Origin of the sequence: Terrimonas rubra, from assembly GCF_042686025.1 — a bacterium.
GTDB lineage: Bacteria > Bacteroidota > Bacteroidia > Chitinophagales > Chitinophagaceae > Terrimonas > Terrimonas rubra.
Genome location: NZ_JBHUOZ010000003.1, coordinates 576,716 through 807,401, shown reverse-complemented (window position 1 = coordinate 807,401; position 230,686 = coordinate 576,716). Strand labels below are relative to the sequence as shown.

The following is a 230,686-nucleotide window of genomic DNA, read 5'->3' as shown; positions in this document are numbered from 1 at the left end:
ACCCGTTCTGTAAAGGAAGGCGATGCATTACAGATCTCCTTGATACGGGATATTTTACAAATAGGCGATTTTATTCATAATCCCACGGGCAGTTATTCCAGCGGTATGCTAAAGAAGCTTTCTTTATTGCTGGCCTTTATCGGCAAACCGCAATGGATATTACTGGATGAACCTTTTACCACGCTGGACCACGCATCACAAAAGGCTTTGGAGCAGCTGATCGTAAACACCTGTCAGCAAAAAAACATTTCATTTATCCTTACTTCCCATCACGATATTGAAGCAAACAATATTGCTTTTACGGAAGTATACAGGATCATCGACCATGAACTGACCATTGTTAACAACACCCATGCTGACTGATATTATTCAAATACTACGGCGTTCCGTTACCGGTCCTTTTTACAGGGAATATGCTGGCTTCTTCCTGTTCCTGTTTTTTCTTTTCTTTGGTACGCAACCCTCTTTTGTCGATGCATTGTTATTCCACACAGCGTTAATGAAAAGCATTCTCACATCGGGTATGTTCTTTATTATCGCTATGCTCGTGTGGCTCGTATATGCATTAAAAGTATTTCAGTTTTTCTATAGTACTATTACCAAAACATCTTACCTGTTTTTACAAGCCCTGAACACCCTGCCCTACGGGCAACGGCTGGCTGTTATGTTATACCAGCAGGCCATCCTGTTATTACCGGCTACCGTTTATTTTTTATTTGTAGCAGGCATGGGTATATACCACGGTCATTTATTAGCAACAGCAGGCATTTTTGTAACAGGGCTTTTACTGTGGATGTTTTCGGCCATGGCCTGTGTACAGGTTTTATATAAAACCGGCAGCCATCACAATAACAGCTTCACCCAAAAGTTCATTCGTTTATTGCCTGATAACCTGACGGGGTTTTTATTAAAATTTTGTACGCAACATATTTTCACTGCCTTGCTTACCATCAAACTGATCTCTTTTTTTTGTTTATACGGTTTATCCCGCCTGGAAGCCGATGTATATGAACAGCGAATACTATGGCTTATCTATATCTCTGCATTGATCGGGCATGGCGTTATTGTGTATAAACTACATGAGTTTATTGAAAGCGGTTTAAGCTTTTTACGCAACATGCCCTTCCCTGTTCATAAACTATTGCTATCTCTCCTGGCCGTATATACTGTTTTATTATTACCGGAAATATGGGCGTTAAAAAGTGTAGCCATCCACCAGGGCCAGGTAATGGATTATACCTGGCTGGTTATTTTCGGCCCCTGTTTCCTGCTACTGATACATGGATTATTATATACGGAACAGCAAAAGCTGGAAAACTATTTTGGCCTGCTCTTCGGCATCTGGATCGTATTTGTATTTTTTAGCTTATCCTCACAAAGGTTATTAATGACCGGCTTTGCCCAGCTTTTAGCACTTGTATGTTTTTATACCGGCTATTATCGTTACCAGCCTTTCTTTGCTAAAAAACAGGAAACGCCCTAACCAGGCAGATTAACAAAACATACATACTAATCCTGCATGGCAATGATAAAAACTATCCCGTTTATAGTACCTTTAAGCCCATGAAAAAATCAGTACTGACCCTTTGTATAGTTCTACTGGCCCTCGCCGGTCAGGCTAAAGTAGATACGCTTACCATTCACAGCAAAGCCATGCATAAAGATATCAACTGCGTGGTTATTACACCCGATAATGGTAAAGCCAATGAACGCTGGCCGGTGGTCTACCTGCTGCATGGTTATAGCGGTAATTATGCCAACTGGATAAAAAGAGTACCTGCATTGCAACAACATGCTAACGAATACCAGTTAATGATCGTTTGTCCCGATGGCGGCTTTAGCAGCTGGTATTTTGACAGCCCTGTTGATAAAAACATCCGTTACGAAACCCATATCATTAAAGAGGTGATCCCTGTAATTGACAGTACCTATAAAACAAAAAAAGAAAAACAATACCGGGCCATTACCGGCTTGAGTATGGGTGGCCATGGCGGACTGTTTTTAGGCCTGCGCAACAGCAACCTCTTTGGCGCCTGTGGCAGCATGAGTGGCGGGGTCGATCTTAAATCCACCGGTTATAAATTTGATATTGAAAAAAGGATCGGTGACAGTACCAATAATACCAACAATAAATACTGGAAAGATTATTCGGTTATTGACATGATCGATAAATATACAAACACCGGCTCGGCCATGATCATCGATTGCGGCACAGAAGATTTTTTCTACAAGATCAACAGCAACCTGCACAAAAAAATGCTGGAGTTAAAAATACCGCACGAATACATTGAAAGGCCGGGAAAACATGACTGGGATTACTGGCGCAATGCAGTACAATACCAGTTATTATTTTTCAGTAATTATTTTAAAGCAAATACAAAATAAAAAAAGGGATGAAGCTAACCACTTCATCCCTTTTTCATACTGTTTTATATCCTTACATACCGGTAGATCCGTCCCTCACTTTCACTTTTTTCTTACCGGCATTCTTTTTTTCAAAATCCATGATCGCCTGGGGTTTGGCTACATTCTTTTTACCAAGGCTGTCTACTGTGGGTGTGTATTTGGTAAGACCAATGGGTTTTATCTCATCCTCGCCTGTAACGGAGCCATCCGCATTCACCAGCTTATTTAAGGCATAGGTCTCTGTTTCTACCACTACACCTTCAACGGGGTCATAATACACCCATTTACCGTGTTTCACTGCCAGGCCTTCGTTTTTTACGACAATACGGTTGATCTCTTTACCAGGATCATTTACATCATACAGGGCCACCGTATCAAACTTTTTACCCGGGTCCATAGCCCGCCAGCTTTCCTCACGAACCAGGCCTCCGTTATAGGTATAGTATTTTGATTTGCCGTGCAGCTTACCCCATTTATAATTCTCCTCGGCTATCTTCACGCCATTCTCCAGCGAAAAACGCTTCCAGGTTCCTTGTTTGACATCATCCTGAAAATACCCTTCTTCTTCGTAGCCCCTTTCGCCGCGCAGGTTCTCTACTTTTATGATCCAGGGACCTTGTTTCAACCCTTTGGCATCCACCCGGTTCAGGGTATCACCATGCACACTCAGCGTATAACTCTTCAACTGCGAAAATCCCGGCAGTGTTACAAACCCCAGCAGGAGTACCAGCAAAAGTTTTTTCATATTAATTATTTTGTAACCAGTTTTACAAACGGTAAATACCCGGTTTTGTTTTACCAACACCACAATATTTATACCCATTTACGTTAAAATACCGGTAACAAAACTACACAGAAATCTGGTTTAAACTGTCTTACAGTCACTTATGGTCTATCCGTCAAAACTCCGTTAATCCGGCAACTGAAAGCCCAAAGCATACCCGTAAGAAGATATTTTTTTATCACTCACCTTCATCATCTTCCCGTTATGCCAGTACCTTACTATATTTTCAGAAGCCGCTGTCGTTTCCGTAAAAACAACAAATACATGCTGGCCCCACACAGCAATGCCCGCAGCATAACCGTTGGAAGAGCTTGCATCTGAAAGTGTTACCGCTTTCCCATTCTTCCAGAATTTCGCAAAACTCCGGCCCGACTGTGATTCAGAACCGGAGACATATACATCTCCGTTGTGCACGGCAATATCCATCAACTGCGAACTGTTAGTGCCGTCAGTCACGGTCACTATCGTTCCGTTTTTCCAGTATACAGCAGTTTTTATTCCCGATCCGTTAAAAGTACTACCGGCAATATATACATCAGTCTTGTCAACAAATATTTTAGTAACAAAGGTATTACTGGCATCGTGGATCAGTGTAGGCTCCCCGTTCTTCCAATATACTATTTTACCCTCTTTCTTTCCGGCCACATACACATCGGCTCCCTGTACCACAATATCTACTGCTTCTCCATAAAAGGCATCGGCAGTAAGCAATACGGGGGTTCCGTTTTTCCAGTATTTGGCAACAAAATTTCCTGCAGCATTTTTTTCATAACCTGCAACATACACATCGCCGTTATTAACAAAAATAGCATTGGCGGCTGCGGCATACGTACCATCGGTCAGGCGGGTCTGTATCCCGTTTTTCCAATATGAAATACCCTCCATCTCCGCACCTCCGCAAACATATACATCCTTTCCTTCAATAAATACATCACTGAAATAGGAATAAGGAGACCCCTCTTTTACCAGGCCGGTGCTATCTTTCCACAACCCACCTCTTTCATCACCATCAGCATGCCTGAAACTACCGGCAATAAAGAGAGCAGGTAGCTTTTCGGGTACCGTTATTTTATCTTTTTTTGAACAGGAGGCTGCGGTAGCCAGGATCATTATACCCAAACCAATGAATACATTACGTTTCATGATGACAGATTAAATTTTACAAAGTGAACAAATAGGTTGTATTTATCACATTGTAAAAATCGTCAGAAACCAAGGCAGGAACTATCCCCGAAAAGAGGGATTTTTAACTTAGGTATTAAGATGTAGGATTGAAGACATATGGTTGAGCGTGAAGGTCATGGACTGAAGTAGAAAGAAGCAAAATTGAAGATCTAAGGCCCAGGGGCAAAAACGTAAGGTTAAACATACACAGTAATAAATTTAAGCAAACAAACCTTTTACCGTACCCCTTTCACCTTATTCCTTTCACCTTATTCCTTATATCTTACACTTCACTCCTTACACCCTACCCAGCAAATACTCCACTGCCAATTGATAACCACGTAAACCCAGGCCGGTTATGGTACCCACGGCTTTGGCGCTTACATAATTCACCTGCCGGAAACTTTCGCGGGCATGTACATTGGATATATGTACTTCCACCACGGGTGGCTGAATGGCAGCAATGGCATCACCAATGGCTACCGATGTATGGGTATAGGCGGCGGGGTTTAAAATAATACCGTCAGCTGCTGTTCCGGCCTGTTGTAATGCCGTTACCAGTTCACCCTCAATATTACTCTGGAAATAAGTAAAACTAACCTGCGGGTATTGCTGCTGCAGTTGCTGAAAATATTGTTCAAAGGTGGCACTCCCATACACCTCAGGCTCACGGGTTCCTAACAAATTCAGGTTGGGTCCATTAATGATCGCTATTTTCATACTCGCTGTTTGTTACCGCTAAAATACAGGTTATTAGCATTCATCGGTTTACTTTTTAAATACCATCTGCAGGGTATTAGAATAATTAACCCGGCCTTTTACTTTTAATCAAATTTTACAACATGACCTATATGGAAGCCCTGTATGGCGGGCAATACTGGGAGATCAGTGAAAAACAAAAAGATGGCAACCTGGGCCGGAAGAACGGTAATATTTTTTTAACCATCTGGGCAATGATGTGCCTGGTGTTTCTGTATATGTTATTAATAAGAGTGTACCCTCCTTCCGCCAGGTTCTTCTCCCCACCTCGCGGACTTTCCGGCCGCAGTGCCGGCAAACTCATAACCCTGGTATTATTTGGCACTACCTACCCGCTTATCCTGTACACCGTAGGCACGGTGCGCAATTTTAATACCTATGTACACAACTTTTTACAATACCCCGATGCGGTAAAGAAAAAAGCCAATAAGAAAATACTCCTGCCATTTTTTATCCTGCTGGCGGGCATCCTCTTACTGGCTTTTATATAATCAGTGTGCTAAGAACTTATTTCATCATATCAATAAACTGGTCAAATAGGTAACGCGAATCGTGCGGACCTGGTGTAGCTTCCGGGTGATACTGCACGGAAAACGCAGGCTTGCCTTTAATGCGTATACCTTCAATGGACTGATCGTTCAGGTTTACATGGGTAATTTCAATATGATCGGCATTCTTAACCGCTTCCGGGTCAACACCAAAACCATGATTCTGGGTAGTGATCTCCGAACGGCCGGTCACAATATTTTTTACCGGGTGGTTTAATCCGCGGTGACCATGGTGCATTTTAAAAGTAGGGATGCCGTTGGCCAATGCCAGTAACTGGTGGCCCAGGCAAATACCAAAAACAGGTTTCTCTTCTTTTAAAATCTCCTTTACAGTTTCAATGGCATAATCCATCGGGGCCGGGTCGCCGGGACCATTGGATATAAAATAACCGTTGGGGTTAAACGCTTTTACTTCGGCAAAAGGCGTTTTGGCAGGAAACACTTTTACAAATGCGCCCCTGTCGGTCATACATTTTAAAATATTTTGTTTCACCCCATAATCCAGTACCGCTACTTTAATAGCAGCGTTAGGGTCACCCAGGGCATAGGCTTCTTTGGTCGATACATGTGAGGCCAGCTCCAGGCCATTCATATCAGGCACTTCGTCCAGCTTTCTTTTCAGCTCTATCAGGTCGGTGGTTTCCGATGAAATAATGCAGTTCATAGCGCCCTTGGTACGCACATGCGCCACCAGTGCACGGGTATCCACATCTTCAATAGCTACCACATTATTCGCTTCCAGGTATTCCTGTAAAGAACCATGTGCTAAAAAGCGGGAGTACTGCTGCTCCAGGTTACGGCCAATCAGGCCTTTAATCTTTACCGATCCGGATTCAACATCCTCATTTTTAAACCCGTAGTTACCAATATGTGCCGCATTCATAATCAATATCTGGCCATAATAACTGGGGTCGGTAAATACTTCCTGGTAGCCGGTCATACCGGTATTAAAACAAATTTCGCCGGTCGCGGTACCTATAACACCAAAGGCGGTGCCATAAGCTACTGTGCCGTCCGATAAAAGTAAAACTGCTGGATTTTTTGTTGCGGGCATGTGTACTATTTATACTGAAAAAACAAATTGCGCAAAGGTAGGGGTAAACAATATTTTTTCGGGTATAAATAATACACAATTTATCAGATAATCTCAGGGGCTGTCGGCTGCAGTAACATTTCCCGGCTTTATACCCGGCTTTCCGCTGTATAGCGGCACACCGTGCCGCCATACCGCTGCAATCCGGCAGCCCTTGTTTTGCAGTAATCCTGTCGGCTATATCCTTTACCAATAAGATAACCAATTCCCGGCAATACATTGTTTCATAAAAAACGGCCCGTGTTACCACGGGCCGTTAACATTTTACCTAACAACTGTTATTACAAATTTCCTTCCAGGCGTTTAATATCTTCCTCCTGTTTGTCCCACCATTTTTTCTCGATCAGGTAGCTGGCAAACAGGCCCATGCCGCCGCAAATAGGGATCAGGGCAAAATACAAAATAACACGCTCACCGTAATCGCGGTAATGCGATGCACCGTCAACCCCAATATAGTGGTTTATCCGGCCAAATACCTGGTAATCCAGCAGGTAGGCTAAAAACAGGCCCATACCCACACCTATTAATAATAAGGCCCATTTCAGGCTCCGGAAAGGTGCCGGCCGGTTAATAAACTGGCGCGGACTTACGCCTTTATCTATCATGGCCATATTCTGCTTGGTGCGTAAATAAAAAATCCCAAAAATGGTAGCAAACCCTGCTACAAAAAGAATAATTGCTACCAGTGCTTCTCCGCCGTGCATAATCTTATTTTTTTAGTTGTAAAAAGAATGGTTATGCCCTATATGACAACCACTTCAAACAACAGGTTACAGGTTTTTGAAAAAAAATGCTAAAAGCTTAACGCTCAGAGCCTAAAGCCAGGTTTCCTATATTGTATAAACTTCTGCCTTTCGCATTCAGCATTCCGCATTCAGCTTTCCGCTTTTCGCTTTCTGCCTTCAGCCTTCAGCTTTCAGCATTTTGCTTTCTGCCTTCAGCTTTCCGCTTTCATCATAAAAATATAACCTTTGTGTAACCTGTTCAAAAAAATGGTAGTCTTATACCCCGAATGTCAACCGAACTGAGCGATAGTGTCATCATTAAACTGGTGCTTAATGGTAACCAGCAGGCTTATGCTTTGCTGGTAAACCGCTATCAGCAATATGTGTTTACATTGGTTTTACGTATGGTAAAATCGAGGGAAGAGGCGGAGGAAGTGGCACAGGATGTATTTATAAAGGCGTACAGGGCGCTGGCCAGTTTTAACGGTGAGTCCAAATTCAGCACCTGGTTATATACTATTACCCATAATACCAGCCTGAGTTTCCTGCGCAAGAAAAAAGTGGTCATTCACTCGCTGGACAATGAAACCGTAATGCTGGAAGCCGATAGCAAGGACTCAGGCATGGAGGCCAACCTGGTGGAGCAGAAATCAAAAAACCAGATGCTGGACAAAGCCATTGCCCTTTTATCAACGGATGATGCCCACCTGATCAGCTTATTTTATAAAGCCGAACAGTCGCTGGACGAAATAGGACAGATACTGGGTATTGAATCCAACGCGGTGAAAGTTCGTTTATTCCGTGCCCGTACCCGGCTCCGTGAAAAGCTGGAAACCAATTTTAAACAAGAGTTAATGGATATTCGTTAATTTTAAACGTATCAATATGCAGAACGAAGATAACATATCAGAGCGCCTGTGGCAGTATATTGACGGCAATTGCACACCCGAAGAAAAAACAACGGTTGAAAAACTATTACAGGAAAATAGTACCTGGAGAGAAAACTACCAGGCCTTGTTACAGGTACAGCAACTGTTACAACAGTCCGACCTGGAAGCGCCTTCCTTACGTTTCACCAAAAACGTAATGGAACATATTACCAGGCAAAACATAACACCGGCTACTAAAAACTATATTAACTATAATATCGTCAGGGGACTGGCAGCCGTGTTTATCGGCATTGTACTCGTGTTTGTTATTTATGCCTTCTTCCAGGTGAAATTCGATTTTGCCCCTGCCCGGGAAAAATCCCTTATCCCTGAGCACAATTTTGATCTCTCGGTCATCTTTAATAACGAATGGGTAAACGCAGTACTGTTATTAAATATGATCCTGGGCCTGTTCCTGCTGGACCAGTTTTTAACCGCTAAAAAAAGAAAGTACCAGCAAAAACGTCACCACTGACATAAGCAGTAACAAACATCATTTCGGCATGAGGGGTGATGTTTGTTATATTTGTTGCTGTAACAAACAGCATTACTGCATGAAACTGCTTAAGGATATTCCATCACAACAAGAAAGAAAAGGCCTGTTCATCCTGCTGGCGGTTTTTTGTATTGTACAAACTTTACTATTCCTCAAATTCGGCGTGGTTACCCAAAACGAAGCAGCCAAATATGTGTCCGAAGGCACATTGCTGGCCACGGAAGGAAGGCTCTCACACATCAAATACTTTTTTTACATCCCCGTCATATCGCTGGTCTGGTTATGTAAATCCCTGCATATCTCCCTGTTTTTTGCCGTACTGATCCAGGTTATCCTGTCGGGCATTGCCCAATACTGTTTTTATAAACTCTGCCGCAGCCTTACCAATTATAAAGCAGCATTTATTACCTCCCTGTTCCTGGCTTTATTTTTCCCGCTGCAATCCTGGAACTTTCATCTTTATTCCGATTCTATTTTAATCAGCCTGAGCCTGGTCTATCTCTGGTTTTTTTATCAATATGATCGTTACCAGCTTACCCGGCACCTCTTACTGGCACTGGCGGTATTGGTGCTCATCACCTTCTCCCGGCCGCATGGGCTTTTATTTATTCCACCCGCCATATTATACCTGGTGTTCCGTAAACAAAGCAGGAAAAACTTATTCATCAATATGGGCATCTGCGTTTTATTAACCGGGCTGATGTTCCTGGCGGCCCTGGTCATATTTTCCGGCGGCGGCGATATGGATGCTATGAAACCCTTTATCGAGGAACATATTATTTGTTTCGTACCCACTGCTACCGGCGATAACAATTTAACGCTTATCAACAGCGGCAGCCAGATGTACGATCTCTGGTATTATATTATTCATAATCCTTTACACTTTTTAAAACTCACCGGCTTAAAAATATTATCCTTCTTTAATCTTACCCGGCCCTGGTATACACCTGTGAACAATTACCTGCTCATAGCATTGATGGTGCCTTTATACACCAGCTTCCTCTTCGGCTTAAAAAAATTTATACAGGCCAACCGGCGTTTTGCTTTACTCGTAATAGGACTGTTGCTGCTTTACCCCTTTGGCATGACCCTGCAGTGCGACGACTGGCATAGCCGTTTTACCATGGCCATTATTGGAGCCCTGTTATGTATTTCCTGTTATAGGGTGAATTGGGTAGTAGAAAAAATAAAAAGATAGTAATATAAAAACGCCCCATCCGGGGCGTTCATTTTTACATATTAGTCAGCATCAGCTATTTTATTACATACCGGATACCAATAAACCCTTTTATACCCTGCATAGGCGCATATACATAACTGGGATCAAAATCCAGCCCATAGGTATTTTGCGGGTTCATCGGTTTGCCGGGGTTAATCACTACCCCATCCTGTTCATATTGATAACGGTTACCAAAAGGATCATTGGACCTGGAAATAACAAAGGAACCTTTTTTTGCCGGCGTCCAGTTCAATAAATTCTTTACCCCGCCAAACAGCTCAATATTATGGGGTAATGTTTTGGTCAGCTGAATATTTTGTATGCTCCATACCGGTGAATATTCCGGGCGGGGATCCTTATCACCCAACAGGGGCAGGCGCATCGGTCCATATATATTGCCGGTATAATCTATTACCACTCCAATGCCGGGGAAGGTATAACTGATCAGCCAGGTACCGCTCCACTTTTCCGTTAAAATCTGTGGAGTACGTATGTTTTTCCCGTTCTCATCTTTTTCTGTTTTATCTACCTGCTGTACGGTTCCCCCCATCATGGCTTTTAACCGGTGGTTAATATTTACATCTATATTCAGCGAAATACCTTTTGATACCGCATGCCCGTCCAGGTTATCATAAATAATTTTTTGCGGGTCGGTATCGTAATCGGCAATGATCTGGTTGGTGAAATAAGAATACCAGGTGGACAGGTCCATGCCGATGATCGTTTTCTTAAATTTAAACTGGTTGGTATAATTCAGGTTCACATTATAACTTTTCTCCGGCTTCAGGCTATTGACGATCTCCACCTTTCTGGCCCCTGTCAATGCCGCATGGTCTTCGGTAAATACACTCACCACCCTGAAACCGGTACCGGCATTCAGCCGCAGGATCTGCTGGTTATTCATCTTCCATTTCCAGGCCAGCCGGGGTGTAATGATATTGCCATGGGCTTTATGATAATCGTACCGTAAACCCGTCAGCAATAAATGGCTGGCATTAACAGTCCATTCATTTTGTACAAACACGCCGGGTATTACATACTGCTCGGGTTTGTTTTTACCGGTCAGTGTATCCAGGGTGGCAGTAGAGTTATCGTCGTAATAATTATAACGGGTAGTAAGGCCTGCTAAAAAATTATGCTGCGTACCAATGGCTTTATCCCATGTAAGCTGGCCAAATACAATATTTTGTTTGGCTATGTACGGTGTATTACCATAAGCGGCATTCTGGTCATGACTGGTAGCGGAAAAAGCAAAGAACATTTTTTCGTTTACGGGCAACTGGTAATTACCGAGCAGTTCCCAGCGGTTGGTATAAATACTTTCGCCGTAAATACTGTCACCACCCCTGAACTTCCGGCTCCAGTTCATTTCACCACCCCAGCGGTCCTCGTAAAAATAACGGGCAGCTAAGGATGCCACACGGTTATGTTTTCTTTTAAACTGGTATTTGTTAAACACCGATATACGGTGTTGTAACGTAACATCGGTAAAATTATCATTGTTCCTGTCCTGCTTATGACCATAGTTAAAATAGTTTACGCCTATGATCGCATCTGCCTTTTTACCAACCCTGTATTTCATACCGGCATCCATATTATGTTCCAGCCAGCTCGTGGTCATGATATTGGCCGATAACAAAGGAGCTTTATCTACGGTTTTGGTAATAATGTTCACCAGACCACCAATAGCTTCCGCACCATATAAACCGGACGCAGGCCCTTTGACTATTTCTACTCGTTCAATCAACTGCGAAGGAATACCAAACAAACCATATACCGAAGCCAGGCTTCCCACAATGGGCATACCATCAATAGTTACCATGGTATACGGACCTTCCAGCCCGTTAATATGAATATCGCCGGTATTGCATACACTGCAGTTCAACTGTGGCCGTACACCATTAATATTTTGCAACGATTCAAATAAACTGGGGGCGGGATTTTTTTTAAAGAACTGCGGGGAGTACACTTCAACCGCTATGGGACTGGCTGCTTTTGTTACCGGCCGCATGGTACCGGTTATCACCACATCCTCCAGTTCCTGGTTTATTTTATTCAGTACGATCACGGCGTTATCATTGGTCCATGTATAGGTTAAAGTGTTATACCCTATTGCCGTAATAAATAAAGTATCGCCGGCTGTTGATGCCAGGGTAAATTTCCCGGTTTTATCGCTGATGGTTTGTATAAGTTTATTACCGGCTTGAATGTTGGCACCCGCTACCGGCTCCTGCGTATCCGCATCTTTGATATACCCTGTCCGGGTTTGCGCTGCTGCTGTAACGGTTAGTATGGTTGTACTGATAAAAGTAAATATTTGTTTCACGTTATATTTTTAGGCTTGTCTAAATTTATATTTAGTCAAATATAGATATATTTTTAAAATATTTACCAATTTTAATTACGGGTTTCCTGTAAATACATAAAAAAAGGGATAACCATGGTTATCCCTTTTACTGTCAGCACTTTATAGTGTAAGCACCTGCCTGTTAAATATCATCCAGGTTTTTCCGTTGATGGGTATGCAGGCTTTTAAACTGGGTGGCGGTCATGCCGGTGATCTGTTTAAACTGGGCCGATATATGGGCCGTGCTGCTATATCCCAGGCGGTAGGCTATTTCCTTCAATGACAATTCATTGTAGGCCAGCCATTCCTTGGCTTTTTCAATCCGCTGTAAAATAAAATACTGTTCAATGGTCGTATTTTCATAATCGGAGAAAAGTGTGCTGAGGTAGTGATAGTCTTTATGTAAAGCAGTGGCAAGATAAGTGGACAGGTTATCTTCCATTTCATCCAGTTTACCCTCCTGCACCAATGTCACAATAGCATTTTTAATCGCCTCCACTTCCTGCACCGGCCTCGATTCCAGTAACTCAAACCCTTCGGCTACCAGTTTTTCGCGTAACTGGTTCAGGCCGGTTTCGCTTACTTCATCCCGTGTAACGGCCTGTCCCAGGTTAATGGAAACAAGCGGTATCTGCAGCTGGTGAAAAATATTTTCCACCGACTTCACACACCGGTTACAGACCATATTCCGGATACGCAGATCCATATTATTTACGTTTCTTTTTTAAAAGGTTTAAAAATGTACGCTCATAACTCAGTACCCAAGTTTCTTCGGACATACGCAGCATATTACCCCCTACCTGGAAACGGTAACCCAGGTTCAGTTTGGAATTGCTGTTAAAAATAAGCTGTACGGCCGGCGCTATATCCACATACCAACGTTGCCTGTCCAGCGTTTGCTGGGCCAGTATTTCGGTATACAGGTTAAGATTGGTCTGCTTATAACTGGTATAGTTAAAAGGTAATAACAAATAACCTGCCGATAAAGAATAGTTCATAGATTGGTACTGACGCGACGGTATATACTGCACTTTATCATTCCTTGATTTATCTAATACCTGTGTATGACTCACTGTACCGGATAAAGCAAATTTATGCCATAACTGGGTGGCGATAATACCCAGCTGGGCACCGCTTTTATCGCCGAGTAAATTGATCTCTTCGTTATGAAAAGGACTGTTGCTGTAAGCCACTTCGCCAAAAGCCCCCATACGGAAATGCGAATGCAGCTCATCTTTGGAAAGAAAACGGTATTTGGCATAAGCATATACCGACTCCCATTTAAAACGGGTAGTATGCACATCCGCAAAAGTGGCACCCCCTCTTACCATCCATTTTTTATTAAGGCCTACCATTACTTCCGGCGCATAACGTTGCATGGCCCTGCTGTTCCAGGCCTGTGCAGGCATTACCATGGCCGAAGCCTTGGCAGTAACTGATTTTGCAGGTACATTGGAAGCGGGGTCGGAAAAGACATAGAGTTCCTGTGCCTGTACTACTCCAACAAGAAACAGGCCTATTATTATCATTAAATACTTCATTCGATTTTTTTTAAGGTGTGGCCAATAGTTCTTTAATTTTCTGCTCCAGCTCTTCCCTTTCCAGGTTCATGGCTACCAGTTGTCCTTTTTTATTGAACAGGTACGAGGTGGGCAGGGCCTGCACATTCCATTGTACAGCCGTTACGGCTTCCCAACCCCGGTTATCAATTACCTGTGGCCAGGTGATCTTATCTTTTTTAACCGCTTTTTCCCAGTCGCTTTTTTCTTCGTCCAGGGAAACACCTAATATTTCAAAACCCTGTTTGTTATAGGCGGCGTATAACTTACGCAGATCCTTATTGGAGTTCCTGCAGGGTATACACCAGCTGGCCCAGAAATCAAGCAATACCACTTTACCTTTAAAAGAGGTAAGACTGATAGAGTCGCCTTTTACGGTAGGCAGGCGCAGGGGTAAGCGGGGATCGTTATAGTTAACATCGGGAAGGGTTTGCTGGGCCTGAACAGATAAAGTAAAGACACAAGCCACCCACAAAAAAAGCTGACGCAGTTTTTGACGCATTGTTTATACATTTTAATAGTTGTCCCGCGGGGCGGGACAACTACAATCATTAAATTAAATAGTTACGTGGTAAATACGGCTGCCCTCTTTTACCTTATCATCTACACAGCAACTGGCAGCTTTGCCGGTTTGTACACAACTCATTTTTGTAGCTGCAGCATATTTTTTAAACTGCTTATCGGTAACAAACCCTTTATCAACAACAGTAAAACTTTTTTCACCGTTCAGGGTTTGATTTTTTGTTTCTAAAAAATGAAGCGTGGTACCTGCGTAACTTATATGGGCATCATTGCTTACTGCCACGTTATCAAAATCAGCGGTAACATTTAATTTGCCTACAGAAAAGCCGGCATCTTCCACCGCCTGTTTCAGGCCGTCAATGCTAACATCCGATCCTTCTTTAAAGCTGATGCGGTATTGCGATTGTTTGATATCCACCACTACCTTATCTACGTATGGCAGTTCTTTTAATGCCGAGTTAATGGCATTACTGCACATGGCACAGGTAAGGCCTGTTGCCGTTAATTCGGCTTTTTTTATTTGTGCCTGGGCAGCTACTGCAAACAGAAAGCTACAGGCTATGAATATGATTTTTTTCATTACTTAAAATTTAAGGTAAAACTTTCAACACACCGGTGCTGTTGCAGGCACTGGCAGACATACACCATTTTTTACAGGTTAAACAGTACTGTTGATCACTAAGGCCAGGACTTATACCCGCTACATTGCTTTACGCAAATGCTGCGTATAGTTATTAAAGCACAAGAGTGCGACGCAACAGCCGATGCCAGTAGCAATGCAGTTTGTAACACAATAAAATTACTGCATTCACTGAACCCTGTGAAAAATGGTGGTAAACGAAACGGAGGATTATTTATGACCGCCGTCGCTGCAGCAGGATTCTTTTTTACCCTCTTCTTTGCCTTCTTTGTTGCAGCAATCTTTCTCTGTTTTTTTCACACCGTCAGCTTTTTCCGTTTTAGGTGCTTTTGTTTTTTTACCACCCAGGTCAACACGCTCGTATTTGCAGCAGCCGTGTAACTTGTTATAAGTTTCATCAGTAGCTTTTACGTCGCGGGTATCATAACCGGTAGCGGCAACTGCCTCCTGTATTTTGGCAGCATTGGTAGAAGTAGAGATATAAGTAACGGTCAGTGTTTTTTTGTCCGCATTCCAGTCAGCGGCAGTAGCTCCCGCATCTTTGGCAGCTGTTTCAATTTTCTTTTTACACATACCGCAGTTACCTGATACAGGGATGGTTTCGGTGGTATTTTTTTGTGCGGTAGCGGTTAAAGCTGTAAAGGAGAATAATAAAGCGGCAAATATGTTTAACGTTTTCATGATGTATTATTTAAAAGATTTGATAGTATAATTAATTGAATAAAATGAATAGAAAGTACACCATAGTGTACAGGTGATAAAAGCAGTCGCTTTTACCGGCATCAGTTTAACCAATCCAATATCAAATCCTGAAAACGCTGTTCATGATACACAGGTCATCATCCGGCAATAAAGGAGGAGCATGGGCCAGGTTGTCTATGTATATATCCCGGGAGGGAAATGTAGTTAATAAAAAGTCGATGGGAGCCGGTGGTAATACGGCAACAGGCGCACTGAAATTAAAAAGTGTGGCAAAAGCCTGTTGCTGATCGTTCTGGAGTTTTACCAGGTCTACCTGGTCGTGACAGCAGCCATGTGCTTCCTCCATACTCATACCGCAACGGCCACATTCATCAGGTGTATCACTGGCAAACCACTGTACCGAATCGAGGCGGTTCATGCAAAAGTGCTGACTGATCACTACCCCGTTGCTGACAGCAAGGTAACAAATGGCCAATATGAAAATGCTTAACTTTTTCATGAACATACCAAAGATACTATGATTTTACAATTTTCACAGTATTTAGCCTGAAAGGACAATTTTTTAGAAATCAGTTAACAAAACGCCATAGTAAACCCACCCTTAACAAAAAGCCCGGTGTAGGATAATTAACGGCTGCCAGGTTATTGTTGGTAAAGCCAAAACCCTGGGCCAGGCTTACCGTATTAAGGTTTTCGGCACGGGCATACACGGTCATTTTTTTAATGCGGAAGTTAACATAAGCCCCGATATCCGGCAGGTTTTTAATAGTAGTGGTATCCTGGTACTGAAACTTACCCAATACAGGTGAATAACCATCTGCTTTATACGGCGTGTGATAACGCATATCCAGCCCCAGTGCCAGGGCCAGGTTTTTAAAGCCCAGGCTACCCTCGTAACCAAAACGGTTGCGGGTAAATACCAGCGGTACATTTACCGGTGCATTGCCGATAACCTGTTGTACATACACATCGGTATGCCATTTCCAGGTTTTTTTGCGGCCAAAACTGAAAGATTTATTCAGTGATACCTGCAGTACATTAAAAGGGGTACCACTTTGCTCTAACTGGTTAAAGCCCGTCAGGTAGGTGTAGTTGGTTACCAGGTACAGGTGACCGGTTAACAGCAGGCCCAGTTTTACAGGATTTACCTGTGCGAAAATATGGGTGTTGTTTTCTTTACGGAAACCACCTGTCTGCAACAAGTTAAAATTACTCAGCGGGTTAAATAAAAAGGAAGGTGTGCGGTTGACATTTTCAAAGCCGATTTTTGCATATCCCAGTTTAGGACTTAAAAAGCCCAGCAAACTGATATAGGCCTGGTAATCGCCGGCATTGAGTCCTGCAAAATAAACCTTACCATTGGCTTCAATATCCCAACGCTGGTTTTTGGTTCGGTTACGGTATTCACCATACCCAATAATATTATAAAAACGTGATTTCCCGTTGCGGATATCCCCCACCAGGTTTTGCACCGACGCACCGATCTTAATGAACTGGTGCAGGTTTTTGGCATCAGGGAACTGGTAAATAGACAGGCTGTTGATAATATCACGCCAGCTGTCTTTGATGGATATGGTATCGCGATTGCTGTTTAAAGCAATATCATAAAAATCCCGGAGATAGGCAGAATCCTGTTGACTATCATAAAACTCGTAAGAGTAAGTATTATATTGTATGGTATGTTCAAAGCGTAAACGCGGGAAGAACAAAGGCACTACGCTGGAATCGGTAACCAGGGAATCCTTTTTACCAAGGTCGTACTGCTGGCGCATCATTGCCGTAAAGGTTTTGTATTTATTACCGGTTTTTATATTCTTGTTAAAGAAGTTGCCGCCGATAAATTCATTTTGCCCCCCGATCTGGGTGGGTATGCTAAAACGGTCTTTAAAATTCTGGTCATTTAAAAAATCGGCCGTATCCTGGATGCCTCCATTTTCAGATGCCAGGATATTGTTGGCCACGATAGCAAAGAAATTATGGTACCGTTTATTTACCGATTCGTAGTTAGAGCTTAACAGGTAATTATTATGCCCGTTTTTTTGCGCATTAAAATACCCGGGTGCGGTTAACATCCTGAACTGGCCCAGTACATTCCAGTTGGGCTTTATGTTCTGGGTATGTAAAAGTCCGATCTGCTGTTCCGATTTACTGGCCAGCATATAATATATTTCGGAGTAAGGGCGGGTAACCGTAAAAAAGCGAACATCGTTCAGGGTCCAGTTATACCGGTCGTAGGCATGAAAACCGGCATCCCAGCCGGCCTGCATCATGGGTGAAAATAAAATAGAACGGGTAGCCGAACCAATATTACCTAAATAAACATCCGTTGCCCGCAAAGGGAATATTTTAGGCATATCCGCCACCGAACTGTCCAGCCGGTTGGTACGGGTAGAGTCAAAATATTTGAAAGTGACCGTAATGGAGTCTTCATTGGCATCACGCCGCTGCAGGCTGTCCTTACCCCCGCCGCTTAAGGCGCCACCCAGGCTGCGCACCCTGTCCATGCCGCCACGCACCGGGTTGCCCCTTTGTGCTGATACAATGGACGATACCGCCAGTAAACCCACTAAGAATGTGTATGTAATTAATTTGTACAGATAAAATGTATTAAGCATTACTGTTGGCCGGTGTTTACAGCCGAAGCCGGGCTTCCATAACTGCAAAACTAACCTGGCAAAACATTGTAAAATGTTAAAGCGATGCAATTAGTTCCTTAAATATGACAGACAGTTTGGGCTCGGCCGCATGTGCCGCTTCCAATACCTCTTCGTGGGTGATCACATTATCATCTTCACGGATACCGATATCGGTGACAATGCTTACCGCAAATACCGCCAGTCCCATGTGGTTGGCCACAATGGTTTCCTGTACGGTGCTCATCCCTACCACATCGCCGCCCAATACCTGTATCATCCGGTATTCGGCCTTGGTTTCAAAGGTAGGACCGGTCACAGCCAGGTACACCCCTTCTTTTACATCAATATTATTGGCTTTGGCTATGGCTTTGGCCCGGGCGATGAGGGATTTTTTGTAGGGTTCGGTCATATCGGGGAAACGAGGCCCCCATGCTTCAATATTTTTACCCACCAGCGGGTTAGGCGTAAACTGGCTGATATGATCACGGATGATCATGATATCGCCTACATTATAACTGGTATTTACCCCACCAGCCGCATTGGACAGTAAGAGGGTTTCAATACCTAACAATTTCATCACACGGATAGGGAAAACCACTTCCTGGGCTGTGTATCCCTCATAAAAATGGAACCGGCCGGCCATGGCTACCACCGTTTTCCCGGATAATTTACCAAATATCAGCCTGCCTTTATGGCCCTGTACGGTAGACACGGGGAAATGAGGGATATCGCCGTAAGGCACTTCTTTTTCCACCTGTATCTGGGTAGAAAAATTACCCAGGCCACTGCCCAGCACCACCCCTACAGCGGGTGTTTCGGCATACTGCGATTTTAAATAAGCTACGGTCTCGTTCAGTTGTGCAATGATATCTGCTGCCATAATGGTAATAATAGGGAGCAAATATATAGAATATTAGGCCACGGGGAAGCGGAAAGCCGAAAGCTAAAAGCTAAAAGCAAAATGCTGAAAGAGGAAGGCTAAAGGCTGAGAATCTTAGTCGGAAAGACCGAATGTCAGGAAGTCTGGGAGTAGAATAGGCAATTGACAATGGACAATGGACAAGTGATAATTGAGCCGGAGTTCTCGGTTCTGAATCCTCACTTCTGAATTCTGAAGTCTGAAATCTGAAATCTGAAATCCCCAATCCTAAATCCCCTGCCCCTGGTCGGAATTCTGCCTACAATCACCTATATTTGCGACAAATTTTTTCATCCATGAATTTACACGAATACCAGGCCAAAGAACTATTAAAAAAGTACAATGTGCCCGTGCAGGACGGATATGCTTGCGGTACGGTACAGGAAGCGGAAGAAGCTTATCGTCAAATCAAGACACAATCGGGAAGCAAGTTTGCAGTTGTAAAAGCGCAGATACATGCCGGCGGTCGTGGTAAAGGTGCCATTAAAGAAAATGGCCTGAATGGTGTTAAAGTAGGTAAATCCTTAGAAGATATCCAGGAGTTTGCTACCAAATTATTAGGTGGTACCCTGGTAACCATACAAACCGGTCCTGCCGGTAAAGTGGTGAACAAGATCCTGGTTGCACAGGATATGTATTATGATGGTCCTTCTGAAAGACAAGAGTTTTACCTGTCTATTTTACTGGACAGGAGCAAAGGACAAAACGTGATCATGTACAGTACCGAAGGCGGTATGAACATTGAAGATGTGGCTCATGATACCCCTGAAAAAATATTTAAGGAGTGGGTACACCCCGGTGGTGGCCTGCAGCCTTTCCAGGCCCGCAAAATTGCCTTTAACTTAGGCTTAAGCGGTGAGGCTTTTAAAAACTGCGTAAAGTTTGTTACTAATTTATACAATGCTTATGTTGGTTTAGACTGCGCTATGCTGGAGATCAACCCATTATTTAAAGCGGCTGATGATAAGATCATTGCCGTTGACTGTAAACTGAGCCTGGATGATAATGCGTTAATGCGTCACCCGGATGTAGCAGCTTTACGTGATGTAACCGAAGAAGACCCTACAGAAGTAGAAGCAGGTAAATATAACCTGAACTTTGTAAAACTGGACGGTAACGTAGGTTGTATGGTAAATGGTGCCGGTTTGGCGATGGCTACCATGGACATGATCAAGTTAAGCGGTGGCGAGCCTGCCAACTTCCTGGACGTAGGTGGTACAGCCAATGCACAGACTGTGGAAGCGGGCTTTAAGATCATTATGAAGGACCCTGCTGTAAAAGCTATCCTGATCAATATTTTCGGTGGTATCGTTCGTTGCGACCGTGTGGCGGCCGGTGTTATTGATGCTTATAAAAACTTAGGCAATATCAATATCCCGATCATTGTACGTTTACAGGGTACCAATGCTGAGGAAGCTAAAAAGTTAATTGACGAAAGCGGTTTAAAAGTACAGTCGGCTATCCTGTTAAGTGAAGCAGCTGACCTGGTAAAACAAGCCGTAGCTTAATATTATTTTTGTATAGATGTGTTGGCCCCTGATCTTTATCGGGGGCTTTTTTATTTTAACAGGCAACTGTGTATATTTATGTATGGGGTTCATGAGTCAACAACATAAAATATACCTGGGGAATACCATTGCCATTCTTTGGGGCGGGATTATCGCGGCCGGTCTTGCTAATTTTAGTTTCTATTTTGGAGCGATGCTGATGTTTTCGGATGAGCATATACCAAAGGCACAATTATTCATCTCAGGAGTAATACTGTTTTTCGGGCCGATTACTTCGTCGTTCATAGCAGGCTATATAACAGCCAGAACAGGCATTAATAAAGAAAAGTTAATTGCTACGTTGTCCGGTATAATCCCTTTAATTGTTCTACTTGGTGGTATGGATTTAGATTTTGGTATTTTACTCACTCACATACATATAACATTAAGCTTATTGTTAATAATCCCTTGCGCCTGGTTAGGTGGTCATGTTTATACTAAATACAGGTTTTAAAACTTTACACCTTTATCGTCTTTCTCAATCCATCCGGAAACATAATTGTCACCAAGACTACAATTAGCAAAACATTAAACTCAACCCCGTTACTACCCCCTCCTACCACGTACCAGCCATGGGGCAGGTGTACCATAAATATGCCGGTGATCAATATGGCAATAGTAACCAGGCAGGCGGCTTTTACATATTTTTCCACCAATAAACAGATAGCAGCTATTACATGTGATATTTTAATGGCCCAGGCTAAAGGTAGCCCGATAGGCGCAAAGCCCACTTCGTTGAGGTAAAGGTTACCAAAGTCGTTTACGCCATTGTTAAACATACCGGCCATGCCGTGTATGAGTAAAATAATGGCGACAATTATTCTTAAAAGCAGTGTATTGTTGTTTCTCATCAGGAAGGTTTAATTGAGAAACGGAAATTACGGAAATATCAGGTTGATTTGGCAGCAATTATTAAAAGCCTATCCATACGTAAAATAAACCGTTGTAGCGCCTTTAGTTTTGGCATAGTTTACGAACCGTTTAAAACTGCGCAGATCCTGTCCAAAATTATTATTGATATAACCCTGGGTAGCTATTGCATTAAATTCAGCAAAATAGACTTTGGAATTAAGCGTATCGTATCCATGATCATCCAGTATCGCCGGCAGGTTTTCGATTACTGATAACTTATCAATAAGCCGGGTTAACAAATTTTCTACTTTACCTATATTACCAGTTACTTTGGCATTACTTTCACGGCATTCCTGTAAAATCTCCTGTCTTTCTTCTTCTGATTCAGCTGTTTCCAAGAGATACAGAAGCTCTTCATTATTTTCGTCCTTATATCGCTCCATTTCATAAAATGGAGTTATGTCTAAGGCCGTAATTTCGCCGATCTGGTCTAACTCAGGCAATCCCTCGCAGGCATTTTGTCTACACATAAAATTGCAGAAAGTCCTGCTAACAGAATAATTATCATTACCCGCATTTCTATCACTGTAAAATTGACTGTCAAAAACCTGGTCATGTTTATCTGTTAGTATTGCAATATCTAATCCCATAAAAATTAAACTATTAGTTTTTAACCAGATATCCAGCCATCTCCACCTGATATTCCTTTGCCACTTTATAAGCCTGCTCAGCAAAGTCTTCACCTTTACCCGCATAAATAATAGCCCGGCTGGCATTTACCAGTAAACCGATATCTTCGTTCATTGCTTTTTCAGATATTTCTTTCAGGCTTCCACCCTGTGCCCCTACTCCGGGTACAAGATAAAAATGATGTGGTGTAAGCTTGCGTATCTGCACAAACTGTTCGGCCTGTGTAGCGCCAATTACAAACATTAAATTATCGGGGCTGCCCCAGTTACTTACCGAGGTCAGTACTTTTTCGTATAAATGTTCATCGCTTTGTAAGGGCTGTAATTCAAAATCGCTGGCACCTTTGTTGGAAGTAAGGCCCAGCACAATGGCCCATTTACCGGCATGCTGCAGAAAAGGTTTTACACTGTCCTCTCCCATATAGGGCGCAACGGTTACCGAATCAAAAGGCATGGCCTCAAAGAAGGCCTTGGCATATTGATCGCTGGTATTACCAATATCACCACGCTTGGCATCGGCAATGGTAAAATGACTATTACCAATATAACGTACGGTTTTATCCAGGGCTATCCATCCTTTTACGCCCAGCGCTTCGTAGAAAGCCGTGTTTATTTTATAGGCCACACAAACATCCCTGGTAGCATCAATGATGGCTTTGTTAAAGGCAAAAACGGGATCTTCTTCCTGCAATAGGTGCTGCGGAATTTTTTCTATATCGGTATCCAAACCTACACATAAATACGATTGTCTTTCACGGATCAGTTGTACCAGTTGTTGCCTTGTCATAACTACGAAGATAAATGAGAATGTATGATTTAAGATTTGGGGATGTATGATTTTTCCCAACAAATTATCGCTAAAACAGGGTGGCTGTTATTTGCCTGATGATATTGCCGAATACCCATACTTCTTCATAGGTATTATACAAAGGCACAGGCGCCAGGCGGATCACATTCGGCTCCCGCCAGTCGGCTACCACCCCTTCGGCCATCAACGCATCAAATACTTTTTTCCCGTCCCTTAACATATGTATGGATACCTGGCAGCCTCTTTCCGCTTCGTTTGCCGGTGTAATGACTTCGATTATTTTTTCCGGCAGGCTGTTATTGATATCGGCTAAAATAAAATGCAGGAAGGCCGACATCTTTTCCCTTTTGGCATGCAGGTTATCAATACCCGCTTCTTCAAACAATTGTAAAGAGGCTTTGTGTATGGCCATGGATAATAAGGGACTGATACTCATCTGCCAGCCTTCCACAGTTGGAATGGCCTTAAATCCTTTATCCATTAAAAACCGGGTAGCTTTATCATAACCCCACCAGCCCGCCAGGCGCGGAAAAGCAGGGTCGGTAGCAAATTGTTCATGTACATATACACCACCAATAGCACCGGGACCGCTGTTTAAATATTTATACGTACACCAGGCGGCAAAATCAACTTCCCAGTTGTGCAATTGCAGGTTTACATTACCGGCAGCATGTGCCAGGTCGTAACCGGCATAAGCGCCCACCGAATGTGCAGCAGCTGTGATAGCCTGCAGGTCAAAGAACTGGCCGGTATAATAGTTTACCCCACCTATAAATACAACAGCAACCGATTCACCATGTTGTTGTATCAGCTCCACAATATCCTTGGTATGTATGATCTGCTCACCGGGTTTAGGCGCTATCTCTATAATAACATCTTCCGCTTTTAGTCCATGTAACTGCACCTGTGTTTCCAGGGCATACTGATCGGAAGGAAAAGCTTTGGCCTCACAAATAATTTTATACCGTGTAGCAGTAGGTTTATAAAAGCTGGCAAACAATAAATGAATATTGATGGTGAGCTGGTTCATGGCCACTACTTCATGCTCTTTAGCACCCATTAGTTTTGCGAGGGTTGGCGCTACTTCCAGGTGATAGTCCATCCAGGGATGACTACCACCAAAATAACCACCTACTGCCAGTGTTTCCCATTCCGCTAATGCCTGTAATACACCGTCCTTTACATTTTTAGGCTGCAGACCCAGTGAGTTGCCCGTAAAGTAAACAGCATCCTTTCCATTCCGTTGCGGAAAATGAAATCTTGAACGAAAAGACTTTAATATATCCTGTTGATCGAGTTGTTGTGCAAAGGCAAGCGTATTTTCAAAAGCCATCGTTGATATAGATTTTAGTATGTAGTATAAAGTATTTAGTATACAGCATTCGGAGTAAAGAAAGAGACTTAACTCCCGTTGAACATTATTAATTATTAACTGCTAATTATTCATTAACCATCATATGCTTCCTGTTTTGCCGCCATCAACCGGTATGCTTACCCCGTTTACATAAGAGGCAGCGGGTGAAGCCAGGAAGGCCACTACATTGGCCACTTCTTCCGGCTGGGCAAAACGTTTCATGGGTATTTCGTTCTTCATGCGGGCTTCTACGTGTTCGGCCGGTGTATGTGTATTTTCGGCTATATAGTTAATGAGGCCTGTGATACGGGCGGTATTGGTACTGCCGGGTAAAATATTATTAACGGTTATATTAAACTGCCCCAGTTCATTGGCCATTGTTTTGGCCCAGGATGCCACGGCACCACGGATGGTATTGGATACGCCCAGGTTAGCAATAGGTATTTTAACAGAGGTGGAGATGATATTGATGATACGGCCGTAATTGTCTTTTTTCATGCCCGGTACCACGGCAGTGGTGAGCAATTGGTTATTGACAATATGCTGCTGAAAAGCTTTTTCAAAACTCTCGGGTTTTGCCTCTGTAATAGGTCCGGCAGCAGGTCCGCCCGTATTGTTAATTAAAATATGAATGGTTGTTGTGGCCACACAGGCATCCACCACTTCCTTCACCTGTGCGGGGTTGGCAAAGTCGGCCACTAAATAACTATGTTGTTGCTGCTGGCTTGTATCAAGGGTTTGCACTACTGCTTTTAAGGCTTCTTCATTACGGGCCAGCAGTACACAGTTAGCCCCTAAAGCCGCCAGTGTTTGTGCAATGGCCAGGCCTATACCCTGGGTGCTGCCGCAAACAAGCGCCGTTTTATGCTGTAAGGAAATATTCATCTGTTTTACTTTATATGATTGAATTGATCCAAACCTACGTAAAAGCTGTAAACTATGACCGCTTATATTTTTTTACGTATTGCCATTTCCTTCGCGATGGCCTGTGCATTGGCATCCTGCTTATCAAGGTGCCGGATAATGTTATCATAACTTTCCGCATCACGGTTCTGGCTTAGTTTAAAAACATTATCCAGGGCCGTTACTTTTATTTCAACCCCAACAATAGCGGGCAATAGTTTACGGATATAATCATCCGGCAACTGGTCGTACGCTGCTTTTGATTGGGGATTGTTTTCAAAATGATCGGTGGTGCGGCGCAGTATATTTCTCAGTCCTTCCTCATCCATAAACTTGAGTTGCCCCCGGGCATGTACGCTGATATAGTTCCAGGTACTGGCAGATGGTGCATGTGTATACCAGGAAGCACTGACATACGAATGGGGGCCGGTAAATACCACCAGCGCTTCCGGGTTATTGACAAAAGCTTGATGGTGATCCGTGTTTTTCATGATATGACTGGTCAATACCAGTTCCCCCTCCACTTCATCAGTAAAGAAAGGCACCTGGGTAGCTGCAGGGATATTTTGATTACTCCCGATAAGCATGGCAAAGGGATTTGCCTGCATGAATGCTAGTACCTTGGTCCTGTCTTTTTCGGTATAGTAGGAGAAGCTGTACACGGGACAATTAGATAATTAGTTAATTAGATAATTTGGTAATGAATAAAGCAGAAAGCTAAAGGCTGAAAGCAGAATGCTTAACCCAAAAAGCTGAATGCGGCAGTACTGTACACTGTTGAATAGCATTGGTGCAGTACAAGTGTGCGACGCAAGGAACGATGCCAGGAACCATGCAGCCCGTTACCTAAAACTATTACAAGACTCCTGTATCGTTTTTTTCAGCTATGTTCTATACACTTTGCTTTACCTTATCGGCAAATTCCCTGAAAGCGGTTTTCACTATTTCATCGTTGCTCAGCATGACCGGTTTACCGGCATCGCCGCCTTCACGGATATTTTGTACAATAGGGATCTGGCCCAGGAAAGGTATTTCATATTCTTCTGCCAGGTTTTTACCCCCCTCTTTACCAAAAATATAGTATTTGTTATCGGGCAGTTCGGGTGGCGTAAAATAACTCATATTCTCTACCAGTCCCAATACTTTTACATTCAGTTGTGCCTGCCCGAACATGGCAATACCTTTTTTGGCATCGGCCAGGGCCACATCCTGCGGGGTGGACACGATCACAGCGCCATTTACAGGCACAGTTTGCATGAGTGTTAAATGAATGTCGCCGGTGCCGGGAGGCATATCAATGACCAGGTAATCCAGTTCGCCCCATTCCACATCGCTGATAAATTGTTTAATAGCGCTGCTGGCCATGGGGCCACGCCATACTACCGCGTTTTTTTCATCGACCAGTAAACCGATACTCATAAGGCTGATACCATATTTTTCCAGCGGTACGATCATGCCTTTACCGTTCACATCTTTCATCATAGGACGTTCGCCACGCACCCCAAACATAATGGGCACACTGGGTCCGTAAATATCGGCATCCATGAGGCCTACTTTGGCCCCGTTCTCCGATAAGGCAATGGCCAGGTTGGCGGCTACGGTACTTTTGCCCACACCGCCTTTACCACTGAATACGGCAATGATTTTTTTAACCTGGGGCAGTATTTTACGGGCCTGGGCCGTTTCGGGCTGTTCGGCCTGTTTGGCTGCAAAGTTCACCCGCACAATCACATCTTTATGTACCAGCTTTTTTAACGTGCCGATACATAACATTTTTAACTGGTCGCGGATCTCGGCCGACTGGCCGGCTACTGATAAGGTAAATGAAACATAATATTTCTCTACTACAATATCCTGCACCATATCCTCTGCTACAATATCTTTTCCGGTTTCGGGGTCCTGCACATTTTTGAGTGCATCCAGTATAATTTGCGAAGTAATTTCTGCCACGACTTTATTAAAGCTTATGTTAAAAAAATAGAATGATGCAAAGTTAAACATACAAACGGCTAATTTGTTGTCCGAAATCCACAACTTGTACTTAATTTTACTGTGTGAAGAAATATTTACAATACTTTTTAGTTACTGCTTTTTTAATCCCCGTTGCTGCCAAAGCGCAATTTGAAACGATCAGAGACTCTGTTGTTCAGCTATACGGTATAGTAATGACCTCCGACAGCCTGGTAGGCATACCGGCGGTAAGTGTAATGGTAAAAGGCCAGAACCGGGGTACCCTGACCAATAGTGAAGGTGTTTTTTCCATTGCCGTTTTAAAAGGCGACCAGATAGAGTTTTCGCACGTAAGTTATAAAAGCAAACTGGTGACCATTCCCCGGAATATTGAGGGCAACCAGTATAGTATGGTACAGTTGATGGTAAACGATACGGTGTACCTGCCGGCCACCATTATCAGGCCCCGGCCCACCCCGGAGCAGTTTGCCCGTGATTTTGTGAACACCAAAGTACCGGATGATGATATAGAAATAGCCCGGAAGAATACCGATATTGCTACGCGGAAAGTGTTGTTAAAGACCATGCCCGGCGACGGTGGCGAAGCTACCCGGATACAGTTTAATAAAGTGGCCAACCAGGCCCGTTACCAGGGACAAACGCCGCCCATGAACATATTTAACCCGGCTGCCTGGGCAGATTTTATACAATCCTGGAAAAGAGGGGATTATAAAAAACAATAATATGTAAATTCCTTATACAAGATCCCGCACTAACCTGCGGGATTTTTTATACTTCATCATAATTTTATATACGAATCAGTCCTTTTACCCCGTGAGTATTTATCTTAGACCCTTAAAACACTACCATGCGCCTGCTTTTTATTACTGCCCTGCTAACCTTATCGATTGCCAGCCTGGGGCAACAACAACAAATATTGAATGGCAATTTTGAACCTACTGACGGAAACGATTCCAGGTACCTGGCCATTACCGAGAAAAAGGATGGCAAATGGCACCGGGTATTGTATCTCCTGCACCAGACTACCGTTGCTATGCAGGGCTGGTACCTGGATGAAAAATGTACTATTGCTGACAGCTTACAGATCTGGTACCATGATAATAAAGCCGTTAGCAGTATTAAGGAATACAGGAACGGGGTAATGAATGGTACTACTCTGGAGTTTCATGATAATGGCATGATGAAAGACTCTGTTACCTATGAGAACGGGCGCCGTAAAGGCATCAGCCTTGGATGGGATAAGGACGGTTATATAAATGACAGTACCAGTTTTGACGGCCAGGGCAATGGTGTGCAAATGCATATGTATAGTGGCGGCGAAGGTAAAGTGTACAGTGCCGGCCGCTGGATACAGGACACCCTTAAAAACGGTCCCTGGAATTATTACCATAAAAACGGCACCGTAATGGCCAAAGAAATGTATAAGAACGGAAAGCTGGAAACCTGCAAGTGTTTTACCGAAACCGGGGAACCCATTGCCGATGAGTTATGCATAGAGAAGGAAGCCGAATTTAAAGGAGGCCAGGAGGGATGGGCCGCTTTTTTAAGAAAGAACCTGGATGCCAATGTACCGGTAAGGAAAGGCGCCCCTGTGGGCTACCACCGGGCCATGGCCCTGTTTGTGGTAGGTGCAGATGGAAGTATCAGCGATATAAAAATACTGCACGATCCCGGTTTTGGCATGGGGGCAGAGTTTATACGTATTCTTAAAAAATCGCCCAAGTGGGTGCCTGCACAACAATATGGCCGTAATGTAAAAGCGTATCGTAAACAACCTTTAACCTTCGTGGTACAATAATCACCGGCTTTTATTTTTTCTGTAAACAGAAACCAATATTTACAGAAGCATATCTGCCCGTATCGCTTACATTTGCAGCATAACAGATTGCTAAGAAAAAATAAAATTTATGATCGTTTCAGTAATAGGAGCCGGTACTATGGGTAACGGCATTGCCCACGTTTTTGCCCAGCATGGTTTTACCGTTAATTTAATTGATGTATCGGCCGCACAATTGGAAAAAGCTATTGCCACTATTGGTAAAAACCTGGACCGCCAGGTAAGTAAAGCCGCTATTACTGAAGAAATAAAAAACAATACCCTTGCTAATATTACCACCCATACAGGCTTTGAAGGCATTGGCAATTCAGGACTGGTAGTGGAAGCAGCGACAGAGAATACCGAACTGAAATTAAATATATTTAAACAGATAGATGCCGTTGCTCCCGCCGGCTGTATACTGGCTACCAATACATCCTCTATATCCATAACAAAAATTGCCTCGGTAACCGGCAGACCCGAATCGGTGATCGGCATGCATTTCATGAATCCCGTACCGGTAATGAAACTGGTAGAGATCATTAACGGTTATGCAACTGATAAAAAAGTAACTGAAACGATTGTTGCCTTAAGCAAACAATTAAACAAAGTGCCCTGCGTGGTAAACGATTATCCCGGCTTTATTGCCAACCGGATTTTAATGCCCATGATCAATGAAGCGATTTATAGCTTATACGAAGGTGTGGCCGGTCTGGAAGAAATTGATACCGTGATGAAGCTGGGCATGGCCCACCCTATGGGACCTTTGCAGCTAGCCGATTTTATTGGCCTGGACGTATGTCATGCTATTTTAAAAGTTTTACATGATGGTTTTGGCAACCCTAAATATGCGCCCTGTCCTTTGCTCACCAATATGGTAACCGCCAAAAAATTAGGTGTAAAATCCGGTGAAGGGTTTTATGTGCATACACCAGGGAGTAAAGAGTTAACAGTAAGTCCTGCATTTATAAAATAATCATTAATACCCATGAAACGGCTCTTCCCTCTTTTACTGCTGGCAGTAGTGGCAGCCTGTAACAATAAAAGCGAAACTTCAAGATCGCTGGCATTAGAGACCGGTACCCTGCTTGTAACACCTGTTACGCCCAATACCTTTACCCATACCAGTTACCTGCAAACGCAGGATTTTGGTAATGTGGCATGTAATGGTATGATTGTAACGGATAATAAGGAGGCTGTAATTTTTGATACGCCCACCGACGACAGTGTCTCCAATCAACTGATCAGCTGGCTCACGGATAGCCTGGGTTATACCATTATAGCCGTTGTAGCCACTCATTTCCATAATGACTGTTTAGGCGGTTTGAATGCTTTTCACCAGCATAAAATACCCTCTTATGCCAATGCGGCTACCATTACCCTGGCGGCAAGGGATAGTGTAACTATACCCCAAAACGCCATCAATGATTCTTTATGGCTGAATGTAGGCAATAAAAAAGTGCTGGCACGCTACTTTGGCCGTGGCCATACTTATGACAATATAGTGGGTTATTTTCCTGATGAAGCTGTTTTATTCGGCGGCTGCCTGGTCAAAGAAATTGATGCTTCCAAAGGTTATCTGGGTGATGCGGATACAACAGCATGGTCCGCTACCGTAAGGCAGGTAAAAGCTGCTTTCCCGGGTGTTAAAAAGGTTATTCCCGGGCATGGTGTTATTGGCGATGCCGCTTTGCTGGATTACACCATTCAATTATTCGATATAAAAAAATGATCCCTCTGCTACCCTTTTCGCCGGCTGAGATCATTATGCATTTCCCAGGAAGGCAGTTGCACTAGTTGCGATAACACCCCTTCATGATTATGCCAGCCCTGGGTTAAACTACCATTGGTAACTATGATAAAGGGCGCCGGCAGTACGATCTGGTAACGTAAAGCCTGGTGAAAGGCGCTTTCGCCGGCCAGCACTTCAGGCGCTTTACATTCCACTAACATCCAGGGTTTTGTATCTTTATCGTACACCAGTATATCAAAGCGTTTTTTCAGTGTACCCAGCTTTAATTCCTTTTCAATAGCGATCAGTTGAACGGGGTACAACATTTCCTTTACCAGGTACTGAACAAAGTTTTGGCGTACCCATTCTTCGGGGGTCAGCAGTATCCATTGTTTACGGATGGGATCAAATAAAAAGTCTTTGTTATTTTCGGTTTTAATGCGAAAATCAGGCTCCGGAAATTTTACCTTTATCATGAGTTCAAAAATAAAACATTATATTCGCCGATTAACCAAAATTTAAGCTGAAAGCTGAAAGCTGAAAGCTGAAAGCTGAAAGCTGAAAGCTGAACGCTGAACGCTGAAAGCTGAAAGCTGAACGCTGAAAGCTGAAAGCTGAACGCTGAAAGCTGAAAGCTGAACGCTGAAAGCTGAAGGCTGAAAGCCGGGAAGACGGAAAGACCGAAAGTCAGGAAGATAAATACAATAAGCAATAGGCAATAAACAAAGTTTGGAGCGATTGATCAACACCTAACCGGATCAAATAATTATTAATTATTAACTACTAATTATTAATCAAATATTCCATTGTCACTTGCCCCAAACTACTGACATAAAATAATAAGATTATGAAGACAAAAGAAGAAATAGTAAACAACTGGTTACCCAGGTACACCGGTGAAAAATTAGAGAACTTTGGTAAGTACATCCTGCTTACCAATTTTAGTAATTATGTAAAGCTGTTTGCCGAATGGCATGGCGTGGAAGTAATTGGCCTGGACCGCCCGATGCAATGTGCCACAGCAGATAATATTACCATTATTAATTTTGGTATGGGCAGCCCGGGTGCCGCTACCGTTATGGACCTTTTAAGTGCCATAGAGCCGGCAGCCGTTTTATTTTTAGGTAAATGTGGCGGGCTGAAAAAACGGAATAAGATCGGCGACCTTATTTTACCCATTGCAGCTATAAGGGGTGAGGGTACGTCTAACGACTATTTCCCCGCAGAAGTACCGGCCATGCCCGCCTTTGCTTTACAAAAAGCCGTATCAACCACCATTCGTGATTATGGTGTGGATTACTGGACCGGCACTGTTTACACCACCAACCGCCGTGTATGGGAACACGATGAAACATTTAAAGAGTACCTGCAGGATATCAGGGCCTATGCCATTGATATGGAAACAGCTACCATCTTTACTGTTGGCTTTTATAACAAAATACCAACCGGTGCATTATTGTTAGTGAGCGATTCGCCCATGATACCGGAAGGTGTAAAAACGGAAGAGAGTGATAAAAAAGTAACCGGTAACTTTGTAGAGAACCATATTAAGATCGGTATCGACTCTCTGAAACAACTGATCAATGATGGTCTTACAGTAAGACATTTACGTTTTTAAAACTTAATGTATGAAACTACTATCCTTATTAACAACAGTATTGCTGGTGAGCATTTTAAGCAGCTGTTCCGGCAGTAAAAAAAGTGGCTCGCAAACCTTAAAAGCCAGGCTGGAAGTACAGGGCATTTGCTCTAACTACACCATTAAATTATTAGAGGGCAACCTGGATAAAAGTTTAATAGAGGCCAACTGGACCGATGAAACAACCGGCACTGCCTATACCAATGTATTCGGGCTTGCCAATCCCTGTAACTTTCCTGCCAGCCTTAAAAAGGGCGATGAGTTTTATTTTGTCATAGATACCGGTAAACAACAGGATTGCGCCGTATGTATGGCATACTATCCTACGCCACAAAAAAAGTTATCGATAAAAGTACTGCCTAATCCATGATGCCATTACTGGCCATAGAGGACCTGTCCATTGCTTTTAAAAACGAAAGCGGGTTAACACCTGCTTTAAAAAACATTTCACTTACGGTGAACAGCGGGGAGATCGTTGCCCTGGTAGGAGAATCGGGATCCGGTAAATCCATCACCTCCTTATCGGTATTGCAACTGTTACCCTCACCGCCTGCTGTTTATACATCGGGGCAGATCTTATTCTCGCAGGACGGCAATACCTCCGTGAACATACTGACCCAAAGCCGGAAGGCACTGCAGCAGATCAGGGGCAATAAAATTGCCATGATCTTCCAGGAGCCCATGACCTCACTGAACCCGGTACATACCTGCGGGCAACAGGTAATGGAAGCCCTGCTTACCCACAAACAATTATCGGCAGCGGAAGCAAAGGCCAAAACCATTGCCTGGTTTGAGAAAGTAAAACTGCCCAACCCTGCGGCCATCTTTGACCGGTACCCGCACCAGTTAAGCGGTGGTCAAAAACAAAGGATAATGATCGCCATGGCCATGTGTTGCGAGCCGGCCTTACTGATTTGCGATGAACCCACTACGGCTTTAGATGTAACGGTACAGAAAACGATCCTTACCCTGATTAAGGAGCTGCAGCAACAGTTGAATATGGGTGTAATTTTCATTACCCATGACCTGGGTGTGGTAGCCGAAATAGCAGACAAGGCCATAGTGATGTACAAAGGGGAAATAGTAGAAGCGGCCCCGGTAAAACAATTATTTACGAGCCCCTCCCACCCTTATACCAAAGCATTACTGGCCTGCCGCCCGGTCAATCATCCGCGTGGTAAACGTTTACCGGTAGTGGCCGATTTCTGGCACCAGGGTAAAGCTATTACACCAATAGAGACAACTGAGGAGCCTGTCACTGCTCCCGCCCCGGTAAATGCCCATTTACCCCTGATCAGGGTTAGCAACCTATCGGTATGGTTCCCCGCCCAAAAAGCATTCTTTGGCAAACCCACGGCCTTTAACAAAGCCGTGGACAATGTGAGCTTTGACGTATACGAAGGCGAAACATTGGGGCTGGTAGGCGAAAGCGGCTGTGGTAAAACAACATTAGGCAGGACACTGTTACGCCTGATAGAACCCACTGCGGGAAGCATTACCTATAAAGACAGATCACTGCACAGTATTTCGACCCGGGATCTGCGCAGCATGCGTAAGGATATACAGATCATCTTCCAGGACCCCTACTCTTCGCTAAACCCACGTATCAGTATTGGTGAGGCGATAGCCGAACCGATAAAAGTACATGGCCTGGCAAAAACGGAGAAACAAAGAAAGGAATTAGTGGTAAACCTGTTAGAGAAGGTGAACCTGCACGCCGATCATTATAACCGTTACCCGCACGAATTTTCCGGTGGTCAGCGGCAACGTATTGTTATTGCAAGAGCCCTGGGCTTAAATCCTTCTTTTATCGTGTGTGATGAGTCGGTATCGGCCCTGGACGTAAGTGTGCAGGCCCAGGTATTGAACCTTTTATCCGATCTTAAAAAAGAATATGGATTTACGGTAATTTTTATTTCCCACGACTTATCGGTTGTTCACTATATCAGCGATCGTATCATGGTGATGAACAAGGGAAAGATTGAAGAGTGCGGCGAAGCCAGCCAGGTCTATCACCATCCCCAGCAAGCCTATACCCAACAACTGATAGCGGCCATTCCCAAAGGCATTGTATAAAAAAGCCCCTGCTGTAAACAAGGGCTTTCTGTTGATCAGTATTTAAGATTGAACTGTCCGTATTCCATTCCTGCATAATCATCGTTCATAAAGAAACGTGAACCGCTTTTTTGCAGGGCATATTTATATTTTTTCACTTCCTTTTCCAGTTGCTTTTGCAATGATTCCTCTGTTTCCTCTTTTAACTTAACATCGGTAAAGATGGCAAAACTGTAAGGGTTATTTCCATAAGAGTTAGCACCGCCATAGGTAAAAGAATATCTTTCTTCACTGGCCGATTTGATGATCTTTTCATCCATCAGTAAATTGTTGCCTTCTGTTGGCACCAGGCCCGTAGCAGCGATCTTCCATACCAGGTCATCCTTCTTGGTTTTGTATTTAAAGAAATAGATATATCCTTTGGCCTTGTCGGTTGCTGTTTCCATCTTTTGTATAAACACCAGGGTATCGGGGCGGTTATACCCGCTCCTGTTGGCCAGCAAACGGCTTTTTGCCAGGTCTGTCAGTGAAGCGTGTTCTTTAGGGAACAGGTCAGCTTTTTTCATGCGGGCCAGGTCCTTATACAGTTCATAACGATAATCATCCTGTTTGGCAAAATACGCCAGCAGGGTATCATCATAAGGCTTATTGTTCTTCATCAGTGCTTTCAGCGTATTATACTTCAGTCTTTTATCGCTCACTTTTTGTACATCGGCAAAATACTGTTTCACCGCAGCTTCCTTATCCCAATAAGGGAGTAAAAGCGTATTATACAATGCCAGGCGGCTGTTGCCTTTACCGTCAGTATCTCTATACCCGCCATAAGCCACAACTTCATCATCCTCGGCATCTTTCGCTTTTTCAATGGCTTTTCTTTTCTCACTTATCAATTGTTTTTTCAGTTCATGTCTGGCTTCCAGTAAAATTTTACTGTATTGCGATTTATAATCTTTCGTCCTGATCAAATTGCTATCCACTAACCTGGCTGTGAGCCTTAAAATGGTTTCCTTATAATCTTCCAGGTTGATCAACGGCAATAGTTTGGCATAAATTTTTTCCGTCAGCGCCAGTGTATCAAACAAATTATCCAGGAACATGCCATCAGCATAACTGCTTTGGTAGGAATAATCGTCATCATCATCATCTGCTACACTTACCGTTACAACAGGATAATCATAATCATTCCGGTATTTATTACTGAACTCTAAAACCGGTGGTTCGGCGGTAACAATATCACGGAAGGTGTTAAAGGAATATGCCGTTCCCTGCATCAGCAAAGCCTCCAGGGCCCGGTATTGCAGGTCCACCGTATCGCTGGTAGCATAGTATAATGTTTTTAAATAATCGGTTGCTTCTTTGGTAGGCACCTGTCTCAGCTTACTGATAAAGGCCGATTTGGTATCCATGTATTTTTTCTCCGTCCATTTCAGTGAGCTGATCGCTTTTTGTAAGTTAGGAAAATCGGCAACATCCATTTTTACCGAAGCAATATTGTTCACTGCCCTTTTCTTCACCACCGTATCCTGGCTAAAATAATCAGCAAAGAAAACCGGTCCTTTTTTTATGTAAGGATTATAACCCTTCAGCGTATCTGCCGGGGTAAAGCTGTCAAAAAAAGATCTCAGGAAAGTACTGGGACTGGTAAGTGAATCGGTCTGTGTAAAAATGGTAAAGGAGACACCTTCCTTGTAAAAGTTTTTATACCAGAACTGCCTGCTGCTTTTGGCATCGGCCAGTTTAAAGTCGGTCACTTTTGTTTGATCAGGTAATGTTTTTGTTTCTTTTTTCCTGACTATCCAGGTAGTATCTTTCATCATCCGCCCCATCTCACTGTCAATATCAGCGCTATCGGCTGTATAATAGTAACGTGGGTTTTTATAAAAGCTTACAAAAATCCTTTCGCCGGTAGAATCATTCTCCACTACGCTGCTGCGGTACACGCCATTCTCCAGCAGGCCATCTTCAGTTTCCTCTTCCTCTTTACCATATCTGCTGTATTTAGGTGCCGGAAGCTTTTCTTTTTTAGACTCGGGGAAAACAGGTGATTTCACGGTAAAGTACAGGGAGGTGTCCACCCTGTTGGTTGCTTCCTTATAAACAAAGGGTTTAATAGTAAAGGACTGGAAGAAGTCCTGCATTTGTGGAACTTCTTTTTTACCGGTTGCCAGTAAGGTATAATAATGCGGCCCCTGGATGATGTAACGGGTTTTATATACATTACCCTGTTTGCCTTTATACGTTCTTTCCATGGCCGGGTAATCGCCTACTTTTAAATACGTAGCCGCCGTAACAGCCGTATCAATGAAGGGAGAAGTAGCAAAACTTTCATCCATCAATGACAGGTCAAATTTATCATCACCTAAAAAATTGCCGTTGAATACATCAGTACGAATGATACTGTAACCCGTAGCTGTAGCGGAGTCAATGGCATCAAATAACCAGTTGTCCGTTTTTTTAGCATAGGGTGCATGGGGCATTTTTACACTAAACCCTCCGAATGCAGGTGTATAATTCACCCAGGTTTTACCGGCTGGCTTCAGTTGTATACTGTTAAAGAATTTATTGGCTTCCTCCCCTTTCTCCACGTAATCACCATTACCGCTTATTTTAAAAACGATCAGCTCGGTAGGGGTCATCACAATATTGTAACGTTGTGTATCACCACGTCTTGTTTTATTGGTAATATCCAATACCTGGTAACCATTTTTGATAATTGTTTTCTTTTGTATGATCCTGCCGGGTATGTTCTCATACAGCATACTATCCACCTTCTTCTGTACATCCTGTAATGAATGTCCCCACATCCAGCTATTGGTTTGCAAACGGGTTACCATGTAGTAACTGCCATTGGCCATATCAGCATACTGGCGCTGATCAAACATACCGTTCATAGATGGTGATTCAAACAATTTACCGGGCATTTCAACCGAGTATAAACCGTCTTCTGAACTTTGCTTGTTAAAAGTGACCGGCACCCTTATTTTATCCACTGCATTTTTATGTTCACTGTTACGGACACCCATTTTTATGGGACGAAGTGTATAACCCATTTCCCGCAACATTTCAATCACCCCACGCGGGCCAGGCAAATGGGCCGCCCCTACCCCTACAAATAATACGGCGCCTGTTTTAATGATGGAGTCAATATTATCGGCCTGTATCTCGTTTCTTTTGTATAAAAACTTTTCATCAAAGGCATCGGAGTAGCTGTTGAATTTATTGATAGAGTCCAGCAGATCAAGATCGCCACTCCGGTAAGCTTCCTGCAGTTTCATGGGCGACATATTGATGTCGTACTCATAACTGCGTTGTTTTTTATTCTTCTCTTTGGCAGCATCCGCATAAGCTTCCATCATCAGTTTCATGCTTTCGCCGTAATGCTCCACTCCTGCCACTTTTTTACCCCATTTTTTACCGCACTGGTAAATATACATATCCAGGTAAGTGTCCTCCTCAAAATCACTGGCATCATTGCCGTAACTGCGGTATAATAAGTTATTAATGATGGAGGGGCTGGAGGCCAAAGCCCAGGGGATCATTTTTTCGTATGCATCAAACTTCAGGGTACTGCTGGTCAGGTAATCACCAAAAGAAGCATTATAGCCCATTCTCCGCAGGTAATCATAACCCATATCATCCTGTTCGTATTTATCCATATCATCCTGCCAGGATTCGGGATTGGTTTCCAGCGCCACCACATCGGCATGTTTTATTCCCAGGTAGAATGAGTCGGACAGGTTAAAGGCAATTTTACTGCTTACGTGCATGGTACCAAACAGGTGTGAAGGCTTTTTAAGTCCGTTCCCGGATATTTCCCATAATAAACTCGGATATTTTTTTTGAGTGGTTATTTGTGCAGACAACCCGGTAAGAAAAAACAAGACAACTGCAAGTACGGCTAAACGCTTCAATATCATACAAAAGATAAGTTTGGTGGACAATAGTAAAAATAAGATGTCTTTATTACAATTTTACATATTTAACAATCATTCTGGCTTAAAATGAGAATGGTTTTACCGTGAAGGGTTCAGTTGACAATGGACAGTTGACAAGTGACAAGTGACAATGAACAATGGACAGTTGACAATGCTTAACAGCCGTAAGCAATTTGCAATTGACAATAATTCCTTCCTGACTTACGGACTTCCGGTCTTTCCGACTTCCTGACTTCCGGACTTCTGATCCCTGGCCTGCTTCTCAATACTAAACGCATAATAATCAATAAATTAGTAATAAATTATAGAAAAATTGCGTAGGCTATTAAAAATTACGTACTTTTTATAAAGTTTTGTACCTTTGCACACTTTCGTTAGCTATAAAAGGTTAACAAAACTGACAAGCCCGGTGCCGTAAGACCGGGGATTGCCTTTCTTCCTCTTGGTTGTAGTTATATGCCCTGCGCACAACAATCACCTGTGATAAAGACCATCTCCTGCACTAGTTTACCGGTAACTTTTCAGCAAGCTATTTAGAATAAAAATTATAATTACCGCATGAAGCTTTCACAATTTCGCTTTGATCTACCCTTAAACCTTATTGCACAGACTCCTACTAAAAAACGTGAAGATGCTCGTATGATGGTGGTTCACCGCCATACCGGACAAATTGAAAATAAATACTTCCGCGATATCCAGGATTATTTTGACGATAAGGATGTATTTGTAGTAAATAACACCAAAGTATTCCCTGCCCGTATGTACGGCCGCAAAGAAAAAACAGGTGCTAAGATCGAAGTTTTTTTATTGCGTGAATTAAACCGCCCCAACCGTTTATGGGACGTAATTGTTGACCCTGCCCGTAAGATACGTGTAGGTAATAAATTGTATTTCGGTGACCAGGAAGATCTGGTAGCAGAAGTAATTGATAATACCACCAGCCGTGGCCGTACCATCCGTTTTTTATGGGAAGGCAGCGAGGAGGAATTCCGTGCGCAACTGGAAAAATTAGGCGAAACACCTTTACCCAAATATATCAAACGCAAACCGGACGAAGAGGATAAAGAGCGTTACCAGACCGTATACGCCAAACACGAAGGTGCGGTTGCCGCTCCTACTGCCGGCTTACACTTCAGCCGCGAGCTGATCAAGCGTTTAGAGATCAAAGGTATCCGCTTTGCCGAGATCACCCTGCATACCGGCCTGGGTACTTTCCGCCCTATTGAGGTGGAAGACCTGAGCAAACATAAAATGGATGCCGAGTACTACCGTATTGATGAAACCGCCTGCAAAATTGTAAACAAAGCCAAAGAGTATGGTCACCGTATCTGCTCTATCGGTACTACAACCATGCGTGGTATGGAATCGTCATTCACCGCACAAAAATTATTAAAACCTTCAGAAGGCTGGACCAATATGTTCATTCACCCGCCTTACGAGTTTAATATTGCCGACTCACTGGTGACTAACTTCCACCTGCCAAAAACAAGTTTACTGATCATGACCTGTGCTTTTGCCGGTTACGAACTGGCCATGGAAGCTTATAAAAAGGCCATTAAAGACAAATACCGTTTCTTCAGTTACGGTGACGCCTTATTGGTTATCTAATCAAACACGAGTTTACCGATACCAGAACCGCTGCCTTGGCAGCGGTTTTTTTATTGCACCAGTCCGGTTCAAAATTTGTAGCTTGTATATCATTAAAACACTTGTTATGGATAATGCTCCTGTTATTTTAACCATGCATTTTGACGCGCCTGTGTCAAAGGTTTGGAAAGCCCTTACCAATAAAGAGCAAATGAAAGAATGGTATTTTGATGTACAGGATTATGAGCTGGAACCGGGAAAGGAATTTCACTTTTATGAACCCGGCGGCACCAGTTATTTACACCAATGCAGGATACTGGAAGTAATACCTGAAAAAAGATTTTCGCATACATGGGCTTATCCCAAATTTTCAAGCGGCGAAACCACACTTACCTGGGACCTGGAGGCGGAAGGCAACGGTACAAAACTCACCCTTACACATGCGGGTATTGAAAACCTGGCAGCAGCAGGAGAAGCTTTCTCCAAGGCCAGCTTTACCGAAGGCTGGAAAGGCTTTGAATTAGGATTAAGGCATTTCCTGGACCGTCCCGAAGGATTGGGTACATTAAAATTCAATGTCAATATAAACAGTACGCCGGAAAAAATATGGTCGCTTATGTGGGATAAAGCAGGTTATTCCCAATGGACCAAACCCTTTAACCCGGGCAGCAGTATCAGCGGCAAGATTGAACAGGGCGGCCGGGTACATTTTTTATCGGCCGAAGGCGATGGTATGTATAGTGATGTAGACACTTATGTACCCAATTTTTATATTGCCTTTAAACATATTGGCAATATCAAGGATTTTAAAGAACAGCCTGTTGATGAAGATACCAAAAAATGGTCGGGCTGCATTGAAACCTATACCTTGTATCCTAACGGCAAGGGTGGCTCAACGCTGAATGTAAAAGTGGATGTAGGCCCTGCACATTACGACATGATGAACGAAGCTTTTACAAAATCATTACAGGCACTCAAAGAGATGGCTGAACAATAGACCATAGTGTTATAACATGATGCCGGCGGGCTTGTATGGTTACAAGCCCGTTTTATTTATCATTACAGATAGCACAGGACAGCCAGCCCTGCCTGATAACTAACTTGCTGATACTAATACCCCGTTTGCCATGCGTTTTGTCCACTCCTGTCTTGTATTTGTATCAATGTTATATTCCGGTATTATGCTTGCCCAGTTACCTGCTTTTCCGGGGGCCGAGGGCTTTGGTGCATTAGCCACGGGTGGCCGCGGTGGTGAAGTGTATGTAGTCACCAACCTGGCCGATAGCGGCCGGGGCAGCTTTCGCGATGCAGTAAGCAAACCTAACCGCACCGTTGTATTCAATGTCAGTGGTGTGATCCGTCACACAGAAAGAATACAGGTTGCTTCCAATATTACCATTGCCGGCGAAACTTCTCCGGGTGTAGGCATTGTTATTTACGGTGTGGGCGCATCTTTCAGTAACAGTAAAAATATTATCGTCCGGTATATCCGGTTCAGGGGAAGTATTAATATGCCCCGTGGTAAATGCACCCTTACTGCGGATGATGCGCAGGATATTATATTTGATCACTGCTCTGTGCAGTGGGGACGCTGGGACAACCTGCATATACAAAACAGCAACAATATTACCCTGCAACATTGTATCATCGGGGAGGCCATTGATCCGCAACGCTTTGGTGCTTTGCTGGAACGCCCCACCAATCTCACTATCCATAATAGTCTATGGATTGACAATACCAGCCGCAATCCCAAAGCAAAAGCGGCTATTGAATACATCAATAATGTAGTATACAACTGGGGCACAGGTGGTGGTTTTGTCGGCGGTCATTCAGCCGCCGATCATTACCAGGATATCATTAATAACTATTTTGTAGCAGGTCCCAATTCCAACCCGGGTTTCTTTAGCATGTTCTCTGCCACCGATCATGTGTACCATACCGGCAACATGACCGATATGAATAGGGATGGCATATTAAACGGCCGGGCAGTAGCAGACACTGATTTTGTAAAAAAAGAAGGTCCCACATTTATTGCTGCCAGGCAACATAAAGCGCCCATACCTGTTACCGTAACCGATGCGGCAACAGCTTTCACACGTATATTAACCAATGCCGGCGCCTCTTTACAATATGATGCAGTTGACCAGCGCTTACTGGATTATGCCAAAACCATCGGCAAAGAAGGCGCTATTTTTAAAACCGAGGCCGATGCAGGCGGCCAACCGGACATAGCTATAACTTATGGACCTAAGGATAGTGATGCCGATGGCATACCCGATGCCTGGCGCAGCAAACAAAAGTTAAAACAAAAAAGTACGGCTATCAACCCTAAAACCGGTTATTCCTACCTGGAAGAATACTGTCACCGTTTAATTGCAGAAAGAAGTAAACAAAACGCTCTGCAACAATAAGTTTTACGAAAACCAAACCGTCAAAAACCCCGACAGTTCAGGATAGCTAAACAGATTATCGTGGGTAAAATTGCTATTTGCGTGACGCTGCAAATTTGCAGCCATGCTAAACCTGCTTTGCCATGCCTGAATAGTACTTACGTTGCCGGGACAGGGAGTTTATCTGCTCCTCATTTACCAGTCTTTATTGGCACCTTCATTAGTCCTTTCACCTGCAAAAAAGGTTTATTAACCAGCTGTCACCGATAGTTTCCGGACTATAACAGCGTCTAAATTGTCATTACTAAATTGTTCTTATCATGTTGAAACGAAACAGTGTTCGGGTATTAGGCTTATTACTAACAACTGCCGGTATCATATTAAGTTGCAGCGGTGAAAAAAAGATCAAACGCCAGGTACTGGTAGAAAGGCATACCGTAAAACTGAATGCTGCCGATACATTAGCTTCGCTGACAGTAGGTAATGGTTCTTTTGCTTTTACAGCAGATATTACCGGACTGCAGACCTTCCCCGAGTTTTATGCCAAAGGTGTACCCCTGGGCACCCAGAGCGAATGGGGCTGGCATAGTTTTCCCAATACAGAAAAATACAGGTTTGAAGAGACCTTAAAAGATTTTGACCTGAACGGCCGCCCGGTCTCCTATTCCGTACAGGTAAAAGAGCCGGAGAGAAGTAAGAAGGCGGTGGACTATTTCCGCATGAACCCACACCGTTTGTTCCTGGGCAACCTGGGGTTTGAGATCACTAAAAAAGACGGCAGTAAGATCCTGATCACTGATGTAAAAGATATACAACAGGAACTGAATTTATTTACCGGACAGATACATTCACAGTTTACCATTGAAGGCGAGAAGGTTGAAGTGATCACCTATGGTCACCAGCAGGAAGACCTGGTGGCAGTAAAGGTAAACTCAGCCCTGATTGCACAAAAACGTTTGAAGCTCAATATCCGCTTCCCCTATCCTACCGGTGCCTGGGGCGATTTCAGCAACCACTTCAATGATCCTGATAAGCACAGTACGACTATTACGGGTAGCAATAATAAATCAGCTACTATTAAACATAGTTTAGACACTACTACTTATTTTGTACAACTACAGTGGAATAACAATGCTGCTATCACCAATAAGGAAGCACATTACTTCGTAGTGAGCCCCGAAGACGGTAATAGCTTTGAATTATCCGCCCGTTTTGCACCCACAGCAAATACAAACAATTTGCCCGACTTCGCTGCCACTGCACAAAACAGCGCTGCCGAATGGAAAAAATTCTGGTCAAGCGGTGGCGCTATTGATTTTGAAGGCAGCACTGATAGCAGGGCCAAAGAACTGGAACGCCGTATTGTATTATCACAATACTTAACCAAAGTACAATGCTCCGGTAATTATCCGCCACAGGAAACCGGCTTAACCTATAACAGCTGGTACGGACGCCCGCATTTAGAAATGCATTGGTGGCATGGCGTGCACTTTGCACTATGGGGTCGCCCGGAATTACTGGAAAAATCTTTGAACTGGTACCTGCAACCCTCCGTATATAACAACGCGAAAAAAATTGCTGAGCGTCAAAAATATGATGGCGTACGCTGGCAAAAAATGACGGACAATGCCGGTGAGGAAGGACCTTCTTCCGTTGGCGCCTTTTTAATATGGCAGCAACCGCATTTTATTTATTTCTCGGAACTGATCTACCGGGCTAAAAATGATGAAGCTACTTTGAACAAGTACAAGGATTATGTATTTGCCACCGCCGACTTCATGGCCTCCTACCCACACTTTGATTCTGTTACCGGTAAGTATAATTTGGGCAAAGGCGTTATTCCTGCACAGGAGCGTTTTAAAGCCGTGGAAACCTTTAACCCTACCTACGAATTAGTATACTGGCGCTGGGCTTTACAAACCGCACAGCAATGGCGGGAACGTTTAAAATTAGAGCGCAATAAAAAATGGGATGAAGTACTGGAAAAACTGGCGCCTTTACCCATACAAGGTGACAAGTATTTATTTACTGAAAGCGGTACCGACTCTTATACCAACCCTGTATATAAAACAGACCACATGTCCGTATTAGGCGCATTTGGTATGATGCCGCAAACCGGCACAGTGGATACTACCCGCATGCAAAATACTTTTAACTGGATATGGAATAACTGGAGCTGGCATGAAACCTGGGGCTGGGATTTCCCGATGACCGCTATGACCGCCTCCCGTTTGGGCGATGGCAAACGTGCCGTAGAAGCTTTATTAATGCCCATACAAACCAATACTTATCTACCCAACGGACATAATTACCAGGAAGGCCGTTTAACTATTTACATGCCCGGCAACGGCGGCATACTCAGCGCCATTGCCATGATGACGGCTGGCTTTGATGGTGTAAAAGAAAACAACCCCGGTATTCCTAAAGATGGCTGGAAAGTGAAATGGGAAGGGCTGGTGAAAATGCCTTAGTGTATAGATGTTAGAATGTAGATTATAGTATGTAGACAATAGTATATAGATTATAGTATATAGACCATAGAAGGCGCTTTTTACTTTTTCAATTTAAAATTTTTACTTGAAACATTTTTCAATACCCATACTATCCATATTGCTGCATTTGTTAACCCTTACAACAAGTGCGCAAAGGCATATGGAATACCTTGACCGTGGTGTGGTGGCCATACCCAACGACAAAGGCCAGGTTTTTATCAGCTGGCGTTTATTGGGTAACGACCCGGAAGATATAGCGTTTAACCTGTACCGTACGGTTAACAACAAGACCACACTTTTAAATAAAACACCGCTGCGTACGGTTACCAATTTTACTGATGCCACGGCGAATACAAAAGAGGTTAACCTTTACACAGTAAAAACTGTTTTGCATAACAAAGAAACAGCAGGCAGTAAGCCCTATACCCTAAAAGCCAATGCACCTGTTTACTTATCCATTCCCTTACAAACACCGGAAGGTTATACGCCCAATGATGCATCGGTGGGTGATGTAGATGGTGATGGTGTTTACGAGATCATCCTGCACCAGGTTGGACTTGGCAAGGACAACAGTCATGCCGGCTTTACTACCGCTCCTGTTATACAATGTTATAAAATGGATGGCAGTTTATTATGGACCATCAACCTGGGTAAAAATATCCGTGAAGGCGCTCATTACACCCAATTCATGGTATATGATTTTGATGGCGATGGCAAGGCTGAACTGGCCATGAAAACAGCGGATGGCAGTATTGATGGCAAAGGAAGGGTGATTGGCGACAGTACCAAAGACTGGCGCAACAGTGAGGGTTATATTCTTGCCGGGCCTGAATACCTTACCATGTTCGACGGCTTAACCGGCGAAGCCTTATCCACCGTAAACTTTAACCCGCCACGCCACCCCGATACCATTACGCCCACCGTACAACAGTTAAAAGATCTTTGGGGCGATGGCCGTGGCAACCGTATGGATAGATTCTTAGGCGGTGTGGCTTACCTGGATGGAAGAACACCCAGCCTGATCATGTCACGCGGTTATTATACCCGTACTACCCTGGCGGCCTGGAATTTTGTGAACAAACAATTACAGCCTGTCTGGTTTTTTGATAGTGAGGATGGTACACCCGGCAATAAAGCCTATGGCGGACAAGGCAACCACAGTTTAACCATTGCTGATGTGGATGGTGATGGCAAAGATGAAATTGTATATGGCGCCATGACCATTGACGATAATGGTAAAGGTTTATACACAACCGGCTTAGGACATGGTGATGCCCTGCACGTTACTGATCATGATCCCGAACGCCCCGGGCTGGAGGTATTTGATATACAGGAACGTTTTGACGATGCGGGCGCCAGCTTTCGTGATGCACGCACCGGTGAAGTGATCTGGAAAAAAGCATCCGTTAAAGCCGGTGAAGATGGTGAAGGTCCCGGTCGTGGCCTGGCATTGAATATCGATCCGCGTTATCCCGGTTCTGAGTGCTGGGTAGCAGGTGCCGGCATATATGGTTTGTTTGATGCCAAAGGCAATAAAATAGCCAATCGTACTCCACCCTGTAATATGGGTATTTACTGGGATGGTGACCTGTTAAGTGAAATACTAAACAGTACACAGGTCAGTAAATGGGATTACAATAATGAAAGAATTATTCCCCTGCTGAATACACGTCAATATAACTGTGCACATAATAATGGTACCAAATCAACACCGGCACTGGTAGCCGACCTGTTTGGCGACTGGCGGGAAGAAGTGATCTACCGTACTGCGGATAATAAGGAATTAAGGATATTCACTACCAGCATTCCTACCAAACACCGTATTTACACCCTGATGCATAACCCGCAATACCGTTTAAGTATTGCCTGGCAGAATGTGGCCTATAACCAGCCGCCCCATGTTGATTATTACCTGGACGAAGCAGCCCCGCTGCCTAAACAACCAAATATTAAAATCATTCATCCTGTTAAGTAATGAAACATAAAATACTTATCCCGGTATTGATACTGGTTGCTGTTACCAGTATGGCTTTTGTATTTAACAACAAAAAGCCCGTACTGTATATTATTGGCGACTCTACCGTTAAAAGCGGTAAAGAAACGGATAAGGATATTATCTGGGGCTGGGGCAGTTTGATGGCTCCGTATTTTGATACCGGTAAGATCGCTATTGAGAACCATGCTATCGGAGGCCGCAGCAGCCGCACATTTATCACCGATGGCCGTTGGGATAAGATACTGGCTACGCTGAAAAAAGGCGATTACGTGATCATGCAATTCGGCCATAACGATGCCAGTCCTTTAGACGATACAGCCCGTGCCCGTGGTACGTTAAAAGGCATTGGCAATGACAGTATAGCTACTTATAACCCGATACGTAAACAAAACGAAACTGTGTACAGCTATGGCTTTTACATGCGCAGGTATGTACGGGAAACAAAAGCTAAAGGCGCTATTCCCATTATCTGTTCGCCTGTACCACGTAACAACTGGAAAGATAATAAGGTAGTGCCGAACGATTATATTAACTGGGCACAACAGGTAGCCAAAGAAGAAGGCGCTTATTATATTCCTTTGTTTGAACTGATCAGCGCGGCTTATGAAAAAATGGGCAAGACCGAAGTAGATAAATTTTTCCCGCAGGATAAAACGCATCCTGATAAAGCCGGCTCCGCCTTAAATGCAGCGCAGGTAGTGGAAGGCATTAAAAACATTAAAAAAGATAAGCTGAAAAAATATTTAAGAAAATAATAAGGGCGTTCCCCTGCGGGTCGGGCTTTCCGCTGCAATCTTTTTGTGCTCAGCGCACAAAAAGTATTTCCGCTGCAATCCCTAACGCAATCCCCTTACATAGTATAACGATAAACCAAATAATGATGAGCGTGAAATTGTTTTTTATTGCAGCAGTCCTTGTAAGCAGTTTACAGATCCAGGCGCAACAGTTGCCCTCTAAAAAAGAATTGTTGACCACCATGCGGCTGACCAACCAGTATTTTATGGATAAATGGCCCGATGCCGGTAAAACAATTATCACCAATAAAGAACGTCCCTCCAGTATCTGGACAAGAGGTGTATACTACGAAGGCCTGATGGCCTTGCACAGTATAGAAACGCAGAAGAAAAAGAAAAAGGAGTATGTAGACTATGCCATGCAATGGGGGCAGAAACATAAATGGAGTATGAACGGTGGCATTAAAACCCGTAATGCCGATAACCATTGCGCCGGCCAGACCTATTATGACCTTTACGTTTTACACAAACGCAAAACGCCTTACATGTTGGACAGTATTAAAGCCAGCATTGACCTGATGTTAGCCGGCGATAAAATTGATGACTGGTCATGGATTGATGCCCTGCAGATGGCCATGCCTGTTTTTGTGTACTTAGGCAATGAGTTTAAAAACCCGGCTTATCATAACCGGATGTACGAGATGTATGCCTATACCAAATATAAACATGGCACCAATGGCTTATACAACCCCGCCGATAAACTGTGGTGGCGCGATAAGGACTTTGATCCGCCTTATACAGAGCCCAATGGAGAAGATTGTTACTGGAGCCGTGGTAATGGCTGGATAGTAGCCGCACTGGTACGTACTTTGGACGCTTTACCTAAAACCGATCCACACTACCAGGAGTATTTACAGGATTTTAAAGACCTTTGCGAAGCAACTGCCAAAGTACAAAGACCTGATGGCTTATGGAATGTAAGCCTGCATGATCCTAATCACTATGGTGGTAAAGAGATCACCGGTACCGCCCTGTTCATTTATGGATATGCCTATGGTATTAATAAAGGTATTTTGGACAGGAATACTTATTTACCATTGATCACCAAAGCATGGAACGCCATTGTAACCGATGCAGTACACGCCAACGGTTTTTTAGGTTATGTGCAGGGCACCGGTAAAGAGCCAAAAGATGGCCAGCCGGTAACATATACCAGTAAACCCGATTTTGAGGATTATGGTTTAGGCTGCCTGTTACTGGCGGGGAGCGAGATCTATAAAATGAAGCGATGATTAGAGAATTTGGTAATTAGCTAATTTGGCAATTGGGTAATGAAAGGTCTCGGTTCGTGAGACACGAACCGGTCTGTTGAATAGCATTACTACAGTTGCAGTGTGCGACGCAAGGGACGATGAGTAAGGCGGTGCAGCCGGTAACATAAAAAAGAAAAATATAATTGTGCGAGTGAATAAAATTATAGCAGGGGTAGCGTTGTTTATTATATCGGGACAACTGGCTGCACAAGCCCCGTGGCCCGTTGTAAATAAAACGGCTAAACCATGGACCCGCTGGTGGTGGATGGGCAGTGCAGTGAATGAAGCAGGTATCAATAGTATGCTTACCACTTACCAGGAGGCTGGTTTAGGTGGTGTGGAAGTAGTGCCCATTTATGGCGCTAAAGGATACGAGCAACAGTATATTGAATATTTATCGCCGCAATGGGTACGTATGTTAAACACCACTATTGATAAAGCCAATAGGTTAAACATGGGCGTAAACATATCGGTAGGCAGCGGCTGGCCCATTGGCGGACCACAGGTAAGTTTAACCGATGCGGCTACCAAATTAGTGATACAGCAATACACCATTAACGCCACACAACCCTTTACCACAAAGATTGAAATAGATGACAGCAAACAAAAAAGCCCGGAAGGCGTTGGCGTAAGCGCTGTTACGGCTTATGGCAGTAAAAATGAAGTGTTAGATATAAGTTCCTATTTACAACCCGATGGCACCCTGAACTGGAAACCCGCCTCCGGGGAGTGGAAAGTATATGTTGCTTTTAATGCCAAAACAAGACAACAGGTAAAACGTGCCGCACCGGGTGGCGTGGGTTATACGCTGGATCATTTTTCCAGCAATGCTATCAATCACTATTTACAAAAATTTGACCAGGCATTAGGTAACACCAAGGCCAAAGTGCATGCCTTTTATAATGACAGTTATGAAGTATTTGGCGCCAACTGGACACCCCACCTTTTTACCGAGTTTGAAAAAAGACGTGGCTATAGTTTAAAGCCTTACATAAAATATTTAACCGGTACTGACAGCAGTGAACTGGTAGCCCGTATAAAATCGGATTACCGTGAAACCATTGCCGACCTGATGCTGGATAATTTCTCACACCCTTTTACAGCATGGGCACACCGGAACAAATCTTTATCCCTGAACCAGGCACATGGCTCACCGGGCAATTTACTGGATATGTATGCGGCGGTAGATATACCGGAGACAGAAACATTCGGCTCTACCCCATTTGATATACCGGGCTTAAAACGTGATACAGCCGATACCAAACATGCGGACCCCGATTTTTATATGTTTAAATATGCCTCATCGGCCGCACATATAAAAGGGAATAACCTGGTATCCAGCGAAACCTTCACCTGGCTGGGTGAACATTTTAAAAACAACTGGGCACAATGCAAACCGGAGATTGAGCAGTTGCTCTTAGCCGGTGTCAATCATATGTTTTACCATGGCACTACTTATTCCCCACCCGGTGCCCCATGGCCGGGCTGGTTGTTTTACGCCTCCTTAAATGTAGTACCCGAAAACAGTTTATGGCCGCACTTAAAAGGTTTAAACGAATATATTACCCGCTGCCAGTCGGTACTACAGGCCGGCAAGCCTGCTAATGACCTGTTGTTATACTGGCCCGTGTACGACCAATGGCATGACAGCAAAGGACTCGATATGCCTTTCAGGGCACATAACTTAAACAAGTGGTTATACCCTACCGATTTTTATGATGATGCTGTATGGCTGCAAAAGAACGGTTATGCTTACGATTTTGTATCGGACAAGATGCTACAGGAAGCAAAGATGGCAAACAACCAGGTTCAAATTGACAACAATGGCAGCACTTATAAAACCATTATTATATCGGAAAGTGAATTAATGCCGCTGGCAACTTTTAAAAGCCTGTTACAACTGGCAGACAATGGCGCTACCATTATTATGCAGCAATTACCGGCCGATGTACCTGGGTTATACCGATTGGAAGAAAGACGTAAGGAACTGAATGATATAAAAGAGAACCTGACCATTGAAGTAGTCAGTAAAGGCTTAAACGTAATTACAAGAGGAAAAGGCAAAATTGTTATTGCCAACACCCTGCAAAAAGGATTACGGCATATACAGCTTACCGGTGAAGATATGGCCAAAGCCGGGTTACAGTATGTGAAAAGAATGGATGGAGATATAACTTACTACTATGTGGTAAATCATACCCGTAATACCATTGATACTGCTTTTTCATTTAATACCAGCGCAACAACCGCACAATTATTAAATCCTTTAACCGGACAATCGGGCACTGTTATCACCAGCCAGGTAAACAACAAACCTGCTATACGCCTGCAATTGCAACCCGGCGAAGCCATGATCATTAAATTCAGTAACACGCCTGTAACCGGCTCACCATGGGCCTTTTACAAGGCGGCCGGCAAACCGGTTGTACTTAATAATAAATGGGAATTATCATTCGCAAAAGGTGGGCCTGCACTACCTGCCTCCCGTACATTAAACAAGTTAAGTAACTGGACCAGCCTGGGCGATACCACTGCGGATAATTTTTCAGGAGCCGGTGTATACAGTGCTTCTTTTACGATCAATAAAAAAGCTGAAGAATATTTATTGCAGTTGGGCGAAGTGAATGAATCGGCCAGGGTATGGATCAATGATAAGGAAGTGGGCATTTTATGGAGTGTGCCTTACCAGGCTAATATTGGCCGGTATGTGAAGAAAGGAAAAAATACCATTCGTATTGAAGTGGCGAACCTGATGGCTAACCGTATCCGTTATATGGATCGCAATAATATCAGCTGGCGTAATTACCATGAAATAAACTTTGTAAATATTCATTACAAAAATTTTGATGCTTCCGGCTGGAGAGTAATGCCTTCGGGTTTGGCGGGGCCGGTGACTATTACGCCTTTGAAACAAGCTCCCTGATTGCTGAATGATGAATTAGGAATGATGAATTATGAATGAATTGTCAGTAGCTGGATTGTACCATCTTTTTAAAACAATGCCATGTTAAAATTTTTATTCGCTTTATCCGGTTTATTTATAAGCATTATTGTTGCGGCACAACTAAAGTTACCGGCACTGATCAGTGATAACATGGTATTGCAGCAAAACAAACAAGTGGCGGTATGGGGTTGGGCTGCGCCGGGTGAAATGATCACCATTACTCCCTCCTGGAATAACAAGGCCATAACCACAAAAGCCGATGACAAAGGAAAATGGCAGGCAACACTACAAACAACCAAGGCCGGCGGACCCTATACCATCGAATTTAAAAGTGTTGATAAAATAACCGTCAACAATGTATTATTAGGTGAAGTATGGCTGGCATCGGGCCAGTCCAATATGGAGTTTCCGATGGGTAAAGGCGAAGGCTGGCGTACCGGTGCACATAATGCTGAAACGGAAATACCCAAAGCAAACTATCCCAATATCCGTATGATTGATGTGCCTAACCGGGTGAGTGATATGCCACAGGAAGACTTTAAAGGCGAATGGCAGGTTTGTACCCCGGAAACGGTGAAGGATTTTTCGGCCGTGGCTTATTTTTTTGCCAAAGAAATACAGGCTGCTACTGGTTATCCCATAGGCATTATCAATAGTACCTGGGGCGGCACACCGGCTGAGTCCTGGACAAGAAAAGATATTTTAGAAAGCGATACCGGCTTTCAAAAAATACTGGAACGTTATCAACAGGATGTAGAAAAATACCCTGCCGCCTATGCTAAATATAAAACCAGTTATGAAAAATGGAAAGCCGATACCAGCAGCAATAAAAAAGGCGCACCGAAAGAACCCGTAGGGCCTAACCACAATAAATCGCCGGGCAAGTTATACAATGGCATGATCGCCCCGCTTATTCCTTATACTTTACAGGGCGTAATATGGTACCAGGGCGAATCAAATGCCGACCGGGCCTGGCAATACCGTCGTTTATTTCCTGCCATGATAAAAGGCTGGCGTGAGGATTGGCATAACAACAAACTCCCGTTTTATTTTGTACAAATTGCCCCGCATAGAAGCCAGGGACCGGAAATAAGAGAGGCGCAATTGTACAGCTGGCAAACCACACCCTACACTGGTATGGTAGTAAGTACCGACCATGGCGATTCACTGGACATTCATCCGCGTAATAAAGAAGTGATCGGGAAACGATTATCGCTTTGGGCTTTAAAAAATGAGTATGGTAAAAAATCCGTGGTAACATCCGGCCCTGTTTACCGGTCGATGAAAGTGAAAGGTGATAAAATAATCATCCGTTTCAACGATGCAAAAGGCCTGTATACGCACCCCAAAGCGCCATTACAGCAGTTCCTCATTGCAGGCGATGACCAGCAGTTCATCCCGGCACAGGCCATGATAAAAGGCAATACCGTTATTGTGTGGAATAATGCCATTTCAAAACCACTGGCTGTACGGTTTAACTGGAGCAAAGTTCCCGTAGCCGAATTGTATAATAAAGCGGAATTACCTGCAACACCATTCAGAACCGATAACTGGCCGGTGGCAACGCAGGGGAAGGAATGATTTATGAATTAGAGAATGATGAATTATGATTTAGGATTTAGGAGGTAAGATTTAAGATTTAGGAAAATCGGAATGAGGAAGATAAACATGATAAGCAACGGGCAAAAGGCGATAAGCAAGTTTTTAAACCTGCAAATATTATTTCCGGTTGATTGTAAACCTATGAACCATTAACTATGAACTATTAACTAATAATATCGCCATGCATATATTAAAGACATCTTCACTGTTATTAATTTTTACTTTTAACTTTTTACTTACTTCCTCAAATAGTTGGGCACAGGAGCCTAAATGGGCAAAGAAAGTGGGAGCAAGGAAATTCCCTTCCTCCAAAAAACTATTTTATGTAAACGATTATGGTGCGGTGGATGATACGGTAACAGTTAATACAAAAGCCATACAAGCCGCTATTGATGCTGCTGCAAAAAATGGCGGAGGCATTGTTGCCTTCCGGCCGGGTACTTATGTTACAGGATCTGTTTTTTTGAAAAACAATGTTAACCTGCGTATTGACCTGGGTGTATTGATATTGGGATCGCAAAGTTTTGATGATTACCCGGAGATCGATACCCGTATAGCCGGTATTGAAATGAAATGGCCTGCGGCACTGATCAATATGATCGGGGTTAAGAATGTAGCTATAACAGGCAAAGGTGTTATTAATGCAAGAGGTAAGTTTTGCTGGGACAAATACTGGAGTATGCGTCGCAATGAATACGAACCCAAAGGCCTGCGTTGGGTAGTGGACTATGATGCCAAAAGAGTACGTACGATTTTAACCCAGGATGCTGCTGACATTAATATAAAAGATATTACCATAAAAAATGCCGGCTTCTGGACCGTGCAATTATTGTATTCTACCAGGATAACGGTAGATGGTATCATCATCCGTAACAACGAGGACGGCCATGGACCCAGCACCGATGGCATTGATGTAGACTCTTCCAGCTGGGTACTGATACAGAATTGTGATATTGACTGTAATGATGATAATTTTTGCCTGAAAGCCGGCCGCGATGCAGATGGTTTAAGGGTGAACCGTCCCACGGAGTATGTTGTGATCAGGAACAGCCTGGCCAGGCGTGGCGGCGGACTGGTAACACTGGGCAGCGAAACCAGTGGTGGTATACGTCATGTATTAGCCACCGACCTGGTAGCTATTGGTACAGGCAATGCCTTCCATGTTAAATCAGCCGTAACCCGTGGCGGTACGGTAGAGGATATCCATATCAGGAATATCACCATGGATAGTGTAAAGAATGCGATCAAGTTTAATATGAACTGGAACCCCTCTTATAGTTATTCCAAACTACCGGCCGGTTACGACAGTACCAGCGCTCCCGCACACTGGAATAAACTGTTAACAGTAGTAACACCGGAGCAGGGCCGCCCTGTTTTCCGTAATATGTATATATCCAATATACATTCCAGGGGCGCCTTACTGGCTTTCAGCAGTACCGGTTTACCCGCATCCTATGTGCACAATATTCATTTTAAAAATATTGACCTGACCGTTAACGAATCGGGCATCATTTCTTTTTCTGAGAACTGGACCTTTGAAAATGTGATCATCCGCCCTAAAGATGGTAAACCCTTTAAAGTGGACAATATAAAAGGGATCGACCTGCAGCAGGTATCCTATAAATAAATACCGGGAACCTGCTATTTATTTTTTGATGTACACTTCAATTGCGCCTGCCGTTTCACCCCTGCGTGGTGCAGGGAAAGCATCTACCCTGTTATAATGGTTTAACAGGGTATCCCGGACCCTGAAAGGATAAAAGTTATTGAGGGATGGGATATATTCAAATAAAACAAGGTCATATTCATTACGGACGATCCTTTGCTCAAACATCTCGGCCTGTTTATTAAACATGCCTACACCCAGGTGATACCACAAAGGATAATGGCTGCCGCTTTCCAGTTTATAAGGTATTTCAACAGCCAAGGGTGTTAACTCCGACATATTCAACACCCGCAGTTCACCCGTTTTATTTTTTACCAGGTCCATATTTAACAAACGCTCCATGCCATCAATGGTAGGCTGCGGCATGTAGATTTTATGGAAAGATTTTAGTTTGGAAAAACGCCATTGTGATTCAGGGATCATATTGGTATCAACCGGCGACAGGTCGATCATATAGGTTTCCTTGTTCACTACATTTTCGCCTGAAGCATTAACAGCCATTTCCTTTGCCGGTTTGCCATGGCTGATAATGCGGCTGATATACTTCCAGTACACCCCACTCCACCATAATAATATACCCAGGCTACCGATCACCAATACTTTAGTGGATGATATTTTATCCTTAGCGATATCAACAAGGGCATATAAAATATAAACAATGGCAAAGCTGTGAAAGAAGATATTGTTATCGGGCGGCGTATAACTGGTAACCTGGAACACAGCTGCTTCCAGTAAAATACCCAGTGTTAATAACAGGAACAACATCTCCTGTTTAGTGCTCCACAGGCTTTTCCATTGCCTGAAACGTACAAAGACCAATATCGCTATGACAAAAATATAGAACTTGATCCACTGTGAAGCCGCAAAGAATTCGTTCAGCAGATCGGTAGAGGAAATACGCGCCGAATGCGGTGCCTGCCCATGATTGAACCAGTAAGAGAAGCCCTGGTTGGCAAATACAAAAATGAAGAAAAGCAATAACAACAGGAATGTCCCCAGGTACACTGCTATATCCACCCAGCGTTTACTTTGTAAGGCAGCATAAGTTACAAAACCAGCTCCCAGTAAAAATGCCATTGCCCCTGCATCCTGTTTGGTAAGGAAAGAGCAGATCATAAAAAGGGCCGATAATACCAGGTTGAATATTATATTTCTATTACTTTTTGCCACCAGCAGTCCTTTGAACAGGAAGGCAAAAGCCACTATTTCATACACGATCACCGTGTGATTATACCAGGGCCAGAAGTTAAAAAAGGAAAAAGATAAACAATATAAAAGGATAGCCACAAATGCGACCACACTGTTTACACCCAGGCTTTTTAATATGGAACGGAACGCAAGACCCGAGATAATATTGATAAAGACCTGCGCTTTGATCAAAGTAATCATCTGCGGGCCGAAAATCTTGAAAAAGATTCCGGGTATCACCCAATACATGCCCCCCAGTGGTGTACCAAAGTCTCTTAAAGGCAGTTCCCCGTTACTGATGCGATAAGCGCCTTCCCAGGATAAAAATATATTCACACGATAAGGGAATGTGCTGAACAAGGGCACCATCGCCAATAATACGATCAGGGCTATTGGTGTGATCTGCAGGAACCTCTTGTTTTGCAAAAGCTGGCTTACGGTCATGTGGCTTATTTTTTATGTAAACATAGACTAAAAAACATAATACTAAAAGCGATGCTATAAATTATGCGTATAAGTTTGTACTTTGGCACCCAATATTAAACCTCGTGGCATATATTAAACTTTTACGTCCGAAAGACTGGGCGAAGAATATATTTCTTTTTATCCCCCTTTTTTTTGCCGGTGAAATAACCGATACAGGTAAGGTGTTGGAAGTATTATTGGGTTTTATTGCTTTTTCAGCTGCTGCCAGCAGCATTTATATACTGAATGATTACCGGGATATAGAAGATGACCGTAAACACCCCGTTAAAAAGTTCAGGCCCCTGGCCAGCGGCGCCGTATCCAAAAGTATAGCCCTTATCATTGCTATAGGCCTTACCATCTTTGCTTTCGGCCTGGCCTGGTTTATCCGTGATAAATTCCTGTTTGTACTGGCCATTTATTATGTTATTAACCTGGGTTATTCCTTCGGGTTAAAAAATGTTTCTATACTCGATATCATTTTACTGGCCGCTGGTTTTGTGTTACGGGTAAAGGCAGGCTCCGTAATTGCACATGTACCGTTATCTGAGTGGATCATTATCATGGTATTCCTCCTGGCCCTGTTCATGGCCATTGGCAAACGCCGTGACGATGTTATTCTGAAACTCAGTTCCGGCCAGGATATGCGTAAATCCATCAAGGGGTATAACCTTGATTTTTTAAATACATTGATGGCCCTGATCTGTGCGGTGATCATTGTTGCATACTTTATGTACACCATGAGCGAGGAAGTAATGGTACGTTACCAGACACACCGTTTATACTATACCTGTTTATTTGTTGTAGCGGGCATCATGCGTTATTTACAGATCATTTTTGTAATAGCCGACTCCGGTTCACCCACCAAAATATTGTATAAAGACCGTTTTATACAGGTGGTATTACTGCTTTGGGCGGCCAGTTTTTTTGCCATTATTTATATGAAAGATTATACCCTATTTAAATTAGACTGAGGAATAAACAACCCGGTAAGATTGACAATTATTTAAACTATTGATACCACATGCCCTCCGTACTTATATTAGGCGCTACATCTGACATGGGATTTGCAACGGCAAAAAAATTTGCTTCCCAACAATACAATATTCAGCTGGCCGGCAGAAACCTGCAGGCATTACAGCCGCTTCAGTCAGATATACAGATCCGTTATGGTGTAACCTGTACGGTATATCCTTTTGACGCCATGGCTTTTGACAGCCATGCTGCTTTTTATAATAGCTTATCTGAACGCCCTGAAATTGTTATTTGTGTGGTAGGTTATATGAATGATAATGAAAAGGTAGCAGCCAGCCAGGAGGAAACGCTCCGTACCCTGCACACCAATTATACGGGCCCTGTAAATATCCTCAATATTATTGCCGCCGATTTTGCCGGTCAGAAAAAAGGTATTATTGTCGGCATCAGTTCTGTCGCGGGTTTGCGGGGACGACAGAGTAATTATATCTATGGCAGTGCCAAAGCCGGTTTTACTGCTTATTTATCCGGATTAAGAAATAAATTATTTCATGACGGCGTACATGTTGTTACCGTACTGCCGGGCTTTGTGAATACAAAAATGACCGCCGACCTTAACCTGCCCAAACTATTGACCGCACAACCGGAAGATGTTGCCCATGTTATTTATACAGCGGTAAAAAAGAAAAAAAATATCGTGTATGTAAAGTGGTTCTGGCGCTGGATCATGTGTATCATCGTAAACGTACCGGAGTTTATCTTTAAAAAGAAAAAGCTGTGAAGTCGATCGCCTTTTTTGATTTTGACGGGACCATTACCACCAAAGACACTTTGCTGGAATTTATCAAGTTCTGTAAAGGAAAGCTGAACTTTTACAAAGGCTTTTTGCTGAACAGCCCTTACCTGGTGGCGTATAAAGCAGGCATCATCACCAATCAGAGAGCCAAGGAAAAAGTGCTGGCCTATTTTTTTAAAAATATTACGGTCGCAGCATTTTCACGCCTGTCAGACGAGTTCACCCAAACTGTTTTACCCGGCCTGATCCGCCCGAAAGCACTGGAAGAGATCGCCCGTTTGCGACAACAGGGAACCGAGATCGTGATCGTTTCCGCCTCCCCCGAAAACTGGATCAAACCCTGGGCTACCAAAATGGGGGTGGATTTAATTGCTACCAACCTGGTTGTAGAAGAAAATAAAATAACCGGCATTATCAACGGCCATAACTGTTATGGTGAAGAAAAAGTAAACAGAATCAAGCAATTATACAATTTAACCAGTTACAAAACCATTTACGTCTATGGCGACAGCAGCGGTGACCGCCCGATGCTGGCATTGGCCACCCAGGCTTTTTATAAACCTTTCCGGTAACTGAACCATCTTTTCCCCTGCCATACCCGGATTTTACCCCGGGTTCTTTCCCGTTTCCGTACAGGGAAATCATTAAAAACATGTGCCCAAAATGGCGTTGAATCAGTTTTTCTTTTTACTTTTATGCCACCAACCTATCTTCCAATCCCCATCATGACTAAACTAATCTGATTTCTTCTAAAGTTTTGAACCAACCGGTTTAAAATTGAACTACCTCACTTGGAATAATCTTTTAGTTACCTTAAAAAGTTTAGTTATGAAACTGAAATTTACCTATGCTGCTGCACTAGTATTGCTCACCTCTTTTGTTTCCACCAATGTATCTTCTCAAAACCATTATCGTACCCATAGTGACGGCAACTGGACCGGTACGGCTGTATGGGAAATGTCCGCAGACGGCGTAAGCGGATGGACCAATACTGCCACTGCCCCTACCACTGCCGACCTGACCGTTCAGGTAAGAAATGTTATTGTTGTCAATAGTAATGTAAGTGCCGATCAGCTGACGATTACCAATACCGGCTCTATCCAGGTTACCGGTGCTGCCGGTATTTTACAACTGGCCAACGGTACCGGTGATGACCTCACTGTAAACGGTACACTACAAATAGATAATTTCACGGCCAATGCTGTAAGCGGGCCGGGTAATGTTGTTATTAACGGTACACTTAGCTGGATTGGCGGCACTATTTCCGCCCCTGCTACCATCAGCAGTGGTGGTGTGGCTAACTTATCCGGCAACAACATCAAATATTTACATGCCTCTCTTACTAATAATGGGGTTATTAACTGGAGTACAGGCGCCTCAAGTGGTGGTATTTATTTCAATAACAACATCACTTTCACCAACAATGGCACCATTAATGAGAATTTCTCTTCAGGAAGGGGCTTTTTTAACGAAGGTGGTACTAACCTGTTTGTGAATAACGGTACTTTCCTTAAACAAACCACTCAGACTTTTAATAACCTGACCGTTCCTTTTACCAATTCGGCAACCGGCATTTTATCGGGTATCGGAACATTTAACTTAACAAATACGGTTACCAATAACGGTAAAATCAAACCCGGCACTTCTCCCGGTGTATTAACCGTATCAGCCGGCACTTTACATAACCAGGCTACAACCGTTGACCTGGAGATATTGAACAACAGTGGTGCAGGTACAGGATATGACCAGCTGGCTATCACCGGTACACCCAATCTTTCCAATGTTATCATTAATGTTATTGATATATCACCAAACAATAACCCGGCCCCTTTAGGTACTTATAATAACCTGATGACCGGTACTTTTACAAGCCTGAATATTAACAACGTTAACGTACAGACTAATTATTCAAAAACCGGTACAACAGGTACAACACTCGCTATCCAGAAAATTGCCGCTTTCCCATTACCGGTGATCTGGGGCGAATTTAATGCCGTTGCCAAAAACAATGATGTAGTATTGACATGGGAAACACTTGCTGAAGAAAACACCGCCAGCTTTGTTATTGAGCATGCTGCCGGAAGCAATAGCAATTATACAGCTATCGGTACAGTTGCCGCCCAGGGTAATAGCAATACAAGCAAGAAATATGAGTACCGCTTTACCAGCCCTGACAGGAAAAAATCTAATTTCTTCCGCATCAGACAGGTAGATATCGACGGAAAAAGCAAGTATTCTGATGTACGCATTGTTAAATTCAACAAAGGCAATATCGTTAAGGTGAACACTTATCCTAACCCTGTTACCAGCGAACTGAATATCAATGTACAGGCTAGCAATATCTCGGTATCAGTATCAGATATGTATGGTAAAACTATTTTAACCAAATTATTACAGTCAGGTAATAATACCATTAACATGCAACGCTACGCTACAGGATATTACGTGGTAGGCATATACGAAGATGGTGTTTTACTGGAAACAAGGAAGATCGTTAAACAGTAATTCCCCATAACATAATAACACATAAAAAAGCGGCCCATGAAAATTCATGGGCCGCTTTTTTATAACTTCTTTTATAATATTATTGTTTCAGCAGTTTAACTGTTTTGGAGAGTTTATCCATTCTTACAGTGATAAAGTACACGCCCTTCACCAGTTTTGATACGTTTAGTTTATGTACCGTTACAATATTGTGTCCTGCGAATTGCTCCTGTAACACCACCATACCTTTCGCGTCTACCACTACAATAGAACCCTTGTTTTGCGCCGCGGAAGTGGTCAGCACCAGGGTTACTTCTGCCTGGTTCATCACAGGGTTAGGATATAATTCAAGTTTAGTGGCATCAGGCCCTTTTACCTCTACCATAACAGTATCCCTGGCAATAGCTCCCTGGTCATCTGTAACGGTGAGTTCAAAAGAATAGGTTCCTGAAACCAAATCCTTTACATTGGTAACAAAAGCACCGGGCTCAACAATAGTGAAAGTGGACGGGCCGCTTATCTTGCGCCACTCTTTCGCTGTAATGGTGCCATCGGGATCTGAACCGGAACCGCTTAACATTACTTCATTCTCCGGCAGGATGATCACCAGGTCGTTTCCGGCATTGGCAATGGGTAACTGATTCCTGCTGGCAACTTCCTCATTTACAGTTACGGTTACAGTAGACGATGCTGTTGCACCGCTGTTATCGGTAACAGTCAACTCAAAACGGTATACGCCGGCTACTAATCCGTTTACTACTGTCTGCAACTGTGATGGAGATACAATATTATAATTACCCGGACCACCTATCTTCAGCCACTGTATACCAGTTATAGTACCATCACCGTCGTTAGCCGTACCGCTTAAAGTAACCGTATTAACAGGTAAAGTAATACTCACACTATTACCTGCATGTACAGTAGGTGCCTGGTTGGCAGCAGGATTCACCGTTACATTTACCGTTGCCGAGGCTGTTGCACCACTGTTATCGGTAACCGTTAATTCAAAACTGTAAACACCTGCTGTTAAACCGTTAATAACGGTTTGTAACTGGGTTGGTGACACAATATTGAAACCTGCAGGGCCACTTACCTTATACCATTGTACGCTGGTAATTGAGCCGTCAGCATCGCTGGCAGTACCGGTCAAGGTAACTGAGTTATTAGGTAAAGTAATACTTATATTATTACCCGCATGTACTGTAGGGGGCTGGTTAACAGCGGGGTTCACGGTTACGCTTACAACAGCCGATGCGGTAGCACCATCGTTATCAGTAACGGTCAGTTCAAAACTATATACACCGGCGGTTAAACCGTTGATCGCCGTTTGCAATTGTGTGGGTGATACGATAGTAAAGCTGGCAGGGCCACTCACTTTACGCCATTGCACGCTAACTATAGAGCCGTCGGCATCATTAGCCGTACCGGTTAAGGTAACAGTATTAGCCGGCAGGGTAATACTCACATTATTTCCTGCACTAACTGTAGGCGTTTGATTGTTAGCAGCATTTACCGTTACACTTACAGAAGCAGTGGCAGTAGCACCATGATTATCGGTAGCTGTCAACTCAAAGGTATATACACCGGCAGTCAGACCATTGATCACCGTTTGCAATTGCGCTGGTGAGGCAATAGTGAAATTAGCGGGACCACTCACCTTACGCCATTGTACTCCGGCAATCGTACCATCCGCATCATTGGCGGTACCTGTTAAGGTAACGGTATTGGTGGGCAATGTAATACTCACATTGTTACCTGCATGCACGGTGGGTGCCTGGTTAGCAGCCGTATTTACGGTTATGTTTACTGTGGCCGATGCTGTTGCACCGCTGTTATCTGTTGCGGTTAATTCAAAACTATATACACCGGCTACCAGGCCGTTGATCACCGTTTGTAATTGTGCAGGTGATACAATATTAAAACTGGCCGGACCACTTACCTTACGCCATTGCACACCGGCAATTGTACCGTCGGCATCACTGGCCGTACCGGTTAAGGTAACGGTATTGGTGGGCAATGTAATACTTACATTGTTGCCTGCGTGTACGGTTGGGGCCTGGTTTACAGCAGGGTTTACGGTTACACTCACGGTAGCTTTGCCGGTAGCACCATTGTTATCTGTTGCGGTTAATTCAAAACTATAAGTACCTGCTACCAGTCCGTTGATAACGGTTTGTAATTGTGCAGGTGATACGATATTAAAGCTGGCCGGGCCACTTACCTTACGCCACTGTACACTGGCCACTGTACCGTCAGCATCTGTGGCAGTACCATTTAAGGTAACAGTATTGGTGGGTAAAGTAATACTTACATTATTGCCTGCAGAAACAACGGGCGCCTGGTTGGCAGCAGGGTTTACGGTTACATTCACCGTATCCTTTGCAGTGGCACCAATATTATCCGTAGCGGTCAGCTCAAAGCTATATACGCCGGCTACAAGGCCATTGATCACTGTTTGTAATTGTCCTGGCGATACTATGGTAAAAGCCGAAGGCCCGGTTATTTTACGCCATTGTACACTGGTCACAGATCCGTCGGCATCAGTTGCCGTACCGGTTAAGGTAACAGTGCTTACCGGTAATGTAATGGTCTGGTCATTCCCGGCATTGGCTACAGGGGGAATATTGGGCTGCGCGGTGGGGTTTAACCTGGAGAATATCCAGTTAACCATACTATCCACCCGGTTAAAAGTACGTGTTGCATCACCCTGCGTAACATTGATGCTGTAGCCGGTACTATGCCTGCTTACCGCATTTACTTTAATGGGAAAGTTTTGAACCACTTTATTATTGGATACAACGGCACCGGAATTATTGGCCACAGTTGAAAACCCGTTATTGATAAAGTAGTTTCCTGATACTTCACCGCCTGTAGTTCCCGGACCGGAAAAAGTATAAGCAGGATATGCTTCCACATCTTTAAATATATTATTGGTTACCACCGGTATCAGGGGTGATACAGTTTCCGGGGCAACATCATTACGTTTCAGGTAAGTACCATGTTCTATACCCTTTCCGCTTTTCACGCTATCCACAATATTGTGGTAAACATTTGACCTGTTATAACCAAACACAACGATACCTGTGCCGGTACCATTCACGGTCATGTTATCAAATATCTGTACGCCATCAATATTAGCACCGGATAATATACCGGCCTGCTGGCTGCTTTGATTAGCAAGGCCATAACGGCGGACAATATTTTTATAGATCTTACAGCCGGTTAATGCGTTTGACAACTGAATACCGTCCCAGTCCGTGCTATCAACGATATTGTTAAATATCTCTACCTGGTCCATCCTGGGAGGAGGGCCAAAACCACTTGAGTTACCGGAGGCCGTACCGGATATACCGGTATGACCGATATACATACCCTCGCCATTGCTGCGGAAGATATAGTTGTCAAAAATCCGGATATTCTTTAAAACGAATTTATCATACTGTCCCTGGATGATCTCTTTGGCATTCAGTTTAACCATCAGGCCTAAAGCGGTATGATTGGTATAATACCCGGAGATATCCATATTGTGTACCCAGTTCATGGCCAGACCTACGCCGGTTACCTGCGAAGGCAGCCTGTCGCTGTTATCCACTACCCATCCGAAAGGATGTCCTTTTGCACGTAATAAAGTACCGTCAAACTTCGCATAAGAAACCACGGCAGTATCTTTTACAGCCACCCTGAAATAGCCATCATTTTTTATAATCACCGGCTCATCTTTCGGGGCAATTACAATCGGGCAACCAGGTCCGCCGGATACATCACCGATCTCAACACCCTTGGTATAGGTACCACCGGGAATATATAAAGTATCGCCACCCATCAGATTAGGTAAAATATTATCCCTGGTAATATAGGGCCTGTATAATTCAGTGGTGCTGGTCTTTGCCAGTGTAAAGGCCTGCGGCTGACCTGTTCTGCAGGGGCGGATATTCTTTTTCATGAAATCTCTCGCCACCACCAGTTTAATATCTCTCTGTGAACCATTGATCGTTAAAGCAAATTCATATACACCTTCCTGGATATTGGTAACCGTGGTTACTGCAGCCGTAGGATTAAGGATGGTCGGGTTACCCGGGCCACTTACTTTGGTCCATAAATAGCTGGTAGCGCCTACTGAGCCGGCACCATTCAATACCGCAGTATTAGCGGCCACCTGGTTTAAATAGATCAGGGTATCATTACCCGCGTTGGCCGTTCCGTTAACAGGTGCGGTGGGCGGAGGAGATGTAACAGCAGGTTTCACAATTACCTGCATATTGTCTTTGGCTGTAGCGCCGCGGTTATCGGTAACCGTTAATTCAAATGTATAGGTTCCTTCTGCTAAATTGGTTACGGTAGTTTGCGCTGCATTGGTATTCGTGATCGTCAGTTGGTTAGGCCCGGCAGTTTTAGCCCAGTTATAGGCTACAATGCTGCCATCGGTATCGGTACCCGATCCTGATAAAGTAACGCTGCTTACGGGTAAGGTAATTGTTATATCATTGCCTGCATTGGCCACAGGAGGCTGGTTCACGGTTTCACTTGTTCCTTTCGTCTGTTTTAATAACCAGGTATAAATGCTTTCACCGTTCTCCGTCCAATCCGGGTTATACCAGGTGTTCCAGCAGCAATGACCACCGCTGTATTTGGTATACCTGGCCGATCCTGGTACAGCCGCATTCATTACATCACGTACAACATCCATCTGGCGATAATCCTGTGTACCTTCAAAGCCCCACCATTTTCCACCGGCAGTTGCCAGCCAGCTCATATTGGCCATGGTGGTAGGAGGAGGTGCTGACATAGCTACTATAGCCGCAATACGGTTAGCATAGGACTGACTGGTAGATACATAGTTATCCCATGACCATCCACCCATTGATAAACCGGTAAGGTAAACACGGTTGGTATTGACACGCCAGCCATTAACGATAGCATCAATTTTCCTGTTTAATACGGCTGCGCTTGGCCAGGCCGCTGTAGGCTGAATAGAGATTACAATTGGTTTTTCTGTTACACCGTTTACATTGAACTGCATATTATGGCCATCAGCAATAAATTTTGACGGGCCATAGGTTAACATAGCCGATGCATTGGTACCGATCTCCCCGATGCCTGCAATAAAAATGATAACCGGGTAAGTTGTTGTAGTTGTATTATAATCAGCCGGCAGGTGAACATAAGCGTTCCAACCATCTATAGTGGTCAGGGTTTGTGCCTTGACCTTAAAGGTTGCCAGTGATAAAAGCGTAAGGAGCATTACGCATTTGAGCCCTCTGTGAATTAACATCATCATAGGTTTCTTAATATTGGATTTTCATTCAAAATAAATAACTACAAAAAGATTATGCAAATGAAATGGTGGTTTTTCGTGCAATTCCGACGTAAGTTTTCATGTTTATTCTGCAAAGTTGCTCATGCTATTCTTAAACAGGACGAATAAATACTCATTTACAGCGGAACAGTTGCGAAAATAAGGACAGCAGTTAACTTAACAAGTTGGTGTTCGTAAATTGCCTGCCATACCTGTTAGTTAAAGTTTTCATTTCCATAAAAAATTGAGTAATATCAAGCGCAAAACCACCCCGGTAAAATGCATAAACCCGGTACACAAAAGTGTACATAACAGGAATTGATACAACCAGCCAGCATGTAATACAGGAAAGTGTTTGCCCAAAATGCAATGGTAATAGGATCATTATTCTATTTAGCTACTGATAAACAAAGAGTTACTTAATCAAAACAGTAAAAAAAGCCTTAACAAACAGTCATTTGTGTTACCAGCACACAATCATTAAACAGCTATCAGCGGCCTTTAAAATCAAACCTTATAATAAAGCAAAACCCATGCCACGGAAGGAATTTATTATAAACAGATGTGGATAAAAAGATGGAAAAAATTTTGATACAGGGCAGGTAAAATGCAGTGGTGACGCCGGTTTTGGGCCTTTTGCCCCGAAAATCATTTTTGCGGAAAACTTTTTTTGTTTTGTATCTTCTTCTTTTCGGCTACAACTTTCCGGCTTATGGTTCTTTGTGCCTAAAAAAACAAGGAGTATTACACTGCTTCAGGCATAAAAAAACCCGGTATTCCGCCGTTCAGGCAGCATATCCGGGTTATAATATTTTAGTAAAACAGTAGCTAGTTATTAGAAACCATACGCACAAGCGCTTCTTCCAGTTTCATACCCAATAAACCTTCCAGTTCCAGCTTGGAGGTATTCAGGTTTTTAAGCAGTTCTACTTTTTTGATCAGGGCATCATTGTATCTCTTGGATGATTGCGTATAAGCATCTAAACTCACTTCATTCTTGGAAAATTTGGTCTCCACTACTGATAACAATACTTTCTCATCCTGTATTACCGATTCATGCAGGGCGATGTAATATTTGTTACTTAAATAATTCTGATATTCTACTTTAATAGCTTTTTTCAATAATTCCAATTGCCCTTTAAGGTTGTACACTTCCTGGTTATATTTTTCTTTCGCAATTTTTGTATCGTTGGATTTGGTAAAGAAAGTACCAAGCGGTAAGGTTAAACCAAAGTTATAACGGGGGAAGAACACGTTTTGTCCGCCGGTATTAGATGATTTTAAGTTTGCCTCATTCAGGTTACCGGTTACGGCTATATTATTTAACCAGGCTGCTTTACTTTTTTTCACTTCATACTGCATTTCATTTACCCGCGATTTTTGCATCATGATCTGGTAATTGTTAACGGCAAATTCGGCCAGTTTTTCAGATACCGTATCCCGCAGGATAAAACTGGGATCACTGATAGAATCGACAATAGACTGGGCCTTTACCAGGGAGGTGGTCAGGATGAAAACACAAAGCATTATTTTTTTCATGGGTTCTTATTTTCGGCTTGAAGGTATTTTGATTTAACGATTAATGCAAGACAGGAATAAAATAAAAAACAACCGGGGAACTGGCCAATGGCCACCTGCCCGTATTGCCCGATAACAAAGGCAAAACAACAAACCACGGAAGCCAGTATCAGCGCCTTTACTTTCTTATCCTCAGTGTGATAAAAAGCCCGTACTCCGGCCAGCAGAGCAATCAGGTAAATAAGGCATTGTAATAACAAGCCGACCCAGCCGGTTTCAACAGCCGTTTTTACAAAGCCGCTGTCAGGCGGGAAGCCAGCAAGAAAGTGCCCGGGATTGTATTCAAGCCCCTGGATACCGCTGGTAGCAAGGCCTCCGCCTATCGGGTGACGGTAAATATAAGGCTGTATCATGGCACGGTTCACATCCCTTACTTCCAGTGAAGCATCCTCTGAAAACTCAAAAGTACTCCTGATACGGTTAATGGTGGCATTACCATAAATAGGTCCGAACATGATCACTAAAAAGCCTAATACAAACAGGCTGGCAAATACAAGGGTGCGCTTATTGGTGATCGTCATTAAAATATATAAAGCCACCCCGGCAACAATAATAAAATAGGCAGTACGTGTACCGGAGAATGCCACGCCGAGGATAATAAACACAGCTGCCACGGTCAGGAGCAATCTTGTCCTGAATTTTTCTGCCGAAACCAGCAACACCAGTATAAACGTAAAGCTGGCAGCAGATATAATACCGAATGCAGCCGGGTCAGAGAAAGTGGAGAACCTGCGCGAAACGCCCGTAACCAGTATATACAGGCCTTTCCTTCCCGGTGTGTTCATGATCCATGCCTCCTCAAAAGGCAGGAAACCAAACCACTGCTGGTAACAGGCATACAAACCTGCTATCAGCGATAACCCGATCCAGAATTTAAAATAGTTGATCGTTGACCGGTAGTCCTTAAATACATTGATCGCGATGATATAGATCATCAGGAACTGGATATACTTCCTGAAAATAAGGAACCACCCTGCCATGGAATGCATCCAGGGATTAAACGCCTCCAGTACCAGGAACAATGTATACAGGATATAGATAGTAGTAATGGTATGTTGTGCCTGGTAAAAGAAAGGTTCCTTAAGCCGGACCTTGTGTAATATGAGGCCCGAAAAACTCAGCAGTATCAACAGGTCTATCCAGTAACCACTCGGCATACTATCGCCCAGGTAGCGGCCTATGAAGAAGATGAAAAAACTTAATAAGGTAGAAACGTAAAATGCGAATACAAAATTATTGATGGCAATAATACCCACGGCCAGGGCCACTAAACCCATCACCACCACTACTCCTTTTTCGGGACCCAATACCACTGTAGCATAACTGGTAGCCAGCACAGCCACCAGTAAAGAAAAGTACAATAACAGATTGTTACCCTTGAAACCATATTTATTTACAGTGCCGGGCATATCAGAAAAACAGTATTTTAATATAAATAATGGTCATAACCAGTATCAGGAATACCGATATGATGATCTGCTGGATCTGGTTATCCGAAAATTTCTTTTTATCCTCTGTCATTGGATAATGCGTTATGATATTGATGGTAAATTTTTAATACCGAGTTTTTCCAGGTATGGGATAAAGCAAATGCCTGACGTTTCTCTACAGTTGCCTGGTCAGCGGGTGATTGTATAATGCCGGCTATAATACGTTCGTAATCGTCCACATTATGCCCCAAAAATACATAATCTGCAAAGGATAACATAAATTCTGTATAAGTGGCAACAACTGGTTTTCCCAAAGCAAGGTATTCATCCACCTTACGCGGGTAGTTCCCCTTCGTGGTTTCGTTTACCAGCTGCGGGTTCATACAAACATCAAAATAGCTGACATAAGCTGCCAGCTCTGTTTCCTTCTTCTTACCCAAAAAATGCACATTGGACAATTGGTGTAAACGACTGGCCTGGAAGCTTTCGTCCTCCGGACCAATAAATACAAAACTCCATTCCGGCCTGCGGGCCGCCAGCCCTTCCAGTAAAGGTATATTTAGCCGGTATCCTACCAGGGCACCTACATAACCGATCACCGGGTTGGGAACAGGTTCCAGGTCGGCCGGTTTTTTGTATTGAACATCCGGGTTAAAATAAGTAAAGTCACAACCCTGTCCTATATCATGGCTGTTTTTATTAAACTGCCGGGCATATTGAGCAAGGTAAGAGGAGTTAGCTACTACCAGGTCCGCTTTACCCATAATATCTTTTTCGCAGGCCGGCCCGTGTTTTTTAAAATAAGCCTGCTGCAATAAATAATCACGGATATAGTAAATGAAGTAAGAAGGCTGTAAATACTCTTTTAAATACTGCCCCCTGAAAAAGTCATTATCAACGAACAGCACAGGATTTTTAAACCCCAGCCTGTCCCCTGCCGCTTTGATGGCCCCGGCCAGTTTGCGGTTATTTCTTTTATTAAAAAATGCGAACAGGCCTGCGGGCATCCAGTTAATAGATTCCAGCACTACGGTGGGGTCCAGTACCCATATATTTTTTTCTACTTCGGTCAAATCGGTTATCTCCCCTCTTACACTCTGCAGCCTTCTTGCTGTTTTAGGATCTTTTTTATTTTTAATACTGCTTACCCTGTCCAGTGCCCGGTTCACATACAACACCCTGTTATCAACGGCAAATTCCTTTGCAATATTGATACAATTACTGCCGATACCTATATCCCAGGACTGTAGTCCCATTACTATTATATCACAGTTTGTCATCGGGCAAATTTTTTAGCATAGAAGTTTTTAAACAACTTAAAAAACTCTGGGTATAAGGTGAAAATGTATTTAAAAACGGCAATGGTGCTTACACCAATAAAACGGTAAAGTATATACTGACTAACGCCAAATAATAATATATAAGCCATCAACAACCCCACTGCGGCACCTATATCTCCCAGCCAGGTAATGCATAAATAAGTAGAAGTAATGCTGATGCCTGCAAAACAAAACATTAACCAGAAGTTTACCTGCGGCCTGCCCTTTACATCCATGATATTACCGAACTGTTTGATAAAGGGTAAAAACAGGCTGTACAATAACATTACCCGTACAATATTGGCCGCCCCCAGGTAACCCTGACCACCAAGAATATACACGGCCACATCAGCCAGCAGGATGCCAAAGAACACAAAGGGAATTAAAAAACATAAGGTAGCGGCTACCGTTTTTTCATAAATCCGTTTCACATCTTCGTTTGCACCGGTTTTTACAATTTCAGCGGCACGGGGAAACATAATATCGCCAAATACCTGTGAAGGAATATCACCAAAGTTCAGTATACGCGAACCAATATTATAAGAAGTAGAAACACCTGCGGATATGGACCTTGCCGTCATAAACGCATCGGAGTTAACAAAAACAAGGGAAAAGAAATTATTGCCTAATACATATTTACCAAAGGAGAAATACTCCCTGAATATTTTCTTATCCCATTTATACACGATCTTCTTATACTTTGAAATAAAATAAGCCGCTACCAGGCAACCGGGCACAATGCTTATAGTGTACAATAAAGCCAGGGTTTTAATATCGGCATAGTGAAAGCCAAAAAACAAAATGCAAACGGCCAGGGCAAAACTTCCGTTACGCAAAAAGTACATCCAGAAAACCGCTTTAAAATTGGTCTGGCTGTAAAAGAATATTTCGCACTGCGAATAAAAAATAAGTAATAACAAAGCGCCTGCATAAAAGGTAAGGATAGAGGAAAGCCCGGCCGCATCTTTAAACCAGCCTTCCACATACACACCCAGGAAAAAGAATACGATACAAAGCAGCAGGGAGAAAGTAATATTCACACTCAGCGATGCAAACTCGGTAGCCGGTATATCTTTCTCCGGCTTGGTTTTTTTGAAAACAATATAGGCGTTCCTGATCAGCGCAAAGCGGGTGGTTTCTACCATGGAGGAAATAATGATAAATAAACCCCACACACCAAACTCGCCCTTGGCCAGCAACCTGGCCAGCAACATAAAAGTAAGCAGGCCCAATACAATATTGGTTATTTTCTGCAGTAAAGAAAACTTACCCGTTGCCAGCCAATATGAATATTTTTTTGCCAACTATTTGCCTGATTTATTAAATGAGAAAAGATATTTTATATTCAGCTTTACCAATAGCTTATGAAACAGCACAGGGATGATAATACCCAGTACCAGGCTGGACAGGATCAGTACATACTGGTTCTCTATATGCAAAAACTTTACAAAACCTACCCTCACCATCGCTATCACAAACACGTGAACAATGTAGATATATAGAGAGTACTTTCCTATCCAGGCTAAAAACTTTGCCACCTGCAGTTCGTACAATATCCGGCTCACTAGGTAATACACCAGGCTGGCAACAAAAATAATAGCCAGGAAGGGTAACAGGTAAATGGTACGCAGGGGCTGGTAATGATCGTTAATATGGTTTAACCAGAATAACTGCCCGGCTATAAATACCGGCACCGTGATGATAAATAATAAGCCCAGTTTTTTAAGGTCCAGGTTCTCCATACGGGCAATCCGCTCATACATATACACACCAAATACCAGGAAAACATAGTTATACATAATATCCGATACCAGGCTGTAATCATATACCAGGTAATGAAAGTAATATAATACCACTGCCAGTATAAAATGTAATAAAGGCTGACGTTTTAATGCATTGTAACATACCAGGAATAACATAGTAGTATTAAACAAGGCCAGCAGGTACCACATATGATCCAGCTCACGGGGCTGGTACAGTATGTACTTATAATCGGTCCAGCTGCGCTGCGAGTTAGTATAATTGCTTAATACTATCTGGAAGGTAATGAGAATAACAGACCATACAAGATAAGGATATAACAGGTTGGCTGTTTTATTAGCAGCAATACTCCTTAAAGAACGTTTTTGTAAAGTACGTCCCAAAAAAACGCCTGATAAAATAAAGAATACCGGCATCCTTACATTGAGTAAAAACTCCTGTATATAGTACAGGTTATCCGACACCATTATACCCGATCTGCGCAAACCCACCATGGTATGCCGGAAAATAACCAGTAAAATGGCTAAGCCCCTGGCATAATCCACCCAACCTAACCTTGTTCCTTCTGTTGCTTTGCCTGTATGCTTATTTGTTAAAGCTGTACTGCTCACCTTGACCGCTTAATTGGTTAAGTTTTCATCATCTACCTTATTCAGTACCGCACCCAGGAACTTATCCTTTATGGTACCAAAAAATTTGATAGACTCTTTATCAGCCTGTTTCAACTCACTGGTTGCTGCAAAAATAGCCAGCACACCATCAGCATACTGTACCAGTTCTTTGGTATCGGTATAACCGTTTAAAGGAGCGCCTTCCATAAAAATGAAATCATATTTTTTCAGGAACTGCGGCAAAAATTTCAGCAGGTGATTTTTTGGCAATATCTCGGAAGGGGTATAATCACCACCCTTACAACCGATAATATCTACATTCTCCACACCGGTGGGTGTAATGATCTTCTCCACACTGGCAAAATCCAGTTTTTCATCCGTTACCGAGAATTGTTCCAGTGTAGGTTGCGCATCATTATAAGCCGTAAGGTCATTGTTACAAAAATTAGTATCAATGATCAGTACTCTTTTTTTACTCAGGCTCAGGCTGAATGCCAGGGCCTGTGTCAGGGTGGTTTTACCCTGCTGCGGCTCTGTACTGGTTAATAGAATAATGCGTTTGCCCGTACTCTCTATCTCATACCTTAACTTACGCAACAGTTCCCTGAAGGAGTTTTTCCTGTTGGCCTCATCAGATTCTATCTGCGTGATCTGTTCTTTTAAATTAGTCGCCTTTAAGTTAATGTTATTAATAGTACCCACCAGTTTAAGATCGGTCTGGCGCTGGAACTGCGATGGTGTCTGGATGGACTGATCCAGGTAGGCCAGGAATATAAACAACACCGATGCCAGTACTAACCCGCCAAAGAAACAAAGCGCCATTACCATCAAACGTTTAGATGGCTCCGGGTTCAGCGCAGGCTGTCCGTAAATGGTCTGCATAAAATTAGCTACGCCGGAGTCGCTCATATTAGCGGCCAGTGTTTGTTTTTCTTTGGCACTGGTATACTCTAATGTCGCTACTTCAATTTCTTTATCAAACTGCTCCAGTTTGGAAGTAGCTTTTGGTGTAGCAGAGGATATAAAGGAATTGGCCTCTCCCAGTTTCGAGCGGTAAAACCCGATCTTGGACTGGGCCGCTCTCAGTTTACCTTCAATATCAATTTTATTCTGGGTTAAAATAGATTGCTGTGATGCCGCATAGTTATTATTGGTGGTGCCGGTAGTTGTGCCGGTTGGGGCAACAGACTTCATTTTTGTCTGCAGATCCTCCAGTCTCTGTTTTACGGCAGGGTCTGATGCGCCATTCTTTATATACTCATCATACAGGTCGTTGTACTGTTTACGCAAAGCAAAGTATTGCTGGTTATCATTCACCGGGGCAGCAGGTGTAGTTACATCAGTTTTTAAATTCTGTAATTGCAGGTTTATTTGTTCCAGTTGATAAGTCAGGTTGCTTACCAATGATAACTGGTCGGCCAGGCCTGCTTCGTTCATGCTCATCTGGCTCAGCTTATTGGCGCCTACCAGGTTTGGATCAAGTGTCGATACTACTGAGTCCTGCAAAAATCTGCTCTTTGCCGCTATCTTATCATCTAACTCCGCTTTTCTTTTTTTCACCATTGAATCCAGGGCAACCATCGACTCTATTGAACGTTCTCTTTTGGTATGATCATAATAACGCTGGAATTCCTTGATCAGGTTATTCACCACAAAAGCCGATAACTCCGGGTTTTCCGAACTAAAGAAAATATTGACATAGTCCGTACGCTGGTAACGTGTAACGAATAAACGTTTTTTAATAGATTCCATATCGTACTTATAAGCCTTGATCAGCTCAATCACGGCTTTCTCCTGTTTTACATTGGAGGCCAGTAACAATAAGGAATCGTATTTGTTGGCAATTATTTTTTTAGCCTGTTCCATATTCAGGCTCTTCAGCTCTGAACCGTCTTTCGCATCCTTCAGGTCTACCTTGGTAAACGGGTCCTGCGACGAAAGGTCGCGGAGGATGAGCTTATACGATAACAGGTTGATCACTTTTGGGGAAGTGATATTCTCGATCACGTTATTGAACTTCACATCGATCTGTGACATATTAAAAATGTCTTCCGAAAGCTTGATCTGTTCACTCACCGTAAAGCCGGTGGACATCTGTGATTGGGATTTATATAATTTTTTATTCCCCATGGTCAGCAGGAATGCTACCAGGAGTCCTAACAAACCGGCACCGGCAATGATCCATTTTTTCCGGTTTAAAATTCTAAAAACATACAAAAGTTCCATAATTACGGGATTAGTCTTCTTTACTTCTTTACATTGCTAACATGCAAAAAGCCCTGGTAGTTCTTACCTGAGCTTTTCACACGTATTGATTTTAATTATTTGGGGCTGCCGGCAGTTGATCACCGGTCAGCTATGGTCCGTTGCCCACCTCCAATCTTTGTCTCCCTCCGGTCGGCAAAGGATTTCCGGTTAAGCAACGCAGCCTCTCTGCTTCAGTAATTCTTATCGACAATAATACAACATACAAACGAATAAAACAATGTCATTAAGTGTTAATAAATTGTCTGACCAGGGAACTGCAGCTAAACGGAGCGTCGCAACTAAAGCCACATCAGGGTTCCGCTGCCGGTCAAATAAAATACCTTAACTTAATGACATTGTTCGTTATCGTTACTGTTCTACTGTCTTGCCTTCATTATCTTGATCACTTTAGGTACAGCTTTATTGTTTTCATTTGTTATTACCTGTACCATGTAAACACCTACCGGCAATGTTGCTGGTAATGCCACCCTTTGAACACTTACACCTTTTTGTAAACCGGTTATATCTTTTACAATTACCGGTTTGCCGGTCACATCCAGTACACGTATCGATACTTTCTCCTGGTTTTCCAGCAGGTTAAGCGATACATTGATATAGTTTACAAACGGGTTAGGATAAATTGTTACTTCAGTAGCACCCAGTTTATCTGCCGCCTCTATATTCCTGGCTACTGTTGCGTTATTTCCCGCATTTTCAGTTAACGCATTATTGTTTTCCAGTTGCTGGCTTACAATGTAATCGTTCATTACACGACCACCACTGTTACCGCCGCTGTTACCGTCAACGGTGATGGCAGGAGAATGATAACCCTGGATCACCATAGCACCGATATAACCATACTGAGAACCGGAAGGTACTGATACGGTAACGATCGCTTCACCATTCTCATCAGGTCTTACATTATCGATCTGTACTGTCTGAGAGATATTGTTAGCCGCGTTCAGTGATGCGCTGCTGCCGTTAACGGTGTACAAGGTGGTACGGTTACCGGTGCCCTCACGGCTTGCAAAGAATATAAAGGTATAAGCCAGTGACTGGTTCAAACCGCTCACTCTTAACTGACCTACTTCGCTGATATCTAACCACCAGGTGGACCTGATCACATTATCAGGATAAACACCGCTGTTATTACCGGTATTCATACCAAACGGATTTTCACCGCTGAAGTTATCCGTTACCTCGAAGCTGATACCTGAAGGTGCATTGATATCATTTACCAGGTTACTGTATACATCGTTCAGCTGCGGAACATTGTTGGTATTGTTCCATGGCGCAGGAGCCGGGTTGTCACGGTTAAAGTTAACCGATACAGTAAACAGGTGCGTAGAAGCCGCTGCGATATTGCTGTACGAAGAGTAGATCGTATTTTTTACCGCACGTACTTTATAATAATAGGTAGAGTTGGTAGCCAGTCCGGAGTTCAGGTAAGTAGAAACATTGGCTCCTACAGTAGCTAACAAGGTATATGTACCGGCAGCCTCTGTTGAACGGTATATCTGGAAGCCTGTTTCATTATCAGACTTGTCCTGCCATTTCAGCTCGATAGCCGTTTTAGATTTACCTACTGCTGTCAGGTTAGACGGGCTTAATGGTAAGCCATTGTCAACATAAGACTGTATTACCAGGGCATTCAGGTAAGCATAGGCAGATCCGGAACCTTTCACTACATTAAAGTCAATCACACCATTTGCATCCGGTGTTAAGCCATTGATCTGAACCGTGTTGCTGGTATTACCCGCAGCATTTAAAGTTACCGATTGCGCACCTACACTGTATACTGTGTTCCTGTTGTCCGATGCAATACGGCTGCCAAAGAATACCAGGTTGTATTTATTAGCTGTATTTAAGCCGCTGATACGAACTGTTCTCACGTTTGTGGTAGACTCGTAGTAAGCGGTTTTCATTACATCATCAGGGTAAACACCACTGTTATTACCGGTAGTAGCACCCACATCATTAGCACCGGTCCATTGTTGCAGTAAAGTTACCGCTACAGCTGTAGTAGCGCCGGCATCATTTACCAGGTTAGTAACGCTGCGATTAGCCAATGGTGTATTGTTAAAGCTGTTCCAGGGGGCTCCTACAGGCGATACCTGGTTAAAGTTTACATATATAGATGTAAGGTCTTTATCTGTAACAGTTATTTTAAACTGTCTGCTGGCAGTAGCCGAACCATCGGTAGCGGTTACAGTGATACCATCAAAAGTACCGGTGGTGGCACCTGGCGCAATTTGTATAGTAGCAGTTCCATTACCGGTATTGGTAAATGTAGCGAATGATGGCAAGCCTGTAACACCTAAGGTAATTACATCACCAGGCTCGTCAGTGGCTACGATATTAACAGTAGCAGTTTGTTCTGTTTTAATGTTCACGTCAGCAATGGCAGTTAATACAGGCGCAGTGTTCGGTGTACGAACAGTTACTGTATCACTGTTAGGCGAAGTTCCGTAAGCATTAGATGAGGTTACATAGTAATAGTAATTTTTATTACCACTTAAACCTGTATGGCTGTAGCTGGTAGTATTAGCAGCCTGTGCACCGCCCAGTAAGGTATAAGGACCGGCAATATTCGTTGCAGTATATACCTGGTAGGCTGTTTCATTATAAGCTGCGTCAACCCATGTTAAGTTAGCTTTATTAGTACCATCTAAAACAGCTGTCAGGTTTCTTGCTTTAGCCGGGGCTGTACCATCGTCATAGGTTAATTCTATGATCATGGCATTCAGGTAAGCATATACCGAACCGGTTCCGTTACGTACGGTCAGGTCCAGGGTACCATCAGCATTAGGCTGCAGATCAGTTAAAGAAACTGTATTCTGAGAGTTGCCCGAAGCATTCAGGCTTACGCTGCTGCTGCCAATGGTGTACAATGTTGTCCTGTTATCGGTAACCGCGCCGCGGCTGCCGAAGAAGGTGAATTTGTATTTGTAAGCAGCATTTAAGCCCGATATTTTAATAGTCTGAGGTCTTGTATCCGACCAGTAAGCCGAACGGATAACGTTATCAGGATATACACCGCTGTTGTTGCCGGTATTTACACCCAATACGTTGGTACCGTTACCCACGCTCTGCCAGCTTGAAGTAATACGTAAGCTGATAGGACTGTTATCCCCTGCATCGTCTTTAAAGTTGGTAAACACATCGTTTAAGGCAGGTACTTTGCTGGTATTGTTCCATGGCGCTGCACCCAGTAAGCTACCATCGGTAAAGCTGATATATACACGTTTGTTCGGGTTAACATCAGTTACGGTAATGGTGAAGCTTTTCTGATCAACCCCTTCGTTACCATCGTTGGCAGTAGCCGTAATGGTATACGTACCATTATCGGCATAACCTGGAGCAACATTGATCTGTACATTGCGGCCATTTATTACCGGTGTAGCAAATGCAGGTAAACCGGTGAATGACCATGTGATCGCATCGGCAGCATTTACATCAGTAGCACTGATATTCACCTGTGTTGTTTGCTGCTCGGCCAGTGTAACATTATTGGTACCTGTAATTACCGGCGGGTAATTTTCATTTACCACCAGGTTAAAGCTGGCAGTGCTTGTACCGTTATTCTGATCGGTTACCACTACCTGGATATTATTGTAAGCGCCCAGCAGACCAATACCCGGGTTGGTAAAGGTAATAGTACCTGTTCCGTTGCCGGTAGAAGCATACACACCGAACGCAGGCAGGTTATTCACCTGTACCGTTAAGGTTTCCGCATCGGCATCAGTAGCTACTACATTTACCTGTAAGGTTCCGTCATAACGCATTGTTTTGTTACTGATGGCTGTAATTACCGGTAAATTGTTGATAGTTTTAGCGCTGTCCTCATTTGAGTAGGCAGAGTAACTACCCACTCCAATTGCCCTTACTTTATAATAATGTATAGAGTTTGCGAATAATCCGGAGTCAACATAACTGGCCGTATTCGCAGGTAAAGTTTTAAATAATAAGAAGTTGCTGTTATTGTTGCTTGACCTGTACAGCTCATAACCTTCTTCGTTATTTGCATTATCGGTCCAGGCAATATTAATAGCACTGCCAGATATGCCTGAAGCCAGTAAAGCCGTTGGTGCTGCAGGTGTAGCAGGCAATGCCGGAGTTAAAGCATTAGGTAAAGGAATACCCAATACATTAGCAGGAATAATTTGTTTGGCAATACCACTTCCGGCAGGGCCCTGGTAACGTACTTCCAATACCTCGCCGCCACCTCTTTCAAAGAAGGTAACGTAGATCGCATGTGTACCCGCAGTCAGGTTAACGGTACCGCTGCGTTCAGTAGGTCCTTGCAGGTAATCGTTGGCAACAATTTTATGTGCATTATCAAAAGCACCGATGTAAAGGTTAGAACCATCATCAGATGTGGTGAAGAAGGTATACACCCCTGATACAGGCACAGTGATAAAGCCTGAATATTTGAAAGCGAAATCATCGCCTCTGTCATGCGGATCCAGAACAAAGGTTGCTACTTTACCGGTTTTCTTCGGAGTCAGTGTATTAAAGTCAGGCAGGTTAGATAACTGGCCTGTTTCATAATAAGCATAGTCAACGCCTGATCCCGCTGATGCAAATGCAGACTCACCCGCTAAACCAATAGCACGGATATTATAGTAATACCTTGTATTGGCCTGAACCGCAGTATCAGCATAGGTTGTAGCGTTTGCAGGTGCATTACCTACGGTTACAAATCCTGTAGTAGGATTGGTAGAACGCCAGATCTCGAATCCTGTTTCATTAGGATCGTTATGCTGCCAGGTTAAATTAATGCGTTTGTATGAAATGGCTGTAGCTGTCAGGTTAGTTGGAGCCGCTGGTATGGTTCCGCTGGCAGAAGCACCTTCAGTAAAGGCCGAGTTAGGGATCTGAACAAAGTTGGCATTACCCGGCGTTCTCCAGGATACCACCATTGCTTCACCACCACCCTGCTCATAAAAGGCCATAGCGATCGGGTACACACCGGCAGTTAAGGTCAGTGGTCCGGAATCCCTGTCCTGTGAACCGTGTAAACCGTCGTTATTCACAACCGGTGTACCGGCAAAGGAGTAAGGAGAAGTACTGCCGTTTAAGCTGCCTAACCATAACCTGCTTCCGTCATCGGAGTTTGTTCTGAAATAGTAAGTACCTGTTTGAGGAATTAAAATATACCCTTCCCACAGGAATGCAAAATTGTCATCCTGTGTACGTGGAGTTAAAGCCACATTTGGCATTACCCCTGTAGCCACAGGTGTTAACGTAGTAAAATTGGGCAGGTTGTTCCAGGTGCCTGTAAATGTATAATATTTATAAGGCAGTCCTGATAGTATCGGCTGACCGGTTACCTGGTTACTGAATGGTGAAGTATTGTTGGCAAAATCTCTCGCCTTCACGCTAAAGTTATAGGTAGTACCTCTTACCAGGTTGTAAATGGTAAATTCGGTTTGAGAAGTTACATATGATTTAACACCATTGATATAGATATCGTATTTCTCTACACTCACATCATCAGTTGCCGCATTCCATTTTAAGGAAATAGAGTTTTGTGTAGTAGTGGTGATAACCAGGTTAGTTGGCGCTGTTGGCGCTTGTGTATCGGCCATGGTAGTACCGTTGGCAACTGCAGTAGTTGCAGAAGCCGCGGTATTATTAATAGCTCTTACAATATAATAATAAGTAGAGTTGGAACTTAATCCCTCGGCCTGGTAGCTTAACACGTTAGCACCGGTAATGGCAACCAGGGTAAATGGTCCTGTTGCACTGCGGGCCTGGTACACTTCAAATCCTGTTTCGTCATAACTTGGCGAAGGATTATCACTCCAGTTCAGGCGTAATTGTGTTTTAGAGATCGGGGTTACCAATACATTAATAGCAGGGTCTGGTTTATTGATACCGTTGGCATCAATAACCGTGAAAGGAGCAGAGAAACTGCTTGAACAGCCATATAACTCCGTTACTTTCACCTGGTAGTCACCGGCAGCAGTAGCATTTAAAGTATTAACGGTACTTAAAGTGGTAGCATTGCCCACTTTTTGCCAATCGTAGGAGGTATAACCGGTTGGTACCTGTAAAGTCACACCGGTTTTTCCGTCAGGGGCAGGAATATGTTTGCTTTGTAAGCCTGCAACCTGGATGGGCGGAGATACGGTTGGCGCTTTTGTTTTAATTTCAACAGGAATAGGTGACCATTCTGACCACTCAGAACCTCTTCTAATCCTGCAATCATATACACCGGTAGTGGTAACATTAATTTCATTACTGTTACCGCCATAAGCTTCGCCATTTCTTCTCCACTGGTATTCTGCAAAACCGGCAGATACACCGATCGTTACATTAATAGGTACACCAGGGCAAAATTCAGTTTGTCCGAATAAGGTCCAGGGATTTGCTTTGTTAGCACGGCTCAGGTACGGGAAATAATCAGCCTCGGCCCATGCATTGCCCCAGCAACCATGTCCAACATTTTCATATTTATTATACCTGTAGTTAGAACCGGCATTTTTTAAAGTATTACCCAGTGTTTCACTGGTATTAGGATGCGGGGCATTATCCAGTGCACCCTGGAAATGCCAGATCGGGATCCATTTCAGGGTTCCCGCTGAATTACCATAAGCAACAGAAGCCGCACTGATAGGAGTAGCAGCAGCAGTCAATAACGGGTGCCTGATAGAAAAATCCCAGGTACCGGTACCACCACCTGATAACCCACCAATTATTACCCTGTTGATGTCACCTTTATTTTGAGGAACAATAAAATTTTCTATTATTTCTTTTATGAAGTCATATTGCGTAGCGCCAAAAAAACCACCCTGGTTCTGGGGGTAGAGTAAAAAACCATCAAACTTATCATTGGTAACGGCATCATCATGTAACTGGCCGCCGTGGAAAAGCTGGTATTCATTATCATATACCGTACCTTTTTCGCCTACACCATGAAAGAACACAAATACGGGGTATTTTTTCCCATCATTCACACCATGCTGGTATGACTTGGGAAAACGCAGCCTGAACTGCATTCCTTTATAGATGTAACATTTGTAGTTGGATGTATTCCAGTTCAACCTGTTGGTCTTAACCCACTTTCCTATTTGCCCCCATGCAGGCTGTGTAGGCGGCGTAGCCGAGTTATATACCACAATCGGATCATTAGGGTTCAACACCTGGGCATGTGCTGAAAAAAGGCCGGATAAGAAGCATAATAAAAATACTCCTAGAATAAGGCGTAAAGCTGATTTCATAAAAAATTAATTGAGGCTAAAGAATGCCGGCTACCAAAGGAAGAATGGACAGATAGTTGGTATCTGAATAGGTATCGATTTTGGAATAGAAAAGCAGACTTTAAATAGGAAGGTGGAAAAGGTTTAATTCCGACAAATTAGAGGTCTAAATTGGGAAGACAGCACAAGATAGGAAACTTTTTGAAATTCCAAGGATTCCGCCCCCCTTTTTACTGACTTTTTTTTCGTTCTCCATGTAAATACTTACCTATAATGGTGAACCGGACCAATAAATGATAGGTAATCAAACAAATAGCAGTAGTGGTTGTCAGCACGATACCAAATTTAACGCCCGACAGGATGGGTTTATTAACCAGCCATATCTGCAGCATGGCTATAATACCCAGGTGTAACAGATACACCCAGTAGGAAGCATCGGAAAAATAGCGCCACATGGCACTATCCCGTACAAATAACCTTAAAAACAAACCCAGGAAACCATTTACCAGTAATACACACTGCACGGCAAACAAGATCTTTATCAATAAACGGTGCCATTGCTCATCAGCAGGTGCCGCTAAAAGGAATTCCAGGTAAAAACTAAGGCCCGAAATGATCACCCCGGGAACAAGCAAGGCGTAAGCATTTCTTTTGATAAAGTCGAAATAGGCGGGACGTATATTGATGAGACAACCCGCGAAGAAGAACAAGCCATAAAAGGTAAGGTAAACCGGGTTAGGGATAATACCGGTATCCACACCAAAGAGCAATTCTTTATGTAACAAGAGTAAAACGGTAATAATCGCGATACAACCTGCCATCAGGTAAATATTCCAGCGATCATTATTGCGTATGACCGTGGTAATGCGTTCTGTTTTGGCTTTAAACGCCGGCAACCTGGTAATCCTGCTGAAAACGATAAAAGCCACGTAATAAAAAATCAGGTAATAAAGAAACCAGAAATGAGCCATTCCGTTCCACCTTAAAACCTGTTTACCGGATAAGGATATGGAAGTGCTCCAGTCCCAGTTGGTGTTCAATAAATTCTTGTATAATAAAAACGGGAAGATGGTAAGCGGCAATAAAATAATGACACTGCAAACAAAGGGAATAACGATCCTTTTGATACGGTGTTGTACAAACGCCTGCTCCCCTATTTTGTTAAACAGCATCCGGCAGAAAAACCCGGCAATTAAATAAAATAGGGGCATCCTGAAACTATGAATAAAAGCATAGAGATAATCCCAGCAATAATTAGTGCTATCACTATCATGCGGCCATGTAGGTATGGCAACAACTTTATAAGCTATGGCGGCATGCAATACAACACCCAGGAACATAGCAATAGCACGCAATGCGTCTAACCCATGTAACCTGTCACCGTTTATTTTTCGATTCATAGTTTATAAAATTGTCAACAAATCTATTAAGTTCCGTCAATCTTTTATATTTTAGCCCACTATACCATTAACATGAAAAATAAGTTTTACAAACTTGCCCTTTATTGCCAGAAATTTGGATTTGCAAAGGGTTTGAAAATGATCCTCACCGGTACTTTTGGCAAAAAAGATCAACTGTTAGGCGTACAGGTGCCCGGCATTAAACACCCCGTTTATTTTCGCCGCCGCAGTTCCGATGAATATATCTTTCAACACATTTTTATCAGGGAGGAATATAATTTTGATGTAACCGCTACGCCTGCCACTATTATTGATGCCGGCGCGAATGTAGGCTTTGCCGCAGTATACTTTGCCAATAAGTTCCCCAATGCTACCATCATCTGCCTGGAGCCGGAACCGGGTAATTTTAAATTGTTACAAAAGAACATTGCAAACTATCCCAATATTATTCCTGTGCAAAAAGGCCTGTGGGATAAAACGGCTTATTTACAAATTATAGATACCGGTTTAGACAACTGGGGATTCACGGTAAAAGAATGTACCAGGGATACCCCGGGCGCTATTGAGGCATTATCCTTGACCGATATTATGCAGCAATATAAATTACCGGCCCTGGACCTCGTAAAAATTGATATTGAAGGAAGTGAAAAGGAAGTACTCGAAGCACCTGATCTTCATCAGTGGTTGTCCACCTGTGACACACTGGCCATTGAGTTACATGACAGGATGAAACCCGGCACCTCAAAAGCCCTGTTCCAGGCATTAGCGCCTTACCAGGCAACCATGAATGTAAAAGGCGAGAACCTGATCTTCAATTTTAAACGTTCCTGATCATTATCCCGTTTAGTAAAACTATATTTCAAATAACTACCCTGCACTGCTTATTGTTTCTTTGCTAACACATCCTCTATATATACCAGCTTGGTATGTGGCGTTTTGAGGAATTTTTTAGAGGCTTTGCCCAGCTTTAATAATGCCAGCGCCTGCCTTCCTGCAAATACCGGTAGCATACATAATGTTTTCAGGTATTTGATCTGGCGGCTGCGAATCAGGATAATGGCTGCAAAAGAAACAATATACAGACCAATGATCACCAGCCAGGCATAGAACAAACCGCGGAATAAAAAGAAATCAATGACCAGGCTGAAAAAAGCAGCCGCAAATAATAAGAACTGCGGAGGGCGCAGTAACACAAAACCGAAATAAATAAAATCGAGGTTCAGTGTTTTTAAGCCCGTAAAGAATATTTTACTGCTCTCTTTAAAATAGTTGAAGTAAGACAACATCCACCTTGCCCGCTGGTTCTCAAGGGAGCTGCCGCTCTCTACTTTTTCATCATACAAAATAGCGTCGGTTGAAAAAGCTATCTTTTTTGTTTTTAACAATAAGGTCGACTGTAATTTTTTATCAAATCCGCCTACCAGGGTTTTATAAGCAATTTCATCATACAAGGCAGACTCAAATGAAATACCCGAACCCCAGATAGCAGCTGACATACCCGCCATCATACGGATCTCCCTGTCCACAAAAAAATTATACATGTCGCCTATCGCATCTATACGGGCATATAAAGAGTCCTCATTTTTGGGCTTAAAGTCGGCCTGTACCACCCTGTACCCTTTTTGAAAATGCTGGTTAACCACTGACAAAAAATCCGGGTGTAATAAATTGTCCGAATCCAGTATCAGGGTAATATCGTGTTCCCTGATAAAACTTTTTCTGGCAAAATCAATGGATTTGATCTTGGCATGTAAAGCTGGCTGGGAAGAAAGAATAATAACACGCGGGTCGGCGAATTGCAGCTGACTGGTATCACAATCATCGGCCACTACATAAATATAAAACTGCTGGTAGGTTTGTCCTAAAATAGAAGCCACTAAAGGTTTAATGAACTCCACCTCCTGGTGGGCCGTAATGATAATGCCGAATTCAAAGTTTTTATCATGAACGATCTTACGTCTATTAAAAGGATGTTTGATGGAAAAGGTTTTTATAAACCCATACACCACAACAGAAAAGAAAGGAATAAGCAGGTATAAGGCAACTAAGCCCTGGAATAAAAAGAATAATATGGTTACTATCTCATAAAATGTCTGCATGATGTGCTCCGGTATGCTGTTTACCAGCTTGCTTTGGTAAAACTCAGTTAATACTCATTATTTTTTTTGCCATACCGTTACAAAACCGCCGGTAAACTGGTAAGGTAATTTTTCAGCAACGGCACAATCCCATTTCTGTAAAAACTTAAACCGCTTTGTAAAGAAGGAGAAAGGAAAAACATCTTCAATAAAATTGGTCTTACCAAACTGTACAATATTAAACTGGTTGGTATTGGCCAGCTTCTCCAGGTCGTTCTTTGTGAAGAATTGTATATGCGTCAGGTCGTCGGCAGAGCTTTGCACCGTAGTGCCTTTATAACCAAAAGCTGATTTGATCTTTTGCACCAGCTTCCATACCCAGTTATTTTTTTTCTGCATGGCAATAACCGGCTTGGTTACCAGTACTTCCCTCGGGCCTTTACCGTTGGGTACCGTTACAATCAATACCCCATCTTTATGCAGCACCTGGTGTAATACCTGTAATAACATTTCAGGCTGGTGTAAATGCTCTAACACTTCACTGCAAATAATTGCATGGTACTGGTGACCGTCCGCTACCAGTTGCTCCGCACTTTTTACCTCGAATTTTACGTTGGGTAATTTATTTAATACTTTAGCTCTTTCTATCGCTTTTTCACTAATATCCACACCTTTCACATTAAAGCCAAGCGAGCCCAGGCTACGGGAAATAACGCCATTACCACAACCCACATCCAGCACTTCGGCCCCGGAAGGCAGGCTGGTTTCAAGGGTTTTCCTGATAAACTCCAAACGTTTTATATCGGCAATTCTTTCAAATTCCACGGCGCTGTTTTATTTACAAGTGAATGAGGATTGACTAACTGCTGATAGATCTTTTCTATCTCCGTAGTCATTTGTCGGGCATTAAAGCGACTTTCCACAGTGTGCCTGGCAGCGTTGGCAAATTTTATTCTCAACGCTTCATCACCGGCCAGTTGGAGTATCGCTTTTGTTAATGCAGGAACCATGTGCTGTGTATCCACCAGGATACCATTTTCATGATCCTTAATGATCTCTTTGGTGCCATCAACGTCGGTAGCAATAATGGTTTTACGCATGGCCATTGCCTCCAGTAAACCAATAGGTAAACCTTCCCAGAGGGAAGGTAATACAAAAACATCTGCGCAGGCCAGTATACCCGGTACATCCTGCCTGAAAGGCAATAATGTAATATGTTTTTCCAGGTTCTCGGTCTTTAGCCACTCCAACGCTTTTTCTTTTTGCTCCCCGTCACCCACCATCAATAAATGAATGTCAGGGTTTGCGGCCAGTGCCTCTTTAAAAGCAGCCATTAATGCTAATGGTTGTTTCTGAAAAGTAAACCGGGCAATAAAAAGAAATAAAGTTTTGTCAGCAGGAACACCCAATGATGCACGGGTTAATGCAAAATCATTATCCGGGTTAAACTTTACGGTATCAATGCCATTATTAATGACAGTTGATCGAAAGCCGGGTATATGTTTAAACCCGGTTTGCTGGTTGGATGCCGAAACAGATATGTTGACCGTTGCTTTGCGGGTGATATACTTTTCGCCCATCACCCTGATTTTTTTCACCAGTACATTTTGGTCCTGGTGAAAAGACCAGCCATGTATGGTGTACACCAACGGCAGTTTTAATTGTTTGGCTGCCCATAGAATATTGGATCCTGCTCTGGTGCCGTGAGCATGAATTAAGTGAACATCAGATTCCTCAACAAAATTTCTTACGGCTCTCCATTTCGTAAAATCAAATGGTTTTTCGGTATAAATAACTTTTGTAGTAACATTCAATGCCTGCAGCCTGTCTATCATCGGTCCATCTGTAAAGGATAGTACTACCGGTTCAAACACAGTTCTGTCCATGTTCTCCACCAGGCTTAAAAGATGCGACTCGCCTCCGCCAATTTTACCCTGTCGGATACACTGTAACACTTTTATTTTGGGGGTAACATGCATCTCCTGTTAAACTATACTAATGTTTTTTTAACAATGCCCCACCCTTCAGGTAGTTTCTCGGTAATTTCAATATTGCCAAATTCCTGGCTCTGCCTGGCGCCCACACGCTTAGCCCATTCGGCCATACGGGCAATACCTTCTTTCAGGTCAATACCGGTTCCGGCGCCGAATACTTCATGCGCTTTGGTATGATCGGAGTAGGCATGTAACACTTCATTTCTCGCTGCTAAATATTTAATATCAGCTTCCACACCAAACTCTTCGCTTACTACAGTGGCCAGTTCATTCACGGTATAAGGTTTGTCAGCACCAATATTAAATACCTGGTTATAAGCAGCCGGCTTCTCCACCGAATGAGCGATAGGAATTGCTACATCATCAATATAACTGAAGGCCCTGGTTTGGGTACCATCCCCAAAAATGGTCAGTTGTTTGCCCTGCATGATCTGGTTCATGAATATACCGATCACGTTGCGGTACTTATCACCGATATTCTGGTTTTCGCCATATACATTATGCGGCCTGAACACCACATAGTTCAGTCCAAACATTTCGTGGGCTGCTTTCAAATCCAGCTCCACCGCATATTTTGATACACCATAAGGATCCTCAGGCTCTGGTGTCATAGCTTCTGACATAGGCAACTGCCCTTTTCCGTATACAGCTATGGAAGAGGTAAACACAAAACATTTTACTTTATGTTTTACCGATTCATTGATCAGGTTAATACTACCTACCAGGTTGGTATTATAGTTAAACCTCCTGATAAAGTGAGAAAGGCCTTCAGCAGCATAGGCTGCCAAATGATATACATACTCAAACTTATGCTTATTAAACAGGTCGGTAACCAGGTCATGATCCACCACACTTCCTTCTACAAAAACAGCACCTTCAGGAATATGATCCTCAAAACCACCGCTTAAGTCGTCTAACACAATCACTTCGAAACCCATTTCCAGACAATGACGGGTAACGTGTGAACCAATAAAACCAGCGCCGCCGGTTACCAATACAGACTTTTTCATATTATCAGTTTAATTAAAAGTTATGTTTTTATTAAAGTGCCACATAATGCCTTTCCAGAAAGAGCGAAAATGGTGCATCTGCCTTTTCAGTAAGAAAACGGCAGAGTTTTTTGGCACCGTAAACAAACTAAAATAGGTCAGGAAAATTAAAAAATTACCCGTGGTCATATTCCGTTTCATAAACAAAATACGGTTCCTGGTCAGGTAGAAGGTTTTAAACGGACTGGATTTGCCCGTTGTCATGGACTCCTTATGGTAAATTAAAGATTTAGGCTGGTAGTATACCTGGTACCCTTTACGTTTTATCTGTGCGCACCAGTCAAACTCTTCATAATAAATGAAGAACTCATCAGGCAAGCCGCCTATTTCATCAATTATTTTACGGGGCACCATCATGGCGCCGCCATGTGCATAACCCGTTGTAGTAATATTGTTATATTGTCCTTTATCTTCTTCACGGCAGCCCACTTTACTGTTCCGGCCGGTAAATACATTAATGGGCGGATAACCCGCATATTCAATTGTTCCCTTCTGGAAAAAATAGTGAAATTTAGGACTCACCACTCCTGCATCAGGGTATTGCTCAAACACTTCCAGTAATCCTTCCAGCAGGCCGGGCGTAAATTCGGTATCGTTATTTACAATAAATAAATAATCACCGGTTGCCGCATCAATGGCCACATTATTACCACCGGTAAAACCCAGGTTCTTACCGTTTAAAATTACTTTTACATCGGGACGTATTGCCTTGAATACCTCAGTGGGATCTTCTTTTGACCCATTATCGGCAATAATAATTTCAAGAGAGGGATATGAACAATGTTCATTGATTGACCGTAAAAAATCGCAGGTAATGTCCGTAGTATTCCAGGTTAATGTAACAATGGACACCAACGGCGCTGAATCCTTTGGCATGAATAACTTTTAGAGGTACAAAGATTAAGGGTTAAAGATATATTAGGTTTTGTCAAAATGCAAGCTAATGGCTTAAGAATTGCACTTTTGGAACATTACAATGGGCGTTTTAACTAAAATCCACATGTCTTTCAGAAAATTCGCTTCTCTCGCATAGGTAATGTCCAGGTTAATTCTTTCTTCAGTTGACATATCTTCCCTGCCTCTTTTTTCAATTTGCCATAAGCCGGTTATGCCGGCAGGAGCCATAAATCTTTCAACAGAGTTATTATCAGTTAAAGTAGCAGCTTCATATAAAGGCAGAGGCCTGTTACCCACCAATGACATATCACCTTTCAGTACATTGATCAGCTGTGGTAATTCGTCAATACTGGTATTTCTTAAAAACCGGCCCATTTTGGTGATACGCGGGTCGTTTGCTATTTTCAGGAATTTCGCTCCGCCGGCTTCTTCTTTGTACTGGTTCAGGTGGCCTAACTGATCAATCTTTTTATCAGCGCCTACTTCCATTGTACGGAATTTATAAAATTCAAACACTTTATAACCCTTACCGGCTCTTTTTGATTTATAAATAACCGGACCGCGGGACTCCAGTTTAATCAATAAAGCTATAATCAGGAAAAAAGGTAATAACAATACCAGCAACACTGATGCTACTATTACATCCACCGCACGTTTTAAAGATAAAAATGCGTTGAACGTGTATCCTTTGGTAGTATAAGCTGATTTAACTCGCTCCGTAAATACTTTTTCATTTCCCCTTACTTTTTTCAGGAAGTTTACTTTAGCTACCAGGTCAATATCAGGATTACAAATATCCACCACATCATCAACAAAACCGCTGGCAGCAACATCTGCACGCTGTACTTTGGTTAATTGCTGCAGGCAGTAAATAACGATCGTTTTCCTGTATGCTTTACGTTTTTTCAAAGCAGCGGCAAAAAAACTTAATTCTGATTTGTTGTAGGGAACCTTAATTAAAATAACATCCGGTATAGCCACTTTTGTGTTGGTACCGATAAAGTTATGCGCCTGTTTCAGGCTATTTACATAATAGGTAGAAGCGAAGTCAGGAGTCTCCGTCTCATCATCTTTACCAATGATAAGACAAGACATTTTCTTTTCAACCGACATATTGCCGGACATATCTTTTACAACATGCCAGTTATTCTCGGAAGTTTTGGTTAAGGGATATGCTGCTAAGTTCATAAAAGTAAGAATTAAATTAACTGTTAAAAACGGCTACAGAAGGTTTAGATGTTATACTGTCAATATAAACGGCCACCTCCTGCGGGTTAAATGGTTTTGGAAAAACAGTTTTAAGGAATGCAGATTTTAATTTAACGTCTTTACTTTCGGATAAAAGAATTATATGTATGTCTTTTGAAGAAAAACTTGTTTCTAAGTGTTGTAAAAAAGAACCTACTTCTTCATCATTATTGTTATCAATAATAACAATGCTGTCGGTCTGGCCCCGTTTCAGTTCAGCACTGGCCTGGTACACTGTTTCTACTCCCAGCACAGTATATTTTTTTGATAACACTGTCTGAAAAATAAAATTCATGGCCTTATTGCCGCTCACGCTTATGATATTCCAACTCATAGTTAAAATTGATTAAAACACTTCACAGAAATATTCAAGTGTGTAATCATGGAATTGGATAAGCAATAGCAAGCAAATGCTTACAAACACTTATTGTTGTTCACTGGATTGTGGAAGAGAGGTTTCGTAGAAAGTTAGATAAGGATGGGTTTTCAGAGGTATATATCCGGAAGGCAAGAATTTTCCGGAGATTTTCTATAATTCGAGACCGAAAATAGAACTTTATTTTAATTATGCAAAAAAAAAGCCGATTTATTTTAATTTAACGTCCACCACCTGTGGATAATGGTCCGAATAATTTACATCCGGCATATAAAACTGCTCTACCGCAAACCGTTTGTCAGTAAATACATAATCTACCCTTAAAGTAGGCGCAACAAACCGGAAACTCCGGCCCAGTCCGCTCCCCTTCTCCAGGAAAGCATCATTCAGTTTATTGCTTACTTTGAAATAGGAATAAGAAGTGGGCAGGTCGCCCAGGTTGCCGCATAATATTACCGGAAAAGGACTTTTTGCTACCTCATTTTTCAGTATCTCTACCTGTTGTCCGCGCAGGGCGTAGGCATTTTTTAATTTCGATGCATTATTCCTCGTATTACCCCAGTTACCGGCCTGTTCATTCCGGGCAATAATACTTTGTTTTCCCAGCCTGAACGATTCCAGGTGGAAGGAATAAACCCTGATCGTTTTATCATTTACCTGTACATCGGCCCAAAGTATGCCTTCCGAATGTACGCCCTTCTCAAAGTCAATGGTATCTGTTGCCACAATGGGGTACCTGGACAGTATAGCCATGCCGTACTTATATTTTCCGTTCACTACACTTGAGCTGGCAAAAAAACGCTGATACGGGTAGCCCCGCTTCTCCAGCTCTTTTAAATTACTTTCAAAATAGGTATAATCATAAGGTTCAAAAAACTCCTGTAAACATAATACATCGGCCTCCTGCATCTGTACTACATCCATCATGTTTAACCGATTGGTAATACCACCTCTTGCTTTTTTATTTTGTTCATCCCAGCGAAATACATTCCAGTTTAATACCCTTATACTACCCTCTTTCTTAACCATCTCGAACTCACCTGCAAAAAAACGCATGCCTATCATAGCTAAAAACTGTTGTGTTCCCAATAAAAACAGCAGGCTTAAAACAATTGCCAGTTTTCGCTTCTTAAAAAACCAATAGATCAATAAAAGAAAATATAAAACAAACAGGCCCGGGAAAGCCAGTCCGGCCAATGCAATGGGCAAAAAAGTGGTGGGTGCTACAAACGGCACCAGGCAGGCCAGCAGGTACAACAATACTACACCAATAGTAATAACCAGCATGGTTATCTTCAACCATTTAAACCTGTCTTTTGGCATCATAATTATTTTTTGGGCGTATCCCTGTGTCGCATAAAACCTTACTTCGTACCTCAGTCATATTATTTATTACACAGGGCCGGGCTATTCGCTGCTACTCCGGCACAATCCTACCCACAAAGGCTTCACCGGGGTATACGCTGCTATCCCTTACGCATACTTAAAAATATTTTTTCTTTAATACTATCATTCAGTCATTTCAAAAAATGCTCATCACGGTCTCATAGTAATACTTCAGTTGAACGGAGCGTCGCAACCGGGCTGCATCAGGGCGCTGCAGCCGGCAAAAAAATGGCTTTATAACATGGGGTTTATTACATGAATACCGGATAAGATAAGTTCAAACTTATAAAACATTTACTAAACAAAAAAAGGCCGGTATAACCCGGCCTCTTAAATTGTTTATAAATTAACTTATCGCATTAAATACATCTTGCCATAACCTTTATTAAAATACTTATCCGTATTATCACCGGATGCTTTGTATTTATCAAGTGATTTACCCTGGTGATTGGTTATAACACGGTATAAATACACACCGTTGGCCAATTTGGCGCCATACTGGTCAGTACCATCCCATTTAAACTGGGTAATATTATTACCAATATGTAAAGGCCCCAGTTCGTCTTTGGTTATCTCCCGTACTACCTTACCGGTAATGGTCAATATCTGTATGCGTATATTCTGTGGTACTTCGCTACCGGTCAAGGTAAATACAAAAGCGGTAGAGGTAGTAAACGGATTGGGATAGTTAAGCATATTGGAGATCATCGGCTTGTTAATCACCTGGAACGCCACTCTGTATTCCATATTACCCGCTACATTATCACTCCTATCCTTACCCGCTACCATTAACTCGTATTCACCGTCCTGCAGTAACCATGGCTTAAAGGTAATGGTGGCCGAATTATTATCATTCGGGGCCACACCGGCTCCGGTGAAGGTCAGCGTATCCGAGTCAAAGTCAAAAGTTTTAATCGTTCCATCGGGGTAACGCAATTTAACCGACACAATATCCTGCTGATCCAGCACCATCCATTTGGCATCATCCTTTAATTTAATGAGGATATTCGGTTTCGCAGAAACAATATCGCGGTTTAAAATATGCACGCCGTCAAAGGTCACATCCATCACCGGGTTCAGGCTATCCGGCCTTACATAAAACTCGGAGAAGGCAAAATTGTTGAACAGGGATGTTTCCGGCTGGTCAAAATCAGGGTTGAAGTTGATGTACAACCTGTTAGTTCCTGAAAGACTTTGGGTAGGTATATCAACATTTAGTTTTAACAGTGCGCCGGACTTCAGGTCTTCCTGTTTAGGTACCGGAATAATATGTTCCACATTATTTTTGTCGGTAACCGTCACTTTTACTTTTAAACTATCACTAAACCCAACAGCAGAAATATTCTTAAACCCTAAGCCTAATTTTAACGGTTCGCCAATGTCTACCGTATCCTTTTTGGAGTAATATAAATTAGGTGCCACGGCCCCTTCCGGAACAGGATCAAAGGTCAAACGCCAGTAGTTTAACTGGTAAGGTGTTGCATAAACAGAATCCCTGTTTACCATTCTTAGTTTCATGTAAGGGTACTGTTCTGCATTCACCGACGACACGTCAAAATCCTGTTGTGTAACATCCAGGTTACTGAACAAGGTTGTTTCAACCCCGGCATTGTTGACACCAATAACACTAATTGTAGGCCTGTCTCCATTTGTCTGGTTATCGAGGCTGCGCCCATTCCAGTACAAGCGTTTCCACCCTTTTGCCGGACCAAATTTAGGCGAGGTAATATACCCCAATGTGTCTTTGGTATCCAGGTCAATGCGTAATGTAATGGGATCCGGGGGATCTGCCAGGCCACCACTCATCACCATCTGCGGTGTAAACTCAGGCCTGTTTTTACGGTAAATAAATATAAATACCCTTGCTCTGTAAAATGAATCCAAAGTAGTAAAGCCCTGGGCTTTGAGCTTATCATACAAAGTATTCCCCGCCCCTGTAATGCTGGCATCTGCCTGCCAGTTGGACACATAAGCGCCAGGCGTTTCGCTGGCAGGTGATGAGTTCCTGACAATAACATAGCTGCCATCGGGAATCACATCCATGAACTGGGCAGCGCTCACCCGCTTAGATTGTGTATTTAAATTATACTGGAAATTCCAGTTCCTGTCAGCAAAGCAAACGTTATCACTTCCATACTGTCCCGGCACACTACCCCCGGTGGCATCATTATTTAGCCATGGTACCAACGAAATTGAATCCAATACATTAAATATGATCCCCGGTTGTCCGCATGGGCTCCTGATAAACGGATTATCGTCAATTGCTACAGAAAAGCCTGCCGCCTGGGTATAACTATACCCAAGAATGCCGCTATGTACAGTAATATTCCTGTGAACAAAATTATAGTTAGTATTCCGGCTTGCAGAGTCTAACTTTAAACGTTCATAACCACTTTTAAAATGCTGGTAAACATGTGACTGGTTAAAACCAATATCACTGGAAGGCATGTATATGAATGAACTTACGTTCCATTTCCACTGACCGTCCTCGGGTTGAGGTGATACCCGCCAATAATAAACCCTGCCATCCACCAGGCTTAAAGGCATATCTGTATCAAACACACCACCGCTTGAGGATATATTTCTTGTAGCTTTTAAAGCCGAATTAAACAGTTCTGTCGTATCAACCTCTACCACATACTGTCTTAGCTCTGCAAATGGGTTGGCTGATGATATCGTTAATTTTATTCCCGGTTTATTTACAATTGCAAAAGCCTCCGGGTAAATCGGTCTTGCTTCATCTTCATAAATAAACACTTCCTTGGTAATGGTGTTGTTCGATTCATACAGCTCATCAATTTCATTATCCGCATCTAAAGTAATAGCTATTTTGTTTATGCCTTTATCCCTTGTCGGAACAATAGGCACTTGCAATGTCATTGAATCCTTAAAAGTGGTGAACAATACTCTTTTTCTTTGTACCACTTCCGTGGTTAAGTCCGGATAAGTTCTTTTTACTTCTATGGTAATGCTATCCTTCACTGCTTTACCTATATTAACATAGGCCAGGTCTACAGTAAAGCTTGTTTCTGCCAGGGAAACAAAACCAGGGGTTATTTTAACCAACTGTTCTTCTATGGCATAATCCGGCTTAGCCGCTGCATAATACCTGATTGCTGGATCACCATGCAAAGTATATTGCTCACACTGAAAACGGGCATAAAAATCATTCTCCGTTAATACATTAAACATGTTTTTTATCCCTTCATCCAATATTTCTCCAAGCGTAGCTCCATATTTTGTTCTCGATAAAGCGTTATAATGATTCTGATTATATATATCCAGGTAATGTACAATACCAAAATGGGTACTAGCTAAAAAAGCAATCGAACCTTTTTCCGGTGCTAACACATATTTTTCTGATAAGGTTTCGTGGGTTAATAAACGGTTGGGGCTATAGCTGAAAAAACTTCCCGCATTACATCCTAGTACATTAAAAATAGGATACTTTCCCAGGTTATTATAATTGGCAGGATTATCCAGGTTAAACTCAAGCGTAGTAGCCGATGAGTGTCCGAAATAGGTAAGCAGGCCAACACCATCATTCATTAATTTGGCCAGATATGAACTGCTCAATTGCTGTACGGCATCAGCTGTACTTTTAACAAACGTGGTAACATTGCCGGCAAATAAAGAATCCTTTACAATTCGCGCATGGTTATTTAACGAGCCTGATAATAAAGTGGTCAGATCAATGGATCCTGCCCCAACCACATGTACCACATTTTTCATCCACGACTTATCGGCAATGGCAGGTGAGTTAAAACTATACCACTGCTCATATTGTTTTACTTTATTCAGGTAAGTAGCTACTTCATTACTATTTACTACAGATAGCCTGCCAATAGGAGTTAAAGGAACGGAGCGACCGGGAGTTGCCGTGAACAGGTTATCGGAAGCAGGCCAGCCAAATGTAGGCACCATATTCAGAGTTTCTGCTGCCACCCCGGATTGATTCGCGTTGTAACTGATATAATCCATTCCTCTTCCTATGAGCAATACATTTTTTAAAGGCAGGGCATAATTAGTACGTACCCATAAAATAAAATTCCTTACCGAAAGCGGGTGTTTTTTTATACCAAACGCAAACTGATCAACCAGTTGATCGATCATATAAATATTGGCCCTGTATCCGCCGCCTGTAACCGAACTCCGGTAAGCTTTGTAATCCTGTAACGGGTTAGTGCCGGAGGATGAGTTATTATTTAACAGCTCATTTGAGATAATTAAGTAATCGCCCTGGTTAGCCGCTAACGCATAATTAACAAAATCACGTCTCTCTATAGTGTTAATAGTCCCGAAATTTGAAGATGCAGGACTTACCAATACCATCTTTGCAGGTACAGCTGAGGGGCTTATATAGTACTTAAAACTGGTACCGGTGCTCGTAGCAGCGGCAGTATAACGGCGTCCGTTGGTAAGATCCAGTAATACCGGCATTCCGCCATTACTGCTAAACCCGGTAATATCTAAATAACGCGCCGAACCAGATGCAGTAAGTTCAAAAGGAAAGTTCTGAACAGATGTTCCGCCAAAATTAAACTGGCGGGGATAGGTCAATTCAATCTTACCTACGACCATCCTGTCCGAACCCGTTTCGGCCGTATTGTTTTTAATAACAAAAGCGGCACTATTGGCGGCCACCAGGCTTTTATCAAAAGAAGCAGATAATTTAAGATAGTTGTAAAAACTCAGTTCCTGATTAAATATCTCTGTCCCGTTTAAGGTTGCCGCAAACCGACGTGTTTTATTCGCATCACCCGCCAGGTTCAGGTTAACACGAATGCCAGGTGTTCCTGCATCGTTTGATACAAAAAGATCAGAAAAAGTAGTTGCAATTGTTGCTCCGTTAGTAATGGCCGCGGATGTCCATCCTTCGGCCTGGTCATAAGCAGATGAATAGGTATAATCGCTTTCAATTTGTGAAGAGAAACCGCCATGTCTTTTTTCACGATAATATTTACCGGCAGTATACATGAAAAAGCTTTCTGCAACCGCTCCGCCGGGAATAATACTCTCAACAGGCAACAGGCGCTTATTGGCAGCACCGGGATTTAAAGTCAGGAAAAATGAGGCTGTATCCGTCTGTAAACTCCATTGATCGTTTATCTGGAAATCTGCAACGCGGTAAAGTGCATTGTCTACTTTGCCATCATTCATTTCGCCCCAGAATTCAATGTAATCACCAGCGCTCAAAGTACCGCTTTGTTTGGAAGTATAAATGGGCACTTCAACCCCATTACGCCATAATTGAAAGTTGTTTACATCAGCCCCACCTAAACCAACACCCGCCAGGGTTGACTGGTTGATGCGGTAAAGACCGGTAGCAGCAACTTTCAGTTTATAATAGGTTTTTGAATAATCGATCCATTCGTTGTTATACGTTTGTGCCCCGGTCTTCAATACTATAAAAACAAATAAAAAGAGTAAAAATCTTTTCATAAAGGTTCGTTTAAAATATTATTTTTTCTTTTTGTTTTTATCACCGGCCAGTACTAAGCGTAGTGAAAAAACATGGGTGAAGAGGGGGTTTGATTGGTTAGCAAGATTGGCAAATGCATAATCAATGGTTACGTTCTGGATCTTAAATCCGGCGCCTGCACTGGGTTGGTATATCCATACTTTTTTCTGGTTCAGGGTATCACCGTCTGCTAATGCTTTTTGAAAGTTGTTAATGCCCGCACGGATATAAAATACATCATTCACATTGCACTCCAGTCCGATCTTGGGATCTACACTCACCGGGTCGCCTACAATCACCGTATTTCTTTTGCCATCAAAAGTTATATCGGTGTTCACTTCAGCCAGCAGAGAAGTTTTTTTACTGATCTTAAATTCACGGGCAGCACCCAATACCAACCGTGGCGCTGTCATCTCCGTAGATTTTACCGGGATATCATTATTGGTTAAATACAGGGCTTCCTTTTCTCTTTCAGTAAAGCTGAATGCCCAGGTATTGAAAGTGCTGGTAATATCACGGCCTACAATGCCAAAGCGCCATTTGTTCTGTACAATCTGTAAGCCGGCATCGAGACCAAAACCCCAGGCCCTGGCAAATTTGCCTACATTCCGGTGGATCACTTTTGCATTCAGACCGAAATTGATCTTCTTCTTTTCTGTATCTTTTATTTTCTGTGCAAAGGACAAAAGGAAAGCATAGTCAGCGGAAGAGAATTCCTGGATATTGTTATAGTTAATGGTGCCATCCGGCTCCACCAGGAATAAGGTGTTCATGATATCATCCACTGCAAAACGCAAACCGGTAATGGCCACTGTTCTTTTATTATTGGCTGAAGGAATAGCAATATTGACAAAATCATATTTCCCAATGCCCGCAAAGTATTCGGAGTGCATTAAGTTCACTTGCGGATTATCTTTAATATTTGCCAGGCCGGCAGGATTCCAGTAAGCGGCGGTGCCATCATCAGAGGTTGCTACCTGTGAACTGCCCATCGCCAGGCCACGTGCGCCCGCGCCAATATTCAAAAATTCATTGGAGTATTTTCTAAACTGCGCCTCAGCCCGGCCACAGATCAAAATGAGGAGTAAATACAGGTATACCTTTGGAACTTTCATTCGGATAATTTTCTTATAAGCAATTTTTGTATAGCTATTAGGGTTACAAGATCAACATGCAAAACTAATATTTTTCGCAGGCTTTTATGCATTTTTTACCCGCAAAAACGAAGTACTGATAACGAATTGATTAGGAAAATATTGCACGCAGGGCATTTTACTAGCCGCTGAAAATGTACTTTTGCAAAAAAAGTAGATAACACAATGAATATCATTGAAGAATTAAGCTGGCGGGGAATGATCCAGGATATGATGCCCGGAACCGAAGAACAACTGAAAAAGGAAGTTACTACTGGTTATATCGGCTTTGATCCCACGGCTACCAGCCTGCATATTGGCAGCCTGGTTCCCATATTGTTATTGATGCACCTCCAGAAAGCCGGTCATAAACCCCTGGCCCTGATTGGTGGCGCTACCGGGATGATCGGGGACCCCAGCGGCAAAAGCGAAGAACGTAATTTATTGGATGAGAATACATTAGAACAAAACGTATCTGGTATTAAAGCACAATTGGAGCGCTTTTTAAATTTTGACAGTAACCTGCCCAACGCGGCCGAAATTGTTAACAATTATACCTGGTTTAAAAATATCAGCTTTATTGATTTTTTACGCGACACCGGCAAACATATTACGGTTAACTACATGATGGCCAAGGACAGCGTGAAAAAACGTTTTGAAGGTGAAGTGGGCATCAGTTATACCGAATTTGCCTACCAGTTAATGCAAGGCTATGATTACTACTGGCTTAGCGAAAACAAAAACTGTAAGCTACAAATGGGCGGCAGTGACCAGTGGGGTAATATCACTACCGGTACCGAACTGGTAAGACGTAAATCCGGAAAAGAGGCTTTTGCCTTTACCTGCCCGCTGATCAAAAAAGCTGATGGCACCAAGTTCGGTAAAACCGAATCCGGCAATGTTTGGCTGGATGCCGAAAGAACCAGTCCTTACCAGTTTTACCAGTTCTGGTTAAATGCCAGTGATGTGGACGCCGCCAACTGGATCAAGATCTTTACATTCCTGACCAAAGAAGAGGTGGAAAGTTTATTGGCTCAACACGCACAAAACCCTGCCGACCGGTTGGTACAGAAAAAATTAGCAGAAGAAGTGACCGTACTGGTACATGGACGTGAAAAGTACGACCAGGCTGTAGCCACCACACAAAAACTTTTCACTAAAAATGCCGACAATGACAGCGAACTCACATTAGAGGACCTGGAAAATATCGAGGGTATCGTTAAAGCGGGTTACGAGGCAGCCAAAATAAAAGAAGGCGTTAATATTGTTTCCTTACTGGCCGAAACCGGTGTATTTGCCAGCAAGGGTGAAGCCCGGAAAATGGTGCAGGGAGGCGGGGTAAGTATCAACCGCCAAAAGGTAGATGATATACAGGCCACGATCACAGACAGTCATTTATTACATGATAAATATATCCTGGTGCAAAAAGGGAAAAGAAATTACTACCTGATACAGGCTCAATAAATAAAAAAGGACGGCTGATCACCGTCCTTTTTTATTCTTTCATTCATTTATTGCCGTTACCGCTTTGTTGTTTCAATATACGAGGTTTCATTCTGGCGGGAGAAACTAATGTTCTGATCAGCAGAAGTATTATTGGCCACCCTGTTGCGATAGTTTTTAAAATGACTTTGCCACTTTAATCTCAAAACGCCCAGAATACCTTCTTTGATAATACCTTTATTCATTTTAGAAACACCATAGGTACGGTCCTGGAAAATAATAGGTACTTCTTTAATTTTAAAGCCAAGCTTCCAGGCGGCAAATTTCATTTCGATCTGGAAGGCATATCCCACAAATCTTATCTCGTCTAAATTGATCGTTTCTAAAACTCTTTTCCGGTAACACACAAAACCGGCTGTAGCATCCTTCACCGGCATCCACGTAATTAAACGTGTATAAAAAGAAGCGCCTTTTGATAATACAATCCTGTTGGTAGGCCAGTTTACCACTCCGCCGCCTTTTACATATCTTGAACCAACGGCAACATCGGCTCCGTTATTTTTACAGGCATCATACAAACGAGGCAGATCAGCAGGATTATGTGAAAAATCCGCATCCATTTCAAAAATAAACTCATACCCTTTCCGGATACTCCATTTAAATCCATGAATATAAGCTGTACCTAATCCTAATTTACCGGTACGTTGCTCCAGAAAAAGCTGGCCTGCAAATTTTTGTTGTAATTCCTGTACAATTTGTGCAGTGCCATCCGGTGAGCCGTCATCAATTACCAACACATGAAAACCTTCATGCAGGTTAAAAATAGCATGCAGAATGTTAGAGATATTCTCTCTTTCATTATAAGTTGGTATAATAACAATTTTTTCCAAAACGCTTATTAAACTCGATATCTGTTACAAAAATACTTGAATAAAGAGGTTGATATTGTTAATTTTCTATATCTCCTTAACCTTACTATTTATAAAAATAAAAAATTATCCTTTCTTCAGTTTAATTCTGGTGAAAATTTCGGTCAACTTCTGTTTGGTATTTTGCGGAAAATCGCCACGCATCATCCAGTCATAGTATTGAGGTTCAGCAGTAAGCACCTCGGCTACGGATTTACCCTTGTATTTTCCGAAATTAAATATCTCCACCCCGTTTTCCATCACAAACCGGCGGGCAAAGTCTACAATTACCTCCTCTCCTATGGTTTTATTGATGGTTTCCAGGGTCCGTCCTAATTCAGGATACCTGTCCAGTTGCGCCAATAATATTTCGTAGGTAGCTGTTGCATCTGCTTCCGCGCTATGGGCATTCTCAAGGGTTCTATTGCAATAAAATTTATAGGCCGCACTCAAGGTACGTTGTTCCATCTTATGAAAAATATTCTGTACGTCAACCATCTTACGGCCTTTCATCTCAAAAACCACACCTGCACGCAGGAATTCTTCATTTAACAAAGGAATATCAAAACGGTTCGAATTATAACCCCCTAAATCGCAGCCGTCCAGCATTTGCTTCAGTTCCTGTGCTACCTGTTTAAAGGTAGGCGCATCTTTCACCATCTCATCCGTAATACCATGAATATCGGATGAGCTTTTAGGAATGGGCATCTCCGGATTGATCAGTTTACGTTTTACCGTCTTTGTTCCGTCGGGTAAAATTTTCACAATAGCTATCTCCAATATCCTGTCCGTACCCAGGTTGATACCCGTGGTCTCTAAATCAATGAAAGCAAGCGGTTTTGTTAAATGCAACATGCTATTAGGTTTGCGTTTTTTTGAAAGGGGTAAAGATAGGGGATATCATAAAAACTACGAAACAATACTCTGCCCTTAACTCCTGCTATACCAAACGTAAAAAGCAGGCCCGGGGCCTGCTTTACCACTTTTCTTTCCCTCACTTAATATTTAGCCGAAAAACGGCCGTTACTGATCGTTATTTTTGTTTTCTTTGAATCGTTGCCTAATTGCCCGCTGAAACTGCCTCTTATCTCCCCATCATTTATTTCATCGATGGTTACCGAAAAACCCGTGGCGCCATCTCCACCTATTGCGTAACCGTTCGTCCCATCACTGAACAGGATCGTAATACCATTTACCGTTCCGCCTGATTGAGTATGTACTCCCTTTGTAATGATAGCAGGAATAGATAGCTGGCAGGTTTGCGGCGGCAGTTTAACCGATGCGGTTGTTAATACGATCAACGGGTCTACTTTTACCGAGGTGCTCAAGGTGAGGGATGATTTAAAATCACCGCTGGCCGCCCCGCTGTAGGTAGCCGTTATTTCACACTGTCCTTTGGACAGTCCGCCATCCACACCCGATTTAGAACAGGCCGTAAAGACCGATAAAAGACAAATACAAGCCACAACAGGTAATAACAGGTTAATTTTTTTCATACTTTGGTTTTTTGATAGCCCAAACATAATATCCGGCCCACCCCTGCACACTACCCTTAGCAGGGTATTTTGTTTCATTTCTAAAAACTGTTATACATTTATTGTATGGAATGGGTATGGATCATTTTAGGCATTGTATTAATCATCACCGGTATTGCCGGCAGTATACTGCCCTTATTACCCGGCCCGCCAATTGCCTATGTTGGCCTGCTTATTCAGCAGTTCAGAAGTCCTGACCCTTTCAGCAGCGAATTCTTATGGATATGGGCTGCTGTTATTATCGTATCACTCGTACTGGATTATATGATCCCTATCTGGGGCACCAAAAAATACGGTGGCACCAAATACGGCGTATGGGGTTGCACCCTGGGCTTTTTACTTGCTTTCTGGATGGGGCCGATCGGCGTGATCGCCGGACCTTTTATCGGTGCTTTTATAGGTGAAAGTATTGCCGGCCAAAGCACTAACCAATCATTAAAAGCGGCCTGGGGTTCCTTTGTGGGTTTCCTGTTCGGATCATTGCTTAAATTGATCCTTTGTTTTTTAATGCTGTATTATCTTATTAAAACAATTTGAGGAATGTAGGATTTAGGATTTCAGATTTCAGATTTGAGAATTTAGAATTCTGATCGCTGAACGCTGAATGCTGATTTCACATTTACTTATCAAAGCTTTACTTATTTTAGCGCTGCGAAAACATATCCGTTTTCTATTATCGAACTATGAAGTACGCAGTCCTGTTTCTTTTATTCCTGTTTGGTACGGCTATGGGCAGTTTTGGGCAAACCATTGAAGCCGAAAAGCCACAACAGACCGTTAATGTCTACAACCTGGATAGTTTACCCCTGTCAGAAATTGATATTCCAATACAGGTAAGCCTGAAGCCGGTTTATGCCATGGCTGAAAAGAATGTGGACCTTGTTTTTACCTCACCTAATTATCCTAATGACTGGGTACAGGCCGGTTGCGATACCCGGTACAAATACAGTTTCCGGCGAAGTTATTTACAGTTAAGCGGTAAGGACAATATGCTCAATCTTTGGTTTACCGGTTATTATAAAATCATCGGCTCTACCCGTGCCTGTATCAGCGGCACAGCAGTATCGCCATGGACACCCGCCTGTAAATGCGGTTTTGATGAACCGGAAAGAAAAGTGAATGTTTCCTTTACCAATTATTTTACCCTTTACCCCGATTATAAAGTAAAACTGACCATCAACCGCGATGCTCCCCGGCCACTGGACAAATGCGAGGTTTGTTTCTGGGGCCAGGATATTACGCAGCAGGTGTTGAGTGGCTTGATTGCCGAACTGGATGCTGCTAAAGCCGAACTGGATAAGAATTTTGGCACCATTGATCTCAAACCACAGTTTCAGCAGGTATGGGATTTATTAAACAAACCTGTGGGAGTGTACGGTATGGGATGGCTGCAGGTTAACCCCGAAAAAATAAGAGTGAACTCTTTATTCGTAAAAGGCGATTCGCTGCATATTAATTTAGGCCTCTCTGCAAGGCCGGTAGTACAGTTAGAAAAACCAAAGGATAAAACTTCATGGGTACCTAATATTGCCAAGTTCACCGATCACAAAGGATTTAATATCTACACAGATGCCATTCTTGATTATGACTCTTTAAGCAATATCCTGAGCGAACAGATCAAGGGCCAGGAGTTTGCATTTAAAAAAGGTATCATTAAAAAACGTTTTGTTTTTAATAGCTGTAAAGTAATCGGCACTGATAAGGAAAAATTATTACTGGAAGTAAAATTCTCCGGCACCGATAAAGGCACTATTTATATGAAAGGTACGCCGGTATATGATAAAGCCACCCGTAAGCTGGAGATCGCCGATATTGATTTTGATATTAAAACAAGAGATGCTTTATTAAAAGGAGCCGATTGGCTGTTCAACAAACGTATTACCAGCGAAATAAGCAAGTTTGCACGATATGACCTGGGTGCGCTGATCGACTCGTCCAAACAAACCATTGATGCACAACTCAACCAGGAATGGGTAAAGGGTGTACGCACCGAAGGAAAAATAAACCAGGTGGAACTCATTGCTATTTACCCCATGAGTAAACAACTGGTGGTACGTGCCAACTGTAATGGCGAACTTGCCGTTAAAGTGGAGTCGATTGATTTTGCGATGTAATATCCTTATCCTCCGCAATAGGATTGGTTACTTTAAAAGAAAAATTACGCTGTGCCAGGTAACTCACTACAATTACTACTCCGGTTGTAAAAACCTGGGCAAAGATGGCATACACATGTAACTGCTCAACCAGTACTTTGAGTAAAATATAGTTGAGAAAGAGGTTAAATATCCATACCATTAAATACCTGATCATCTGCACGCCCCAACGCACATTGGAGTCGGAAAACACCACGTACCGGGCCATAAAAAATCCAATAGGGAAACAAATACAAAAACTGAAGAACAGGGCTGCCACGTGTGCTTTAAAAGCGATGAAACCCAGGTCAAGGTCCTGCTCATGTAAAATATATTTGTAGCTGACCGCATAAATAATAAAACCCAGTAATGCATTTCCCCCGCCGGCAGCCGCATACCGGAAGGTCTGCAGGTTCATGATCTTTTTAAAAGGCGGGTAAAAAAAATCAATTACGGGAATAATAAAATTGCGGGTGCTATGTATCAGCTGTTTCATGTATAGCTTCAAAAATAATGTAACAAAGCTGTTATTTAATATATTTTACGCAAAAATAATTGAATGTACCGGGTGAGCGAACCCGTCAACGGTCTTTGCCCGGCTGTATTCCTGTCGTTGAAGTGTACACCCTGCAACTATACTGCAGCGGCCTGCGCAAGGAGCCATGAACTAAGCACTATGGCTGACAATCAAAAAACCGCCGGCTTGCCATGCAACTTAACAGGGTTAGGCCTGCAGGGTTAAAATCCGTTTCCGTATTTTTGCGCAAATTAGTTAAGGATGAACATTGTAGACCAGATAAAAGAACATGCGCAGCAAGCTATAAAGAATGTTTTTGAACAGGAAGTGGGTTACGAACTGCTTACCGTTAACAGTACCAAGCCTGAATTTGACGGCGATTATACCCTGGTATTGTTCTCTTTTGTCAAACAACTGCGTAAATCTCCGGAGCAGATCGGTGAGGCGCTGGGACAAAATATGGTGCAGCAATTCCCCGAATTTTACAGCAGCTACAATGTGATCAAAGGTTTTTTAAACCTGGTAGTGACCGATGTTTACTGGATCGGTTATTTGCAGCATAATTTTGCGAAAACCACTTTTACCATTCCCCAGGCAAAGGCCAAAAAAATAGTATTGGAGTATGCATCACCCAATACCAATAAACCCCTGCATTTAGGACATTTAAGAAATATATTCCTGGGCTGGAGTATGGCCGAAATCTTACAACATTGTGGTCACGATGTGGTAAAGACCTGTATTGTGAACGACAGGGGCATCCATATCTGTAAATCCATGCTGGCCTGGCAAAAGCTGGCTAACGGGGCTACTCCTGAATCAACTAATATGAAAGGCGACCATTTTGTGGGTCACTATTATGTATTATTTGAAAATGAATTAAAAGCGGAGGCGCAGCCAATCATTGATAAGATCATAGGCGGCAATATCAGTGGTTATGATGAAGCCACCACCACCCAGTTACAGAAACTCACAACGGCTTTATCGAAAGCAACAGACGAAGAAAAGCAAAGCAAGATAAAAGATGATATAAAAGAAATTGCCCGTAACCAGACCCCTATTATGCAGGAAGCAAAAGCCATGTTACAGCAATGGGAAGCAGGGGATGAAACCGTGCTCGCACTCTGGAAAAAAATGAATGGCTGGGTATACGAAGGTTTTGACGCAACCTATAGCCGTATCGGCGCTGACTTTGCCAAAACCTATTATGAAAGCGAGACTTATTTACCCGGTAAAAAATTTGTGGAAGCAGGCCTGGAACAGGGTATTTTTTATAAAAAAGAAGACAATAGTACCTGGGTGGATCTGACCCCTGATGGACTGGATGAAAAATTATTATTAAGAGGCAACGGCACTTCCGTTTATATTACGCAGGACCTGGGACTGGCACAGGAAAAATATGATGATTTTAAATACGACGAGAGCAGTTATGTAATTGCTGATGAGCAGAATTATCACATGAAGGTATTGAAACTCATCCTGCAGAAATTAGGTAAGCCTTATGCCGACGGAATCTTTCACCTGAGTTATGGCATGGTGGAATTACCCAGCGGCCGTATGAAAAGCCGGGAGGGTACAGTAGTAGATGCCGATGATATTATGGACGAGATGAACCTGGTAGCCAAAACTAAAACCGAAGAGCTGGGTAAGGTAAAAGATTTTTCCGAAGCGGAGTTGCACGAGCTATATGAAACCATCGGCTTAGGCGCTTTAAAATTCTTCCTGTTAAGGGTTGATCCCAAAAAGAAAATGATCTTTAATCCCGAGGAAAGCATCGAGTTCCATGGATTTACCGGGCCGTTTGTTCAATACACACATGCCCGTATCAAATCCATGTTACGTAAGGAGTTTGCCGATGCCAATATAACAAAAGACAGTACCAGCCTTTTACCTAAAGAGAAAGCATTGGTAGTGTTATTAGAGCAATATGATACCATTACCCTGCAGGCAGCCCAGGAACACAACCCTTCATTACTGGCCATGTATGCTTTTGAAATAGCCAAAGCATTCAATACTTTATATGCCGAGTTATCTATTTTGAATGCAGAGTCGGAAGAAAAGAAACACCTGCGTTTACAAATAAGTCAATTAACAGCCGGTGTAATTGCCAGCACCATGCAGTTATTAGGCATCAGGGTTCCCGAAAGAATGTAACTGTTAACAGATATGATTAAAAAACGAAGCCCCTTGCTATCAAGGGGCTTTATTAATATTACTCTTTTTTCACTGTGTCAGCCGGCTCGGTCTTTTTCTTTTTATTCAGTAATTTATCCAGGGTATTTTTAATTGTTTTCTCAGCCGCTTTTTTGGTATCGTTCACCCCGCCACTTTTTACCGTATCCTTATTACCCAGTATCTGTTTAATAGCTTCATCCTTCACATCCTTTATCACCTGGTTTTTAATGGCATTCACCGAATCGCGGATAGTCGCTTTTGCACTATCAACTTTTGCCTGTGCAAACTCTGTAGCCTGCTCCTTCATATCGGCAATAGCGTCACCGGCAACCTCTTTTAAATCTGTTTTAATAGTAGGGTTTGTCAGACTGCCGCCCATTTTTACATTCAGGTTAATGATCTCACTGTTATTCAGTGGTATGCCTTTTTTCACCGCCTGTGAGATCAAACCATTTACCAGGTTATTGGCATCCTTACCAATATATTTACGGGGTACTTTTAGGGCAATAATATAATCAATGGTCTGGTCAATACCATGCATACCACCGATCTGCATTTCTATATCCTGCACCTTCACGGTAAATGGTTTAATAAATACTTTGCCATGATCAAATTCAAAAGTATTCTTAATATCCTTCAGGGTTATAGATTGCAGTTCTTTAATCTGTAAAGTGTTCGCCAGTTTTTCCAGCGGTGCAAATTTCCGTAAAGCGCCTTCCAGCAATAACAGGTTACCGTTACCCGTAAGGCTGCTCAGGTCGGGCATCATACCACTGGTCAGGTTACCGGTCATACTTAACTGGGAGTTCAACTTGCCTGCCAGGAACTGACCAATGGGCATTAATTTCTGTACCGTGTTAAAAGCAAAGAATGTTTTTTGAATATCCACATCCTTCACATCATAGCTGATGGCAATATCCGGCTCTTTTTTATCTGTTTTGGTGGAATAGGAACCATTAACCGTTACCACACCATCCAATGCTTCGGTTCGCAGCTGTTGTAAACGAATGGTCTGGTCGGCAATACTTACCTGCCCATTTACATTTTTATACGACACTTTATCATAGTTCACCTCCCCTACTTTGGCCTGCAGGGCCAGGTTTAAATTACCCGGTACCACAAAAGCAGTGCTGCCACCACCAGTAGTGTTCGTTTCCTCCTTGGCCGTTGCTGGTGTTTCATCACCCATCCATTGGTTTAAGTTCATTTTATCCACGTTCACCTGTGCTGTGCCTTTCAAAGGCTCATCTTTTAATGCATACCCAATTAAATTATGGATCAGGGCGCTGGCATTAAAGTTTGAGCCAAGGTACTGTGCCGTTAGCTGTGATATATTTACATTTTGCGGATTAAAGCTGGCATTCATCACCGGTATTTTAATACCCGTAGGATAATCAGGTGCGGTATAGTTTACATTTTGTAAAGATGCAGTACCACCCAGGTTAATTTTATCATATTCGCCTTTATCAATTGCCGTTTTGTTACCTGCAAATTGTACATCGGCATTTAACAAACCGCTTAAGCTGGTACCTGGTTCAAAGCTCACAAATTGTTTTACATTATCCAACGTAAAACGTCCTTTGGCATTGCCCTTAAAGTTCAACACCGACATAGGCTGGTTTACCTGCAGGTTAAACTGTATAGGATCCTGGCCCACCTGTATATGACCATTTGTTATATCAACCGCAGTATTGTCTGCTACCCCACCGGTATTGTTTACCTGTATTTTCATATTACCATTACTGATGGGCTGCGGAAAATCACCGGAACTGTAAAAAAGATTAACTACATCCAAAAAACCACCTGCCGTAAAATTGCCGCTCTGTGTAGTTAAAGCCTTCATCGCCCCTTTGGCAAAAATATCGGCATTCACTTTACCGGATAGTTTGGTATTACCCTCCAGTTTTATAAACTGGCTCAGTTGTGCCAGGTCCAGGTTGCCTTTTGCTGCCGCATCAATATACTGTACCGTCTCTGGTTGTTTTAGTAAAAACCTGAAATCAAAAGGTGTATTATCCATCTCCAGGTGTCCTTTGGAAAGATCAATTACCGTATTATCCGGCCGGCCATCAGGGTTACTGGCGTGTAAAGCGATCTGGATATTTTTTACGGGCTTGGGCAGGTCAGGATATTGAAAGGAACCATCAGTTACCTGCAGCTTTACATCATAGGCCGGTAGTTGTGCGGGGCTGTAAGTACCTTTTGCAAAGCCTTCAAACGCGGCCTTACCATCCGTCTTTATTTTATCAAAATCGGTTTTATAAATAGCCGGTATCAGCGACAATATATCTTTAAACTCGTTGGAGGGTGTTTTAAAGTTAATATCCATGTTATAAGTGCTGTCGTTCACCAGCTGTATAAACCCACCTGCAGAGAGCTTGAGGTTATTTAAAGCAATATCATCCGTCTTAAAACTGTATTTATTATTACTGCTTTCAATGGCAATATCCGCATCAATGCTGGTTTTGGTGTTTACCAGGTAAGGCACACCCGCATACGTAAAATTCACCGCATCGGTTTTGGTATCTGTAAACAGGGTAAATGCATCCTGGTTAAAATCGCCGCTTCCTTTATGGTTCAGGCCTGCTATTTCAGCATACATGCCGCTTACATCATCGGCGTATGTAATATACCCGTCGCTGATGGCATATTCTTTTAAATGCAGAGAGAAAGGAGATGTTGTTGTATCTGCAGGGTCCAGGTTGGTGGTGTCGCCATCACTGCGTACAATATCCCAGTTAGGCTGGCCGTCCTTATTTACTTTTGCAAAAATGCGCGGCGACTCAATATATACACCCCCTACTTTTATATCCTCACCTTTGATAATGCTGATCAGGTTGGCCGACACATCTATGGACCTGGCCGAGAGTAAAGTATCACCGGTAAAAGTTTGATTACCTACAATACTGATATCACTCACGCTGATGGCCACCCGGGGAAAATGCCGGAATAAAGAAAGACTGGCGTCCTTAAAATCAACTTTTGCCGTTAAAGCTTTATTGATCTCCTTTTTTACCAGGTTGGTAATTTGTTTTTTAAAAACAATCGGAATAATAAACGCCAAAGCCAATAATACCAGCAAACTAATGCCTGATATCTTTAGTATTTTTTTTAACCGTTTCTTCATTATAACAAAGTGATTTTTATGATTAACAGGAATATTACCCATAAAAAATACCGGTAATATTATTGGTGGTTCAGGCGGGCAAAAGCCGCATATACAGAGCGTTATGTACAAAATTGCAAATATAAAGCCAGAATGTCAAGCATCCTGGCTTATTTAACAAGTTAGTAGTACGCCCTGCAACGGTATAGTATTACCTGCTGAGGCTATACATACAATTTTCGCTTTCCATTATCAACAGCATTGATACAATCGGCATAAATAATATCGGCAATGGCGGCAGGTTCGGTCCAGCCCGATGTATCCGCATCCGGCATTCCTTTTTTATTCTCGGGTGTATTGATAATATTGGGTACCACCACTTTGGCAATCACATCCTTATTCTCATTAGAAGCATTCAGCACATCTGCCAGGTGGAACAGTAAAGATTTTGACAGGCCGTAAGCCACCATAGCTTTGGCCTTATGCGTATCCTCCCCCGGTAAGGATCCGACCAGGTATATACGCCCCGTACCCCGTTGCATCATATGCTGCCATACCGGCCGGGCAATATGAAAAGCCGTATAAAAATTTAATTGCACCATTTTTTCTATGCCGGCAGCGGTTGTTTTTTCTATATTACCCATAGCAAAGCCTCCTACAGTAAGTACAGCGGCTTTTATATCTTTATTTTTCCGTATTGCCGTTTCAGTAAACGCCTTTGCCGCTGCATCATCCGTAAGGTCAACCGTTATATCCTCCCATATTACACCACCCTTCGCCACAGCAAAAACATCGCCCTTATGTACCGTACCAAATACATGGTATTTTTCGGAAAAGAATTTCTGTGCCACTGCCTTACCTAAGTTACCCGAAGTGCCTGTTACTATTACTGATTGCATATAATGTGTTTAAGGTATTGAAATTACGAAAAAGGTGGAAAGCGGAAAGCTGAATGCTTAAAGCGGAAAGCATAAAAATCCCGCTGCAAATACTTACAGCGGGATCTGGTATAATCTTTTTTGGCTTCAGCCCGAATATCAGTTAACTGACATACTGCCGGCCCGGATAATGAGTCTTTCCCGGCAGATTAACAGGCGAAAGGTAGGATGCTGGTCCAGTATGGTAGTAATGATGACTGTAAAGCTAAGATAAATAAAAACTTATTTACGGCCATATTTTTATCATTTTCTTACTGTTAACTGTACATCTCCTCTCTCAGCACCTTTACACGCTCGTCTTCCAGGTACTCATCAAAGGTCATTAAGCGGTCAATAATACCTTTGGGCGTTAACTCAATAATACGGTTGGCCACGGTTTGTACAAATGTATGGTCATGGCTGGTAAACAGCACAATGCCTTTATACTCGGTACATTGTTCGTTAAAGCTCTGAATGCTTTCCAGGTCAAGGTGGTCAGTAGGCTGGTCCAGCATAATGCAGTTCGGGTTTTGCAGCATCATGCGGCTTAACATACAACGCACTTTCTCGCCACCGCTCAATACATTGGTCATCTTCATTACATCATCCCCACTGAATAACATTTTACCCAGAAAGCCTCTTAAAAACGGCTCATCCACATCGGTAACATGCGGTGGCACAAACTGCCTTAACCAATCCATCAGGTTCAGCGGTTTTTCAAAAAACTTGCTGTTCTCCTGCGGCAGGTAGGCATTGGTAACCGTGGTACCCCATTCGTAAGTACCGGTATCGGCGGTTATCTCACCATTTACAATATTAAAAAAGCTGGTAACCGCTAAAGGGTCACGGCTTAAAAAAGCGATCTTATCGTTCTTGTTTACAGAGAAGGTAACATCCTTGAACAGCACACGGCCCTCTACTGTTTTGCCCAGTTTCTCAATGTTCAGTATCTGGTTACCCACTTCACGCAAGGGCTGGAAAATAATGCCGGGATATTTGCGGTAGCTGGGTTCAATCTCTTCAATAGATAATTTTTCCAGGGCTTTTTTACGGCTGGTAGCCTGTTTACTTTTCGATGCATTGGCGCTAAAGCGGGCAATGAAATCAATAAGGGCCTGGCGCTTCTCCTCGGTCTTCTTGTTTTTATCGTTCACCTGGCGGGCCATTAACTGCGAGGACTGATACCAGAAACTGTAGTTACCGGTAAATATCTTGATCTTCTGGCGGTCTACGTCGGCCACGTGTGTACAAACCGCATCTAAAAAGTGACGGTCGTGGCTCACTACCAGTACAATATTCTCATAATCGGCCAGGAAGTTCTCCAGCCAGCCGATGGTTTCAATATCCAGGCCGTTGGTAGGCTCATCCAGTAATAAAATATCGGGGTTACCAAAAATAGACTGGGCCAGTAATACACGCACTTTCAGGTTGGCGGGTATATCTTTCATCAGGCTCTGGTGATACTCTTCTTTCACACCCAGGCCGCTGATCAGGGTTGCCGCATCACTTTCCGCGGTATAACCACCCATCTCGCCAAACTCGGCTTCCATCTCACCAGCCTTCATATAATCATCTTCCGTAGCGTCGGGATTATTGTAAATAGCATCTTTGGCATGCATTACATCCCACATTTTTTTATGCCCCATCATTACGGTATTCAGTACCGTATGTTCATCAAACTCAAACTGGTTTTGTTTTAACACGGCAATACGTTCGCCGGGTGAAACGGTAACAGTACCTTTATTAGGCTCAATATCGCCGCTCAAAATTTTTACAAAAGTACTTTTACCCGCACCGTTGGCGCCGATAATTCCGTAACAATTGCCTTTTGTAAAATTCAGGTTTACCTCTTCAAACAATACCCTTTTACCGTAAGCCAGTTTAAGGTCTTTAACACTTAGCATAATATATTCCGCTTTTTATTTTACCGTTTAAAAAAGCCCGCAGGCCTTATTAAGAAGGCGCAAAGGTACAACAAAATAAGGGGTAAACTATTGTTTATAACGACTAAAAACGCAAATCGGGTAAGGTTTTGGCTTGTAGGCGGTTATCATCTGCCAGGGGGTGTCCCGGGCATCACCGGTTACGGCTCATGCTTCGCCGGGCACAATGTTAACCGGGCCGGGCTGTACGCTGTATCTTTTGCGCCCTCCACCTGCCCCTGCTTCGCAAAAGGATGCCGCTGCCATCCCTCACCCGTTAAACTAATAAACCACCGGGGTTCTTTATTTAGACATGGCCACAATACCATACTGTCCATACCGGGCATCCCATTGTGTAAAAAGCGTACACAAAGTAAACAATACAAACTTTAAGGAACGGGTGGCACTTAGCCCTTTCAACTCGTTGCACGTATAGCCGGCATCATTGAACATCCTTTGCATGCTTTTTTTGGTAAAAAAACGTAAATGTGTTTTATCCATTACCCCATAATCCTCGTACTTCCAGTCCTTCTGCAGCATTAAGGCCGACAGTACTTTAAAGTACCGCACATTGGGTATGGAAGCAATAATTATTCCTCCCGGTGCCAGTTTACTTCGTATCTCTTCCAGCACAGTGTAGGGATCAACCAGGTGTTCCAACACATCATTAAAAAAAATTACATCAAAAAAACCATCGGGTAAAGCAGCAATATGTTCTTCGCAGGGGCCTGCAAAAGAGCGGTCCAGTATCTCTCCGGCCTTGTCGGCTTCTTCGGTCACATACTCAATGCCCCAGGTTTCGGCATTGTACTTTTGTTTCACCTGTACCGCAAAGGAGCCGTCGCCGCAGCCAACATCCAGTACTTTCCGGGGATCGCCCTGTATAAAATTCAGTAATTCTTTTCTGGGGTTATTGTAATAACCGGCAGGTTTGCTTTTGTAATATCTCATGAATGTTGTGGGTTACTGTTCTATATTATTAACAGCACCGTTTTACAGATAAAAACATGCCAGTATTTATATTGCGCCTCTTGTCTTCAGGTCAATATATTTATTCAGGGTGTTTATTGTCAGGTTTTGCGGTGTGGTGAGTATAGATAAAATACCATTTTGCTGCAACTCTTTCACCATCAGTTTTTTTTCAAATGAAAACTTTTCAGCAATGGTCTTTATATAAATATCCTCCATATTATCTGCTTTGTTGTCAATTACTTTTCTCAGTTCCGTATTTTCAAAAAAAACAACCACCAGCAGGTGATAATGCGCCATTTTTTTTAAAGCGGGCATTTCTCTTTGCAAACTCTCCACCGATTCAAAGTTGGTAAACAATACCAGTAAACTGCGGTTGGTGATCCGGTGGCGGATGGTAGCGTACAGCTTTTCAAAATCTGCTTCCAGGAAACGGGTTTCCTGTTTATACAGTGTTTCCAGCACCAGGTTCATCTGGGTTGTTTTTTTATCGGCCAGTACAAAAGCGTCTAAGGTTTCAGCAAAAGTTATCAGCCCTGCCCTGTCCTGCCGGGCCAAAGCCGTACTGCTCAATACCAGTGAAGCATTTATTGCATAGTCCAGCAGGGTTAACCCTTCAAAAGGCATCTTCATTACGCGGCCTTTGTTAATAACACAGTACACCTGCTGGCTGCGCTCATCGGTAAAATTATTCACCATCAAATCGCCTTTACGCCCGGTAGCTTTCCAGTTAATGGTACGGTAATCATCACCCGGTACATATTCCTTTATCTGCTCAAACTCCATACTATGTCCCAGGCGGCGCATACGGCGTACACCTGCTTCCTGTAATTTATTACTCACACCCAGCAACTGGTATTTACGCATCTGCATGTAGGATGGGTACACTTTGGTCACCTGCTGTTCTTTAAAAACATAGCGCCGTTGCACCAGGCCCAATACCCCATTTGCAAACAGGTTAATATTGTTAAATACATATTCGCCCCTGCTCAGCGGCTTTAACAGGTAGGCATGGCTTTTCTCCTCACCTGCCTGCAATTGCAGTTTTACGTTCCAGTCACGCACCTGGAACTGAACGGGTATTTCGTCAATAATGGTCATACCCGTTTTAAAGCCATAATTATTTTTAACAACCAGTTCAATCTTATTATCATCGCCCATACTCAGGCGGTTAGCCACTTTGCGTTGAGCGGTGATCCCTTTTTTGCTATACAACAGCAATGTGTCCAGCGCAACAGCCAGTAACAGCAACAGCAAAATAATATTTGCCAGCTGGTATAATACCGGTACAAAATAGCTGATAAAATATAGCGTTGCCGCAATGGCGGCCACTATAAAAAAGCTGTTACGTATGTAAAATGATTGCAGCATATTTTTGAACAACGATTAACGCGGTACGTCAAGGCCGTTGATAATTTGTTTAATTACTTCCTCTTCTGTTACTCCTTCCATTTCTTTATCGGGGGCAAGTATAATACGGTGACGCAGTACGGGTATGGCCACATGTAATATATCGTCGGGCGTTACAAAATCACGTCCCTGCATGGCCGCAAGCGCTTTAGAAGCATTCATAATAGCCAGTGAAGCACGGGGCGAAGCGCCCAGGTAAATGGATTTATGGTTACGGGTCTGGTGTACCAGCCTGGCAATAAAGGCCAGCAGTTTTTCTTCTATCAGTTGTTTTTTTATCTGTTCCCGCAAACTGATGATCTGTGTGCCGGACAATACCGTATTGATCACTGTTTCGGCAAGTGTATTACCCAACTGGTGAAATTTATTCAGTATCGCCAGCTCTTCATTTTCATCGGGATAAGGCACCACCACTTTAAATAGAAACCTGTCCAGCTGTGCTTCCGGTAAACGATAAGTACCTTCCTGCTCCACCGGGTTTTGGGTAGCAATTACCATAAACGGCGGCGGCATATTATAGGTCCGGCCATCAACGGTCACCTGTTTTTCTTCCATTACCTCCAGCAGGGCCGATTGTGTTTTGGCCGGGGCCCTGTTTATCTCATCTACCAGTACTATATTACTGAAGATCGGGCCCTGTTTAAAATCAAAGCTGGACTCACGGGGATTAAATACCGGCGTACCGATCACATCCGATGGCATCAGGTCCGGCGTGAACTGTATACGTGAAAACCGGGCATCCACCGAACGGGCCACCAGTTTGGCACTCATGGTTTTGGCCACACCGGGAACACCCTCTATCAATACATGACCGTCGGCCAGTAAAGCAGCTATCAGCAGCTTCACCATTTCATCCTGGCCAACAATTATTTTTTTGATCTCCGCCTGGATATTTAATACGGCATTACTTAACCCAGACAGGTCAGTACGTTGTTCAAATATTTGTTCTTCCATAATATTGAGGCCTCCTAAACCTATTATACGATCCGTATGCACGAATCATGGCTTTATTATTTTTAATATTTTTATGCTCTGGTTCGTGAGACACGAACCATGACGAACCGAGATAGGAACCATGGCGAACTCAGACACTAATCATCAACCATCACAGCCATCCCTCGTTTATCATCTCTCATTACCAAATTATCAAATCACCTAATTACCAAATCAGTTGGCCTACGCTTTTTTATAAAACTCCTCCAGCGCCAGGTAAAACCGCTGCAGGTCATCTGTGCTCATATGCATACCTGCCCTTAAATTATTAATAGTGGTAACAATGTTTACTATTTCGGCATGCGGCACATCTGTTTTCACCTGTACTTTCTGTACAAACTCATCACTCAGCTCGTTGGTTGCCAGTTTATAATTACTGCGTAAATGCTCTAAAAAGTAAGCCGCCATTTTATGGGCCAGGTTGGTATGGTTCCCTTTATCGTAATACAAACGGCCAATGGTTTTTACAAAATCCAGCGAATCATTTTTAGGACGTTCTATTACCGGGATAGCCCTTTGCTTACGCCGCATACCCAGCAACGCATACAATAATAACAGTAAACCGCCCAGCAAGAGCCCCGTTGAAATACCTGGATATTTCATAATGGCACTTAAGAAATTAGGCTTATCATCCTTGTTACGATTGTTGTTATTCAGCTCATCTTTTGTCAGGTAATATTCATCCCATACTACTTTTTCTGTACCGGGTGGTATTACCGATAACATGGAAGCGTAATAATCCATGTTATTGTTTTGCAGTAAAAAGTAATTTGAAAAAGTAAGTGGTGCGCTGTGTAAGTAAATAAACCCGCTGCCATAAGCTATGCCGATAAAATTGGGCTCGCCGCTGGAACCCCGCCCCAGTACCGTTGTAAAATTACTGTCATAGGCCGTAAAGTGATTTTCGAAACGACGGCCATTGTATTTAAACGCGTTATTTCCTGTAAAAGGCGGCGTAACGAGGGTAGCCTGGTTTACTTTTTTTGAAAAACTGATATTGTCCGAAAGACGGTTTTTACATTTAAAAATATCTTCCGCGTAATGACTGAATTCAAAAGCGGAAATAAACAGGTCATTACCGGCTTCGGCAAAACGGATCAGTTGTTTTACCTCGTACTCATCGGCCATAAAATAGGGCGCAACAATAATAAGCGCCTGTTTGGCTTTACGGTCATCCAGCTCATCCCAAAAACCTGGTTCTTCTTTATTGGTGCTGATTGTGGCGGCAGGAAAAATTCTGGCCAGCTGGCTATAGGCCACGTAAGTACCATAAGGTATTTTATCGCGTTTACGTAAAGTAACCCTTTCGTTCAGGGTTTTATTGCCATTAGCTCCGTTATTGCAGCCGTCTTTAAATACGAGTACAAAAACAGCAACGATCACTATGCCCAGCAGCCAATATGGAATCATTTTTTTCAACGGTAACTGATCTTTTGGTTTAGGGCATCAATATCCTGTTTAATAGCATCAAAAGCCTGTTTATTAACCGGGAACAGACCATACCAGGCATACTCGTAATGACGGGTCACTTTAAAAAATTCCGGGTAATAGCCGGTTTGGTGCAGCTGCATCAGGTAATCAAAATTGGTCGCATCCTGTTTGTATTTAATAATATTACGATGGTGCATATTAGCCAGCACCTGCAGGTACATCAATCTTACGGCCAGGCGATAATCGCCGGCGGCCATTGCCTTGCTGATAGCAGCCGCATAGTTAATGGCAAAAATATCCTCCGGAATGTCTTCTGCTTCACTTTCATTTCCAAAAGCCCTGGGATCACGCCGGAACAAACTGCCCTGCCCGTTATTTATATACCACCAGGCTATAAAAATTAAAAAACCACCAATGATGATCACCCATAAAAACGGGCCCAGCCAGCTGATACTACCCAGGTAAGTATCGCCACCGGAAGATTTTTTTGCTTCTTCCTTGTGGTTCACATACCAGAAATCATTTTGCCGTAAAAAAGAATCTTTTACACCAGCCTGTATCTGCCGTTGGGTTAGTTTTTCACCAGTACTGTCGTTAAAATAAACCGGGTGGAAATAACCATTGATGCTACTGTATTTATCGTCTTCATCTTCCTCATCCTGGTTTTGTACCGGTTTAACAATGATCTCATCTTCCGTTATTACTTCGGAAATCCGTACATCGGTTTTTGTAGTATCTGTTGTTTGTGCAAAACTGATGGTGCAGCCTATGAGCAACAGTAAACACACCATTGACCGCAGTAACGGTATTGCTTTTGTATGCTGCCTGTGTTTATATGCCACCATACAGCGGACTGCGAATAGCACCCCGGATAAAGCCCAAAATAAAAGTTGATGATACTGCAAGGGCTAGGGTATTAATGTTGTTTGAGTAGTAGCCGGCCTGATGAAGCGACGGTATAACCTAACAGGGTAAATAATAAAATACCATATCACAAATACCACGGATAAGGTGGTGACCAGTGTGGTTAAAATTGACAGGTCGTTGTACAGGCGGGTGATGAGGCCTTCAAAAAAAGCAGCCAGCATAAAAATTGGTAACAATCCTACAATGATCTTTACCCCATCTTTTGCACCCTGCCTGAAAGCGGCCATACGGCTTAAGGTACCGGGGAATAAAAAGCTTTTTCCCAATATTAAACCCGCACCCGCTGCAATAATGATAGCTGTAATTTCTAATGTACCGTGTACAAAAACCACCAGCCAGAAATCAAGGCCCAGGCCTTGCGAGGCAAATAACTGGTCAAACACGCCCACCATAAAACTATTGCTGGCTAAAATATAAATGGTGGGTATACCACAAAACAGGCCCGAAGCATAGGCCAGTAAGGATACTTTAATATTATTGATCATAATACCCAGCCAGCTTAAAAAAGGATTTCCTTTTTCATACACACCGAAGGGATTGCCTTTTTCAATATTATCAATGGTCATGTCCACGTAGTTATCACCCAGTACCATACGGGTAACACTTTCGTCGTTGGCGGAAATAAAATAGCCCAGGCCAAAAAATAAAAGAAAAAGAAATAACGCCAGGAACATGGTTTTATGATGCCGGGCAATAGTAAGCGGCAGATCGTATTTCCAGAAACGCACCAGCCGGTTGGTTTCCTCCACCCTGTTTTTGTAAATACCTAAGTAAATACTGGAAGCCTGTTTATTTAAATAGCCGGTTACCTTACCCGAAGGGTAAAAGGTTTTGGCATAAGCCAGGTCATCTACCAGCTGGGTAAAATCCTTGGCCATTTCATCCGGGTCATCGGATGGCAGGTGTTGGTTCTTTAGCCAGCGGTCCCTATTTTTTTTAATAAACAGTGCCTCTCTCAAAAATGAATATTTACTGGTTGTAAAATAATACTTTTTATATATCCCTGCTAACTGTTGTTGCAAAATATAATAAAATTGTATTTTACAGGCCTAAGATACTATATGAGCGTTATTAAAATACCAACTTCGTTTAATATTGATGTTGAATTTGAATCCCCGGAGTTCCATCGCCGTTTTTTTGCACTGGTGATTGATATGGTGATCGAAGTATTATATATTCTGGTAGCGCTTAAAATACTCAATTCCATTTCTGACGGCATGAATTATTTTAACGAGGATGACGGTCATAATATGTGGGCCATTGAGTTATTATTATTATTACCACTTACACTTTATCACCTGATACTGGAAATTACCACCAACGGGCAAAGCATTGGCAAAAAGGTATTGCACCTGAAAGTAGTGGATGAAAACGGCGGCCGGCCCGGTATCAGCCAGTTCCTGATCCGCTGGCTGTTACGCATTTCCGATATGTGGATCGTCATTATTCTGATACTCGTGGTGCTGGCCCCTTCTTTTGAAGATGCACAAACCGCCCTGATCATTATTTTTGGTTTTGGCTTTTTGCTTACCGACACCATACTGGTGGCCGTAAGTAAAAAAGGACAACGTATTGGCGATATGCTGGCGCATACCATTGTGATCCGCACCAGCAATAAATCCACCATCGAGGAAACGGTTTTCCAGGAAGTAACGGATGATTATGTACCGCAGTTTCCCATGGTGATGCAGCTGACCGACCGGGACCTGAATGTTATTAAAACTATTTTAGATACATCGACCAAAAAGCGGGATTATGAAATGGCCATGACTGCATCGGAAAAGATCAAATCGCATTTAAAGATACAGACCACCCTTACAGCTTACGAGTTTTTAGAAACCCTGCTGAAGGATTACAACTACCTATCTACCAAATAAAAAACGGGAATGTAAAGCGGCATCATCATGCACGGTTACATTCCCGTTATAAAATTTCTTACACTATTATTTAAGCCAATAAACGTCCCAGGCCAAAGAAAAGAAATATTAATACCACAGCTGTTAATATCAGCATGATAATAAAGCCGGTGATCTTAAAGTAAGTGGCCAGGAAATTGAAACTGATATTTAACTCTTCCTGGTGCAGTTTCTCAATAGCCGACTTGGATATCTGCGAGAATTTGTATAAAAAATAAAAATTCACCGCACTGATCAGTAAACTGATGATGGGGAAGATGATACTGGTTTGCCCGGTAAAAAAACTACCGTACCCTTCTACCATAACCGGTGTGGGGCGTCCCAGGTCCCTAAAATACGATATTAAACCAATGATACCGCTTGCCAGGGTTAAAAAGCTGAATATGCGGGTATAGTTAGATAGTTTAAGTATGGAAGACCGCTCCTGTACTTCGAGGGCGGCATCGTCAAAAATAGACTGTTGTTGTTCCTGCTGATCGTACATAAGTTGTTGTTTTAAAATAAACCAATAAATCCGGTAAATACTGATAAGGCGGTAAACACCACAGCAATAATAAAGTAGGTATTCAGCGATTTTACGCCTTCATTAAATGAATACACATTGCCGGTTGTAACGGCTTTTTTAAACTGCTGTGAAGCGCGGAACAAAAAATAAAACCACACGCCAAAAATGGCCATTATAAAGCCCGCCACCAATATCACCATAGTGCCGGCCATGCCTGCTGTACCGGCATCTACCTGTCCGGATTGTTTAAAAGCTTCCACAACGGCTTTTCCGCCAAATATTAGGCCCAGGAAAAAAAGGAAGAGGAAACCGAATACCGTATAACTGATAAAAGCAGCCCAGGTGGCAATGGACTTTATTTCTGCCTTGGTATTTTCGTCAAACTTTAGCCCAAACAAGGTTGGCTCATGTTGATTATCCATACAAAATTTAAAGGTTTAGGTTGTAAGATATTATAATTCTCACATAAATACTAATAAGCCCTGGCAAATAAAACCCTTTGTGCAGAAGGCTTACCAGACCATACACAAACACCGGCCTCCTGTTTATTATCCAGTGGTATACACCTGATGGTAGCTTTGGTGGCATCCTTAATCGCTTCTTCCGTTTCAGGAGTACCATCCCAATGCGCTGAAATAAAGCCACCTTTGTTGTCCAGCAGTTCTATCAGCTCTTCTTTACTGTTGGCCTCGGTAATATGTTCCTGCTGGTATTGTTTGGCTTTGTCATACATATTTCTTTGTATGGTACGCAACAGCCCGTCCACATACTGGGCAAGGCCATCGGTATGAATGAGTTCTTTTTCCCTTGTATCGCGGCGGGCAATCTCTACATGGCTGTTCTCCAGGTCGCGGGCGCCTAAGGTGATACGTACGGGTACGCCTTTCTTTTCGTACTCGGCAAATTTCCAGCCCGGGCGGGTATTATCGTTATCATCATATTTCACCCGCACACCCAGGCTTTTAAGGTTCGCCAATATCTCATCCGCTTTTTCGTCCACTATTTTCTTTTGCTCATCGCCTTTGTAAATAGGCACGATCACTACCTGTAAAGGCGCAATTTTAGGAGGTAATATTAATCCCTCATCATCGCTATGTGCCATTACCAGCGCACCTATTAAACGGGTACTTACGCCCCAGCTGGTAGCCCATACATAATCCAGCTGGTTTTCTTTATTGGAGAATTTTACGTCAAAAGCTTTGGCAAAATTCTGGCCCAGGAAATGGGAGGTGCCGGCCTGTAAGGCTTTACCATCCTGCATCAGGGCCTCGATACAATAAGTATCTACCGCGCCGGCAAAACGTTCGCTTTCACTTTTCACCCCTTTTATCACGGGTAAGGCCATCCAGTTCTCCACAAAATCGGCATATACATGCAGCATTTTCACGGTCTCTTCAATGGCTTCTTCTTTGGTAGCATGTGCCGTATGCCCTTCCTGCCATAAAAACTCGGCCGTACGTAAAAACAAGCGGGTACGCATTTCCCAACGCACCACATTGGCCCATTGGTTTACCAGTATAGGCAGGTCACGGTAGCTCTGTATCCAGGTCTTATAAGTATTCCAGATAATGGCTTCACTGGTAGGTCTAACCACCAGTTCTTCCTCCAGTTTAGCTTCCGGATCGACCATTAATTTGCCTTTATTGTTGGGATCGGTCTTTAAACGGTAATGGGTGACCACCGCACATTCCTTGGCAAAACCTTCGGCATTTTTTTCTTCGGCCTCAAACAGGCTTTTAGGAACAAAAAGCGGGAAATAAGCATTCACGTGACCGGTATCTTTGAACATTTTATCCAAAGCATCCCGCATGTTTTCCCACAGGGCAAAACCATAGGGTTTAATTACCATACAGCCCCTTACTGCCGAATAGTCGGCCAGTTCTCCTTTGATCACTAAGTCATTATACCATTGCGAATAATCCTGCGCCCTCGATGTTATTTCTTTGCTCATAATTATGTTTATAAAATCTGTTTCTTTTTTTTATTTTTTGTTTGGTCAGCTGTATAGCTACCATCATCGCCTGTTGCGTCGCACCATTCGGCTGTAACAACATTGCTCAACTGTTGGCAGTTTTTCACCTGCATTTCTGTCTTTTTCGTTGTAAACCGTTCTTATCTGGTGACAAGGGAACAGGAAGTACAAGTGTGCGACGCAAGATAAGCCGGATCAGGGCACTGCAGCCGGTTTCATAAAAAAATACACCCCGGCTACCGGTAAATGAGTGAACAAACAGCATCATTTTGGGTTAAACAGTAGCAGCCATCCACAAAACCGGTAAATGCCCCTGTCAACACACTAACAGGTGTTCATACTTTTAACAAGGTATTGTATTTGAAAATACGGTTAAACGCCGTTTTTGTCGTATTTTTATACCGAGTAATTGCAAAAATAGATTTTAATCATCTAAACTATTACAATGAAACCATCAATTTTATTCTCAACTATAGCATTGGCAGCTGTTTTATTCACCAGCTGTTCATCTGCATACCGCGCCGGGCAAACACCTGACGATGTATATTATTCTCCAACAAAAGAAGCTCCGGATGAATATGTACAGGCCCAGGACCGTCGTGACAGCCGTATGTACGAAGGCAGCGACCAGTATTACGAGGACCGCTACCTGAGAATGCGTGTAGCCAACAGGGGAACCTGGTCGGCTTTGGATGATTATTATTTTAACTCGCCTTACGGATATAACTCTTTCTACTACTCTGATCCGTTTATGTGGAACAGTCCCTGGAATAACTACTGGAGATGGAATAGCTTTTACAACCCTTACAGCAGCTTTGGCTGGTACGGTGGTGGTTACTACGGTAGCTGGGCCGGTGGCGGCTGGAATAGCTGGGGCGGTTGGGGTGGTTACCATCCTGGTATCATAGTGGTAGGCGGAGGCAGCGGTAGTCATCAGCCACGTGTGGTAAACAGCCGCCCGGTAGCTTTTAACCGTAATAACTACATACCCAACAATGGTAATAATGCCCGTGTACGTGGTAATGTATTAGGCAATAACTATCAAAACAGCAATAGTAACCGTTTAGCAAACTCTTACCGTGGTACCAATACAACAGGTTATAGCAATTATAACAACAGTAACAGCGGCAGGTACACCAGCAACAGCGGAAACTATAATTATAACAATAATTCAAGGGGTAACAGCAACAGCAATACTTACCGTCCTGAGTCAAGTTCAAGTAACTCCCGCAGTTACACGCCTTCTTCCTCATCATCTTCTTCCTCGTCGGGAAGCAGTGGTGGCAGCAGGAGCAGCGGAGGCGGTGGTGTAAGCAGACCGGGCAGAAACTAATTTCCAAACTGCATCAGTTTTACATGTGCCGGCGCTACGAAAATTATATATGGTAACCGGACAGGGATTGGCATGTCGTTTGGCTACACACTGGTAGCACATAAACAAGTTTTGTTAACAAGGATTTACAACTACAGATTCATGCATACAATGAAAAAGTTAAGCGGAATAGTTTGCCTGTCTTTACTTGCCGGCACCGCTATGGCCCAGGTACCGGAAGATGTATTAAAATATTCATGGGGTCCCACCAACCAATCGGCCCGTATTAACGCGGTAGGTGGTGCCATGGGTGCCCTGGGTGGCGATATATCGGCCCTGTACAGCAACCCTGCCGGCCTTGGATTTTATAAAACCACAGATATCGTGGTATCGCCGGGTTTTAATTTTCTGAAAAACAAAGGAAACTTCCGGGGAACTGATACTACCTCCAATGAATCGAAATTTGGCCTGGGACCTACCGGTGTTGTATTCGGATGGCCCAAGCACACCCAAAGTAAGTGGCGCAGCAGTTCCTTCAGTATTGGTGTAAACCGTACCGTTAATTTTAATAATAAGATAGCCTATACCGGGTATAATGATTTTAGCTCGTTTGGAGAAGTGTATGCATCGGAGGCTGCTTCCAGAAGTCAGCAGTCAGGGGAAACGCTGGAAGACATGCTTTATAACAAAACAGTATCATATGGTACACAAATGGGCATCTATACTTATTTAATTGATCCTATTGTTGACCAAAATGGCGAAACTGTTGTTGGTGCATTATCCCAATATGATTTGATACATAATGGGGGTGATTTTTTTGTAAAACAGGATCGGTTTATTGAAACCTCTGGAGGTATTACAGACCTTGCATTAGGGTTTGCATCAAATTATAATGATAAAGTATATATTGGTGGTTCATTGGGTATTCCGATTGTTAACTATAAACGAAACACAACTCTTTTGGAAACAGATGCTACCGGTAATACCAATAATAATTTTGATTTTGCAGAATTAAAAGAAAGCTACAGTACCCGTGGTGCCGGTTTTAATTTAAAACTGGGTACAATTTTTAAACCCAGTGAATTGATTCGTGTTGGGCTTACTGTACACACCCCCACCTGGTATTCGCTTACTGATGGTTATGATGCTACATTGAGAGTTAATACTGAAGCCTATAATAGCGGTACAAAAGAAGTTAATGTCACAAGGGATTTAAACTCAGGTCAAAAGCCCACCTATAAATACGAGCTTACTTCGCCCTGGCGTTTTATGGTAAGCGGTGCCTATGTATTACACGAAGTAGAGGATGTGAGCAAACAACGTGGTTTTATTACAGCCGATATTGAGTATGTAACGCATAAAAGCAATAAGTTTAGGGGAATCAGCGAAGAAGATGGCGGTGATGGTTATGAGTACACCGCAGAAAACGGGGTAATAAAAGATTATTATAAAAATGCCTTTAATTTCCGTTTGGGTGGCGAGTTAAAGTTTACCACCTTAATGACCCGTTTAGGCTTTGCCTATTACGGAAATCCTTATGCGGATAAAGCTTTAAAGGCCAATCAAATGTTTATCAGCGGCGGTTTAGGATACCGTAACAAAGGCTTTTTTGTAGACCTTACTTATGTGCATGCATTACAAAAAGATATAAGTTTTCCCTACCGTTTATCGGATAAGCCTAACACCTTTGCCAACCTGCGTGGTACCGGCAGCAATATTTCGCTAACCTTTGGTATTAAAATATAACAGACTGCATCAAAATTATATGTAAAAGATAGTTAGACGCATTATCACGTTTTTAATAAATTAAAAAACTTGTTCCATTTTATACGGAACAAGTTTTTTTATATTGCAACAATCCTCAACCAATACATTTAAGCTTCTGACGGGCCGTTTAAATCAAACCTAAAAAATAAGTATCCATACTTTCTTTGTGATTAAAATCAAAAAAATCTATCTCAAAAAAAGCAAATATTGTGAGGCACAATTTTTTATAAATGGATCATTCTTCTAATCCTTCTCATCAATACCCTGAAGTAATAATTCGGTTTAATAATGTATTAGTTTTATCAAGATAAACACAATTATTCCATTAAACCCAATTCCCACCAAATGAGAAAATTATTTTTGCTTATTAGCATTACGGTCGTTCTTTTTTCGTGCAAGAAAAAGGAATCAGTTAGTAACTCGAAACAAAATATTCAACTTTCGCCCAAATCTGCAAAGGAGCAGTTTAAATTAATAGTTTTAGAAGCTGTTACTCAAAAAGAATTTAGAGCATTTTTAAAACAAGAGGCTTCCAAACAATTTAACCTGGATTATGACGTATTTTACCCTTTAGTAAAAACAAATATTATAACCAAGGGGCAAAATTTACAATCCTATTTTAATGATATTGCAAAATACTTGAACTTAAAAGTATCAATGGACGATATCGAAAAATCCGTTCCCCTATTAACGATACTGGTTCCCGAATTAACAAACTTCTCTGCTAAAGAGTGGGATACGGAAAAACTTATACCCTTCGTTGCAATCCGCAATATAACCGATAAGAAAAATGGTTACCCGCTAATCGCAAGCAGCACTAAAAATGAAAAAGTAGAACTGTCTTACTCTCAGAAAATTGATATACCACTTATCATTATAAAGGATAATGAAGGGGTAATATTAACTAACGAATCATATAATTTCAACACAAAAAAGCTCGCCGGTTATTCTTTCAGTAATGCGCCGCAACCATTTTTAAAAACAGACTTGTTTTCATATTATTTTGCAGATGAACGGATTACAACAATAAAAAAACATGAAACCGAATCAGCTCTTAGCGGATTTTCAATTTCCGAAAACATCCCTATTAACAACAGGATATTAGGCGGCGCTTGTGACAGACTTGGTCTTTATTCAACTTTTGATACAAAAGTTGTAGAAGCCTTTGAAAAGAATATATACAACCCGATTTGTCCCGAAAATACAGCAACGGTGAGAGATTATGTATATTATGGAATTGATCCAACAACAGGAGTAAATCAAGGCCCTTTAAATTATTCGTACCGGGAATATATTACTTCTATAAAGTGTGATAATTTAATGAACCGCCATAGTTTCGATGATGCTACAGATGGAAGTATTCTTGATTTTGACATAACCGTTTTAACAGTAGATAACGATCCCGTATTTCCATTAAAAAAAAGACTTTCATTAAATAAGACTAATTTTTTTACGACTGATGCTGACAACCCTACACCATTGGCATATGAACTATATGAACCTTTATCGGGGAGATATCCCTTAGAACTTGCGGTTTGGAATTTTAAACGCCAAGGTGATATCTGGAAATTCTCTGTATTTGAATATGACCCCAGTAGTGTTACAACTATATCGTATACAACTTCGGCAACACTGGGTACTAACTTTTCTTCAGGAGATGAAAAAGAAGGTGGAAAATTTGGAACATCTACCACTAATACAGCCTCTGCCACTTATACCCTTTCAATTACGAATGGTTCAGACGACTTGGGACAAGCTATACTTTATTGGTGCGATCCGGTTATGAAAGAAGTGGTAATAGACCGCCATCAAAGTGTATGTGGCTTGAGATCGCTAAGAAGGCCCCCAAGAGACCCTATCGGAGGATTAAAATATGCCAGGACCAATGAAATAAGTACAGGTGCAATATCACTTACTATAGAACCCAGGTTTAAACCCTGATAAAATTGATTTTTAATTAAAAAAATGATTTTGGGAATACAAAGGCTATCCCAAAATCATTTTCGCATTATATAATATTCTTACCTAAATCTTGTAAAATTCTGGCTAAACTGACATCAGGCTTAAGCCATTCTATAGCTTCATCTCTTTTAAACCAGGTCATCTGCCGCTTGGCATATTGCCGGGTATTGATCTTAATACGTTCTACAGCTTCGGGTAAACTGAGCAGCCCATCCATATAATCAAACAGCTCCTTATAGCCTACCGTCTGTAAGGCATTTAAATGCCGGTAAGGTAATAATTGCTCAACCTCCGATAACAGTCCCTGCTCCATCATCCTGTCAACCCGTTCATTAATACGTTGTACCAGTTGTTCCCTGGGCAACTCCAGTCCAAACCGGATAATATTAAAAGGCCTGGTTTGTTTTTTACGGGTTTGAAATTGTGTAATAGAAGTACCTGTGGCCGTTATTACTTCCAGCGCCCGCATTAAACGCTGCGGGTTTTGTATTTCGCCCGTTGCATAATACAACGGATCTTTTGCGGCTACCTGTTGCTGCAGCCAGCTTAACCCCTGTTGATTGTATTGGGTAATGATCGCCTGCCGCAGGTCTGCAGGAATATCGGGAATAAGATCCAGCCCTTCTATAAAGGCTTTGATATATAAACCGGTGCCGCCCACCATGACCACATAGTTGTTTTTGCGGAATAATTGAGCCGTTTTATCCAGGGCATATTGTTCAAAATCGGCCGCAGTTACTGCCTGGTGAATACTATGTGAGGCAATAAAATGATGGGGTACCGCCTGTAATTCTTCCGCAGCAGGCCGGGCAACGCCAATATCCAGTTCACGGAAACACTGGCGACTGTCGGCCGAAATAATTTCGGCATTGAGTTGTTGTGCCACCTGTATTGCTGCAGCCGTTTTACCCACAGCAGTGGGGCCGGCTATAACAATAACTGTTTGTTGCTGCGTGATAGTGTATAAGTTATATTAGGTAATAAAAGGCTGTTCTGTTCATATATACAGTGGGGAAGTGATCATTCATCCTCACCGCCTTCCACCTCATTGCTATCCTCACTGGTATAATCCTCTCCATCCTCATCTTTTTCACCAAAGCCCTCGCCTACCTGGGACAGGTCATACTTTTCTTCCACATCGGCAAATTTTTCGCCTAATAAACCTTTGGTGCCATACTGGCTGGGGCCAATACCTTCTTTACGGGCAACGGATGGATAAGTTGTTTTGGCGCTTTCTTCTTTTGATACATTGATCAGCTCTACGAGGAATGACCAGTTTTTATTAAAATCGTAGGTATACAGGAAACGCTGGTTCGGAATTTTAATTTCTGAACCAATCGTTGTTTCACTCATTAACAATGGCGGCGCTTTATATGTTTTATCATATACCGCCAGGGTAATTTCACGCCCCTGCTGCCAGTTATCATTACTGCGGTAAAAAGTTGCCTGGTGTTTGCTGTCAAACTCATACGCTTTCAGGATGGCTTCGTGCAATTCACTGAACAACTGTGTATGTTTGATCACGATATCACGGTAAATACTTTCGTCTTCTTCGAAATAAATTCTAAACTTTAAAATTGCCATGTAACAAAGATAAACAGATAATTAGATAATTAATGCATTAGGCAAGTAGACAAACGACAACGGAAAATGCCTGATAACCAGGCTTAAAAATGATCAAATAATGTACCAGAAGAAGTTTGTTGCCAAACCGGGATGTGCCTACAATGATGATAGTGATTTTTTAACCGCTTGCTATCCGTGTACGATAAAAACTATCAGCAAGGCTTCACACCTATTTCTTCCGCTTTTTTTATTAAAAATTCTTTCGCGGCTTCGTAGGTGTTGGCTACCAGCCCGTCCAGGATGGCATCTTTTAAACTATCCTTTAAAACACCTACGGGCCTGGAAGGCGTTAAGTTGAACATGGTCATGATCTCCTGGCCATCGATAGGCGGCTGCCAGTTACGCACCTGGTCTTTTTCCTCTACTTCAATACAACGTTCCCGCACCATTTTAAAGTTATCGAGATAACGTTTTACCTTTTGTTTGTTTTTAGAAGTAATATCTGCTTCGCATAATTGCATGAGGGCATCAAAATCCTCACCCGCATCAAAGAGTAAACGGCGGATGGCCGAATCGGTGATATTTTCTTTGGTCAGGCTGATAGGCCGCAGGTGCAGTTCCACCAGTTTTTTTACAAAACGCATTTTTTCGTTCTGAGGTAAACGTAATTGCGCAAAGATCTTTGGCACCATCCTTCCTCCTACTACTTCATGGCCGTGAAAGGTCCAGCCATGGCCTTCCTCAAAACGTTTGGTAGCGGGCTTGGCAATATCATGTAGAATAGCTGCCCAGCGTAACCACAGGTCATCTGACTTTTGCGCGACGTTATCCAATACCTGCAACGTATGGTAAAAATTATCTTTATGGCCATACCCGTCCACATATTCGGCACCTGCCAGGTCAACCATTTTGGGGAATATGATCTTTAACAGGCCCGACTGATACAGGAGGTCAAAACCGATTGACGGTTTAGCACTGGCCACAATTTTATTAAGCTCTTCGGTAATACGTTCCTGTGTAATGATTTTTATACGGGGGGCCATGGCTTTAATGGCCGCAAAAGTATCATCGTTAATAGTAAACTGTAGCTGCGAGGCAAAACGGATGGCCCGCATCATCCGCAAGGGGTCATCGCTAAAGGTTTGCTCCGGTTCCAGCGGTGTAATAATGGTTTTGCTTACCAGGTGCAGCCTGCCGTTAAAGGGGTCTATTAACTTTCCATAAGACTCTTTTTGCAGACTCACGGCCATAGCGTTGATAGTAAAGTCGCGCCGGTTCTGGTCATCGGCAAGTGTGCCGGGTACCACATCCGGGTTACGCGATTCTGTACGGTAGCTTTCTTTACGGGCCCCTACAAATTCAATATCCCAGTCACCTACCCGGATATGTGCGGTACCATAGGTTTTAAAAAAAGAAACTTTGGGCACCGGGTTAAACCGTTCGGCCACGGCATGGGCCAGGCCAATACCATCGCCTATACAAACAATATCAGCATCTTTAGTGGCACGACCCAGGAGTTTATCGCGTACAAAGCCTCCTACTATATAGGCCGGCACACCCAATGTATGGGCTGCGGCGGCTATTTTATTAAATACAAATAATTCTTTTTCAGTACAGCTGATATCCATTGTTGCAAAAATAGTAGTTTCTTATGGCCTTATTACGGTATGCGTACCATCGGCATGCCAGCGTAAAATGGTGGAAGCCTGCTGCGGAGCAATAATATCCTGTTTATATTGTACAATATAATCTACAGCTGTTTTCACTTCATCGCTGATCAGTGAAAAGTTTGCAGGCGAAGGCTGCCCGCTCAGGTTGGCCGAAGTAGATACCAGCGGGTGTTGTAAGCGTTTTATTAAATGCCGGCAAAACTCATCCTGTACTACCCTGATGGCAACAGAACCATCCTGGTTAACCAGGTTATCGGGTAAGTTAACGGCATTGTCGTAAATAACCGTGGTAGGTTTGGTCTGCTGATCCAGGAGATCAAATACAGCCAGGTCCAGCGCGGCCACATATTGTAATATATCCCTTTCCTGCGCCAGGAGGATGATCATACTTTTTTCGGCAGGCCTGTTCTTTACCTGGTATACTTTTTCCACTGCAGCCGGATCTGCCGCATTACAGCCAATACCCCATATGGTATCGGTGGGATAGAGAATAGTACCCCCTTCCCGTAAAACAGCCACTGCATTTTTTATATCGGTATCAAACACCGCCATATACTCATTGTTTTAGCCCGGCAAAGATAATAGCAGAAAGCTGTTGCGCATCATAAAACATGGGCCGGTAAAATTTTAACGTCCGCCTGTTTTTCAGCTCCGGTTTTAGCTTTATGTGCGTATTTTTGTAAGCATCATTTTAAATTATAAACATGAAAGAAATAATAGAAAAAGCCTGGGCCGACAGGGAGTTACTGAAAGATGTGGAGTATACGGAAGCCATCCATACCGTAATTGAAGATATTGATAAAGGCCGTTTACGTGTGGCCAGTCCCACCGAAACCGGCTGGGTAGTAAATGAATGGGTAAAACAAGCCATTTTAATGTATTTCAGTATACAACCTATGCAAACCTGGGATGTAGAACCTTTTGAGTTTTACGATAAGATGTTACTGAAGAAAAATTATAAAGACCTGGGTGTTCGTGCCGTACCTCATGCCGTAGCCCGTTATGGCGCTTACCTGGGCCGTAATGTGGTACTGATGCCCTCCTATGTAAACATTGGCGCTTATGTAGATGAGGGTACCATGGTGGATACATGGGCTACGGTAGGCAGTTGTGCCCAGATTGGCAAGAATGTACATTTAAGCGGTGGTGTAGGCATTGGCGGTGTGCTGGAGCCTTTACAGGCTTCACCCGTGATCATTGAGGATGGCTGTTTTATCGGCAGCCGTTGTATTGTGGTAGAAGGAGTGATCGTAGAAAAAGAAGCTGTGCTGGGCGCCAATGTAGTATTGACCAAGAGCACTAAAATTATTGATGTAAGCGGTGACAGCCCTGTGGAACTGGTAGGCCGTGTACCCGCCCGCAGCGTGGTAATTCCCGGCAGCTATACTAAAAAATTCCCGGCCGGCGAATTCAGTGTGGGTTGTGCGCTAATTATAGGCAAACGTAAAGCAAGTACGGATTTAAAAACCAGCTTAAATGATGCTTTGCGAGATTTTAATGTAAGTATTTAAAAAATATTTCGGCAGCAAATAAAAAAACATTTACATTTGCTGCCCGTTGCCCGGGTGGCGAAATTGGTAGACGCACCGTCTTCAGGTGGCGGCGCCGCGAGGTGTGCTGGTTCGAATCCAGTCCCGGGCACCGAAAAACCTTGTAAACAACAGTTTGCAAGGTTTTTTTAGTTTAAGCCCCTCCCCTTTTATTGCCGGTTTAAGGTTCACAGGGGATCAGATTAATTGATAAGAAGTTTTATATTCCTGCATTCAATAATAATGTACTCATCACCCGTTATTGAATTTCCTGGTGACCGGACATTTCATAAAGCGGCAGAATAATAATCAATGATACCAGAAGATCATACATACCACAATTACAGATTGCCGGTTCCGGAAGAATTTGAACCAGTATTCTCTCATTTTTATTATGCAGAGAATAATTCTTCAGGTCCGCTGACTAAAACACTGCTGCCATCCTTTCAAACTATTATGGTATTTAACTTCGGTACTAAAGCCCGCCTTGTTTCCGGTGCACAAAACGAAATTGAAGTAGATAAATGTATCGTGCTTGGCCCCATAAAGTCTGCATTTGACTATACCCTTCCCCCGGGAGCGCAGATTTTAGTGGCCAATTTTAAAGGTGATGCGTTTTACCGCTTTTTCGGCAGAGCATTTCTTTCCGGCCACCTGCCGGTAAACCCTGACGAAGTAATGGAAGAAAACTGCTTTACCTATTTGTGGCATCAGTTAAATAGCATCACCAATACACAAGATAAGGCAGACCGTATCCTTGATTTTTGCAGACCTTATCTGAGATTGCAGGACAGTACTGCCGCTTTGCTGGCGAACTTTAAAGACGATACATTAAACCCCATCAAGTCTGTGGCAGATGAAACCGGGCAGACCGAAAGGAATATACAGCTGATGCACAAAAAACATTTTGGATATAGTGCAAAAGAAGTGAGCCGATACCAGCGTTTTATCAAAGCAATCGGGCTGATCCAGGACATTCTTTTATCCTCTAAAAACATTGACTGGTTTGAGATCATAGCTACATGCGGCTATTACGACCAAAGCCAGCTTATCCATGATTTTAAACACTTCATCAACCTGTCTCCAAAAAACTTTGTGAGGTTTCAGCAGGATATTTGCCAGGCTTCTCCTGAATAAGCCTTTTCGTTTTCTTACAATTTTTCCGCCCGCTGTCATTCTACTTTTGTTTTGTTCAATTACTTAAAAACAAAAAGAATGAAACATCTTATTATTTATGCCCACCCCAATACCACAAGTTTAAACCACCTCTTCAGGCAGACCGTTGAAGCAACACTCCTGCGACAAAACCATGAGGTGGTAGTCAGGGATTTGTACCAACTTAATTTCTACCCAGTATTATCCCTTGAAGACATTGCCGGGCAACGCAGAGGCATTGTTAGCGATGAGGTAAAAAGAGAGCAGGAGTACATCACCTGGGCAGAAGCAATCACTTTTATTTACCCGATATGGTGGACAGGTATGCCTGGCATTATGAAAGGTTATATTGACCGGGTATTCAGCTATGGATTTGCCTACCGGTACGATGAAGGCGTGCAAAAGGGTCTGTTTAACGGAAAGTCGGCATACATTATCAACTCGCATGGAAAATCAAAAGTAGAATATGAGGCATCAGGCATGCATGATGCCTTAACATTAACCTCAGACAAGGGTATTTATACCTACTGCGGCTTCGATATTAAGCAGCATTTCTTTTTTGATCGTGCCGACCGTGCATCAGCCGGGACTATTGAAGCATGGCAATCTGCAATTATTAAGACTTACACCGCAAACAAGGTTGAGATCTCATAAGACATGGAAGGATGGCTGGTTTCATGAATGCAGGCAAAATTCAGAACGGACCCGAACAATCGCCGGATATTTGGCTAAGCAATTTAAAAGCTGAAGCAGAAAAACAATAATCAATTATTTACCCCTTAAAAAATTTAAAATGGAAAAAGTAACAAAAAAAACTTTCGACAAATCAGTGTACAACCCTTATGTGTTTGCTACTTACAAAACAATAAAAAAATTCCTTAAATACAGCTTTTATATTGCCATACTGTATTTTGCGTATGAAGGCTTTATGGCCTGGAAATAAAGTAACACCGATTGGCGCACAACTTAAATCCCTGTCCAAAGCAGGGATTTTTCCTTTGTTACCTAGCAGCCCATTTACTAAAAACCGCAATTTTCGGATTTAATACCCCAGTCCCTGCATCTAATTTTATACCACTAAAAAATCACAAAGTGGAAAATATAGAAACACGATTAGGCGCTAAAGATTGGCCGGCAATCACAAAAGAGTTACACGACAGAGGTTTTGTAATTGTGCGGGATGTGCTTAGTAAAAAAGAATGCGATGCGCTCATTACCGGATACAATACAGACAATACCTACCGGAAAACAATCAGCATGGAGCGTTATCGTTTCGGGCAGGGTGAGTATAAATATTTCCGGTACCCATTGCCGGAACTGATTACCATAATGCGGGAAAGAATTTACGCGGAAATAGCCCCTGTTGCTAATCAATGGATGCAGGAACTGAATATTGACAAACAGTTTCCCGCAACACATAAAGCCATGACAAAACTTTGCAGGGAACACGGGCAGGAAAAGCCGACAGTCCTCATTTTAAAGTATGGCAAGGATGGTTTCAATACACTGCACCAGGATTTATACGGGGAGATATATTTCCCGATGCAGCTGGTCTTTATGCTTGACCAGGCGGATAAGGATTATACCGGAGGCGAATTTGTAATAACCGAGCAAATACCCCGTGCACAATCAAAGGCAAACGTATTAAAACCTAACCGTGGTGACATGATCATCTTTACTACCAATTTTCGGCCGGTAAAGGGAACCAAAGGTTATTACAGGGTAAATATGAAGCATGGCGTTAGCCCGCTTCACAGTGGTAACAGGCATAGCCTCGGCATTATATTTCATGATGGACTCAGCTAAGGGTAAATCAACAAAATATAAAAGCCGGAATAATGAAAGTGCCAGACGATCCCTTAGGCTTTTATTACAGACAAACGGAACAACATGATACACCATATAGATATGGGGCGAACGGTTGAGGAAAGAAAAAAAGCCATCGGCGCTTTAATCCGTAAAGGGAAGGTCAAATTTGGCGGTTATAGAAAAACGAAAATATACGGCCTGCTTACCTGTTCATCAGGTAAAAGAATGAAAGTTGAGAACCGTGTTTTCTTTAAAGACGAGACCGAAGCATTCAATAGCGGGTACAGGCCCTGCGGCCATTGTATGAGAGAAGAATACAAGCAATGGAAGAGAGGAAAAAGAAGTAACCTGTAACAGCAAAAACGCAGGTTTCGGATTGAATGCGCTATTTAATAAAAGTAAATTTGTTATAACAATTTAAATATTGAACAATGGAAACCCAACAGGAATATGACTATAACAGAGTTGCTTCTGCTATAAGTTATTTCAAAGAAAATTATAAATCGCAACCGAAGCTGGAAGATGTGGCTGAGCATGTTCACCTGAGTCCGTTTCATTTTCAGAGAATGTTCCAAAACTGGGCAGGGGTAACACCCAAACAGTTCTTACAGTATCTAACAGCGGAGTATGCAAAGGATATGCTGAAAACAACGAGAATGAGTTTGTTTGATGCAGCATTCGAGACAGGATTGTCAAGTGTAAGCAGACTGCATGACCTGTTTATCAAAGTGGAAGGAATGTCGCCGGGAGAGTTTAAGAACGGAGGTGAGTCGCTGCATATTAATTATTCATTTGCTGATAGTCCTTTTGGCGAAATACTCGTTGCGTCTACTACAAAAGGTGTATGTCATATGGCATTTATTGACAACGGACGCCAGGAAGCATTTGAAGTGCTTAAGTCCAATTTCCCCAACGCAAAATACAACCAGGTGGTAGACAGGAATCAACAGAATGCGCTGTTTGTGTTTACACGGGATTGGAGCAAACTGGATGAGATAAAACTACACCTGAAAGGCACCGATTTTCAAATTAAAGTATGGGAAACCTTGCTGAAAGTACCGGCCGGTGGATTTACAAGCTACGGTGACCTGGCGGCCAATGCTGGTTATGAAGGTGCCTCCAGGGCGGTAGGAACCGCTGTTGGTAGTAACCCCGTTGCATTTCTTATTCCCTGTCACCGTGTAATTAAATCCACCGGTGAAATTGGTCAGTACCATTGGGGAGCGGTACGTAAAAACGCCATTATTGGTTGGGAAGCTTCCCGGCAGGCAATCATCCGGGGTTAATTGTTTTATTCCGGCAAGTATTAAGTTGCCAGTATTACCAATGTACACAGGCATATCATTCACCTCGGTTATGGCTATCTCTTACAAAGAGATGCCGGCGCCGAAATCCCTGCGACCATCAGCGGAACAAGAAATGTGACGACATACGGAATAACGGATCGGCTATATCCTGACAGGATGAAGCATATACTTCTGAAGCACAAACATTGGTAATAAAGTAGCTACTATGAGGAGGTTTTTATCCCACCCTATTTATGCAGACAGAAAGTATGATCAATTGAAAAACTGACATTTTTTGTGACGATTTTTCAGCATAATATACTCTGGCATTTTTTGTGAAAGTTAACACCTGAAAACCCTTAAAAAAAGGAGGTTATTATGACAACAACAATTGCAAAAAGACAAAATGGCGCACCATCTGTTAGTTTTGGAAATGTAGTTGATAACTTCTTCCAAAATAACCTGCGTCGTTTCTTCGATGACAATTTCTGGGATTCTGACAATGGCTTAAACAAGGGAAATGTGCCGGTCAACGTCCGGGACACAGGTCAACACTATGAGCTCGACGTGGTAGCACCGGGATGCCGGAAAGAGGATTTTAAAGTCAGCATCGAAAACAATGTGCTGACGGTTTCCTTTGAACAGAAACAGGAAGACCACCAGCAAGACAAAGATGCCGGTTGGGTTAGGAATGAATATATACAGCGTTCCTTTAGCAGAAGTTTTACCCTGGATGATACCGTTGACGTGGAAAAGGTGAATGCAACTTATAATGATGGTATTTTAAAGCTTACGTTGGGTAAAAACGAAAAAGCGATAGCCAGGTCAAAAACCATCGAAATCAAATAAGGCATCGCAACTATGATCATTTGTTAAACAAGCAGGCTCCGTTTAGCCTGCTTGTTTTTTTATTCCTATTAGCATCTATTAATACTTGTTGTCTCATTCACCCATCACATAGGCAACTTTAAAATCTTTCACCAGCGGCTGCTCAGACGGTTTTACATTAAAGTTATGAGCTATTTTATTCCGACTATTTTATCCAATCCTGCACGAGCGCTACAACGGCTATAACGAACGTATTAAGGATTTAGAAATTATCATAGAGAACCGCCCGGTTTTTATTAGATTGTGTACAACAAAAACTATCAAAATTTAAACCCGAAGCCAAATACTAAAACATGACAACCGTAAATTCATACCTCTACTTCAACGGAAACTGTGAAGAAGCATTTAATTTTTATAAAAACGTCTTTCAGAAGGAATTCACCTATCTTGGACGATATAAAGACGTTCCCCAAACCGACAGGCAGGTTTTTCGGGAAACAGATGAAAAGATCATGCACGTTTCATTGCCTATTAGTAAAGAGACCGTTCTGATGGGTTGTGATAATAGCGAAATACTTAATGAATTATCGACGCATAAGCATTTCTCTCTTATTGTTCATACTGACGAAAAGCAGGAAGCAGACAGATTGTTCAATGAACTATCCAACGGCGGACAAATAAAAATGCCAATGAACCTGACTTTCTGGGGATCTTATTACGGCATATGTATTGACCCATTTGGCATTATGTGGAAGGTAACAACCGAGGCAGGGCATTGAACGGGCCGTCATTTACACATATGATAGTTGATAATAAAGGGGCTATAAGTCCCCTTTATCTTTTGTAATCGTGCCCATTGTCAGGAGTCCCCGGTGCAGTAACCTGCAATCTGTATTCCCCCGGTTCACCAATAGTAAAAACGACTTCGCCATTATCATCTGATACTACATTGATAGCTCCCCAATTATTACCCGGACTTGGATTTTTGCCGCCTTTTACCACAATACCGCCAATGGGAGTTCCTGTCACCAGTGCATTAGGATCACCCGTTTTATTGCTTTTCAGCACTTCCACACGGCGGCGTTTTGATTTATTTGGTTTAGAGGCCGCTACTCCTTTTTCACTGATGCTTTTTTCGCCGGGTGCCGGTGCGGTGAACTGTAATCTGTACTCGCCCGTTTCGGTGGCAGTAAAAAACACTTCGCCATTGTCATTGGTTACAAGATCAAAATTGCCTCCGGGATTTTTACCGCCTTTTACGATAACGCCTTTTATGGGCTGTCCGGGATGTGCAAAAGTAGCAGCGTCTATACGTTTCACACCTTTTTCGTTAATGCTTTTTCCGTTGTTGCCTGGATCTACGGCAACATTTCTTGCCTTTATATTTCTTACTGCCCCCATTTGTGTATCGTGGCTTCCGTTTTTTATTTTTAAATCATCCGCAAGCGGTGTCAGTGTTGTGATATCGGGACAAAGGATACACATACAAAAACCATTCACGCAGTTGCAGTCATAAGTGGTAGTAGTACCATTTGCACTTGTACAGGTACTAGTAGTACAATCGGCACATTGCTGCACGATGGCTGTTGGGTTACCGGCACCTACCCCGTTTCCGTTGGTTGCCACAATGCCCTTTGTAACGATAACCTGTGTTGCACCTGGAATAGAAATAATTGCAGCCAGATCATCCTGATCGCCGAGATAGCTGTAGGATCTTCCATCTTTGGATACAGCAACTCTTTTGCCTTTCCAATCATTTTGAGATTTCACTTCTCTGAACAGTTCGGGCTTCAGTGTGGCTGCGCCATCTTTTTCACCCATCACGAACAGATTGGTCAGGTAATCAATTTTGATCTGCTGTAATGCTTCAGGACTCCCGGCTGTATTTATTAATCTGGCTATTTCGCTATGCGCCTGCCAGCTGTCATAGCTTTTTTTTGACGACCAATAACCTGATGTGCCGTCAGCCACTTTCCCAACTGCTGCTCCAAGCAATGATGCTCCCTGACTCAGGGCGTTACTGCCGGACTGCATGCCGGTTGCCACTTTTTCGCCAAAATTCTTACCCTGCGATTGTTTAGGCGTAGTGGGTGTCATTGATAAACGGCCTGCTGCATAGGATGAAGAACTTGCACCGCTTCCTTTTGATTTACCGATTGCAAGAGAAATTCCCAGGTTAACTTCCAGGCCCTTATATTTTTCCCTGCCGGAGACAACAGACCAGGATCCGTTTTGCATCTGCTGGGGTTCATACATATTTTGCTGGTTAAAACCACCTTGCGGCAGCCAGTTTTGTGTTGTGTATTTTATTTCCGGGCCCATGATATAGGCAGAACTTGCAAATAATGACAAAGAAGGGGCGATATCATAACCTATTCTCAATTGTGGTTTAAAAACAATTCCGCCTGAACTTTTCTTTTCTCTTTTCACAAGATCTTTGTCTTGTGATTGTCCATTGGCGGAGTAAGTGCCGGTTTGGGTAAAGCCCTGCAATGTAAAATAGGAATAACCTGTACTTACCACCGGGGAGATATGAAAGTTTCCAGACCTGAACATTGCCTGTACGCCAACTAATCCCGACAAACTACCTGAAGAGTTATTCTTTTCGCTTACAGAAACGGTGTTTGTAGCAGCATAAACCTGGTACTTGTCAGCAACTGCCTTATTATCGGGAGCGCTGTTTTTAACGCCTGCATAATTTACTGCTATATTGGCCCCGAGTGTAAATCCGCTGCCTTTTACGCTGCCGTCCCAGCCTTTCCGGTATAAGGGCACAAAAGCATCCGCCTGTGCATTGAAGCCGTTTTTCGATAGGTCATTGTGGGACAAAATTCCACCTGCGGACAAACTGAGTCTTGTATGGTTGCTCCGGGAAGCATTTTGGTTGAATATTTTGGTTTGCTGGGCAAATGCGGCCTGCATTGAAACTATCAGGAGGCATACACTAATTGTTGCTTTCATCGTGGTCAAAGGTTTTAGGTTTGATATATGGCTATATAAACCCGTTCCTTGAAATGTTACCCCATTGGTTCTGCAAACCCGGAAAATCATCCTTCTGCTGAAACAAAACCCAGCCTGCAAAATTTTGATAGTTAATGAATTATACCGGCAGCTTATTAAGTGGTATTTAATAAGATATTTCCAAGTTTGCAGCCTGATAACAATTGGTGAACTATCCTGTAAAGTATTATTCCCCGGGAGTATGTGAATTCCGGTCCCGGCACATTCTGAAAAAAAAATAAAGCCCGTGAATCAGCGATTTACAGGCTTTATTTTTGGGTTCATTTGTCCTGAACCTTAGTTTACAAATTTTTATTGACTGGTATGTAAGGTTAACAATGATGATCGTTACCATGCCGGTCTGAAGACCTATTCATCCTGGTGGTAAACCTTCTTCCGGTTAAGGATATAACGAATACTGAACGCCGCATTGATGGAGGTAAATCCATCTTCGCCTGTAAAATAATAAGCCGGGCTCCAGTCTACCTGCAGGTTGATCGGCGAGTTGAGTATACGCCAATCAAAGCCAATGATCCCGCTTACCCCTACTCCTTTGCGTTTAAAATGATAAGTGGGTCCGCCACCAATCAATGCTGAAAATCGCTTGCCGGCAAGAGGCGCATGTTTTTCAAACAGCGCAGAAAGGAACATACCGTCAAATTCTTTGGGAAAATCCTTCGCGGCCACTGTTTCAAAAGCAAAGTTTTCACCGAAGAATTTTTTATACGTAACGCCCACCGAGCCACCACCACGTAAGCCCAGCATGGACTCCCGCGGACTATATTGTGCCAATACCCATTGCGACAAGAGCAGGCATGTCATCAACACAACCAGATGGTATTTTTTCATACGTTTTGTTTTTAAAACAGGTACTTAACTGAATAAGTACTGCTGAAGATAGTTTGTATAACCGGGTTGGCCTGTGCCGGGCAAATTTTCCCGCAGCAACCCGATCAGTATCTTAAAGGATTATTTTTTTCCACCTAATTTCAAAAACACACCCACGTCAAAAGTCCAGAATTTATCGGTTGCTTTTGCATCAATACCTGTGGTAATACCCGGTACCATAATATCATCTTTATCACCCGATCCGAATAATAAGTTATAACCGGCTTGTCCAAAAATCCCTACCGGGCCTAATTCTACATTCAGACCAACTTTAGGCGCTGCTCCGAAATATGTTTTTTTATCCTTCGTATCGTAATACGAACTACTTCCGTTGTTTTCAGTCATGGAAAAAACATACTGGGTAAAATAAGCTCCCACATCTGCCCCTACGTAAGGACGTAAAAGGCCTTCACCGAAATAATAATCCACAGAACCTGTTACCGGAACAATGGTATTACCCCGTGCAATTTTATAGTTTGTTCCGCCAATAGTGGTGTTCTCCGTTTTCATGTCTTTTGGGTAGGCTCTCACACCAAGACCGATGGCTACTTTATCAGCCAATAAAACTTTAGCGTGTCCGCCAAATCCCCATTGCGAACTTCCAGTTCCTTCAAGTCGTGAACCATGTACACCAAACTGAACCTGGGAAAAAGAAACGACAGAAATTGTTAAAAACGCGAGGGTAAAAGTCAGAAGATAACTAAGCTTCATAATAATTAAATTGAAAGGTTAACATTTGTTTTTTATAAATTAGCTAGCCGGCAGTAATAAGTAAAAAACCGTGCCAACACTGTAATAATATGCTACAACAATGTTACAGGGTTTGTATACTTAAACATATTACGGCGCTCCTATCTTAAAAGCTTTAAAGCAAACGTTTTCATAGTCCATCCAGATCAATCATGTATTTATTGCAGGCGGAATATTTTCTTTTCGTTAACTTTTACAGATGCAGTCGCCTCCAGCGGTTACCAAAATAGTAAAAGGTGATATGGATTACCCCGGGCTTAACCGGTATTATTAAAATAAATTGGGAGAACCTAGACAAGTTCTCCCATCTCTTAAACTATTATCCTAAGAAAACTCTCATATTATATAGAGTATTTACAGGCTGGTTAATACGCAAAAAATTATAAAATTTTATTAACAGGCCTTTGGTATTTAGCAAAACTATAGCATCCATTCTTTTGTGTGCATATTCCAAAAGCTTATATGCTATATGAAAGATTGATAGGCCTTACTATCCCGCTGTCCGTATTACATGCCGATACTTTTTAATGACGTATTTAAATCATCTATCCGTTGACTATTTACGGCTTATAAGCGATATTAACTCTTTGCGGGGCACATAGACATCATGAATAAAAACCGGAGAGCCTAGACAGGCCCCCCTCGTTTTTGCAACTCACACTGCTGAGAAAGTATTTAAAATGGTTAAAACTCCCAATTGATCCAACTGGTGGCATTCACGGCATCTACCATATCATAAGTATCATTGATCTGTACAAAAATATAGCCCTGTGCATCTATCATTTTTCGTAATACAGGTATAAAAGTGTTAACTGAAGCCGTCCCGGGATCATTACCAAAGTACAATCCTTCATCTGCTCCCGCGGCCAGTGAAAATGTAATACGTCCATCCGGCATAAAATTGGGCGGACTTATAACGCCCGGTGCAAAACGACGTGTTAGTACATTGGCAATCCCATAAACATAACCGAAGGCATCGTACATCGTTCCATTATACACGCCATTTTCTGCCTGGTACATCAGATGCCTGTAAAGAGGTAAGCTTGCTACCCTGTATGCATCATCCACACCGTTCACCCGGAAACCTGTACGTGAGAACCAGTAATCGTCTTCGTCCCTGCTCTTCTCCCACCACCTTCTTGGAGCACTTATATCTACCTGCAAAGGAGCCGTAAAGCCTACGGGGCGTACAGTCTGGCCATTGATCGAAAAAGAAATTGTTGTAGTCGCATTATCCCATACCGGATTACTAAAACTTTTGAAACTAACGCCGTTAGCCATAAAAGGAGTAAAAAATACAACCCCCGCCGGCATATAGGAATAAGCCGTTGTTTTTTCCCTGTATGTACCTCCCTCCATCCAGGCCATTTTCAGCTGCTTTGTTCTTGGATTTACTACTAATTCATAAGTAGTATTTCCCAGCTCAAAACGTTTAAAATAATTTAAATACTTTTTTGATAAACTATCAAATACTAAACCGGGAAACTCGTTATTGGCAAAAGCTGCAGCATCTTCTGTTGAAGCGGGACGTAAAACCATTTTACTGTCATGCATTCTTCCCCGTAAAACAATCGAGTCTGTATTGCTCGCAGACGGATCATAGGCAAATTCGAAATCGGATCTTAAGCCAACACCATTTTTACCACCATTCACTGAGCCGTCGGGATCAGCAAAAGTATGCAGGTAGGAATAAGTATCAAACATCAGTACCGGCTGTTGCAGGGCTTTCAACCGGTAACTGCTTTCCTTGGGTACCGTACCATTGGTCACATCAGGATTCACCATTACCACACGATTAGCGCCATGGAATTGGAAATAAAAACCGGTGGTACGACCAGTGCCGGTAGTCAGGAAAGCATTCCAGCCCGCGGCTGCAGTAACCAGCCTTGCCTGCAGGCTATCGAGGGTTTTGGTGATTCTTTTATCGGTTGATTCAGCAAATACCGTTTCATCAAAATCCTTTTTACAGGCATTTAATACCAGCAGGATCAATAACAGGGGCAAATATTTTTTCATCTATAAAAAGTTTAAGCAGTTAAGGTTAAATAAAACGCTCCAGCGCTGTACGGCAACGTCGCTGCAGGCTGTAAAAATCAATATTCCAGGCCTGGCGGAAATAACTTACCACTATCGCCTCTTTTTGGCGGAGGTAGGCCTGCGCCTGTGCCCGGGTAGTGCCATTTATACTTGTACCCGAAGGTATCCTGTTGATAATGGCATCAAAACCGGCTTTCCCTTCTACCAGCATAATAGCGATCATTTCCACAAAGTCATCATCGTAATTAGAGGAGCCGTAAGAAGTAACAAATCCATCTTTCCTGGCTGTAGCATCATCAATATTGATCCAGTTACCGCCATTGAATAAAGCAGGATTTACCTGTTTAAAACTTTGCGGGTACATGATGTTCTGGTGCAGGATATGTCCGAATTCATGATGGATGGTTTGTAAAAAGAACTGTTTAATAAAGGATGAATCCCTGGCTGCATTATAACCGTTCATACCTCTTACCCTAAAAGAATTACAGGAGTACAAAGCGATCTTCCTGCCGCCTTCGGCAGTGCCCAGTGTAATAGAGCCATTGGAATTATAGGCATTACTGCCAGACAGCACAAATGTTTTAGGCGAATATTTATTAAAAAAAGCAGCACCCACTTCATCAATATAAGGTTGTATCCAGGCCTGCCGCAACATAGACCAGATAGCAATTATTTTAGCTTCATCCGGCGGAACCAATGTCCGGTTCAGGTCAAATTCAAACTGGTCCCATTTGTATTTTACCTGGATATTATACGGTCTCACAAGACTATCATACAACCAGTTGTCAATATCCGACCGCTCCCAGGTATCTCCTCCCAGGCCAACTATATCATCCACAGCGTCCAGGTTATCCTTATCCCGGTCACAGGATACAACCGTTCCCGCCAGTATAAACAGTAAAAAGTATTTAATCATTTTTTTCATTGCACTTATTTTTAAAATTAACGGGGGTTTAGAGGAATACCGGATAATACCGCAGTAGCCGGTATCTGTAATACCCGGCGCGGGTCACCGGCTCTTACGTCCACCACACGGTCTACCGAGCCGGCGGTGGTTCGTACGGTATGTGTTACGGTGAGCCCGTATCGCTGAATATCGAACCAGCGCAGGCCCTGGAACGCAAATTCCATCCGGCGCAGGCCAATAATCCCTTTCACAGCAGCCGTATCTATATGCTGGGTCCCGGCATAGGTCCTTAACCTGGCTTCGGTTACGGCATGACTGGTAGCATTATAATTCTGGGCACGTTTACTTATATAGGTGTTCATATCTGCAATAGCTCCCGGTGCATCACCCAGGTAAGCCCTGGCTTCGGCCCGGTTAAACAATACCTCCTCTGCATCAAATAAGGGTACCATGATATACGGATCTCCAAAATTGGCATTAATAGAAGCCCGTTTAAAATATTCTCCGAACTTGGGAATAAAAAAGTGAGGGGCTACACCATATACCTGATTCTCAAACTGCCAGGTAGGACCAACATTACAAATATTCCTGACAGCAAAACATTCATTCAGGATATCAAAAGTGTAGGCATAACGATAATCTATAGCATTACGGCCATATAGAGATCCTGCTTCCGCCAGTATTATATTAGAAGGCAACGAACTTTTAGTATATTCAAGTCTCAGATCTGCAGAACCCATCGCATCCCACTCGGCGCCATTCCAGGGACGCAGCTGATCGGCAAAATTGTTGGCCGGGAAAACCGCGTTCGCATGTTCCAGTACCCTCGCATAATCTCTGAGCACCAAATAAAAGCGGGAGGCGAAAGCATGAGCAGCCGCCTTGGTAAAATGATATTTTGGTACTTCATAGCTATTGTCCTGCAGCAACGGAATACCTTCCAATAAATCCGTTTCAATTCTTTGATATACATAGGCCACCGTTCTCCTGTCGTAATTTTTATTCACCACATCTTCCGGCTGGTCTACATAAGGTATACCCATATCACTTGCAGCTGTGGCCGGGTTATAAAAAGGAGAAAAAAAACATACCAGCATAAAATGCGCATAGGCCCTGGCTACCAGCGCTTCCCCTTTTTGCGCGTTGAATATTTCCGGGGTAGCCGATTTACGGATAATATCGAGTGCATGATTGGCTACCGCAATTGCTTTATACGCTTCCACCCAATACATCTGGGGAGATTCCAGCTCAGATGGCTGTGCATTGGTTTCTTCAAAACGGTAACAACTGCTATTAGTTACGTTATCCTCACCTACTGATTTATCATCCGCATTATCTGACATCGCTTCACAAAAAGTCATATAACTGGCTTTAGGATAAGCTGAAATCAATAATTGTGACATTTGCGCTGGTGTTTGAATGCTCGCCCGGTTACTGTCGGGTTCTTTCTCCAGGAACTTATTACAGGCACTGGTGAAGGTGATGATCGTTGCCAGTAAGACAACGGTATATTTTTTCATGGTCTTTTGTTTGTGGTAATTCATCATAAACCTAGTTTTACTGATAAAACAACTTGTTTCTGTATAGGCTGGGCTACACCACCTGTATTGTAAAACTCAGGATCCTGTCCTTTCAGTTTTTTATCTGAGTAGATCAACCAGGGATTAATGGCCGACAGCCCTACACTGGCGTTGCTGAAGCCGGCCCTGCTAACCCAGCGGGCCGGAAGGCGGTAATTGAGTGAAACAGATTTCAAACGGATAAAATCACCTTTAGCCACACGCTGGTCTGAGAAGTTATAGGTGTTATAAGGATAAACGCCACTTAAATTATTAACGTACAGCCGGTCCACTATAGCCGGAACCGATGTGGTGTTTTCTTCGCCACCCTGTACCCAGCGATCAATAAAATCAACCGGCAAAGCGCTCCAATCCGAATAACTGGTATTAAATACAGGTGCCAGCCTGATCTTATTACCGGCCTGTGAGGTAACCAGCACATTCAAGGTAAAATCTTTATAAGATACCGTTGTACCCAGGCTACTGTTATAGGGTGGATCTACAGGTCCTTCGTATTTCAGGTTGGCCGTATTGGTACTTTGGTAATAAACATTGGATGATGTTTCACCTTTTTCATTTAAAAACAAGGGTATCCCCGAGTTATGATCCAAACCACTGTAACGTACAGAGAACAGGGAGCGTACCGGGTAGCCTACCACATTATACCCGTCGGCCTGTACCAGGTCAAATAATATCGGCAGGTTGGAGAGGTTGGTGATTTTTGTTCTGGCATAACCAAAAGTAAGTTTTGCATTCCAGGTCAAGTCTTTACTTTTTACCAGGTTAGCATCCACAGCTATATCCCAGCCATTTGATTTCAGGTTGGCATAGTTGGCAAATTTCCAATATTGTCCGCCAATGCCGGATGTACTGACCAGGTCGATCAGGTCAAAACTCTTACGCAGGAAACGGTCAATGGTAAAAGAAAGTTTCCCTTGTAACACACCAAACTCCAGGCCTATATTACCACTGTATTGTTTTTCCCAGGTAAGCTCACGATTAGCCAGGGACGCCAGCTCAATACCGGATTCGCGGTCTACAGTCCACTGACGGTTAGTGATATAATTACGTAATAATACATCGGCATTGATAGCCGGGCCCATATCACCTGATAGTCCATAACTACCACGCAGCCGGGCAAAATCAAGCCATTGTATATTTTCAGCAAATTTTTCTTTATCAATATTCCAGGCTCCGGAAATACTCCAGGTAGGCAACCAGCGGTTTAAAGCAGCTTTTCCAAAACGGTTAGAACCATCGTAACGGCCATACAGGCTGATATTATATTTTTTATCAAAACTATACCCCGCCGTTGCATAAAAAGCAGCAAACCGGTCAAAGTTCTGTCCCATGCCATAATAAGGAAAGTTAGCTTCAATGGTTTGTTTCAGTATGCGGTAATCAATAAAGGGAATACCGCCCTGTTCATACTGGTAACCATAACCGGTATTGTTGGCTGATTTGCGATTGGTGAACTTCACTTCCTGACCAACCAATACATCAACACTATGTTTGGTTTTAAAAGTATTGCTATAATTAATACTGTTGCGCACATTATAAAAGATCAGTTCATCTTCTGTGCGGTTATAAAATCCACCTTTGGGTAATACGATCTCTTTTTCCGCCTCCGGGTTATCAGGATCCTGGTACAGGTAATTATTAGCGGCCCTGATGGTACTGTTCTTGGCCGACCGGTAAGCGTTGGCCATATTAGCCTTCTCTCTTATCTGGTGTTCCCTTCCCGTTTTAACCATACGCATGGCTCCCAGGAAATCATAACGGAAGTTTTTGGCAAACTTGTAAGAGAGGTCACCCTGCAGGCGCAGATCGATCATATTGATCGTGATATAGTTGTTGGCCAACTCATCAATAATATTGAAGGGCGTAAAATTGCGATTGAAGTATTCGAGATTTCCTTTCTCATCATAGGCTGTAACGGCTCTGCTGGTGTTGAGTGAATAGCTGAAAGGATTGATATCAAAGTCACGGTCATAGCGCCCTTCAACCGGATTGCTTCTCCTGGCCAAGGCTCCTGGTGCCCGCTGATCACGAACGGAGCCAAGCGTAGAAAAACTACCGGAAATTTTTTCAGAAAATTTATAGTTATTACGGAAGTTCAGTGTATACCTTTTTACTTTATCGCCAATGGTCCAGCCATTGTCGCCCAGAAAACTGGTAGAAAAATAAGATTGAGACTTTTCAGTTCCGTATTGGATACTGATAGAATGCTCCTGCATAAAGCTGTTGCGGAATAACAGGTCAAACCAGTCCGTATTGGCTTTTGCATAACGCATCAGGAAATCGCGACGTGCCTCCGGGGTATTTTCCAGTGGAAAACTACCATTATCATCCCCTACCAGACTCTCATACAATTTACCATACATAGCATTGTTAGATTGTGAAAGTACGTCTGAGTTCATGAAACCTTTTCTTTCCAACTCGGCCATTACCGACATCTGCTGTGCCGAGTTCATAATATTAAAACCATTATAAGTTGGCTTTAGCTGTGAGCTGAAATTACCCACATAACTCACCTGGGCTTTCCCGCTTTTACCTTTTTTAGTAGTAATAACAATTACACCATTCATAGCCCTTGCACCATATAATGCAGCAGCAGAAGCATCTTTCAAAATATCAAAGCTTTCAATATCGTTGGGATTTAACCCTGCCACAGGCGAGCCTAACAAAGTGGTTGGATCCCCGCTCGTAAGCTGGTCATTTGAAATATTGACAATGTCTTCCAATACCACACCATCAATTACCCATAATGGTTTATTGGCACCATTTAAAGAAGTAGCGCCACGGATACGCACTTTAGGAGCAGCGCCAAATGTGCCTGAGGGATTCTGGATGGACAGGCCTGCTGCCCTGCCTTCCAGCATGCGGCTTACGTCGGTCATACCATCCAGCTTTACCTGGTCGGCTTTCAAGGTTACAGCTGATCCTCCGAACTTTGTTTTATCAATTCTCTGAAAGCCGGTAACCACCACATCTTCCATCGTCTGCACTTCCTGTTGTAATACAATGGTGATATTTGTTTCATTCTCTACTTTATACTGCTGTGCTTTATAACCGGCAATAGAAATTTCCAGTATCGTACCATTGGGAATATTGGTCAGTACAAAGCTTCCGTTCTCTGCAGTAACGGTTCCCTGCATCGTTCCTTTGATACGTATATTAACACCACTCAGGGGTTCACCTTTTTCGTTTTTTACCACACCCTTCAGGTCTATCACTTCAATGGTCAGTTCATCAGTCATTGCATTGGTGTTCGCGATGTTTTTTCTACGGATCACCACTGTTTTTTCAACAATATCATACACCAGCGGCTGATCGGCCATGCATAAGTCTAAAACTGTTCGTAACGGTGCATTGCTTACATTAATGGTCACTTTCTTAGCCGTTTTCAGTATTTTATTTTCATACCAGAACCGGTAATCAGTCTGCGATTCAATTTTCTTTAATAAGGTTTCTATCGAAGCATCTTTCTCGATCAAAGTAATTCCCTGTTCGGGTTTTGCTATCACCGAATGCACGATCACCAATAATAATAACAGCAACAGGCCGCTTTTCACATAACATTCTTTTAATGGTGGGATTAGTCTTCTCATAATTAGCATTGAGGGGTTTTATTACAAATGTTTTTATAGACAGCCCCGGTACAGGGTTTAAGGCAACAGGGTCAGGGTATTACCCTCCAGTTTACAGTTAACTTCGCTTAACCTTAATATTTCCAGCACCTTGCTCAGGCTCAGTGACCGGCTTATATAACCGCTAAACAACCTGTCGGCATTCGTGTTTTTAAATACTATATCCACATCGTACCACCGGCTAAGGGCATTCATTACCGTTGATAATTTGGCGCCATTGAATTTAAAAGCACCATCTTTCCAGGCCATCACTTCTTCCAGGTCAACATCCGTTAACACCAGCATATCATTACTATTACCGATCATTGCCTGCTGGCCCGGTAACAGCACATGTGTTTTATTGTTTTCCCGGTTACTTACTTTTACAGAACCATGTAAGAGGGTGACTGTCCTCTTCTGTTCCTCCGGGTAAGAACAAATATTGAATTCGGTACCCAGCACTTCCACTTCCATCACTCCGTTATCCACAATAAAAGGTTTGGATACATCTCTTTTTACGTTCAGGTAAACCTGGCCGGTTACCTGTATCTTTCTCTGCCCGCCGGTAAAAGCTGTGGGGAAATAAATAGATGAAGCTGCATCCAGCATCGCCTCGGTTCCATCAGGTAATTTTATTTTAAACTGACGGCCGCGGGGTGTGCTCACAGTATGGTATTCAACCTGTTCATTTGGTCCAGTTGTTCCGAAAACATAGGTAATGGCATCGCCTTCCTTTACAATCTTCACCGGGCTTTCCGTGGCCACAGCACCATTAGCTATTTCATCCAGCACAATTGTTTTATTACCCGGTAAGGTTAATATAGCCCCGTCTTTACCCGGTGCAATATCATCTACAGGTGTTACAACCATCTCAGCCTTTGGCTTTGATGTATTATTTAACCACCTGTAAGTAATGCCCGTACCCAGCAGTAATATAAAGACGGCCGCTGCCCGCCACCAGTAGGTGCGTAAAGTCTTTTTCCTCCTGTCAGTTGCAATTCTTCTTTTCAATTCGCTCAGCATCTCCGCTTCTAATTTGCCAAGCGATAGCTTTGTCCTGCTAATTACCACGATCAGTTCTTCATCAGCCACCTGTTCATACCAGGCATGTAATAACTTAGCCTCGGCTTCAGTAGCTTTATCATTCAGGTACTTGTCTGCCAATACAGCGAGCTCTTCCTTATTCAATACCACTTTTTTAAGATCAGACATAAAATTTCTTTTAAAACAATAGGTTTAACAGGATCACCAGGACCATAATTTTTTTGTAATAGGCCCTGATAAGAGACATCACCTTGGTAACGTATCCTTCTGCAGTCCTGGGAGAAACACCCATTTTATCAGCTACTGATTCCAAAGGCTCATCCAGCAGCTTATGGTATAAAAAAACAAAGCGGTACTTTTCAGGTAATTTTTCACTGTAATTCTTCAACAGGTCAAGCAATTGTTTATTGTCAATATCTATCGAAGCGGGCTTTATTGCTTTCAGCTTTTGTTTCAGTAAATAATCCTTTTGTCTTTTTTCTTTTAACAAAGCCTGGTACACTGCATACCTGACCATTGCAGACAGGTAGCCTCTCAGGTTCTCTATTTTTAAATCTCCCCTTTTATCCCAAAGGGTGTAAAACACATCCTGGACAATTTCCCGGGTTTCTTCTTCACGCTGTATTCTTTTAAAGGCCAGGAAATACATAGGTACCCAGTAGCGTTTATAGATTGCTGTAAACGCCTGCTCGTCTCCCTGTTCAAGACGCATCAATAGTTCCTGATCCTCAGCGTGTGGGTGTGTTGTCATGCAGCCAAAACCTGGAAAGTTTCCTAATCCTTATATTATAGAGTAATGAGAAATAAAATAGTACGTAGAAAAATCAGGCTTTTTTTACAGGAAGTTGCTAACCGGTTGTTTTTAACCAAGTTATTTATCAGAGCGGAAAAAAACATATTAATTTAAACCAATATATGTCAAGGAAGGCTGTTCAACCTTAGACAATAAAAGCAGCCGCCTTTGACAAGGCGGCTGCTTTTATTATACAAACGGTATGGATCTAAGAAAGTATCTTCATTGTTACAATCAGCCCCTGGGTCATATATCCAGGTAAAATTGTTAATCGGGGTTTATTATTTTGATTTAGTTGGTTTGTTTGCCGGCACGCCTTTTTCACTGATACTTTTTCCGCTGGTTCCCGGAGCTGTAAGCTGTAATTTATATTCACCAGCTTCCTGTATCGTAAAAGTTATTGTTCCTTTCTCATCCGTTACCAGGTTGATTGCATTACCGCCCGGGTTTTTACCGCCTTTTACAACAATACCGCCGATAGGAGTTCCGGGTGTCATCATTATTGTTACTGTGGCAGCTTCGTTTTTCCTGCCACCTGTATAATTTCTTTTTTCTCTTTTATTGGCCGCGGCGCCCGGATCTCCGGTTTTATTACTTTTCAAAACCTCCACTCCTTTTTCATTGGGGCCTTCGTTTTCAGGAACCGCAAACTTCAGGGTATATTCACCGGTTTCTTCAGCAGCAAATGTTATTTCTCCCGCTTCATTGGTAGTAGCGTTAATCATATTACCACCAGTGTTTTTACCGCCTTTTACTACTATTCCGCTAATGGGCTGACCACTAACAAAAGCCACTGGCTGTCCAAAAGCAGTGTTGGGGGTTTGTCTTTGGTTTACTTTTTCGCCAAAATTATTTCCCTGTGTTTGCCGGGCTGTAGTCGGTGTCATAGAAAGTCGTGTGGGCATACTGTTGCCAGAATCCCGGGCTATTCTATTATTTACTATTTCCTGCTGCGGTCCGCTAAAAGGAATGCTATCATTGCTGGTATTATCTGTAAACCGGTTATCCCTGTTACTCCTGGTTGTATTAAAATCAGTAACGGGACTATTTTGTGCCGCCCCCTCTCCCGGCCCGGCCGATATGTTTTTTGCATAAGAAGAAGAGCTGGCGCCTCCGCCCGAACCCAGGCCTTTACCAATCCTCTTTTTTCCTATTGCCATGGTTAACCCGAGGTTGATCTGCATTGTTTTATACTGTTCCCTATGGTTTGTAGCTGACCAGGAACCATTGAGCATCTGTTGAGGCTCATATATATTTTTGTCATTAAAGCCGCCCTGCGGCACCCAGTTATTGGTAACCATCTCTATCTGCGGCCCCGCCACAAGCGTACCACCGGCAAATAATGACAGGTTTGCACCCAGTCCATAGCTTATTCTCAATTGAGGATTAAAGGTCAGCAGACTGTAGTTTTGCTTATCCCTTTTTACCAGGTCTTTTTGCTGCGTTTGTCCATTAGCAGTATAAGAACCTGTTTGCGTAAATGCCGGGATTGTTAAATAAGTATACCCAACTCCTATAACCGGCGAAACACTAAATCTGTTCCAGGTTAATAATGCCTGCACACCTGCCTGTCCTGAAAATGCAGAGGAAGCAGAGCCGCCGGTATTTGCAGAAACAGTGTGTGTAGTTGAATATACCTGGTACCTGTCAGCCACGGCATTGTTATCCGGAGTAACACTTTTAATACCGGTATAATTACCTCCGATATTGCCCCCCAATGAAAACCCGTTGCCAGGAAAACCGTTATTCCATTTTTTTTGATAAAAAGGCACAAAAGCATCTGCCTGTACATTCCAACCATTTCCCACAGGGCTACTCTTGCCCGTATTTAAATGATGGGTGGCGCCCGCTGCTACCGATAGCAGGACTTTATTTTCCTGTGCCAGGCTGACCTGGGCCGAAAACAACATAGTGGCTAATAAAATTCTCGTTTTCATCACTTTTAGACGTTTGGTATACGTACTTATCAACGCCTGGATATAATTGTTACCCCATAACCTGCATTTTTTTAACCAACCTTTTACCACGGGTTAATTACTGCCCGGGCAGGTTTTACTTATTTTTAATAATTATCTTTAAGTAATAAACCAGCTATCCAGGTACCTGGTACACATATTCAGCACTTTAACGAAAGCATATAACTGTTATGAAAGGCCTCCTGTTATTCCTGCTGCTGGGAGCTACTGCATTGCTGGGCTTCTTTCTGATACAGCCTGCCCCAAAAGCAACACCCGCGGTTAGTCCTAAAGAAAAGGATACCACCCAGGCTGTTCCTGTAAAATATATTTACCTGACTTTTGATGACGGACCTTTAAACGGCAGTGAGAACATTGACAGTGTGATACTGGCCGAAAGATTAAAGATCAGTGTGTTTATTGTTGGTGAACATGCCGAAAAACTGGAGAATTATTATACAATGTATGAACAGAATCCTTTTATAGAAGCCTATAACCACAGTTATACCCATGCTAATAATAAGTATGCGCTGTTTTACCGTGACCCCGCGAATGTTTTAAAGGACATTCAAAAAAACGAGGCGCTGTTACACCTTAAGTATAAGATTGTCCGTTTACCTGGTCGCAATATGTGGCGGGTAGGAACCAGGAAACGCGATGACGGTGTAAGTGGCGCAGCTGCAGCCGACCTGCTGGCACAAAACGGGTACACATTATATGGCTGGGACCTGGAATGGCAGCACAATGCAAAAGACGGAACACCGTTACAAACTGTAGACGAAATGGAAAAAGAAATAAGCAGCAGGCTGGAAGGAGGTACCGGCATGTTTACTAAAGATCATATTGTTATATTGATTCACGATGAGATGTTTCAGAAAAAATGGGAAGAAAGTGAGTTAAAACAATTGATTGACCGGCTGAGGCAAAGAGATAATTATATATTTGAACATGTCCGTTTTTATCCAAAATCCTGAAAAGACGATACCCTATCAATAACGAAATACTCAATATGGATTACGAAATATTACTTCGCTTTTTGTTGGCCGCTATTTGGGGCGGGCTGGTAGGTGCTGAACGTGAGTACCATAATAAATCGGCTGGTTTTCGGACATTAATGATGATCTCTATAGGCTCTTGTTTTTTTACCATCATGTCACAGTCGATAGGAGCAGGAAATAACCCGGACCGCATAGCATCCAATATTGTAACAGGCATTGGCTTCCTGGGGGCGGGTGTCATATTCCGGGAGCAAGGCCGGGTAAACGGCATTACTACGGCAGCAGCAATATGGGCGGTAGCAGCAGTAGGCATGGGTATAGGAGCCGGCTATTATTTTGCAGCAGGCTGTGGAAGTATCATGATATTAGGCGTTTTGGCCGTTTTACGGGTAATAGAAAAGAGAATAGAAAGCCATCATTTATTACGCATTTATACCGTACAGGGTCTTTACTCAGCTGCCCAACAAAACAATATAACGACTTTGTTAAAAGAAGCCCGTCTTAATTTCAAGTTAACGAAAGAGATCCGGGAGGGAGACAACTACATTACCACCTGGCAGGTAAAAGGTAAAGCCACTGCACATGAGCTATTCACAAGACAACTCATGGACGACAAAACCTTTAAACGGATCGAATACTAAGTATCATATCAAACCCTACCCTTTCCCGGAAAACATTAAACATCCCTTTATCATAAAAATATATTTACCCGCTACCCGCTATCAATTTTGACGGCCTAACCATAACACAATCCTCAGCTACCAGCATTCATTCCTGAACAGCAAGAAGCGGTTTAAAAAGTTAACATTGGAAGTATTATCTTATCATTAAGTTTGTGTTACCACATATAAATATCCCAATATGACAGCTACAAACAAAAAGACACTTCGTAAACAGGTGGAAGATAAACTCACCACTGCCTTTGCAGATATTAAAGAGATCGTTGGTGAAAAAAAATTCAGTAAAAAAATAAAAAAAGCAGGTAAGATCCTGGCTGAAGGAGTTACAGCAAAAGCTACTCCGAAAAAGAAGGCCGCTACCGGCAAAAAAACAAGTCCTGCCAAAAAAACAAAAGCAGTCGCACCTAAAAAAACAGCTGCGAAACCGGCAACCGAAGAATAGACCGGGATAATGTTAGCTGCAACCTATAAAAAAGGCCAGGTCTGGAAAGACCCGGCCTTTGCTAACCTATGAAAAACACCTAGTAAAAAGTATACCATGTAATGGCATACTTTTTACTTGATGTGAAAATGAGTTTCTGGTTAATGTGTCAGTATTACTAAACACCAATATTATCTGACCGTTATTCTATTATTTAACTCCGTTGACAGTGCATCTTGCCGTCAGTTGTATTCCCGATTTTTTATTGGTTACTTTAAGGATATACACTCCCGCAGGCAAGAGTTGTATATTTAATTCCTGCTGCAGACCTGAAAGATTTTTCTCCAGCATTACCTGACCAGCGACACTGATCACCTGTACCTGGTAAGGATCCTGTTGCCAGCTTTGGGGTAACCTGATATTCAGTTTATGAGAAGCGGGATTGGGAAAAACATGCAGGTTTAACACCCCGGCACCATTTACCTGTACAGTTTCAGAATAAGATAAACTACCATCCAGGTCTACTACCTTGATACGGTAATACGCTTTACCGGAAACAGGAGCCACATCGTTGAAAGTATAAGACTGCCTGTTTGTGCTGTTACCGGTAGCTGTTACTTTACCAATACTGATGAACTGTTGCCCGTCAGTACTTTTTTCTATTTCATAATAAGCGGTATTCAACTCGGTTAAGGTGAACCATTTTACCAGTGTACCGGCAGATGATTGTTCTACATTTATGCCTCCAAAGCTAACAGGCAAAGTGATTGCGGGAGAGCTGCATATCTGGGCCGAACCATTGTAACCTGTAGTAGTACCTGTACCATCTGCTTTATCCGACACGGTAATACCATTTGTACCAATGGCTGCCACAAAAGAGCCACCACCGCCGGGATTCCTGGACTCAGGTGCGCCACCGCCGCCGGAGTAACCACCACCACCGCCGCTTTCTTTATCATCGGCGCCACCGCCACCGGACCAGCCCCAGCCGCCATTAATGCCTACTGCATCATCCTGCGAACCGGCGCCACCTGCCGCACCGTTAATATTACCCTGGCCGCCTGACTGACCGGCATTCAGGTTGCCATTGCCTAAACCGGCAGAAAGCAGACCACCACCACCACCGCCGCCATGCGGACAGTTAACTACCCATTCGCCATGATAACCGCCCTGACCGCCAGTGCCGCCACGACCATTATTTACCGAAGTTCCGCAGCCTCCGTTACCTCCAACACCTGCATCGTCGCCGCCGCTCACGCCATTTTCTGAAGCCGCACCGTTGGCACCGTTACCGGTATTATCTTCACCGCCACCGGCACCGGCCACCATGATCAATACACCATTTTTGTATACAGCGCTTGAACCTCCGCCACCTGATTCGGTAGGACCATTCGCACCTTTTTGACCTATAATAACACGGAACACATCACCGGGAACCACATCTATATAAGCATATACGGTTGCCCCGCCGCCTGCCATATTGGCTATGGTAGTTGCCTGGCCGCCGCTGGCACCGGTAAGACTGATCCTTACCTGGGTAACACCCGCGGGTACCACAAAATCCTGTGGTGCCCCGGTGTAGCCGATATTCGTTGTGATTAATCCCGCACAACTGAACTGGGCGTTACTATAATGGAAAGAAAGGCTAATGATAAAAAGGTAAAAGATCCGGGCAAGACGTTGCCGGCTCAGAGAAGCGTATCTCCTTCGTACTAAAGCACCGTTTTGTTTATTCATATAGTTAGTTTACGATTTCGGCAAAGGAAATCTACTAAGCGGCGCAAAAAAAGAAGAGGAGTAGCCGTTTTCCCGAAAACGGGCAGCAAACAATACTAACTATTTAAATATTAATAAATTACAAATTTATATTTTAAAACATTTGATACACTTATTACCAGGTATAATGTAACGCAGCCAAGTTGTTGCAGCAATAAAATAAGCTAAATGATGCATTGCATGGATAATACTACCAACATAAACAATCCTTCATTCTTATTTTCGCTGGTCCTTTTTCAGGTTTTCAATGAAGGAAGATGGTGATACGCCGGTGACCTGTTTAAACGCAGCGGCAAATTTACTGTGTGTGGAAAAACCACATTCTTCGGCCAGGTGTGAGATTTTATATTGCTGATAGTCTTTATCCTGTCTCAGCTTATCCACAATGTAGTTGATCCGCCATTCATTGATATAACCGTTAAAGTCTTTCTCCTTGTGTTTATTAATAGTAGCTGACAGGTATTTGGTATTGGTCTTTAAAATACTGGCGATATAGGGCAGGGTTACATCTTTTCCAAGATACAGCTGTTCGGCCTCCGCCCTGGCCAATCCATGCAGCAAACGTTGTTCTGTTTCTTTTGGTATCACCAATCCTTTGCGTGGTTCTGTATCCGGCTCCATAACCTCCGGCTCTTTTTCCGCTTTTTGTGCCAAAGAGGCCGGTTCTTCCTCCGTCACTATTCCCGCAAACAACGGAATGGCATTTACGTGTTTCCGCGCATTTAGTTTATCGAGATAAGCCAGGTATTTCTCCCTTTCCCTTTTCCGGACCCTAAGAGTATAGAGTACGGACAAGACCAGTATAATGACCAACCCCACACATAAACTATACAGTATATAATTATCGGTCGTTTTTTGTTTTAACTCATTCCCGAATTTTTCAATTAACTGGTCCGACACCCGGTTTGTAAGCGCAGCCTGTTGCTGTAACAATTCCGTGTATTGCGATTGAAACTGCAAAGCCTTATCATGCTCGCCTTTTGCACTGTAATAATCCTGGAGGGTTTTGTAGGTGTACAACTTTAAATTAAAGTTCCCGGAAGTGTTGATGTATGCTGTTGCGCTGTCCAGGTAACGCTTTGCTTCAGGATACGCTTTTTGCCGCAGGGCCAGTTCACCCAGGTTATGGTAAATAAAGCCTTTTAACTCGGTTTCCTGGTCACCCAGCAACTCCAGCGCCCGGTGTAAATAATTACCGGCCTGTACAAGACTATCCAATCTTATATAACAAAACCCGGCAAGTTGATAACAGGTTGCTACCGGTATGCTATGTTGTGCGCCGGCGCCAAGCGGAGCCGGTACCAGTTTCATGGCCGCTGTTATTTCCTGCAAAGCGTCCCCGTAACGAAGATCGTTGATAGCATAATAAGCTTTCTCCTGGTGGATGAAGAGTTTCATCAAAGGTGCATCCAGTTTGGTTTTACTCAGGGTTTCGGCAATTCCGATATACTTTTTCCCTTCTGTAGTCAGGCCCAGCTCACGAAAGGTGGTAGATAAGAACCCGGAGATCCGTAAGCGCCATTCATCATTACCTGTTTTATGAGCCAGCTTTTCTCCCTGCATGGCCAGCGCTAATGCATCGGCAGATTGCCCGGTACGTTTTTTTAAAGTAGCCAGTAACATCAGGCTTCTTAACTTTTGTAAACTATCTGCAGATTGAACCAGGAGGGAATCTGCCTGGCGGATGGCCTGATCAATATGTGTAGCGGAGAGCGTGGTGGCTACATAATAATAAATGCTGTCAAATCCTTTCTGTTGTGTGCTATTCTTTTGGGCAAAGCTTACTAATGAGGTTCCTAAACATATCATTAATAAAGCCATGACAGGTCTTATGCTGGTGCTAGTCATATAGCAAAAATAAAGAATGCGTTTAATCTCCTGCCTGATTTCCCGGTATCTTTTTTTATAAGTGATAGCACCCGGCTTCAGCAATCATTACCCGTTATCTTATTACAATAAAACAGGCGGCATATATGCCGCCTGTTTTATCTATTTACAGTATGTTTACTTTTTCATCATCCAGGGCGAGCTGGCCAATACCAGTGTTACATAAAACTGGCTGATCCTGTCCTCGGGCGCATTGTCCAAAGACTGCCCTGCACTGCTTTTCCAGGCATGTTTGCGGAAACTGCCGGTATAACCTGCCTGCAGGCCAATAGAGTTAGAAGGATATTTGGGCGACTTAAATGCCACACCGATACCGGCACGGTATACAAAAAAACGGTTGTTGAATTTAACCGGCTCAATACTGTTCCGTACAGTGGGTGATCCCAGTACATCATCAAAATCAACCGCAGAATTATCGCGGTAAAAAACAGCCTGGTAATGTTGTGCGCCCAGGCCAACCAGCGGATACAGGGTTACTTTTTCACTTTTCAATATATCGTAACCTATATTGGCGTTAAAGCCGATATGGCGGATGGTGCTGCTCTGTTCATCTCTTTTACGGGTAAGACTGCTACCTACCGTAAAGCCCATATCCGATACCACCCGGTTCATTTCCTTCATCCAGCCCAGCCCGAGTGTAAAAGCATGATCTTTTAAGGGATCATATTGTGGCTGCCCGGCTACCCTGGCATTAAGCCCGTCGAAGGATTGAAAACTAACACCGGCAGTACGTGTCATAGCCGGCATAAACTGTTTCATTTTTTCTTTATCGTATTTTCTCTCTCTTTTATCGGTACCATCCTGCGCAAAGCTGTTCATTGATAAGCCTATCAATAGGGCAAAAATTATTGGTTTCATATAGAAGGGTTTTTGCCTATCCCTAACAAATAGGATGCCTGAAATATAAAGACATCCCGTTCTAATTGTTATTACTTATAACTCAGGACATTAATAAAAAACAGTGCAGACTTTACTCACTTTGCGCAAATGCTTGTTCCAAAGAAAAAAATATCTGTTCTACAGTTTCCTTTTCTGAAATGATAATTTTGTCGCCTGAAACATTCTCAAAGCCCCCATTTCCTAAATTTTTCATCGGGATAAAATTCAACAGACCATTAATATTTAAAACACTCACACGAAGGCTATCTTTACTCAAATCTCTTTGTCTTTTAAGCCCGATTTTTTTTAAGAATTCTTTCGTAAACTCACTCCAACTTCCCGGCATAGGTAAACCAGTTTGAGTTTTGCTTAATGCAAACATTAAATCTTCGACTATTCTAGAAAAAGGTGCAGAATCATCAAGCCATATAAATGGTTCACTAGCTATTCCTCCTCCTGTTTTTAAACTTGACACACCATGAATCAAGAACTTATTTTTCTTTTTGAACTTATAAACGGCTGCTCTTTCTATTTTAGTCATATTATTTCTACAGATACAGTTTTTACTTCTATGTCACACTTTAGTTAATAAAACGAAGACTTATTCCATACAAGTATGTTTCAAAATGCCATTTATGAAGATAGGATAGTTTATTCATAAAGCAGATAGTAGAAGAACTAACAGGTAAAAAGAAAAAAAGGTTTGACAAGACCAGCTCATCAAACCTTTTTCATTAATTTATTTGTACTTACTACCTCGATGCATCATAAGCTGCTTTTAACAACGAGTTGGCGCCCCGGGCATCCTGTGCAAATTCCCAGAACATGATACCATTACCACTGGTTTTAGCCAGCGTTGTTTTAGCTTTAATGGTATTAATACCATTATAATAATAAGTACTGCCGCCAACAGTGAACTGGTCATCATTGGCATTGGCACCATCAGCTAAGAGGGTTACATAAGTCCTGGCCGTGTTGGCGCTGTTTTTACCATAGAGGGGCACACCTAAAATGGCTTTTTCCTTAGGCAGACCTTTTTCTGTTAACCAGATATTCAATACCCTTTCAGCCATATTATAGGAAGAATGGTGATTGGGATTAGCCGCATCGGTGCCAATACCATCATAAGCCATCAGGTTTACAAAGTCAACCGCTGCGATGGCTTCGGGTGTAATACCGTCTTTTACAGGCCCGGCAAACAGACCGGCTGTTACCGCCATGCTCAGGTATTTATGCCAGGAATGTAATTCGGCCGACAACTCCTGCATGAACAGGCTGAAGGTTATATCACTGCCATGGTTGGCACGTGGATATTCCCAGTCCAGGTCAATACCATCCAAACCATAACGCACGGCAAAGTCAACGATATTTTTAATGAAGATCTTACGCGTTTTTTCATTGGCCGCAATAGTGCGGTAAATCAATTCACTGCCACTTAACGAGATAGCTGTTTTCACACCCTTTTCCTTGGCCAGGTTCTTCAGTTTTTCGAAGTTGGCAAAATTGGTGAGGGTTTGCAGGGTACCCCCTTCCTGCGGGTTTAAAAAAGCAAAATGAATATGCGTGATATACGCCAGCTTGGCCGTATCAAAAGTATTGATACTGTTGGTGTGGTAACAATAGGCTACCGATTTAAAGCTTTTATCAGCTACATAAGGGCCTTCCGGCTTTTTAACCTCAGCAGCACCGTAGTCATCGGGTACCCATATCACATCTTTTTTACAGGAGGCGAAAACGGTTACCAATAACAGGCTGTATATAAAAAAGTTCTTGATCATAGTTTTTATTTTATCGTCAGTAAACGATGTAACTGGAACTAATGTTTATAATATTATCTTTTTACCTGGTCAATGGCCAGGCCATAAGGGGCATATCCCTTAAATAAGAATTCAGGAACATAACCACCTTTCAGCTTCACCCGTTTAATACCCGAGTTAGGAGCTGTAGTACTGATGGTAGCAGGATTGCCCGAACCACTGATATCGGTATTGGAACGATAGCCATAGTACAGGTAACCATTACCCGATTCATCTACATCTATATCAATATTAGTAATATAGATATATTCTCCGGCCGCGCCCTGGTTGCTGTAAGCGCCTACTCCTATTTTCATATCATTCGCTATATCCACCGCTACGATATTTGAACCGTCAATATCCGAACGGTATAAACCAACCGTTCTGCCAGCATCATCGCGGTTAATAGCAAAGTAGATATGTTTGTTTACACTATCCACCACAAAAGTGCGGATAGCATGGCTTTGAATAGCTGTAGTGAATTTGCTTAAATAAGTACCGCCATTACTGTATTTATAAATACCCTTACCGGTAGTACCTGCGTATGATACCCATATCTCATTACCTACTTCTTTTACATCAGATGAGAAATAAGTAGTAACGGCCTCACCGGCAATGGTGGCATTGATATTCAGATTGGCATTATAGGCAGGATAAGCAATTTCTGTAGCCGATGCGTTTACAACACGTAAGCCATAGTTACGGGTAGTCCACCAGATATTACCATTCTTGTCTACGGTATGCATCCATGGATCATCCCTGTAGTCCAGCGTAGTAGCTACCGGCTTTGTGATAATATTTTCACCGGTACCATCCAGGTTAAATGATTTCAGCACACCATCAGCCACCGTATATGGAGCAGAAGAGAACCTTGTACCATGCCCCGTTTCGGATAAGTAGAGTTTATTTCCTCTAACCGATAAACCAAATGCATTATACCCCGTAGTAACACCAATCCATTCTACTGTAGAGGCAGACATGGTCCTTAGTTTATAACGATAGATCCGGCGTGTAGTAGCATCTGTAAAATATAATGTTTTAGCCAGCTCACCTTTTACATCAATGGTCACTTCGGTACTTAATGTTTCCTGGCCGTCATTAATGGTCAGTTTAACCAGGTGCGGCCCCTCTGTGGTAAAAGTAGCTTTGGGTTCTGCCAGTGTGGAGGTACCCGCTTCGCCCAGGTCCCAGTTATAGGTTACTGTTCCGCCTGGATACTGAAACACTTTAGCAGAGAAAGTTACTTCTGTAAACACCCCAATATTCTCCGGCACAATGATCTGCGGTTGCTGTTTTTCTATCACAATGGTTTTCGACACTTCTTTCTTATTACCATCGCCCTGCCAGGTGGTAAGTTTTACCTTATAGGTACCGGGAAGTGCATAAAATAAAGTATCCGGTGACATTTTTTGCGAACTGGTATCGTCCAGTATTTCTCCCTTATTGTTCAGGGTTTGACCACCGCTGTATTCCCATAAAAACCTGTCGGCATTTTTGGAACGGTTGGTTAAAACCACTTTTGCAGGCGCCGATACTTTATAGGTCGGGAAATCAAAGTTGGCAATATACTCTCCCTCCTGGCCTATACTGGTAATATCCTTTTTAGAACAACCCAATATAAACAAGACCAATAAGGACAGTATTAATATTTTTTTCTCTTTCATAATCTTACAGGTTATTATCAAAAGTTCTGGTTGTTGAAGTAGTAGCACCGGTTGGGGTAATAGCATCCACATCTATTTTAACGCTATACAACCCAATTTTAACCGTACTTTTTACACTGGGTAATAAAGCCGCTTTGGTAAGGTTGGCTCTTAAGTTTTCCATACCCAATGGTGTTAAAGCATAAGTACCGCTGGTAGTAAAGTGAGTGGCCGGGGCTCCGGGAAATAAGCTTAAATAATCATCTTTGGTAATGCTGTAGGCCAGTATACCTTTTAAAACGGCAAACTCATTATCGGGCAGTTTACCAATAAGGGTAGCATCGTTAGGATACATACCGGTTGCCTTTTTTACCTCGTAGTCGCCTCTTATTACATAGTTATTACTAACCGTTACCCAGTAGTCATCCAGCTGCGTACGTTTTACTTCCTTCCAGGGGGTTTTGGTTTTAATAGTATCGGTGATCAGCAAAGTAGAGAAGGTTTCCTCTTTTGTTTTAATAGCCGTTCCTTTCAGCAATTGCAGGTCAATACCGAAGGTTTCAAAAACGGTTTCCGAAAACACCACTTTATCAAAACGGTCATCCCGTTGTGAAACAGAGGCTGTCACAATCAGGGTATCATCAATAGCCGGGCGGGTATTATTATAGCTCACCCTGAGTGTGGCCGCAAATTCCCCGTTGGTTGTTCCCAGCTCCGTAATGGGATCATTTTTTTTACAGGATGTGGCCGCACTTATTACCAGCAGGCTACATATATATAACAGTATTCTATTCATAGCTGAAATGCATTAGTTTTTAAGTGTAGAATTGGCAGCCCACCAAACAGGCATAAATACCCAGTCACGTGCAGCAGCGCCTAAACGGGCTATTTCTTTGGGGTTATAAATATATTCCGTTTGCGGATCGTAGGTAAACCGCTGGATATACCTGCCACCCCACTCAGCCAGGGCAAAACGCGGGTAATACAGGTCAGGGTATGCACGGGTATTATAACCATAACGGCGCATATCCACCCAGGTTTCACCCTGCAGGTATAAGGCTATCCATTTCTGCATCATGATATGGGCAATGGTCAGCTGATCAATATCCTGGGCTACTTTTGTTGAACCCATATAGTTGATGATCTGGCCTTCTTCGACCCCTAAACGTCTTAAATTATGTTCAATGCCCTGCCTGTAAGCAGTTAAAGCACCATCCTTATCATTGGAATGGAATAAGGCTTCGGCTTTAATAAAATACAGCTCTTCCTTTATCATATAAGGATAAGGTGAATTATCCCTGGTCCAGAAGGCACTGTCCAGCCTGGCAAAGTCCTGGTAAGTAGTACCACTGGGTAAGCCCGCATCCCTTAACCCTTCAGACATTTTTGCACCCAGGTATTTATTATTGGCTCCGGGTTTGGTAAGCTTATATAAACGTGGATCGTATATATTGCTTGCCGCATTTACCGTTAAGGCTTTCATCAGCACATCGGTTGGCAGGGAATTCACCAGGTCGTTACGGATATCCGCAAACTGCCATTCAGGGTTAGGCCTTGTGGGTCCCCACAGGTTTTTTTCCCAGCTGGAGGCAGATGATTCGGGATATAAGAACATGGCATCAGAAAAACCTGCCAGTGCATCATTTACAATGGTGATCAGCTCGGTATAACCATTGGTAAAATTAGCCGTATGTAATTTCAACCGGGCTTTGATAGCGGTTGCAAATGATTTCCATTTTTCATAATCGCCACCATATACCAGGTCGGCTGTGGCAGGCATAGAGGCTGCAGAGGGACTTACTTTATTTAATTCGGTAACCCCTTCTTCCAATAGCTTTTCAATACCGGCATATATTTTTTCCTGGGGATCATATACAGGATTAAAAGAACCGGAATAAGCCTGGTCATAAGGCATATCGCCAAATACATCGGTAGCAGTTAAGTAACTAAGGGCTAATAATATTTTGCCCACACCTGTGTAATTATTAGAGCCTTCGGCTGCTGCCCTTACCAGCATACCGGCCGGGCCGGCAATGTTGGAGCCCACATCAAAATAATGCCAGCGCCAGGCACCCATACGGGTAATACTGTTATAGTTCCAGGTATCTGTTTGTGCATTGCTCTGGCCGGCACGGGTAGTTACATAATAACTATGGTAACTGGCATACCTTGCCTGTGCATATAAAGAGTAAGCCATATTGGCCTGTATGGCCGGGAGGCGCATACGCGTAGGCACCGTTACCGGCTGTACCGGGTTACTGTTTATATCCAGTTTATTACAGGAAATGGTTACTGTAATAAGCAGGAAGAAGATGAAAAACTGTTGAATACTTCTCATATCAGAATAAGTTATAGTGAAATATTTAAACCAAAAGAAAACGAACGGGGCAATGGTATCGCACCATTATCCACCCCCATGGTACTTGCTCCGGTACCACCGGCATTTGGACCCGCACTGTTCACCTCAGGATCGCCACCGGAATAGTTGGTGATCACAAAAGGATTTTGCGCCGAGAACTCAAGACCCACATTGGCCAGACCGATCCTGGATGCCCATGCTTTTGGCAGGTTATAACCCAGGGTAATAAAACGCAGCCTTGACCAGTTGATGGTTTCCACAAAGTTGGTACCCACCTGGTAGTAGTTACCGGCAAAATAAGTATAGTCCAGTACTACCGGTTTTGTATTTCTTATATAAGAACCATCCTGTTGTGCTACCACACCATTAAACACAAATTCTTTATCGCGCCATTCACCAATATCATACGCCGTACCTACCGACATCATACGCTGACGGCTGGCATTTAAGATATCGCCGCCAAAGCGGAAGTCCCACAGAAAAGAAAGACTGAAATCCTTATAGTTCAGGCGGTTTAAAATACCCATATTGAATTTGGGTTCGCGGTTACCGATATTTCTTTCTATACCATCAATAATGGGATAACCATTGGCATCCACAATCACATACCCTTCCGGTGTACGTTTGTAATCGGTACCCACAATACCCAGTACAGGATCACCTAAGGTGGTAGCAGCGCTACCGCCGTTCAACTGGGCATTGGTATATTTAAACGTCACAATATCACCGGCAAACTGTGTCATTTTAGACATGTTTTTCCAGGCATTCACCGTAGCGCTCCAGGTAAAATCTTTTGTTTTTACAGGTATCACATTCACCGAAGCCTCAAAGCCCCTGTTCCATAAGGAACCGGCATTAAAGGTCATGATCACATAACCCGACGGTAAAGGCACACGCGGGGTCATGATCATATCGATGGTTGTACGTTTGTAGTAAGCCAGGTCTACATTTACACGGCGTTTCCAGAAACTCAATTCCGCACCTATCTCCAGCTCTCTTGTTCTTTCCGGAACAAGATCAGGATTACCACCGGTAGCATCAACTACATAACCACCGCCGTAAGCGATATACTGAATTAAATTGGTATTGGTCTTGTAAATAGGCGCATCCTTACCTACCCTGGCATAACTGGCACGTAATTTACCTGTCCAGCTCCTCGTGTCAAACAATTCGCTGAAAGTAAAACTTCCGGAATAGGAGTCCGAATAAAATGACCTTGAATGAGCAGGCAGTGTGGAAGATTTATCTATACGGCCCGTCATATTGAAAGACAACAGGTTTTTGTAGGAAATACCGAAGTCGCCATAATAGGAATAACGCTGACGGCGGGGTAAGGTTTCCCTAGTAACCACTCTTTCTGCGTTATTGGGTGAAGGAATATCAGGCACCAAAAAGTTTTCAGCTGTATAAGAAATGCTATGCAGTTCGTAGTACTCGCTGGAAGCTCCTAATATCAAAGAAGTAGTAAAATCACTCCAGAACTTTTTCTGCATGGTAGCATTAAAGGTGGAGGTAATAAATTTGGATTTGCTGTTTGATTCAGACAGGAACCCCCTGAAATAATCGGCACTTGGTGTACCGGGCGTAATGATGGTTCTGTATTGTGAATTGGTATAATCCTGGCCCAGGCGATAGGATAAGGTCATCCAGTCAAAAGGTTTATAATCCAGGTTACCATTTACAATAAACCTTTCCACATTATTATTCCTGGGGTTACGCATTACGCCCCACATGGGTGAAATACGGGCATTACGGCCATCATCCTCCTCTTCTTTGTAAGCATATAAAGGCTCACCATTAGGGTATTCGTATGATTTAATATCATAACGACGCGGATAGGTAAGTATACTGTTGATCCAGCCGCCGGCACTGGCACCACCCAAACCTTCCTGGATATTATTTTTAACATAGTTGGTAGATACCGTTAAACTCACTTTTTTGCTGAGTTTTGCAGTAGCTTTCATCAGCAGGTTTATTTTTTCCTGCTCGGTATTGGGAACCATGGCGGTTCCTTTACGGTAACCGCCGGAAACATAGTATTGCAGTTTTTCGGTACCACCGGTTACGTTCATATTTACATCATGTGTAATGCCGGTTTCAAAAAAGCGCTGCAGGTTATCATAAATGGTTTCGTCGTAACGGAACTTACGGCCCCAGGAGCTGCCCGATGCCTCATCGTACACACCACCGGTACCGGTGGTATAAATGCCCTGCTGGCGGGGTAAACGGCCCATGGTTTCCATAAAGGTTTTATAGCCGCCGCTTATTTTCATGGTGCCGGCTTTACCTTTTTTGGTATTAATGATAATGGCGCCCGAGGAGGCGTCAATACCATATAAGGCTGCTGCTGCCGCACCTTTCAGGATAGTGATATCCTCTATATCCTCGGGGTTGATATCGGCCGCCCTGTTAACGGTAAAGTTGCTGGAGGAGTTATTAATGCGGATACCATCCACGATCATCAGTGGCTGATTATCGCCGGATAAAGTGGTGGAGCCACGTAAAATAATTTCGGAAGGTAAACCCGGTGAACCACCCGAAGAGGAGATTTGTGCACCGGCTACCTGGCCCTGTAAAGCATTGATCAGGTTGCCCTGGTTGGCCGAGCGCAGGTCATCGCCTTTTACAGTCTGTACTGCGTAGGTCAGGTTCTTTTTATTACGTTCAATACCCAGGGCGGTAACTACTACCTCGCCCAGGTCGCCGTTGGCGGCATCCATGGCTACATCAATTTCCAGCGTGTCGCCAATTACTTTCAGTACAGGTATCATACCTACCGCGGTAAAACGGAGGGTTTGTCCCTTGTTTGCTCTGAGTTCGTAACGCCCGGTGGAATCGGTGAAAGTGCCAAGTGCGGTTCCTTCGGCCTGTACGCTTGCTGCCGCTATGGGGAAGCCGTCTATAGCCGAGGTCACTTTACCCCTTACAGTAACACTTTGCGCCTGTAACAAACTACCTGCAAAAAGCATTACAAGGAGTACCAGTAAGGTTCTTTTCATAAACAATTAAAATTTTGTGAGCCAGTTGTTATGTGTAAAACTTTATCAATTACCTGGTGCTGTTCTTATTATTTTGGTAACCGGCTGTAGTACCCTGATTCCCCCAACCCCAAAGGGGCGGTTGGTTGCGACGCTCCCTTCAGCTGCAGTAATACTAATGAGCATTATAAAAAACTTTGCCCCGAGCCTATAACCTGTATACCCGAATAATATGGTTCTAATACATCAATTCTTTATTGAATTACCGGCTTTTGCCGGTACCCAACCTGTTACAACTAATCTATAACCTCTCCCACGATAACAAAATGAACATTGTGCCTGAAGAAAAAATTCTCAAGAAGGACTATCTCATTTTCCCATAGCAAAATTGTACAATCGTTAATAGCACTGGATAAAAATATGGTAATTTCGTGCAAAAAACAGCACAAAATTGCAAAATGTGGATAACTTTTGCCGCAAAAACCTTAATAGTTGTAGGTTAACGATATAAAACGTGGATTTCCGCTTTTCCCCGATTTTTTATCCCCATTCTCTTTTGCCCATTCGGGGTACTGCAGGTCAAAGGCTGCCCGATGGAAGCGGCATTCCGGCAGTTTGTGCCGGAATACAGCGCACAGCGGGAACTGCTGCTCAGCGTTGTTACTACAGCTGACAGCCCCACATAAAAAAAGATGGGCGCCCGCAGGCACCCACCAGGATTGGGTTTAAGGTTAAGGCTTAGCTTAAGAGAAAGATTTAATTAAAATTGTATCCGGTAATTAAAGTTGGGCCAGAAACCCAGCTGGTTTTGGGTACGTATGCTGGCCGACCGGCTGTCATACCACTGGTTGAACACATTTTTATGATTGGTCACATTCTGAAAATCAATAAAGAACTCCTGCATATAGCCCTTACTGTTCATGCGGTAGGTGAGTTTAATATCCATACGGAAATAAGCTTTTGTACGCAGTTCAAACGACCGGTCCTCATAATAAATAACCCGGTTGGCCTGTTTTGATGCCGCTTCATTAATAGGCGTGTAACGCTTACCTCCGGCCGCGGTCAGCTTCATATCCACCGCAATAGTATGTATGCCTTTTAACTGCCACTCCTTACCGCCCAGGGCGTTCACCACGTAGTTGCCGTTAAAAGCCGTATTATGCTGTCCCCCATTGCTGCCCTTATATTTTGAATTAAAAACTGAAACCGTGCTTAAAAAGTAATACCCCCCGGCGAATGGTTTTTCAACGGTCAGCTCAGCCCCATAATTGTACCCCTTTCCTTTATTCACCAGGCTATCCTCCAAACCGGTTTCGTAACCGGCACCCAGGTTTACAGCAGACCAGTCGGTTGGCCGGGTTTGCACCGGTATATTGTTTAATAACTGTGTGTAGGCTTCCAGCTTGTATTTCCAGTTGGCTTTTAACACCTGCTCCCAGCCCGCTACTATATGGTTACTTTGGGTAAAACCCAGGTTGCGGTTGGTTTGTACAAAGCTGCCGTTCACCGGTGTTTCATGAAAATAGGTCATGAGTGTCTGCATCTGGTGGTGCGTACCATAAGCCAGTGTAGCAGTACCCCCTGGTGTAAAAGCATATCGTAACCCCGCACGTCCTTCGGCCACCCCCTTTTTGTTTAAAGCCAGGTATTGACCATACACGCCCGTGTTTAAAGTAAGCCGGTTGGAAAAACGATGCTGCCATTGCGCATAACCCCTGAGTAGTTCCGTATGATCTTTTTCTTCCAATACCGGTATAAAACCATGGTCGGCATCACGCAAACTATCGGTATAACTATAATGCAGCTGATCCAGTATAAGGCCAATAGTAAAACGGTCGCGTGCCGATATTTTTTTATTCAACACCAGGCTGGCCATGTAGCGCCATTCGTTACCATTTTGCCGGTAGTTTTTATGGGGCAGCCTGTCTGCATCCAGCGAATCCTGCCGGGTGGTTACATTAGTGCCTGTGGCGGCCAGCGTGAAGGTATAGGAAGTGGTATTATTAAAGAAGTAAGTGTGCTTTAAACCAGCCACCCCCATTTTAGTGCTGTTGTACAGGTTGCTGTAGGGGTCGTTATAAAAATTACTCGTGTCTTTCAGCTCGCCTTTAAAATCAATTTTACTGTTGCCCCCAATACCAAACAGGCTGAACTGCCCGGCTTTTTTAGTAGGCAGGTCCACTTTAAAACTAATATCCTGGTAAGTGGGTACGGCAGCCCCTGTACCCACATTTACACCTAATGATTTTAAGAGGCCGGGAATACTGTAGCGGTAATAGATAAGGTAAGAAGCTTTACTGTTTTTACTGAAAGGGCCTTCGGCACCCAGCTCCAGCCCGTTAAAGCCTACCTGCCCGGTAAATTCATGACGGTTGCTGTTACCCTTGCGTAAAGAAAGATCAAACACTCCCGCAGTAGCATTACCAAACTGCGCCGGGAAAGCACCGGTATAAAAAACCGATTGCCCGATCACATTATTATTAAGCATGCCTACCGGCCCACCGGTAGCGCCCAGGCTGCCAAAGTGATTGGGATTGGGAATATCCACACCTTCCAGGCGCCACAGTAAACCCTGGGGCGAGTTACCGCGGATGATAATATCATTACGTCCGTCGTTCACACTGTTCACCCCTGCAAAATTAGATGCCATGCGGGCCACATCGTTACGGCTGCCGGCAAACCGGCGGGTATCCTCCGCATTAAAGCCGGTGGCACTTACCGTGGCCATCTGCTGCCCCGCCATGCTTTCGCGCCTGCCGGTCACCACTATTTCGTCCTGTGTAACGACCAGTTTTTCCAGCAGTTCCAGTGTTATATAGGTTTCCTTGCCCGACTCCACCACCATATTGTTAAGCTGTGCCGGTTCGTACCCGATATGTGATGCCTGTATGCCAATACGTCCTACCGGTACTTTGTTAATACTAAAACTACCGGAGCTATCGGTTATGGCCGATAAGTAAGTGCCTGTTATATGAATGGATACGGCGGCAATACCTTTTTTTGATTGCTGATCGACCACCGTGCCTCTCACTGTTTGTGTTTGCTGTGCTGCCAGCCTGCCTGTTAATACCAGTATGATCATTAACACTAATGCCAGTTTTTGCGGGCCATAATGAATCCACATAGATCGCTTGTTTAAAATTTGAGCACCAAAATTAACCCGGTCAAACAGCCCTGTTTTTTATTTGGGGTGAACAGCAAGCAAATTGTGGCCAATAACAATATGGGATAAGCGGCAAGGCTAAAATGCCCGGATTGTATAGATTTGGGGCAAAATACAGGGGGCATACCCCGCCTTTTTTCGTTAAACCAAACCCAAAGCCTCATGTTCGCCCTTATTGCCAAACCCTTCCCCATGAATACCTGGAGCTGGTATAAACAGCGGGGCATTGGTTTTGGCCTGTTCATTTTTTTGTTTCTTTTTCTTTTTAAACCTTTTTACCTGCACCTGTTAGAAACAGGTAAACTGTTATCTATGGCAGCATGCTATGGCTTAATTACAGCGCTGGTAATTATTGGAGGTGGGCTGGTTTTTACCAGATGGATCAGTCCGCGGATAAACGAAGAAAAATGGACCCTGGGCAAACAGGTATTACTGAATATGGTACTGATGATCTGTATTGCCTTTTTCAATGTATTTATTACACAGCTGATCTACGGTATGCCAATAGATTTTAGCTGGTACGGCTCCATGTTACAATGGGTAGTGATGATCGGCACCCTGCCCATTGCCATTGCCGAACTGGTATCCTATAATTATTATTTACGTAAAAACCTGGAAAGCGCCAGTGAGCTTACCCGCATAGCCCGGCTTCCTTATAAAGAACCGGTAAAAGTTTTGCGGCCACTTGTCCTACAAGAACCGGCACCAGCCTATGCCGGTTTGGATTTTACCGCTACTGCTGACATATTAAACACAGATGAAACACCACTGTCCGAACCCGTATTAGAACTGACCGGTGAAAACCAGGCTGACCGGCTTATCATACAACCACAACAGTTACTGGCTGTGCAGGCCCTGGATAATTACGTGAATATTTTCTGGGCCGGTGATGACCGTTTGCAGACAACCCTGCTGCGGAATACATTAACCAATATTGCTGAACAGCTAAATGCACAACCACAAATGTACCGCAGCCACCGGGGCTGGCTGGTAAACAGTACCAGGGTAAGAGAAGTGGAGGGCAATGCGCAGGGACTTAAATTAACCATTGACCTGATGGAACAACCGGTACCGGTATCAAGAGCCAATATTGCCGGGTACAGGCTGCTGACACAGGAGCAGCATATACTGGTGCAAAACTAAAAAACGGAACAGTGCCTCACTGTTCCGTTGTACTTTCTGTTATATATATGGAGTATATTATTATCCTTTTAAGGCCTTGCGTACTACCGGTGCTACCCTGGTACCAAAAAGCTCAATGGATTTCATCATGTCCTTGTGCGAAGGCGCACCCACATCCATATGAGCGATAAAACGGGTAATACCAAACAGTTCGTGCATATACAATATTTTATCGGTTACCTCTGAAGGATCGCCAATAAACAATGCCCCTTCTTTTGTACGGCCGCCATCATACTGCGATTTGGCATAAGGAGGCCAGCCCCTGCTTTGCCCTACCCTGTCCATTTGAGCAGCATAGTTGGTAAAGTATCCTTCAATGGACTGTTCCTGGTCGCTTACAAAACTATGCGAATGAATACCGATCTGCATTTTGCTTTCATCGTGACCATGACGTTTGTATTCCTGTTTGTAAAAATCGATCAGGGGTTTAAATTGTTTGGGCATGCCGCCGATGATGGCTACAATTAAAGGCAGTCCTAACCTGGCAGCACGTTGTACCGACTCAGGCGTACCACCCACCGCTATCCATATGGGTAACTTGCCATTGTTCACGGCCCTGGGGTAAACCGTCTGGTCAACCAGCGGAGCCCGTAGTTTACCTTTCCAGTTTACTACTTCCTTATTATTGATATGTAAAAGCAGGTCCAGCTTTTCCTCGAACAACTGATCATAGTCTTTTAAATTATACCCGAACAAAGGGAATGATTCAATAAAACTGCCGCGGCCCACACCAATTTCTGCACGGCCATTGGACAGCAGGTCGATGGTGGAGTAATTCTGGTACACATTCACCGGCTCGGCCGAACTGAGTACCGTAACCGTGCTCATGAGTTTAATGTATTTGGTAACACTTGCAGCAGCAGCCAGTACAATATCAGGCGCCGATACCGCGTAGTCAGGACGATGGTGTTCGCCCAAACCAAATACATCCAGTCCCACTTCATCCGCCAGTTTTATCTGTTCCAGTATTTCATGCAGTTTACTTTTTGCATCCTGCGTTTTACCGGTTTTTGCATCAATGGCCAGATCGCCAAACATACCTATTCCTAATTCCATAATTGTCGCTTTTAATATTACAAAGGTAAACCCCTGCTACCAGAGCGTTCTTGATGTATGATAAGAACCGTTTTATGAGATACCGTTTTTGCATTCCCGCTCAAAAACAATACATTGCAACGATGTATTACAATATACATACCCATAACAATATAACAGAACAAGAAGTTGTACAGGTGTATAACCAGTACAGCCGCTTTAATGCTCCTCAGGTTAGTGGCCTGTACACGGCCGGTCTCCACCCCTGGTACCTGTCGGCCCAAACCAGGGAACAGGAGTTACAGGAACTGGAACAGCTTATAACCGATGATAAACTACTGGCCATTGGTGAATGCGGCCTGGATAAAATTACCCACACGGACTGGGACTTACAAAAAGAGGTATTTAAACAGCAAATACTGCTGGCACAACAATATCGCAAGCCCCTGGTCATACATTGCGTAAAAGCATTTACCGAAACATTACAGTTATTAAAAACAATAACTGTACCCGTTATTTTCCATGGCATTAATAATAAATTAAGCACCATAGAACCGGTGATAAAGGCAGGTCATTATTTATCCTTTGGTAAACACCTGTTACAGCCCAATTTATCTGTAAGAGAGAGCTTTTTAGCTACGCCGTTAACACAGTTATTCCTGGAAACGGATGATGCGGATACCAGCATCAGGGATGTGTATAAATCTGCGGCCAAAATCAGGAATATTGACGAAAAAGAGATTCTTTTGCAACTCGAAGCAAATTTTAATAAGGTATTTCATGGAAGATTTTAGCTGGTTATCACGCACCGAGTTATTGATAGGGAAGGAAAAGTTAATGGCCCTGAGCAAGTCGCATGTACTGATCGTAGGATTAGGTGGTGTAGGCTCATACGCGGCCGAGTTTATTTGCCGCGGCGGCATTGGCACCATGACCATTGTAGACGGTGATGTGGTGGACCCCAGCAACCGCAACCGGCAATTGCCGGCCCTGGCCACCAATCATGGCCAGCCTAAAGCCGATATCATGGCCGAACGTTTAAAATCGATTAACCCGGAACTGACCCTGCATGTAATTAAAACGTTTATCAACCCTGAAGCGGTAGAGGATATTTTGCTGGCCCATCCTTATGATTATATTATTGACGCTATAGACAGCATTACGCCCAAACTTACTTTTTTAAAAGGCGCTTATGAGAAAAAAATACCCGTGATCAGCTCTATGGGTGCAGGCGCCAAGCTGGACCCCACCATGTTGCGGGTAGTGGATATTTCCAAAACCAATATCTGTCCCTTTGCACAACAGGTACGTAAGAATTTAAAGAAACATGGTATTTACAGGGGTATTAAGGCCGTTTACTCACCCGAGCCTCCCATTAAAGAATCATTGATGCTGACCGACGGACGTAATTATAAAAAATCGGCGTACGGCACTATCTCCTATTTGCCCGCTACATTCGGCGCTACCTGTGCATCGGTGGTGATAAGGGATCTGATGAAGAAGGGATGAGAATGATGAGTTATGAATGTTTGAATGATGAATGATGAATTGACAAATGAATTAAACACTGGAATATGTATTGTTACATAAATGATTTTTTACATTGGAACAGTTTTATCATTCATAACTCATCATTCATAATTCCTAATTTATCATTCCTGATTCATAATTCATTTGCTGTGCCTGCTATGCAGAAGAATACCCAGCATCACGAGGCTGATACCAATTAATGCATAGATATCCGGTAAACCGGTTTTCAATAAGATCATTTCGGCAAATAAGGCAATCACTACTTCCACTGCCTGCGATGCCTCAACTGCAGCTAATTGTTTGGGATTATTTCTTACCCTGTCTGTAGCAGTAAAGAATAGTACCGTTGCAATAACCCCTGCAAATAAGGCCACAATGGAAGTTTGTATTACCTGCCCGGAGGAAGGCAGCCCCACCCGGCTAACACCTGCTATTGACAGGATGATCCAGAAAGGCAGGCTGGCCAGTGTCATGCCCAATGTACGCTGGTAAGCATTCAGGCTATTACCGGTAATGCGCATCATGGCCCTGTTGCCTAACGGATAGAAGAAGGCCGCCAGTATTACCGGTACAACACCTACAAACAATAAGTAGAGCGATACGTTTTGTGCCTGGCTGTATTGCATCAACACAATGCCGGCTAAAATAACAGTTGAGAATAACAGGGCATCTTTGGAGATCAATGTCTTCACCGACTGTGTCCTGTCTAGCAGGGGTGATACGAGCATGCCTGCAATAATGGTGATCTCAAATGTGCCCGCCACCAGCCAGGAAGGCCCATAGGCAGCGGCATAACACAGAAAAGAGTAGAATAAACCAAAGCCTACCGTACTCCACAAGAGCCATTTACCCCAATCTTTTTTCATTACCGCCAACAAGGGTACCAACTCTTTACGGGCAGCAACAATAATTAACAGGATAACCGCCATCCAGTAGTACCGGAATGCCGCCGACCATATCCAATGCCCGCCTTCTACCGTCACCAGCCGGTTTACCACAAAGGTGGACGCAAAGAAGAGGGAGGCAATTAACCCCAATACTAATGGTGAGAACTTAAACCGCTGCAACATAACCCGCTTTAAAATTGAAATGCAAAGCTAAAGGGTTATATGAAGCAGGTATATACCTTTTGTACCTTTTTGTGTACAAAGGTTACACTAATAGTTCACGGCATAATCTTTGGCAAAGGGTTTACCGGACCAGGCTTTTTGTTGTGTCCATTCCTCAGCAGGTGCTGTCCAGAAAGGGTCATTGGCCGGCAGTCCCAATGCTAAAAACACTGTGGACGTGATATACATACTGCCTGTATTGGAATAGGTATCCGCAATACCAAGCTGCTGATCACCCACCAGGCCTAAGGTGAGCCAGCCGTCTTTAGTAAAAGTTGACGGAATGAACATGTTTTTCATAACCGCCGTTAAAGCCGCCCTTACCTGCCCGTTGGTAAGTGAAGCGGGTAATTTATGCTCCAGTACCACTTTTACCAGGGGTTGAAAAGTAGCCATACGGTAAGTGGAGGAACGGCCCACCACGAGGTAGGTACCTTCCGGTGAAATATAACGCTCCAGGTAAGTGCTATAACGTTGCATACGTTTATAGGCCTGTTCATATTCTTCTTTGGTACGCCGGCCTTTTTCCACATTATGCTTTAATACATCGGTCATCATCGGGTGCATCACGTAAGCATTGTAATGATCAAAGCCAAAATTTGCTCCGTCCTTGTACCAGCCGTCGCCGGTGTACCAGCCTTTTAATTTATCAATGGCATCATCTATCCTGAACGCATCAAAGGGCTTATCCACTTTTAATAAAAACGTTTCTATCATGGCCGCAAATAATAGCCAGTTACTTTGGTTGGGCTTTAAGGCTCTTATTTTAGTGAACTCATCAATGATCCTTTGTCTGGTGGTAGCATCCAGGTCCTGCCATAAACTTTTGGGAGCATACAGTAATGCCTGGGCAATATAAGCGGCATCAACCAACGGTTGCCTGCTGGTGGGTGTACCCCAGTATAAATAATCAGGACTTGCAGGATCAACTGCATGCACCAGGCTTTGTTGCGCCTGTAAACGCAGGCGTTTGCGCACCTGTGATTCCCTGGAATCATCATCGGGTAATTCAAACCAGGGAGCCATGCCCGATATCAAACGTCCGAAAGCTTCCATATAAGCCACGTCCTTTGTTGATTTTTCATACCAGCCTTTACCTACTTCCACCGGCATATTCTTACGCAGTTCACCCCTGCTCATATTAGCCAGTACGGGTGTAGCTATTTTATCGAGCAACTCAACCCAGTACTCCCTGTCCGCTTTTTTCTTTTTAAAATCTGTATGTTCATTAGTTGCCACCGCATTTCCGGTAATGCCCAATAAACCCAATACCGATGATAGTTTTAAAAAATTTCTTCTTTGCATCATACACTGTTTAAAGCGGTTTAATAATTTACCGCATAATCTTTAGGAAAAGGTTTACCGGACCATGCTCTTTTCTGTGTCCATTCAGCGAACGGCGCCGACCAGAACTCATGAGATCCGGGTAGGCCCAATGCCAAAAACACCAGTGAAGTAACATACATGCTGCCTGTATTGGAATAGTAATCGGCCAGGTCCGATTGTTTATTGCCTATCAAACCCATCGTTAACCATCCCTGTTTAGTAAATGTATCAGACACAAACATCCTTTTCATTACTTTGGTAAGTGCACTACGTACCTGGGCAGGTGTAATTTCTTTAGGCAAAGCATTTTCCAGCGCCAATTTGGATAAGGGCTGGAATGCACCTACACGATAGGTAGAGGAACGTCCGAATACCGGGTAAGTGCCTTCAGGCGAGATATACCTTTCCTGGAAGGAAGCATAACGTTGCATACGTTTATAGGCAATATCATATTCCTCTTTTTTACGGCGGCCATGAGCCACATTTACCTTAAGCACATCCACCAGCATGGGATGTATCACAAACCCGTTATAGTTATCAAAATGAAACTTATCCCCATCACTGTACCAGCCATCGCCCACATACCATTTTGTAACCTGGTCAATAGCGGTATCAATTCTTTCTGCATCCGGTTCCTCGCCAATGCTCAGTAAGAAGCTTTCTATTATTGCCGCAAATAATAACCAGTTACTTTTAAAGGGTTTTATACGGCGTATGGTTTTAAACTCATGAATAAACTGTTGTTTCGTTTTTTCACTTAAGGGCTTCCACAATACTTCAGGAGCGTACAATAATCCCTGCGCTATATGCGCTGCATCTACCAGGGGCTGTGCCGTTTTACCTTCGCCCCAAAAAAGATAATCGGCGCTTTGCGGATCAACCGCATGTGCCAGGCTCTGTTGTGTTTGCAACAATAAACGCTGTCTTATTTTTCCTTCTGCATCATCCGTTTGCGGCAGCGCCAGGAAAGGAGCAATGCCCCCGATCAATCTTCCGAAAGCCTCCATATAGGCTACCTGCTTATTACGCCCATCCCAGGTAGCACTATATTCCACCACCATGTTTTTGCGTAATAAGCCCTGGCTCATATTACCCAGCAACGGCGAAGCTATTTTATCCAGCAGTTCTACCCAGTAATCCCGGTCACTTTTTTTCGCATTCCCGGCTTCCTGGTTAATAACTGTATTGCTTCCAAAAGTTTTAGTTAGTGGCGCTAAACCAGCCAGCGTAACCAGCGATGACCAGCGTAAAAAGTTTCTTCTTTCCATAATTCGTTTTTGTGCCAGCGTCAGTTAATTTTTACTTTAATTAACAACGGCAGCTTTTCTAATATTTTTCCCTTTACGGTTAGTAAGTCCGTCACCAAGATCATCTCTGGCCTGTTCCACAAACACCATAATTTGTTGCACCATTTCAGGATATAAATATTGTACATCCGTCGTTGTGCCGGGATCATGTGTAAGGTTATACAAAGCCATTGGCACAGGTTTTACCGGTGTAGGGCCCGGCCGGCCGTCTTTGCCTGGCGTTCCCTGCGAGTATGCCTGCGAATTGTGTGGCAGTACCAACTCCCAGTTTTTATATCTTACAAGTTTCAGGTTATTGGCATCGTAGTAAACATAAAGCACCTCCCGTGGCGATTGATCGGTTTTACCTGTTAAAACCGGTAAAAAATTAAGCCCGTCAATTTTTTCTTTGGGTAATGCGGCTCCTGTTGCCGCTGCAATGGTGGGCAGTATATCCATATTGGTTAACAGGGCGCTGTTAACAGAACCGGCAGCTACTGTGCCCGGCCAGCACACCAGCAAGGGTACTCTTGTACCGCCATCCCAGGCAGTGCCTTTTCCTTCACGCAAACCGCCTGATGAACCGGCATGGTTACCAAACGAAAGCCATGGGCCATTATCGCTGGTAACAATAATCAATGTTTTTTTTGCAATACCTGCATTATTAACAGCATCCAGCACCTGCCCTACCGACCAGTCAATTTCACTGATAACATCGCCAAAAACACCGGCGCCCGATTTGCCGGCAAAGGCCGGTGATGCAGCCAGCGGTACATGCGGCATAGGATGTGCCAGGTATAAAAAGAAAGGCCGTGATTTGTTGGTCTTAATATAGTTTACTGCTTTGGCCGTAAATGCACCTGTTAGTTTTGCCTGGTCATTTAAGGTGTTAATAGTGGCTACTTTTTTATCTCCGTCCAGTAGCGGTAAGGGCGGGTAGCGGTATAACCTGTTAGCCGTATCCGTAACCTGCGTCCCGTCATAGTCAACCGGCCACATATCATGTGAATAAGGAATGCCGTAAAACTGTTCAAAGCCATAATTCAGGGGCCAATAAGGCGCTTTGCTGCCTAAATGCCATTTGCCGAACATAGCAGTATTATAACCGGCATTTTTTAACATAGATGCAATAGTTGTTTCTTCAGGGTTTAACGCCTTAGGGCTCCAGGGCATTAAAGCGCCACCACTCATGCCAATGCGGTTAGGATAACAACCGGTTAATAATGCTGCACGTGACGGACTGCAAACAGCCTGCGCCGCATAGAAATGTGTAAACCGCATACCCTCTTTAGCCAGGCGGTTAAAATTAGGCGTAGCATAACCGGTGGCCCCATAAGGCTCCATATCACCATAACCCATATCATCCATATTAATGATAATAATGTTAGGCTTTGGGCGGTTATTACTTTTTTGAGCATGTGTATTATATACCGCCAATAATATGACCACCACAAACATTTGCTTAAAAAAACGGAACATAGTATAACTGTATTTAAAATGACCATCTCCGCCAGTGCGGTAGTGATCTTAATATATTTATTTTTCTTCCCTGCACTTATACCTGTAACTATTTTATCTCGTTATTTTCCCCCGGCCTAGCCCCTTAAGATCATCATACCATTCATTAAAACGGTTTATAAAAATTAATACCGGCGGCTTTGTATAAACCAAAGTTTTTTTGCAGCCTGTTTTTAAAATCTGTAAAATTTTTGTTTTCGCTCCAGGCTGTTTCGGCCAAAGCGGCTATCCTGGGGTAAAGCATATAATCTAACTGGTAATTGTTCGTCATGGTTTCTGTCCAGATATTAGCCTGTACACCCAGGATTTGTTTTTTGTTATTTTCTGTTATCCCGGCAATAAGCCCCACATTGTAGTCATATACATTTTGCAATGAGTTATACAGCTTATTCCATTTACGGCCTGCAGTATGGGTACTATCCTGCACAAAATCAAAATAAAAAGGTAGGCGCGGGCAGATTACTGTTGAATATCCTTTATTTAATGCGGTTAATAACTGCCCCGGTTTATCATGGCGCCACCAGTATACAATGGTTTTGTCGGTAGGAAAACTCATGTTTGCCACTTCGTCCCAGGCCAGCAGTTTTGCGTTCATGCTGTATAACGAATCGGCCATGCGTTGCATAAAATATTGTTCAACCTCAGTAACAGTTTTGAGTTGCTGTTTTTTCATTAGTTCCTGCACCTGTTTATCCGCCATCCATTTGTCATTGCCAAAGCTTACCTCGTCGCCGCCCAGGTGTATCATACCCGATGGAAATAATGCATTTACCTCCCGCAATATATTGGTGAGGTATTGGTAGGTTTCTTCCTTACCCGGGTGAAAGGTGAACTCCGGGTGTTGCGGGCTTCCGCCGCCACTATATTGCGGGTAGGCCCTGTTAGCTGCTGTGGCATGACCCGGCATATCAATTTCCGGGATAACGGTTATATTTCTTTCGGCTGCATAACTTATAACCTCGGTAATTTGTTGTTGCGTATAAAACTGTGCCGGCACATTAGGGCTGGTATAACTGCCTATACCGCCCACCAGCGACAGGTTAGGATAGTTTTTTATTTCAATACGCCAGGCCGGTTCATCTGTAAGATGCCAGTGAAAACGATTTAATTTATAAAAAGCCATCCAGTTAAGAATAGACTTGACTTTTTCCATGCCAAAGAAATGACGTGATTCGTCCAGCATCAGTCCCCGCCAGTTATATAAGGGTGCATCTTGAATATTCCAGCAGTTCAGCAATATATTATCGCCGGTTGATTTGCTTTGCGTAATGATTTGTAACAAGGATATAATACCGTTAAAAATTGCACTCCTGCTTTCGCCGGTAATAATAATGGCCTCTTTACTCATTTGAATATTGTATGCCTCTTCATTACCTTTTTTCTTTGCAATAACTAACTGAACAACCGTGGTGTTTTTTTTATTTTGAAGACTTACAGGAATTTTACTTTGTTCTAATAATTCTCTTTGAAAATACCTGGCAACCGGCAACAGTGCATCATCCAGAATATTGATCACCGTATTTTTATTTAATGTAAATACAGCCCCGGTTTCAACAGCTTTTGATGGCCGGGGAATTATCGGGCATTGCAACTGTGCTTTTACCTGTACCGGTAAAACCAATACAGTTATTGCCAGCAGAAAAATGTAAATCCGGGTACTCATGTTATTAAAAAATTATACTAAGATCAATTCAATTACCGGTATGGCAGTTATTGGTTTTTGTGCAGGCAACTGTAACAATGTCCAAGCATTGTTTATGCATTAGTGGCATACATCAATAAAGTAGCCATTGTTATAATAGCTACTTTTCTGACATACCATATCCCTATGGCTGATATTTTTTGTTTTATTAAAATCAGGTTTTAGCTTTTTGTTCATTGCCTGTTCCTGTTGCTTTTTGGGTCTCCAGTTCAATTACAAAAGGCTTACCCGTACTGAACCCTTTTGGCAAATGTATAAATGAGCCGCCATAGTCAATTTTTTCCAGCGAGATATTTTTGGTAGCATCGCCCAGCAATGTGGCTTTTGTAACCGTCCAGTTACGTGGGGGTTGTACTTTCAGGCTACCTGAAACGGGTACATTGAATACGATCATGTAATATTTATTTTCGCCTGTTCTTTTAGTGTAATAACCCCAATCCTGTTTTTCCCAGCCAGCATATTCGCAATTATAAATCGCATTACTATTTATTTTCATCCATGCGCCAATATCTTTGGCCGCGGTCATTTCTTCAGGCCGGAAACTGCCATCACCTTTTGGCCCGAAATTGACAACCAGGTTTCCTCCCAGCGAAACACATTGGGCCAGCATTTCAATTAGTTCGTTAGAGGTTTTCCAATGCCCCAGCCATTTTTCCTGGTAACCCCACCCGTTTTCGGGTATGGTCATTACACAATCCCAATCGTTACCATGAACATCGGCATAGGTTTTAGGAATTTTTCTTTCCCAACCCTGTTCGTAATCGCCCATCAGCAGACCATTGGCATCGTTGTGCCTGTTACCGAGATCATCGGCCCGCAGGCGGCTACCGATGATCAGTCCGGGCCTCAATGCTTTTAAATATTGTTCCAATGAATCTGTAAAAGCGCCACTTTTTTTCCAGCTGTTATCCCAGGTGCCATCAAACCAAAGTCCTTTTGTTTCGGGATATAACGTAAGCAGTTCTGTAAGCTGGTCTTTGGTAAATTTTTTAAAGCGGTCAAATGCAATAGTATCTTCCCTGGTTTTCAAATCATACCGCCAATCGGGATGGCTCCAGTCCATTACGGAGAAATACAGGTACACATCAATGCCTGCTTTTGTGTAAGCCTCTACCAATGGCTTAATAATATCCTTTTTATAAGGTGTGCCGGCAATAGTGTACGAGGTGGTTTTGCTGGGCCATAAACAAAAACCATCATGGTGCTTGGTGGTAAACGTAAGGTATTTTACCCCCATTTGTTTAGCCATGGCAGCCCATTGTGTGGGATTGTATTGTTGCGGGTTAAATTGTTTATACAGGTTATCATATACCGCATTGGGTACTTTATTCCAAACCCTGATCCATTCGGCTGCGCCATTGTAATACTCACCATTATATTTGCCTCCTAAAAGGGAGTACGCACCCCAGTGAATGAACTGGCCCAGGCCATAGGTACGCCAGGTTTGCATATCAGCATCGGTACGCTTGCCTGTACGATGGGCGCCATGCTGTAATTCAATTTTTTCTTTAGGCTTTTGCTGTGCAAACGATGGGGTTACCGTAGCCACCATGAAGATGATAGTGCTGACAACAAGACCGCTGAATTTTTTAATCATTTTTTTGAAGTAAGTTTTTTACCGTTAAGGTTAATTTTTACAAATACCAGTCCTTATACCTTTTTAACGCTTCTAAAAAATAATAATCGGCATAGATCAGGGGCACATCAATTTCCGAGTTCAACGGATAAGCACCTGTACTGTGTTTCAGAATAAAACCACCATTTTCACCTGCTTTGGCCCTGTATTTATCACCGGCCAGGGAAACGATCATTTCTTCGGCATTTGTGATATACCTGTTTTTTTCTTTTGCTGCAGTAGTGTATTGTCCCAGTTCCAGTAAAGCAGATGCAATCAGGGCTGCAGCCGAAGCATCTCTTTTTGCCAGGGGCATTAATGGCGCTTCAAAATCCCAGTAAGGCACTTTATCAGCCGGCAGGTTAGGATGACTCAGGATGAAGTTAGCAATGCCCTGAGCCTGCTTTAAGTAAGTTTTATTTTTGGTAAACCTGTACATCATGGTGTAGCCATACAAAGCCCAGCCCTGCCCCCTGGCCCATGGAGAGTTATTGGCAGCCCCCTGCCAGGTAGCTTTACGTAATACTTTACCGGTTTCGAGGTTATAGTCCACAACATGGTAGGAACTATAGTCTTTCATGAACTGGTTTTTCTGTGTTGTATTGGCATGTTCAATAGCGATGTTCTTGTATTTTGCTTCACCACCGTTATCGCTTACCCAGTTCAGCATTTCCAGGTTCATCATATTATCTATAATAACCGGGCAGTTAAAATAGTCGTTTTTGTTCCAGGATTGAATGGATTTGATAGCAGGCCGGTAACGGGTGGCCAGTGATTGGGCAGAACGGAAGATCACCTGTTTGTATTTTTCTTCTTTTGTTAACCTATAGGCATTGCCGAAGCTGCAATACATCATAAACCCAAGGTCATGGTTGCCGGTATAGGTCTGGTTAGGCTCAATCACCGCCAGCGATCTTTCGGCCTCCTGTTTTATAACCGGGTTACCGGTTTGTTCATAAATATACCATAGGGTGCCGGGATAGAAGCCTGTACACCACCATTTGATATCCCTTACATCGATTTTTTTTGTTTTTTCATTATAGGATTGCGGCATTTTATCTGCCGGGATCTGGCCCATCATATACCGGTACTGGGTATCCGCAAACTGGAAGTTTTGCCGGATAATGTTTTCCATCTGCTTTTTTTTATCCTGTCCGGTTTGTGCAAAAAGATTGTTTGCCAGCAAGATAAAACTGAAATATAAAAGAATACCTGTAGCTTGTTTGAAATAAAGTTGTCGGTTGTTTACGGATTGCGTCATCATCGATTAAATATTGTTTGAAAATTTTACCTGGTTAAAAATACTACTTAATAACCCGGATTTTGTATAAACTGTGGCTGTCGCCCTATTTCAGCCTGTGGTATAGGAAAGTAATAATAGCCCGGATGTTGGAACACCCTTGTTTCGGCAATAATATCTTCCCTTGTATAGGTATTGGGGGCCGTTTGTGTCCAGCGAATACCGCGCAGGCTCTGGATATCGCTGTTATGCGCAATTTTCCAACGCCTGGTATCAAAATACCGGTGATTCTCAAATGCCAGCTCTACCCTTCTCTCATTCCTGATATATTCCCGCATCTGGTCTTTGTTTAAACCGGCAGGTAATTCATAGGGCACCAGGCCTGCACGTTTTCTTATTTTGGCAATGGCATCATATACTTCTGCTGTAGGACCGCTTGCCTCATTTACTGCTTCGGCCAGGCTCAGTAAAATTTCAGCATACCTGATCTCCATAATACACCTGTCGGTATTACCGGTAGATTCGTTGTTTAACATTTTACGGTTATAATAGCCTGTCCGGGTACTGATACCCATACCATCGGTTGGCGCTGACTGGTAGGTGTACACCGGCCCGGGGGTTACGGTTGTACGCTGGCGGAACATGGCGCCATTGTAGATGATGGAATTATAAAACCTCGGATCGCGGTTTTCGTAAGGCTTTGCCGGGTTGTATGATGCGGACTGTGCAATAGGCACGCCGTCCTTCATGGGGAAGGCATCTACAATATTCTGGCTGGGCCAGCTACCGCTGGAACCACCCCGTGAAGGTGGCATTAAAATACTTTCCAGCATATTGTTGGGGCCCTGCATTAACTGGAAGATGGCTTCCGTATTCACCCGCAGGTGGAATACTTTATAAAAACCATAACCAAGTGCCGTGGTATTATCTTCATATAAACTGTACTGGTTTAAAGCGATCACATCACGGTAGGCCTGGGCAGCAATATTCCAACGGTTAGCATCGGCTTCAGGATATGACACCAGTTCTTTTTGCTGTGCCGAACTTGTATTAAAACCATCTGCACCGGTATAGCCCCCGTTTTGTAAAGGACTGGCAGCATATAACAGTACCCTTGCTTTCAATGCCAGCGCTGCGCCTTTTGTGGCACGGCCATAATTCGCTGTTTCATGTGTCAAGGGTAATAAGTTAGCCGCTTCATTTAATTCCGCTATTACATAATCTGTGCTTTGCGCATAAGTGCTTCTTGGTTTGTTGATGATCATATCCGGTGTAAGTATGGTATCGCCAATGAGAGGAACACCACCAAAGAAACGTATCAGCTGGTGATAGTAAAAAGCACGCAGGAATTTAACTTCACCTGTTGTACGGCTTTTTACACCCGCCGATAAAGGAGAGATGTTTACATTTTTTAAATAGATATTAGCGTTCCTGATCATACTGAACCAATTCCGCCAGATCTCCCCTACCCAGGTATAGGTAGGTGTTAACACCCCGTTATTATGGGCTACCGGGTAGTTGCTGGTACCACTCCAGGTTAATTCCGATTCATCAGTACAGTCGGACATACTGCCATAATTGGTCAGGTCCGTTTGTATCCAGCGTGGCCGTATACCCACGTAAATACCATTCAGGAATTCCATTGTCCTGATACTGTCAGAGAAAGTAACGCCTTCGTTGATACGGCCGGTATCTGTGGGATCCAGGAAGTCTTTCCCGTCTTTGGAACAGGAGATAATGATGATGGATGTTATAATGAAAGCGGTTATCCAGCCAAGTGTTGATCTCATAATTACTTTTTTTAGAATGAAAGGGCAATAGAAGCGTTATATAACTTTTGTTGCGGGTAGGTCTCTAATGCCGATGTTCCATTAGATGTATTTTCAGGATCTATATTATAAATTTTAAGTTTAAACCAGGTAAATAAGTTAGCGCCGCTTGCTGCGATACGAATATTGTTCATCCCTAATTTTTTAGAGAATCCCGACGGTAATGAATAACCCAGTTCCAGGTTTTTCAGGCGTAAATAATCAGCAGAACGTAAGTGATAGGTAGAAAGCGCAGAGCTTAAGCCTGTACCCTCACCCAGCCTGTAAAAATTAGCCTCACCGGCATTGGCAGGCGTCCATCTTTCCAGGTGAACACCCATTGATTTTACGTTTAAGCCCAGCGAGAACATATCGGTATAAAAGCTGCTGCCAAATGTTCCCTGGAACACCACCGATAAGGTAAAGTTTTTATAACCGGCACCAAAGCTGAAACCATAGTAGGTATTGGGGCGGTTAGGGTTACCAATGGCTATCCTGTCCGCATCGTTAATAATGCCGTCTTTATTCTGGTCAACAAATTTTAAAGCACCGGGTAATATTAACTGGCCCGGAATTTTTACACTTGTTTCAATGTCCTGCAGATCTTTATAAAAAGTGCCGGTCCACTCATAACCAAAAAACTGGCCAATGGGCCTGCCGGTAGTGGCAACAGCCGGGTATAAAGGCGCTACTTCATCGCTGAACAGTATTTTGTTTTTAGCATAAGAGTAGTTACCTCTTACGAAGTATGATAGTTTGCCGATATTATCTCTCCAGGCCAATTCCATTTCAAAACCTTTGTTGCTTACCTGGCCCAGGTTAACGGCGGGCAGGTTGCTGCCCAGGCCTGCAAAGTCGGGTGTACTTTTTGGCCTGTCCAGGATATCGTAGCGATACCGGTCAAACAGTTCAAAAGTAGTTTCCAAACGTTTTTTCAGCACGGTCATTTCAATGCGCAGGTTTTTTTGTTCTTCCACTTCCCAGCGCACATCATCATTTTTTAAACTACCGGGGCGTATAAAAGGCATGGTGGTATGGGTTTCGCCAAAGGAGTAGTTATTACCCGCATTACCCCAGCCGGTGTTGGCATTATTTGTCCTGTTATACACTTCTTCATACAGGTACTGGAAGCTGGATGAAATAACATCGCTACCCGTTTTTCCCCATGAAGCCGACACTTTCAGGTTATCGATGAAAGTGATGTATTTTTTAAACAGGTTTTCTTCACTGATATTCCAACCCGCTGATACCGCCGGGAAGAAACCATATTTGTTTTTTGCCTTGAACCTGTCCGTACCATTATACCCTGCTACAAATTCAACCATGTATTTTTCCTGGTAGTTATAACTTAAACGACCGGTATAACCCTGGAAGTTCTCGGGTATATAAGCAGGGCTGTTACCACCGGAAATATAAGTTGTCTGGTTATAGAGGGCCAGGAAGTCAACCGCATGATCGCCAAATTTCCTGTTATAGGTTAAGGAGGTTTGCAGGTTCACCCTTTTGGTAGCCGAAGGCTGGGTACCACCTACCGTAGCATTTACCGCGGTCATGGTTGGCACACGGTATAAGTCCTTATTGGCATTGTATAAAGTATAGGCATTGGTTACACTGTTATAGTCATAAGCCGGAAAATCGCTGCGGTATAAGGAACGGTAATCAATGGCCGAAGTAATATAGGCCGCTGTACCATTGAGGCTTAGTCCTTTGGTAATAAAATCTAATTTTTGCTTACCGGTAACATTAATATTGAAGATGTTAGTGTAGTTACGCTGGTAGCCCATATACCGTAATAACCCAACCGGGTTAATGGCTTTGGAAGGGAGGGTTGATGCGCCATAGGAACCATCGGGATTGGTTACAGGGTAGCCCCAGGCTGGCAGTACACCTGACATCAGCTGACGCCATAATCCCCAGGCTCCGCCGATCATGGTAGCATCCGTTACATAGGGCGCATTTTGTTCGCCGAAGTTACCCGACATATCAAATTGAAAAGTAGTTGACCTGGTGGCTTTGATATCGAGGTTGGAACGGAAGTTATATCTTTTAAAGTAGTAGTTACTGTTATAGCCTTCATCCTTGCTAAAGTCTTTCATTACCCCATCCTGGAATAAGTAACCACCCGATATAAAGTATTTCAGAAAATCGGTACCACCCCTGATATCAATATTTGCCCTGTGCTGCGAAGAGTAAGGCTTAGACACTTCTTTGATCCAGTTCACATCGGGGTTGTCATAAGGGTTCGTATGATTTTTATAGTTGGCAATGGCCTGGTCGCTGTATAGTTCCGGGTTTAAACCGATTGGGTCTCTCCTGTTACCAATTTCCTGCTCTCTTAATAAGGATAGATCCTGGTAAGCGGGTAAAAAATCAAAATAGATAGTGGGTGTCTGCACACCGGTGCCCAATGTAACATTTACCTGTGCTTTACCTGCTTGTCCTCTTTTAGTCCTTACCAGCACCACACCATTCGCACCTTTTACACCATATATAGCCGTTGTGGAAGCATCTTTTAAGATAGACAGGCTTTCAATTTCGTTAGGGTCCACACTGGCCAGCTGACCATAAGTAGCTTCAATATCATCAATGATGATCAGCGGCCTGGCACTGGAGTTGTAAGAGCTGATACCACGTATATGTATATCCGCCGCATCATTACCCGGCTGCCCGGAACGCTGCTGACCAAATAAACCAGGCAAGCGGCCTACCAGGGCATTTTGCAAACTGGCCGTAGGACTTTCCCTTATTTCTGCCCCGGTAATAGAACTTACCGAGCCGGTATTGGTAATTTTTTTCTTTTGCCCATACCCTATCACCACCACATCGTCCAGTTGTTTATCATCCGTAATTAATTTAACCGTTATATCGGTTAAGCCGGAGATATTGATGGTTTGTGTTTGATAACCGATATTGGAGACCGTTAACTCATTGCTATCAACCTCTTTTACCAGGATGACAAAGTTCCCGTTCTCATCGGTGGTTACTGTATTGGCCGGGCGTTTCTTTTCCTGTACCGTAGCCCCCGGTATTGGTTTGTTGGCATCATCACTAACGGTGCCCCTGATTGTTTTGCCCTGTCCAAAGCCGGAGAGGGAAACAAAGAGTGCGATAAGTAATAAAGCAGTTAATCTATACATAGCTTTGGTATTAATCGTGTATGATATTTTTTCAAGTTGTTTTTATTAATATTCAATCATCACAGTGCTCTTTGCCGAGCAGCGAACCAAACGTACAAGTGTGCGACGCAATTGGGCCTGATAGCATTACTAAAGCCGGGTTCACAAACACATTTTTCACCCTTGTACTGTTTTACTTATTCCCAGCCCGGGTTTTGTGCCAGGTTCTTGTTTTTTTCGATCTCCGCTATTGGTATGGGGTACCGGTTCATTTTTTCGGTATACACCATATTCAGTACCGTTACATCATAGAAGTAACTGAAAGAGTTGTCGGCATTTTTTACAATCCTGATGCCTTTAAGCGGTTGACCGTTTAAGGCCGTACCAATATTCCACCTCCTGATATCCCAGATTCGGTGACCTTCAAAAGCCAGCTCTATCCTTCTTTCATTCTGTACCAGTTTTTTAAAAGCAGCATAACCCAATGAGCGATCTACCTGGTAGGGTACTAATCCCGCTCTTTGTCTTATCAGGTCCACGGCATTAAAAGCTTCGGCAGTAGGGCCATTATTCACTTCATTTAAAGCTTCGGCATAGTTCAGCAAAATTTCGGCGTACCTGAAAATGATGGGGCTATGATGTTGTGCCGCATAGGTAGTGCCTGTACTGAATTTGCCTAAGAATTTTTTAAGGTAGTAACCGGTTCTTGAACCATCTTTACCCAGGTCAACACCGCCTTCATAAATAGCAGCGGGGCGGCCTAACCATGCCGTGTTATTCCTGAACACGGTAGCATCTAAACGTGGGTCGCGGTTGTTATACGGGTTTTGCGCATCGTAACCGGAGCCGGCTTCTGTAATGGCTTTCCCGTTTTTCATAGGAAATGCATCCACCAGGTTTTGACTGGGATTAATGATGCCACGGTTCACCACATTGGCCGGGGAATAACCAATGGGACTGTAGTTGTTTTCCATGGTAATGCTGGTAGCCGTTTGAAAAGAGAAAATGGTTTCCGTGGTACGCCTGGTAATGAACAGGCCCGTAAAATCGGTAAGCAGGGTATGATAGTTAATATCAATAATATCTTTTGCGGCCGTAGCAGCAGCGCGCCATTTATTAATATCGTTAGCAGGATTGTTTAATGGACTGGCTGCATATAATAAGGTGCGTGATTTTAGAGCCATTACTGCGGTGCGGGAAACACGGCCCCATTCGCCATCGGGCATTCCGCCGGGCAAAGGCTCACCGGTTACCGGTGTTTTTTCCAGGAAGACCATATTTTTAATGGCATCGCATTCGGATACAATATAGTTTACACAGTCTTCATAACTGTTCCTGGAAAGTTTCAGGTCTTCGTTCATCTCCAGTACCCTGTCGCCGATCAAGGGTACACCACCCCATCTTTTCACCAGTTCAAAATAGAACATCGCACGCAGGAACCTTGCTTCACCTTTCATGCGGCTGATGAGTCCTTTTTCCTTGATAGGAACAATATCAATTTTATTTAAAAAGAGGTTTACTTTCCGTATGCCGGCATAGTTGGCATTCCATACGTTATCGGGTAAGTTCCAGGCACTCCATCGCCCGTTGATCATATTCTCCGGCGCACTGTTTAAAAAACGGTAGGCCGCATCATCGGTACCTATTTCGGAAAGAATAGTGGAGTTATTTACCCCTGCATAATGATTGGGCAGGCCCGAATAGATATTTGCCAGGAATGCCCTTGCATTGATACCTGCACTATCCGTTGGATCAAAAACCACTTCCTCATCCCAGCGCTCGAGGGGATATTTTTCACTTGTTTTTACACAACCGGTAAAAACAATGATCAAAAGAAGAATGAAATATGTTGCTTTATTTTTTATCATTTTATGGTTGTTTGCAGTTAATTGTATTGCCTACACATTTATAGTTTTATCCTTAACCCGAAATTGGTCACCTTCATATTCGGGTAGCTGGAGATATAAGGATTTTCGGGATCTAGGTTTTTTAGCTTGGTGAACGTTACCAGGTTGTAACCATTTACAAAGAAGGTAGCGGAAGAAAGTCCTATTTTCCTGATGAGGGTATTAGGCAGGCTATATGCCAGTTCAATATTTTTCAACCGCAGGTAATTACCGGAACGTAACCAGTAAGAGGAGTTGCTTATTTTGTTGTTGATATTAGGGCCTACTGATAAACGGGGGTAAGATGCAGTAGCAGCCGTTTGCGGTGTCCACCTGTCCAAGTGCATTTGCTGGGCCTGGCTATAAGCGCCTTCTGTGCTTAATTCAATAAACTCCCAGCCGTCATTACCGGTGATCAACACATCACGATTTTGTGCGCCCTGCAGTAAAAAGCTGAATGCAATACCTTTCCATTCAATACCTGCCTGCAGTCCGCCATATATCAAAGGCTTTTGTGTGCCGATGGCCACTTCATCAAAACGGTTGATGATGCCATCGCCATTCATATCCTGGTATTTGATATCGCCTTCCCTGGCTATATATCCTTCCACGGTAGCTACATTATCAGCAATATCTTTCGCTGTCATTAAACCCAGTGCTTTATACCCAAACCGCTGACCAACAGGTAAGCCGGTACGTTCCATCCAGGCATATTTCCTGTTCACTTCGTCCATCTCCAGTACCTTGGAATCGCGGGTACCCATTTTTATACCGGCATAATAACTCAGCTTACCGATTTTGTTTTGGTATTGCAGACCAAGATCAATACCCTGGTAGCGGTTTTTACCAATATTTTCCAACGGATAGGTATTACCGATCAAACCAATAGAGATACCACGGGTTTGTAATATATCAAAGTAGGTATCATTAAAATACTCTACGGATAGATTCATTTTGTTACCGAATAAGGCCGACTCAATTCCTATATTGAATTTGCTGGCTTTTTCCCAGGTAATATTGGGATTGGCCAATGCCAGTTGGGTAACACCGCCTGCAGCGGTATAGGAAGTACCAAAGCCATAACCGGTAGCGCTTCCATAAAACTGGTCGTACACAAAGTAGCCGGCAGTATTTAACCCGGTTTGACCAAAGGATGATTTAATCCGGAGCTGATCCAGGAAGCTCAGCTGCGGGAACCAGGATTCGTTAGAGATATTCCAGCCCAGGCCTATTGCCGGGAACAGACCGGTACGTTTGGAAGTAGGAAAACGGTTCACCGTACTGGCGGTAGCCGATGCCTCTACAGTATATTTATTATTGTAGGTATAGTTGGCCGTAAGTGAGTAGTTGATATAACGCAGCGGCAACAATTCATCAATACTGTAGGCATGATTGTTCACGCTTAGTTTTGCCTGTACACGGTGTATTTTGTTTAACAGTTTAGCATATCCTGCCGCCACTTCCCAATAAGCGATCCTGCTTTGATAAGGAACAGCGCCGGAATTGCTTTGTACACCGTTGTTACCAAACTGGCGGTAAGTAGTATCGTTTGCCGGGCTAACCAGCATCTGGTAAGTAGCATAGGTTTTTGAACGGTTGATGGTTTCCGTTAAATCGGTATTTAAGGAAGCATTGGCCGAAACATATAATCCATCCAGTAACTTGTTCAGTTGTTTTACCAGGCCTACATCGGCATATAAGTTCCTGTTATAAATTTTTCGGTAACCGGAGCCAACGGTTGCAGCCATAATATTATCGCCATATTTTTCCACGCTGGCATAACTGCCATTCGGGTTTTTTATGGGATAGGTATTATTGGGTGCATTGGTGATCATGCTGAAAAGCGAAGAGGCTGTTACACCCGGCTCCAGGCCATCTCTTACCAGGGCAAATACATTTAAATAGGCCCTGAACGATTCAGACAGGTTCATCTCCACATTGGAGCGCACACTGAATTGTTTGTAATCGTTGGTGGTATTATAAGACAGGTTTTTATCGCGGGTAAAAATGCCGCTTTGGTTCACATTGTCCAATCCCAGGTAGTACCTCGTAGTTTTATTACCGCCCGAAACATCTACATTATACCGGGTAAAGCGGGAACTGTTATTTAGTACCGTATTGATCCAGTCAACATTCGGATGCGTAAAGGGCGAGCTGCCTGTTTTATATTTTTGCAGGTCATCTGCCGTATACAAAGGGGCCAGTCCGTCGTTCTGCAAAGCCTCATTAAATAAGGTGGCATAGTTAAACGCATCTAAGAACTTAGGTAATTCAGTTGGCTTTTGTATACCATATTGCGCCGATGCGGAAATGGTCCTTTGCCCCGGAACACCTTTTTTAGTAGTAATAAGCAGTACACCATTGGAGGACCGCATACCATAAGTGTTAGCAGCCAGCGCGTCTTTCAACAGGGTTACACTTTCAATTTCATTGGGATTGATAACGGTATAGTCCCTCGGCACACCGTCAATCACCACCAACGGACCTGCAATGCCCCTGGAGTACATGGTAGCTTTGTCAGCACCGGGAACAGATCCTATTTGTAAAGTATATAAGCCCGCAAGCCTGCCCGATAAGGCATTGGTAATATCTACCACCGGCGATTTTACCAGTTCGTTATTATAGATGATATCATAAGAGCCGGTGATCCTGTTCCGGTTAATGGCGCCCACCGGCATGGCAATCTCTTCTTTATCAACGATCAGCTTCGGAGTTAATACAATGTTGAATGCAGCTGTTGTGTTATTGAAAATGGCGGCCTGGTAAATGAAATAATTCTCAGCTGTTATTTCAATATTATCACCGGCATTGCCTGCAATGGCAAAGTCACCATCATCGCCGGTTAATACCGTTAGACCACTGTTTTTATTGCGTACTGTAGCCCCGGCAATAGCTTTTCCCAGTTCATTTTTCACCACCCCTCTTATGGTATCCGCATAATTGTTGATGAGATGATGGTTGTAACCAGGATTGTCTTTGTTTAAAAAGCCCGGGTTGGCCCTACCGGCAATAGTAAAGGAACAGGCTATCACCAGGCAGGCTAATAAATAAATATGATAACGTTCTCTAAGCATATAACAATTGTTATTTTCAGTTAAGTGGTTGGTTTATCTTAAGTTTCCGCCAATAATACCGTTGGGGTAAGTGGTGGAATGTACCACCGCACTGGAGGGGCGTTGTTTAATGGTTGTGAGTATAAGGTCAGACAGGTTGGCTACGCTTACAGCCTTGTTAAAGCCATCAGCTGCCGTAACCAATGGCAATGTTTCCGCCGACCCGCTGCCAATGATGCCTCCGTAAATGGAAGCTTTTGTCAGCGCATCTCCTCCCAGGGCATTGGCAATTTTTACCTGGTAGTGTAATACGTTATTGGCTGTTTGCCTTAATACAAGTGTGCCGGTAGTAGTGGTAGAAACGGCCGGGATCATTTGGCTGCCGGTCAGTTTTACATCATGGGCCCAGGTTACCGGGCTATCCATTTGCAAACGAACCAGTCCTTGGGGCGCATTTTTGGAAATGATATTGAAAAACACAGGGCTGCCTTCCAGCAATTCTTTTGCCTGGTCTTCGGTTAACAGTATATCGCCTTTTACATGGCGGTCTTTTATCTGGGGTTTTAAATCCACCAGTAATTCGCCGTCCGAAGCAGCATTACCTTTATATAAGGCAGCGCCGGTAATTTCGTCGCCGCTGAATTTGGGCTCTACCAATACATCATAAAAAAAACGCCTGTCGGTCATCAGGTTAATAAAACTGGAGGCCGTCAGAGTATCGGTAGCCGTCCTGGGCACCACTGCATTACTACTGAAAGTTTCCCTCCAGTATTTACGTACAAATGTTGGTTCAGTTTCGTTCTTGTCTTTATCGCAGGCGGCAAGGCAAAGAATAGAGAACAATACAATTATTGTCTGAAGTCGTTTCATCACAGCAGGTTGTTTTTTAGTATGAATGCGCGGGTTAAAATCAGCCCCCCTATCGTTATAAACCGGTTAAATGGTGTATAAAGATTTGAGAAAAGCTCCGCTATGGTTTTTTTAAACTGTCGCTGTGTTAAATTTCTATTAAGGAGGGCGCAGGCAGGGGGGAATTTCTATTCTGATAAGGGGGAAAATCCTTTTCAATATTTGTTTCGAAAATTCAAGCTGTAAATCAATCGTTTATAAAGCTTACCTTTTTACAATAAACTGGTATTTCCTACTATTAAAAACTCCATTCATCCGTTTTTGAATGAAATAAAACTAATTTGCTATCTAATTATGAGGAAATTGTCAACTTTATCCAGGGCCGGCTTTTTTACAAAATGGCTGGTGCCTGTTTTTATAATAACCGGTTTAAGCCAGGCTCATTTTTTAGCAGCCCAGGATTATTCCTTTGACCATTATAAGGTAGAGGACGGTCTTTCGCAATATTCTGTTTTAACCATCGGGCAGGACCAAAAAGGGTTTATGTGGTTTGGTACCAGGTATGGCCTGAACCGTTTCGATGGCAGGAATTTTATTACCTATACCAATAAACCAACCGACAGCAGTTCCATCAGTGATAATTATATTTATGAAATATTAAAAGACAGCAGGCAAAAACTCTGGATAGCTACCGAAAACGGGCTTAATTTATATGTACCGGAATCCAATGCTTTTAAACGTTACCTCTATTTTGGCAGCGAGGTCAGTAAAAAGAATATCATCTATTCCCTTTCAGAAGATACCCAGGGACGCATTTGGGTAGCTTGTACAAAAGGACTGTATATATATAATACCGGGAAAGATGTTTTTGACCCCATCAGTACCCTGGGCCTCGATATAGAAGAAAGACTGGGACGTATTCCCGCCAGGGTGTATTGTGCGAGGAACGGCGATATCTGGCTGGGAGGGGCCATTGGCCTGTTTTTAATACAGCAATATAATGGCCGTTATAACCTGACCTCCTTCCCGGATAACCCGGCTGCGCCCAACAGCCTGAGCAATAAGTTTGTAAAGTATATAAAAGAAGACCCGGCCGGGAACCTGTGGATAGGTACATTGGATGGATTGAACAGATACGAACGCAAAACGGGCAGTTTTATTAAGTATTATAATAACCCGGCCAATGCAAATTCGCTTGTCAATAATAATATCCGTTGTTTTCTCTGGGATGGAAATGGCAATATGTGGATCGGCACCCAGGAAGGATTGAGCTGTTTTAATGCAGATAAGGATACCTGGAAATCTTACCGGAATAAGACCGGCGACCCCAAAAGCCTGAGCCAGAACTCCGTTCACTCCCTTTTCCTGGATAAAAATAATTCCATCTGGATCGGTACTTTCTTCGCCGGTATTAATGTTACACATAAACAACTAACTGAGTTTAAGTACTGGCAAAATAACCAGTCGGCCAACAGCCTGAGCAATAATACGGTAAGCGGCATAGTTACCGATAAGCAAAATAATATCTGGATCACAACGGAAGGCGGTGGCCTTAATTTTTATGACAGGGCCAGGGACCAGTTCACCATTTTTAAGAACAACCCGGCCGACCTGCATAGCATCGGTTCCAACCTGTTAAAAACCCTTTATATTGACAGTAAGGATAATTTATGGATCGGCACCCATGGTCGTGGACTGAATTTATATAATCCGGCCAGTCGCTCTTTTTCCTATTACCTGTTCAGCGATTCCATTGTAAAAAACAGGCAGGATGAGATTGCCGCTATTATGGAGGACACCGAAGGCTTGTTATGGATAGCCAAACACCCGGGGGTAGATGTATTGCAGAAACAAGGCAATATTTTATCCAAAAGCAGGTATAGCCAGGTTTTCGACAGCCTTTCCACCAAATTATTTACCAGCTTACTGGAAGATGCCAACCGGAATGTGTGGATAGGTAGCTTTTACGGGCTTTATTTTTTTGAACGCAAATCAGGAACGCTCAGCAAACTAACCATTGTTGACGGCCCGAAAACGGAAAATATTAATTGTTTAAAAGAGGACAGCAAGGGCAATATATGGATTGGTTTGTATTACGGCGGCCTGGCCTGCTTTGAAAAGAATACGCAAAAGTTTACAATTTATAAACTGAAGGACGGGTTACCCAATGATAATATATTGAGTATACAGGAGGACCGGTCTGGTATGCTTTGGATCAGTACGGGTAATGGCTTATGTAAGTTTGATAAAACAACAGGCAGTTTTTTTACCTATACTACCAGCGACGGTTTACCGGGCAACGAGTTTAACTATAATGCCAGTTATCAAAGTCCGCAGGGCGAATTGTTTTTTGGCAATATGAACGGGCTGGTGAGTTTTTTCCCGGAAAGGATCATGAAGAACAGCGCTTCTTCACCCCTTGTTTTTACCGGGCTAAAATTGTTTAATTCAACCGTAGAAATAAACGACGAATCAGGCATATTAAAAAACGAGATCAGTTTTCTGAACAGGCTAAGCTTTTCCCATAACCAGAACTCCTTTACTTTCCAGTTCGCCTTATTGAATTATATAAAATCGGATAAGAATAAGTATGCTTATAAGTTAAAAGGTATTAATGACGAATGGATAGAGACCAGGGACCCCAGTGCCACGTTTACCAATTTAGCTACAGGTAGTTACACCCTGCTGGTAAAAGGAGCAAATAGTGATGGTGTATGGAGCGAACCCATTGAAATGCAGTTTGTCATTAGGCCGCCCTTCTGGAAAACCTGGTGGGCTTATGCTATTTATATCATTGCTGTTGCTTCTATCACATTTTTAATACTGCGCTTCTTTTTCCTGCGGGCCATATTAAAAAAGGAGAATGAACTACACCAGGTTAAATTAAATTTCTTTACCAATATCTCGCATGAGATAAGAACCCATTTAAGCCTGATACTGGCCCCTATTGATACCATTGAACGGGAGAATAAAGATAATTTTTTATTACAACAGCGTTTGAACAGTGTAAAGAACAATGCCAATAGTTTACTGAACCTGGTAACGGAGCTGATGGATTTCAGGAAGGCCGAAACCGGCAATTTAAAACTGCATTTTACTTCGAACGATTTTATACAATTTATTAATACCATCTACGCATCCTTTGAAGAGCTGGCTGAAAGCAAGCATATTCACCTTTCCATTGTACATGAACCCAAGGAGTTGTTTATTCATTTTGACAAGGACCAGCTGGAAAAAGTATTTTATAATTTACTTATTAATGCCTTTAAGTTTACGCCGGACAATGGCCGCATTGCTATTTATATAAAAACGGACAAGACAACAGTAACCACCCAGGTAAAGGATAATGGTAAAGGCATTGCACCGGAATACTTAGACACCATTTTTAATAATTATTTCCAGATAGACGATTTTCATACGCAGAATAAAGGTTATGGTATTGGTCTTGCCCTGACAAAGAAGATCGTGGAATTACACCAGGGTAATATGTATGTGAACAGTACCAAGGCCAAAGACACAGGAGAACAGGAAACCTGTTTTGAAGTAGTACTGCCACTTAAACCGGATCAGAAGATAGCCAACAGTACCACCCAACAATTTCCTGAGCCGGAGGATAACGATGGCAGAACAAACGGTACTGCCGAACGAGACAGTTATATTAACAAACCGGCAGATAATACCTATACGGTTCTTTTAGCCGAAGATAATATTGAACTGAACGGGTATATTACCGATATATTAAAAGCTGAGTATAAGGTGATCAGTTGTATTACCGGAACAGAAGCCTGGAATAAAGCCATAGAGCAGATCCCTGATATTATTATCAGTGATATTATGATGCCGGATATGGACGGACTGACCCTGTGCAACCAGTTAAAACAGGACACAAGGACCAACCATATCCCGGTTATACTGCTAACCGCAAAAAGCACACAGACCGACCAGATATCCGGGCTTACACAGGGTGCCGACCTTTACCTGACTAAACCATTCAGCTCGCAGGTGTTGGAGTTGAGTATCCGTAATATTATCAGTTCCAGGGAAACATTCCGGAAGAAGTATGCGCTGCAGTTACAGCAATACCAGTTTCAAAATCCCGGTAATAATATAGAGGTTGAGTTTATTGAAAAGCTGATACAGATCATTGACGAGAATATGGACAACCCGGAATTTGGCGTGGAGATGCTGGCCACCAAATCGGCCATGAGTCAATCGGTATTGTATAAAAAAGTAAAGGCCTTAACGGACATGTCGGTAAATGAATTCACCAAATCCATTAAACTAAAGAAAGCCGCCGTATTACTGAAAGAACATAAGTACTCCGTAAACGAAGTAAGTTATATGGTAGGCTTTAACGACAGGAAGTATTTTAGCAAGGAGTTTAAAAAACAGTTTGGGAAAAACCCCAGTGAGTTCTGGGAAGAAGAAAATACATAAGTAACATACGCTTACAATAACAAAACGATACCGCAGGGTATCGTTTTGCATTAATAATCATTAACCGATGACACAAATAAAAAAGTTGCCACCGTAGTGGCAACTTAAGACATACCTGTCCTTACCTTAAAGAAAACTATTGTTTCACGATCTTATGTTGTTGTACTTTACCTGATTCTACGTATTGCACAATATAGGTGCCGGCTGGCAATGACTGCACATCTATTACCGTAAGGTCACCGGTAGTGGTTAGTTGCCTGATAAGACTACCACTGATATTGAGCAGTTTTACCGGTATGCCCTGCGGCAGGTTTTTAATATACAGCTTGTGTTGTACAGGGTTTGGATACACCTGTACCAGCAAACCACCCGTTATTACTGCCGTTTCAATATTGGAATAGGTATAACTGCCATCTATATCCTCCATTTTCAGGCGGTAATATTGTGTACCCTTACCAACAGCCTGGTGTGTGAATGTATAAGTGTGTACACCTGCTGTATTCTCAGCCTGTATCGTACCAACAGTAACAAACCGCACACCATCTGTACTATGTTCTATTATAAACTGCCTGGTGTTAACCTCCTGCGTTGTTTTCCATTGTAATAATACACTGGCTGGTTGTGCAACGGCCTTAAAGCTCAGCAGTTGTAAAGGCAGGGCGCTGCCGGAGCCGCTGGTAATGGTAAAGGGTGAGAAGCTGGTAAAGCCTGTCTGCGTTTTTGTGAACTGGCCATTTGCTGCCAGCACAACTCCACCCAGGGTGCCCAGTTCCCATTTATTGGTATAATGTGCTGTCCTGGATTGCGGCCTGTCAAAGCCGGGCAGTTCATGTGTATCGCTCCAGTAGAAAGTAGCAGCTACATTACTACCGCCCGCTACCTGCTCATTGATATACCAGGTACGGTTCACATTCGCCACCCTTACCGTATCACCCGAATAACCACGTTGTAATACATAAGGCACTACACGCACGCTGAAGTTATCCTGTGTACCCGTATTATTTAGTTCCACAAAGTTTGGACTGGATAACGCAGTACCTACCGGGTAGGTATTGATGGCCTGGTTATTTACCAGTGTCAGCTTACCGGCTCCGTTGGTTACAATGAAATGAGCCGCATCCGTGTTCAGGATATTACCGTTCACCGTCAGGTCATAATCACCCAGTACCAGTTTACCGCCGATCCATCCCGGCAATTGTTCGGGCAGGCCCTGTTTCATATCCAGGTCACCGGCAACGATCATGTTGCTGCGTAATGGCATTACATTATCAAATGGTAATACGGCATCATTGTTCAGGGTATTATATTCTACCGGCGAACAATTATAGATCTGTGCCAGTACTGTTCCCTTCGCAGCATCAATCCGGATACTGCGGGTAACGATCCTGGAATCGCCCGGTGCTATGGAAGTAAACGCAACACTATCTATTGCTATAACCGCACTATCCTGGTCGTGAATGGTAAACCTTACCCAACCGCTGGCAGGCTGCGTACCATTGTTTTTAATATGGTAGCTTACTGCCACTATATCGCCTGCTACAAAGCCGGAAGGATTAAAACGAATAGGATTAACAGCTATCGGTGCAATATCCGGTGCATCACCCACGATGATGGTCCTGGTGGCTTCGTTATTCGTTTCTATTTCTTCATCTACCAGGTTCAGCGGGTCTGCTATCAGGCGCAGGGTTTTTATACCCTCTGTATTGAAGGCATACCCTACTGTAGCGGCTACCGTTGTATCTCTTCCCGGCTGCAACGCATTAATGGGAACATCTGCACCTATTACCATATTCTCAGCCATAAACCGTAACGCAGTGGGTACCGATGGCTTGCCACCACTATTACGTACCGTACCAACAATGGTAAAGGTTTGGTTAGGGTTGGGGTTAAGGCTGCTGGGCGATATATATTGCGATAATACTTCCAGATCAGCTTTACTATCCACTACCCGTATATAGAAGTCCCCTTCATTATTGGCCTCATCACTTTCACAGATCACATTGGCCGTATCGGTTATTACCCGCACCACATAGTTGCCCGGCGTACTGAACTCATAGTTAAAGGAGCCATAAGCCACATAGGCTGCGCCTGCTTTAATTACCGGGATCACACCATTACCGATCGGGTTACCGTTTAATGTGTATTTTACCGGCACCTGGTTAATATCGCGGATGCCCATATTACGCACTGCAGGGAAGAACTGGTTCATGGTATTTACCCTTACCACCACTGGTCTGCCGGCTGAGCCAGCTTCATGCGGCAGTATCAATGGGGTAATATCTGATGCCAGTTGTTTTGTTCCCGTATTATTTGTTTCATCCGACTCGGCAACCGCTGACAGCGCATCGGCCACTACTGTGATCAGACCGCCGCAAAGGTCAGCTGCATTGTTTACGGTGAATGTAGCAGATTCCACGGTTAATGAATCATTACTTCCTACAGTTGTCACCAGTATCGGTGTTCCTATCTGGTTACCACCCAGGCTAAACCGTACATGGAATGCACCGGTCAGTTTGCCTTTATTTCGGATAACGGCGCTGACCCTGGTAGAGCCACCTGATGACACATCACTGTTCACCAGTTGAATTTCGCCGACACTTAAATCAGGAGCCGGTACCACCATGGTAAAGATGGCCACATTATTATCTTCATTCTCTTCGTTAACTGCGCCATCATAATCGGTCACAATTTTAATAATATGCGTACCCGGTGTTATAGCAGGATCGGTATAGGTTAATGTGTTATACGATTTACCGTTCACACCTGACTGGTTATAGGTCCTGATCAGTGTAGCTGTACCATTAGGTATAGAGTCGTATACCCTGACAGTATGGGCACCTGCATCCGGACAGTTCATGTTCACATTATTGAAACGGAAGGATACCATATCGGTCTGTACAAAAGACTGGATGTTCAGGTCCGGCAGATTAGGTAAAGGCGTAATAGGCAAACTTCCCGTAGCTGTATGATTGGTCCGTACACCATGATAGAAGTTATCAGGTATCTGTAAATACTCTACATAGGTATAAGTTAATACAGCCGATACATTTACCGGGGTGGTAGACGTTAACGGTACCTGGTATGGCACAATCACTTCCTCACCCGGTGACCTGGAGCCATCGGCACTGGTAATGGTTTCAACCAGTACACCATCTACATATATCCGTAATACACTGTTTATGATTTCATCCCATGAGCTCCAGAAATTGCTGAGATTTCTTTCGCGGTATTTCAGTTTGATATTAATTCCTGCATTATTACCTACCGTATTATCACAGCCATTGGTGGTGCCTGTAGCCACTACTCCACCTTGTGAAGGTTGTGGTACCGGAGGCAGGCATTCATCAGGAGCCGGGCACGGCAAGGCCATAATATACAAGGTGCTGCTGCCTGTCAATGTATAATCGGTAACAGTAGCTTTATATTCAAAGTTACCGCCACAGGTTACACCACTGAGTACATAACTGAAGTTACCGTTAACATCGGTAGTGGTAGTAATAAGCTGTCCGCCGGCTTCAATAGTAACCGTAGCACCGGCTACATTGGTAGCGGTTGAGGTGCCGTCGTATTTAGCTTTACCATTAAAGATCACCACTAATTGCGGACATTTTTGTATGGTTGCCTGTACTTCCACATCAATTTTACCAGGCATAGGCGGATTACCCACAATTACCGGCCTGATGGCATAGTTATTTAAAGGGTTGATATCGCCAATAGTGTTCAGGCTGTCCACCCATACTTTAATAGGATAAAAACCTTCTTCCGCAAAGTTCAGCGTTTGCGTAATAGTTGCAGTAGTGTTAGCACCTATAGCCGGTAATACCAGGTCCATTAACGGGATAGTATCCCTGTACAGACGAACCGGTACATTGGTTGCCGGCACTGCCGTGCTGTTGGTGATACGTGCCGTAAGTGTAAATGCCTGCCCTGGTAAAGGATTAGGGTTACTAAAGCTGATATCATTGGCAAAGAGGCGCAGATCGATCTGGTCATTCGTTACCACGGGGCCTGTTTTATAAGCTGTTCCCGTACCGGTGGCCAGGTTACCATTCTGATCATAAGCGGTAAATTTATAACCTGCCTGGCTGGTCAGTTGCTGGTGGTTAAATGTATAGGTATACACTACACCGGTAATATAATCGGTACTGCTGCCTTCGGCCTGCATCACAAATTCGCCTTCGTTGATATCATTATAGGTTTGATTACCGTTCAGGTCAATGCTCACTTTAGGATAACCGGCCTGCGGCGGCAGGTTATTGGCGGAGCGGTATAACACTTTGTATACATAATCACCGGCCTGGCCAACAAACGGCGCCACGCCATTGGTGGCTGTATATGGTGCTGCGGTAATATAATCAACAACCGGAGGCGCACCGGGACTATAGCCCGCACCCTGTAACTGGGTAGTGATCTCTGCTACGCCCGCTGTAGAAGCAATAAGCCGTAACTGGGCCTGGTAAACCGATACGGCCGCAGGTGTAAATGTTACATTAAAGCTTTGGCTGGCTCCGGCAGCTATTACGGTACCGGCTGTAAAGGATGGCGCAAAGGCAGTATTGGTACTGGTTATATTTTGCAGCGTTATAGCTGTATTACCGGTATTGGTAATATTAAACGCGAAGGTACCTGTATTGCCTAAAGCTATATTACCGTAGTTGTGACCGGCAGCCGGGGTTAAAGCCCAGGAGCTTACCGCAGCAATACCCGAACCGTTTAATACGGTTTTATATTTGCCCGAACTTGTCTCCAGCACAATAGAATCTATAGCCTGGCTTACCGCTACAGGCGTGAATGTTATATCAATAGTTGTACTGCTGTTGGCAGGCAGGCTGACCGGTGCTGTTGTTGCAGTAGCAAAAGCCCCATTGATGGTAATACTATTAATCGTTTGCGCCGAACTGCTGTTGTTTTGTACTGTAACGGACATCGTTTTGGAGGCACCTATCACTACGTCATTATAGTGCAGAGTATCCGGTGTCATTGACAGGAGATCAGTAATGAATTTTGCATGATTAACAATACTCCATTTACCATCGACACTTAATGTACGTACAAACAAATGATGTTCGCCATTGGTTAACCCGTTGGTGCTTACTGTTACCGGTATATCCTGTACATCAGTAGCAGCCGTTAAGGCAATAGCCGTTCCGTTACCAAAGCCGGGGTCGGTATCAATAAAGTATTCTGCTTTCAATAAGTTAGTAACTGCCGGTGGCGCCTGTGGATACGCATAATCATTGTTTACTTCAAAATCGCGGAAGCTTACTATGCTCCATCGGCCTTCACTACTTTTGGTACGGATATAAATCCTGTGTACACCCTGGCTTAGCCCGCTGGTATTGGCAGCAACATTTATATCGGCCACCTGTAGTCCGGGCGTGATAGTAATAGCATTACCCAGGCCAAAGCCTGGATCGGTATCAATAAAATATTCGGCGGCCACCACATTTTCCGCAGCTACAGGCGCAGCAGGATAAGGAACACCGGCTTCCACTAAAAACTCCCTGTAACTCACAATTCCCCAGGAACCAGCCGTGTTTTTTACACGTATGTACATACGATGGGTACCCATGCTTAAACCGGTTGTGTTAACAGCTACCTCTAGGTCAGTAACATTCAATACACCGCTAATACTGATCGGCTGGCCCTTTCCTAAACCTGGATCCGTATCGATGAAGTACTCCGCTAATGCCAGGTTACCGGCAGGTGTAAGTGCTGTGGGGTAATCGGGATTAAAGTCTACGACAAATTCACGGTAAGCCACAATACTCCATTTACCTTCGGCACTTTTGGTACGCAGGTATAAACGGTGTGTGCCGTTGGTTTGCCCGGCCGTGTTGACCGTTATATTTAAGGTTGAAATATCGAGGGCTGTCGTAATACTGATAGGTGTAGCGTTTCCTGCACCGGGATCTGTATCAATAAAATACTCCGCAGCTACTACCTGTTGGGGTGGAGCCGCTACAGTGGTATAGGGAAAATCACTATCATATAAAAAAGGCCTTACCGAAACGATACTCCAGTTACCATCAGCATTTCTAACCCTGATGTACAGGCTGTGGCCACCGTTTTGCAGACCGCTTACATTGACGTTCAGAGACTGTGCAGCAATGTCTACCCCTGGAGTGATGGTAAGAGGAGTACCCCTGCCCAGACCAGGATCATTATCAATAAAATACTCCGCAGCATTGATCACCTGCGGGGCAGATGGCGGAACCGGGTAGGCCGGGTCCTGCGCATAAGTAAAAAGTATACTTAGCAGCAGTAAAAATGAAAGTATATATTTTTTCATTGTTTATACTTTATGGTTGCCAGCGATCGAAAGCAGCGAACATTCATAGGTGACAGATCATAGTTAACAGTTAACCGTTATTGGTTAATTGCCAACTACCACGCACCCATTGTCAATTGTCCACTGTCAATTGCCACTATCGGAACAACCCATGATAATAACAGTATTACTGTTATTAGTTATTGTTACGTGTGCTAAGTGTAATATTCATTGTAGCGGAACCTGAGGGAATGGATGTAGGCACCGATAAAGTATAAATAGTTGGAATGGCAGGGATACCGGAAAGCCTGTAAGGATCCGTAGCACCGAATGCGCCACAGTCCGGACTTACCACGGTACCTACCGTTAAGCCGGCACCTTTTGCGGGTGAAGAGGACGGGATCATTACATTCATATCCGGGCTGGTAGTATTGACATGTGCCCCATATACATTATCCGAACTCTGACCAACCAGGTTATTGGAGGCAGTGGCAGGTAAAGAAGGGTTACCTGTAAAAATATTATTTTTCACCGTACTGTTGGTAAACACCAGGGCACCGTTTGTACCAAAGATATTATTGGCCACGTAACAGTTTACAATGGTACTACCCGCCCCAGCACCGTAAATACTATTGTTTCTTACAATATTATTACTACCGGTTAATTGGGTAAGATTAATAGCGGCCCAGAAATCATAAAAAATATTATTCTCACAGGTAAAGTCGGCTATTGACACGGCGCCTCCATTATTACTGATACTGCAACTCAAAAAAAAGTTTTTCTTAACTGTCACTTTATTATTGTTACCTGCTTCAAAAAGAAGCGTCCCCACAAAAAGATTTCTTTCCAGCGTTAAATTAAAATCGGCCGCAGATCCGCTGAGGTTGAGACCTGAAAAGATAATTCCCGCAAAATAGCTGCCATTAGCCCCCTCGCCGATTCTGAAGAAAGCCAGCTGGCTGGCATCCTTTGTTTCCTGGAGGCCACTGTTACCGGGATAGGTAGTATTAGCAGGGTTTAAAAAATATCCAACGCCCAATACCACCAGGCGTTTGGTTAAAGTAATACTATTGGTGGCATATACGTTTGCGCTGGGCTCAATATACAGCGTATCGCCATTGGCCACTGCGGCTGCCTGGGCAGCATCGTAAAAAGTAGTAAAATCGGCTTGTACGCCTACATTGTTGTTTATCCGCCAGCTTTTAGCTTGGCTTGCAGTGTAAGTAAAAATAGTCAGGGTAAGAAGGACAAGATATTTCATAACGTTAATTTTAGGGTTTAAAAATAAGTCCGGGGCAGGCATCGCCGCATCCCCCAAAAAGAGGATTTTTTTGAAACCCGCTAAAAATCATGGAAAAAGGGGAGTAACTTAAGTAGCGATAATCAGGTTATTTGTATAAGACATTAAAGCGTGAAAATCAATCACCAGGCAGTTAACCGCCACCGAAGCTGTCCTAAAAAATGAAGAACAGGCAAGAGCAAGATTAGTAAAAGACCCGCATGATGGCCTGGGTGGCATGCTGTCAGGCATTAAATACTCTTTTCAAAACATGAAAGGCAATTTAATTATAACACCTGAAAATGTTCAGGCTTTTGAACGCAGCATGGACATGCTGGATAACTCAATAAAAGAAATGCAGCGGGTGGCCCATGATATGATGCCGGAGACGCTGGTGAACTTTGGACTGGATACGGCGTTGAAAGACTTTTGTGATACTATTAACCAGGGTGGGGCACTGTCAATTACCTACCAGTCAATTGACATGCAACAGGTGGTTGTTAACCAAACTACCGCCATTACTATTTACCGGATTGTACAGGAGCTGGTGAATAATATTATTAAACATGCTTCCGCCCGGTCAGCCCTGGTACAATTAAGCAATGAGCATAACACCATCAATATTACCGTGGAAGACGATGGAAAAGGATTTAACAAAGAGCTTTTAAACCCTGCACGCGGCATAGGCTGGAGTAATATTTTAAACCGGGTTGATTTTTTAAACGGAAAAGCGGATATTGTATCGGAACCGGGAAAAGGAACATCCGTAAATATAGGGTTACAGTATACCCCCGGGTAAAACATTAAATATTTTTCATGGCCAGCATCAGCGTGTTTATTATTGACGATCATTATATGGTTATTGAAGGTATCCGGTCCCTGTTATTGAACGAGCCGGGTATTGAGTGGCAGGGGCATGCTACTACTGCGGCATCGGCGCTGGCTTACCTGAAACAAAACACACCACCTGATATTATTTTAATGGATATTAACCTGCCCGATAAAAGCGGGATAGACCTTTGCAAGGAAGTAAAACAAGCCTACCCTGCTTCTTTCATTATAGGACTGAGTACTTTTAACCAGCAAAGTTTTGTACAAAAAATGCTGGACAACGGCGCTTCCGGGTATATTTTAAAGAATGCTGACAAGGAAGAGATCGTTGATGCCATTCAACTGGTGATCAAAGGCAAAACCTATTTAAGCCATGAAGCGGCACAATCACTGAAAGGCAACCCTGATAACCAGATCATCCTTACCCGGAGAGAAAAGGAAATATTAGAACTCATAGCCGAAGGATTGACCAATAATGAAATTGCACAACAGCTATTTATCAGCATTTCTACAGTAGATACCCACCGGAAAAATTTGCTAACCAAGTTTGATACCAAGAATACGGCTTCGCTGGTGAAGAAGGCGATTCAGTTACAACTTATTTCACTCTGACCATTACGTCTTCTTCCGTAAATAAAGAAAGGGAGCATAGACATGCCCCCCTTTACACATGAGAAAACAAAAATTATTATAGCAAACTTTTGTTTTTTATTTGCCTGCTTTATTGATCTTCAGTAACAGGTATTCCAGGTGCAAACGCGTATCGCCGCTGCTGGCAGGAATTAACTGTTGAATGCGTTTCCTTGATTCCAGTAACCATTGGTAATAAATATGACTGATATTACCGCCATCAGCTTTAATACGAGGTAAAAATTCAAATCCACTTATTTCTCCCGCCGAACTACCTAATAAGGACAACAATGCCGGACTGCATTGTACCGTTTCGTGTTGCAGGCTGTATTTATTGGCCATATGATCCATCAGTAACAACTGTTGTTCGTATTGTTCGAGGTCGGCAAATGACAGCGTATTAACAACGGGGCCTTTTTTAACTTCTGACCCGGTAATTAAAATATCCACAAGAGCTGACTGCATACCCTGGATAGCACTACGGTTCATTTTAGTTTTGGAATTACTCCATACATATTGAAATACATCCGCTATAGCTTCGGACCTGGTATAACCGTCCTTTTCATTTTTAGACTCACTTAAGGTTGTTTGAAGAGCCACCAAGCGAACCAGGTAAGGAAACAGTGTTCTCCGTATATACTCATCGGCCTGGCCATGAAAATTATTGATATTACGTTGTACCACAGGTAAGGCCATCCAGTCAAGACTATCCAGTGATTGTAACAAAAATTGTAAAGATTCTTTCTGCACGGCTTTAGGTACCGGGCGATAGGCCGGATAGGGATCACCTTCATATTTTTCGTACTGGTAGTAACCACCGATATTATGTACCACATGCATCCAGTACCAGTAATACTGTATGTTCACTACATAAAAGGCCAGGTTATTCCTGAAGTCAAAATTCTCATCTCCCGCTTTCCCCCATTTATCAGCATTCTTCATAATGTAGCGCAGGTTATTGATCGCATACCGTGTAGACTTTACCTGGTCATCACCCAGGTCCTCCGTGAGGGCACTGGGATCTAGATTACCGTTGAGCTGTTGTTTGCCGTAACGGTAATAAGGATCGGGCATACGACTGGTTATTTTTTTATCCAGTACCGCTACTTCTGCTTCGGGGGTGGCAGCGGAATAAACAGGTGCATATAACCAGTCAATAGCATAGTAATCGTACACACCTAATAAAGGAGGTGTCATTTTTACGCCTTTTTCCAGGTCGCCGGGCTGGGCCACAAAGTTAAAACGGGCATAATCCATAATTGAAGGCGTAGTACCATATTTCCGGGTAAAGGCAGGTGATCTTAAAGAATCAACCGGGTAGGCAGAGCTGGCAGCCATATTATGCATCAGCCCCAGCGTATGTCCTATTTCGTGCGCTGATACATAACGCAATGCTTCAGCTATAAGCGCAACCGGTACTTTCTTTTGTAAAACTTCGGGGTTGGCGCCACCCATCTGTACCGCCATCCAGTCGCTCAAAATATCCACCAGGCCGTGATATACATATACAGAAGCATAGAGTATTTCACCTGAACGCGGATCTACCCAGCTTGGCCCCATGGCATTCTGGGTAAGATTAGGCGCATATTTAATACAGTTGAAGCGGATATTATTAGGATCGAATGTACTATCATGCTGAGGATACATTTTTACTTCAATGGCATCTTTAAACCCGATCTTTTCAAAAGCCATATTCCAGTCCAGTACACCTTTGCGTATAGGCTCTATCCAGGTAGCAGGAAATTTATTATCCAGGTAAAACACGATAGGCTTTAAAGGTTTTACCAATTCACCTCTTGCATGAGCCGCTTTATCCGCAGGCTCCAGGCGCCAGCGGTTGGCAAAGAATATTTCTTTTACAGCATCCTGCTTCGGATCATATTGTACAAATTTTGTCGGGAATATACCGATCCTTGGATCATTATACCGGGGAACACCAGGCTTTTCCGGTAATAGTAACATGGACCTTTTGGTTAATACAGTTACGGGCATATTCTCCGCCACTGAAAATCCAAAAAAGGTTTTATTTACCAGGTAGGTCAAATAGGCCGATACCGATACATTATCCTCAAATGCCATTATTTCGTGCAGTACAGTGCCCTCCGATTTAAAACTGGAGTTACGTCCCGCCAAACCACCTACCGGCATAAAGGGGTCCATGTTCGGACTGCCACTTAAAAATAAACTGCTGATATCAAATAACACTGCCAGGCTATCGGGTGTATAAGCCAAAACGGGGTAAGCACCAATTACGGGATCAGCATAGCTTTTACGTAATGCTTCCTGGATATTAACATCTTCACTACGCACTGAGAAATCGGAGCGGCGTAAATAGATGGTACTATCTGTTATGGTAAAATGAACGGCCAGCGGATCTTTTGCCTGTTCACCTGCAGCCACTTCCTCAATATGACTGGTCTGTTCTGCCACAGAACCCAATAAAAAATGCCTTTTAAAAAGCTTTACAGGAAATTCAAAATAAACCTTACCATTCATTTTATGCAGGGTAATGGTCCCTTTCTTTGTTTCAAATTTCTTTCCTTTAAAGAAGGTTTCGTATTTGCTTTTTTGCTTTGCCGTATCTTTCTGCGCATGCAGGGCAGCGCATATCAACAACACAGTTAGAAGAAGACAGCCTTGTCTGATATTTCTATTCATCTCCCCTATTTTAATATTTTATTTACTTGGTGTAATAACAACTGGTAATGTTGTGCTGTTTCTTTATCGCTGGTGGAAGTAGCTACTGTTTTTAACAGGGACTGGATTTGTTTTAACAGTCCGTAATACACCGGTTCCAGGGCCGGCATCAGGTTAAACTGTACGTTCATATAACCAAACCCGCTTACAGGAATATTATTACCGCCTACCTGTGTATGCGTATCCACTGCACAAGCTGCTATATCTTGCACATCCTGCCGGAACTGAACCACCGGTAATCCCTGGTTTATCGCTATCGCATCAGCCGTTCCTGCTGCACCCGTGCCCAGTTTTGTTTCTTTGGCAACGGCCGCTACAAATGCTTTCTGCATTTGCATTTGCGTGGCTGTGAGTTTTTTCCTTTGTTTGGTGGGTTTCCAGAAAGCCTCGTACAGGTCATCCAATACATCTTTGGGCGTATATGGATCTTTTTCATCTGAACGTACAGCGCCCAACTGTACCCTGGCAGGCAATTGTAATAAGGTGCTCACCATATTATTACGCAGAGCTACCAATGGCGTACCGGTAATGGTCATGTTCTTTAGTAAAGATTCCGGTTCCAGCCAGCTGTTGTCTTCCAGTTCTGTTAAAATAAATTGCAGGGCTTCTTGCTGTTTTTTACGACTGATCACTTTGTAGTGCACCACATCATCACCTTCATACTTTTCATTTACCTGGATGCCGCCAACATTGGTCAGCACATGATTCAGATAACGGATATATTGTCCACGGGCCTGCGCCAGGATGGTTTCGCGGTAGCTGTAATCCTTATCATTCGCTTTCACCCAATCGTTTACATTGGCCAATACATATTTCAGGTTCTTTATACCATAGGTAGACGCTTTTATCGCATCATCTCCAAGATCCTCCGTTTGTGTACGGGGATCAAAAGAGGTCATGAACTCGTTACCGAAACGATAACGTACATCTCCCGATTTTGCCCTTACCATTGCTTCCAGCGTACGCTTTTCACTGTCAGCCGTTACCTGGGCGGGATCAAAGTATTTATAGTTCCATTCAATAGCATAATAATCATACACACCAAACTTAGGTGGTGATAAAACCACCCCTTTTTCTTTATCCCCAGGCTGTGCCACGTAATTGAAGCGGGCATAGTCCATAATGGAATAAGTGGTACCATATTTTTGTGTAAACGATGGCGAACGCAGTGAATCCACGGGTATTGCATTAGAAGCACCCATATTGTGCCGCAGCCCTAAACAATGCCCCAGTTCGTGCCGGATCACATATTGCAGTCCTTCCAGCTTTTTGCTTTCGGGTAATATGGTATTACGCACGCTGGCATCAGCGGGAGAGGTTTGAATGAACATCCAGTTATTCAACAGTTTTACGATATCGTGGAATACATATACGGATGCATTGATAATTTCGCCCGAACGCGGATCTACCCAGCTTGGCCCCATAGCATTGGCTACAGGAACCGGTGCATAACGGATACAGTTGAATTTAATATTATCCGGGTCAAATGTTGAATCGTTTACCGGGAAAGGTTTTGCGATCACTGCATTTTTAAAGCCGGCTTTTTCAAATGTTTCCTGCCAGTCTTCCACAGCCTGTTTGATCACCGGTTTCCAGCTTTGCGGAAAAGCATTGTCAATATAGAAAACGATGGGCTTAACGGGTTCTGATAATTGTCCGGCCTTGTAAGCTTCTTTATCTTTTGGCTCTAACAAAAAACGGTGTGCAAAGTAAACATCTTCTGTACGGTTGAGGTGTTCGCTCATCAACACCCTTTTGGAATTGAAGATGCCCACCCGCGGATCAGCGATCCTGGGCCTGGTGGGCATATCTGCCAAACGGATAATGGTACGGGTAACCGTTGCCGTTACCGGTATTTCCTTTGCAAATGTGCGGGTACCGGTACTATAGTTATTCTCATACGATAACTGTGATTTAATGATCAGGTTATCTTCAAATGATTTGAAAGAAGCGATGAACGACCTGTCTTTCTTAAAGCTGGGTGTAGATTTATACCCCATGGATGCATATACACTGAAAATACCAAAGGGTGATAACTCTTTCATATCACTGTTAAAAAAGTCGGTCACATCAATAACTGCAGACTGACCATCATTACCAAAGGCTTCCACCTTGAAGGTTTTAACAATAGCCCCCATATTGTTCAGCTTTAATGCCTGTGCAATATTATTATCAGGTGCATCTGCCAGGTACGAAATATTCATCTTCTTTAACAGGATGGTAGAGTCTACCAGGCTGAATTGTATAGGCATCGGCTCCTGTTTAGAGCCCACAATCCCCTCATAGTTGTCACTGATCTCGGAAATAGTAGAAGCCAGCAACATATCCACATTGAGCTGTGATGCCGGCACCTCCATGTAAACCTTATTCTTTACACTGTAAATATTGATAAACCCTTTAGACAGTTTATCATATTTACCTAACAGCTTATCAAAAGGTGTCAGCTTGGCCAGGCTATCTTTCCTGGCTTTATCTTTCGCTTCCAGCTCTTTTTTTTCCTTTTCAATACGCTGCTGCTCACGCTTTTTCTTACTTTGACCATAGCTATTGGTAACCCCTGTTAGCAATAAGCCGGTTAATAAAAAAAGACAAACAATTCGGGACTTTTTCATGTTGTATAATGTAAAACTTACTATTTACCGCAACACTATGGGTGATACGGGATAAACTAAAATTTAGTTGTCATTTATTTCTGAGGTACAACGGACAGTATTTTATCGAAGCCGGTGAAAGTTTTAATACCGGCGGCATTAATATTTCCGGCCCCCAGGTTGATCAATGGCAATAATCTTACTTTTCCTTCCGTGCCGTTATAGGTTGACAGAATTAATTGTTTATTATTGGTGCTGATATAAGACTCCTGGTTGGGATAACCATACTGGCGGTAAATATCCAAAGTAGTAATTGACTCGCCAGCGGGTACGGTATACCTTTCTTCCACTATGGGGGTTGAACCGGCAAAGATCACTGCGTAAATTTTATCAGCCGTAGCATAGAACATTACGTTCTGATCGTCCAGCATAACAAAATGTGTAGCGTTGTTTATACCCGGCGCAGCAGACAGGTCTATTTTTTTAACAGCCCTTGGTGCCACATAAGGTTCACCATATTCATTTACCCCTCCGTCAAAAACCAGTAATTCATATGCACCGCTGGTTTTATCTTTCAACAGGTGTAAAAAACCTCTATCCGCCGAAATTCCTGCAGCTACATTTACTTTACCAGGGTAATTACCTGCATTTACACCATTATATGTTTCGTTAGGAGAAAAATTCTGTGTTTTATCAGAAAAAGAAAAAGGACCTTGTATATAAGCAAACTTCCCGTTTTTCTCATCATAATAGTGTATCCTGAAAGCAGGGTCATAGGTAGATGTATTGCCGGAGTTGGCATTTAAAGCAATGATCTTTGGAACCGGTTGAGCATACAGAGATTGTACCCCTATTTTGGCGGCAGTAGCGAACCAGCCATAGTAGATCATATCATTACCCAGGTACACATCGTTCTGATAACAATAATAAAAAGTGCCGGGATTTAAAGTTGCAGGCGGTGTAACAAAAAGGTCATTTTTATCGCCCACGTATGAATAATTCAGCGTATTATACGCATACATATTATTCGCAGTTAAGGCATACACCCTGTTACCACCACGTACATTGGCAAAATACAGATCATGTACCAGGCCATTGATCCCAGAACCGTTTACGCTTGACAAAATATCCCGTTTTATTGAAACTTCTGAATAATTTGTTGTCACCTCCGGGCTCATGATATGTGAAAAATCCGTAGTGGCATTGTCTTTTGTAGTAGCAATAACCAGGCCCTCACCAATATTATTCAACACTGTCAGTTTCCAGTAATGAATGGCCTGCAGTTTTGTATCGACATTGGTTACATACAATTTTAAGGTATGATAATAGGTGCCGGTATTCGGTGTAAAGCCCACTTCATAACTTAATTGTTCCGAGTCATCAATCGTGATGAAGGAGGTATCCCTAGGATCAGGATTGATCATCCAGGTATAAGTAAACTTTGACTTATCGGCTCCATCATAGTTAATTTTAGGATCTAACTGTAAGGTATTAAACTGATAAACAGTTAAAGCCTCCCCCGCTGCATAACCAAAACTTAAGTCGGGCAATTTATCCGTTGCAAAGGAACTGTCATCTTTACGGCATGCGGCAAAGAAAGCGCATACAGCAAGTATTACAGACAGGGAAATTATAGTAATACGTTTCATGTATCTATCGTTTGTTAAGGTTGATTATTTTATTTTTTGTGGAACATATACTCTTGCTCTCTACTGCCTTACGGATAAAGGTTTTTATCCCAGTAAATTGGCACAATGGGCTGTCCCACAGCAGTTCCGTTATCATGCACCAGGATGTCGTTGGGATGATCTTTATTCCATTGTTTTACATAATTACCAAATTTTACACCTAATGCTTCTGCTCCACTTTGCTGTAACCCGCCATATATTGCTGCGGTAAATGTTGTCAACCCGGTTTGCTCAACGATCAATTTATACACTCTTGTGCTTGAGCTTGAACTAAAAAATATCCTGTAATAAGTCCAGCTGGGAATTACCACTTTATCGGACCACGTAATTGTATGTAACTGGCTTTCCACATTACCCGAACCCAGTTCAGCGGTACCTTTGATTTTTAATGCCAGCTTTACTTCATTGGTGGTTAAAGCCGGGGCATTCTTCAGTTTCACTTTTAGTACACCTTCAAACGCGCCTGCTTTTACCTCGCCACCCAGGATCTCGTACAGGTTTGCCGGTGCATTGGTCTGGTCGGCAATTATATCAGCACTGAAACTCCTGTCTTTATCGGCAGCATTGCCAATTATCCTTACCGGTATTTCATGTATTTTTTCCCCGGAACTATTACCCAGGAAAGTATACACACTGACAGTATTAATAAAATTAACTGCAGGTGAAGCGCTGAAAGAAAGCGGGTCGCTTTTTTTGCACGAAACCATGAGTATCGCTATAAAAAAAATATAGTTTAATTTTTGTCTCATAAAACGTTTTTTGAAAATTATTTCAATCAGTTGTTTTGTTATTGCACCCTGTTACCTAATTCCAGTTCATTTTGCGGATAAGGCAACATGTATAATTTATCATCGCCTTTAATGGTACTGGGCAGGCCACGGAAAGTATCAAAGCCATTTCTTTTGTAATAAAAGAACAGTTGCCCTTCTGCAGAAAAGTCTTTCTGGTACTCCTTTGTCAACTCCAGTTTTACCTGGTCTGCTGTTGCCGATTCCGGTATATCTTTCAGTATCCCCCTGCTTCTGCGTACTTCGTTGAGTAGCTGAATGGCTTTCTCCCGGTTATTGACCAACTCATATTCCGCCTCTATGTAATACATTTCTGACACCCGCATTACAGGTAAAAACTTATTGGACGTTTGGCCAGGCGCAGCCGCCAGCTTTACCGGTGTTCTACCGTTCCCATCCTGTACGAACTGTACGATCTGTCGTTTGTCAACAGCTCCCACCTGTGGGTCATTTAACTCGTAAATGGTATTAAAAGCAGTTTCGTCCACAAAGAGCGCATTATAATCTGCAGCAGATCCGCTTTTTAATGCGCCGGCCCATAAAGCCAAACTATATACTTCCAGGTGAAAAATATGTTCTGCAGCAAAGCTGCGGTCCGTACTACCTGAGTTATTGCTGTTGATTAATTTTGCCGTTCCATTATCAATTACCTCTCTTGCTGCCTGTGCCGCCTTTTGCAGATTGGCCGTTCCGCCCATCCAGGTATACACCCGTGCTTCCAAAGCCTTTACAGCATAATAGTTCATCCTGCTGTTCCGGTTATTATAAAAGCCATCTACATTCACACTTGTATAATAGTTGGCCGGACGTGAGGTATTGGGATAAATGGGGTCTTCGTGTAATAAAACAGTGGCCTCCTGGATATCTTTTAACAATAACGCAAAAGTTTCAGCATATGTTTTTTGCGGGGTTACCCCTTTACCATAAGTAGTTATATAAGGAATTGCCGGAAAGGAAGCAAGATCAGGACGTCCCTGGTAATTCTCATGACCATATAAACGTAAAAGATCGAAATGCAGGAAAGCACGCAAAGCCAGCAACTCTCCCTTTATGACTTTAAAATTGATAGGATTAAACACAGTTTGCTGTTTATCTATCTGGGTTAAAGCGTTATTGATACCGGCAATGGTTTTATACAGGTCCCAGAACATGTCCGTATACTTACGGGCTGCCTGATGCTGATAATTATAAGCCTGTAACTGAAAATAAATGGAAAGATTCACCATAGGCTTATACTGCTGCGCTAAAATATCTGTCGCAATATAGCTTTGCATAGCGCCATAGTTATTGTACTGACCCATACCAATATATACACCCATTAATGCATCTTTAAAACCACTTTCGTTGCTTAACAGGTCTTCTGATTTGATCTGGTTACTGGCCGTAACATCCAGGAATTTCTTGCAGGAGCTAAATCCGGCCAGGCATCCTGTTGCTAGTATATAGAAAAATATTTTTTTCATGTTCGTATTAATTTAGAAGGTAGCCGAAATAGATAATGACATGGTTCTTGAGAATGGGTAACTGGTACCTCTTTCAATTTGAATGGAACTGAATTTACCGATCTCGTTCATATTGAAGGCCACTTTCAATCTTTGCATCCCTAATTTCTTGATGGTTTTATCCTGGAACAGATAATACAGGTTCACAGCAGCTATATCCAGTTCATTCCGGTTCTGCACAAAACGGGTTGTAGCCCTTGTCACTTCCTGGAGGGAAGTAAACACCCCATCACCATCAGGATCATATGAAAACTGGCCCAGCTTTTTATAATACACATTCTGACCGGGTTGTGTCCACCTGCCGGTTAACACACGTTTATCTACATTATACAGCATGTTCACATTCTCTACACGGTCTACTAAAGTCTGGTTATATAACTGGCCACCGCCTAAATAACGGGCAGTAACATTTAAGCCCCAGCCTTTAATTTCGAGGTTTATACCAAAGGCTCCCTGGTATCTCGGGCGACTATAACCGGCGTTCACCATATTATTGGCATCCCAGATAGAAGTGGTCGTGCCATCAGGGTTTTGATAAATTTCTAAACCGGTTGCCGGATCAATACCTAAAGAAGGTACGGCCCAGATAGTATGCAGCGAGCCTCCTTCATAATACCTTTTTACCGGAACGCTGTTTCCTTTAAACGAAGCAGAATCGGTCATCTTATCATTATAAGCTTTCATGGCATCCGATAATGCCAGGATCTTATTCAGGTTGGTTTCTATACTACCATACACATTTACAAAATCTCTTCCTTTCTGGTAAACATTATAGGAAACATAGGCTTCTATACCTGTGTTTTGTACTTTTCCTAAGTTCTCATATACTGTATTGAAGCCGGTAGAAGGCACAACCGTAATAGGAGTAACCAGGTTTTCGGTATAACTGTTATAATAATCTACACGGCCGCTGAAACGTCCGATACGGATATCCAGACCGGCATTGTAATCCAGTTTATTTTCCCAGCGCAGATCAGGATTGCTTAAACTTACCAGGTAGGTACCGGGGAAACCCTGGTACAACGCATCGGGGTAATATTGATAGGTAGCAATGGATACATTGGTCATGAAATTAGGATTACCTGAAGTACCGACCGAACCTCTTACACGTAATTCATCCACAAAAGGAAGCGCACGTTTAACAGCCACTTCATTATGAAGATTATACCCTAAACCAAGGCTGTAAAATAATCCCCAGCGTTGGTTAGCACCAAACTGTGAAGAAGCACTGCCCCGGAAACTAAAGTCCGCTAAAAACCTTTCATCATAAGCATAGTTGGCAGCAAAAAAGCCACCGAGGTCACGTATAATGGAAGTCACACCGGTTGGCCTGCTGTTTAATGCATACCCACGGCCAAAAGTTATATCCTCCATCCTGTCACTGGAAAAACCTTCCACGCGGTGTATGATCTCATTGAATTTTCTTTCACTCACCGAAATACCGGCATTCGCACCCACTACACTACGGCCGAAAACATTACGGTAATTCACCGTTAAATCGCCGCTTACATAATTACTTTTACCGTTATTTAACTGGTAGGAGCCTTTTCTCAAACGACCTTCATCACTGGAGTATTCGGCTCCACCAAATTTGGTATGGTTAGACGGTTCAAAAGCATTTGCTTCGCTGGTTTTATTATCCACACCAAAACGTCCTACGATCCTGAACTGGTTGTTCAGCATCCATTCTATATAGAAGTTATTGGTGAAATTAAAATAACTGTTATCGTAACGGGTATTGGTAGTTGAGTTAAAGAAAGGATTAGTAACCCTAGATCCGTCATAAGGATTGATCTCAGCATAAAAAGGAATACTACCATCCTGGTTCTGGGCAGTCCAATAAGGGTTCATCCTTACATAATCATCAAAAGTGCCATAAGGAGATTCTACAGCCGTGTTAGAGGTAACGCTCATGATATTCCTGAACAGGAAGTTTCGCACCCTGTACGAAGCCGTCAGGTTACCTCCAACATTTCTACGGGAAGAACCTTTCATTACGCCCTGCACATCCCTGTAACTCAGGTCACCAATTACATTTAAACCCTGGTTACCCAGTTCAATACCCAATGTATGTTTATGCCCGATACCTTCACGCAGTGGTTTCGCGATCCAATCGGTGTTTAACCCTTCCAAAGCCAGCTTTCTGCGCTGATTATACACCTGTTGAAGAATGATGGATTGTTGTATATCATTCGTTTTATAAAACCCGTCCAACACCTCGGCATCCAGCTTTTCATGGGCATTAGCCAGGTTATAACTGGTTAAATCGGGCACCTCTATATCCAGGGCACCGTTATAATGAACAAACACACGGTTTCCTACCGATTTTTTTGTTTCCACTACTACCACTCCATTTGCCGCCCTGGCACCGTATACTGCTTTAGAAGCAGCGTCTTTTAAAATAGTGATCGACTCAATACGATTGATATCCAGGTCAAATATTCTTTCAATGCTTGCCTCAAAACCATCCAGGATGAATAAAGGCTCGTTAGGATTTTTAATATAGTTGCCTTTGATACCATCAACCGTTGTACCCAGGTTTTCAAATGTGGAAGTACCGCGTAACTGGATATTAGGCAGGGCATTGGGACTGGACCCCAAAGCAAAATTGTCCACGAACATAGAAGGCATCAGATTTTTTAATGCCTGGAAAACATTCGCATTACCTACTTTGCGTAATTCGTCGTTATTATAGGTTACAGCTGAGCCTGTATAAGTAGATTTTTTCCGGTTAAAGTAACCGACAGCAACCACTTCATTCAGATCCTCAGGTTTCAGCTGCAAGCGCACAATTAAATTAGCATTACTCTCGCTCACTTTTTCCTCCACGGTCTGGTAGCCGGCCATAGATATCTGTAATACGCTTGTGCCTCCCATGGTGATAATAAACTCACCCCTTTCATTGGTGGACACACCTACCTGTGAACCTTTTACAAATATATTAGCGCCAACCAATGGCTCACCGGTTTTAGCATCTACTATCCGGCCTCTGATCTCAATAGGTGGTAAAGGGGCTTCTGTAATTGTTTCTACTGTTTTTTTAACAGGAGGTGCCGGATATTTTTCTTTGATGGAAATGATCTTATCGCCTACCAGCTCCCAGGTAAGGTCCTGATCTTTAAAAATCAGGGCCAGTGCCTGTTGTAAGCTGACATTCCGGATAGATAAAGTAACAGGCTTGCTGCGCTGCATTAACTGGTCCTGGTATACCACGGCCAGACCTGTTTGTTTTTTTACCAGTTGTAGTACCTTTGATAAAGATTCTGATTTTACCTGCAGGCTGATCTGTCCGTAACTACGGGCGTTTACCTGTACACTTAATACCAGCAACAGGAACGCCATGTACTTTAACGATATCATTACCCGCTTCAAAGAGGGTTGAGCAGTTTTCCTTACAACGGCTTCCGCGGGTTTTCGTTGTAATGCTGCAGCAGCAAAAGAGAATTGTTGTTCCCGCATACCAGGAATAACTTTCTCACGAGCAGTTAGATGCATAGTTCAGTTTGAGTTTTAGTAATCATTGCCTTATTTATCAGTCACGTTGCTCCAAAGGGCTGCAACGTTTATCACGTATTTAAGGTGTATTAACGGTTAGCTTTTTTTAACACGCACTTTTCGCTTCTCCGCGTCTATTTCAAATTTCAAATCTTTATTCTCCAATACCTGTAATAACTCCCGCAGACTTACATTCCGGGAAATACCTTCACCCGTAAAACTTAAAGAAGCCGGAACTTCCGTTTCATACACTACGTCTATATCGTACCATCTTTCCACCTGGCGCATCAATGTTTTTAGATCCGCATGCCGGAAAGATTGCAGCCCGTTTTTCCAGGCCGTTACCAGTTCCACATCCACATTATTAGCCAGTGTTAAGCCGCCATCTTTTTTCTGGTTGCTTTGCTGTCCGGGTTTTAACAACATTTCTTTGTCGCCGGCTATTACCTGCACACTTCCTTCCAATAAAGTGGTTTGAACAGATGGTTCACCGTTATAATTCATCACATTGAAATGAGTGCCCAATACTTTTACATAAGCGTCGCCTGTATTTACCAGGAAAGGTTTTGTTTTATCCGGCGCTACTTCAAAATAAGCTTCGCCCTTTATGGTTACACTGCGCTCTGCTGTAATAAATGCAACCGGGTAGGTAATGGATGTTCCTGCATTTAACCATACCCTGCTGCCATCTGCCAGTGTCATGTCAATTACTTTGGAACCACGCGGGTTCACCAGCGTATTGTATTGCAGGGTTTTTACTTCATCGCTGGCACCTGCCTGGTAAGCGATCTGGCCATCAGCCAGTTTTACCAGTTGCATATTTCCTTCCTGTGCCAGGGCCCCGCTTCCGGCACTATCCAGGTAAACGGTTCGGCCATCGGACAGGGTGATCGTCGCCCTGTTTGTCTCCGGCGCTTTCAGATCGGGCAGTCGCAGCGCTATACCCGTTTCTTCTTTATCCTTATTTAAACCTGTTACCAGCCAGTAGCCGGTAACCGCCAATACCATAACTGCGGCTGCGGCCGTTAACCACTTACGTATGTTTTTTTGTTTTCCCGGGACCTGTAATAAAGGAATGCTTTGAGGTAATTCCTTTTTGTTAATTGCCGCTTTTAATCTCTCCACAGCCAGGTCGGTCAGCTTTTTATCTTCTGCCATTATAAAAGCAGGGTCCTGTACTTTTTCATCAATATACTGCGCCAGCAATTCCTGGTTTTCTTCCAGTTCGGTTAATTGTAAAAACAGCGCCAGCTTTTCTCCTGCCAGTTCTCCTGCTTCGTATAAGGCCAATAGTTGTTTAAATGATTCTGTCATGAAGGCATCGTTAATTTATCATTAAATAGACGGCTGCAATTATTAAAGACGCATGCCGGAATGGATACGCACGAAAAAAAACGGTTTATTTTGAAAATATTTTTCCGGCTTTTATTAAAAAGCCCGGGAAAAAATATTTTACTCTAGGTTAATGGGTGAATTACAAAAGGAGGGCCGGTTAAAAAAAAGCGATCAGGGCCGCCAGAATGGTTTCCGGTAAATAACCCTGGGCACGCAAAGCACTGCGTAACTGGTTTAAGATAATGCTAATAAGATTAGAGACGGTCCGGTCAGAAATTTGTAATACCTGGGCTATTTCTGCATGACTCATTCCCTCCTCACGGCTCATTTTATAGATATGCTGTTGTTTGGCAGGCAGTTTTGCAATCACCTCCCGGATGGCTTCCTGCAACCGGGCCGACTCCGCCTGCTCGATACCGGATAGTTTACCCGGCTGCAACACAGTTGTCTGTTGTACCTGTTTAATGATCTTCTGCTGTGTTTCTGTTTTTCGTAAAGCAGAAATAAGCATATTACGTAACACAATAAAGAGGTATTTATCAAAGGCCTCTATTTCTGTAAGCCGTTGCCGGTTATACCATAGTTTCAGAAAACACTCCTGTAAAATATCTTCCGCTTCTTCCGGAACAGTAAGGTAGGTGAGTGCAATAGTGTAGGCCTTATTGCGGTAATGACGATAGAGCCGTTCAAAAGCATCCTGGTTGCCTTCGGCTATCTGTAATAACAGTTCTTTTTCATTATATAACAATCCCTTTTCCAAGCAATAAAACAGCCGAAATTAATAAAAAAAATTATATAAACTTTCATGCTGGATTTACAGACGAGGCCATGATACAGGCTTTCCGGTAAGCAGGGAATGCCGTTGCACGATTACATTCTAACGAATGTTTGCAAGTATGTATACATTTAGTTATCCCTAAAATCTTCCAGTATTGCTTCAATTGTCTTAGCTCCATCATAGAAACCGGTCAGTTTACTGATCACCCCTTCCACCAATGCATCCGGACAGGAAGCGCCGCTGGTGATGAGCACGCGGACAGGCATTGTGCCAGGTAAATAGTTTTCAGTAAGCAGTTCCTCGTGGGTCCTGAAATTGCAATGTAATATTTGCTGAGAAGACAACAGCTTGCTCTCGCTGTTGACAAAATAGGTAGGCAATTTTTCTTCGCATAATTCTACCAGGTGCGAGGTATTGGAGGAGTTATACCCACCCACCACAATGGCCAGGTCGGCCGGTTGTTCCAATAAACCCATTACCGCACTCTGGTTATCGTTGGTAGCATAACACAGGGTATCACGGGTATCGGCAAAATGATTATTCACTTCACCGGGGGCCGGCTGGTAAGTAGCGATCATTACCTGTTTTAAATAATCGGCAATAGCCTGGGTATCGCTGGCCAGCATAGTGGTCTGGTTCACCACCCCTATTTTCTGTAAATGTTTGCTTACATCAAAGCCGGGAGAGTGTTGCCCCTTGAATTCTTCGTAAAACAAAGCGGCCGGCTTTTCGCCGGTAATATATCTGGCCAGGGCCTCGGTCTGGGCCATATCCTTTACCACCACCGAAGCCGCATTGGCGGCCGCATGTGAAAAAGTTGCCCTGGTTTCTTCATGCTTAGGTTTACCATGGATCACGATGGTGTAATCCTTTTTAGCAATGGACTCGCTGCGGTTCCATACCTTCTCTACAAAAGGGCAGGTAGTATTATATTTCTCGGTCTGTATACCAATGGCGTTTAACCGGGCTTCTATTTCTAAAGTAGTACCAAAAGCGGGGATGATTACCACATCATCGGCGGTCAGTTCATCGAAAGGGATCAGCTCCTTTCCATAAGTATCCTGCAAAAAGCGTACGCCCTTACTTTGCAGGTCAGCATTCACCTGGGGACTATGAATCATTTCACTTAACAGGAATATCCGTTTACCCGGGTTTTCATCAATGGTTTTAAACGCTATTTCAATAGCATTCTCCACCCCATAGCAAAAACCAAAATGCCGGGCCAGGTATACCTGCACGGGACCAAAGTCCAATAAGGTAGGTGAAAAGTCCTTCTTTAATTTGTCCTGCTCCTTGCGTTTCTTTTTTACGGCGGCAATCAGCGGACTACGGTATATAATTGGTACCTCAAATTGTTTCATGCTAATATTTGTACAGCTGTTTACCAATGGTAAACCATGCAAAAATAAGCATTCCTGCCGGGTTTTGCTATAAGGGGCTAATCAGCAAATATTCCTTATCTTACCGCCTAAACTGATTATTCATGCGATTTGCCCTGGCCATCCTGTGTTGTTCCATGCTTTTCGGCTCCTGTATTTTAATGGATAAAAAGGACGAAAAACCCGGCGACAAAAACACCGCAACAAAAAATTCTATGCAGAAAGTAGACTGGTTACACAATACCAATATTTATGAAGTAAATGTAAGGCAATATACCCCCGAGGGTACTTTTAATGCTTTTGCCAAACATATACCCAGGTTAAAGGAAATGGGCGTGGAAGTGTTGTGGTTTATGCCCATTACGCCGATTGCCCCAAAAAATAAAAAAGGTAGTATGGGTAGCCCCTACGCCTGCTCGGATTATACCAGCATTAATCCCGAGTTCGGAACCCTGGACGACTTTAAAGCCCTGGTAAAAACAGCCCATGACAATGGATTGAAAGTAATTATTGACTGGGTGGCCAACCATACCGGCTGGGACCATATCTGGACCAAACAACACCCCGATTATTATTTAAAGGACAGTGCCACGAACGATTTTAAGATCGCTTCCGGCATGGATGATATTATTGAGCTGGACTATAGCAACCCTGCCTTACGTAAAGCCATGATAGCAGCCATGCAGTACTGGGTAAAAGAAACCGGCATTGACGGTTACCGTTGTGACCTGGCCTCCTGGGTGGAAGTAGATTTCTGGCAGGAAGCCCGTCCGCAGGTAGACAGCCTGAAAACATTGTTCTGGCTGGGCGAATTTGATGAACTGGAAACACCTGATTATGGAAAAGTATTTGATGCCAGTTATAGCTGGAAATGGATGCACAGTACCCGTGATTATGCGGAGAATAAAATAACACTGGATAGCCTGGTTGATCTGTTAAAACGTTACAGCGCTATCGGTGATGCCTCCATGCGTGCCTGGTTTACCACCAACCACGATGAGAATAGCTGGAACGGAACAGAGTATGAAAAATATGGCGACCTGGCCATACCGCTGGCTGTATTCAGCGCCACCTGGAACGGTGTGCCTTTGCTGTATAGCGGTCAGGAACTGCCTAACCATAAAAGACTGGAGTTTTTTGAAAAAGACCCCATACAATGGAGTGACAAAAATCAACTGCACGACTTTTATAAAACATTATTGACCTTACACCACCAGAACCCCGCATTAAGAGGAGGTGACAGTACGGTACAGACTTTCTTACTCAACACTTCAGCTGCTGATAAAGTGCTGGCGTATAAACGTAAAAAAGATGACTACGAAGTACTGGTTGTGCTCAACCTTTCTAAAGACAATGTAAACTTTACAGTAAATGATGAAGCTGTTGCCGGTCCATACCGTAATGTGTTTACAAAAGAAAATGCCCAGCTAAACAACGGTCATTCCTTTAACCTTCCCAAGAGCGGTTACCTTGTTTTCGAAAAATAAACAAATAAGGCTGAAGTGTATTTCACCTTCAGCCTCATTCCTTTCTGTTTGTAATACGCAGACCTGAGAATTGAGAAATCAGACTCAAAAAGTCAGAACTCAGACCCAAGAAGTAAGCAATACCTGCTAGTCTTTTATTTATTGTCAGGATATATACCTTACACCTTCAACCTTACACCTTCAACCTTACACCTTAAACCTTCCTCACTTGTCCATTGCAAATTGTCCATTGTCAATTGTCCATTGTCAATTGTCCATTGCCTATTTCACCCTATACACCGGATAACGCAAATGTTCGGGCTCATAATATGGTGTTTGTTTAAACACAAAATCCAGTTGTGCACGGGCACTTTTAGCAAATTGTGAATCGGTTTGTTGTTTCTCCACCAGTTGTTTTTTTAACGCCGCATTTTGTTCCAATATTGCAGCAGCTTTATCCTCAAAAACATAAGCGGAATATCCTTCCTTCTGACCCAGTATGCCATCGAAAAAATTCCAGGCAAAATAACTGTCTTCCGCCTCGGGTTCCAGGGTTTCAATTAAAAAGCGATTGGCCACCTGGTTCATGGGTACATACCAGTCGCCTTTTCTG

The 230,686-nt window shown here is 43.1% G+C and carries 166 protein-coding genes and 1 tRNA gene (2 of these 167 cut by a window edge); 59 read left to right on the top strand and 108 right to left on the bottom strand.

Translation table 11 applies throughout. The annotated features are described in order from the left end of the window. The 3 genes from ACFS6H_RS12765 to ACFS6H_RS12755 form a co-directional block, all read left to right on the top strand. Nucleotides 1-363, top strand: partial view of an ABC transporter ATP-binding protein gene (locus tag ACFS6H_RS12765; protein ID WP_386099241.1) — the 3' portion only. 288 nt of this gene lie to the left of the window's left edge; 363 of the gene's 651 nt are visible here — the last part of the coding sequence; its start codon lies beyond the left edge, outside the window; the stop codon is at nt 361-363. Then, nucleotides 353-1,483 carry a hypothetical protein gene (locus ACFS6H_RS12760; RefSeq protein ID WP_386099238.1) on the top strand — a complete coding sequence of 377 codons (1,131 nt, stop codon included), beginning with the start codon at nt 353-355 and terminating at the stop codon, nt 1,481-1,483. Before ACFS6H_RS12765 ends, ACFS6H_RS12760 begins: the two co-directional genes overlap by 11 nt. 80 nt (nt 1,484-1,563) lie before the next feature. Continuing rightward, nucleotides 1,564-2,385, top strand: a complete 822-nt coding sequence (locus ACFS6H_RS12755) for an alpha/beta hydrolase (RefSeq protein ID WP_386099235.1) — start codon at nt 1,564-1,566, stop codon at nt 2,383-2,385. Nucleotides 2,386-2,437: 52 nt separating this feature from the next. Here ACFS6H_RS12755 and ACFS6H_RS12750 read toward each other — a convergent pair whose 3' ends face one another. The 3 genes from ACFS6H_RS12750 to aroQ all read right to left on the bottom strand — a co-directional run bounded on the left by ACFS6H_RS12750 (nt 2,438) and on the right by aroQ (nt 5,074). Next, the gene (locus ACFS6H_RS12750) at nt 2,438-3,151 is read right to left on the bottom strand and encodes a toxin-antitoxin system YwqK family antitoxin (protein WP_386099232.1); all 714 of its coding nucleotides are present in this window, start codon (nt 3,149-3,151) and stop codon (nt 2,438-2,440) included. A gap of 165 nt (nt 3,152-3,316) precedes the next feature. Further along, on the bottom strand, nt 3,317-4,333 hold the full coding sequence (locus tag ACFS6H_RS12745) for a hypothetical protein (protein ID WP_386099229.1): 1,017 nt from the start codon (nt 4,331-4,333) through the stop codon (nt 3,317-3,319). 318 nt (nt 4,334-4,651) lie between these two features. Continuing rightward, nucleotides 4,652-5,074, bottom strand: a complete 423-nt coding sequence (gene aroQ / locus ACFS6H_RS12740; protein WP_386099226.1) for a type II 3-dehydroquinate dehydratase — start codon at nt 5,072-5,074, stop codon at nt 4,652-4,654. Nucleotides 5,075-5,196: 122 nt separating this feature from the next. Between aroQ and ACFS6H_RS12735 the strand changes: the two genes are divergently transcribed. Next, on the top strand, nt 5,197-5,604 hold the full coding sequence (locus ACFS6H_RS12735) for a hypothetical protein (protein ID WP_386099223.1): 408 nt from the start codon (nt 5,197-5,199) through the stop codon (nt 5,602-5,604). Between the two features lie 16 nt (nt 5,605-5,620). On the opposite strand, the gene carA is transcribed toward ACFS6H_RS12735, so the two are convergent. Beyond that, nucleotides 5,621-6,715, bottom strand: coding sequence for a glutamine-hydrolyzing carbamoyl-phosphate synthase small subunit (carA, locus tag ACFS6H_RS12730; RefSeq protein ID WP_386099220.1), 1,095 nt, complete (start codon nt 6,713-6,715; stop codon nt 5,621-5,623). A 320-nt stretch (nt 6,716-7,035) separates the two neighbouring features. Next, complete coding sequence (locus ACFS6H_RS12725; protein WP_386099217.1) at nt 7,036-7,458, bottom strand: DUF6249 domain-containing protein; 423 nt, start codon at nt 7,456-7,458, stop codon at nt 7,036-7,038. A 308-nt stretch (nt 7,459-7,766) separates the two neighbouring features. Between ACFS6H_RS12725 and ACFS6H_RS12720 the strand changes: the two genes are divergently transcribed. The 3 genes from ACFS6H_RS12720 (at nt 7,767) to ACFS6H_RS12710 (ending at nt 10,102) form a co-directional block, all read left to right on the top strand. Then, nucleotides 7,767-8,348: an RNA polymerase sigma factor gene (locus tag ACFS6H_RS12720; RefSeq protein ID WP_386099214.1), complete on the top strand. Its 582-nt coding sequence runs from the start codon at nt 7,767-7,769 to the stop codon at nt 8,346-8,348. A 16-nt stretch (nt 8,349-8,364) separates the two neighbouring features. Then, the gene (locus tag ACFS6H_RS12715) at nt 8,365-8,883 is read left to right on the top strand and encodes a hypothetical protein (RefSeq protein WP_386099211.1); all 519 of its coding nucleotides are present in this window, start codon (nt 8,365-8,367) and stop codon (nt 8,881-8,883) included. A gap of 79 nt (nt 8,884-8,962) precedes the next feature. Next, entirely contained in the window at nt 8,963-10,102 is a 1,140-nt protein-coding gene (locus tag ACFS6H_RS12710; RefSeq protein WP_386099208.1) for a glycosyltransferase family 39 protein, read from the top strand. A 55-nt stretch (nt 10,103-10,157) separates the two neighbouring features. Here ACFS6H_RS12710 and ACFS6H_RS12705 read toward each other — a convergent pair whose 3' ends face one another. From ACFS6H_RS12705 to ACFS6H_RS12665, 9 genes are all read right to left on the bottom strand, one after another. Further along, a complete protein-coding gene (locus ACFS6H_RS12705; RefSeq protein WP_386099205.1) occupies nt 10,158-12,449 on the bottom strand; it encodes a TonB-dependent receptor in 2,292 nt (763 codons plus the stop codon). 163 nt (nt 12,450-12,612) lie between these two features. Continuing rightward, the gene (locus ACFS6H_RS12700; protein WP_386099202.1) at nt 12,613-13,176 is read right to left on the bottom strand and encodes a helix-turn-helix domain-containing protein; all 564 of its coding nucleotides are present in this window, start codon (nt 13,174-13,176) and stop codon (nt 12,613-12,615) included. A gap of 1 nt (nt 13,177) precedes the next feature. Beyond that, entirely contained in the window at nt 13,178-14,011 is an 834-nt protein-coding gene (locus ACFS6H_RS12695) for a hypothetical protein (protein WP_386099199.1), read from the bottom strand. A gap of 10 nt (nt 14,012-14,021) precedes the next feature. Further along, nucleotides 14,022-14,531: a TlpA family protein disulfide reductase gene (locus ACFS6H_RS12690; protein WP_386099196.1), complete on the bottom strand. Its 510-nt coding sequence runs from the start codon at nt 14,529-14,531 to the stop codon at nt 14,022-14,024. Between the two features lie 54 nt (nt 14,532-14,585). Continuing rightward, nucleotides 14,586-15,131, bottom strand: coding sequence for a heavy-metal-associated domain-containing protein (locus tag ACFS6H_RS12685; protein ID WP_386099193.1), 546 nt, complete (start codon nt 15,129-15,131; stop codon nt 14,586-14,588). A gap of 270 nt (nt 15,132-15,401) precedes the next feature. Next, entirely contained in the window at nt 15,402-15,872 is a 471-nt protein-coding gene (locus ACFS6H_RS12680; RefSeq protein ID WP_386099190.1) for a heavy-metal-associated domain-containing protein, read from the bottom strand. 121 nt (nt 15,873-15,993) lie between these two features. After that, entirely contained in the window at nt 15,994-16,392 is a 399-nt protein-coding gene (locus ACFS6H_RS12675; protein WP_386099187.1) for an HYC_CC_PP family protein, read from the bottom strand. 70 nt (nt 16,393-16,462) lie between these two features. Then, the gene (locus ACFS6H_RS12670) at nt 16,463-18,508 is read right to left on the bottom strand and encodes a putative porin (protein ID WP_386099184.1); all 2,046 of its coding nucleotides are present in this window, start codon (nt 18,506-18,508) and stop codon (nt 16,463-16,465) included. A gap of 76 nt (nt 18,509-18,584) precedes the next feature. Further along, complete coding sequence (locus ACFS6H_RS12665) at nt 18,585-19,409, bottom strand: purine-nucleoside phosphorylase (protein ID WP_386099181.1); 825 nt, start codon at nt 19,407-19,409, stop codon at nt 18,585-18,587. Nucleotides 19,410-19,744: 335 nt separating this feature from the next. On the opposite strand from ACFS6H_RS12665, the gene sucC reads away from it, so the two are divergent. Together sucC and ACFS6H_RS12655 are read left to right on the top strand one after the other, a co-directional pair. Then, complete coding sequence (gene sucC / locus ACFS6H_RS12660; RefSeq protein ID WP_386099178.1) at nt 19,745-20,956, top strand: ADP-forming succinate--CoA ligase subunit beta; 1,212 nt, start codon at nt 19,745-19,747, stop codon at nt 20,954-20,956. A gap of 91 nt (nt 20,957-21,047) precedes the next feature. Beyond that, nucleotides 21,048-21,449, top strand: a complete 402-nt coding sequence (locus ACFS6H_RS12655; protein WP_386099175.1) for a hypothetical protein — start codon at nt 21,048-21,050, stop codon at nt 21,447-21,449. A 4-nt stretch (nt 21,450-21,453) separates the two neighbouring features. Here the strand turns inward: ACFS6H_RS12655 and ACFS6H_RS12650 are convergent, their stop codons facing one another. The 7 genes from ACFS6H_RS12650 to ACFS6H_RS12620 form a co-directional block, all read right to left on the bottom strand. Further along, nucleotides 21,454-21,846, bottom strand: coding sequence for a DoxX family protein (locus tag ACFS6H_RS12650; RefSeq protein ID WP_386099172.1), 393 nt, complete (start codon nt 21,844-21,846; stop codon nt 21,454-21,456). Nucleotides 21,847-21,915: 69 nt separating this feature from the next. Beyond that, nucleotides 21,916-22,497, bottom strand: coding sequence for a hypothetical protein (locus ACFS6H_RS12645; protein ID WP_386099169.1), 582 nt, complete (start codon nt 22,495-22,497; stop codon nt 21,916-21,918). Between the two features lie 13 nt (nt 22,498-22,510). Further along, a complete protein-coding gene (gene pyrF / locus ACFS6H_RS12640; RefSeq protein ID WP_386099166.1) occupies nt 22,511-23,323 on the bottom strand; it encodes an orotidine-5'-phosphate decarboxylase in 813 nt (270 codons plus the stop codon). A gap of 70 nt (nt 23,324-23,393) precedes the next feature. Beyond that, complete coding sequence (kynU, locus tag ACFS6H_RS12635; RefSeq protein ID WP_386099163.1) at nt 23,394-24,677, bottom strand: kynureninase; 1,284 nt, start codon at nt 24,675-24,677, stop codon at nt 23,394-23,396. 120 nt (nt 24,678-24,797) lie between these two features. Next, nucleotides 24,798-25,583, bottom strand: a complete 786-nt coding sequence (locus ACFS6H_RS12630) for an SDR family oxidoreductase (RefSeq protein WP_386099160.1) — start codon at nt 25,581-25,583, stop codon at nt 24,798-24,800. A gap of 62 nt (nt 25,584-25,645) precedes the next feature. Further along, nucleotides 25,646-26,263: an FMN-binding negative transcriptional regulator gene (locus ACFS6H_RS12625; RefSeq protein ID WP_386099157.1), complete on the bottom strand. Its 618-nt coding sequence runs from the start codon at nt 26,261-26,263 to the stop codon at nt 25,646-25,648. Between the two features lie 229 nt (nt 26,264-26,492). After that, a complete protein-coding gene (locus ACFS6H_RS12620) occupies nt 26,493-27,551 on the bottom strand; it encodes an Mrp/NBP35 family ATP-binding protein (RefSeq protein WP_386099154.1) in 1,059 nt (352 codons plus the stop codon). 104 nt (nt 27,552-27,655) lie between these two features. Between ACFS6H_RS12620 and ACFS6H_RS12615 the strand changes: the two genes are divergently transcribed. The 4 genes from ACFS6H_RS12615 (at nt 27,656) to bla (ending at nt 31,120) form a co-directional block, all read left to right on the top strand. After that, entirely contained in the window at nt 27,656-28,294 is a 639-nt protein-coding gene (locus ACFS6H_RS12615; RefSeq protein WP_386099151.1) for a carboxypeptidase-like regulatory domain-containing protein, read from the top strand. Between the two features lie 125 nt (nt 28,295-28,419). Beyond that, nucleotides 28,420-29,370: a hypothetical protein gene (locus ACFS6H_RS12610; RefSeq protein ID WP_386099148.1), complete on the top strand. Its 951-nt coding sequence runs from the start codon at nt 28,420-28,422 to the stop codon at nt 29,368-29,370. Nucleotides 29,371-29,479: 109 nt separating this feature from the next. Beyond that, complete coding sequence (locus ACFS6H_RS12605; protein ID WP_386099145.1) at nt 29,480-30,364, top strand: 3-hydroxyacyl-CoA dehydrogenase family protein; 885 nt, start codon at nt 29,480-29,482, stop codon at nt 30,362-30,364. A 12-nt stretch (nt 30,365-30,376) separates the two neighbouring features. Continuing rightward, a complete protein-coding gene (bla, locus tag ACFS6H_RS12600) occupies nt 30,377-31,120 on the top strand; it encodes a subclass B1 metallo-beta-lactamase (RefSeq protein WP_386099142.1) in 744 nt (247 codons plus the stop codon). 8 nt (nt 31,121-31,128) lie between these two features. On the opposite strand, the gene ACFS6H_RS12595 is transcribed toward bla, so the two are convergent. After that, nucleotides 31,129-31,596, bottom strand: a complete 468-nt coding sequence (locus ACFS6H_RS12595; RefSeq protein ID WP_386099139.1) for a type I restriction enzyme HsdR N-terminal domain-containing protein — start codon at nt 31,594-31,596, stop codon at nt 31,129-31,131. A gap of 371 nt (nt 31,597-31,967) precedes the next feature. On the opposite strand from ACFS6H_RS12595, the gene ACFS6H_RS12590 reads away from it, so the two are divergent. From ACFS6H_RS12590 to ACFS6H_RS12580, 3 genes are read left to right on the top strand one after another with little or no spacing between them, the layout of a single operon-like run. Then, entirely contained in the window at nt 31,968-32,738 is a 771-nt protein-coding gene (locus ACFS6H_RS12590; protein WP_386099136.1) for an AMP nucleosidase, read from the top strand. A gap of 10 nt (nt 32,739-32,748) precedes the next feature. After that, complete coding sequence (locus ACFS6H_RS12585) at nt 32,749-33,129, top strand: hypothetical protein (RefSeq protein WP_386099133.1); 381 nt, start codon at nt 32,749-32,751, stop codon at nt 33,127-33,129. Next, a complete protein-coding gene (locus ACFS6H_RS12580; protein WP_386099130.1) occupies nt 33,126-34,835 on the top strand; it encodes an ABC transporter ATP-binding protein in 1,710 nt (569 codons plus the stop codon). Before ACFS6H_RS12585 ends, ACFS6H_RS12580 begins: the two co-directional genes overlap by 4 nt. 35 nt (nt 34,836-34,870) lie before the next feature. Here ACFS6H_RS12580 and ACFS6H_RS12575 read toward each other — a convergent pair whose 3' ends face one another. Next, nucleotides 34,871-38,731, bottom strand: a complete 3,861-nt coding sequence (locus tag ACFS6H_RS12575; RefSeq protein ID WP_386099127.1) for a TraB/GumN family protein — start codon at nt 38,729-38,731, stop codon at nt 34,871-34,873. Nucleotides 38,732-39,307: 576 nt separating this feature from the next. Between ACFS6H_RS12575 and queA the strand changes: the two genes are divergently transcribed. The 10 genes from queA to ACFS6H_RS12525 all read left to right on the top strand — a co-directional run bounded on the left by queA (nt 39,308) and on the right by ACFS6H_RS12525 (nt 55,434). Next, nucleotides 39,308-40,357: a tRNA preQ1(34) S-adenosylmethionine ribosyltransferase-isomerase QueA gene (queA, locus tag ACFS6H_RS12570; protein WP_386099124.1), complete on the top strand. Its 1,050-nt coding sequence runs from the start codon at nt 39,308-39,310 to the stop codon at nt 40,355-40,357. Between the two features lie 106 nt (nt 40,358-40,463). After that, nucleotides 40,464-41,333 carry an SRPBCC domain-containing protein gene (locus tag ACFS6H_RS12565; RefSeq protein ID WP_386099121.1) on the top strand — a complete coding sequence of 290 codons (870 nt, stop codon included), beginning with the start codon at nt 40,464-40,466 and terminating at the stop codon, nt 41,331-41,333. A 184-nt stretch (nt 41,334-41,517) separates the two neighbouring features. Next, entirely contained in the window at nt 41,518-42,747 is a 1,230-nt protein-coding gene (locus tag ACFS6H_RS12560) for a pectate lyase family protein (RefSeq protein WP_386099118.1), read from the top strand. Between the two features lie 299 nt (nt 42,748-43,046). Beyond that, nucleotides 43,047-45,197, top strand: coding sequence for a hypothetical protein (locus tag ACFS6H_RS12555; RefSeq protein ID WP_386099115.1), 2,151 nt, complete (start codon nt 43,047-43,049; stop codon nt 45,195-45,197). A gap of 106 nt (nt 45,198-45,303) precedes the next feature. Next, nucleotides 45,304-47,193 carry a rhamnogalacturonan lyase gene (locus tag ACFS6H_RS12550; protein WP_386099112.1) on the top strand — a complete coding sequence of 630 codons (1,890 nt, stop codon included), beginning with the start codon at nt 45,304-45,306 and terminating at the stop codon, nt 47,191-47,193. Further along, nucleotides 47,193-47,969, top strand: coding sequence for a rhamnogalacturonan acetylesterase (locus tag ACFS6H_RS12545; RefSeq protein ID WP_386099109.1), 777 nt, complete (start codon nt 47,193-47,195; stop codon nt 47,967-47,969). Before ACFS6H_RS12550 ends, ACFS6H_RS12545 begins: the two co-directional genes overlap by 1 nt. Before the next feature lie 125 nt (nt 47,970-48,094). After that, entirely contained in the window at nt 48,095-49,240 is a 1,146-nt protein-coding gene (locus tag ACFS6H_RS12540) for a glycoside hydrolase family 88/105 protein (protein WP_386099106.1), read from the top strand. Between the two features lie 172 nt (nt 49,241-49,412). Beyond that, the gene (locus tag ACFS6H_RS12535) at nt 49,413-52,184 is read left to right on the top strand and encodes a glycosyl hydrolase (RefSeq protein ID WP_386099103.1); all 2,772 of its coding nucleotides are present in this window, start codon (nt 49,413-49,415) and stop codon (nt 52,182-52,184) included. A gap of 81 nt (nt 52,185-52,265) precedes the next feature. Then, nucleotides 52,266-53,786 carry a sialate O-acetylesterase gene (locus ACFS6H_RS12530; protein ID WP_386099100.1) on the top strand — a complete coding sequence of 507 codons (1,521 nt, stop codon included), beginning with the start codon at nt 52,266-52,268 and terminating at the stop codon, nt 53,784-53,786. 202 nt (nt 53,787-53,988) lie between these two features. Continuing rightward, nucleotides 53,989-55,434, top strand: coding sequence for a glycoside hydrolase family 28 protein (locus tag ACFS6H_RS12525; protein ID WP_386099093.1), 1,446 nt, complete (start codon nt 53,989-53,991; stop codon nt 55,432-55,434). An 18-nt stretch (nt 55,435-55,452) separates the two neighbouring features. Here ACFS6H_RS12525 and ACFS6H_RS12520 read toward each other — a convergent pair whose 3' ends face one another. Further along, on the bottom strand, nt 55,453-57,105 hold the full coding sequence (locus ACFS6H_RS12520) for a hypothetical protein (protein ID WP_386099090.1): 1,653 nt from the start codon (nt 57,103-57,105) through the stop codon (nt 55,453-55,455). Between the two features lie 104 nt (nt 57,106-57,209). On the opposite strand from ACFS6H_RS12520, the gene ACFS6H_RS12515 reads away from it, so the two are divergent. The 4 genes from ACFS6H_RS12515 (at nt 57,210) to ACFS6H_RS12500 (ending at nt 61,402) form a co-directional block, all read left to right on the top strand. Continuing rightward, the gene (locus ACFS6H_RS12515) at nt 57,210-58,100 is read left to right on the top strand and encodes a decaprenyl-phosphate phosphoribosyltransferase (RefSeq protein WP_386099087.1); all 891 of its coding nucleotides are present in this window, start codon (nt 57,210-57,212) and stop codon (nt 58,098-58,100) included. Nucleotides 58,101-58,150: 50 nt separating this feature from the next. Continuing rightward, nucleotides 58,151-58,882, top strand: a complete 732-nt coding sequence (locus tag ACFS6H_RS12510; RefSeq protein WP_386099084.1) for an SDR family oxidoreductase — start codon at nt 58,151-58,153, stop codon at nt 58,880-58,882. Next, nucleotides 58,879-59,469 (top strand): HAD family hydrolase, encoded by a 591-nt coding sequence (locus tag ACFS6H_RS12505; RefSeq protein WP_386099081.1) that lies wholly within the window; start codon nt 58,879-58,881, stop codon nt 59,467-59,469. The genes ACFS6H_RS12510 and ACFS6H_RS12505 overlap by 4 nt, the downstream gene beginning before the upstream one ends. A gap of 256 nt (nt 59,470-59,725) precedes the next feature. Beyond that, complete coding sequence (locus ACFS6H_RS12500; RefSeq protein WP_386099078.1) at nt 59,726-61,402, top strand: T9SS type A sorting domain-containing protein; 1,677 nt, start codon at nt 59,726-59,728, stop codon at nt 61,400-61,402. A 79-nt stretch (nt 61,403-61,481) separates the two neighbouring features. Here the strand turns inward: ACFS6H_RS12500 and ACFS6H_RS12495 are convergent, their stop codons facing one another. The 9 genes from ACFS6H_RS12495 to ACFS6H_RS12455 all read right to left on the bottom strand — a co-directional run bounded on the left by ACFS6H_RS12495 (nt 61,482) and on the right by ACFS6H_RS12455 (nt 84,228). Further along, nucleotides 61,482-66,623, bottom strand: coding sequence for a PKD domain-containing protein (locus ACFS6H_RS12495; protein ID WP_386099075.1), 5,142 nt, complete (start codon nt 66,621-66,623; stop codon nt 61,482-61,484). 882 nt (nt 66,624-67,505) lie between these two features. Continuing rightward, entirely contained in the window at nt 67,506-68,216 is a 711-nt protein-coding gene (locus tag ACFS6H_RS12490; RefSeq protein ID WP_386099072.1) for a TolC family protein, read from the bottom strand. Next, the gene (locus tag ACFS6H_RS12485; protein WP_386099069.1) at nt 68,213-69,664 is read right to left on the bottom strand and encodes an O-antigen ligase family protein; all 1,452 of its coding nucleotides are present in this window, start codon (nt 69,662-69,664) and stop codon (nt 68,213-68,215) included. Before ACFS6H_RS12485 ends, ACFS6H_RS12490 begins: the two co-directional genes overlap by 4 nt. Nucleotides 69,665-69,762: 98 nt before the next feature. Further along, the gene (locus ACFS6H_RS12480) at nt 69,763-70,965 is read right to left on the bottom strand and encodes a glycosyltransferase (protein WP_386099066.1); all 1,203 of its coding nucleotides are present in this window, start codon (nt 70,963-70,965) and stop codon (nt 69,763-69,765) included. Next, complete coding sequence (locus ACFS6H_RS12475; RefSeq protein ID WP_386099063.1) at nt 70,962-72,308, bottom strand: oligosaccharide flippase family protein; 1,347 nt, start codon at nt 72,306-72,308, stop codon at nt 70,962-70,964. Before ACFS6H_RS12475 ends, ACFS6H_RS12480 begins: the two co-directional genes overlap by 4 nt. Further along, complete coding sequence (locus ACFS6H_RS12470) at nt 72,309-73,376, bottom strand: acyltransferase family protein (RefSeq protein ID WP_386099060.1); 1,068 nt, start codon at nt 73,374-73,376, stop codon at nt 72,309-72,311. A 9-nt stretch (nt 73,377-73,385) separates the two neighbouring features. Continuing rightward, nucleotides 73,386-75,602 carry an AAA family ATPase gene (locus ACFS6H_RS12465; protein WP_386099057.1) on the bottom strand — a complete coding sequence of 739 codons (2,217 nt, stop codon included), beginning with the start codon at nt 75,600-75,602 and terminating at the stop codon, nt 73,386-73,388. 398 nt (nt 75,603-76,000) lie between these two features. Continuing rightward, the gene (locus tag ACFS6H_RS12460) at nt 76,001-82,849 is read right to left on the bottom strand and encodes a fibronectin type III domain-containing protein (RefSeq protein WP_386099054.1); all 6,849 of its coding nucleotides are present in this window, start codon (nt 82,847-82,849) and stop codon (nt 76,001-76,003) included. A gap of 209 nt (nt 82,850-83,058) precedes the next feature. Then, nucleotides 83,059-84,228: an acyltransferase family protein gene (locus ACFS6H_RS12455; RefSeq protein ID WP_386099051.1), complete on the bottom strand. Its 1,170-nt coding sequence runs from the start codon at nt 84,226-84,228 to the stop codon at nt 83,059-83,061. A 72-nt stretch (nt 84,229-84,300) separates the two neighbouring features. On the opposite strand from ACFS6H_RS12455, the gene ACFS6H_RS12450 reads away from it, so the two are divergent. Continuing rightward, on the top strand, nt 84,301-85,059 hold the full coding sequence (locus ACFS6H_RS12450) for an FkbM family methyltransferase (RefSeq protein ID WP_386099048.1): 759 nt from the start codon (nt 84,301-84,303) through the stop codon (nt 85,057-85,059). A 50-nt stretch (nt 85,060-85,109) separates the two neighbouring features. Here ACFS6H_RS12450 and ACFS6H_RS12445 read toward each other — a convergent pair whose 3' ends face one another. The 10 genes from ACFS6H_RS12445 to ACFS6H_RS12400 form a co-directional block, all read right to left on the bottom strand. Continuing rightward, entirely contained in the window at nt 85,110-86,327 is a 1,218-nt protein-coding gene (locus tag ACFS6H_RS12445; protein ID WP_386099045.1) for a glycosyltransferase family 2 protein, read from the bottom strand. Nucleotides 86,328-86,384: 57 nt separating this feature from the next. Continuing rightward, nucleotides 86,385-87,131 carry a class I SAM-dependent methyltransferase gene (locus tag ACFS6H_RS12440; protein ID WP_386099042.1) on the bottom strand — a complete coding sequence of 249 codons (747 nt, stop codon included), beginning with the start codon at nt 87,129-87,131 and terminating at the stop codon, nt 86,385-86,387. Further along, on the bottom strand, nt 87,104-88,285 hold the full coding sequence (locus ACFS6H_RS12435) for a glycosyltransferase family 4 protein (RefSeq protein WP_386099039.1): 1,182 nt from the start codon (nt 88,283-88,285) through the stop codon (nt 87,104-87,106). Before ACFS6H_RS12435 ends, ACFS6H_RS12440 begins: the two co-directional genes overlap by 28 nt. 11 nt (nt 88,286-88,296) lie before the next feature. Continuing rightward, nucleotides 88,297-89,310 carry an NAD-dependent epimerase/dehydratase family protein gene (locus tag ACFS6H_RS12430; RefSeq protein WP_386099036.1) on the bottom strand — a complete coding sequence of 338 codons (1,014 nt, stop codon included), beginning with the start codon at nt 89,308-89,310 and terminating at the stop codon, nt 88,297-88,299. A gap of 9 nt (nt 89,311-89,319) precedes the next feature. Continuing rightward, nucleotides 89,320-90,225, bottom strand: a complete 906-nt coding sequence (locus ACFS6H_RS12425; RefSeq protein WP_386099033.1) for a glycosyltransferase family 2 protein — start codon at nt 90,223-90,225, stop codon at nt 89,320-89,322. A gap of 72 nt (nt 90,226-90,297) precedes the next feature. Then, nucleotides 90,298-91,434 (bottom strand): sugar transferase, encoded by a 1,137-nt coding sequence (locus ACFS6H_RS12420; RefSeq protein ID WP_386099031.1) that lies wholly within the window; start codon nt 91,432-91,434, stop codon nt 90,298-90,300. Between the two features lie 16 nt (nt 91,435-91,450). Then, a complete protein-coding gene (locus ACFS6H_RS12415; RefSeq protein WP_386099029.1) occupies nt 91,451-91,828 on the bottom strand; it encodes a hypothetical protein in 378 nt (125 codons plus the stop codon). A 252-nt stretch (nt 91,829-92,080) separates the two neighbouring features. After that, complete coding sequence (locus tag ACFS6H_RS12410) at nt 92,081-93,196, bottom strand: endonuclease/exonuclease/phosphatase family protein (RefSeq protein ID WP_386099026.1); 1,116 nt, start codon at nt 93,194-93,196, stop codon at nt 92,081-92,083. Nucleotides 93,197-93,607: 411 nt separating this feature from the next. Beyond that, the gene (gene porU2, locus ACFS6H_RS12405; protein WP_386099023.1) at nt 93,608-98,698 is read right to left on the bottom strand and encodes a putative type IX secretion system sortase PorU2; all 5,091 of its coding nucleotides are present in this window, start codon (nt 98,696-98,698) and stop codon (nt 93,608-93,610) included. An 18-nt stretch (nt 98,699-98,716) separates the two neighbouring features. Continuing rightward, complete coding sequence (locus tag ACFS6H_RS12400) at nt 98,717-99,832, bottom strand: putative type IX sorting system protein PorV2 (protein WP_386099020.1); 1,116 nt, start codon at nt 99,830-99,832, stop codon at nt 98,717-98,719. A gap of 204 nt (nt 99,833-100,036) precedes the next feature. Between ACFS6H_RS12400 and tyrS the strand changes: the two genes are divergently transcribed. Then, nucleotides 100,037-101,314 (top strand): tyrosine--tRNA ligase, encoded by a 1,278-nt coding sequence (gene tyrS, locus ACFS6H_RS12395; RefSeq protein ID WP_386099017.1) that lies wholly within the window; start codon nt 100,037-100,039, stop codon nt 101,312-101,314. Between the two features lie 56 nt (nt 101,315-101,370). On the opposite strand, the gene ACFS6H_RS12390 is transcribed toward tyrS, so the two are convergent. From ACFS6H_RS12390 to ACFS6H_RS12380, 3 genes are all read right to left on the bottom strand, one after another. After that, the gene (locus ACFS6H_RS12390; protein WP_386099014.1) at nt 101,371-102,183 is read right to left on the bottom strand and encodes a polyprenol monophosphomannose synthase; all 813 of its coding nucleotides are present in this window, start codon (nt 102,181-102,183) and stop codon (nt 101,371-101,373) included. A 105-nt stretch (nt 102,184-102,288) separates the two neighbouring features. Beyond that, nucleotides 102,289-103,056, bottom strand: a complete 768-nt coding sequence (locus ACFS6H_RS12385; RefSeq protein ID WP_386099011.1) for an exonuclease domain-containing protein — start codon at nt 103,054-103,056, stop codon at nt 102,289-102,291. A 143-nt stretch (nt 103,057-103,199) separates the two neighbouring features. After that, complete coding sequence (locus ACFS6H_RS12380) at nt 103,200-103,697, bottom strand: hypothetical protein (RefSeq protein WP_386099008.1); 498 nt, start codon at nt 103,695-103,697, stop codon at nt 103,200-103,202. Nucleotides 103,698-103,802: 105 nt separating this feature from the next. Here ACFS6H_RS12380 and ACFS6H_RS12375 point away from each other — a divergent pair, with 105 nt between their 5' ends. Both ACFS6H_RS12375 and ACFS6H_RS12370 read left to right on the top strand, forming a co-directional pair. Further along, complete coding sequence (locus ACFS6H_RS12375; protein ID WP_386099005.1) at nt 103,803-104,273, top strand: DUF456 domain-containing protein; 471 nt, start codon at nt 103,803-103,805, stop codon at nt 104,271-104,273. A 146-nt stretch (nt 104,274-104,419) separates the two neighbouring features. Beyond that, the gene (locus ACFS6H_RS12370; RefSeq protein ID WP_386099002.1) at nt 104,420-105,850 is read left to right on the top strand and encodes a DUF4403 family protein; all 1,431 of its coding nucleotides are present in this window, start codon (nt 104,420-104,422) and stop codon (nt 105,848-105,850) included. On the opposite strand, the gene ACFS6H_RS12365 is transcribed toward ACFS6H_RS12370, so the two are convergent. Next, the gene (locus tag ACFS6H_RS12365) at nt 105,819-106,364 is read right to left on the bottom strand and encodes a GtrA family protein (protein ID WP_386098999.1); all 546 of its coding nucleotides are present in this window, start codon (nt 106,362-106,364) and stop codon (nt 105,819-105,821) included. The genes ACFS6H_RS12370 and ACFS6H_RS12365 overlap by 32 nt on opposite strands. 282 nt (nt 106,365-106,646) lie before the next feature. Here ACFS6H_RS12365 and argS point away from each other — a divergent pair, with 282 nt between their 5' ends. Next, the gene (gene argS / locus ACFS6H_RS12360; protein ID WP_386098996.1) at nt 106,647-108,536 is read left to right on the top strand and encodes an arginine--tRNA ligase; all 1,890 of its coding nucleotides are present in this window, start codon (nt 106,647-106,649) and stop codon (nt 108,534-108,536) included. Nucleotides 108,537-108,594: 58 nt separating this feature from the next. On the opposite strand, the gene ACFS6H_RS12355 is transcribed toward argS, so the two are convergent. From ACFS6H_RS12355 to ACFS6H_RS12315, 9 genes are all read right to left on the bottom strand, one after another. Beyond that, nucleotides 108,595-111,684 (bottom strand): AsmA-like C-terminal region-containing protein, encoded by a 3,090-nt coding sequence (locus ACFS6H_RS12355; RefSeq protein ID WP_386098993.1) that lies wholly within the window; start codon nt 111,682-111,684, stop codon nt 108,595-108,597. Between the two features lie 203 nt (nt 111,685-111,887). Next, on the bottom strand, nt 111,888-112,562 hold the full coding sequence (locus ACFS6H_RS12350; RefSeq protein ID WP_386098990.1) for an SDR family NAD(P)-dependent oxidoreductase: 675 nt from the start codon (nt 112,560-112,562) through the stop codon (nt 111,888-111,890). A 296-nt stretch (nt 112,563-112,858) separates the two neighbouring features. Continuing rightward, nucleotides 112,859-114,484, bottom strand: a complete 1,626-nt coding sequence (locus tag ACFS6H_RS12345; protein ID WP_386098987.1) for an ABC-F family ATP-binding cassette domain-containing protein — start codon at nt 114,482-114,484, stop codon at nt 112,859-112,861. A 321-nt stretch (nt 114,485-114,805) separates the two neighbouring features. Further along, nucleotides 114,806-115,453: a class I SAM-dependent methyltransferase gene (locus tag ACFS6H_RS12340; RefSeq protein WP_386098984.1), complete on the bottom strand. Its 648-nt coding sequence runs from the start codon at nt 115,451-115,453 to the stop codon at nt 114,806-114,808. A gap of 66 nt (nt 115,454-115,519) precedes the next feature. Further along, entirely contained in the window at nt 115,520-116,842 is a 1,323-nt protein-coding gene (locus ACFS6H_RS12335; RefSeq protein ID WP_386098981.1) for a DUF58 domain-containing protein, read from the bottom strand. Nucleotides 116,843-116,857: 15 nt separating this feature from the next. Then, nucleotides 116,858-117,835: an AAA family ATPase gene (locus tag ACFS6H_RS12330; RefSeq protein ID WP_386098978.1), complete on the bottom strand. Its 978-nt coding sequence runs from the start codon at nt 117,833-117,835 to the stop codon at nt 116,858-116,860. A 222-nt stretch (nt 117,836-118,057) separates the two neighbouring features. After that, nucleotides 118,058-119,284, bottom strand: a complete 1,227-nt coding sequence (locus ACFS6H_RS12325; RefSeq protein ID WP_386098975.1) for a DUF4350 domain-containing protein — start codon at nt 119,282-119,284, stop codon at nt 118,058-118,060. A gap of 5 nt (nt 119,285-119,289) precedes the next feature. Next, nucleotides 119,290-120,096, bottom strand: a complete 807-nt coding sequence (locus ACFS6H_RS12320; protein ID WP_386098972.1) for a hypothetical protein — start codon at nt 120,094-120,096, stop codon at nt 119,290-119,292. A 117-nt stretch (nt 120,097-120,213) separates the two neighbouring features. After that, nucleotides 120,214-121,191, bottom strand: coding sequence for a stage II sporulation protein M (locus ACFS6H_RS12315; protein ID WP_386098969.1), 978 nt, complete (start codon nt 121,189-121,191; stop codon nt 120,214-120,216). A gap of 102 nt (nt 121,192-121,293) precedes the next feature. Between ACFS6H_RS12315 and ACFS6H_RS12310 the strand changes: the two genes are divergently transcribed. Further along, nucleotides 121,294-122,109 (top strand): RDD family protein, encoded by an 816-nt coding sequence (locus ACFS6H_RS12310; RefSeq protein WP_386098966.1) that lies wholly within the window; start codon nt 121,294-121,296, stop codon nt 122,107-122,109. Between the two features lie 70 nt (nt 122,110-122,179). Here the strand turns inward: ACFS6H_RS12310 and ACFS6H_RS12305 are convergent, their stop codons facing one another. Genes ACFS6H_RS12305 through proS form a run of 3 tightly spaced genes read right to left on the bottom strand, consistent with a single transcriptional unit; the run spans nt 122,180 to nt 124,604 of the window. Beyond that, nucleotides 122,180-122,632 (bottom strand): hypothetical protein, encoded by a 453-nt coding sequence (locus tag ACFS6H_RS12305; RefSeq protein ID WP_386098963.1) that lies wholly within the window; start codon nt 122,630-122,632, stop codon nt 122,180-122,182. 11 nt (nt 122,633-122,643) lie between these two features. After that, on the bottom strand, nt 122,644-123,075 hold the full coding sequence (locus ACFS6H_RS12300; RefSeq protein ID WP_386098960.1) for a hypothetical protein: 432 nt from the start codon (nt 123,073-123,075) through the stop codon (nt 122,644-122,646). 50 nt (nt 123,076-123,125) lie between these two features. Beyond that, on the bottom strand, nt 123,126-124,604 hold the full coding sequence (gene proS, locus ACFS6H_RS12295) for a proline--tRNA ligase (RefSeq protein ID WP_386098957.1): 1,479 nt from the start codon (nt 124,602-124,604) through the stop codon (nt 123,126-123,128). A 466-nt stretch (nt 124,605-125,070) separates the two neighbouring features. On the opposite strand from proS, the gene ACFS6H_RS12290 reads away from it, so the two are divergent. The 3 genes from ACFS6H_RS12290 to ACFS6H_RS12280 all read left to right on the top strand — a co-directional run bounded on the left by ACFS6H_RS12290 (nt 125,071) and on the right by ACFS6H_RS12280 (nt 129,645). Continuing rightward, on the top strand, nt 125,071-125,958 hold the full coding sequence (locus ACFS6H_RS12290) for a hypothetical protein (protein ID WP_386098954.1): 888 nt from the start codon (nt 125,071-125,073) through the stop codon (nt 125,956-125,958). A gap of 150 nt (nt 125,959-126,108) precedes the next feature. Then, a complete protein-coding gene (locus ACFS6H_RS12285) occupies nt 126,109-127,683 on the top strand; it encodes an OmpP1/FadL family transporter (RefSeq protein WP_386098951.1) in 1,575 nt (524 codons plus the stop codon). Nucleotides 127,684-128,049: 366 nt separating this feature from the next. Continuing rightward, nucleotides 128,050-129,645: a hypothetical protein gene (locus tag ACFS6H_RS12280; RefSeq protein ID WP_386098948.1), complete on the top strand. Its 1,596-nt coding sequence runs from the start codon at nt 128,050-128,052 to the stop codon at nt 129,643-129,645. 67 nt (nt 129,646-129,712) lie between these two features. On the opposite strand, the gene miaA is transcribed toward ACFS6H_RS12280, so the two are convergent. The 4 genes from miaA to ACFS6H_RS12260 all read right to left on the bottom strand — a co-directional run bounded on the left by miaA (nt 129,713) and on the right by ACFS6H_RS12260 (nt 133,454). Continuing rightward, nucleotides 129,713-130,597 (bottom strand): tRNA (adenosine(37)-N6)-dimethylallyltransferase MiaA, encoded by an 885-nt coding sequence (miaA, locus tag ACFS6H_RS12275; RefSeq protein ID WP_386103575.1) that lies wholly within the window; start codon nt 130,595-130,597, stop codon nt 129,713-129,715. 89 nt (nt 130,598-130,686) lie between these two features. Further along, nucleotides 130,687-131,250, bottom strand: coding sequence for an IS1096 element passenger TnpR family protein (locus ACFS6H_RS12270; protein ID WP_386098945.1), 564 nt, complete (start codon nt 131,248-131,250; stop codon nt 130,687-130,689). Nucleotides 131,251-131,444: 194 nt separating this feature from the next. After that, nucleotides 131,445-132,860: a CCA tRNA nucleotidyltransferase gene (locus ACFS6H_RS12265; protein ID WP_386098942.1), complete on the bottom strand. Its 1,416-nt coding sequence runs from the start codon at nt 132,858-132,860 to the stop codon at nt 131,445-131,447. Nucleotides 132,861-132,881: 21 nt separating this feature from the next. Continuing rightward, nucleotides 132,882-133,454, bottom strand: coding sequence for an L-threonylcarbamoyladenylate synthase (locus ACFS6H_RS12260; RefSeq protein ID WP_386098939.1), 573 nt, complete (start codon nt 133,452-133,454; stop codon nt 132,882-132,884). A gap of 152 nt (nt 133,455-133,606) precedes the next feature. Between ACFS6H_RS12260 and ACFS6H_RS12255 the strand changes: the two genes are divergently transcribed. The 10 genes from ACFS6H_RS12255 (at nt 133,607) to ACFS6H_RS12210 (ending at nt 140,288) form a co-directional block, all read left to right on the top strand. After that, nucleotides 133,607-134,413: a 2,3,4,5-tetrahydropyridine-2,6-dicarboxylate N-succinyltransferase gene (locus tag ACFS6H_RS12255; protein WP_386098936.1), complete on the top strand. Its 807-nt coding sequence runs from the start codon at nt 133,607-133,609 to the stop codon at nt 134,411-134,413. Nucleotides 134,414-134,461: 48 nt separating this feature from the next. Continuing rightward, a tRNA-Leu gene (locus ACFS6H_RS12250) sits at nt 134,462-134,543 on the top strand. A gap of 200 nt (nt 134,544-134,743) precedes the next feature. Continuing rightward, on the top strand, nt 134,744-135,568 hold the full coding sequence (locus ACFS6H_RS12245) for an AraC family transcriptional regulator (protein WP_386098933.1): 825 nt from the start codon (nt 134,744-134,746) through the stop codon (nt 135,566-135,568). 78 nt (nt 135,569-135,646) lie between these two features. Continuing rightward, nucleotides 135,647-136,240 (top strand): NAD(P)H-dependent oxidoreductase, encoded by a 594-nt coding sequence (locus tag ACFS6H_RS12240; RefSeq protein ID WP_386098930.1) that lies wholly within the window; start codon nt 135,647-135,649, stop codon nt 136,238-136,240. A 139-nt stretch (nt 136,241-136,379) separates the two neighbouring features. Continuing rightward, complete coding sequence (locus ACFS6H_RS12235; RefSeq protein WP_386098927.1) at nt 136,380-136,529, top strand: hypothetical protein; 150 nt, start codon at nt 136,380-136,382, stop codon at nt 136,527-136,529. Between the two features lie 149 nt (nt 136,530-136,678). Next, nucleotides 136,679-137,392, top strand: a complete 714-nt coding sequence (locus ACFS6H_RS12230) for a 2OG-Fe(II) oxygenase (RefSeq protein ID WP_386098924.1) — start codon at nt 136,679-136,681, stop codon at nt 137,390-137,392. An 84-nt stretch (nt 137,393-137,476) separates the two neighbouring features. After that, a complete protein-coding gene (locus ACFS6H_RS12225) occupies nt 137,477-137,749 on the top strand; it encodes an Ada metal-binding domain-containing protein (RefSeq protein WP_386098921.1) in 273 nt (90 codons plus the stop codon). Nucleotides 137,750-137,826: 77 nt separating this feature from the next. Then, complete coding sequence (locus ACFS6H_RS12220) at nt 137,827-138,681, top strand: methylated-DNA--[protein]-cysteine S-methyltransferase (protein ID WP_386098918.1); 855 nt, start codon at nt 137,827-137,829, stop codon at nt 138,679-138,681. 378 nt (nt 138,682-139,059) lie between these two features. Beyond that, a complete protein-coding gene (locus ACFS6H_RS12215; protein WP_386098915.1) occupies nt 139,060-139,530 on the top strand; it encodes an Hsp20/alpha crystallin family protein in 471 nt (156 codons plus the stop codon). A 332-nt stretch (nt 139,531-139,862) separates the two neighbouring features. Then, a complete protein-coding gene (locus tag ACFS6H_RS12210; protein ID WP_386098912.1) occupies nt 139,863-140,288 on the top strand; it encodes a VOC family protein in 426 nt (141 codons plus the stop codon). A gap of 55 nt (nt 140,289-140,343) precedes the next feature. Here ACFS6H_RS12210 and ACFS6H_RS12205 read toward each other — a convergent pair whose 3' ends face one another. From ACFS6H_RS12205 to ACFS6H_RS12160, 10 genes are all read right to left on the bottom strand, one after another. Further along, nucleotides 140,344-142,470, bottom strand: a complete 2,127-nt coding sequence (locus ACFS6H_RS12205; protein ID WP_386098909.1) for a hypothetical protein — start codon at nt 142,468-142,470, stop codon at nt 140,344-140,346. Nucleotides 142,471-142,878: 408 nt separating this feature from the next. Continuing rightward, the gene (locus ACFS6H_RS12200) at nt 142,879-143,358 is read right to left on the bottom strand and encodes a hypothetical protein (protein ID WP_386098906.1); all 480 of its coding nucleotides are present in this window, start codon (nt 143,356-143,358) and stop codon (nt 142,879-142,881) included. Between the two features lie 120 nt (nt 143,359-143,478). Further along, nucleotides 143,479-144,108, bottom strand: coding sequence for a hypothetical protein (locus ACFS6H_RS12195; RefSeq protein ID WP_386098903.1), 630 nt, complete (start codon nt 144,106-144,108; stop codon nt 143,479-143,481). Between the two features lie 723 nt (nt 144,109-144,831). Further along, the gene (locus tag ACFS6H_RS12190) at nt 144,832-146,163 is read right to left on the bottom strand and encodes a DUF4302 domain-containing protein (protein ID WP_386098900.1); all 1,332 of its coding nucleotides are present in this window, start codon (nt 146,161-146,163) and stop codon (nt 144,832-144,834) included. 25 nt (nt 146,164-146,188) lie between these two features. Continuing rightward, nucleotides 146,189-147,109: a zinc-binding metallopeptidase gene (locus ACFS6H_RS12185; protein ID WP_386098897.1), complete on the bottom strand. Its 921-nt coding sequence runs from the start codon at nt 147,107-147,109 to the stop codon at nt 146,189-146,191. Nucleotides 147,110-147,126: 17 nt separating this feature from the next. Further along, nucleotides 147,127-148,638, bottom strand: coding sequence for a RagB/SusD family nutrient uptake outer membrane protein (locus tag ACFS6H_RS12180; RefSeq protein WP_386098894.1), 1,512 nt, complete (start codon nt 148,636-148,638; stop codon nt 147,127-147,129). After that, complete coding sequence (locus ACFS6H_RS12175) at nt 148,635-152,261, bottom strand: SusC/RagA family TonB-linked outer membrane protein (RefSeq protein WP_386098892.1); 3,627 nt, start codon at nt 152,259-152,261, stop codon at nt 148,635-148,637. Before ACFS6H_RS12175 ends, ACFS6H_RS12180 begins: the two co-directional genes overlap by 4 nt. A 57-nt stretch (nt 152,262-152,318) precedes the next feature. Next, on the bottom strand, nt 152,319-153,491 hold the full coding sequence (locus ACFS6H_RS12170) for a FecR family protein (RefSeq protein ID WP_386098889.1): 1,173 nt from the start codon (nt 153,489-153,491) through the stop codon (nt 152,319-152,321). Between the two features lie 10 nt (nt 153,492-153,501). Next, nucleotides 153,502-154,074 carry an RNA polymerase sigma factor gene (locus tag ACFS6H_RS12165; RefSeq protein ID WP_386098886.1) on the bottom strand — a complete coding sequence of 191 codons (573 nt, stop codon included), beginning with the start codon at nt 154,072-154,074 and terminating at the stop codon, nt 153,502-153,504. Nucleotides 154,075-154,397: 323 nt separating this feature from the next. Further along, entirely contained in the window at nt 154,398-156,053 is a 1,656-nt protein-coding gene (locus ACFS6H_RS12160) for a hypothetical protein (protein ID WP_386098883.1), read from the bottom strand. A 209-nt stretch (nt 156,054-156,262) separates the two neighbouring features. Here ACFS6H_RS12160 and ACFS6H_RS12155 point away from each other — a divergent pair, with 209 nt between their 5' ends. From ACFS6H_RS12155 to ACFS6H_RS12145, 3 genes are all read left to right on the top strand, one after another. After that, nucleotides 156,263-157,045, top strand: coding sequence for a polysaccharide deacetylase family protein (locus tag ACFS6H_RS12155; RefSeq protein WP_386098880.1), 783 nt, complete (start codon nt 156,263-156,265; stop codon nt 157,043-157,045). A 35-nt stretch (nt 157,046-157,080) separates the two neighbouring features. After that, nucleotides 157,081-157,710, top strand: coding sequence for an MgtC/SapB family protein (locus ACFS6H_RS12150; RefSeq protein WP_386098877.1), 630 nt, complete (start codon nt 157,081-157,083; stop codon nt 157,708-157,710). 220 nt (nt 157,711-157,930) lie between these two features. After that, nucleotides 157,931-158,191: a hypothetical protein gene (locus ACFS6H_RS12145; RefSeq protein ID WP_386098874.1), complete on the top strand. Its 261-nt coding sequence runs from the start codon at nt 157,931-157,933 to the stop codon at nt 158,189-158,191. A 189-nt stretch (nt 158,192-158,380) separates the two neighbouring features. On the opposite strand, the gene ACFS6H_RS12140 is transcribed toward ACFS6H_RS12145, so the two are convergent. From ACFS6H_RS12140 to ACFS6H_RS12095, 10 genes are all read right to left on the bottom strand, one after another. Beyond that, the gene (locus tag ACFS6H_RS12140) at nt 158,381-159,907 is read right to left on the bottom strand and encodes a T9SS type A sorting domain-containing protein (RefSeq protein ID WP_386098871.1); all 1,527 of its coding nucleotides are present in this window, start codon (nt 159,905-159,907) and stop codon (nt 158,381-158,383) included. Nucleotides 159,908-160,162: 255 nt separating this feature from the next. Continuing rightward, complete coding sequence (locus tag ACFS6H_RS12135) at nt 160,163-161,794, bottom strand: helix-turn-helix domain-containing protein (RefSeq protein WP_386098868.1); 1,632 nt, start codon at nt 161,792-161,794, stop codon at nt 160,163-160,165. Between the two features lie 156 nt (nt 161,795-161,950). Further along, a complete protein-coding gene (locus ACFS6H_RS12130) occupies nt 161,951-162,691 on the bottom strand; it encodes a hypothetical protein (protein ID WP_386098865.1) in 741 nt (246 codons plus the stop codon). 112 nt (nt 162,692-162,803) lie between these two features. After that, nucleotides 162,804-163,253: a hypothetical protein gene (locus ACFS6H_RS12125; protein ID WP_386098862.1), complete on the bottom strand. Its 450-nt coding sequence runs from the start codon at nt 163,251-163,253 to the stop codon at nt 162,804-162,806. Nucleotides 163,254-163,464: 211 nt separating this feature from the next. Further along, nucleotides 163,465-164,490 carry a glycosyl hydrolase family 18 protein gene (locus tag ACFS6H_RS12120; RefSeq protein ID WP_386098859.1) on the bottom strand — a complete coding sequence of 342 codons (1,026 nt, stop codon included), beginning with the start codon at nt 164,488-164,490 and terminating at the stop codon, nt 163,465-163,467. Nucleotides 164,491-164,543: 53 nt separating this feature from the next. Next, the gene (locus ACFS6H_RS12115; RefSeq protein WP_386098856.1) at nt 164,544-166,172 is read right to left on the bottom strand and encodes a PKD domain-containing protein; all 1,629 of its coding nucleotides are present in this window, start codon (nt 166,170-166,172) and stop codon (nt 164,544-164,546) included. Nucleotides 166,173-166,176: 4 nt separating this feature from the next. After that, nucleotides 166,177-166,947, bottom strand: coding sequence for a hypothetical protein (locus ACFS6H_RS12110; protein WP_386098853.1), 771 nt, complete (start codon nt 166,945-166,947; stop codon nt 166,177-166,179). Between the two features lie 12 nt (nt 166,948-166,959). Beyond that, nucleotides 166,960-168,489: a SusD/RagB family nutrient-binding outer membrane lipoprotein gene (locus ACFS6H_RS12105; RefSeq protein WP_386098850.1), complete on the bottom strand. Its 1,530-nt coding sequence runs from the start codon at nt 168,487-168,489 to the stop codon at nt 166,960-166,962. Between the two features lie 11 nt (nt 168,490-168,500). Then, the gene (locus tag ACFS6H_RS12100; protein ID WP_386098847.1) at nt 168,501-171,509 is read right to left on the bottom strand and encodes a SusC/RagA family TonB-linked outer membrane protein; all 3,009 of its coding nucleotides are present in this window, start codon (nt 171,507-171,509) and stop codon (nt 168,501-168,503) included. Between the two features lie 739 nt (nt 171,510-172,248). Then, nucleotides 172,249-174,612, bottom strand: coding sequence for a TonB-dependent receptor (locus tag ACFS6H_RS12095; RefSeq protein WP_386098844.1), 2,364 nt, complete (start codon nt 174,610-174,612; stop codon nt 172,249-172,251). A 201-nt stretch (nt 174,613-174,813) separates the two neighbouring features. On the opposite strand from ACFS6H_RS12095, the gene ACFS6H_RS12090 reads away from it, so the two are divergent. After that, on the top strand, nt 174,814-175,794 hold the full coding sequence (locus ACFS6H_RS12090; RefSeq protein ID WP_386098841.1) for a LytTR family transcriptional regulator DNA-binding domain-containing protein: 981 nt from the start codon (nt 174,814-174,816) through the stop codon (nt 175,792-175,794). A 60-nt stretch (nt 175,795-175,854) separates the two neighbouring features. Here the strand turns inward: ACFS6H_RS12090 and ACFS6H_RS12085 are convergent, their stop codons facing one another. After that, nucleotides 175,855-176,889 carry an LLM class flavin-dependent oxidoreductase gene (locus tag ACFS6H_RS12085; RefSeq protein ID WP_386098838.1) on the bottom strand — a complete coding sequence of 345 codons (1,035 nt, stop codon included), beginning with the start codon at nt 176,887-176,889 and terminating at the stop codon, nt 175,855-175,857. 74 nt (nt 176,890-176,963) lie between these two features. Here ACFS6H_RS12085 and ACFS6H_RS12080 point away from each other — a divergent pair, with 74 nt between their 5' ends. Next, on the top strand, nt 176,964-177,662 hold the full coding sequence (locus ACFS6H_RS12080; RefSeq protein ID WP_386098835.1) for a TatD family hydrolase: 699 nt from the start codon (nt 176,964-176,966) through the stop codon (nt 177,660-177,662). Then, nucleotides 177,649-178,377 (top strand): tRNA threonylcarbamoyladenosine dehydratase, encoded by a 729-nt coding sequence (locus ACFS6H_RS12075; RefSeq protein WP_386098832.1) that lies wholly within the window; start codon nt 177,649-177,651, stop codon nt 178,375-178,377. Before ACFS6H_RS12080 ends, ACFS6H_RS12075 begins: the two co-directional genes overlap by 14 nt. A 161-nt stretch (nt 178,378-178,538) precedes the next feature. On the opposite strand, the gene ACFS6H_RS12070 is transcribed toward ACFS6H_RS12075, so the two are convergent. The 12 genes from ACFS6H_RS12070 to ACFS6H_RS12015 all read right to left on the bottom strand — a co-directional run bounded on the left by ACFS6H_RS12070 (nt 178,539) and on the right by ACFS6H_RS12015 (nt 198,927). Beyond that, on the bottom strand, nt 178,539-179,468 hold the full coding sequence (locus ACFS6H_RS12070; RefSeq protein ID WP_386098829.1) for a DMT family transporter: 930 nt from the start codon (nt 179,466-179,468) through the stop codon (nt 178,539-178,541). Between the two features lie 87 nt (nt 179,469-179,555). Continuing rightward, the gene (locus ACFS6H_RS12065; protein WP_386098826.1) at nt 179,556-180,815 is read right to left on the bottom strand and encodes a DUF2264 domain-containing protein; all 1,260 of its coding nucleotides are present in this window, start codon (nt 180,813-180,815) and stop codon (nt 179,556-179,558) included. A gap of 17 nt (nt 180,816-180,832) precedes the next feature. Next, entirely contained in the window at nt 180,833-182,101 is a 1,269-nt protein-coding gene (locus ACFS6H_RS12060; protein WP_386098823.1) for a DUF2264 domain-containing protein, read from the bottom strand. Nucleotides 182,102-182,137: 36 nt separating this feature from the next. Continuing rightward, nucleotides 182,138-183,598 (bottom strand): sulfatase family protein, encoded by a 1,461-nt coding sequence (locus ACFS6H_RS12055; protein ID WP_386098820.1) that lies wholly within the window; start codon nt 183,596-183,598, stop codon nt 182,138-182,140. A 145-nt stretch (nt 183,599-183,743) separates the two neighbouring features. Beyond that, nucleotides 183,744-185,300 carry a beta-N-acetylhexosaminidase gene (locus ACFS6H_RS12050; RefSeq protein ID WP_386098817.1) on the bottom strand — a complete coding sequence of 519 codons (1,557 nt, stop codon included), beginning with the start codon at nt 185,298-185,300 and terminating at the stop codon, nt 183,744-183,746. Between the two features lie 193 nt (nt 185,301-185,493). After that, nucleotides 185,494-186,936 (bottom strand): alpha-L-fucosidase, encoded by a 1,443-nt coding sequence (locus ACFS6H_RS12045; RefSeq protein ID WP_386098814.1) that lies wholly within the window; start codon nt 186,934-186,936, stop codon nt 185,494-185,496. 37 nt (nt 186,937-186,973) lie between these two features. Further along, a complete protein-coding gene (locus tag ACFS6H_RS12040; RefSeq protein ID WP_386098811.1) occupies nt 186,974-188,089 on the bottom strand; it encodes a glycoside hydrolase family 88 protein in 1,116 nt (371 codons plus the stop codon). Nucleotides 188,090-188,262: 173 nt separating this feature from the next. Then, entirely contained in the window at nt 188,263-189,984 is a 1,722-nt protein-coding gene (locus ACFS6H_RS12035) for a RagB/SusD family nutrient uptake outer membrane protein (RefSeq protein ID WP_386098808.1), read from the bottom strand. A gap of 11 nt (nt 189,985-189,995) precedes the next feature. Next, on the bottom strand, nt 189,996-193,139 hold the full coding sequence (locus ACFS6H_RS12030) for a SusC/RagA family TonB-linked outer membrane protein (RefSeq protein WP_386098805.1): 3,144 nt from the start codon (nt 193,137-193,139) through the stop codon (nt 189,996-189,998). Nucleotides 193,140-193,315: 176 nt separating this feature from the next. Next, on the bottom strand, nt 193,316-194,986 hold the full coding sequence (locus ACFS6H_RS12025; protein ID WP_386098802.1) for a RagB/SusD family nutrient uptake outer membrane protein: 1,671 nt from the start codon (nt 194,984-194,986) through the stop codon (nt 193,316-193,318). A gap of 38 nt (nt 194,987-195,024) precedes the next feature. Next, the gene (locus tag ACFS6H_RS12020; RefSeq protein WP_386098799.1) at nt 195,025-198,078 is read right to left on the bottom strand and encodes a SusC/RagA family TonB-linked outer membrane protein; all 3,054 of its coding nucleotides are present in this window, start codon (nt 198,076-198,078) and stop codon (nt 195,025-195,027) included. A gap of 33 nt (nt 198,079-198,111) precedes the next feature. Further along, nucleotides 198,112-198,927: a CHRD domain-containing protein gene (locus ACFS6H_RS12015; protein ID WP_386103573.1), complete on the bottom strand. Its 816-nt coding sequence runs from the start codon at nt 198,925-198,927 to the stop codon at nt 198,112-198,114. A gap of 333 nt (nt 198,928-199,260) precedes the next feature. Here ACFS6H_RS12015 and ACFS6H_RS12010 point away from each other — a divergent pair, with 333 nt between their 5' ends. Beyond that, the gene (locus tag ACFS6H_RS12010; RefSeq protein ID WP_386098796.1) at nt 199,261-203,343 is read left to right on the top strand and encodes a hybrid sensor histidine kinase/response regulator transcription factor; all 4,083 of its coding nucleotides are present in this window, start codon (nt 199,261-199,263) and stop codon (nt 203,341-203,343) included. Between the two features lie 136 nt (nt 203,344-203,479). Here ACFS6H_RS12010 and ACFS6H_RS12005 read toward each other — a convergent pair whose 3' ends face one another. Together ACFS6H_RS12005 and ACFS6H_RS12000 are read right to left on the bottom strand one after the other, a co-directional pair. Next, nucleotides 203,480-209,635 carry a CARDB domain-containing protein gene (locus tag ACFS6H_RS12005; protein ID WP_386098793.1) on the bottom strand — a complete coding sequence of 2,052 codons (6,156 nt, stop codon included), beginning with the start codon at nt 209,633-209,635 and terminating at the stop codon, nt 203,480-203,482. Between the two features lie 175 nt (nt 209,636-209,810). Further along, nucleotides 209,811-210,875, bottom strand: coding sequence for a hypothetical protein (locus ACFS6H_RS12000; RefSeq protein WP_386098790.1), 1,065 nt, complete (start codon nt 210,873-210,875; stop codon nt 209,811-209,813). Nucleotides 210,876-211,164: 289 nt separating this feature from the next. Between ACFS6H_RS12000 and ACFS6H_RS11995 the strand changes: the two genes are divergently transcribed. Both ACFS6H_RS11995 and ACFS6H_RS11990 read left to right on the top strand, forming a co-directional pair. After that, nucleotides 211,165-211,692, top strand: a complete 528-nt coding sequence (locus ACFS6H_RS11995; protein ID WP_386098787.1) for a sensor histidine kinase — start codon at nt 211,165-211,167, stop codon at nt 211,690-211,692. 17 nt (nt 211,693-211,709) lie between these two features. Next, on the top strand, nt 211,710-212,336 hold the full coding sequence (locus ACFS6H_RS11990; protein ID WP_386098784.1) for a response regulator: 627 nt from the start codon (nt 211,710-211,712) through the stop codon (nt 212,334-212,336). Nucleotides 212,337-212,432: 96 nt separating this feature from the next. Here the strand turns inward: ACFS6H_RS11990 and ACFS6H_RS11985 are convergent, their stop codons facing one another. The 9 genes from ACFS6H_RS11985 to ACFS6H_RS11945 all read right to left on the bottom strand — a co-directional run bounded on the left by ACFS6H_RS11985 (nt 212,433) and on the right by ACFS6H_RS11945 (nt 228,589). After that, complete coding sequence (locus tag ACFS6H_RS11985) at nt 212,433-215,012, bottom strand: zinc-dependent metalloprotease (RefSeq protein WP_386098781.1); 2,580 nt, start codon at nt 215,010-215,012, stop codon at nt 212,433-212,435. A gap of 5 nt (nt 215,013-215,017) precedes the next feature. Next, on the bottom strand, nt 215,018-217,663 hold the full coding sequence (locus ACFS6H_RS11980) for a zinc-dependent metalloprotease (protein ID WP_386098778.1): 2,646 nt from the start codon (nt 217,661-217,663) through the stop codon (nt 215,018-215,020). Nucleotides 217,664-217,737: 74 nt separating this feature from the next. Beyond that, complete coding sequence (locus ACFS6H_RS11975; protein WP_386098775.1) at nt 217,738-219,291, bottom strand: hypothetical protein; 1,554 nt, start codon at nt 219,289-219,291, stop codon at nt 217,738-217,740. 68 nt (nt 219,292-219,359) lie between these two features. After that, nucleotides 219,360-220,079: a DUF4843 domain-containing protein gene (locus ACFS6H_RS11970; protein ID WP_386098772.1), complete on the bottom strand. Its 720-nt coding sequence runs from the start codon at nt 220,077-220,079 to the stop codon at nt 219,360-219,362. Between the two features lie 38 nt (nt 220,080-220,117). Beyond that, nucleotides 220,118-221,581 carry a RagB/SusD family nutrient uptake outer membrane protein gene (locus tag ACFS6H_RS11965; RefSeq protein ID WP_386098769.1) on the bottom strand — a complete coding sequence of 488 codons (1,464 nt, stop codon included), beginning with the start codon at nt 221,579-221,581 and terminating at the stop codon, nt 220,118-220,120. Nucleotides 221,582-221,593: 12 nt separating this feature from the next. Beyond that, a complete protein-coding gene (locus ACFS6H_RS11960; RefSeq protein WP_386098766.1) occupies nt 221,594-225,115 on the bottom strand; it encodes a SusC/RagA family TonB-linked outer membrane protein in 3,522 nt (1,173 codons plus the stop codon). Between the two features lie 96 nt (nt 225,116-225,211). Then, a complete protein-coding gene (locus ACFS6H_RS11955; protein WP_386098763.1) occupies nt 225,212-226,429 on the bottom strand; it encodes a FecR family protein in 1,218 nt (405 codons plus the stop codon). A 178-nt stretch (nt 226,430-226,607) separates the two neighbouring features. After that, entirely contained in the window at nt 226,608-227,210 is a 603-nt protein-coding gene (locus ACFS6H_RS11950; protein WP_386098760.1) for an RNA polymerase sigma factor, read from the bottom strand. Nucleotides 227,211-227,356: 146 nt separating this feature from the next. Beyond that, nucleotides 227,357-228,589 (bottom strand): 4-hydroxy-3-methylbut-2-enyl diphosphate reductase, encoded by a 1,233-nt coding sequence (locus tag ACFS6H_RS11945; RefSeq protein WP_386098757.1) that lies wholly within the window; start codon nt 228,587-228,589, stop codon nt 227,357-227,359. A gap of 122 nt (nt 228,590-228,711) precedes the next feature. Here ACFS6H_RS11945 and ACFS6H_RS11940 point away from each other — a divergent pair, with 122 nt between their 5' ends. After that, on the top strand, nt 228,712-230,094 hold the full coding sequence (locus ACFS6H_RS11940) for an alpha-amylase family glycosyl hydrolase (RefSeq protein WP_386098754.1): 1,383 nt from the start codon (nt 228,712-228,714) through the stop codon (nt 230,092-230,094). 261 nt (nt 230,095-230,355) lie between these two features. On the opposite strand, the gene ACFS6H_RS11935 is transcribed toward ACFS6H_RS11940, so the two are convergent. Further along, nucleotides 230,356-230,686, bottom strand: partial view of a M14 family metallopeptidase gene (locus ACFS6H_RS11935; protein ID WP_386098751.1) — the 3' end only. It continues 1,400 nt past the right edge of the window; 331 of the gene's 1,731 nt are visible here — the last part of the coding sequence; its start codon lies off the right edge, out of view; the stop codon is at nt 230,356-230,358.

Excerpts from the sequence above, each read along its gene's own strand:
- porU2 (WP_386099023.1), bottom strand. The coding sequence starts at position 98,698 with ATGAAAAGATTTTTACTCTTTTTATTTGTTTTTATAGTATTGAAGACC.
- ACFS6H_RS12245 (WP_386098933.1), top strand. The coding sequence starts at position 134,744 with ATGATACCAGAAGATCATACATACCACAATTACAGATTGCCGGTTCCG.
- ACFS6H_RS12545 (WP_386099109.1), top strand. The coding sequence starts at position 47,193 with ATGAAACATAAAATACTTATCCCGGTATTGATACTGGTTGCTGTTACC.
- ACFS6H_RS12345 (WP_386098987.1), bottom strand. The coding sequence starts at position 114,484 with ATGCTAAGTGTTAAAGACCTTAAACTGGCTTACGGTAAAAGGGTATTG.
- ACFS6H_RS12495 (WP_386099075.1), bottom strand. The coding sequence starts at position 66,623 with ATGCTCCTTACGCTTTTATCACTGGCAACCTTTAAGGTCAAGGCACAA.
- ACFS6H_RS12160 (WP_386098883.1), bottom strand. The coding sequence starts at position 156,053 with ATGAAAACGAGAATTTTATTAGCCACTATGTTGTTTTCGGCCCAGGTC.
- ACFS6H_RS12350 (WP_386098990.1), bottom strand. The coding sequence starts at position 112,562 with ATGCAATCAGTAATAGTAACAGGCACTTCGGGTAACTTAGGTAAGGCA.
- ACFS6H_RS12210 (WP_386098912.1), top strand. The coding sequence starts at position 139,863 with ATGACAACCGTAAATTCATACCTCTACTTCAACGGAAACTGTGAAGAA.
- ACFS6H_RS12175 (WP_386098892.1), bottom strand. The coding sequence starts at position 152,261 with ATGAGAAGACTAATCCCACCATTAAAAGAATGTTATGTGAAAAGCGGC.
- aroQ (WP_386099226.1), bottom strand. The coding sequence starts at position 5,074 with ATGAAAATAGCGATCATTAATGGACCCAACCTGAATTTGTTAGGAACC.
- ACFS6H_RS12290 (WP_386098954.1), top strand. The coding sequence starts at position 125,071 with ATGAAACCATCAATTTTATTCTCAACTATAGCATTGGCAGCTGTTTTA.
- ACFS6H_RS12140 (WP_386098871.1), bottom strand. The coding sequence starts at position 159,907 with ATGAATAAACAAAACGGTGCTTTAGTACGAAGGAGATACGCTTCTCTG.
- ACFS6H_RS12485 (WP_386099069.1), bottom strand. The coding sequence starts at position 69,664 with ATGCCCGGCACTGTAAATAAATATGGTTTCAAGGGTAACAATCTGTTA.
- ACFS6H_RS11940 (WP_386098754.1), top strand. The coding sequence starts at position 228,712 with ATGCGATTTGCCCTGGCCATCCTGTGTTGTTCCATGCTTTTCGGCTCC.
- ACFS6H_RS12325 (WP_386098975.1), bottom strand. The coding sequence starts at position 119,284 with ATGATTCCATATTGGCTGCTGGGCATAGTGATCGTTGCTGTTTTTGTA.
- proS (WP_386098957.1), bottom strand. The coding sequence starts at position 124,604 with ATGAGCAAAGAAATAACATCGAGGGCGCAGGATTATTCGCAATGGTAT.
- ACFS6H_RS12300 (WP_386098960.1), bottom strand. The coding sequence starts at position 123,075 with ATGGATAATCAACATGAGCCAACCTTGTTTGGGCTAAAGTTTGACGAA.
- ACFS6H_RS12165 (WP_386098886.1), bottom strand. The coding sequence starts at position 154,074 with ATGACAACACACCCACACGCTGAGGATCAGGAACTATTGATGCGTCTT.
- bla (WP_386099142.1), top strand. The coding sequence starts at position 30,377 with ATGAAACGGCTCTTCCCTCTTTTACTGCTGGCAGTAGTGGCAGCCTGT.
- ACFS6H_RS12045 (WP_386098814.1), bottom strand. The coding sequence starts at position 186,936 with ATGATTAAAAAATTCAGCGGTCTTGTTGTCAGCACTATCATCTTCATG.
- ACFS6H_RS12520 (WP_386099090.1), bottom strand. The coding sequence starts at position 57,105 with ATGACCGTAAGCCAGCTTTTGCAAAACAAGAGGTTCCTGCAGATCACA.
- ACFS6H_RS12415 (WP_386099029.1), bottom strand. The coding sequence starts at position 91,828 with ATGAGTTGGAATATCATAAGCGTGAGCGGCAATAAGGCCATGAATTTT.
- ACFS6H_RS12240 (WP_386098930.1), top strand. The coding sequence starts at position 135,647 with ATGAAACATCTTATTATTTATGCCCACCCCAATACCACAAGTTTAAAC.
- ACFS6H_RS12220 (WP_386098918.1), top strand. The coding sequence starts at position 137,827 with ATGGAAACCCAACAGGAATATGACTATAACAGAGTTGCTTCTGCTATA.
- ACFS6H_RS12340 (WP_386098984.1), bottom strand. The coding sequence starts at position 115,453 with ATGAGATATTACAAAAGCAAACCTGCCGGTTATTACAATAACCCCAGA.
- ACFS6H_RS12260 (WP_386098939.1), bottom strand. The coding sequence starts at position 133,454 with ATGGCGGTGTTTGATACCGATATAAAAAATGCAGTGGCTGTTTTACGG.
- ACFS6H_RS12095 (WP_386098844.1), bottom strand. The coding sequence starts at position 174,612 with ATGTGGATTCATTATGGCCCGCAAAAACTGGCATTAGTGTTAATGATC.
- ACFS6H_RS12355 (WP_386098993.1), bottom strand. The coding sequence starts at position 111,684 with ATGAAGAAACGGTTAAAAAAAATACTAAAGATATCAGGCATTAGTTTG.
- ACFS6H_RS12585 (WP_386099133.1), top strand. The coding sequence starts at position 32,749 with ATGAAACTACTATCCTTATTAACAACAGTATTGCTGGTGAGCATTTTA.
- ACFS6H_RS12145 (WP_386098874.1), top strand. The coding sequence starts at position 157,931 with ATGACAGCTACAAACAAAAAGACACTTCGTAAACAGGTGGAAGATAAA.
- ACFS6H_RS12430 (WP_386099036.1), bottom strand. The coding sequence starts at position 89,310 with ATGAAAAAGTCTGTATTGGTAACCGGCGGCGCTGGTTTTATTGGTTCA.
- ACFS6H_RS12185 (WP_386098897.1), bottom strand. The coding sequence starts at position 147,109 with ATGAAAAAAATGATTAAATACTTTTTACTGTTTATACTGGCGGGAACG.
- ACFS6H_RS12630 (WP_386099160.1), bottom strand. The coding sequence starts at position 25,583 with ATGAATATTTCCTTACAGCATAAAACGGCGCTTGTTTGCGGCAGCACC.
- ACFS6H_RS12170 (WP_386098889.1), bottom strand. The coding sequence starts at position 153,491 with ATGTCTGATCTTAAAAAAGTGGTATTGAATAAGGAAGAGCTCGCTGTA.
- ACFS6H_RS12310 (WP_386098966.1), top strand. The coding sequence starts at position 121,294 with ATGAGCGTTATTAAAATACCAACTTCGTTTAATATTGATGTTGAATTT.
- queA (WP_386099124.1), top strand. The coding sequence starts at position 39,308 with ATGAAGCTTTCACAATTTCGCTTTGATCTACCCTTAAACCTTATTGCA.
- ACFS6H_RS12695 (WP_386099199.1), bottom strand. The coding sequence starts at position 14,011 with ATGAAGTATTTAATGATAATAATAGGCCTGTTTCTTGTTGGAGTAGTA.
- ACFS6H_RS12490 (WP_386099072.1), bottom strand. The coding sequence starts at position 68,216 with ATGAAAAAAATAATGCTTTGTGTTTTCATCCTGACCACCTCCCTGGTA.
- ACFS6H_RS12700 (WP_386099202.1), bottom strand. The coding sequence starts at position 13,176 with ATGGATCTGCGTATCCGGAATATGGTCTGTAACCGGTGTGTGAAGTCG.
- ACFS6H_RS12330 (WP_386098978.1), bottom strand. The coding sequence starts at position 117,835 with ATGGAAGAACAAATATTTGAACAACGTACTGACCTGTCTGGGTTAAGT.
- ACFS6H_RS12645 (WP_386099169.1), bottom strand. The coding sequence starts at position 22,497 with ATGGGATTAGATATTGCAATACTAACAGATAAACATGACCAGGTTTTT.
- ACFS6H_RS12685 (WP_386099193.1), bottom strand. The coding sequence starts at position 15,131 with ATGAAAAAAATCATATTCATAGCCTGTAGCTTTCTGTTTGCAGTAGCT.
- ACFS6H_RS12010 (WP_386098796.1), top strand. The coding sequence starts at position 199,261 with ATGAGGAAATTGTCAACTTTATCCAGGGCCGGCTTTTTTACAAAATGG.
- ACFS6H_RS12280 (WP_386098948.1), top strand. The coding sequence starts at position 128,050 with ATGAGAAAATTATTTTTGCTTATTAGCATTACGGTCGTTCTTTTTTCG.
- ACFS6H_RS12195 (WP_386098903.1), bottom strand. The coding sequence starts at position 144,108 with ATGAAGCTTAGTTATCTTCTGACTTTTACCCTCGCGTTTTTAACAATT.
- ACFS6H_RS11990 (WP_386098784.1), top strand. The coding sequence starts at position 211,710 with ATGGCCAGCATCAGCGTGTTTATTATTGACGATCATTATATGGTTATT.
- ACFS6H_RS12130 (WP_386098865.1), bottom strand. The coding sequence starts at position 162,691 with ATGAAACCAATAATTTTTGCCCTATTGATAGGCTTATCAATGAACAGC.
- ACFS6H_RS12380 (WP_386099008.1), bottom strand. The coding sequence starts at position 103,697 with ATGAAAAAAATTAACCTGTTATTACCTGTTGTGGCTTGTATTTGTCTT.
- ACFS6H_RS12225 (WP_386098921.1), top strand. The coding sequence starts at position 137,477 with ATGATACACCATATAGATATGGGGCGAACGGTTGAGGAAAGAAAAAAA.
- ACFS6H_RS12075 (WP_386098832.1), top strand. The coding sequence starts at position 177,649 with ATGGAAGATTTTAGCTGGTTATCACGCACCGAGTTATTGATAGGGAAG.
- pyrF (WP_386099166.1), bottom strand. The coding sequence starts at position 23,323 with ATGACAAGGCAACAACTGGTACAACTGATCCGTGAAAGACAATCGTAT.
- carA (WP_386099220.1), bottom strand. The coding sequence starts at position 6,715 with ATGCCCGCAACAAAAAATCCAGCAGTTTTACTTTTATCGGACGGCACA.
- ACFS6H_RS12575 (WP_386099127.1), bottom strand. The coding sequence starts at position 38,731 with ATGATATTGAAGCGTTTAGCCGTACTTGCAGTTGTCTTGTTTTTTCTT.
- ACFS6H_RS12400 (WP_386099020.1), bottom strand. The coding sequence starts at position 99,832 with ATGAAAGTTCCAAAGGTATACCTGTATTTACTCCTCATTTTGATCTGT.
- ACFS6H_RS12465 (WP_386099057.1), bottom strand. The coding sequence starts at position 75,602 with ATGGAACTTTTGTATGTTTTTAGAATTTTAAACCGGAAAAAATGGATC.
- ACFS6H_RS12720 (WP_386099214.1), top strand. The coding sequence starts at position 7,767 with ATGTCAACCGAACTGAGCGATAGTGTCATCATTAAACTGGTGCTTAAT.
- ACFS6H_RS12710 (WP_386099208.1), top strand. The coding sequence starts at position 8,963 with ATGAAACTGCTTAAGGATATTCCATCACAACAAGAAAGAAAAGGCCTG.
- ACFS6H_RS12375 (WP_386099005.1), top strand. The coding sequence starts at position 103,803 with ATGGAATGGGTATGGATCATTTTAGGCATTGTATTAATCATCACCGGT.
- ACFS6H_RS12285 (WP_386098951.1), top strand. The coding sequence starts at position 126,109 with ATGAAAAAGTTAAGCGGAATAGTTTGCCTGTCTTTACTTGCCGGCACC.
- ACFS6H_RS12090 (WP_386098841.1), top strand. The coding sequence starts at position 174,814 with ATGTTCGCCCTTATTGCCAAACCCTTCCCCATGAATACCTGGAGCTGG.
- ACFS6H_RS12120 (WP_386098859.1), bottom strand. The coding sequence starts at position 164,490 with ATGATCAAGAACTTTTTTATATACAGCCTGTTATTGGTAACCGTTTTC.
- ACFS6H_RS12305 (WP_386098963.1), bottom strand. The coding sequence starts at position 122,632 with ATGTACGATCAGCAGGAACAACAACAGTCTATTTTTGACGATGCCGCC.
- ACFS6H_RS12150 (WP_386098877.1), top strand. The coding sequence starts at position 157,081 with ATGGATTACGAAATATTACTTCGCTTTTTGTTGGCCGCTATTTGGGGC.
- ACFS6H_RS12540 (WP_386099106.1), top strand. The coding sequence starts at position 48,095 with ATGAGCGTGAAATTGTTTTTTATTGCAGCAGTCCTTGTAAGCAGTTTA.
- ACFS6H_RS12105 (WP_386098850.1), bottom strand. The coding sequence starts at position 168,489 with ATGAGAAGTATTCAACAGTTTTTCATCTTCTTCCTGCTTATTACAGTA.
- ACFS6H_RS11955 (WP_386098763.1), bottom strand. The coding sequence starts at position 226,429 with ATGACAGAATCATTTAAACAACTATTGGCCTTATACGAAGCAGGAGAA.
- ACFS6H_RS12605 (WP_386099145.1), top strand. The coding sequence starts at position 29,480 with ATGATCGTTTCAGTAATAGGAGCCGGTACTATGGGTAACGGCATTGCC.
- ACFS6H_RS12590 (WP_386099136.1), top strand. The coding sequence starts at position 31,968 with ATGAAGACAAAAGAAGAAATAGTAAACAACTGGTTACCCAGGTACACC.
- ACFS6H_RS11965 (WP_386098769.1), bottom strand. The coding sequence starts at position 221,581 with ATGAAAAAAATATTTTTCTATATACTAGCAACAGGATGCCTGGCCGGA.
- ACFS6H_RS12595 (WP_386099139.1), bottom strand. The coding sequence starts at position 31,596 with ATGATAAAGGTAAAATTTCCGGAGCCTGATTTTCGCATTAAAACCGAA.
- ACFS6H_RS12065 (WP_386098826.1), bottom strand. The coding sequence starts at position 180,815 with ATGATGCAAAGAAGAAATTTTTTAAAACTATCATCGGTATTGGGTTTA.
- ACFS6H_RS12385 (WP_386099011.1), bottom strand. The coding sequence starts at position 103,056 with ATGTTGCATTTAACAAAACCGCTTGCTTTCATTGATTTAGAGACCACG.
- ACFS6H_RS12085 (WP_386098838.1), bottom strand. The coding sequence starts at position 176,889 with ATGGAATTAGGAATAGGTATGTTTGGCGATCTGGCCATTGATGCAAAA.
- ACFS6H_RS12370 (WP_386099002.1), top strand. The coding sequence starts at position 104,420 with ATGAAGTACGCAGTCCTGTTTCTTTTATTCCTGTTTGGTACGGCTATG.
- ACFS6H_RS12410 (WP_386099026.1), bottom strand. The coding sequence starts at position 93,196 with ATGATGCCAAAAGACAGGTTTAAATGGTTGAAGATAACCATGCTGGTT.
- ACFS6H_RS12420 (WP_386099031.1), bottom strand. The coding sequence starts at position 91,434 with ATGAACTTAGCAGCATATCCCTTAACCAAAACTTCCGAGAATAACTGG.
- ACFS6H_RS12070 (WP_386098829.1), bottom strand. The coding sequence starts at position 179,468 with ATGTTGCAGCGGTTTAAGTTCTCACCATTAGTATTGGGGTTAATTGCC.
- ACFS6H_RS12425 (WP_386099033.1), bottom strand. The coding sequence starts at position 90,225 with ATGCCAAAGGATTCAGCGCCGTTGGTGTCCATTGTTACATTAACCTGG.
- ACFS6H_RS12690 (WP_386099196.1), bottom strand. The coding sequence starts at position 14,531 with ATGCGTCAAAAACTGCGTCAGCTTTTTTTGTGGGTGGCTTGTGTCTTT.
- ACFS6H_RS11970 (WP_386098772.1), bottom strand. The coding sequence starts at position 220,079 with ATGAGACAAAAATTAAACTATATTTTTTTTATAGCGATACTCATGGTT.
- kynU (WP_386099163.1), bottom strand. The coding sequence starts at position 24,677 with ATGGCTTTTGAAAATACGCTTGCCTTTGCACAACAACTCGATCAACAG.
- ACFS6H_RS12675 (WP_386099187.1), bottom strand. The coding sequence starts at position 16,392 with ATGAAAAAGTTAAGCATTTTCATATTGGCCATTTGTTACCTTGCTGTC.
- ACFS6H_RS12080 (WP_386098835.1), top strand. The coding sequence starts at position 176,964 with ATGAGATACCGTTTTTGCATTCCCGCTCAAAAACAATACATTGCAACG.
- ACFS6H_RS12060 (WP_386098823.1), bottom strand. The coding sequence starts at position 182,101 with ATGGAAAGAAGAAACTTTTTACGCTGGTCATCGCTGGTTACGCTGGCT.
- ACFS6H_RS12020 (WP_386098799.1), bottom strand. The coding sequence starts at position 198,078 with ATGCTTAGAGAACGTTATCATATTTATTTATTAGCCTGCCTGGTGATA.
- argS (WP_386098996.1), top strand. The coding sequence starts at position 106,647 with ATGAACATTGTAGACCAGATAAAAGAACATGCGCAGCAAGCTATAAAG.
- ACFS6H_RS12750 (WP_386099232.1), bottom strand. The coding sequence starts at position 3,151 with ATGAAAAAACTTTTGCTGGTACTCCTGCTGGGGTTTGTAACACTGCCG.
- ACFS6H_RS12055 (WP_386098820.1), bottom strand. The coding sequence starts at position 183,598 with ATGTTCCGTTTTTTTAAGCAAATGTTTGTGGTGGTCATATTATTGGCG.
- ACFS6H_RS12725 (WP_386099217.1), bottom strand. The coding sequence starts at position 7,458 with ATGCACGGCGGAGAAGCACTGGTAGCAATTATTCTTTTTGTAGCAGGG.
- ACFS6H_RS12035 (WP_386098808.1), bottom strand. The coding sequence starts at position 189,984 with ATGAGATCAACACTTGGCTGGATAACCGCTTTCATTATAACATCCATC.
- ACFS6H_RS12480 (WP_386099066.1), bottom strand. The coding sequence starts at position 70,965 with ATGACAAACTGTGATATAATAGTAATGGGACTACAGTCCTGGGATATA.
- ACFS6H_RS12190 (WP_386098900.1), bottom strand. The coding sequence starts at position 146,163 with ATGAAAAAATATTTGCCCCTGTTATTGATCCTGCTGGTATTAAATGCC.
- sucC (WP_386099178.1), top strand. The coding sequence starts at position 19,745 with ATGAATTTACACGAATACCAGGCCAAAGAACTATTAAAAAAGTACAAT.
- ACFS6H_RS11980 (WP_386098778.1), bottom strand. The coding sequence starts at position 217,663 with ATGAAAAAGTCCCGAATTGTTTGTCTTTTTTTATTAACCGGCTTATTG.
- ACFS6H_RS12670 (WP_386099184.1), bottom strand. The coding sequence starts at position 18,508 with ATGCTTAATACATTTTATCTGTACAAATTAATTACATACACATTCTTA.
- ACFS6H_RS12155 (WP_386098880.1), top strand. The coding sequence starts at position 156,263 with ATGAAAGGCCTCCTGTTATTCCTGCTGCTGGGAGCTACTGCATTGCTG.
- ACFS6H_RS12555 (WP_386099115.1), top strand. The coding sequence starts at position 43,047 with ATGTTGAAACGAAACAGTGTTCGGGTATTAGGCTTATTACTAACAACT.
- tyrS (WP_386099017.1), top strand. The coding sequence starts at position 100,037 with ATGAATATCATTGAAGAATTAAGCTGGCGGGGAATGATCCAGGATATG.
- ACFS6H_RS12760 (WP_386099238.1), top strand. The coding sequence starts at position 353 with ATGCTGACTGATATTATTCAAATACTACGGCGTTCCGTTACCGGTCCT.
- ACFS6H_RS12015 (WP_386103573.1), bottom strand. The coding sequence starts at position 198,927 with ATGAAACGACTTCAGACAATAATTGTATTGTTCTCTATTCTTTGCCTT.
- ACFS6H_RS12235 (WP_386098927.1), top strand. The coding sequence starts at position 136,380 with ATGGAAAAAGTAACAAAAAAAACTTTCGACAAATCAGTGTACAACCCT.
- ACFS6H_RS12565 (WP_386099121.1), top strand. The coding sequence starts at position 40,464 with ATGGATAATGCTCCTGTTATTTTAACCATGCATTTTGACGCGCCTGTG.
- ACFS6H_RS12455 (WP_386099051.1), bottom strand. The coding sequence starts at position 84,228 with ATGAATCGAAAAATAAACGGTGACAGGTTACATGGGTTAGACGCATTG.
- ACFS6H_RS12610 (WP_386099148.1), top strand. The coding sequence starts at position 28,420 with ATGCGCCTGCTTTTTATTACTGCCCTGCTAACCTTATCGATTGCCAGC.
- ACFS6H_RS12435 (WP_386099039.1), bottom strand. The coding sequence starts at position 88,285 with ATGCATGTTACCCCCAAAATAAAAGTGTTACAGTGTATCCGACAGGGT.
- ACFS6H_RS12005 (WP_386098793.1), bottom strand. The coding sequence starts at position 209,635 with ATGAAAAAATATATACTTTCATTTTTACTGCTGCTAAGTATACTTTTT.
- ACFS6H_RS12135 (WP_386098868.1), bottom strand. The coding sequence starts at position 161,794 with ATGACTAGCACCAGCATAAGACCTGTCATGGCTTTATTAATGATATGT.
- ACFS6H_RS12680 (WP_386099190.1), bottom strand. The coding sequence starts at position 15,872 with ATGAAAACGTTAAACATATTTGCCGCTTTATTATTCTCCTTTACAGCT.
- ACFS6H_RS12365 (WP_386098999.1), bottom strand. The coding sequence starts at position 106,364 with ATGAAACAGCTGATACATAGCACCCGCAATTTTATTATTCCCGTAATT.
- ACFS6H_RS12270 (WP_386098945.1), bottom strand. The coding sequence starts at position 131,250 with ATGGCAATTTTAAAGTTTAGAATTTATTTCGAAGAAGACGAAAGTATT.
- ACFS6H_RS12000 (WP_386098790.1), bottom strand. The coding sequence starts at position 210,875 with ATGAAATATCTTGTCCTTCTTACCCTGACTATTTTTACTTACACTGCA.
- ACFS6H_RS12530 (WP_386099100.1), top strand. The coding sequence starts at position 52,266 with ATGTTAAAATTTTTATTCGCTTTATCCGGTTTATTTATAAGCATTATT.
- ACFS6H_RS12735 (WP_386099223.1), top strand. The coding sequence starts at position 5,197 with ATGACCTATATGGAAGCCCTGTATGGCGGGCAATACTGGGAGATCAGT.
- ACFS6H_RS11975 (WP_386098775.1), bottom strand. The coding sequence starts at position 219,291 with ATGAAACGTATTACTATAATTTCCCTGTCTGTAATACTTGCTGTATGC.
- ACFS6H_RS12180 (WP_386098894.1), bottom strand. The coding sequence starts at position 148,638 with ATGATGAATTACCACAAACAAAAGACCATGAAAAAATATACCGTTGTC.
- ACFS6H_RS12205 (WP_386098909.1), bottom strand. The coding sequence starts at position 142,470 with ATGAAAGCAACAATTAGTGTATGCCTCCTGATAGTTTCAATGCAGGCC.
- ACFS6H_RS12115 (WP_386098856.1), bottom strand. The coding sequence starts at position 166,172 with ATGAAAGAGAAAAAAATATTAATACTGTCCTTATTGGTCTTGTTTATA.
- ACFS6H_RS12450 (WP_386099048.1), top strand. The coding sequence starts at position 84,301 with ATGAAAAATAAGTTTTACAAACTTGCCCTTTATTGCCAGAAATTTGGA.
- ACFS6H_RS12755 (WP_386099235.1), top strand. The coding sequence starts at position 1,564 with ATGAAAAAATCAGTACTGACCCTTTGTATAGTTCTACTGGCCCTCGCC.
- ACFS6H_RS12110 (WP_386098853.1), bottom strand. The coding sequence starts at position 166,947 with ATGAATAGAATACTGTTATATATATGTAGCCTGCTGGTAATAAGTGCG.
- ACFS6H_RS12655 (WP_386099175.1), top strand. The coding sequence starts at position 21,048 with ATGAGTCAACAACATAAAATATACCTGGGGAATACCATTGCCATTCTT.
- ACFS6H_RS12025 (WP_386098802.1), bottom strand. The coding sequence starts at position 194,986 with ATGATAAAAAATAAAGCAACATATTTCATTCTTCTTTTGATCATTGTT.
- ACFS6H_RS11960 (WP_386098766.1), bottom strand. The coding sequence starts at position 225,115 with ATGCATCTAACTGCTCGTGAGAAAGTTATTCCTGGTATGCGGGAACAA.
- ACFS6H_RS12500 (WP_386099078.1), top strand. The coding sequence starts at position 59,726 with ATGAAACTGAAATTTACCTATGCTGCTGCACTAGTATTGCTCACCTCT.
- ACFS6H_RS12525 (WP_386099093.1), top strand. The coding sequence starts at position 53,989 with ATGCATATATTAAAGACATCTTCACTGTTATTAATTTTTACTTTTAAC.
- ACFS6H_RS12200 (WP_386098906.1), bottom strand. The coding sequence starts at position 143,358 with ATGAAAAAATACCATCTGGTTGTGTTGATGACATGCCTGCTCTTGTCG.
- ACFS6H_RS12255 (WP_386098936.1), top strand. The coding sequence starts at position 133,607 with ATGAAAGAAATAATAGAAAAAGCCTGGGCCGACAGGGAGTTACTGAAA.
- ACFS6H_RS12665 (WP_386099181.1), bottom strand. The coding sequence starts at position 19,409 with ATGGCAGCAGATATCATTGCACAACTGAACGAGACCGTAGCTTATTTA.
- ACFS6H_RS12215 (WP_386098915.1), top strand. The coding sequence starts at position 139,060 with ATGACAACAACAATTGCAAAAAGACAAAATGGCGCACCATCTGTTAGT.
- ACFS6H_RS12265 (WP_386098942.1), bottom strand. The coding sequence starts at position 132,860 with ATGGATATCAGCTGTACTGAAAAAGAATTATTTGTATTTAATAAAATA.
- ACFS6H_RS12445 (WP_386099045.1), bottom strand. The coding sequence starts at position 86,327 with ATGCAGACATTTTATGAGATAGTAACCATATTATTCTTTTTATTCCAG.
- ACFS6H_RS12030 (WP_386098805.1), bottom strand. The coding sequence starts at position 193,139 with ATGTATAGATTAACTGCTTTATTACTTATCGCACTCTTTGTTTCCCTC.
- ACFS6H_RS11985 (WP_386098781.1), bottom strand. The coding sequence starts at position 215,012 with ATGAATAGAAATATCAGACAAGGCTGTCTTCTTCTAACTGTGTTGTTG.
- ACFS6H_RS12050 (WP_386098817.1), bottom strand. The coding sequence starts at position 185,300 with ATGAGTACCCGGATTTACATTTTTCTGCTGGCAATAACTGTATTGGTT.
- ACFS6H_RS12460 (WP_386099054.1), bottom strand. The coding sequence starts at position 82,849 with ATGAAATCAGCTTTACGCCTTATTCTAGGAGTATTTTTATTATGCTTC.
- ACFS6H_RS12510 (WP_386099084.1), top strand. The coding sequence starts at position 58,151 with ATGCCCTCCGTACTTATATTAGGCGCTACATCTGACATGGGATTTGCA.
- ACFS6H_RS12715 (WP_386099211.1), top strand. The coding sequence starts at position 8,365 with ATGCAGAACGAAGATAACATATCAGAGCGCCTGTGGCAGTATATTGAC.
- ACFS6H_RS12040 (WP_386098811.1), bottom strand. The coding sequence starts at position 188,089 with ATGGAAAACATTATCCGGCAAAACTTCCAGTTTGCGGATACCCAGTAC.
- ACFS6H_RS12580 (WP_386099130.1), top strand. The coding sequence starts at position 33,126 with ATGATGCCATTACTGGCCATAGAGGACCTGTCCATTGCTTTTAAAAAC.
- ACFS6H_RS11945 (WP_386098757.1), bottom strand. The coding sequence starts at position 228,589 with ATGAAACAATTTGAGGTACCAATTATATACCGTAGTCCGCTGATTGCC.
- ACFS6H_RS12560 (WP_386099118.1), top strand. The coding sequence starts at position 41,518 with ATGCTTGCCCAGTTACCTGCTTTTCCGGGGGCCGAGGGCTTTGGTGCA.
- ACFS6H_RS12100 (WP_386098847.1), bottom strand. The coding sequence starts at position 171,509 with ATGAAAAGAACCTTACTGGTACTCCTTGTAATGCTTTTTGCAGGTAGT.
- ACFS6H_RS12320 (WP_386098972.1), bottom strand. The coding sequence starts at position 120,096 with ATGGTGTGTTTACTGTTGCTCATAGGCTGCACCATCAGTTTTGCACAA.
- ACFS6H_RS12745 (WP_386099229.1), bottom strand. The coding sequence starts at position 4,333 with ATGAAACGTAATGTATTCATTGGTTTGGGTATAATGATCCTGGCTACC.
- ACFS6H_RS12650 (WP_386099172.1), bottom strand. The coding sequence starts at position 21,846 with ATGAGAAACAACAATACACTGCTTTTAAGAATAATTGTCGCCATTATT.
- ACFS6H_RS12335 (WP_386098981.1), bottom strand. The coding sequence starts at position 116,842 with ATGCTGCAATCATTTTACATACGTAACAGCTTTTTTATAGTGGCCGCC.
- ACFS6H_RS12125 (WP_386098862.1), bottom strand. The coding sequence starts at position 163,253 with ATGACTAAAATAGAAAGAGCAGCCGTTTATAAGTTCAAAAAGAAAAAT.
- ACFS6H_RS11995 (WP_386098787.1), top strand. The coding sequence starts at position 211,165 with ATGAAAGGCAATTTAATTATAACACCTGAAAATGTTCAGGCTTTTGAA.